The sequence below is a fragment of the Moorella sp. E308F genome, from assembly GCF_006538365.1.
Classification (GTDB): Bacteria; Bacillota; DSM-521; order Neomoorellales; family Neomoorellaceae; genus Neomoorella.
This window is the reverse complement of the sequence record NZ_BJKN01000001.1, coordinates 915424-1094820: the sequence shown is the minus strand read 5'-3', so window position 1 is coordinate 1094820 and position 179397 is coordinate 915424. Positions and strand designations below refer to the sequence as shown.

The following is a 179397-nucleotide window of genomic DNA, read 5'->3' as shown; positions in this document are numbered from 1 at the left end:
GTAACGGCATACCTCCAGGGCCTGGGCCAGCAGCAGGCGGCTAGAAACATGGCAGTCGCAGCCCCGCACCAGGGAACGATCTATTTTTACAAAATCAGGCCGCAGGTACAGGGCCGCCCTAAGCTGGCCTATATCCGGCCCCACGTCGTCTATAGCTATCCTGGCGCCATTCCCGCGCCAGGCACTTAAAGTACCCGTTAATTGCTGTATATCCCTTAAGCCATACTCGGTTAACTCGATGACTAGCCGTGGATTCGCATAGGCGCCGGCGTCAATAGCAACCAGCCCTGCCGCCGTCACGTTAACGCTTAAGTACCCCTCCGGCGGGTAGCCGCCGGCCAGGGCGGCCAGAAAGCAGACCGTATCCAGCTCGCCCAAAAGCCCCCAGGCCGCGGCGCTTTTAAAGAGCCGCCCCGGTTTGGCAAGAATTCCCTCACCCCGGACCAAAGCCTCATACCCCCATAACCGCCCGGACGTAAGTTCCACTATCGGATGGTAGTAGACCCGTATCCTTTCGGGGTGCCTTATTACCGCTTCGACGTCGCTTTTTTTGAGCAAGGGAATCACCTTCTTTCCGCCAGGGGCTGTAGAGTTTCCACTTGCTGGCGAAGTATTCTTCTACCTTTTCCATCTGGGCGGGACCGATATAGTAAACAGTCACGGGCGTCTGCCCGGGCGGCTTTAAAACGATAATTTCGCTCTCAGGTATAAGGACCAGTTCTGATACCTGCACGTGTACTGGTACAAACGGGTTCTTCTCCCCCACCTCTGGCCACCACCTCTCCTAAAAATCAAAAACCCCCGCCAGGGTTTCCCGGAATTTGATAGGGTCAATTTTCTTCCCTTCCCCATTGTCAGCGCCTGAAGCAGAAGGAACAGCCCCCCGCTCTTCCAGTTTGGCCAACCTTTCTTCTATGGCCGCCAGGCGCATCCCCAGGTCCAGCCATTCCCGGGCCACTTTAGCCCTGATGCGGGGCGGGTAACAGAATACGGGATGGTTTTGTGGTAACTGCAAATTAAGGCGTTTCAAGGCACCGGACAATATATTTCACCTCGTTTGTTACAAACAAAGAATGCTATGTCCTTACATACTCACTATTGTTACAAAATCTCTTTTAAAACCCCTGTTGTATTAGCAATTGCAAGGCTTAATCATTGTTACAAACCATCTTAAGATAACCCATAGCATTGGCGAATAGCGGTTCCTTAGCCACCCGCGCCCCCGGCAAGGACCGCAGAAGTTCTTCTCCAAACAGGCAGGCCCCACCGCCGGCAAGAAGCGTCATGGCCACAAAGCTGGCCCGGCTGCTCCAGGCGGCCAGTACCCCCTGGGCGATAGCCTGGGCGACGTCGCGCCTGGCCTTTAGTAACTTTTCCTCAAGATGGATATCCTTGCCTGCATAGTGAATGGGCCGCCCGGCTAGTGCGTCTTCAACAACCTCCTGGTACATGGACGGGGCCAGGGGCGCGCCCGTCTGGCGCTGGAACTCGGCCGCCAGGGCGCGGTGCAGGAGGTTCACGCCGGCCTCCAGGCTGCCGCAGGCCTCCGGTAGGGGGCGGGGGACACCATCACCCCGGTCTTCAAAGAGCAGGTAGTCGATGGTGTATGTTCCCACATCGACCACTCCCAGATAACCATTCCCGGGCAGGACTACATCCCCCGCCAGCACCACCCCCGCCCCCTGGGGGAATACCAGCACCTTGCCGAAGCTAATATACCTCTCTTCCCCACCGTCCACGCTCACCCAGGCCGCCAGGCCCTCCAGGCGCTTCTTCAAAGCGTCCTTCTGGGCGCGGAAATAGGCCAGGGGCAACCCCACCGCCAGGTCAACCTGTTTGGGAAATGGTCCTTTATCCCCGGCGCCCGCCAGGTAGGCGGCCGCCAACAGCATCAGATCATGGAGGGATGCAGGTTTCTCCCGGCTTAAGGTGGCAGTGGCCGCCAGGGATCGCAGGGCCGCCTCGCCGACAAGTTTTTCCTCTACCTCCCCGTTAGCCTTCCGCACCCGTACCCTGTGGCCCGTCCCATCGTAAAACAAGCCACTTAGGGGGTCCTCAATATAAGGCGCCACTACCGAGGGGAAGGAAACCCTGGCCACCGGCGAAACGGCCTTGACAAAACCGTACCCCACATCTATACCTACGGCCTTTGCAGCAGCCAGGGACATTGGTTGGGGATTAGTTTGAATTGCAAACATTAGATCACGCTCCTTTAAGTATTTAGCCTTCTAAAAGAAAAAACCGGGATCTCCACTATCCCGGCTTAACAATTATGAAGTATCTCTCCCCTGTAAGACCACAAACCAATCGTTGTAGACAGTCCCTTCGGTGACCACCACGCCGTCCGCATAGGGCGGCGCGTCCAGGGCCGCGCTCCCCGCCGCACCCGTGCCGGTAAGCTGCATCGTGACCACCGTGCCCTCGGGCGTGACCTCTAGGCTTGGGTCTGTCCATATCTCGACCTGCCACGTCTTGTTGGTGCCGTTAACCGTTGCGGCTACCGGCCCGGACCCTATCGTGGCCTGATGCCCCGCCTCGTAGGGGAAGACCGCCGTAACCGCGTCAAGAGGACCCACGCTGTCTATCAGCAGGGTTACTTTTGCCCCCGCCTTCACCCTGGGAAGCTGGGCGGCGGTCATACCCGGAGTTATGAGGATGTGCGTCGAAGGGTTGGCCGGATCCGGCGCTGCCTGATCCGGAGGCGGGCTGGCTATCCCGGCCACCCTGGGCCGCTCAAAAGCCATCACACAAATGTCAGCCCAGGCAGACCAGTTGGAATCTACTCCCGCCTGGTCCCACACCATCACCCTCACCTTAAAGCGGTAGTCGCCGGAGGCCCACAGCGGTCCGTGGACGTCCGGCGCCCCGCTGGTGGGGACAGTATACTGGGTACTGCTCCCCATAACTTTGCCGGTGTCCAGCACCACCTGGAGGTCGGAAGCCCGGACAATCTGTAGCTGGAAGGCGCTCTGGCTGTCGCCGGGGTCGGGGTCAGAAAAACTCCAGGTCAGGGTGGGCGTTGTGGTAGTGTAGCACGTCCCAAGGGTGTCGATCACCGGCGGGTAGGGTTTGGCGTCCGTGTCCCAGACTACGGCTACTCCGTTAAAAGCTACTATTTTGGGAGTTACGTTCGGGTCGGAAGTCGCCAGGTCGGCCTTCCACTTTACGGCCCGGCCGGGATTCACCTGCGCCCAGAGCCGGGTATCAACAGAAGCAGGAGAAACTGCCGAAACGTCGCCTATGGCCGTCCAGGTGGCGCCGTTGTCGGTAGTGACTTCAGCTACCGGGCCGGATGGCGTGCCCCGCACCCGCCAGACTTTGGCCCAGGTGGCGCCGTCGGCGGTGAGCGAGAAGGTTATCGAAGTCTTGTCGGGCACGCTTACGTAGGCCCGCACCCGGACGTAATCCACGCTATTGCCCGGGTCTTTCGCTTGCGATACCACCATCGCCGAAGGGGCGTAGCTGCCCAGGTTGGAGAGGCCGGCCACGGTAACGGACATATCAGGGTTATACACTAACTGGGTGCCGTCCCACGAGTAATATTTCACCTGGTCGCCGTCGATGATAATGCGGTCGAAAGTTCCCGGCCTTACGGCCACGCAAACGGGATTATTGAGTCCGGAAGTGACCGAAAGGGCGGCGTTGTACCGGAAAGCAGAGCCGTCGAAAGAAAAGTGCTTCGCCTCCTTACCGTCTATCACCATCAGGTCTTTTTCCCCCGCGGCGGCTATCGCCACGGGAGAAGAAAGGCCGGTCACAGCCAGGGCAGGATTTTCTGTAAGACTTGAGCCAGTGAAATTAAAGTACCGCACCTGGTTGTTATCCAGGACAGCCATATCGTAGTTCCCGGCCACCAGGGCAAAGTCGATAGGGTTCGACAGCCCGGAAGGCTCCAGGTAAGGCACTTCCACCATGCCCGAGCCCGTGAACATGAAATCTTTGACCGACTTTCCCACCAGACCGGCGACTTCCCCTTGCCGGACGCCCACGGCCACCGCCCCGGCCAGACCCGTAACCGAAAGGGCCGGGTTTTCGATCATCGCGGAACCCGTAAAGGAATAATGATAAAGCTTATCCTTAGTGGCCACCACCACGTCCGGGTAAGTGTCACCTGCCGCTACAGCCAGGGGGTTAGAGGACAAGGACACGTCAAGGATGGTGTTCTCCACCATTTTCGTACCGTCGAAGCTGTAATGAATCACCTTCCCAGGGGCCATCACCACGTAGTCCGGCCCGCCGTCCGGCCAGAAGGAAGCGGCGTTGGCGTTGTACTTCGGCAGCCGGATCTCGTGCAGGGTGGTGTCCACGACTGCCGTAGTGGCAGAGCTGTCAATGGTGGCAGGAGTGTCGGAAGCAGTTATGCCGTACTGCCAGGATGCCGCATTCGCCGGTCCGGCCCGCAAGAATAGGACGCCAGCCAGGACGGCCAGGACAAGATAAATTTTCCGCGTCGAAAATCACCCCCCCTCAACCAAAAGAAAAACCCCGGTGAACCGGGGTGATAAGAAATGGCTATATCCTGAATGCCGTTATTGTTGCTTGTGAAGTATTTCCAGCCAAATCTTTGACTTCAACGGTAATAGTATGGGCACCGGAAGATGAGAGGGTTACCGGTATTGCGTTGCCAGGAATATTGTACCACCCAGTCCATGCACCCCCGTCAACTTGGGCGCGGGCTTGAAGCTGGCCAGCCCTGTTATCAGTCGCCTGGACGACCACGGAGAAAGTTCCGGTAGTAGTACAGGTGGCTCCATTCAGCCCCTGTACTTTCTGGATTACCGGCGGCGTAGTGTCTGCACCGCTTTGGGCCGCCTGGTAAGCCCAGTAGGCAGCGGATTGGCCGTTGTAAATTGTATTGGCAGCAGCCGCCGCCGCTGAAGTTTTAGCTGCGTTGGCCGCATTATAAGCGTTCTGGGCGTTGGTAGCGGCAGTTGCCGCACTGTTCTTAGCGGCCTCTGCAGCACTGTAAGCGTTTCTTGCCGCAGATAGTACTGTACCACCAGCGTCCTTCACTGCATCGTTATCTGCCACGTCAAAACCTACATAAATGATCCCATTTTTAATCCCCATTAGGCCAGATTTACTTGTTTTTTGTGTTATTACAGTAATATTACTCGCGGATAAATTGGAAACATCAAAAGACTGATTATAATCATCAAACTCAGCTATAAGATTTCCATCTGCATATACATATAAAAAACCGTAATGAGTAGAAAAACTCGATTCACCAGAAATCCTCCAGACCTTAGAACCATTGGGCGCATTGTAGCTGTAAATAGTCCCGCTATCGAAGCTTGAACAGGTAAAAGATACTGTTGTAGAAGGTATAATCGCCGCATGAACAAGTGGAGCAACGAAAAAATTTGCCATAACAACAGTAAGCAAAATTATCATTAGCTTTCTCCATAAGTTAAACCCAAATATCACCTTTTTCATGGTCGAATCTCCTTTCCATAATTACCTGGTTTAGCCATCGCCTTTAGGCAAAAACAAAAGTTTAGAGGCTGCTGTGTGATATTACTGGGACATTTATTTCATAGGTTAAATCTTAAATATGGTCGTACTTGCTGATGCAATATTGCCCGCCTGGTCTTTTACGTTCACGGTTATCCTGTTGGCCCCTCTGGAAAAACCGGAAACAACGATAGTGTTTTTCGACAAGGGTACCCAAGACGACAGGTAGCCCTCGTTAACTTGATACTGATAGTACAGCACACCACTTATATTATCCTTGACGCTTATTTCCAACGTTGCGCTATAAGACGTAGTAGCAGTGGCCCCATTTAACCCCCGCAAGGACTGGATAACCGGTGGAGTCGGGTCTACCACCACCAGAAATTCCTGCGGCGATGATGCGACTCCGTAGGCGTCCTTAACCTGCACGCGAAGCCGCGTCACGCCGGAAGACTTGACCAGGTAAACATTTTTTGTGGAAGTATAGGCTTCCCAGTCTCCCCAGATACCCGTGCCGGGATCAAACCGCACGTAGGTAGCTCCGGAAAAACCCAAGCTGAGAGTTGGGGCGTCGCTTGAAGTGAAAAGCGCGGCATTGCCGTTCCACGTGCCGGAAGAGCCGCCCACTATGGTAACTGTGCCTGTCGGCGGGTTAGGATTGTAGCCTATCTCCGCCACGGCCAGGGTCACATTCTGGGCCTGGTCACAAACCTGGGCATAAACTTTCTTTATGCCCGGATTGGTGTTGCCACCGTAAGCAGAAGCGGTTATATCCCACATCTTGGTCTGGGCAAATGGCTCCCAGGGTGACCAGAGGTTGCCGTCATTCGAGAAGCGCATCTGCATCTGGGAAGTAGTGGAAGCGTTGTCCTGAACGCTTAGGGTTAGGGTAACAATAGCCGAAGTGGTAGATTCAGCCCCGCCGTTTATCGTAAGCGTCAAGCTCGGCGGAAGCATGTCCTCGGCTAGGGCAATGGTATCCGTAACCACTTTCTGGTTCCCTACGGCGTCTGTAATACGCGCGTAGACTACTTTAGTCCCTGCACCGAGAGGAACGTCCCAATCAAAGGTGTTGGCGTAGTTCGCTACCCCGGTGCCGTTATCCGGGTTCAGGGGCGCTTCATACTTTATTGTGTAGCTAACTCCGTCGTTGGAGAGTTCTACCCGGCAGATGCCGCTTAAAGAGTCACCAACGTTGACGGTAACCTTTATCCTGGTGTCATAGGTTTTTTCCAGCCCCTCGCGGGATACGGCATTTATTGAGCCAGTCGGTTGCTGGTTATCCGTAGCGTTGGGCAGCGTTGGCATATAGGCGTTACCGTAAGGAGATTCTCCTGACTCGTTGTAGGCAGAGATCCTGAACCAGTAGTTATGCCGGTCATCATAAGTCGTGCCAACGGTCTTGCAGTAGAGTATGTTGGGATCGTCCTGTAGATCAAAACCCCCGCCGGCATGGTTAAACGGATCAGCTCCTATGCTATTATCGGCCTGAGACGCCAACCAATTAGGATCCGGATAAATCCTGGCCTGGGAAGAATCCCAGGTAGTCGTTGCCCCAACGTCGAAGGCCCGGTATTGATAACCGTCAAAAACCCAAACCTTGTAACCCGTAGCACCTTGCACACCAGGCCAAGTTAGAACAACTTTGCTGCGACCAACAGTTTGAGACCAGGTTACCCGGGAAGTAGTTCCGCTCGGCGCTTGCGGAGTAGGCGGTACGGTACGACAGCTACTTATTGCGCTATATCCACCGTACCATCCGGGGTGTTCAGCACGAACGCGAAAATAGTACCTGGTCCCGGGAGATAAACCTGAAACCGTGCATGAAGTTGCCGTGCCCACATAAACTTCTGTCCAACCGTCAACTCCATTGAGGCTTAGCTCTAAATGGTATTTCCGACTGGAATCCGTACCGGTAGGAGGACTCCAGCTTACCTGAACGCTACTCTGGGAATGGTTTGCAAAGGTAGGAGCTCCTGGCGCAAAGTTGGTATAGCTAATATTCCCATCTTTAGTGACAATGAGCATTCCATCCGAGCGAACGAAGGATGTATCATTCAAGCTACGATAATAATAAACGTTGTAATCCGTAAGAGTAACATTATTATAAGGTCCAGGGTTGATGACTGCATGTTTACCTTCATAGTTCACATACGTATTGACAAGATAAGTTACATCTCCAACGCCTTCCACTATTTCATAATCCGGACTATTTGATCCTGCTTTTCCCGATGCCACAGATTGGCCGTCTTTAGTAAAGATGAACCACAGACCATCCCGGTCTAGAGCAACAACCGTGTTATCCGAACGAACCTTTACATAAGACAATGCATGGTTATCGACTACTTCTTTTTTAAAATACCAGACATTGTTGGTGTTCATAAGTGCAATTTGCCCATCATCGTTACTATCCTCACCAACAGCAACAATAGTGCCATCCGGGAAAATATCCATAGCAATAACGTAAAAATTGGAATTTGGTCCTGGGATAACACTATTGTCAGCCTGGATTATTCTTACAGAGCCTCTTGAAGTGAATACCACAGAATTGTCTGGTCTGGCTATGGCTGTTCTTGTAGAACTAAGATACAAATCATGATATTGCTTAGGTCCTTTGGTGAGGTTTGGATATAACACTTGAAAATAATTACTAGCTATTGTTACGATTTCGCCATTCGGCCGCTTTATATAAAGGGCGGCATTTATGTCCATTGAACCAGCAGGACCCAGTGTGTTGTTGGTATTGAGGACCTGCCAGTTCTTACCATGATACATAAGTACTCGGCCGTCATTTAGCAAGATTCCACTGTATGCTGCGGATGATGTCCCACTAGCTCCGAGACTCATATTGCGGTTGAGTATCTGCCAATATCCTTGACCAATTAGCACGCACGATCCATCCGGTCTTTCGATGATTTGATTAATCTCTACGGAGCCCCACGCCCAAGTAAGCGCCTCGCTTACTGATGGACACGCCATCAGAAAAACTATACTAAGAAAAACAACAATGAATAGTTTGTTTCTCATAATCTTATCCACTTCATACCCCTCCAGAACCGTTCCTTAGTTTAGTTTGTGTTTAAGTGTTTTGGACGTCTAGAAGTCCTTCTTAACCAAGTATTTCAATTATTTTCCATCCGTCTTTAGTTTGATAGAACAGAACCACCGCGGAGATATTCCTCCCGTCAGCCTTATAAGTAAACCCAACTGCCATTTCCTTGTTTCTTGCCCAAGTCAAACCTGCCTGCAAACCCTCAATCCTGCTAATTACCTCGCCTTTACCCAATATATCCCGGCTGGCCTCCTGGCTCTTCCTGGCCGGCCCAGCTAGATATCTAACCGCTTCATCCCACTTTCCCGCCGCCAAAGCCTCCAGGTAATCGGCAAAAACCTCCTTTGCCGCTTCCACGTGTCCATCCCTGCCCAAAACTAAGCTCCAACCGGACAGGTCAGGCGCACCTTCACGAAAAGAAACAACCTTCCAGCCGCCAGCTTCCTTCATAACGTCAAGCTCGTACCACCCCACGTCGGCCGTGCCATCCTGGAGTGTCAATTCCACCGTCGCCCCCACCCTGGCCCAGCCGCGTCCCAGGGCCTGGAGGGAAGTAGATACCTCGTCCACCCGGGCGGTAAAGTTTTTACCTTCCAGCTTCCCGGCGGCCTCCGCCGCCCTGCCGGTAGAAACCGCCTTCGCCCCCGCCACGTCCCCGGAAGCCAGGGCGCGGAGGTAAGTTTTAGCAATTTGCCGGGGCGGCAAGGCCATCGTATACTGCCACGCCAATGTCAACAGCAGCCCGGCAATCACCATGACTGCTGTAAGCAAAATAATTTTCTTCCTCATGGTCCACAACTCCCATTGGGGCAAACTATTTTCGCCGCCGCCCATCTTACCGGTGTGATGGAAGTTTTACCTAAAATCTTATTGACAGAGGTATTAATAACAGCCACTACTCCCGGCATATCCAGAGAAGTTTGCAAAGTACCCCCGCCGCTCGGCAGTACATCGCTTGATGTGATCCCAAAAATATAAGGAAACCCGGCGGCTGCCATCACACCGCCACCCAGGCTGCCGCCGCTAAAAACATACTTATAAGCCGCCTGCGCCCCGCCGGCGGCATAAGCATCATCGCCGTTATAAACCACCAGCACGTAGTCCGGCCTTGTTTTCATAGCCGAACCTTTTAAAGGTGTTAGGGTATTGGGGTCCAGGCCCAAGTTTTCGGCAAGTTTTCTTCTAAAAACAGCGTGGGCCGCCGCCGTGTTTATCCGCGGTTGCCCATTCGCCTGGCTGTCCGGGGTCACCTGCATGGCCGCAGCCCTGACGGCCATCTCCAGGGCTCGCTGCACGTCAATGTCACTTTCCGTGGTCGCCTGGGTATAGTCGGCCAGGTAGGCCATCGCCAGCATTAGTACGGGTAAAAAGACCAAGAACCATATTAATGCCGCACCGCGCCGGTCTTTCAACAAGCGTTTCAGCATGTCAATCCCCCATTTCAATCGCGGCCGCGATCACGGGCTGACCCGTTCGCTCAAGGCCGAACCGCCTACCTTAATCGTAAACCCGCTGGGGACAGTTCCGCCTATAATCCTGCCTATAAGCAGTGGCTGGGGCTCCGGCCTGCAGGTGACCTGGAGGGACAGGGTACTGGCATCCATGTCGGCCGGATTCCTCAGCACCCGGGCCGCGCCCTGGGACTGCCGCGGCCCCTGGATATCCTGTACCGGGCAGGAAAAGGCGTTAAACCTGGCCTTTAAATCGTTTTCGTCGGCAATTGAGAGGTAACCCTCAACCTCCATACGCTGAAGGTAGTAATTGACCAGATGTTCGGCGTACTGGTGCTTGGTCAGGATGACCCAGTAATCCACCGCGCCGAAGGTCAGGAATACCAGGATAAAGAACACGATCAAAAATTCCAGCAGGACAGATCCCCGGACATCCTTTAAAAGCCGCCGCCCGTCAAGTTTTGAATAGTATTGACGGCCGAATTGTGGGTCGCCGCCAACTGGCCCTTCAACGCAGCGGTTATGGCCAGTGCCGCTCCGCCTACTATCAATCCCAGGATTAAGGCCTCCAGCAATGTAAAACCCCGCTGGTCTTTTTTTAAATCTTTTAAGCGCCGCCACATCTAAATCCCCCCTGTCAAGCGAAGGTAAACGTGCAACAAAACCACCGCTAGGACGCCGCCGAAAACAAATATCGCCCCCGGGACCACCGGCAGATCCGTATTGGCCCCGGCCATTTCTCCCGCCTGTTGAAACACCCTGAAGTTCTTATATCCCAGGGCCGGCACACACCCCAGACGGATTTCGCTGATCCAGGTGCCTTTCACCATAGCCGCGACATTCCAGTCATAAATCTTCAGCCTGACAGCCAGGGCCATAACCCATCTCGCCAGGCCCGCGCCTACAAAATACACCGGCAGCAGCTCCGGCCCCAGCCAAACCCCCATGCCGGCGGCCAGCTTGATGTCACCCTCGCCAGGGTTTAGAAAGATAAAGGTGGCCGGGATGGCAGCCAGCCCGGCCATCAGGGCCGGTAGTACGCCGGGACCGATAAGGACAGCTTTCACCAGCCCGGCAAGGAAGAATGGAATGGTAAGCCAGTTTTTGATCAGGCCGGTCTTTAAATCCGTATACAGCGCAGTAGCCGCAACAGCCATCATTATGAAGTCTGGCCACCAAGTCATAGCTGGCTGCACCTCGGGTCGTTGGCGTAGGCTGGATCAGAGCATTTGATAATCAGCACGTTCTTGCCGGCCAGCCCCCGCAGGGCGGCCGAAACACCGTAGCCGACAAACGATGTTGCTCCTGCAATAATAAGCGCCCAGATGATATGCTCCATCGTTAGTACCGCGCCCCTTTCACCCAGCAAGAAATTCTTAACTGCCTTGAACATTAAAAGCACCTCCCGTAAAAAAGAAAAGCCCCTCCTTTTCAGGGAGGGGCCTGCAGTTAAGTTTAGTTTCCAGTGGCACCCGTGGCAATTCCGGTGGCGCTATCGGTAGTAAGGGTGGCGCTGTAAGTCGAGGTGTCGCTCACCGCCCCGCTCATCGCCTTCATGCTCTTTACGGCGTTGAAAATAGCCCCGGTTTTGCCCCGGAAGAGGGCCGTCGCGCCGTAGCCCACGAGGGCCACCCCCCCGCCTATAAGCAGGGTGTAACCGATGATTTCGGCAGTAGTCACCGCTCCCCTTTCGCCTTTCAAAAATTCGACGATACCTTTAACCATATCAAATTCCCCTTTCTTTAAGTTTTTCAACCTACCCGCATACTGCTGATCATGCTGATGGCCCTGAAGGCCAGGGGCCCCAGCATCATCCCCACCAGTGCGGCTACCGGCAGGAAGATATACACCGTCGAGTAAACAGGTTTGGCTGCGATCCGCATTTCACCCAGACTCTGCCGCAGTTCGTCCAGGCGAAGCGCTTCTTCTTCCATTACCCCCGTGAGTTTCGCCACCCCTCCTTCCACTATTTGCATCAAGACTGCAATCAGAACATCAGCCTCTTTAAGGCCGATGTCGCTGCCCAGCTGCTCAATGGCCCTCAAAGCGCCGCCGCTCCAGCTGGCGATGCACTTCTCCACCGCCGGCCTTAAAAGGGTAAGCAGCGGCAGGCTTAATTCCATGGCCTGGCGGGGAGTGAACCCCGCCCGGGTAAAGAGGTCGATGCTTTCATACAGCACCGCAGCTTCCCTGAGCCTCTGGAAATGGGTACGGCTTTGGTAAAGTCTGACAGCTACCCGGCTGGCTAAAAAGCCCAGGGCAGCGCCTACCGGGACGGCTACCAGAACATAAGGCATTTTGGCGACAATCAACGCGGAAAAAACAGCCCCTCCAAAGGCGAAAACGACAGTCCAGCGTTCGCCCGCAGGGGCTTCCCTTTTAACTTTAACCCCTATCTTTTGCCGCTCTGGCCCTACCAGGCTGGACAGCCGGGCTGCAAGTTTAGCCGAAGGGGTAAGGCGGGCGACAAGCAGGAACAAGGCCCCCGCCGCCAGGCCAACACCGCCACCAAAAAGGGCAGGCAAAACAAGGGTCACGTTTCCACCCCGCTCAACGCCCGGTCTAGAAGCATCCCCACCAGGATGGACAGGAAGCAGACCACCACCAGGAGCCTGCCGATGGGGTTGTAGACCAGGAAATATCCCGTTTCGGGGATCAGGGAACGCATGAGCAAAAACTCCGGCAGGATCAGGGCATTGACCAGCATCCCCATAAACCTGCCGTAGGCCATACCGGAAGCGTTTTTGTAAATTAGACCCTGGAGATTGGCGATCCGCCCGGCCAGGCGGGTAAACAGCGGCCGCACGGCCGCGTCGTCCCAGGCAAGCCTTAAAAGCTGGACGAACATCCTGCCGTATTCAAAGTCCAGCTCTTTCATAAGGAAAAGACAAACTTCGTCTATGCTTTTCCCGGCCGCCAGGTCCGTGTCGGCCTGCCGCAAGATATCCCCCAGGGGAGAAGGCACCTTCCTCGCGGTAATGCTTAAAGCCCGGGGCACCTGGGGCGTGTCGCCGAACTCGGCGGCAAAAATTCTTACAGCCGCCGCCAGCTGCTCGATGATTTTGTTGCGCCTGTTCTGCACCCGGCCGATAAGCACCACGTCCGGGGCCAGGGCGATGACCAGGGCCAGGATAACGGCCGCCGGCAGGTTTTTCATCAGGATTACGCCGGCAACAAAGCCACCAACACCACCGACCAGGAGCCCAACTAGATAGCGCATCACTGGGACCCGTACTCCCGAGCGCTTGAGCATAAAGCTTGTCCTTTCCGACCAGCGCTTCAGCCACGGAGGAAGTTCGTCTTCCTCATTCTCTTTGTTCAAAAAACGGCGCAGGACCAGCGGCATTTCCTCCCTTTCCCGCCGCGGCAGGGCCAGGTGCGGAATTTTCGCCAGGCGCAGGATATAGTAGCTGAAAACGCCGGCGCTCAAACCCAGCCCGGCACCAAAAACGGCTGCCGCGGCAAGCCGCAGGTAGTCCATCAGGCCACCCCCGCCCTGGCAAGAAACTGGGAAATGTTTACCCCGAACATGCGCAGCTTCTCCTTCAAGCGCTCGCTGGGAGGGTTGACAAATTCCCAGTCGCCGTCAAAATAGTCATATTTGCCGGGCCGCCAGACGACAAGATCGCGAAACTTGACGCCTGCCTTCTCCGTCCACACTTCGGTGACCTGGACGATCTTTTTCATCCCTTTGGTGGTGTCGGCGAACATCTGGATAATCACATCAAAAGCGTCGGCCACCCAGGTCTCGGCTATCTCCAGGGAAAGGTTCAGTCCTTCCTCCAGCATCATCTTGGCGCAGCCAGTCACGGCTTCATATGGCGAACTGAAATGGATCGTCGCCATGGAGCCGTGATGGCCCCGGGTGCAGGCTTTGATGGCCTCCACCGCCTCGCCCATACCCCGGATCTCGCCCACCATGATGATGTCCGGAGAGTAACGCAGGGTCGTCCGGAAAAGCTTTTTCATATCGCAGTTTAAATCGGCGTGTTCCTCAAGCTCGATTATGTCCCGGCCGCAGTAGTGCTCACATAGGCGCAGTTCCACGTCTGTTTCCAGAGTTACTAATCGCAATGCCTCGGGGATATAGTTGATCAAAAAGCGCATCAAGGAAGTTTTGCCGCTGCCGACGCCGCCGGAGATAAGGATGTTGGCCCGGCCCTTGACCAGGGTGATCAAGAGGTCCAGCAGTTCCTGGTTCAAAGTGCCTGCCCTGATGAGGTTTTCCGGGGTCATCTTGAAAGTGTCGTGCTTCCTTAAGACCATGGTCCACTCCCGGGTTACGGGCGGGCAGGTGGCCGTCAGCCTGGTGCCGTCCTTGCGGATGGACTCGACTATGGGCGTTGAGGCCGTCAGGGCCACGCCCCGGTCGTGGAACAGGAGCCTTGCGATGATCTTTTTGACGTGCTCGGTATCTTTAAATTTAATGCCGGTCTTTAAGTTTTTACCTCGCTTCTGGATAAAAACGGCGGAAGGACTGTTGACCCGGATCTCATCCACTTCGGGGTCGTAGTACACCGGCTCCAGCACGTCCAGCCCCCAGGCATAGCTGAATATTTCCCTGGCCAGTTGCTCCCTCGTCATCCCCTCTACTTCCACCTGGTACTTTTCCAGGATTTCTTGTATAAGCTTCCTGGCCTTTTCTATCGCCCCGGGTAGCCCTGCCTGGGCGTCTTCAAGTATTTCTTTATGCCGGAAGGCTTCTTCTCCCCACACCTCGCTGTTGGTAATGACGTCCTGGACGAATTTCGTAGCCTCTTTCAAAGTGCGTTTGCCCAGCCTGAACTCCTGTCTCTTCTCTTTTTCCTCCGCTTTCTCAACCCTCTTGCCTCTAAAAATGCCAAGCATCTTTTCCACCTCACGGTTTCATTTTTTTGACCAGAACAATCCCTTTCGACCCGGTGGCCGCCCCCCGGACTACCTGGGCAACGTCTGAAGGGTTTACCGCAAGCACGGCGACGGCCGGGGTCCTGGGCGCCTGCGCCGCCTGCTGCAGCAGCCCCGCCTGCTGATTGGGAACAATAGGGTTACCCTGGGCGTCTACTAACTGGAGAAGCCTGGCGTTGCTTGCCAGGATGGCCCCGGGCACATTTTCCGTCTCCGCAAAGTACACATCCACCAGGTCTCCGGGAGAGAAATATCCCCCGCCGCTCCTGGCCAGGTCGATATTGACGGCGATCACCTGCCTGTCTTCATTAGCAGCTTCTCCTACCCGTTCCAGGCGCACCTGCTCGCCCTGGTACAGCTCCGCCAAAGCCACCTTGCCTATCAGATCGTCCGGTTTTCGCGCCGTTCCAGGCTCAACGGCGCCCACCGGTACCTGTCGCCAGGTAAGATCGCCGGCTTTGATCAGGCTGTAGGCGTTGATGTTGTGGGCCGGAACTATAACCTGGGTCATCGCCTGGTGGGTGTTGATGTACCGCTGGTAATATAACCCCGAAGTTACGGCCACCCCCAGGCCGAAAATAATGGCCAGGATAACCGGGACAGGTATCGAACGCCCGGAACCGTAATTTTTGTTCCTGCCGAAGATTTTCAACCACCTCCCACGCTAAAATGAAGCCAGAAACATAAACACCCACAACCCGGCCGCCAGGCAGGTCCCAAAAGGAATGGCATCTTCGGGTATAGGAGCGTTTATATCTTCGGGTATTCTTTCTAGCGCCAGGGCTCCTTTTATGCCCCCCACAAAGGTAAGATAGGCTCCCTGAATTAAATAGAGCAGGCGCTCTTTGAGAGCCCCCTGCTTTGCCAGCTTGCCCAATCCCCAAACTGCCCCGATGCAGGAAGCTACAAAGATAACGGCCAGGGCGCCGTGTAACCCCAGCCAGGCCCCGATGGCGGCCATGAGCTTGACATCACCCCCTCCCATGCCGCCGAAGGCGAACATGGCCAAGCCCAGGAGAAAGCAGGCCGATGCGCCAATAAGGCTTGCAACCCAGTTGCCCGCCCATACATGATAAAGAAACCCCGCCCCCAGTAAGGGCAGGGTAATGTAGTTAGGGACGTAGTGGCTAATAAAGTCGGTTACGCCGACTAGCGTGACTGCTAAAAAAAATAGCCATGCCGGCCAGGTCAATTGATCCACCCCCAAAATATGATTTTTCTTCCTATCAACAGAAGGGAATTTCTAGCATACGCAGAAGAAAACCATATCATCTAAAGAGACTAGAAATGATGGAAACAAATGAAATCTCTTTAAGCAATGTGATTAACATCCATAGCATGATTAACAATATGCCAATATTACTTAGTGTTTCTAGCCCAATTTGGAGGGAATGCTGATGAGGGTTTTGTTTTACCTTTTTATAGTCTTCATATTGCCAATCATTCCGTACTATAGATTTATATACCTGATTTTTACTATATTTACTGTTTGTTTCCTTTTTATTCATACTTACCTTCCACGAAATGGACGAAAGTTTATTATAGCTCAACATAAAGACCCCCTCTACGTTTTTCTTTTAAACTTGATAGCAACAATCATTTTATATTGGGTTTTTTTCCTTGATATTCAAAGGTACGGCTTTGTTAACTTTTTCTTTGCATCAAGGACCTTTGTAAGTACGATAGGAAGTATATTGGCAGAATCGGCTTTAGTTTTGATAATTGACGCGAAACTTACTCTAGGAAACATGTTTTACGATGGAGCCGGTATTTACAGGAATCACGTAATTGTAAATAAGGGACCCTATGTTTTAGTTCGCCATCCAATTTATCTCGGGTATATAAATTTTTATGGTGGATCTTCCTTAGTAGCCGACAGTTACATATTTGCGATAACGTGTGGTCTTATAACATTTTGGGCATATAAAAGCCGAGCAATCCGTGAGGAAAAACTACTTTTGAATTGTGAAAATACCCGCGTAACTTATCTTTCTTACAGCCATACTACTCCCATGTTCGTGCCAACCTGGAAAACGATTGTCAAGTATTTGAAGGAATAACTTATCCCTACCTCTACAAACATAAAGAAACCATACGGCAAGGAAAGGCAGGATAATAGACTATAATCGCTGCTGCTGTAGCTAAAAAAGCTTACCCCAGGTTTCCATCGCGACCTTTTTCCTCCCTAGTAACCTATTTTGTATCCCCAATTAATTCTTCCTCAATGGCTTTAGCCCCCTCGGCTTGGCTTACCTGGCCGTTATCCAGGAACACCAGGGCGGGAACCCCCTTAACGCCTTCAGGCGGCTTTGAAGCCAGGTAAATCGTTACCCCTTCTAATCCGTTTCTTTTAAGCTTCGCTTCAATCTCTCCCTGATCATTTCCCCGCAAATAAGTAAATACCAGGTAAGGCCGCCTACCTTCCGGCAGCTGCGCCATCTCCTGCAGGGCCTCGTCGCAGTGTGGGCACCACCAGGCGACAAAGAGAGCCGGGCGCGCGGCAAGGTCCAGGGTTACCGGCCTGTTATCCATTGTTGTGACCACAAGGCCGGAATGCTTATTTGTATCAGTTTTAACGCTGGATGGAAGGCTTTTTGAGCCTGTTGATATCTTTTTTTCTACAAAGTCCTGCTTTGGCAGACTAGCCGTCTCCCCTTTTTCAGCCGGTACGGAAGAAATGACTTTCGCCGGCGGCACAGCAGGCGCGGCCGCGGCAGGGACCACCCGGGGATTAAAAGCCAAAAGGCCTGCAACCATTATCAGCCCGGCCCCAGCAAGAACGGCAGGCACCAGAAAAACGCGCCTGGGAGGGTAAATCGTAACATAAACAGCCAGAAGGACTTCTACCAGCAGGAATTTCAGACAGACAGGGCAGAGCTTCCCCGTCCCCCGCCAGGCCAGGAAAAGAAGTAAGGCATGGGCGGCCGCCCCACCGTAGATAATTGGAAGTGCGGCCTTCTTTTTAGTCGCAGTAAAACCGCCGAAGCAGAGGACGGCGGAGAGGGAATAATAAGCCGCCCCCCAGAGAAGCAGGGGGCGGCCGAAGATATAGCTTACGGCACTGCAGGCCGAGGATGGGCAACTATAAGGGTTAAAACCGATTGACCATAAGCAAAAAGAACCCAGAGTTAAAAGCAGGTAAATTAATCCAGAAAGCATTTTGTATTCCCCCTAATTTTGGCAGGAAAAAGGTCTTAATAGGAGTATTAAAAATAAAAAAGTTTCTTATCTGCTCTATAACATTGCTTTAAGAAGATAGTAACAGTAAACCAAGATAATAAAAGAAACACCCGCGCAAAGAAGTGCCCATCCTATCAAAATGTCATATACTGATATCCATTCAAGGAGGCGTTTTGATAATTGTTTAAGATTTTGTGGCCTTTTGTGGTCATAATCCCCTTGATCGTTCCTATGCCTATTGTCCTCTTGGTGCTCACGATTTTGATCATTATTAGTCCTATAATAATGTTTCGTTATAGTCATCAAAAAAAGGTTTTTCTTAAACGCACGGATGTAAAATGGTGGGTATCTACCATATTTACTTTGGGCCTGATATGTACTTTGGGGTTGTTCTTTGCAACCTGCAAAGGAATTATCTACAGGGGAAATATACTTCGCTTTTCTTTCTGGCTGATAAACGTCGGATTGCTTTTGCATTTACATTCTCTCCTTACCCTTAAACAAATGTTCCATGCTGAACCAGCGATATTAGAGCGACAAACCATAGTATCCGATGGACCATATCAATTAGTACGGCACCCTATTTATCTTGCATACATATTGCTTCATCTTGGAATGAGCCTTACTACGGGCAGGGTATTTATTGGGCTATTGCTAACCACCCCCACAGTATTCTGGGCTATTCAAAGGGCAATGCTAGAAGAAACGCTCCTTGCAGACGGGGAGACAAAGGATTCATATCTGTCTTACGCTTCTTCGACACCAATGCTATTTCCTACAGCGCGTAGTATAATAAGGTTTCTACAAAAAACCTATGGTAGTTAAAATCACCGGCAGGCATCCATGGGAGCGCTGTTCCTGCCCAGGAGCCAGCCGTTTCTTATAACCGAATAAAAAGTGCCCGCCTGCGAGCAGCGGCTCGAACTTACATCCTTAATGCCGGCCAACTTGAGAAACGTCGTTTTAATCATACCGGCAGCCCTGGCCACAACCGAAGGGGAATACGGTCCGCTGTCATATATCTCTATCTTGTCGCTCAACTTGCCGCCACCGTATTCCGGACTCATAAACCGCGGCCAGTTTATATCCAGGACTGTACTGGCAACCGCAGTAGTATTGGATGGATATTCAATCCACCTCTTTTCATAACCCAAAAAACGGTCACAGCAGGTACCGCGCTTCCAACCCCCTTTTTCAACCAAATCCTTTTCCGGTCCGGTCAGGGTTACCGGGGGATCGCATACGCAGCAGCAGGAACACCCGTCAAGGCCGCAGCATGTCTCGCAATGGCCATATCCCACGGTAATGGTCACATAGCGTACTCCCTGCCTGGACCCGGCCAGGGCCGCTGCGTCCACCGCCGTCTGGAGCTCTTCCCTGGCCACGTAAAGCCTGGCAAAGTCGGTAGCCAGGCCAGCCAAAAGGAGAAGAATGGCCAGGAGCAAGACAGTCATCAGCAGTATTGCGCCGTGCTCATCCTTTTTCAAGGCTCGTATCTGAATACCGCGGAACCGGTCACCTGTATGCTCTTTTCCCATGGAGCACCTCCTAAAAGCGCCGTTATTCCAGGCAGGAAAACTGGAGAATTGCAGGCGACCTGGGCGGTCACCAGGTTTTGTCCGGGAGAGTTAGGTGTAAGAACTACCTGCGCCCTGGCAGGGTTTATTCCTGCCGCGCTTAAAACTTCATACCCCACCTGGGATGCCTTACTTATGTTCAGAGTCACGGCATAAGTGCGGCCAGCTTCCCTTGCCGCCGCTACCGCCCCCAGTTTGTCTTTGAGCAGGAGAGACACGTTTACGATTCCCATTAAAATGACGATGAGCAAAATGCAGGAAAGGACGAACTCCAGCATCACCGGGCCCCGGCAGTCTTTATAAAGACGCTTCAGCATTTTACCAGCACTCTCCACTGCAGGAGCATCCCACGCAAACGGGCCGGGTACGATCAGGCTCCATGCGGTTGCGGTACTCCACATAATAGCTGCTCTGCTGCTCCAGGGTGATTTCGTTGTCCATCGCTTTGCCGCCAAGAAAGGCGGCGATCCCCGGCGCAAATACCGGAGTTCTGTATGTAACCGTTGCCGTCACCCTTTCGTTTCGGCTTCCCAGGCCAGACACACGGACATCTCCCTTCCCCTGTCCCAATCCTGCCGCTTCAAGGATTTTTTGCCCTTTGCTCAAGGCGTCCGACAGCCTGCCGGTGACTGCCGCCGTCCGCCCAGCATCCCTGGCGGCAGAGGCCGCCACAATGTGGTTGTTGAGCAGGATGGCGAAATTGATTGTCCCCAGGACCAGGGCTATAAATATAGGGAAAACCAGGGCAAATTCCAGGATCACGTTGCCGCGCTCATCTTTATGCAGTCTCATAAAATCCCTCCCATCAAAAAAGGCCGCCTTGCGGCGGCCCGGATAAAGAAGGAACTCCTAGCTTATCAACTCCACACTTATCTTGCTGTCCGGCGGGTTAAAGCCGGGCAGGCTGCCTACGGGAACTGTTACCGTGTCGCTGTTGTTTCCCGGGCTGCAGTCTTCGACTCCTAAAGGAGTAGCAGTCACCTTAAAAGTATAGCTGCCTGCCGCGTTGGGCCTGATAACCCAGCTCAATGTTGTGCTGCCGCCCCGGTTCAGGGAAATATATTTGGTGTCATATATGCCGTTGCCGGATATGGTGACCTTTACCTGCACCGGCCCGGCCGGGCCTTCATTATCCCGGCTGATTGTGGCTACCAGGGCGGTATTCATGCCAGCATACCTCTGCTGGCGGGGAGAATAGGTCAAAGATGCGCTTATATCCGTGCACTGCACCGCAGGCGGCATGTAAACCTGTTTGCTGTTGTTGCTCCAGTCCACATCGTCCGGCGGATTGACAGGGTGGATCTTCGCCGTCAAGGTATTGCCGTTCTCGTCGCCGTGCCAGGTGAAGGTGAAGGTCTTTTCTTCCCCCGGCCGGAACTCCACCGGCACCTGCTCGTTCAAAGGCGTGCCGTCGGATGCCGTCGCGCTGTAGCCGTTATTAGTCAACGATAAAGTCGCCTTCACCGGCACGGGGTAGTCCGCGGCCAACCCGTAGACTACAGTCCCGGTGTAGGCCTTGCCCGGTTCGGCTTCCGAAGCTCCGGGATCCAACAATTTGACGTACATATCGGGGGCGATGGGTTTAATCGTCACATCCACGTAATTGTCTTTATAGGTGGATTCCAGCAATCCCCCAAAGGGATTCACAGCCACCCGTACTTTGTAAGGTGTGTCTTCTACTTTGAATTTTAAAGTCACCGGCGCTTTGTCCCACGCTTTCACCGGGACTTTGGCCGCCGTGACATATTCCCCGCCCTCACGTTTTACTCCTACATCAGGGGTCAGATCAGCGGAGCTTTCGTCAGTGAGCATGTATTGGGCTTCCTTCTCTTCGCCCGGAGCCCCGGTTATTTCAACCGGCCCTTCCAGCTTTAAGTTCGCCCACGGCGCTATCGCCCCGATGAAGCCCGGCACCGACGCAGGACTGTTTTTCAGCTGGTCGCTCCAGTCTTTGCCGCGGTAGAAGCCCGTACCACCTGGAGAGTTCTCGTCATAATAAGGGCTCGTCTGCGCCGCCACCTGCCAGTTGTTTGACTGGGGCCCGGGGTTTAAAAGCAGGTGGTAGTAAAAGGTCGCACCTTGGTTGAAGGCGTCCAATGCCCGCAGAAACTGCCTGCTACCGTCGGCGGAAGGTATCAGCCCGTCGGGATACGCCTGGTTTGCCAGAAAAGGCTTCCATTTTGCCGCCTGAACTTCATTCATCCCTTCCTCCTGTGACAAGAAGTCCTGACGTGCAGGTAGGGGAATGTTAACGTACAGCCCCGAAGAGGCATCACCCGCCCAGATGTTATTTTTATCAATTAACCGCGTCTGGGCGGACACGTCAAAATAGTCCGCCAGGAAGCTCAACACATCAGGATTGTCAAAATCGGAGTCCGGCAGGATGACCTTTTTCGTCCCGGACGCCGGGGCCGGGGTCATACCGGGGTTGATAGGGATGTAAAGCTCGTTCAGGCCGTACCGGCTTCCCTCCTGCGCCCATCCCGGCTTGGTCCAGAGCTCACCCCAAACCAGATCCACGTCGCTCAGGCTGATTTCACCCTTATTTCCCTCCAGACTGGCGGTAACAGAATTGGGGTTATACAGTATCACCGGCACGCGGCGGACGAACCAGGTCATGCCGTTGGAGAGGGGTGCATGGGAGTCGGAAGGGGCGCCTTTAGAATATCCTTCACCCTCAACGAAAGCAAAAGCCGGGCTGGCCAATGCCGCCATGAGAAGCAAAAAGAAAAAAGCCCTGAAAAAGGCTTTACGCAGCATGAGAAATCCGCTCCTTTAAAGTTATTTCATATAGCCTACTTGCCGCAGGTATTTTAAATCCCTGTTATCAGGCGTCCCGCCTTGGGTCAACATCCAACGACCGTCAATTTTCTTTAAACGTGCGATAATAATGCCTTTATAACCACTCTCATTTTCTATTTTGCAAACGGCGTAAGCGATAGCATTATGTTTTTCAGCCACTTTGGTTTCGTCAATTTTACCCTGATAATTTTTCCTCCCATCATTTCGGTTGTCATACATAAACCTCCGTGCGCCCTCAAAGTAAGCCCTGGTCACCCGTTTGTAGGGCAGCTTATCATAAAAACTCAAATCTACATTACGCCGGGCTTCAAAGTCTGCTATATCAGCGTTAACGTCTCCTATAGCTTCCATCATCGCCTGCTTCAACTCATCGTCACTCGGCAAATTATTATCCACGCTCTTAGCCACCCTGAGCAGCAGCACCGCCGCCTCACCCCGTAAAAGGTTCTGGTCGGCCCCCAGGACGCCCGGGCTGACGCCTTTCATCAGGCCAGTCTTGCTGGCGTAGATGGCGTCCGGGTCGGAGGTGTCCGTGAAGGTCGCGCCCTGGTCCTTGACCGTCACCTGGTAGACTTTAGCCAGGCGGCCCAGCCACTGCGCCGCCTCCAGCCGGGTAATAGCGGCATCCCAATTCCCGCCTTTGTCGGAGATCACCCCGGCCTTCACTAGGCCGTCTACGGCCCCGTCATACCAGTTCGGCCCGGGAGTGCCACCCGCATCTAAAATGCGGTTCAGCACGGCGGCGAACTCCGCCCGGGTCATGTTGTTGTTGAGCCCCAGGGTGTTATCCGGATAACCGGCGTAAAGCTCGAAGTCGATGGCCTCGATAATGTCGTCCTGGCCCCAGGAAAAATCCTTCGTGATGGTATCCTTATCACTGAAGCGGTACTCCATCTCGGCGTGGGCTGGAATGATAAAGGAGAACAGCATTACCACCAGGGCGGCAAAAAGGGCCGGCTTCTTGAACATGGAAATCATCTCCTTTTAATTATTTAGACGAATTTTGGGGCATATTTGTTCCCTCGCCAAACCTTTCGTTGAGCTCCCGCAGCAGTTCTTCCACTTCTTCTGGCGTCAGGACTTCTTCCGGCAAATACCTCACCTCCCTGTAAAAAGGAATTTTTAGCTTTTCTGTATAATTACTGCAACTATCTGGCAAAGTATAGAATTAGAATACCGTACAAACATTATTGTCAATGGGGCTTAAGGCCCGATTCAAAAATTGTTATGAGAAGGCTATCCTTTTAAGGATAGCCTTCATACGTCTCATACCTCTATAGCTGAAGCTCCCGGAGAATCTCTTCCACTTCTTCCGACATAAATAAAAAATCCGGCCTGGAGCCGGATTGCTGAAAACCCATCCTTGACAAGTGTCACAAAGGGTATGTATACTTTAATTAAGGATACGCAAAACTAAGGCTGTGGGCGCCTCACTCAACCGAGGCTTTTAAACGACCTCTTACTTGTAGGAGAAGTAAGAGGTCGTTTATTTAACCAGGTTGATGATTGAGACAACCAGGGATATCAGAAGCAACGTGGCTATTACAGCTTGAATCGCATCTGATATTGTGATCATCCCGCCTCACCCCCCTTGAAACCGAGTCCCCGGTGGAGTGAGGCCAGCTTGTCTTGCGTATCCTGTACTATTTTAGCATATTTTGGCGCAACCTGCCAGTACTATCTCTCTTTAAGGATTTTGTTTGTATAATTCTCTCTCAAGGGTTTTCTATTAATCTCTCATTTTGCTGAGGGCGCTTTTTCCACAGCACCAAAATCATTTTTGCAGCAACGTAATGATTACGCCGGCAAATCCGGCTATCAAAGTGATTACAGCGCCTATTGTCCAAAATTTTATGCTATCTACCCTGTCTTGAACCAAGTCTAACCTATCCTGAAGCCTGTCAATTTTTTCTTCCACATTATCAATCCTGGCGGATAATTTGAGGTCTACTTCTTTAATCTCTCTGGAAAATTTCTCGTCAAGCCTGTCAATTTTTTCTTGCAGACCGTCAACCCTACCGGATAGTTTCTCATCTAGCCTGTCTATTCTCTGAAGAAGAAAGAAAAATTCGGAAGATGCCAGCCTGTTCGGCGGCTCGTTTGTTGCCGCGATTTCTTTCAACACTTCCTCCGGCATGGCGCTCACCTGCCTTCACCTCCATTCTAGCCAAAGGCTGGCAATTTAGCAAGTCTTTCTCCTTTCCCACTTGCGCTGTTCTACACACCCCTTCCAACCAAAAGAAAAACCCGGCAGTATTGAGCCGCCGGGCAAAAACAGATCAATGTCCAAGTTTATCTTTGATATCGCTAAAAACGTTGCCCACGCTAATTCCTAATGCCTTAGTCACTCCCCAGACCGCAAGCAACAACAGTACCGCCAAGCCGGCGTATTCCAGCAAACCGATGCCGCGCTGGTCGACATACAGCCGTTTTAACACATCGCGCATGAACCATTACCTCCATATTTTAAGTTACTTCAATATCTGGCCGAATTGAATTGTCGCGGGAAAAATCAACAAAAAGAGCAGGGGGCCTACAATAAACAGCAGCAAAGGCAAAGTCATCTTGACCACGGCTTCACCCGCCTGCTTTTCGGCGGCGTAGCGCCTCAAAACCCGCATCTGGGCGGCATGTTCGGATATCGCTTCGGCTATGGGCGTGCCGTAACGGTCGGCCTGGATGATAACCTGTACCAACTGCGACAGCTCATCGACGCCGCACCTTTCAGCCATCTTCAGCAAGGCGTCAGCCCTCCGCGAGCCGGAGGCCATATCGTGGGCGGCAAGCATCACCTCCTTGCCCAGGACGCCGCCGAACCATCTCCCTACCTGCTGGAGGGCCCCGTAGACATCACCTCCTCCCGCGCGGATAACGGTGGCCAGAAGGGTGGAAAACTCCAGCATATCCCGGCGTATTTCCTTCTGGCGGGCGGAAATCCTGCCCTGCAGCCAGTAATCAGGGGCGACATACCCGAACACGCCCAGGAGCAGAAACCAGAAATAAGGAATATTAAAAAGCAGGCTTAAAGCCCCGCCGAGGACCAAAGCCCCTATAGCCACCGCGAGTTTAACCGCCAGGAACTCCAGAGCGTTGAGGTTTTCAATGCCTGCCCAAACCAGCTTTTTTTCCGTCGTCTCCCTCACGTCATCAGGGTAAGCGGCCAAAACGACCGGCAAAAGGGCGCCGGTTATCTGCTCCTTCACGCCTGCCTGTCCCATCCCGGCGGCCGCGCTGCGGCCCATTTCGGCGAAGATGGAAAATCGGCCCCGGCGCTTCAGGTCCAGGTAAACGGTAAAAAACAGCACGGCGACGCCAGTAAAGAAACCTACCGGCAGCGCCGGTACAGCAGCGTTAATCGCCATCACCTCCATTTTCGTTTCAGTATTCGATTTCAATTATCTTCTTAATGACCAGCCAGCCCACCAGTATCAAACCCGATGCGGCAAACAGAAGCACCAACCCCGTGGTGGTGTTAAAAAGCGGGGCCATGTAATCCGGCTGGAGGACGCGCATCCCGCCCACGGCGACAAAGGGCAGGAGGGCCAGGATGTTGGCCGTCAGCCTCCCTTCAGAAGTTATTGAGCCAAGCTGGGCCCTGAAAGCCCTCCTATCCCGGATGCCGTCCGCTATCTGATCATAGACCAGGGCCAGGTCGCCGCCGACCTGCATATGCAGTCCCGTGGCCGCCGCTATCACCTCAAGGTCGCGCGACTTGATGCTCTGCCCGGCCTTTTCAATGGCGGTCATAGTGTTGTCGCCGCTGCGAAGATTGTGGACGATCTTGCCCAGGACTTCCCTGGCCGGCGGGACGGAGGACAGAGCCGCCTGTTCAATCGCTTGCTGGACAGACTGCCCGGCCCGGAGAGAAGCCGCCATCTGCCCCAGGATTATTTCCAGCTGCTCCTCGAACAGCAGGGCGCGTCCCCGGATGCGGCGTTCCACCCAGGCCCGGGGAGCATATATGCCCGCCAGAAGCCCAAAAAGACCTAAAAGGGGCTTCCCGGTCAGCGCCAGGACCGCCACTGCTCCCCCGAGGGCTCCCACCAGGGCGGCAATCGCTATATGCGACGCGGGGATGTCAAGCCCCGCCTGGGCCGCTTTTTTCTGGAGAGAGCTCATCCAACCTTCTTCTCTACCGGCTTCCTGGTGGGAACGCAGCCTGGCTTCCAGCCAGGAAGAGCGGGCCTTTACATCCCGGATGCCTAATAAAAACAATATCACGGCCGCAAAAACAGCCGCGCCGACCAAAAAACCAAAGTCCGTCGCCAATTCCTCCCTTCATAATCGACTGCCGGATCAATTCACGCCTGGTGGCAGTTCCACCCCGTACAAAGCCAGGCGGTCCGTCTTGGTAAACTTCTCCTTCGTCCTCTCCCAATCCCCTTTTTCTGGGTTCCAGACATAGATCTTTTTGATCCCCACCGCCAAGCCGGTGTCCCGTTTCTCCAAACCGGTCACTTCGCAGATATGGTCAACCCTCCTCCTGCCGGTCCTGTCCTTCAAAAGCTGCACCACCAGGTCAACCGAACCGGCGATCATCCCCAGGATGGCTTCGTAAGGCAGGCCCATATCGGCCATCTGGATCATGTTCACCAGCCGCCGGTTGACGGCCTCTTCGGCGCTGTTGGCGTGCAGGGTGGTCATCGAACCGTCGTGGCCTGTCCCCATGGCCTGCATCATGTCGAAGGCCTCGCCCCTGCGGCACTCGCCGACGATTATCCTCTTCGGCGCCATTCTCAGGGCGTCGGCCACCAGGTCACGCTGGGTTATTTCCCCCTGGCCTTCCACATTGGCCGGCCGGGCTTCAAGGCGCCGCACGTTGGAATGCTGAAGCCGCAGCTCCGCCGGGTCTTCGATGGTGATGATGCTTTCGTCCTCCGGGATGTACGATGCCAGCACGTTGAGGAACGTGCTCTTGCCGGAAGAAGTGCCGCCGGACACAATAATGTTCAACCTGCCCTTTACGCAGGCGGCCAGGAAGTCGGCCATTTCCCGGTTTAAAGTCCCGTACTCCAGGAACTTATCCATGGTCATATCCATGCGGAACCGCCTGATGCTCATTGTCGTCCCCTCGACGGCCACCGGCGGGATGTGAGCCATGAGCCTGGAGCCGTCCGGCAGCCTGGCCGACACCCGGGGACTGGACAGGTCCACCCGGCGGCCTGTCGGGGCCAGCATCTTCTCCAGCACGTCCCGGCAGTGCTGCTCATCGCGGAATTTTACCGGCCTGCCGTTCTCATCGGTGGCTTTCATCTCTTTACCGTCGATTTCAATGCGGATCAGGTCCCAGCGCAGCACCTTTATTTCCGTGACCCTTTGGGCCATTTCCCCGGTAAAGAAGGGCTCCAGGGGCCCGTAGCCTAAAAGGTCGTTCACCAGTTCTTCCGCCAGGTTGACAAGAGTAGGTTTGGGAAGATTTACCCCGGCCCCCTCAATTAATTCCAGAACGACTGAACGCACCTTCTGGCGCAGGGCCGGAGAATGACGGTCGGCAAGTTCCTGGAGGGTAAACCTGGCCTGGATCTGCTTCTGGGCCTGGGGCCGGATCTGGTTGAAAAACTCTTCTTTGTTAAAAATGCCAACAGCCTCTTGGTAATCTCTCCCTTCCCTGCTGGCATAAAGCCGTTCCTGCAGGCCGCTCATGGGCCGGTTGCTCAAAGGCATAAGCGCTCTCCCTCCCAATACCTCTTAAATCATGCAAAGCGTTTCTTAAACAGCCCAAGGAACCCCCCTTTTCTTTTCGATGTCCCCTGCAAGCTTTCTAAAAAGACCGGGAAAACCTGGTTTAAAGCCCTTTTTACCGCTAAGCTGAATTCCGCCTGCGGGTGGGAAAGCACGAAGGGCTCGCCCCGCTTGATGGCTTCCATGATGCCCGGCTCATCGGGGAAAACACCCAGGGAAGGATAAGGAACGTAACGGTCCAGCTCGCTTATCTTCAATCCCCCAGGTATATTGTAGCGGTTAACTATGCGGTAGCACTTGGAGGCCACCCCAAGGGCCCTCAAGGTGGTGTTAAGCTGGTTCATGCCGGGTATCACCTGCACGTCCGGCGTGACCACGATCAAAATGTGGTCCGCCGCTTCCGTAGCCGCCCAGGAGACGTCCAGCGTTATCGAAGGCGGCAAATCGATTACCACCAGGTCAAAATTATTGCGTAAAATGCTTATCACCTTAGTGATCAGGGCCTGGTTGACTTCCGCTATTTTTTCCGGCAGGGGCACAGCCGGCACTACCCAGACTCCGGAAACGTGCCGGAACATGAACTCCTGCACTTCCTCCGGGGACGGGTTGTTAGATATATACTGCCAGTTGAGGATGTTCCTGTAGCCCATATCCCCGGTCAGGGCTTTTTCTGGCGTGCCCATGTTCATCTGGATGGTGACGCAGCCGAACTCGTTTAGATCCACAATGGCCACTTTCACCTTCAAACTGGCCTGGGCAGCCGCGGCGCAGGCCATGTTCACGGCCGTCGTAGTTTTGCCCACGCCGCCCTTGGGCGAAGCGACGGCGATGACTTCCCGGCGCACACTCTGCACCTGGGTAAGGGCGCCCTGGCCGCCAAAACGGCCCAAAGGCCCGCTGCCCGGGGCCACCAGGGGCAGCTTCTCCGCCTGTCGCCGCATCTCTTCCCTTATGGCGTCCACTTCCTGCTCAATCATCCCGGCAATATCGGCGGCCGTCATGTTTTTCGTGAACACCTGCCGGACGCCCAACGCCATGGCCCGCCGGTACAAATCCATGGAAGGATTGTCAGTAGCAATAAAAACCACCGTGCCCGGCGACACCCTGGCTACCTGTTCAGCCACATCCAGGCCACTCATATCCACCAGTCCCAGGTCTATCAAAGCGGCATCCGGCGCGCCGTCCCGCGCCATACCGATGGCGTCGCGACCGGACTGGGCCAGGGCCGTAACCCTTATGCGCGGGTGACCTTCAAAGGCCCGGCGTATGCGGTCTCTGTATTCAGGGTCATCATCCGCCACCAGCAGCCGGATAAGATTGTCGGCTCCAAAATACAATGCTTTTCCCCCTTTCTCCTCAACAAAACTTTTCAACATCGCCGCAGCCGCTTTAAAGCTGCGGGAAAATAAAAAACATCCAGACTGATGCGAGATGGAAAACCGTCCAGGTTGCTTTTAAAAGAAAGCCCAAGGGCCATAGCCAAAGCAGCGCCAGCGGCAGGGCAAGAAACGCCAGCGCCGCCCAGGCAAACGCCTCAAGGTCGGCAAGGCGGCACATCATTTGATACGCACCTGAAACAAAGAGCGTAAATCCCAACGAGAAAAAACCGAACATGAACGACGATACCCCGATTGCATATGCATACCCGGCGTAAGAAAGCGCCAAAAGCAAAACTCCGGCCGCAAGCATAAAAAATCTCGCTTCTCCCGCCTTCTGGTGCATTCCTGAACCCATCATACCGGCACCCCTTCACTTTTCTTACTCAAGAGGCCGCAGGGCCGCCAGCACTTTCCCTTTTGTAATAGCAAGTACCACCTTCGGGGCTTTTTCCAGGGGCACGGCCACGACTGCGCTCCCGGGCTCGGAATCATCTTTGGGCGCGGGCGGCGCTTCAACCACCATAACGCCTTCGGCCAGGACCTCAGTAACGGTAGCAGGACCTTCACCCGTCACACCGATTATATCCACCCTGTCACCCACTTCCACCGGCAAGCCTTTGGTGGCATCAGGCGGCAATGCTATGGCACGCCAGTTCCCCTGGCCGGTAAGGGCCAGCCTGGCCGCCAGCGTTCCCCCAGCAGGCGAAAGTTCGGCGATATAACTCGTCCGTATCGGCGTTCCGGCCGCCAGGGCTGTCTTCAAGTGATACCCCACCGTTTTTTCGAAATTGTCGGCATTCACCCTGTCTTTGGGCACTGCCGCCGGGGGCAAATTGATCACCTCGATTTTTTCCTCCGTCAGCCTTTCTCCAACTTTTAGGTCCGTCTTGGCCACAAGAACTGGCACCGTGGGTGCGGCCATACGCACCGCCTGCAAGGCAAAGAACCCAGCCACGGCGGCCGCCATGATAGCTCCCAAAAGGAAAAAGGAGCCGGTTCCCTTGCTGACAAATTTCAATTTGCCGTCATCTCCTTTTTGTTTTTGAGCATATCTGCGATCTGATGGATTTCATAGGCCGGGTATTCCGTGCTGCCTGCCCGGTCTTTCACCAGAATGCCTGGAAAGTCGCCGTATAACGGCAGGCGTTCTCCGGGCCTGATAATGGCCAGGGTATGCCCGGCCGCCCTGGACAAGGCTTTAAAATAGGGGAAGTCATAATCACACTCTACTATTATCCACTTACTTTTAAGTTCAACAGCGGCATTAAGCATGTCTCTCAAGATGCTTAGTAAATCTTCCTCTGGCGGCGTATCCTTAACCCAGGGGTCTAAAAGCCAGGCTGCGATGCCCTGCCAGTACCCTCCTACGCTGGCCCCGCCGATGCGCCAGTCCCGATCCCACATCTCTTCACCTGGGATACCCAGGCGCAAGGCCAGTCCCGGATTGCTGAAATTAGCCTCTATAAGGGCTACTTTAAAGCGCGCCTTTTGCAACGATCTGCAAATTTCAATGGCTACCCCGGCAACGTCCGCCCCCGGCGTCACGCCATAAAGAACCACCATATTTTCCATGGGGACAAAGGAAAAGCCGCCGGTTCTCCTGGCAGGGGGAGGTGGCTGAAGCTTAGGCAAAGACTGCGGCACCGGGGGTGGTACTTCCTGAACAGGGGAAGGCGTGGTAAGAGCTGACAAGCGCGTCGTCTCTAGCCGGGCCGGCGTTTCTACCGGGGCGGCTTTATTAACAACAGCTCCCGGTCTTACCGCGGGGACGCTCTGTACCTCCACAGGGGGTACGGGCGAAAACGCTGGAACGGTTTTGTCCCACGCAGCTACCACCCGGTTGCGGCCGGCCTTTTTAGCCCGGTAAAGCGCCTGGTCGGCGGCTTTGATCATGTCTGGCGGGGCCATGCCGGGCGCGGAAGCCGCCAGTCCGGCCGAAAAGGTGCTGGCCACCTTCCGGCCGCCGATGTCTATCACGTGTTCGGCCCATGCTTCGCAGAGCCGTTGCGCCACCGTCCGGGCTATTTCGCCCTCTGTCCGGGGAAAGATGACGGCGAACTCTTCGCCTCCGTACCGGGCCACGATGTCTGTTTCGCGGACGGATAAGCGTAGGAAACGAGCAAACTCCTTGAGAACGGCGTCTCCGGCTTGGTGACCGTAGGTATCGTTCACCTGCTTGAAATGGTCAAGGTCGCAAATAAGAAAAGCTACCGGCACGTTGTTATTCTGGTAGCTTTCCAGCGCTTCCCGCAGGCACTCTTCCATAAAACTGCGTTTGTATAACCCTGTCAGGTCGTCGCGGACGGCACGACTCCAGAGGGCTTCCAGGCGTTTTTTCCTTGCAACCAGTTTCTTAATAACCTCCGGGGTCAATTCGTCTGCATGCTCATCGGCGCCCGCTTCATATATCGCTGCTATATTGTCGCAATCGTTGCACCGGCCTATGACGGCAACCGGTATGGAAGCAAGTTTGACCCGGCGGCGTAAGTTTTTGAGGTTGCCTGTTACGCCGGGAGCGGCGTGGAGGATAATGCACGTTGGATCTTTTATGTTTATGGCTTTTTCCAGTTCATCTATGCTGGCAAAGCAACTTACCCCGGCAATATCGGTTTTAAATTCACCGAGGGCGTAAAGATGAAGTGGATTTTTAGAAGAAGATGGATCTGGTTTCTCTTGTACTGGCTTAGGAATAATCTCTGCCTTTTTTATACTACAGCCAAAGGAGGGTAACCGGATTTTTGGTAACCTATTTGCAAATAGATTTTTGGGGTTATAACCATTACTGTAATTATTTGATACCTCCTTTCCCTTTTCTTGGGTTAGTGTATCACCAAGTATATATTTCACCAATTCAATTAAATTTTTTGCTGTTTTTCCTTTTCCATAAAGCGAGAGGGGAAGGCGCTGCTTTATAGCTTCGTTGTTAGACTTGGGATCATCAATGATGGCTATATACTGTCCTACGTTAAACTGCCGGGCTATATCCCTAGGATGGTAATAAGCCCGGGAAGTTACACGGTTGATTATCAGTTCTGGTTTATATTGCATCAAGATTTCTTTGATGTGGCCCGGCAAAGCTTCGACACATCTTTTGCTCGGTTCAGCCACTAATATGTTTTTGGAGGCCTTTTCCATGACGGGGAATACATGGGGCAAATATATGTCCCCGCCCAGATCGACAACTATTACTTTAAATAACGAGTCAAAATAATCAAGAATGGCTTCGGCGTTTAAATTGTAATCCGTACTTTTGTCGCGTTCCGGCGCCGGGAGAACAGCCAGACCATACTGGGTTTTGATGAGTGAGGAGGCGGGGTCGCTGAATTCCTGCCAGGTTGTCGTTGTTGGGTAAACCTTTTCTTTTGCTTTTTCCACTAGGAACAATGGGCCTAAAACGCCCCTTGCGCTTAGATCTATGAGCAAAGTTTTTATGCTTTTCTTTGCCGTCCAGGCGCCGATATTTGTGGCAATAAACGTGGCTCCGGCGCCTGGTACCAGGGCAAGGGATGTTACTATTTTGGCCATTTTTTCTGGCCTCCTCAGTTATTTCCCGAAGGTATCTTCAGCCACTCTTCCGGGTTGGCCGGTCGGCCGTTGATGTAAACGCTGAAATGCAGGTGGGGGCCGGTGGAGAGGCCAGTATTACCTATATAGCCGATAACCTGGCCGGCCTTCACCTTTTCCCCTTTTCTTACAGCTACATCCGACAGGTGGCCGTACATGGTCATAAGGCCGCCGTGGTCCAGGATTACGCAAAGGCCATAAGCGCCGTTCTCTCTATCCCAGATCACCTTACCATCTTGCACTGCAAATACCGGCGTGCCTTCCGGCGCCGGTAGATCTATGCCGTCGTGAAAGCTGTATTTTTTTAGAATCGGGTGCCAGCGCATGCCGTAACCGTCGGTGACGGTTTTATATTGGCCTGGGAGGGGCCAAATGCCCTGGCCTACCGGCAGCATGGTGGAGGCGTAGGCCGCCGCCTGGCTCATGACCATATCCACGTACCAGTTGGCGTGGTTATAGGCGAAGATGGCTCCCCGGGGATCGATGGCGAAGCCGTCGGCTTTAAGCATGTTGGCGGCGGCGAAGATGGCGTCGTAGGGGTTATAGGGGTCCATCCGGCCGTCCCCGTCGCCGTCCTGCTTGTATTGCTCCCAGGTGGCCGGCATGAACTGCATGAAGCCTATCGCCCCGGCGCTGGATGGTCCCATATCGCGCCCGAAACCGGATTCTATTTTGGCGATGGCCGCAAGTACCGCCCAGGATACCCCGTACCTTTCCTGGGCTTTAAGGAAAATGGGCAGGTACTGGGTCGGTATATCGGCTACGGCAAAGGCCGTTGGTGCGCCGGACCGGAAGCCGGTGATTTTGCCTTGATCGTCCATTCCCAGGGCCAGGAAAAATATGAGGACCAGGGATATAAGCAGGGTTGTAATAAGAAAAAAGATGCCTACCGCCAGATATTCAATCTTTACGGCCAGGCCCTCCCTGGCCCGGGCCGACGTGGCCAACTTACCGACTTTTTTTGCAGCGCTGGTTGATACTGCTACTACCATTGGGTCCATAAAATATCCTCCCATCAAAAAAAGGAGCCCTGTTTCAGGCTCCCTTCTCCGAGGTCGTTTTTACAAAACCGCCTCTTTTACCCTCTCCCCCTTCAGGGGGAGAGATGAAAGCGGCGGCAAAATATGGTGACAGTGGGTCGCCCGCGAAAGCCGGTGCCACGGATAGAATCGTGGGAAGGACCGAGGCTGAGGCCCGCGATGTTGTAGCCAACCCGAAAGGGCGAGGCGAGAGCGCGGGAGAGGTCGCGGTTGCCGCCGGTAGAACCCCCCGGCTTTAGCCGTGGGGAGCATCAGATTTCATACTAGAGGATGTTTATTTTGCTCACCATAACGAATATGATACTTAGGCATAAACATTCTCCCTCTCTTTCCCTTACTAATTTGCGACTAAAAGAAGAGATTTCCCTGGTAAGTTAAACATAATATCTCCTCCCTCTGAGCTTTTTAGTATTTTTCTGCAAAAATATGGAATATCCTTCTATAATCGCAAGTTGTTCACAAGTAGTAGAGGAATCTTTGCTGCATCTTCAGACATCAGCGCTCCTGGGGCTGGTGGATATTATGAGGGGATGGGGATCGCCTACCCAGCAGGAGGCCCCGGTTGCGCCGGGATTTGCGGTTTATCCTGAGTACCAGTTGTATTGGCCGTACCGTCTACCATAGCTTCAGGCCGCCGAGGTTCCCTGGGCTCAAGGAGCGCTTCCTGGTTGACTATAGGCCGGGAGTTGAGATTGACAGGCTCCGGCGTCTGTTTGGCGGGGCTCCAAGTTTGTCCCTGATTTTGAGCTGTAGCTTTTGAGCCTGTCGCCGGCAGCAAATTGCCGGTTTCCCTGCCCCCTTCCAGGCGTACTCCCCCTGCCGGTTGGCTGATGGCTGGTCCGGCTACGGCCCTGGCTTCTCCCTGGACCCCTTCTTTAACTTTCTTGCCGGCAGTTACGGCCATATTTACGGCTGCTGTCGTCACCCCCTCACCTGCAAGAGTCGCGGCCCCATCAGCAGCGGCGGCAGCCTCCTTCTTCATGGCAGCTTTACCGTTGGCCTGCCTGGAGTTGATGATTCCTTTGGGTATCGCGCCGGCGGTATTCAGGGAGGTATCATGAGCATTTTCTTTGTTTACCAAGATAAAGCCAGTTTCTTCATGGCCGTTGCCCAGTTCTTTGAAGGGATAGCCCTGGGGCGGCCGGCCCTCCCATACTTCCGGCTCCGGTTCAATATCGATGGTAACCGGGCCACCGGGCGGCAGCTGCTTGGCGTTGGAAGGCCGGGACGGCGGGGGCGGCATTTGCTCCCATACGCCGCCTAAAGCAGCGTCTTTGTGATCATCATCAGGAGGGTCTCCTCCCCTCCCCCTGTTATGCCTGGCGATCCACCAGTCGCTGATCATATCGGCCAGGCCAAGGCGACGGGCTATGGCGGCGTTGGCCTGGATTATGCGTTCGGAGACTTTTTCGTGATACCTTGAGGCACCTTCCTGGACGCTCTCCATGATGAGGTTTAAAAACTTTTTGCGGAAGATAGCGGCCGCCAGGAATATAGCGGCTTGCAGGATCATGGCTAATCCTAACATCAGCCAATCACCGCCTTAGTGAAGCTGGTGGCCACCACCAGGACCAGGGACAGGTAGACGCCATAAATGAGCTTGACGGCGAAGAAGCCGATTAAGGTGCGGAAGTAGCGGCTGGCCAGGGACCAGCCGGTTTCCGGGATCATTAGGGCGAATAACGCCAGGGGCAGCATCAGTAGCAGGGCCGCCAGGACGGCCTGACAGACAATGATGCTGAGGCCTACCAGACCGATCAATATTGCAAACCCGATGGCCGGCAGGAGGGACAGCAGGGCCGTTTCGATATGGTTCAGGGTATTGGCGGGGTTGAAACCGATCATGGTCCCCGGATGTTGGCCGTGGTCGATGTCTTCCCTGACTACCAATAAGTAGCGTTTATTGGGCCGGCCCAGGATATCGGCCACGGCGTCTCGGGCGTCGCCGCCGCAGCCCAGGAATAAGGTATCAATGCGCATACCTGGCTGGATCTTGGCCAGGCTTTCGGCCGGGAAGGAACTTTTATCCATTTTTTCATATTCGTCCTGGGTTAGTTTTAGTTTGCTTTCGTCCGCCGTGCCGAACATGGCCACCGCCCATGGCCGGGCGATGATTGTATCCCAGGCCGTTTGCCCGGCGACCACCAGGCCCCGGTCGATTGGATTGCTGATGTTTACATCCTGGCCCTTAGCGGTATAGCTGCTGATGGCGCCCAGGAACAGGCCGGCGGTGCTATCGGTGAACCGGGTGAAGTCGCCGATGAGCTTTTCGGCGTTGGCGCTGAAAAAGAAAACGCCCCCTACGCCTAAAAGGGCGATTAAGAGAGACCCCAGGACGGAAACGGCCTGGCCGCGTAAGAGCTTAAAGACGCTGTAAATCAGTAGCAGGCTCATGCCTAATATGAGCAAAACCGGCGTCAGGTCGTTCTGGGGGTTGGTAAAGATATCGGCCACGCCCCGGGACACCCAGGGGATCATGCCGCTGATGATATCGGTGTGGAAAGCCAGAACCATGACGTTGATAGAAGTTCGGGTTATAGATTTGCTCAAGGAAAATATTAAATTGGCGATCATGTCGCCGATGGCGCTGGTGGCATACTGGGCGGTCGGCACCATGCCCAGGTATTTATCCGGTGCGTAGTGGTAAAAAACGTATCTGCCCAGTGGCCAGTTCTCCCAGATGGCGTTTTCCGGCCTGGCGATTTCTGCCAGGCCGGCGGCGGCCACCCCGGTGCCTACTGTCAGGAGCCCGAAAGGTCCGGCTGCGGTGACGGCCGTAGCCGTCGTAGCCGTGTTCAGGAAGGTGATGCTGGCGATATTGAACATCTGGCCTTCAATGGCCTTCTCGGCTTCGATGTCGCCCTGGAGGTTCCAATCTTTGGCCGGTTGATCGCCGATGCCCGCCAGGGCGGCGGGCATTGGGAGGTTAAAAGCTATGATAAGCGCCAGGAGCAACAGGGTTATCTTCTTCCCCACCTAACCCTTCCCCCTTATTTCCTCAATCGCCTCGCACAAATAAGCGCAGTCGATCCTGGCCCGGACGTGGGAGGCCGCCAGGGCGGCCATGTCGCAGATGGCCTTGATGTCGGCGGCGGAAGCCCCTTCCGTCCTGGCCACCACAGTCTGGTAGTCGGTTTCGTTTAATTCGGTGGGCCTGTTCCGGAGGTAGACTTCAAAGAGCTGCCGCCGGGCGCGGGCACCAGGCAGGGGAAGCTCGATCTTCTGGTCAAGGCGACCCGGCCGCACCAGGGCTTCGTCCAGCACGTCGGCGCGGTTGGTGGCGGCAATGATGAATATCCCTTCCCTGCTGGCAAAACCGTCCAGTTCCCCCAGGAGTAGCTGCAGGAGGATGTCCGAGGCGCGGTTTAAGTCGCTGCCGTCGCGGCGGCGGCCGATGGCGTCGATCTCGTCGAAAAAGATCACAGCCGGCCGGTGACGGCGGGCGTGGGCGAAGAGGTTGCGCAAATTGGCCTCGCTGGTGCCGACGTAACGCCCGATAAGAGAAGAGGCGTTAACGGCATAGAAGGAGCAGCCGAAGTACCTGGCTGCCGCCCGGGCGAAACTCGTCTTGCCGGTGCCGGGAGGGCCGTAGAGCAGGATTCCCCGCGGCAATTCCAGGTTGTACTCCCGGATCTTTTCCGGCTGCTTCAATGGCAGTTCCAGGGCTGTTTTGATGGCGTCAACCGCTTTGTCCAGGCCGATGAGGCCCTCAAAGGCCCCAGGATCCGGCCGCCGGGGCGGCAGGTATTCCACTCCCGGCGGGATGTCTCCGGAAGCGCCTTCTTTTTCTCGGTCTATGTTAGGGCCGGCTTCCTGGTAAGTCCGGTAAGCCTGCTGGTAACTATGCCGGTAGGCGTTTTTGCCATTTATCGCCTGCCTGAAGGCGTGCCAGCCGCCGCTAAAGGCTTCGCTGTATATCTTTAAGGCGCGGCTGACAAAATGATAGATAACCTGGGCTGCGTACCAGAGCCCCAGGAGCATGGTCACCAGCTCGAATTCGGAGCCCCTGGCCGGGAAATAGCGGATAAAGGCGTAGGTAATGATGAAGGCGATGAGGCCGACCAATGCGTTTTTTATGTACTGGCGCTTTTTGTAACTGGCCGCCACCTCGGCCAGGAGGACGAGGACGCCCACCGTCAGGGCGGCGTCAAAGGCGACCCTGCTTAAGTTTTGGGCTGCCACCGCCTGGCGGAAATCGAGGATTACGCCCTTTAGCTCAACCACTTTCAATTTCCTCCTCTTGCTTCCCCGGCGTGGTATCGAACACCTGCAAGAGGTATTCCGGCCGGGGGTCGATGTATACCTGGCCGATACGGCCCAGGGCGTCCTTCATGAGGCACCAGCCGCTCTCCAGGGAACGGAAGAGGTTAGCCAGGCCGGCCCCTTTCTTCCCTTCCTCTTCTTCTACATCGGCACCCAACAGCTCTATATTACTCCGTATCTCGCTTTTATCCTGCGCCCGGAAGCACAGGATGTAGCTGACGTTGTTTTTTATCGTCTGCATATTGGCCACGTCGCTGGCGTTCTGGGTGGCCAGGATAGGAATGGCGTTATAGCTCCTGGCCCCCATGCGGATCAGTTCGTCCAGCAGTCGGGCGCCCTCAGATATGCCGGCCAGCATCCAAACCTCATCAAAGATCTGGCCTTTGATGACCTGGGCCGGTAGGGAGAAGGCCACCTCCCGGGCCATGGCCGCCGCCAGGTAGAGCATCCCTAAGCCCTGGCGCTCGCTTTCGGTAATCCGGCCGGCCAGGAGGTTCTGGGCGGTGCGCGGCAGGGGCAGGCCTTGGAGGCTGACCACCGTGACCGGGGCGATCTCGTTTTCCTTTCCCTTGCCGAATACCAGGTGGCCCAGGGAACCGTCCCGGAGGGATTCTAAAAGCAGAGCGCACTGGCCGGCCTCCCGGGCGACCTGGGGATGGGCCTTCTCCCTGGCCATCCGGTTCAATTCTTCCAGGCAGGCCTGGAGGTTGCGCTCTGCCGGCGGCCGACCAGCTACTCTCTCCACTGCCTGGGATACGGCTACCCGGCGCACGTCGTTGTCGTCGCGGAGGTTTAAAGCAATGCTTAAAAAGTCCAGGGCAATCCCCTTGGCGCGGCGCTCGTCGGCAGCCAGCATGAAGGGGTTCAATTCCTGGTCCCCGCTGGGAGAAAGGTCGATGCGCTTGATGGGGAACAGGCGCTCGTATGCTCGATATTCGTTCTTTTTGGGGTCGATGACGAACAACACGCCGCCGGCCAGGCGGATGAAGTAGCCCATGGTCTTGATGGTCATACTCTTGCCCCCGCCCAGTCCGCCGGTAATAAAGACGGCGTTGGAACGGCCCAATTCCCGGGCGGCGTAGCCAGGCCGCCACCAGACCGGGGCGGCTCCTGACCAACCCAGGAAAAAGCCCTTGCCGTCGCCCGTTTCCAAAGAGATATGGGGACCGGCGGCGGCGATGAAGCCGGGGTCACACTCGATTAACGGCGCTGCCGGTGGGGCGCCTGGGAGGAAAGAGTACAGGCACTTGATCTGGTCGCCTACCGGCCGGACGGCACGGTAGCCGGAAGAAGTGTACCTTTCTATCGTCCTGGCCGCCGTGGCCCTGACTTGTTTCAGGTCTTTGCCGGCCACGGCCAGGGTAACGGCCATGGCCGCTAAGGGCTGGCCGGCCTGGATTTTGCTTTCCAGGAAGCGTCCCTCGGTCAGACCGTATTCTTCGTCTAAGCTTGGTTCATCCCGGCCACGTAAAGTTTCTTCAATCTGGCCTCTCAGAAAGCGCCGCCGGCTTTCTGTTGCCTTTTTGGCTTTGAAGGGCCGGGTAACCCGGAAATGGACGACGGCATCAATGGCCGCTTCGTTGACATCCAGGCTGGCCAGCCATTCGGCCCCTGTCTCCGGTATGCTTTTAGGCAGATCGGGAAAGGTGATGAAAACCTGGTAATGAGTTTCGTCATTGCCTTCGGTGATAGCGATGTAACTTGTGTGTTCTTCCAAAAGGCAGCCGTCGCCGAAGGCGCTGATAAGGGCCGGGGTGAAGCGGCCGGCGTTGCGGGACGGCAAGGGCGGCGGCAGGACTCCCACCCGGCGGGTGTTGCGCCGGATGATGAAGTCCAGATCGCCGAAATCGGCGCGGCCGGCGGTGATGTTGCGGATGCGGTGGTATAATTCTTCTTCAGCTTCCAGGGCCTCCTGCAGGCGCCGGGGTGAGAGCAACCACTTTTCCGACCGCAGGAAAGTCCCCAGGGCCAGGTCGCGGGCTTCAGCCAGCAATGTTTTAATATCATCTAGTTGTGGATCCAGGCGCAGCTGCAAGACCAGGTAACGGCGCCGGCGGCGGGCGCCGTAGCTCAAAGCCTGGCGCACGGACCGGGCGTGGCGGGAGGCCTCCAGGGCCACTTCCCGGGGGAGATCGTAAGAGACACCGGCCGCCGCCAGGTAGCCACCTTCATCCAGGCGCAGTTCCTCGCAGAGCAGGAGAATCTGGCCTTTACCCTCATAGCCGTAAAAGCTCTCTTCCAGGCGTTTGATAACCATCTGCCTTTCCGCCAGGGGCAGGTGGTTGTAGGCCTCGCCTTTGAGGCGGTAGACGGCGTAGGCTTCGCCCTGGTTATTGAAGACGATGTTGTTCTTGAAGGCATTGAGGGGGAATTTCACGGATATCCCTCCAAAACAAAGAGGCTGGAACTATCTCTTCTTTCACAATGCCTGTCTGCCCGTATAATGGGTGATTGTGATCGCGATTAACATAGCGCACTAACACTCTTCCACCTCCATTACCTGCCACTCCAAGTGCTGACGGCGGTGGCGGGCGATGGCCCGGCCAGAGTAGTCGGTCAGCTTCGGCCGGGCGAGGTATTCAGCCAAGCCCAGAATGAACAAGGGTAAGAACTTGCCCTGGGGATCGGGCTGGGACAACAACACGGCCGCCGCCCCGTCAACGATTACTGCCCCGATCCAGGGGTGAACCGGATATAGTAGGCGGCCCAGGGGCCAGAGAGGCAGGTAGAGTACCGCGAACATGGCCAGGGTTTCCAGGGATAACCCCCGCGGCAGGGTGCGGTCGCCGATGTTATGGATCTTGAACCTGATATGGAATAGCGACTTGTAACTTTTGAAAAGGCGTGTTTCCTGTTTCTCCATAATAGCAGCCACCTCAAAAAAAGAGGCAGCCCGCATAAAGGCTGCCTTATGCCTCAAAAAGTTAGTTCATGGTGATGAGCTGGTACTGCCGCCAAATAATGCAACAACCGCTTTACCAATACTATCCATAACCCCCGGCGTAGTTATTGCGATTAAAACGGCGCCGACAATAATTATGACTATCATGGCCGCTACTTGATTTTTAAAGAAAGCCCACATTGCCCCTACAAGGACACCGATCATGACCAATATCTTGGCCAAATCCAGAATGCTCTGGGCGCCGGCCTTGAGGTCGTAGGCGTAAGCGATAGACGGGGCCAGCATGGCGCCGGCGAAGGCCAGGGTAGCTAGAAGCGTGGGTCCCAAGCGCACTAGAAGGGGAAAATAGCGGTTGAAACGCAAGGTACATCAACTCCTTTGGGAAGTAAAATATATTAAGGCCGCGTCACTGCGGCTGGGCGCTTAGGTCCTCTACCAGATAACTCCCCCTTTCCATTTTGATTTTGAGAAAAATTCTTTGCGTCAGGCGCCCAGCTCCGGTCGCGGATATCGTTGCCCAGACGCAGGCCCTGGTGGGATTAGTGCTGTTGTCTACAAGCACTTCATCGACACTCTCCAGCTTCCAGCCGCCAACGGCGGTTACCGAGGCGCCCGGCGCCAGGAAGTTTGCCAGGGACCCTCCGGTATAATAGAGGTTTAGGAACTGGTTGATGAAGGTTATAAATGGTTGGGAGGCGCTTTCGTTATACCCAGGTTCTTTAATCACCCCTTCCCCCTGATTGTTGGCGATAACCACTGGAAGGCCAACGGCTTGGGCCTGGTTTTCTTTTACCTGCACCGGCACTTCTACCTTGAGCAGATAATCCCTCCATACCGGGATCGCCTTCTGCTGGTCCAACGTCCCACCCTGCTTCCAGCGCAAGAGGTCTTCCTGGGTTACAGGGACGTTTACCGGGGCAGCGGCCTGGGCTTCGGCCGGAGTGACCGGCACCAGCCGGCGCAGGTGCAGCAGGACCTGCACCCGGTACTGCGGTTCTCGGCCGGTTACCGATACGACTGAGGCTGATACCACTTCCTGGATGCCGTCAGGGAGGGTGAAGCTGCCGGCGTTTTTAAAGAAGGCTCCTAGGCGGCGGTTGTAATCATCAGGACTGCCGTTCCAGGTGGCCCATTCTACGGCCAGCGCCCGGGCGACTTCCCGGGCGCTATTGATGGCCTGCTCTTGATTGCGGGTAATGGCGTTAGCTGCAATCTTGCCGGCGGCCAGGCGGACGATGTTGGCGCTACGGATCGATAAAAAGGCGCCGCCGAACAGCAGCAGCCAGAAGAGCCCTCCAGCCAGCCAGCGGTATAACAGCTTCTTTTCCGTTAGAAAACACCCCCTTCCCCGATCACATCCCTGGTAATGTCCAGGGTGTTGTTAAACCCTTCACGGGTTAGATAGTTACGCAAGCTGAAATATTGGTCTTTCAGGTTGCCCTTCTCATCCCGGACCAGGACCCGGCTACCGGAAAGCCAACAGTAGCGGCCGTCCATTTCTGCCGCTTCTTTTTTGGTCCAGCCTTCCAGGCGCCAGGTTTCTATCTGTGCGCTGGATGGATCGGCTATTGCCTGCAGTAAACTCGGCACGGTGTCCATAAGAGCGCCGGAAACCGTGACTTTTATTATCTTGCCGTATTTATCTCTTTCGGCCTGCACCAGGGCGTACATGGCGGCCGGTCCCTCTTCTTCCGGAGCACCACCGCCGGGATGGATAGCCTCCATAAAGGCGTCCAGGTTCTTGCGGACAAGGGGGGCTTTTTCGATATAGGAGTTGTTATAACCGAGGAGGCCCTCATAGAACTGCCAACCACCTACCCCTGCCCGCAGGTCGTTGGTGGCCGCGTTATCTTTAGTGACCACCCATTTGTCGTTCCAGGATTTAGCCAGCTCGGACCGCATCCTGCCGGCCAGGCTGCGGCTGGCATCGTCGCTCGGGTTGGTGATCTCGCCGGCCAGCCGGCTTACTTCTTCAGGGGTTAACCTCCTATCCTGGCGGATACCAGCCGCCTTTTGCAGGCCGGCCAGGACATCTACCAGGTCAGTTACCTGGCTGAGGTTGAATTTGACGATGTGATCGGTGGTGACGGTCTTGCCGAAGGCGTACCAGGGGGGCGTTTCTATCGGGCAATCAGCAATTTCGACTTTGTTGGTTTCGATCACCTCCTCCTTCTGCCCAGGCCAGGCCTGGTACGGCCCTTCCACGGCCACCGTTTTGTTGACGGCTCCGGCCAAGCTGTCGCCGACCTGGTAGTTGACCGGCGCCACCAGGTGAAATTTGCGGGAGTCCACCAGCTGCCAGCCGCTGTTGGGCTCGTAGACGTAGATGGAGCCGAAGATGACGGCCAGGTTGCGATGGGGGTCGAAAGTTACTACCTTGCCAAAAACACGGGCCTGCTTGTAGTAGACGCCGTTGGGGTCTTGATAGGGTTGGGCGGCTGCCGGAAATATGGGAACTCCGATGATAAGGAGCGCAAGTAATAACGGAACGAGAAGCATGGGTTTACGCATAAAGAAAACCTCCGTGGACATTGGGGTAACGAGAAAGGGAAAATAGATATAAAAAACGAATATACAAAAGAAAACCCCTGCTACAAACCTCCTCAATAAAAGCCGGTTGCAGGTTACATGGAAAGGAGACCTGACAGATGGATATAGGCTCGATTTTTAAAGAAATCTTTAATCTCCTTAAATATCCCCCCAGAATTTTACTGGTTATAATGGTTCTTATAATTACCAGGCACTTCGATCCAGATTCGTTCACAGCAGCTTTGGCCCCCATTCAGGGTTCAATTCCCGTTGCCCTAAATATACTAAAAGTTATTACTCTCGCTACAGCCATATACGGTATGATAGGAGGTATTCTCACCCTCTGCTGCTGGATGCTAGAATTAGCAGGAATTTTCCTGGAACGGTATCAGATTAACGTGACGCTCCCCCCTGGATGGCATTATCGGACAATTAACGATATCATCCTATATGGTTTTTCTTGGATGTGGGTATCGGTATCTCTAATCTATTTTCTCGGCGGAGAAATACAGGTTGCGCTGCTATTTAAGGTCTTTTCCAGCCGCCTCCCTTTTGTTTTCCTTATGTTATTTGTTATCCTTCCTGCCATTGTGAGCGCAGTACTTCTAATCCAGGTGATCTTGGATGAGCTAATAACTCCAAGCCCTATTCCTAAACCTATGGAGATTAAAATTGTAGATCCAGTGCCCATTAAAAAAACTGAAAACTTATAGCTCCCCTTCTTCCAAAGTATATTAATCTCCATCGCGTTGGTCATTTTCCCATAACCAATAAATGAAATATATAGAAACCCAAGTTAAAAGGACTATACAGCCGACTAAAAAACGATTGGTTGTACCCAACCCGGGAAGCCAAGCCACAAACGCGCCAAGCATCGTACCTGTAATCGAAGTAAGAATAAACCTGGAAGCATATCGCAGCCCCAAATCCCTCTTAGAGTCATTTTTATAATACATCCCAGGTGGTGGAAAATCCCAAATGTGTTTTAATAAACTTATCACAGCTTTAAACCTCATAAACCTCCCGCCCATCTTATAACTAATAAAGCTGGACCCATTCATGTCAGCCCCAAAAAACAACTCTAGCAATATGCTAGAGTCCATTTTGAGTGGGAAATCCTACGGCTTTTTTACCGCCGCCCTTGCCTTTCTTGAACCCGCTGGTGGCAGGTATATTACCCAGTGTTGATATCATTAACGGCAGGTCCGCCGGCCGACTTGTCGGCTCCAGTGTGCATATGTATTTATTGCGGTTACTGTCAAGTTCATATGCGCTGCCAGCCCACTTCAACCAGTCCCCGCCGCCCACCTGCACCCTCCTGGCCGACATCTCTGCGGCATTTACGGCCTGCTGGTACTGCAGCCAGGCTAACATGGCAGCCTCTTCTTCATTGTTCACTTGTACTCTTTTCCGCTCCTGTCGCCGCCTTTCTTTTTCTTCCTCGCGCTTCATAAATGCCTGCCGGACAGCTTCAGCCTGGGCTTCATCCCCGGCCAGCCCTGGCATTTTCTGCAGGTCCTTCAATGCCTGGCGCACCCGTTCAGCGGCAGCCTTTCGGTCATTTTCGCCTGCTTCTTCCCTGATCAGGCCTGCAAGTTCGGCCAGGACTTTAGTGGTAGCTAAGGGATTATTTACTATCGCCCTGGCCACCGCCCTGGCTACCTCCTGCCGGTCCACTCTAGGAGCTTTGCCAGGTCCGCGCTTGCCTTGACCTCTTACGGGAGGTAACCCATGGCGCTTCCGCCACATCCTTTCCGCGTTGGGTGTGCGGTTTTTTCTCTGGATTTTATCTTCTGATGGGCACACTGCGGCTATATAGGATTGTTCCGGCACTTTTTATCCTCTCCCTGGAGTCTTTAATTTCTTTTGGAAGGATATGGAACTCGAAATGGAGAATATAAATACATTGCCTCTGTATTAACTGGTGATAGTTCCTTTTAAGGATTTGTGGTCCGGCAGCGGCAGCCACCCATCAGCTTCCATGCGTTTTAAAAGGAAATTTGCTGCCGCATCCCAATAGTTTGGATCAGGGGGTAGTTCTCCAATGATTTCCCTGTTTACTGTAACCGGTTTTTCTTTTTCCCTTTTTCCTGTTACTTTGAGGAGGTAAACTTTTTCTTGGCCATCCACCAGAAACACTTTTTACCCTCCCCCTGAGGCTTTTATTTTTCTTGCCATTAGTTTTAAGATAGGGTGTTAATGCCGGGCAAATTTATCTACTAGGAGCCAGGCTAATAACCTTCCGACTCACCGACATAAGCTCTCATTAATGGATGTTGCATTATGTTAGCATTGGCCTACTACCTTAATAATGTTAGATGAGCTTAATTTGTTCACTATCGTTTACATCATGACAACAAAAAAGAATTTCAAAGTTAGTCCCTAACACCTGACAAAGACGTTTTGCTACATCAACTGTTGGCGACTTAATACCTCTTTCAATATCCGATAAATAAGGTCGAGTAATTTTAGCTTCCTTTGCAAGTTGAGTTTGAGATAACCCTATTTTCTGGCGGAATTCAGCGATTCTATTTTTCATTTTGCTCTCACCATGTAATCTATAGTATACTTTAGGCTACTTTTGTTTACAGTAATAAGTATATAGCTCTGTTGGCTTGATGTCAACTATAAAATACGCCTAACAAAAAATTTTTTTATAATGTATGCTATAATAGACAAGGGGGTTTTATTGTGGCTTCTATAGGTCAAATTATTAGGGAATACCGAGAAAAACATGGTCTATCATTACGTGAATTTGCCCAAAAAGCTGGGCTTAGTCATGCTTACATTGATAAACTTGAAAATGGATTTGATCCTGTAACGAAAAAACCTGTCACTCCAACCTTGAGAACTATAGAGCTTTTAGCTCAAGCTATGGAAATGACACCGGAAGAAATTATGTCCGCTGCTGGTTATATTAGTTACAGTAGTAAAAAAGAAAATCAGCACGACGAAGCCACCCGCCTTTTTGCCCGCCTCAGCGGCCTGACCCCTGAAGGACGGGAGAAGGTACTGCGTGAACTGGAATGGATCGAAGAGCTTGAACGAAAAAGGTTCCTTGAAAGAAAGAAAAAGCAAAATCAGGAAAAGAATTAGCTGCCAGGACATGGCAGCTTTTCTTTTTCGACATTCTTCGACTTCTCTTGTTGGGAGGGCATTATGAGCATAGCCGAAGCCAAAGCCAGGCTGCTGATCAAAACCCACCAGCCTCAGTATCCGCTGAACATAAAAGAATTTGTCAAACTGCTCGGCCTGGACAAGCCCGTTGAATTTCATAAATGCCATGAATTACCTGACGAGGTAAGCGCCCTGGTAATTGATAAAGAGTGGTATGAAAATATACATATTCTTACCAACGCCAACCACCCCGTAACCCGGCAACGTTTTGCGAGTGTCCATGAACTGGGTCATATTTACCTGGGCCATAAAGGCGGGTTGCATTTTTACTCCCCGGGGAACATATACGGCGAAGATCCTATCGAGCATTGCGAAGCCGATATATTCGCCACGGAATCATTAATGCCCATTTTCCACGTTTTTGAGCTAGCTGGCCGGATAAGTTCGCCCTTAAGCCTGCTAAAAGCCATGGAAACTACCTTCAAAGTGAGCCTGGAGGCAGCCGCCCGGCGGGTAATCGAACTGGAGATCTATAAAAAGGCGGCCTGCATCCTACTTCGTGATGGACAACCTGCCTTCAGCTACACAACCAACGATTTCTATTACACCTGGGAAATGCTTGCCGATTTTTTGGGAGAAATTTTTACCCTTATGAGGCCTAGCCAACGTAAGGTCTGGGTATATAACGAGCTTGCCGTACATACCAGCAGGATGCAAAAAGGATATATGCTGGTGGTACTGGTGGGTGGCAGGGCGGATTTGAATATGAAGGTGGCGGAGGTTTTATGAAAAAGGAATACCATTACGATCCTGAGCTTGATATAGCCGCAGCCAAAAAAACAGCGGAACTCATGAAAAAGGCGGCGGATGAATACATATTTGACCCCAACACTGAAGTAATGCCTGCTCCAAGGCACTGGGGCGAGTTTCCGGGAAGGACACGGGTGTGCTTCACAAAAACCATGAGGGAAGACGGCTCTCTCTACTACCACATAAGCGTTTCCGCGCCCTATGGAAGGGTTAAAGACCTGGTGGTAGCAGCACTATTGAAATTATTTGAGGCCCCTTCTACTGTTACGGAAGTGCCGCCGGGGATAAACCCCAATGTACGCCATTTTTTCTGGCCAGCAGACCAATCTACTAAAATACATTAGAAGGAAAACTTGTGAACCTTAGGCTTCATCGCCTTTTCTTTAAGCCTACTCATAGAGGTTATGATGCCAAATCCTTGAAATAAGCTATAAAAATGCGTTCAAATAAGCCCCAGGAGCGAAAACCTATGAAAGCTGTTGCATACGCAAGATTTTCTTCAGACAACCAGCGGGAAGAAAGCATTACCGCCCAACTTCGCGCCATTCACGATTATGCCGAAAAACATGGGGTTATTATCGTCCGGGAGTACATAGACGAAGCTCGATCAGCCACCACCGACGACCGCCCTGAATTCTTACGCATGATTGAGGAAGTAACCTCCGGCTGTCTTCAGGTAGACTATGTTTACGTCCATAAACTCGACAGGTTTGCCCGTAACCGCTATGATAGCGCTATTTACCGTCATAAGCTAGCTTCCAAAGGCATCAGGCTTATCGCCGTAACCCAACCCCTGGATGATAGCCCTGAGAGTGTCATCCTGGAAGCCATGCTCGAAGCCATGGCCGAATACTACAGCAAAAACCTGGGCCGCGAAGTCATGAAAGGCATGCGGGAAACGGCCTTCCAATGCAGACATACGGGAGGTAAACCTCCCCTGGGTTATGATATAGAACCCGGTTCTAACAAATATATCATCAACGAGCGCGAAGCGGAAGCTGTCCGCATAATCTTTTCCATGTATCTCCAAGGATGCAGCTATAAAGAGATTGCTGATTACCTTAATAGCCATGGTTACAGAACCAAGCTGGGCAGCCAGTTTGTTAAAACATCCCTTTATGAAATTCTCCGCAACGAGAAATATACCGGAGTATTTGTATTCAACCGGGCCGCCAGTAAAACCGGCGGTAAACGCAACAACCATAAATCCAAAGATGACGAAGAAATTATCCGGATCCCCGGGGGATTGCCGGCCATTATCGACCCTTCAACTTTCCGGGAGGTGCAAAAAATGATGGATAGGAGAAAGCATGCGCCTGGAGCAGCCAAAGCAAAGGAGGTCTATTTGCTTACCGGTCTTGTCTGGTGCGGCGCTTGCGGCGGCCCGATGATCGGGAATCGCCGGCGGGCCGGGCGCAATAAGGATATTTATGTCGCTTACGAGTGCAATAACCGGAAACGCCTCAAGACTTGCCATGCGAAGTCCATCAATAAGGAATACCTGGAGCAATATGTCTTGAATGAATTAATAAGGGTTATTTTTAGCGATGAAGGAATATCCATACTTGTTAAGAAGCTGAATGAGGCTAATAAACAACGCCTGGAAAGAAATTCTAAGGAACTAGATTATACCAGGCAACAAATCTCAGAAGTGGAAAAGAAAATCAGTAATATAGTAAACGCCATAGCCGACGGCCTCTACAGCCCGACTATGAAGGAAACCCTGGCAAAACTGGAAGAAGAAAAAGCCAGGTTACAGGTTGCCATAAATGAAATTCAGCGTGCTAATGTTGTCGAGCTAAACGAGGATATGATAAAAGCCTACCTGGAAAAAGATAAGCAGGTCATCCTTTCCGGAGACCTGCAAGCCTGCAAGGCAATCATTTCTACCTACGTCGATAAGGTTATCGTCTATGAAGACCACATTGACGTGATCTTAAAAATTGTGGATTTCACTGGTGGAGGCGGGGGGAGTCGAACCCCCGTCCGAAGGTGCACCCACAGTAGCTTCTACCAGGATAGTTTCCGTTTTACATCTCGCCATCGGGCCTCCCGGAAACCGGATGCCCTCAGGCCAGCCTGATTAGGATTTCCCTTGAGGCCCCCAGGCCGGGGCCCTGCCGGTAGCCTGCTAAATTTGACACCCGGCACTGGTCCCCGCAGGCCGGGACCAGGCGGATGGGCTGCTTTAAATTAAGCAGCCAGAGCTAAATTATCTTCGGCACTTATAGCCTTTCCACCGTTTAACGAGCAGGTGGGATCTCGCCTGGCTACTACTGCCAATGCTACCCTCGTCGAAACCATTACGCCCCCCCGTTAAAACTTCTGCCGTTCGCGGAAGGCTTTAGCGATTTCCCGCTGGGCATCGCGGGCGGCGATAGCTTCCCTTTTATCGTAGAGGCGCTTACCTTTGGCCAGGGCCAGCTCAACCTTGGCCCGGCCGCGTTCATTAAAATACACCTTTAACGGTATCAGGGTCAAGCCCTTTTCCCTGATCTTGCCGTACAGGCGCTGAATCTCGTAACGGTGCATGAGCAGGCGCCGCGGCCGGCGCGGTTCGTGGTTAAAGCGGTTCCCCTGTTCATAGGGGCTAATGTGCATATCATGGAGAATCAGTTCGCCATTTTCGACACGGGCGTAGCTATCTTTGATATTGGCCTTGCCGCTACGCAGAGATTTAACCTCCGTACCGGTAAGGGCAATACCGGCTTCATAGGTCTCTAAGATAAAATAATCGTGACGGGCGCGACGGTTGTCCGTCACAATTTTTACCTGGCGGCCCATCGATGTCACTCCTGCTTTCCCGCCTGCTTTATTATAACACACCAAACAGGGGTAACGTCAAGGGGCCGCCGGCTCTATGTCAATAGTTGTGGGATTAAATTTTGAGGGCAACATCCCAGGAAAATTTTCTTGATGAAATGATTACGATTCCTAAAACCAAAACTTAATCGTTTCAGCATTTTGCTTAAAGTATTCTTGCCTTCTATATAACCATTGGTGTACCGGCGGCCTTGCTGGGTGTATCTAACCAGGTTTAATATTTCTGACCTCCAGAACTTAATAGTACGAGCCCATACCCGTCCCTCTACATTTTCAGCGCATTCTGCATTTATAAGCCAACGGCTTAAGGCAATTTCTGCCTCTTCAACCCGGTCCATCTTTATGATTTGTCTTAAATCTTCTTTTAGCTGGTATAGTTCATAGAGGGACGGGTATTTATTCTTAATTTCTTCTAGCTGCTGTTGTTGTCTGGAAGTAAGTTTTTCTTTAGCCTTGAGCAAGGGTAGGCGAGGTATATTCTCCTTGCCTGCTTCTTGCTCTATCTTGCGTGCTTCATTTAAGCGACGGTTGGCATCCTGAATTACATGGAAAGGGTCTACTATTATCCTGGCTGAAGGAAAGATTGCTTTTATTAACTTGCGCCAGGAGTCTTTCATGTCAATTACTACTGCTTCTACTTTAACCCCGGCTTTTTTGAGCCCCTCCAGGTAAGCCTTTATAGTTGCTTTCCTGTCATCACCCAAAATCGTCAAAGGCCTCTTATCCGGTTCCAGGCGCCCTACTACGCATACATAATCATTCCCGCTAAAGGACAGTTCATCTAAGGTTAAGACTATGGGCTCTTGAGTATCATCTGCTGGAAGACCGGACTGGATATACTTGTCTAGTAATCTTATAACCCTATTAGGAGTAAGGTGTAATATTCGGGCTGCATAGGTAAAGCTCATCCTCTGGGCATAATACACTACTGTCTGCACTCCTAGTTTTGTAAATCTGGCCCAGGGGATGGTATTCGGAGGACGAAGGGTAAAAGTCTTATGACAATGGTAACACTTATACCGTACAGGAACCCAGGATAAAAAAATCCATCTCCCGTATAAAAAAGCGTGACGAATTTTCCTTTCTTGGGGCTTCCGGTTCTTCTTTAAAATGCCGTGCTTATGTAATTTGCCTTTGTTACATGCAGGGCATAATGCTGGCGGCTCTAGCGTCACCCTTAACACAATATCTTTACGTTCCTGCCGTTCTCCTAAAATGGACTGGAGTATTTTATCAAAATTCTCTTGTCCCTTGAGGGTGATCGTGCTATTCTTATTCATGGGGGCACTCCTTTCCTAATGGGGTTTTTGTTTGCTAACATTTGATTTGGATGTGCCCCCCTCTTTTTCCTCCTTTAACTTCTAAAATCTCTTCTCCTCTGTCCTTCTATCTCTTCCTATCCCCTCCCACACTTTTTATTATAGAGCCGGGGCCGCCCCAGTTTCTACCTAATCTTGCAGCTGCAGGCGTTCTTTCACCATGGCCGTAATCTCATCCGCGGTCTTGCCTGCGGCTTCAATTACCGGCACTTTTGCTTTTATATCTTCCATGCCCATAAAGTTGGTTGTCTGCCCGCTGATAACGACGGCCCCGTAGCCCTGCAAGCGGGACGGCGTCAGGTCGGTCATTTCCACCCGCTCGACCTCGAGTCCGTTTTCTGCCAGGTGATCGCCAATAGCGCTGAGATCCTTTTCCACTGCTACACGCCGGGGCATAACCCTGCCTCCTTTGCTAGAAAGAGTAATATCTACGGCTATTATAAACGGCCCCGGGAGGCTTTATTCCGTTTACGCCGTTTCTGGCCGATAATTTTACTCCCGGTTTTGCTCCCGACCGGGACAGTTTCCTTTCTTCGCGTTTTATCCTTCCGCCGGCCTTTTATTGCGGCTACCGGCCCGCGCCCGGTCTCTACCGCAGCTTCCGGTTTGACCAGCTCAAAATCCACCTGCCTGGCCTCAACGTTGGCCCTGGCCACCACCACTTCCACCGGCTGGCCGATGCGGAATACCCTGCCGGTGTGCTCGCCTACCAGGGCCAGCTGGTCTTCCTGATAATGGTAATAATCGTCAGTCAGGGTAGATACATGGACCAGGCCTTCGACGGTATTTTCCAATTCCACAAAGAAGCCATAAGGTACCACACCGCTGATAACTCCGGGGAAAGTGGCTCCCACATGGCGTTCCATATACTGGACCTTCTTCATATCCAGGGCTTCCCGCTCGGCTTCCTCAGCCACCTTTTCCCTTTCCGAAGCCCGGGCCGCAGCCAGGGCCACAAAGGCGTCGAGTTTCGCCATGCGGTCCGCCGTTAAACCTGCCGGGGACCAGGTCTCCCGCAAAATGCGGTGCACAACCAGATCCGGGTAGCGGCGGATGGGCGAGGTAAAATGGCAGTAGTAAGGCGAGGCCAAACCAAAGTGTCCCAGGCACTGGCCGGCGTAACGGGCGTGCATCATGGAACGCAGCATTACGGTACTGATGACTCGCTCCTCCGGCCGCCCTTTGACGTTAAGGAGGATTTCCTGGAAAGCCCGGGGTTTAACGCGCCCCTCCCGCCCGGGCCTGATCTGCAGCCCGAAGAAGGCCAGAAACTTATTCAGTTCTTCCATCTTATCCGTTGCCGGTTCCTCGTGGACCCGGTAAACGGCAGGAACGGCCAGCTCGTACAGGTGCCGGGCCACCACTTCATTGGCGGCAATCATAAATTCTTCAATAATCCCTTCGGCTACCGAACGCCGACGCGGGATAACGGCCACCGGCAGGCCCTGGTCGTCAAGTTCCACTTTGGCCTCCGGGAAATCAAAATCAATAGCCCCCCGTTTCTCCCGCCGCTGCCGCAAAATTGCCGCCAGCCTGGCCATGAGCCGGAAATCCGGCACCAGTTCCCGGTAACGCTCCAGGAGTTCCGGATCGCCGTCTTGTAGGATGCGCCGGACAGCGTCGTAGGTCATGCGCTCGCGCACGCGGATAATTGAAGGGAAAAGCTCGTAACTTTTTACTGTACCCCGCGGCGTGATAGTCATCAGGGCCGTCACGGCCAGGCGGTCTTCCCCGGCATTTAACGAACAGATGTCATTGGATAACCGGGGCGGCAGCATGGGGATAACCCGGTCCACAAAGTAGACGCTCGTCCCCCGGTTGAAGGCCTCCCGGTCCAGGGCACTGCCTTCCCGGACGTAAAAGCTGACGTCGGCAATATGTACTCCCAGGAGGTAATTACCATCGGGTAAAAGCTCCACGGACACGGCGTCATCAAGGTCGCGGGCGTCAGCACCGTCAATGGTTACCAGGCGCCATTCCCGCAGGTCACGGCGCCCGGCCAGCTCCCGGGGGCCAAAATTCTTGCTTAAACCGTCGGCTTCGCGTAAAACCTCAGGAGGAAATTCAGGCTCCAGGTCGTACTTTTTGATAATGCTTAAAACGTCCACTCCCGGCTGGCCCGCCTGGCCCAGGATTTCCACCACCCGGCCCTCGGGATTGCGCCGGGCCTCCGGCCAGCGGGTAATTTCCACGACGACTTTATCCTTTTCCCTGGCACCCTGAGAATTACCGGGAGGAATAAGGATATCCTGGTTTAACCGGGCATCATCGGGCACTACAAAACTCAAACGACCGGCAGCCGTAAAGGTTCCCACTACTCGCTTGTTGGCCCGCTGCAGGACGCGGATGATTTCTCCCTCCCGCCTGCGCCCCGTAGTACCGGGTAAAATCCTGGCCAGAACGAGATCCCCGTGCATGGCCCCGTTGAGATTAAGGGCGCTAATATAAACATCGGCCTGCTCTTTTTCCCGGGGCACGACAAAGGCATAACCTTTGGTTGAAGCCTGGAGGAGGCCGCTGACCAGGCCCATCTTTTCCGGCAGGCCGTATTTATCCTTGCGGGTGCGGACAATATAACCCTCCTGTTCCAGGGAATGGAGCAATTCCCGGAAGGCTTCCTCATCCTTTGCTCCCAGGGCGGCCATGAGCTCCGCCGCCGTCATAGGCCGGTAGGAACGGGTACGCATGAGGGACAATAATTCTTCTTTGTCCATACAGGCTTCCTTTCTCAATGTTTCATGGATGAGATATATTTCCTCGCTATATTATTTCCTGCTGTACAGGTAAAAAGATACCCGGTTGCTTACCGGGTATCCTGTCTAAAGGCCCAGTTCGCCGGCAATTTCCTTCATGGCTTCCAGGCCGATATGCATGAAGTCTTCCAGGGAGAGACCAAGCTCGCTGCAGGCGGCTATAGTCTCCCGGCTGGCCCCGCGGGCAAAGGATTTCTCATGGTAACGGTTCATTAAAAATGGAACGTCCACGATAGCCAGTTTCTTTTCGGGGCGAATGAGGGCCGCGGCTACAATCAAGCCCGTCAGGGGGTCGGTAGCATACAGGGCCTTGCTCATCAAGTCCGTCCTGGGCAGGCCGTGGCGCTCGTTATGAGCTTTAACGGCGTAAACCACCTCTTCAGGCAAACCTTCCCGGGCCAGCATTTCCGCCCCCACCAGGCTGTGCCGGTCGGGATCGTCTTTGGTGCTCTCGTAGTCGATATCATGGAGCAAACCGGCCAGGCCCCATTTTTCCTCATCCTCGCCAAAGTGCCGGGCCAGGGCGCGCATTACTGCCTCCACAGCGAGGGCGTGCTTGCGCAGGTTTTTATTTTTTACGTGCTTCTCCATTAGTTGCAACGCTTCCTGCCGGTTCATTAAAAATCAACCTCCATGAAAAAAATTGGGCGCCGCCGCCCATACAGTTTCATTTCGCCAAGGAATGTACCTGGTAAAATAAACCTCCTGCAAATATGGTAAATTAACCTCCCAGGGTGTTTGGTCAATTAAATAACCGAGAGGAGCAGAGTCAATAGCAGGAACAAACCGGCCAGGACTGCTGAAACCTTGTTGAGAAAGGTATCGAGACCCTTTTTCTTGCCAAAGATGGCTTCCGCGCCGCCGGCAATGGCGCCAGAAATACCGGCACTGCGGCCGGATTGTAAAAGGACCGCAGCGATCAGTCCCAGGGCTACCAGTATATCAATAATCAGGATAATGGTATGCAGCAACAACTTCACCTCCCTGCTGCGCTGCCGTGACGTCATAATTTTAACAAATAATTGCCCGGTTAAGCAAGGAAAAACGTAAATCTTCCTGCGCGACCAAAACATCAACCTGCGGGCCGGAAAACCCAACTAATCATGGTAAAATAAACTATGAAAGCATTTGGGGATTTAGTGTATACATGATACAATGTGCTTAGGATGGGGAGGGGAGAAAGGGCGATGCTCCAGGAGGTTTATGGTAATAGCGGTAAAGAAATCTTTCGCGAGGGACAAAAGGTTATGAGGGCTCTTACCCAAAGCAGTAAAAGTATACCGTGTGAAATGACAGAATGTATACACTGCTTAGACAACAACTGCTGTGGCCTCATCTACCCGCCTCGTAACGCAGATGGTTATTGTAAAGACTTTGTCTCCATTAACGATTAGTGCCAGAAGGCACTTTTTTTATGCCCTCCGGTAATTTCCCCCTGCGAATGTAAATATGTTAAAATAATGCAGTAGCGCTGTTACCACTATACCGGAAAGGAAAACTAGCAGGGTGGAACTGGTAAAAATTCATGGCCATACCTACTATATCCCCGGCGCCACCAATGCAGGCGTGTATAGTACTAAAAGCGGTTACTGCCTGTTGATAGATTCGGGAATCAACAATACCATTGCCCATAAAATCAAGGACGCTCTGGCGGCCAGCGGCCTCAAACCCAAATACCTCCTGACCACCCACGGCCACGCCGATCACTGTGGCGCCCACCGGCTGTTAAAGGAATTTTATCCCGGCCTGAAAATCCTGGCTTCCACCGGGGAAAAAATATTTATGGAAGATAACCTGCTGGGAGTAAAAACCCTGTACGGTGCTCAGCCTTTGGCGGAAATTAAAATCCCCCTTTTAGTCGCCCGGCCGGTGGAGGTCGACGGTACCATTGCTCCCGGCCCTTTGAAGCTCCTGGACCAGCGCCTCCAGGCCATCGCCACCCCGGGTCATACCGCCGGCCACCTGGCTTTCCTGACCCCCGATGGTGTCCTTTTTAGCGGCGATGCTGTCTTTCATCCGGCCATCCTGGCCAAATATCCTTTACCCTACCTGCAGGACATCAAGGCCCAGCTGACCACCCTGGAGTGTCTCACCGACCTGGAGATTAAGTATTTACTGCCGGCCCACAGCCCGGAGGTTATTACCGACCCGGCCCCCGTCCTGGCGGAAAACCGCCGGCAAATTCATGCCTGCCTGGACATGATTACCGAACTCCTGGCCCGGCCCCTGACCCGGGAAGACCTGCTGGCAGAGCTGGCCGTCCAGGTGAATATCTCTATGGACATTCCCCAGTACTTCCTCAACCTGACCAGCGTGTCGGCATTTTTAAGCTATCTGAAGGACCAGGACCGTGTTGCCTGCACCCTGGAAAAGGGGAGGCTTTACTTTTACATCCTTTAAACCCCGGCCAGTAATTCCTTCAGCATCCTGGCGTTGGTTACTGCCTGGGAGTGGTAGTGGTTGTTAAAGGCCACAAAGACCTGGCGCGCCCGGCCGGCCAGGTAAGCTATGCCCGGTAACCATTCTTTTAGCTCTGCTTCTTTATAAAGGTAATCATAGCGCTCGTAGGCCTCTTTATGCCGCCACCACTTTTCCGCATTGCGGCCGTGAAAACGGACGTAGGCCACTGCCGCCGTACAGCGGACCACCGGCCCCACCAATCCCGGCAAGGCCGGTTCATCGACACAGGTATAGGCTAGTTCGTGACGCTGTAAGAAATCCCAAACGGCGTCATTCACCCAGCTGTTGTGGCGAAATTCCACCACCAGGGGGAGGTCGGGTAAAAGTTCTTTCAGCCTGGTTAAATGCTCGCGGTTGGCCTGGTTATTGCGGAAAGAAAAGGGGAACTGGAGCAGGACGGCCCCCAGCTGGCCCCGGTCCACCAGGGGCTGGAGAGCCTGGCGCAACTGCCGGCTGTCGCTGGCCAGGCTGACGCCCCGTTCATGGGTCAGGGTACGGTAGGCCTTGACGGCAAAGATGAACCCCTGCGGCACCCTGCGGGCCATCTGCTCCAGGTTCTGGGGCCGCGGCAGGGCATAAAAGGAGGAATTGACCTCGGTAAAGTTAAATTCCCGGGCGTAATAAGGCAGCATATCTTTCGCCGCCAGCCCTGGCGGGTAAAAATAGCCCACCCAGTCGCGGTAGCTGTAGCCGGAGGTGCCGATGTATATGGATGTAGCTACTTTTTTTGCCGCCATGCTTCAACTTCCGCCCAAAATAAGTAAATAATTCCCACTGCCAGGGCTATTTTAGCCCAGCCAGCAAGGCCGGGAGCTGTATAGCCGAGCATAGAACGGAATAGATCTTTACTCCAGGATGATACTCCCGAAGCGAAGATGGCGGCCGCCAGGTAGTGAATCCCATGGAGAAAAGCGGCAATAGCCAGTAAGCTTATACCCGCAGTACGTTTGGACAATAGCTTCTCTTCCCCGTGATTTTAATTACCCCTGCTACCATTTTAACACCCTCTCCCCCGCCGGAACAATATTGTCAGGGAAAATATTTCAGTAACCCGGTACTTGTCAGCCGCTCCTGTGGTAAACTAAAGAAAACCCGGCTACAGGTGATTTGCATGCAGCGCCTCTTAATTTTTCACCCGCAACAGGGACTGAGGAAAAATCTGCCCCCTGGTTTCCAGCCCCGGCAGAGCGAGGAGTTTACCTGGCTGGACCTGGTACAGCCGGCCCCGGCGGAACTGGACCTCTTGACGGACCTCTTCCATTTTCACCCCCTGGCCGTAGAAGATTGCCGTCACCCCCACTACCGGCCCGGAATCGCCCAGTATGATGAATATGCCTTCCTCACCCTGCGCTGCGTAAAGGCCGGCCAGCGTTCCCTGACTACGGCTCTCAATGTCTTCCTGGGGCCCAGGTATATCGTTACCGTCCACCAGGAAGAACTGGAGTTCGTAACTAAACTCTGGCGCCAGTACCGCCAGGACCCGCAGCTTTTCCAGAAAGGCACCGACTTTATCCTTTACAGCCTGCTCGAACCCCTGACAGAAACCTTTTTTACCTTTTTTGACCGCACCGAAGGCAAAATCGAATACCTGGAGGAGGAAGTCTTCCGCCGGCCCACCCGGCAGATTCTCAATCAAGTCTTTACCTTAAGGCGCCAGGCCATTAAACTGCGCAAAATTCTTGGCGCCCAGCGGGATATTTTGAACCTCCTGGCCTATCCCGAGTTCAAGCTGGTAAAACCGGAAAACCGGGTCTTTTTCCTGGATATCTACAACGAAATGCTGCGCCTCATCGACCAGGTGGAAACCTTCCATGACCTGGCCAGCTCCACCCTGGAAATCTACCTTTCCCTGACCTCCAACCGCCTCAATGAAATCATGAAGGTCCTGACGGTAATTACTACGATAATGATGCCTTTAACCCTCATCGCCGGCATCTACGGTATGAATTTCCGCTACATGCCGGAGCTGGAATGGCGCTACGGCTATTTTACCGTCCTAGGGGTCATGGCCATGCTGGCCGGGGTAATGCTCTTTTTCTTCCGGCGCAAGGGCTGGTTCTGAGGATATATTAAACCCCGGTCATGGCTTACCACGCCGGGGTTTCTTTTTCCTAAAGGAAGCTACTTCCTCAGGTTGTAGAAGGCCTTCAGGCCCGGGTAGAGGGCGGCGGCGTCCAGCTCTTCTTCAATACGCAGGAGCTGGTTGTACTTGGCCACCCGGTCGGTGCGGGAGGGAGCGCCGGTCTTGATCTGGCCGGCGTTTACGGCCACTACAATGTCGGCGATGGTGGTATCTTCCGTTTCTCCGGAACGGTGGGAGACAACGGCCGTGTAGCCGGCTTTCTTGGCCATCTCAATGGCTTCCAGGGTTTCCGTCAGGGTACCGATCTGGTTGACCTTGATGAGTATGGCATTGGCCGCACCCGTCTCTATGCCGCGGTGCAGGCGTTCCGTATTGGTAACAAAGAGGTCGTCGCCCACCAGCTGGACTTTATGGCCCAGGCGTTTGGTAAGCTCCTGCCAGCCCTCCCAGTCGTCCTCGGCCAGGCCGTCTTCGATGGAGATAATGGGGTACTTCTCTACCAGATCGGCCCAGAAGTCGATCATCTCCGCGCTGGTGCGGGTGACGCCTTCGCCGGCAAAGACATATTTGCCGTCCCGGTAAAGCTCCGTGGAAGCCGGGTCCAGGGCAATAAAGCAGTCTTTACCCGGCTCATAGCCGGCTTTGGTTATGGCTTCCAGGATTACTTCGATAGCTTCCACATTGGAACGCAAATCGGGGGCAAAGCCGCCTTCATCGCCGACAGCCGTACCCAGCCCTTTAGCCTTCAAGACGGCCTTCAGGCTGTGGAAGACCTCGGCGCCCATGCGAAGCGCTTCAGCAAAAGTGCTGGCACCGGCCGGCATGACCATGAACTCCTGGATGTCGACGTTGTTATCAGCGTGTTTGCCGCCGTTTAAAATGTTCATCATGGGCACCGGCAGGGTATGGGCATTGACCCCGCCCAGGTAACGGTACAGGGGTAGGCCTAGGGCATCGGCTGCCGCTTTGGCCACGGCCAGGGAAACCCCGAGTATGGCATTGGCCCCCAGCTTGCTCTTGTTGGGGGTGCCGTCCAGCTCGATGAGCTGCCGGTCTACTTCCCGCTGGTCCAGGGCATCCATGCCCACCAGTTCCGGGGCGATGATGGCATTGACGTTGTTGACGGCGTCCAGGACACCTTTACCAAAGTAGCGTTTTTCGTCTTTATCCCGGAGCTCTACGGCTTCATAGGCCCCCGTGGAAGCCCCCGAGGGCACGGCCGCCCGGCCCCATCCGCCGCCTTCCAGGAATACCTCCACCTCTACGGTGGGGTTGCCGCGGGAATCGAGGATCTCCCGCGCGTAGATATCGTTGATAATGGTCACTAAGAAGCACCTCCGTATTAACTTGCTTTTTCTATCAAACTTTTCCCTGTCATCTCCACCGGCTGGGGCAGCCCCAGAATGTCCAGTACCGTTGGGGCCACGTCCTCCAGAGCCCCTTCCCTTAAGGTAGCGTCCCGGTAGCCGGCATCGACCAGGATAAAGGGTACAAGATTGCTGGTGTGGGCCGTATGGGGCTCGCCGTTGGGTTCCCGCATTTCTTCGGCGTTGCCGTGGTCGGCCGTCACCAGGAGCGGCGCCCGGCGTTCCTCCATGGCCGCGGCAATGCGGCCGATACACTCGTCCACCGTTTCCACGGCAGCAATGGCCGCTGCCAGGTCGCCGGTATGGCCGACCATATCGGGATTGGCAAAGTTTAAGACGATAAAGTCGTACCTGTCCAGGCGTTCCAGGACAGCATCCGTAACTTCCCTGGCGCTCATGGAAGGTTTTTGATCATAGGTGGCCACTTTGGGTGAAGGAATGAGCAAGCGGTCTTCGCCGGGGAAGGGTTCTTCCACGCCACCGTTAAAGAAGAAGGTGACGTGGGCGTACTTTTCCGTCTCGGCAATGCGTAGCTGCTTCAGTCCGTTATTGGCTATGACCTCGCCCAGGACGTTGGTCAAAACCTGGGGCGGGAAGGCTACCGGCGCCGGGATGGTGACGTCGTACTGGGTCAGGCAGACAAACTGGATGTCCAGGCGCCCGCCGGGGCGGTCAAAGGGTTCAAACTCCCCGTCCACAAAGGCCCGGGTCAGCTGCCGCGCCCGGTCGGCGCGGAAGTTAAAGAAAATCACGCTGTCTTTATCCCGGACCAGCGCCAGGGGCCTGCCTTCGCGGGTGATTACGGAAGGTTCCACGAATTCATCGGTAATGTCCCGGTCATAGGAAGCCTGGATGGCCGCCGCCGCCGAAGGGAACCGGTGCCCTTCCCCCAACACCAGGGCCCGGTAGGCGCGCTCCGTCCGCTCCCAGCGCCGGTCCCGGTCCATGGCATAATAACGGCCCATGATGCTAGCGATAGCCCCTATCCCCCGTTCCCGGCACTCGGCCTCCACCTGCTCCAGGTACCCGGCGGCACTGGCCGGGGGTACATCGCGGCCGTCCAGGAAGGCATGGATGTAGACTTGCTCCACTCCCTCCCTTTGGGCCAGTTCCAGGAGGGCATAAAGGTGCTCCAGGTGGCTGTGGACGCCGCCGTCTGAGACCAGGCCCATCAGGTGCAGGGCACCGTCCCGTTCCTTCGCCGCCCGCACGGCCTTGAGGAGCACTTCATTGGTAAAAAAGGAACCGTCGCGGATGGCCCGGCTTATGCGGGTTAATTCCTGGTAGACAATGCGGCCGGCGCCGATATTCAGGTGTCCTACTTCGGAATTGCCCATCTGGCCTGCCGGCAGGCCCACGGCTTCCCCGGAAGCCTGGAGGCGGGTATGGGGGTATGCGGCCAGCAGCCGGCGGTAATTGGGCAAGCGGCCCCGGCTGATGGCATTGCCTTCCCCCGGGTGACCCAGACCGAAACCGTCGAGGATCATTAACATTAAAGGACGATTAACATTTACCAAGATAACTTCTCCTGTTCCCTACTTTTATTGGGGAGTTACGGGATAGGCGGCACCACGGGCACCGCCCGGTCCTCCCTCTTCAGGCTAGTGTTCCTTGTAGTTGACTATGGCTGCAAAGGATATGGCGTCCAGGCTGGCGCCCCCTACCAGGGCGCCGTCAATATCCGGCTGGGCCATGAGTTCGGCAATATTTTCCGGCTTGACGCTGCCCCCGTACTGGATGCGGGTGGCCTGCGCCTTTTCGCCATACATGGCCCGTAAAGTCTCTCGGATAAAGGCGATGACCTCCTGGGCGTCGGCTGCCGTAGCCGTCCGGCCGGTACCAATGGCCCAGACGGGTTCATAGGCCACCACCAGGGTTGCCACCTGGTCCGGTTCCAGCCCCTTCAAACCCTCCTGGACCTGGCGGCGGACCACGTCCAGGGTTTTACCGGCTTCCCTTTCGGCCAGGGTTTCGCCGACGCACACGATGGGGACCAGACCGTGGCGCAGGGCGGCATGGAGCTTTTTATTGACGGTGGCATCAGTCTCGCCAAAATACTGGCGGCGCTCCGAATGGCCGATAATCACATAACGGCAACCCAGATCCTTCAGCATGGGGCCGGACACTTCACCGGTATAGGCGCCCCAGTCTTCCCAGAAAAGGTCCTGGGCGCCTACCGAGATATTGGAACCGGCAGCGGCATTGACTGTTGCCGCTATGGCCGTGAAGGGCGGGCAGACGACTACTTCCACGTCGGTGGCTCCTACCAAGGGCCTTAGCAGGGTAACCAGCTCCCTGGCCTTTTCAGTCGTATTATGCATCTTCCAGTTGCCGGCAATAATTGGTCGGCGCAAGTTAATCACTCCCTCACCCTATTTTTCCGTTAGGGCCACTACCCCGGGAAGGGCCTTGCCTTCCAGGAATTCCAGGGAGGCGCCGCCGCCGGTGGAAATGTGTCCTATTTTTGCCGCCACGCCTACCTTTTCTACCGCAGCCACCGAGTCCCCGCCGCCGACGATGGTCATGCCGTCCACGGCCGCCACAGCCCGGGCCACAGCCTCGGTGCCGTGAGCAAAGGGTTCCATTTCAAAGACGCCCATGGGCCCGTTCCAGACGACGGTCCGGGCACCGGTCAAAGCATTGGCAAAATCCTGCGCCGTTTCGGGGCCGATGTCCAGGGCCATCCAGCCGTCGGGGACGGCGCTGGCAGCCACTACCTGGTGGGGGGCATCGGCCTTGAACTCCTGGGCCACCACCAGGTCCCGAGGCAACAGCATTTTTACCCCCTGCTGCTCTGCCGTGGCCATAAGCTCTTGCGCCAGGGGGACCTGATCCTCTTCCACCAGGGACCTGCCCATGGCATAACCTTTCGCCCGCAGGAAGGTATTGGCCATGCCGCCGCCGATAATCAGGGTATCCACTTTGGTAAGGAGGTTACGGATAACGCTGATCTTGTCGGATACCTTGGCCCCGCCGATAATGGCCACAAAGGGCCGTTCCGGGTCGGCCAAGGCCTTGCCCAGGGTTTCGATTTCCTTCTGCAGCAGGAACCCGGCCGCCGCCGGCAGGTAGTGGGCCACCCCTTCCGTGGAAGCATGGGCTCGGTGGGCGGCGCCGAAGGCGTCGTTGACGTAAAGGTCGGCCAGGGAGGCCAGCTTCCTGGCAAATTCAGGGTCGTTTTTCTCTTCTTCCGGGTAAAAGCGCAGGTTTTCCAGGAGGAGAACCTCGCCGGGTTTTAGAGCCGCTACCGCGGCCTCCACTTCAGGGCCAATACAATCGTTGACCTTATGTACCGGCCGGCCGAGGAGGCCTTCCAGCTCTCTGGCCACCGGGTCCAGACGCAGCTCTTCCTTGACTTTGCCCTTGGGGCGCCCCAGGTGGGACATGAGGATTACCCGGGCGCCGTGGTCAATAAGATACTGGATGGTCGGCAGGGCCGCCCGGATGCGGGTGTTATCCGTTACCCGGCCTGCCTCCAGGGGAACGTTGAAGTCGACCCGTACCAGGACGCGTTTATTATGGAGATCCAGGTCTTTCAGGGTTAACTTGGCCACCAGTCAAACCTCCTCGGAAAATAATATTCTACAATTCATGGTTCGATGGCGGGGGTGCCAGCCCCCATGAGGGGCTGGCACCGGGGAGAGGGGATTGTGCCCTCCTACTTCTTCATTATGCTACCCTAATTGCCCCGGCATGCGAAACGGCCGCCTTACGGCGACCGTCCCTTTACAGCCCTTTAGCAGCCATAAAGGCCGCCAGGTCGACGACCCGTTTGGAGTAGGCCCATTCGTTGTCGTACCAGGCCACCACCTTGGCCAGGGTGCCATCGATAACCATGGTGGACAGGGCATCGACAATGGAGGAACGCGGATCGCCGTTGAAGTCGCGGGAAACCAGGGGTTCTTCGCAGTAACCCAGGATGCCCTGCAGGGGACCCTCGGCGGCGGCCTTCAGGGCGGCATTGATGCTTTCAACTGTAGCTGGTTTTTCCAGGTCCACTACCAGGTCCACGACGGAAACGTTGGGGGTCGGCACCCGCATGGCCAGGCCGTTCAGCTTACCCTTCAGTTCGGGTAAAACCAGGCCAATAGCCTTGGCAGCGCCGGTGGTGGTGGGAATTATGGAAAGGGCACCGGCCCGCGCCCGCCGCAGGTCCTTATGGGTCAGGTCAAGGATGCGCTGGTCGTTGGTATAGGAATGGGCGGTAGTCATCAGGCCCCGCAGGATAGTAAAGTTTTCGTGGAGCACCTTGGCTACCGGGGCCAGACAGTTGGTGGTGCAGGAGGCATTGGAAACAATATGGTGCTGGGCGGGATCGTACTTGTCATTGTTGACACCCATGACGATGGTGATATCTTCGTTTTTGGCCGGGGCGGTAATAATGACCTTTTTGGCCCCTGCCTGGCGGTGGGCCGCCGCTTTGGTGGCATCGGTAAAGACACCGGTAGATTCAATGACAATGTCTACACCTAGTTCCTTCCAGGGGAGTTTGGCCGGATCCCGTTCGGCTGTGACCTTAATGGAGCGGCCGTTGACAACAATGCTGTCTTCCCGGGCCTCAACGGAGGCATTGAGGCGACCATGGACGGAGTCATACTTCAACAGGTGGGCATTGGTCTGGACGTCGGTGATGTCATTGATGGCTACAACTTCCAGTTCGGGTTTCTCCAGGGAAGCCCGAAACACCAGGCGGCCGATACGCCCGAAGCCGTTAATACCTACCCTTACTGCCATTATGTATTATTCCTCCTTCTAGTATTATTGCAAGAATGGCTCCTCAGGAGCAATCAATCCTTGCCACTTTTTCCAGCTAAACCAACGTTATTATACCATAGGTAAGGAGAATTTATGATTATAACACGGCTTGTAACTTTAGTCACTATTCAACACAAATCGCTAAAATCCTCCTCTGAAAATAGACACAATTAAAGTTTCAAGGAGCGCCTGTCCCCTGAAAGTTCTAATAACGTTTTCTCTTGGCTGCCGCCGGGATACCCAGCTCGTCGCGGTACTTGGCTACCGTCCGCCGGGAAATCTTGATACCCTGCTGCTGCAGCAGTTCCTGCAACTGTATGTCCGTAAGGGGATTGGTGGTATCCTCCCGGCTGATGGCTTCAGCAATTATTCTTTTGATACTTTCGGCGGCGGCAGCACCGCCTTTTTTTGCTACACCGCTGGCAAAGAAAAATTTTAATTCAAACACTCCCCATGGCGTCTGGACATACTTATTCGCCGTCGCGCGGCTGACGGTCGATTCATGGATGCCTAAGGAGGCGGCTACCTGGCGCATGGTCAGAGGTTTCAGGTATTTTAAGCCTTTATCCAGGAATTCCCGCTGCTCCTGCACCAGGCAGTTGACCACCCGGTAAAGGGTCAGCCGGCGCTGTTCCAGGCTGCGAATAAGCCAGGCCGCGGCATTGAGCTTGCTTTCTATAAAACGCCGGGTTGCCTGGTCGCAGCTTCCATCCTGGCGCATTAAGGCCTGGTAAAGAGGGTTGATGCCCAGCCGCGGCATGGCCAGGTCATTGACCAGAACCACGTAATCCCCGCCGACCCGCTCAATGATTACATCGGGTACAATATAGCGGTTCTCCTGGCCGCCGCCAAAGGAGCGGCCGGGCTTGGGGTCCAGGGTACGAATATAATCTACCACCGCCTGGACTTCCGGGAGACTCAAGTTCAGGCGCCGGGCAATCCGCTTCAGCCGTCCTCCGGCGACATCGGTTAAAAAATACCGGATAATTTTTTCTGCTGCCGGCGGAGCGTCTTTCCGCTGGCGCAGCTGGAGCAGGAGGCACTCCGTAAGATTCCTGGCTCCTACCCCCGGGGGGTCAAAACGCTGGATTAACTGCAGTACCCGCCAGACGGCCGCAGGGGAAACCTTTAAACAGGCGGCTGCTTCCTTGAGGCTAATCTTCAGGTAGCCGTTAGCGTCTAAATTGCCGATTAAAAAGGTGCCAATCTCCAGCTCGCGGGTTGAGGTGGCCGCTATTTTTAGCTGGAGCAGAAGATGATCCTGCAGGGTGGGCTGGCCGGTCAGGAAGTTCTGGTAATTCCATTCCGGACGTTCCTCCCTGGGAACGCTGACATAACCCAGGTCGCTGCCGTCCTGGAAATATTCCTGCCAGTCAATCTCAAAGGATTCCGGGTCATCTACCACTTCATCGGTTGCAGCAACTTCTTCTTCATCCCTTAATTCCAGTAATGGGTTTTCCTGTAGTTCCTGCTGGACGTATTCAGCCAGCTCCAGGGTGGAGAGCTGCAGGACAACAATGGCCTGGCGCAGTTCCGGTGTCATGATTAGCTTTTGCGTCTGTTCCAGGTTAAGGCCCAGGCGTTCGCGCACCGCTCTCCTCCTCCCGGCAAATATTTTTAATTTATACTATTCGTCCCTTACCGCTGTTTTTCCTGCCCGCGGGACCAATTTATTATCCAGGCCAAGTAAATGCTTAAAGCCAGGCTTAAGCCGGCGGCCGTTACCAGGGCCAGGCTTTCCTGGCCGGGGCTGAAGAGGTACGGGTGCATCCCCAGGCTATAGTCAACGAAGTCATTTATCCCCAGCCACAGGACCACCAGGGCCAGCTGCCAGGGAGCGACCGGCCAGTGCCGCAGGAAGAGGAAGCCTTCAACCATCATACCCAGGTGAGAGAGCCACAGGCCGGCCTCTACCAACGTCACCGGTGCCCCCGACAGCCAGTAGTCACTGATTATTACTACTGCCCACAGCCCGTATTTAATCACAGCCGCAGCTGCCACCACCCGCAGCAGGCCGCTTTCCCGGCGGTAGCAAGCCATGATGAGGGCCAGGCCGAAAAGGGTTGTCGCCAGGGGGCTGTCGGGGGTAAAGGGCCACCATATTAAAGGAGTACTGGCCAGCTGCTCCCGGTACCAGTAGTAACCATAAATCGATCCCAGGAGATTGACAACCGCCAGGGTTATCAAGAACCAGTTCTGGTAGGGTGCTTCCCAGAGAAGGCGCTTTAACCAGTTATTTCCCATTGTCTTCCTCCCCACCGGTCATCTCCTTCCAGGGAGCAGTTTCTACCCTGAAAATAACTTCGCTCCAGGCTGGCATTGTTTTTGCTCGCTCCAAACAAATGCCAGCCCGTTATTTTCATCCTTCTGATGGTGCCGCGTTAGCGGCATGAGGGTCTTGTTCCAGAGAAAAAGGCGGCCCCGGGCGAGATGCCCGGGTATCACCATCCACCCTGCCTATCACCCGCGCCGGGACGCCGCCGACCATGGTCCCTGCCGGGACATCCCGGGTAACTACCGCTCCGGCTCCGACAATAGCTCCGTCGCCAATGCGCACCCCTGGTAAAATGGTGGCATTGGCGCCAATGAGAACCCAGGCGCCAATTTCCACTGCCCCCAGGCGGAAGGCGCGGGGCAAAAACTCATGGGTCAGAATAGTGACATTATAACCAATAATACTCTCGGGGCCAATATGAATGAGATCCGGCCTTAAGATATCCGGCATGGCCATAACCCCTATGGCAGCCGTCGGCGCTACATCCATCCCCACCAGGTGGCGTAATAGCCAGTTTTTCAGACGCAAAAAGGGTAAAAAGCGGCTGAGTTCAATCCAAAAAAAATTCCAGGCTACGCGCCAAAAAGGGGCAACCTGGCGCCAGGTGGCCATGGCGTTATGCCCGCTAACAGGGCAGGTTGTCGTTCGCCGCATCTGTCCTCCCCCTCCGGGCCCGCACCTGCCTGGTTAAATATTCCAGACGACGCAGGCGGTGGTTGACCCCTGACTTCCCTACCGGTGGTACCAGCATTTCCCCCAGCTCCTTTAAACTTGCTTCCGGGTGCTGGAGACGTAACGCAGCTATCTCCTGCAGGCCGGCAGGTAATCCCTCCCAGCCCAGGGTAGCCACCAGGTAGCGAATATTTTCTGCCTGGCGTAAACCCGTCTCTACGGTCTTGCTCAAGTTGGCCGTCTCGCAGTTTACCAGGCGATTGACCCGGTTACGCATTTCTTTAAAAATGAGGACGTTCTCATAAGCCAGGACGGCACTATGAGCCCCCATCAGGCTTAAAGCCCGGACAATTTGCTCGCTGTCTTTGAGGTAAAGGACCAGCCCGCGCTGGCGGCGGCTGAGACGGGGCTGGAGCTCCAGCTGCTGCATAATGTCCTGGAGGCGGGCAGCTTCCTCGTCCCCTTCGACGAGAAATTCCAGGTGATGGGTTGCCGACGGTTTATTGACAGAGCCGGTTACCAGGAAGGTACCCCGGAGGTAAGCGACCCGGCAACATTGGTGCGCCGGCACCCAGTTCCTGGCGGCCAGCCAGGCCCTTAATGCTTCTTTGCCGGCCGGAGTTATGACCTTAAAAACCGGCCGGCCTTTACCACTCCGGCGCTCGGTATTTACCTGGACCGGCAGGCCCAGCACCGCCCTGGCCAGGGAGTAAACCCTCCTGGCTATGGCCGCGTGGGTGGTTGCCAGCAGGATTCCCTCTTCTCCTGGTAAAGGGGCCGGTTTACCCAGGCGTAAAATGGCTACCAATTCAGCCTCAGCACAACAGGGCCGTTGTTTTTTCACCCGGGCCAGTTCTTCTTTAGTTTCATGGGAGAAAGATATGGCCATAAGCCCCACTCCGTAATTGCGAGGTTAGCAATGTGAGCCAGGAAGGGAAAAGGAGGCAGTGAGCATAAGGCACTGCTTAAACGCCCAGGTTACGAAACTTCTCCCGGATCAGATAACCAAAACGCTGCCGGCGCCGGGAATGGTGGCGGTAAAACTCTTCCATAATCAGGCCGGCCAGGCGTTCAGGGTGGTGCCGGACCAAATGGGTCTCGTCCACCAGCCAGCCCGTACGCAGCTCAACACCCATCCTGGCCACCGCCGGTCCATTGATCGGGACCGGGCGCGCCCCCTTTTCGCCGTAGCGCCTTAAGGCGCCGCGGGAAATAGGGCCGCGATGGGCAATAACTACATCCACCAGGCCGGGGCCGCAGTGATCAATAATAGCCTGCAGGTGATCGGCAACTGTATAGCCGTCAGTTTCCCCCGGCTGGGTCATGATATTGCAAACATAAAACACCGGTGCCCGGGCCTGGCGCAGGGCCTCCGTCAAATCGCGCACCAGTAAATTGGGCAGGACACTAGTGTAGAGACTCCCAGGGCCGATAATAATGGCATCAGCCCTGGCGATGGCTTCCAGGGCGACGGCCGGCGGCCGGCAGGTGGACGGCTGTAAAAACACCCTTTTAATCTGCTTGCCGGCCCGGGGGATATTGCTTTCCCCCAGGATGGTAGTACCATCAGCCATTTCGGCTCCCAGGACGACGTAGCTGGTAGTGGAGGGAATAACCCGGCCGCCAACCGCCAGCACCCGGGCCAGTTCCTGGATGGCCCGGTCAAAATCGCCGGCCATATCCGTCATGGCCGCCAAGAGAAGATTTCCCAGGCTGTGACCGGCCAGGCCCTCGCCCTGGCGGAAGCGGTAACTGAACAGTTCCTCCATAAGGCTTTCGGTATCGGCCAGGGCCACCAGGCAGTTGCGAATATCCCCCGGTGGCGGGATTTTTAACTCCTGGCGCAGGCGGCCGGAGCTGCCGCCGTCGTCGGCCACCGTTACAATGGCCGTGAGATTCCGGGTGTACTTTTTAAGCCCCCGCAGGAGGACGGCCAGCCCCGTGCCCCCGCCGATAGCTACTATATGGGGGCCTTTCGCCAGGTACTGGCGCCGGTAAAAAAGTTGCCAGGGATTACCGGTATTGCCGGGCAGCAGGACCTTAAAAACCGAGCCGGCCAGGCGCTGGAGCCCCAGAACGATAAGGGCCACGCCCAGACCGGCAGCCGCCACCCCTCCCAGTAAAGGTGATCCCAGGGCCCCCAGGGTATGGAGGATAAACCAGGTAACGCCCCTTTCCGCCGAGGCTAATAAAGTAACCCCCAGGATAACTGTCAACCCGGAAACCAACAAAAATAGGCCCACGGCAGCCAGCAGCAGCCAGCGTTTAATTTTTAAACCCGGGTAAAGCCATTTTAAACCCTCCACCTTTCACCCCTCCCAAATATTATACGGGCCCGGCCTTTTTGTCCCTCGCTACCTTTACCCTTGCCAGGCAGCCCGGGGTCTGGCTCCTGCGCCGCCTTCCTACCTCCTGCTACCACTGCTCAGATAACGCACTACATCCCGGTGCTTGACTACTACGTCGTAATTATCGCCCCGGAGTATTTCTCCCAGTTTATTGGCCAGGGTTACCGAGCGGTGCTGACCGCCGGTACAGCCAATGGCAATGACCAGGTGGGACTTGCCCTCCTGTTGGTAATAGGGGATCAGGAAGCGTAGGAGGGCGGCAAACTGTTCGATAAACTGCCGCGCCTCCGGGGCCGACATGACAAACTCGGCCACACAGCGATCATGACCGGTAAAGGGGCGTAAGGCGGGGTTATAAAAAGGATTGGGCAAAAAGCGCACATCCATAACCAGATCGGCATCCAGGGGGATGCCGTATTTATAGCCAAAGGAAATAATATTAATCACCAGCTGCCGCCGGCTGTCGCCGAAAAGTTCGCTTACCTGCTCTTTAAGCTGGCGCGGCGTCAGTTCGGAAGTATCGATGATCTTGCTGGCCCGACCCCGCAGCTCTTCCAGGCGCCGCCGTTCGGCAATAATGCCTTCTAAAATCTGGCCGCCGCTGGAGAGGGGGTGACGGCGCCGGGTTTCTTTATAGCGCCGCACCAGGATTTCATCGGCCGCCTCCAGGAAAAGGATCTCGTAGGGAATACCCCGGCCGTCCAGGTAAGCCAGGGCTTCCTCCAGGCCGTCAAAAAACTGGCCGCCGCGGATGTCCATAACCAGGGCTACCTTGTTTATCCCTTCCCCTTCTTTGGCGGGTTGCCCCAGGAGATCAACCAGCCCTGGTATCAGGGAGGGGGGCAGGTTGTCAACGCAGAAAAAGCCCAGGTCTTCCAGGCAGCGCACAGCCTGGGTCTTGCCGGCGCCGGAAAGGCCGGTTACAATGACGAGACGAGGATAGTTGCTTGCCGTCACTAATCTCCCCTCCCTTAAAAGCATCAATGACGCAAGTTTATTACCTGCTCCGGGGGTACCCCGGCGGCGCGCAGGAGTTGCCACCCCTCTTCCAGGCGGCCCACAGTGGCGGGCTGGTGGGCGTCGCTGTTGACGACAAATTTCACCCCGCAGCGGGCGGCCCGGGCCAGCTCTTGCGGCCGCTGGTAAAGGTGGCCGGTATTTACCTCCCACAGGGTACCGGTACGGGCACAGGCGCGGGCCAGGGGCTCAATATCCACCGGCATCCCCAGGCCCGGGTGGGTGAGGCAAAAGACAGGGTGCTTTTCCATGGCCGCCATTAAAGCCCGCGTGTTGGCCTCCACGGCCCTTTCCCGCCAGCGGCGGCTGCGTCCCTGGAGCTGGTTGGCCAGCACCAGGTCGCGGGCTGCCGGCCAGTCCCGGGGCAGGACATAGGGATGGAGCCCCACCAGCAGGAGGTCCAGCTGCCGGTAAACGACGGCCGGGATGTCTATTTCCCCGCTTATACCGACAATATTGGCCTCGGCACCCACCAGCACCCGGATACCCGGGGACTCCCAGGTCGCCACTTTCCTTTTCAGGCGTAGGAATACGCCGGCGGCATTGACGCCCACCCCGATATTACGCGGGCCGTGGTCGGTCAGGGCCACTTCCTCCAGCCCGGCCCGGCGGGCCGCCGCCACCATAGCCCGGGTGCTCGCCCGGCCGTCGCTGCGCCGGGTATGTACATGGTAATCAGCCCGGAAGGACTGGAGCAAAGGTCAACCTCCCAGGATAAATTTCTCCAGAGCCCGGGCCACACCGCCGTCGTTATTGCTGCCGGTGACATAATCGGCGGCCGCCCGGACTTCCGCCGGAGCGTTGGCCATGGCCACCGCCAGGCCGGCATAGCGGAACATCTGGAGATCGTTGTAGCTGTCACCAAATACCATGATCTCTTCCGGCCGGATACCTTCCCGGTCCGCCAGGGCCTGGAGTCCCCGGGCCTTATTGGCCTCGGGGTTGAGCATTTCCAGGTAATGGGGCAGTGACCGGGTGAGGTAGACCCCCTCCCCCACGTCCCGCCGGATGGCGGCTTCCAGGGGCTCCAGTTCCGGGCCGTCACGGAGGGCGACGATCTTCAGGGGCCTTCTTTTCTCCTCCTGGAGAAAGGTTAGCATATCCTCTACCTGGTGTAAATCCACCCCGGCCCGCCAGGCATATTCTTCATTCTCGGCCTGAACCTTATCTACATAGAGCCGGTCATCCAGGTAAACGTTATAGGCATAACCAAACTGGCGAATGTGCGTGATTAGACACCGGGCCAGGTCCAAAGGAATGGTGCGCTCAAAAAGGATTGCCCCCGTCCCTGAGTGGCGCACCTGGGCGCCGTGGTAAATAATAAGCGGCAAATCCAGGCCCAGCTCCACGGCGTAGGGCCTGGCCGAGCTGAACATGCGCCCCGTAGCCAGGGTTACAGTTATGCCCTTTTCCCGGACTCTCTTTATGGCTTCTTTAGCCCGCGGCTCAATAACCAAATCGTCAGTTAACAGCGTCCCGTCCAGGTCAAGGGCTACCAGCCGGATTCTCCCCATTATTTTTCCTCCCCAGGCCTTCCAGGATGCGGGCCGCTACTGCCCGGTTCATCCCCTCTACGGCCAGCAGTTCTTCTAAAGTTGCCTGGCTTATCCTGGTAACAGACCCAAAATGGCGCAGCAGGGCTCTTTTGCGTTTGGGACCTACGCCGGGAATGTCATCCAGCACCGAGCGGTAGGCGCCCTTTTCCCGTTTCTGGCGGTGGTAGGTAATGGCAAAGCGGTGCACCTCATCCCGCAGGTGCTGCAAGAGCTGCAGGGCCCGGCTATCCCGGGGCAGGCGTACCGGTTCGGGGCTGCCCTCCCGGAACAGCAGTTCCTCCTCCTTGGCCAGGGCAAAGGTGGGAATGGCCGCCACACCCATGGCCGCCATCACCTCCCGGGCGGCGTGAAGCTGGCCCAGGCCACCATCAATCAGGACGAAATCAGGCAACTCGGCAAAACGCGGGTCCTGCCCGGCGGCGCGGCGGAAACGCCGGCTTAAAACCTCCTGAAGGGAGGCAAAGTCATTGGGGCCTTTGACCGTCTTGATCTGGAAGCGGCGGTAGGCCGACGTCAACGGCCGGCCGTCCACAAAGACAGCCATGGCCCCCACCGGGCTGCTCCCCTGGAAGTTGGAAATATCATAGGCTTCCATGCGCCGCGGCAACCGCGGCAGGCCAAGGGCCTGTTGCAGTTCCATCAGGGCCGCCTTGCCACCTTCCTCCTGGCGCTGGCGGGCCAGGAGGTGCTCCTGGAGGAGGCTGACGGCATTTTCATGGACCAGCTGCAAAAGCTTTAACTTGCTGCCCCGTTTGGGTACCTTCAACTCGACCCGGCCGCCGCGCAGCCGGCCCAGCCAGCTGGCGATGGTGGCGGCGTCATCCGGTTCGTCATGGAGGAGGATTTGCGGCGGAATTTCCACCCCCCGGCTGTAATATTCTTTCAGCAGGGCTGCCATAATTTCGCCCCGGGATAAGCCCTCTGTCCCCGTAAGGAAAAAATGGTCGCGGCCGATAACCTTACCCCCCCGGCTGAAGAAGATGAGGCCCAGGGCCGCTTCCCCTTCCCGGGCGAAAGCTACGGCATCGGCATCATCGCCGCCGGCGTCAGTAATTTTCTGGCGGGCACAGACTTCCTGCACCGCCCGCAGCTGGTCCCTGAGCCTAGCTGCCTTTTCAAATTCCAGTCGTTCGGCGGCGGCTTCCATCTTTTCCTTTAATTCCTTTACCAGGGTGGTATGCTTCCCTTCCAGGAACAGGATAATATTGTCAACCGCTTCCCGGTAGGCCTCCGGGCTGACCTTACCGCTGCAGGGAGCCAGGCAGCGGTTAATATGGGCGTTGAGGCAGGGCCGGCTGCGGTGCTGCAGGGGCGTCTCCCGGCAGGTGCGTACCGGAAAAAGGCCGCGCAGGAGTTTTAAGGTTTCCCGCAAAGCCCCCACGTTGGTATAGGGGCCGAAGTAGCGGGAGCCGTCCCGGACCAGGGAGCGGGTGATCTGCAGCCGGGGAAACTGTTCCTGGGTGGTAATTTTGATATAAGGGTAGCTTTTGTCGTCCTTTAAACTGACGTTGTACCGCGGCCGGTGTTCTTTAATCAGGTTGCACTCTAGAATCAGGGCCTCGACTTCGTTATCCGTCAGGATATATTCAAAGTCGGCAATATGGCTGACTAAGACCTGCGTCCGCGGCGGGTGCTGGCCGCGGAAATAGGAGCGCACCCGGTTTTTCAGGGAAGCGGCCTTGCCGACATAAATGATCTCGCCTTTGGCGTCGCGCATGAGGTAGACGCCGGGGTGATCCGGCAGGCGCGCCAGTTTCTCCTCCAGGTCCATGGTATCCCTTCTTTCAGGCGTGCTTCTGTTGTGGCTCGCTCCGTGGCCTTCATGGAGCGGCCTAAGGCTCAGCCTCCGGCTCGGGCGGGGTTCCCGGCCTATTCGGCGTCCTTGCCTCAGAGGCCGGCCTCGGACATCCTGTCCTCGGCCCCGCCCTCGCTCTTCAGCTTCGCCAAGGCCGCTTTACCACTCGGGCCAAGTCGCTCGCTCCCAACAGAAGCACGCCTTCTACATTTTTCTTCGCTCGCTAGCAGGGGCTCCACCCAGTTTTGATGATTCCTGAACTATTCTTGCCCTACTACCCGGGGCAGGTCCTGATGCCCGCCCGGAGGCCGGTGCTCCGGGCTTCCTTCCAGGTCCCGGCCCGCCTGCCTCTCTTTATCCCGCTCCAGGACAGGGGCCAGGAACTGGCCGGTATAGGATTCCGCCACCCGGCAGACCTCTTCCGGAGTGCCGGCGGCCACCACCCGGCCGCCGCCCTCGCCGCCCTCGGGGCCCAGGTCGATGATATAGTCCACCGACTTGATGACATCCAGGTTGTGCTCGATAACCACCACCGTATTGCCGGCATCCACCAGGCGCTGCAGGACGTTCAGCAACCGCTCGATGTCGGCCATGTGCAAACCAGTGGTGGGCTCGTCCAGGATGTACATGGTCCGGCCGGTGCTGCGCCGGGCCAGTTCCGCCGCCAGCTTCACCCGCTGGGCTTCCCCGCCGGAAAGGGTGGTGGCCGGTTGGCCCAGGGTTATATAGCCCAGGCCCACGTCCTGGAGGGTGGCGAGGCGCCGGTGCAGGCGGGGAATGGCGGCAAAGAATTCCGCCGCCTCGTCCACTGTCATAGCCAGGACGTCGGCAATGGATTTGCCCTTGTATTTTATGGCCAGGGTCTCCCGGTTATAACGCTTCCCCTGGCAGACTTCACAGGGTACATAAACGTCGGGCAGAAAATGCATCTCAATCTTTATAATGCCATCGCCGCCGCAGGCCTCGCAGCGGCCGCCCTTGACATTAAAGCTAAAGCGCCCCGGTTTGTAGCCCCGGGCACGGGCTTCCGGGGTGGCCGCGAAAAGGGCGCGGATATCGTCAAAGATACCGGTATAGGTGGCCGGGTTAGAGCGCGGCGTCCGGCCGATGGGCGACTGGTCCACCTCGATGACCTTGTCCAGGTGCTCGGTGCCGGTAATGGCCGCAAAGGCCCCCGGGTTAGTCCGGGCACCGTTCAAGCGCTGGGCCAGGGCCCGGTAGAGGATCTCGTTGACCAGGGTGCTCTTGCCGGAGCCGGAAACACCGGTAACGCCGATAAACAGGCCCAGGGGAAAGCTGACGTCGATATTTTTCAGGTTGTGCTCGCGGGCGCCTTTAACGGTCAACCATTTGTCGCCCGGCCGGCGCCGCCTTGCCGGCACCGGGATACGCCGCCGGCCGCTTAAATACTGGCCGGTGAGGGAGCGGGGATTGGCCATTACCTCTGCCGGGGTACCGGCCGCCACCACCCGGCCGCCCTGCTCGCCGGCCCCGGGACCGATGTCGATGATATAGTCGGCGGCCCGCATGGTATCCTCGTCGTGCTCGACGACGATGACCGTGTTGCCCAGATCCCGCAAGCGTTTCAAGGTGGCAATGAGGCGGGCGTTGTCCCGCTGGTGCAGGCCGATGCTGGGCTCGTCCAGGATGTACAGGACCCCCATGAGCTGCGACCCGATCTGGGTGGCCAGGCGGATGCGCTGGGCTTCTCCCCCGGAGAGGGTGGCCGCCGCCCGGTCCAGGGTCAGGTAGTCCAGGCCAACATCCAGCAAGAACTGCAGCCGGGCCAGGATTTCTTTTAAAATCTGGCGGGCGATTATCTCCTCGCGTTCGCTTAAATTTAAACTGCGCAAAAACCCGGCAGCCGCCCGGACATTCAGGGCCGCGACTTCGCAGATGTTAAGCCCCCCCACCCGGACGGCCAGGGCTTCCGGTTTCAGCCGCGCCCCCTTGCAGGCCGGGCAGGGCTGCTGGCTCATATAGTTTTCAATCTCCGCCCGCGACCACTCCGACTGGGTTTCCTGGTAGCGCCGCTCGAGATTGGGGATGACCCCCTCAAAGGGAGCTTCGTAAGTGCGCCGGTCGCCAAAACGGTTGGTGTAGCGGAATTTAATCCGCTCCTGCCCGGAGCCGTAAAGGATGACCTGCAGGTGCTCCGGCTTGAGCTCCCGCACGGGCACGTCCAGGCTGAAACCGTAGTGTTCGGCCAGGCACTCCAGTATCTGCTGGTAGCCGTTATTGCTGCGGCTCCAGGGCGCAATGGCCCCTTCCCTTAAGGTCAGGTCGCGATCAGGAAGGACCAGGTCGGGATCGACCTTCATGGTTACACCCAAGCCGGTACACGCCGGGCAGGCGCCGTAGGGATTATTAAAAGAAAAAAGACGCGGCGTGATTTCCGGCAGGCTGATGCCGCACTCGATGCAGGCGAATTTCTCGCTTAAAAGCAGCTCTTCCTGGCCGACGATATCGATAAGGACAATACCATCGGCAAGCTTTAAGGCCGTTTCCAGGGATTCGGCCAGGCGCGTGGCCACCCCCGGCCGCACCTGGAGGCGGTCCACGATTACTTCTATGGTATGTTTTTTATTCTTAGCCAGGTTGATAGTCTCGCTCGTTTCCCGGATCTCGCCATCAACACGGACGCGCACGTAGCCCTGCCTGCGAATCTCCTCCAGGACGTTGCGGTATTCCCCCTTGCGGCCCCGGACAATGGGGGCCATTATCTGGAAACGGGTCCCTTCCGGGTAAGCCAGGAGACGGTCCACCATCTGGGAAACCGTCTGGGGCGTAATGGGCCGGCCGCACCGGGGGCAATGGGCGCGGCCGATATGGGCAAAAAGCAGCCGCAGGTAGTCGTAGATTTCCGTCACCGTGCCTACCGTGGAGCGTGGATTATGGCTGGCCGTTTTCTGGTCGATGGATATGGCCGGGGAGAGTCCCTCGATTAAGTCAACGTCAGGTTTGTCCATCTGGCCTAAGAACTGCCGGGCATAAGAAGAAAGGGACTCGACATAACGGCGCTGCCCCTCGGCATAAATGGTATCAAAGGCCAGGGAAGACTTCCCCGATCCCGACAGGCCGGTAATGACTACCAGTTTATCCCGGGGGATAGTGACGTTGATATTCTTCAGGTTATGGGCCCGCGCCCCCTGGATGACAATTTTATCGGTGGCCATACTACACCCCCTCGGGAAATTCACTGGACTTGCGCCAGGCGTAAAACCTGGCCAGGGTAATACCTTGCTTCCACGCCAGTATTATACCATAAACGCCAGTACGGGCATACCTGGAGGGAATAATCAGGATACTGCTATCGAATGGAGGGGCGGTAAGCTCCCGCCTCTAATAGCATCTGATGAGCGTACAAAAATTAAGACCGGGTATTTACCCGGTCGCGAAATCAGTTTACAACTGCCTTAGCCTTTTCACCCTGTCACTGACTCAGAATATTTCCTGCCAACCCCAGTTTATCGGCCTCAATTGCCGTTCCAGGAGCAATTTTAATTACATCGTCGCCTTCGCCATGTAAAAGGCGAGCCAGCCACTCCAGGCTACCTTGAATTTCATCCGGGATAAGATTAAAGATCGTGGCAAATAACCTGACAAACTGGCGATCTTCATCACCAGACTGTAGACCGGTATCAATATAAGTTACCCGCTTATAGGCCTTGAGCATCTCGCCTATAACCCAGCGGGCCGTTTCCTCACCATAAAGGGATAGGCAGCGCTGGTATTCAGTATAAGAGTTCTCACTAAAAGCGACCCAGCCGGGGCTGAAGTAGTAGGTGTAGCCCTTCAAAGTATCTTCCTGGCGGGCCTGGCAGGAACCCAGGAGGAGGTCAATGCAGTCATTGGCTCCAGGAAATACCAAGTCGCAGTACCTGGTTTTAAGACCGGCGATGCCATTACCACAAAGCCCGTACCCCAGGATAATCCTGCCGCGGTAACCCCCGGCTTCTAATTGATCAATATTTTCCTGGATGGTAGCCCGCAGCAGGTCCGGGGTCCGGTGCAGGCCCTGCTTTAAAAATATGGCTTCCTCTTCCCTTACCCCCAGGCTTTCCATTTCGTAACGCAACACTTCGCAGGCAATTATACGTCTGTCAAAGCTTCCTTTATTTTCTGGGCTCATAGCCTCCTCCTGAAATAATATTGTTCTGTTATCTCTCCCATTTATTTATAATATCCTCTACATTATCTTGCTGGGCAACCAGGTGATTATAGCCGGGAAGAGGGACAAGATAATCAAACTAATAACCTGGAGTGCTATGAAGGGAAAACACGCCCGGTACAACTGGGCCGTACTTATTTCTTTTGGTGCAATACCCCGGAGATAGAAAACGGCATAGGCGAATGGCGGTGAAAGGTAAGACATCTGGATCATTACGGCAAACAAAATCGCAAACCATATGGGATCAAAGCCCAGGGCATATACTACCGGCGTAAAAATGGGAACACCTATAAGCAAAACGCCGTAAGAATCAATAAACATACCCATAATATAAACGATAAACAGTATTACGGACAATATCAACCAGCGATTCATATTGAGTCCGTTAACAATGCTGGATATCACCTGGCCGCCTCCGAGGCCTAAAAAGACCGAAGTAAACATAGACGCCGTTAATATAATATACATAATCATCGCTGTCGTTTTCATAGTAGCAAAAGACGTTTCTTTTACCATTTGCCAGTTAAGCCGGTGATGAAGGGCGGCTATGAGCAGCGCGCCCACCGCCCCCAGGGCAGCTGCTTCCGTGGGTGTGGCCACTCCAAACAGGATAGAGCCCAGAACCATTAGAATGAGCCCCAAGGTCGGCAGGATGGATTTTATAGCCATGAATATTTTTTGTTGGCTGGTATATCTGCCTGCCTCTTCCGGCGCTATTGCCGGTCCTGATTTTGGCTTCAGAAGGCAGAGTACTAAAATATATATTATATAAAGGCCGGAAAGAACTAAACCGGCCCCAATACCCCCGGCAAAAAGTTTGCCGATGGAAATCTGGGCCTGGGCGCCGTAAATTATCAAGATAATACTGGGAGGAATGAGGGTGCCTAGGCACCCTGCCGCCATAATCGTCCCGGTTGCTAGTTCGGGGTTGTAACGGTGCTTTAACATGGACGGTAGGGCCAGCATGCCCATGACGGTGATGGAGGCACCGATAATCCCGGAGGCGGCCGCCAATAGGGTACAAATGACCACCGTAGTTATCGCCAGACCGCCCCTTAACCTGCCGAGAATCACGTACATAGATTCAAAAAGGTCATCGGCAGCCCCGGAACGCTCGAGAACGGCACCCATAAAGATAAACAATGGAATACTGGCATAAGCTATACTGGTTATCAAGTTGTTCGTTGAGCGCACAAAAAGATTGAGCACTCCAGGGTTACCCCACAATGTTGCTCCAAAAATTATTCCCAAACCACCCAGGGTAAATGCCAGGGGGTGACCCATAAAAAGAACAATTAAGAAAATAATCCCTACAACTAAAATTGTTTCTAACGGTGTCATTTAAATTTCTTCCCCTTTAATAACAAAAATTAGATCGCGAATCCATTTGGCCAAACCTTGCAATCCTAACAAGATGAAACTTATGGCAACCACAGTTTTCAAGGGGTAAAAAGGAGGCGCCCACATGGTATAAGTCGTCTCTTTTATTGACCAGGAATAAATTGCATGGAGGGAATACTTCCATATCATCACACCAACAAAAGTGAAGAAAATAATTGCAAACAGAAGCAAGTCAACAATAGCTTTCATCTTAGGCGAAAAGCGGCTGAACAATATATCGGTGCGAACATGTCCCCCTTCTTTAAGCACCCATGCCCCGCCGGTAATAAAATGGGCTCCATAAAGTAACACCACGACTTCCCAGGCCCAGGTGGTAGGTGAATGCAAAATATACCTTCTTATAACTTCAATGGTCTCCAAGCCAACCATTATGAGAATAAGGAAACTAAATAGTTTCCCTGTTTTTTCGCTAAGGAAATCAATTGCTTTTAGGACCTTAGCCAACTTACCAGTCATGCTTTTATAGCACCTCTTTAAATAAAATCGATTATAAGGCTGCCATGATTATCTCCAGTCATGGCAGCCCTGGAGGAACAGGATAGCAAGTTACTTCTTAGGTTGGTACCCCAATTGCTGCTCCGGCGTGAGGCCCCAGCCCCACCACCTGGCTATATCTTTATAGGGATACCAGTCTTCCATAAACTTATATAGGGATTGATAGACTTCTGCCGTCAGGCCGCCGTACTTTTTGATATCCTCCTGCTCAATCTGGTACATCTGTTCCCTTAGCTTAATCCATTGCTCATCATCCATCCTCAGGAACTGCATTTTGCCGCTCTTTTCCAGTTCCTTCATGGCGAGGGCGCTGCGGTACTGGCTGCGAGTCCAGTGCTTTAATTCGTCGGACTGGAAGGCCATTTCCACAATCTGCTGGAGATCTGGCGGCAGCTTGTTCCAAGCATCCTTGTTGACGACCACAGTGGTAATGAAGTGGACATTCCAGAAGTCAGGAAAGATACCATATTTGGCTACATCGGTCAGTCCTATACCCTTGTTCCAGTCTAGGTTACCAAACTCGGCCATATCTACAGCCCCCGTAGACATGGCAGTAAATACCTCTTCTAATGGCATGGTAATGGCCGCCACGCCGTTTTTCTCCAGCAGGCGCGGGTCGGAAGTCCTGAATTTCTTGCCCTTCATTTCTTCAATAGTCTTAAAGGGTTGATTGGCCATTAAGACTTCTGTGCCCCAGATCTCCACGGCTAGCAGTTTTAAATTAATCTTGTCAAAGGCCTTTTGCAGGAGATCCCAGCCGCCAGCCTCATACACCCAGACCCATTTATCATGGGCGTCCATGGTCAGGTTGCCGGTACCCAGTACCTGGAAGGCGTAGTCGATACCTTTGGCGTAGCTGGGCCAGCTGGATAGCATTTCAAAGACACCGTCGCCGACGGCCTGGAAGGCCTCCATACTGCTGGCAAAGGTTCCATTTGGGTGCACTTCGATTTTCAGGCGGCCATTGGTAGCCTTATAAATCTTTTCCGCCGTCTGTTTATTTTGTTCAAAGTCGCTCTGCCCGGTATTATGGATAACTTGCATACGCCATACAAACTCTGGTTGTTTGGCCATTGTCCCTGACGAGGATGAGCTTCCTGAAGTTGCGGAGCCCTGTCCTGATGTTGCCTGGTTACCACCGCAACCCGCTACCATCAGTGCCACAATTATTGCCAGTGCCACTATTAACAATACACGGTGCTTTCTCAACCAAATCCCTCCTTTTAAATATACTAAACCCCAACATTTTTAACCTTATTATCGTTCTCTCGGCCTTTTTGCACCCCCTCCTTTACTAAACCTCAATGTTAATGCCGGCAATTTAATCTAATTGAATGGGATACTTACCATACTTCTTAATAGCATCCCGCATGGCCAGGGCGTTTTCCTTTTTAGCGTAGCCGGGCAGACTGTTGGCACTGCTGCAGATGTATCCACCGCCCGGCGCCGCCACCCGGATGCGTTCTTTAACCTCGGCATCCACTTCTTCCGGTGTACCCATGGTCAGGGTATAGTCCAGGTCAATGTTGCCTACTAAGCAGACGCGGTGGCCATACTCCCGCTTCATCCTGCCAATATCCATGGCTGCCGGCTGGATGGGGTGAATGGCGCTCATCCCCAGAGTGAGCAGGTCGTCCATAACGGGAAAAAGGTTGCCGTCACTGTGGAAGATCCAGGGCTTTTTGATGGCCTGGGCCACCACTTTCATGTGGGGCAGGAAAAATTCCCGGAACATCTGTGGTGATACCCAAGGGCCACGGTTATCGGCTATATCATCGTTGGCCCAGAAGAAGTCGAAATCCATTTGATTTAAATGCTCGACGACCCGGGCCGACCACTCGGAAAAGCGCCGGTGGACTTCATGGACCAGCTTTGGATTGTCAAAAATGGCAAAGGAGAAGTGGTCCAGTCCCATGCTGTTAATGGTCGAAGCCGCGCCCAAGCGTATGCGGGCAAAGACGGCGTATTTGCCTTTGTATTTGGCAATCCATTCAGCCACCCGTTCGTACCGGGCCGGGTGATCGGGGTCGGGCAGGTATTCATCAAACAGCTTCAAGGATTCTTCATCCACCAGCAGGCCCTTTTCGATGAAGTTGCGCCCGCTGGCATCAACGCCCATTTTGGCGATCCAGGGTGGGAAGAAGTCAAAGGTTACCTTGTTGGGGAAGTAGTACTTCTCGTGGAAGGCATCGCCCCCCTGCATGGACTGGCCGGTACCGGCTTCCCCCCCGGTAGGATAATGATAGCCAAAACCATCCAGTCCCAGGACCTCACAGAGCTCGGTCGGTGTGAAGTCATCCCGGCCCATGATCTCTACCTGGAGGGGCTCCTCGACATCATTTTCCACAAAGGGCACCTGATCGGGCACCCCCCGGGCCAGGGCAGTTAATACCCTTTCCCGCGGTGTCATGGTCATACAGGTCACCTCCGTAAAATTTAAATTTGGTTTCGCCATCAGACCATCTTTACCCTTTGAACTATCCGGATACTTTTTTGCATATTTTTGACCATTGGGATCGTTTTCACAGTATCACTTTTCAGGCATATCTACTCCGGTAAGTTCCAGGCGTTACGCCAACCTCCCGTTTAAATACGCGGCTGAAATAGGTAACTTCATTAAAGCCTGTCGCTGTGGCTACTTCTTCGATAGTTTTCCCTTCCCGCAGCAAACGTTTGGCAGCTTCTATACGCACCAGGTTCAGGTATTCAATTACCGTCCGGCCCATTTCCTTTTTAAACAGGCGGCTCAAGTGGGCCGGGCTTAAATCAACAAAGACAGCTATATCTTCTAAACCTATACTCTGCCTGTAGTTGGTATTGATATAGGCCACAGCCTTTTCCACCGGCGGTGTCTGGCGGCTTTCCCGGGCGCGGTAGATCCGGTCCATAAATTCATCCAGGGTGCGCAGCAACCAGATGAAGCTCTCCTCAAGGGACAGAGTGGAAATTTTTTGCATACTGGCTGCACTTAAGTTTAAAATCTCTTCCGGCCTGGCGCCGCCGGCAGCAGCCGCCCGGGAAAGGATGGCCAGCAACTCCAGCAGGCGATATTTGATAATTTCGGCGCGGCCGATGTTGGTAAAAAGGATGTTCCCCAGGAGATTTTCCAGGATAGTCTCTGCCCCCAGCCGGTCCCCCAGGCGCACCCTGCTCGCCAGCTCATTTTCCAGATCCAGCTGGTAGCCGTTACCTTGCTCCCACGGGGCCCTTTCCACCAGCCAGTTCCAGAGGGACGGCCCTTTTAAAGGTCCTCTTTTTTCCTGTTGCCCGGTAGCTCCCAGGCTGCTCAGGCTGCTGGCTGCCACCCGGGCCGCCAGCTTCTTTAACAGTTCCGCTCCTTGCTGGACCTGGCGCGCCGGGACAACCCGTAATTTCTGGATGGCAGCCCTCAGTTCCCGGGGTGGTAGGCACAGGTCCGCCACCTGGTTAAATATCTCCTGCATGGCCTGCTCATCCAGTTCCCACATAATTGCTTGGCCGCAAATAATGGTTCCCAGGACCTGATCTTGCAATTTGATTGGTGCGGCCCAGTGAACCAGGCCGGCATGGCAAAAGAGGATACAGGGATCAATGAGTTCCACCGCCCGGCAGGCACGGCGGTAGGTTTCCCGGCAACGTTCGGCACCTTCTGTCACCGAGTTAACCAGCTGGCACAACCGGCAGTGATAGGTATAATCTTCGACGCCGATAACGGGTTCCATAGCTGTATCTAAAATTACCGCCCGTATCCCGGTGGCCTCGGTAAAAGAACTAAGCAGGCGCTTTAGAACGGCCGGGTCTGCCAGCTGTTGCAGGGATAACAAGCCCAAAACAGATCCCCCCCGACCTTTTTAATTTTTTATTTCGATAATTAACGACATAGTCCTGCATAAATTATTGCCAATTTTTGCTCAAATGATTCCGGCAAGAGCGCCTGTTTCTAACTCCATATTTAAAACAGGCGCAGTTGCTTATATTTCCCATCATCTGTTCCCTGCCTGCCTTTTGTCCTGCCGGGCCAAAATTTTTTCTCCAGGCACTCCGGAGGTATTTCCAGCAGGAAAGGAGAGGGCTGGGAAGGTACCTTTCTGCCAGCAATAGTCCTGCTGCGGGATGATACCAGGATCAATATATCCCGCGCCCGGGTAAGGCCGACGTAAAACAGGCGGCGTTCCTCGGCCAAAATTTCCCCGCTTCCCTGGGTAGGGCTCATCACTATAGAAGGCTCCACGTCAACATCTCCTCCATCATCCGGAGGAACGCCAGGGCGCTCTTTGATGGGCAACAATCCGTCTTCTACACCGGCTATAAAGACCACGGGAAACTCCAGCCCCTTGGCGGCATGGAGGGTCATCAGGCTTACTGCTTCGGGGGCAGTTACATTGTTGCCCCAGCGCTCATGGTCTGCTTCCTCGGCCAGGACGACCCCGCGCAGGAAGGCAGAAAGGTCGTTAAAACGCGCTGCCACCCGCATAAGGCGGTTCATGCTGGCCACTTCCTGGAGGTTATGCTCCTCAATCCAGCGGGCCAGGAGGCGCTCAGGAGGTTCCTGGCGCATTATGGTCCTCCAGGTCTCCACGGCATTCCTGAAGGCCAGCAAACCCTTCCCGGCTGCTGCCCCTGGCGACGCCTCGCCTGCCGTTAACCTTTCTATGGCCTGCCAGGCCGGGCAATGCATTTGCCTGGCTGTCTCCCGGACCAGGGCAATATCTCTTTTATCCTGGCCAAAGGGGCCCCCACCGAGGCAGCGATAAATATGGAAATCGTCTTCCGGGTTGACCAGGCACCAGCAAAAGGCCAGAGCCTCCCGGACCGGCCGGTCTTCCAGGAAGCTTTCGCGGCCTACCAGCCGGTAGGGTATCCCCTCCTTCAGGAAACATTCTTCCAGGGTCTCTAACTGGCGCCCCGTCCGGGCCAGGACGGCTATATCGGCAAAACCGAGGGCTTCTCCTTCCCTGCCCCCCGGGACTTCCACAGGTACCATGCCTCCCTGGCCGTGGGCCTGGAGCATGGTGGTGCCGCCTACCAGGCGGCCGATCTCCCTGACAATGGCGATGCCCTCAGCCATCTCACCGGGGACCTCCACGTGAAGGATCGGGGGCCCCTCCTCCTTTGCGGCGACAAGAACCTTGTCGCCCGGAAGTTTAAGGCCAGGATGCGGGTTATGGGCGATTACGGCCGCAGCCGCCCGGAGGATGGTGGGCGTGGAGCGATAATTGCGGGTTAGCCGGAAAACCCGTGCTGCCGGGAAGTCCTCCTGGAGCTGCCGGAAAAAACGGTTGCTGGCCCCGCGAAAGCCATAGATGGCCTGGTCGGGGTCGCCGATGACGAAGAGATTGCCGCCATCGCCGCTCCACAGCCTGATCAGCCGGTACTGGACCGGGTTGACGTCCTGGAATTCGTCAACGAGGAGGTAGGTAAACCGGGCCAGCAACCTTTTAACCTCCGGTGTGTCCTCCCCGGCAGCTATCCATCTCTCCAGCAAATCAACCGCCAGAAGCAGGAGATCATCGTAATCGAGGACACCGTATTCGGCCAGCCGCTCCTGGTAGGCGCTGTAAACTGGCCGCAGGTCTTCCGGGACGCCGGGGGATGAAGGAAGCAGGCCACGGCTTTTGAGAAGGGAAATCTGCCGCTGCAGCTTCAGGGCCCGGCGGGAGCCGCCTCTCCCGCTTTCCTGGAGGATTTCTGCCAGAATGCTCCTGGCGTCGCTCTCATCAAGGACGGTGGGCTGCTCCCGGCCGGCAAAGGCCGGAGCTATCGCCCGGTCCTGTTCCGGCCAGCACCGCAGCAGGTCATGGCAGATGCTGTGAAAGGTGCCAATGGTTAAATCCTCAATCCCCCCGGCCTCCTCCAACAGTTCAACCACACGCTGCCGGATTTCGGTGGCAGCTTTATTGGTAAAGGTGACGGCCGTAATCTGGCCGGGGGCAATGCCTCGCATCCCTATTAAGTAGGCCAGGCGGTGAACCAGGGTGCTGGTCTTACCCGTACCCGGGCCGGCCAGGACAATAACCGGCCCCTCTGCCGCGGTGACTGCCAGCCGCTGTTCCTCATTGAGGCCAGCCAGGGGAACGCCAGCGCCTGTTGCCGCCTTAACCGGAACAGGTTCACCACCGGCAGGGCCTGCCGGCTGGCCCGGGTCCGCCGCTATAGATGGCGTCACCCCTCCCCCTGCCGGCACGGCTAACCCCTCCGGAGCTGCCCGCCGCCTCGCCTGCGCTGTCACATCGCTGCCCTTTGCCGCTGCATTCTCCTTTACGGCCTTACCGAGTTTAGTCTTTTTCCCGGCTGTACTTGCCTGGCAGGTACTTGTAGCTGCTGCGGCAGCAATTTCCCCGGCTTCCCCAAACAGGCTGGCCTGCCCTACGAAATACTCCCTCTCCTCCGGCCGGATCAGCAGGATCCGGCCATACTCGCCATCAAAGCCCGGCTGCCTCTCTACCTCGCCGGCGCGCATGCGCCGGATGGCTTCAGCGACCGACGCCCCCGCCACCCGGGCGATGGCCTCCAGGGGAGCCTCCCGCAGCACTACCAGTTCCGGGCCCAGGCGGCGGAGCAGGTCAAAGTAAAGGGCGGCGACTTTTTTAGAAGCGGTACCCCTCCCCAGGGCCGACGCCAGCACCTCCGGCAGGGGAACCAGGCTCTCGTAAGGGCGGGCGCCCTGCGGGCGAACACCCTCTTCCCGGTCGGCCAGTACCTCCACCCGGTGCAGCACGCCAACGGTCACCTTGCGGCCGCAGACGGGGCACACTCCACCTGCCGCCCGCGTCCGGGCCGGCGGCCAGCAGATATTACAGGCCCGATGGCCGTCATAGTGATACTTGCCTTCCTCGGGGAAGAACTCCAGCGTTCCCAGGAAATTGGCCGCTTCCCTTTCCTGCAGGGCCCGGCGGATGGCCGGGTAGGAAAGCTCGGTGTTGAAGATGTTGGCCTCCCTGGCCAGGTGGCGAGGAGAATGGGCATCGGAATTGGAAACCAGGGTAAGGCGGTCCAGGGCGGAAAGGCGCCAGTTCATGGGCGGGTCGGAGGAAAGGCCCGTTTCCACGGCGTAGATGTAACCGGCCAGGTCCTCAAAACACTCTTCCATACTGTCAAACCCCGAGTTGGCGCCGAAGAGGGAGAAATGGGGGGTCCAGATATGGGCCGGGATAAAGATGGCCTGCGGGCAGGCCTCGAGGGTCATCTCCAGGAGCCGGCGGCTGTCCAGGCCGAGGATAGGCCGGCCGTCAGAATGAAGGTTGCCGATCCCTTCCAGGCGGCGGCTGAGGGCTTCCGCTGCCTCAAGATCGGGCAGGAGGATGAGGTGGTGGACTTTACGGGTGCGCCCGCCTTTTTTATAGATGGTGCTGATCTCCCCGCTGATGATAAAGCGCACCACAGGGTGTCCGTCAGCGTCAACGGGAACATAACTTGAGTAACCTTTAGGGAAGTAGCCGCCCAGGTTGCAACCCTTATGACCTAAAAGCGGCAGCCCAGAGGAAGTATCTTCCTCTACCGCCCGGCAGAATTCCTCCTTCAGGCGGTAAAGGCCCTCCTCCGCCAGCTCCAGCTTATTTTTCAGCTCCTCCCGCCAGGCCGGGTGGGTAAAATCGCCGCTGCCCACCAGGGTCACGCCTTTATAAACAGCGTAGCGGTAAAAGTTCTCCGGCGTGGCATCCCTGCTGGTGGCCCGGGAGTAACGGGAGTGGACGTGGAGATCGGCGATAAAATGCAACATTATCACCCATAATAATTGATTTTGGCACCTGTCCTGCTACCTCACAGGCAGAATTAAAATCATTTATCGGTAAGTTGTTGTCAGAGTACACTTACCGGCCGTATAATAGTAAGTAAGAAAATGATTTGGAGGAAATGAAATGGATCAAGCCATCATAAAAATTTCCAGTAAGCGCCAAATAACCATACCTGCCGCCATTTATAAAAAGCTTGGTATCCAGCCGGGACAAAAATTATTGTTGGAAGTACATGGGGATAAGCTTATCATATGGCCCAAAACTAAAAGTTATACTGAATTGCTGGCCGGATCATTAAAGGGTATCTACGGACAAACCAAAGAAGAGATAGACGTCTATGTCGGGAAGGAACGCGAAACATGGGAAAAGACGCCTTCTTAAACAAGATTGCCGGTTTCCAGCGCTTACTCCTCGATACAAGTACCATAATCTATTTTTTGCAGGGTATTAGCCCTTACGATACTATCTTAAATCCTTTATTTGGCCTTTTTGAACAACAAAATCTAGAAGCTGTCATTTCTGTAATTACCGAAACAGAACTCCTGGTTGGGCCTCTAAAGCAAGATAATCAAGAAGCGCTAACTATGGTAAAATTATTCCTGGACGATTTTCCAGGCCTCAAGGTAATCCCCATTTCGCGCCAGATTGGCCAAATGGCTGCAGCCATCCGGGCAAAAACAAACTTGCGTCTTCCTGACGCCCTTATTATTGCCACAGCAAAAACAGCCGGGTGTGGGGCAATTATCGGTAATGATCGTACCTGGTCTAAAATTAATACAGCGGTAGCAACTATACCGGAAGTAATTCTACTTGACCTCTATGTCGATGGTTGATAAAACCTTGTCCTGCCGTTACCGGGATGCGGCAGCTCGCCTCAATTTACCCGGCTTGTAGCCGTAGTTCCAGGATAGCGTCGCGGAGTTCGGCAGCGCGTTCAAAATCCAGTTGTTTGGCAGCAGCGCGCATCTCTTTCTCCAGCTGGCTAATCAGGGATTGCAGCTCCCGTTTACTAAAGTGGCCCTTCTTCTTTTTCTTAGCCTGAGATTGGCTCGCCTGGTACCTGGCCGGCTCCTCGACCACCGCTGTTTCAATAATATCCCGCACCGGTTTGCTGACGGTCCGGGGGGTAATGTCGTGCCGGCGGTTGTACTCAATTTGTATCTGGCGGCGGCGGTTGGTTTCATCTATGGCCCGCCGCATGGAGGCGGTAATGGTATCAGCGTACATGATGACCTGGCCGTTGGCGTTGCGAGCGGCCCGGCCGATGGTCTGGATCAGGGAGCGCTCCGAACGCAGGAAGCCTTCCTTGTCGGCATCCAGAATGGCCACCAGGGAAACCTCCGGCAGGTCCAGCCCCTCCCGCAGCAGGTTGATCCCCACCAGGACATCAAAAACCCCCAGGCGCAGGTCACGGATGATCTCCATCCGCTCAATGGCGCCGATATCGGAGTGCATGTAACGCACCTTGATGCCCACTTCGCGCAGGTAATCGGTTAGATCCTCGGCCATGCGCTTGGTCAGGGTCGTCACCAGGACGCGCTCATTTCGAGCCACCCGCTTATTTATCTCGCCCACCAGGTCGTCAATCTGCCCCTTTACAGGCCGCACCAGGACCTCGGGATCCACCAGGCCGGTGGGCCGAATGATCTGCTCCACTACCTGCTGGGAGTGTTCCAGTTCATAGGGACCCGGCGTCGCTGAGACATAGATTACCTGCTTAATGCGCTGGCAGAACTCCTCAAAGGTCAGGGGCCGGTTGTCCAGGGCCGAGGGCAAACGAAAGCCATAATCTACCAGAGTCTGCTTGCGGGAACGGTCGCCTTCATACATACCGCCGATCTGGGGCACGGTGATATGGGACTCATCAATGATCAACAGGAAATCGTCGGGAAAGTAATCCAGCAGGGTATAGGGCGGCTCCCCAGGCGCCCGGCCGGTCAGGTGGCGGGAATAGTTTTCGATGCCTTTACAAAAGCCAACTTCCCGCATCATCTCCAGGTCAAACCGGGTCCGCTGCTCCAGGCGCTGGGCCTCTAAAAGCTTTCCCTGTCGCCGCAGTTCCTGCAGGCGTTCCTCCAGTTCGGCCTCAATGCTTTTTAACGCCCGCTCCATCTTGCTTTCTTCCACCACATAGTGGCTGGCCGGGAAGATGGCCACGTGGCGGCGCCGGGCCAGGATTTCTCCCGTCAGGGTGTCGATTTCCAGCAGGCGTTCGATTTCATCGCCGAACATTTCCACCCGTACGGCCTTTTCATGATAGGAAGCCGGGAAAATCTCTATAACGTCGCCGTGGACGCGGAAAGTACCCCGCTTGAAATCGTAGTCGTTGCGGCTGTACTGGATGTCCACCAGCTTCCGCAAAATGGCATCGCGGTCGTATTCCTGGCCCTCCCGTAAGGAAAGCATCAGGGTGCTGTAGTCCTCCGGCGAACCCAGGCCGTAGATACAGGAGACGCTGGCCACAATGATGACGTCCCGCCGCTCAAAAAGGGCGGCGGTAGCCGAGTGGCGCAACTTGTCGATCTCGTCGTTGATGGAGCTGTCCTTTTCGATATAGGTATCCGTCTGGGGTACATAGGCCTCCGGCTGGTAATAGTCATAGTAGCTGACAAAATACTCGACGGCGTTGTCGGGAAAAAACTCCTTGAACTCGCCGCAGAGCTGGGCCGCCAGGGTCTTGTTAGGGGCCAGGACCAGGGTGGGCCGCTGCACGGCCTGGATGACCTGGGCCATGGTGTAGGTCTTGCCGGTACCCGTCGCCCCCAGCAGGGTCTGGTGGCGGTAGCCTTTCTGCAACCCTTCCACCAGGGCGGCAATGGCCTGGGGCTGGTCGCCCCGCGGCTGGTAATCTGACTTCAGGATAAAGGGCGGCATGGCGCTTCCCCCTTCCGGGAGCTATTATAACACAGCGGCCCGGGGTATACTACCCAGGCCGATCATACTGTGTCGAGGGTATATTGTGACAGTCATTTTTAGCGTTCATAGGAAGCTACCAGGATTATCCCTTCCCGGCTCGCTAATTCCGAAGCCGATGGGTGAATCAGGTAGCCGAACATTACTTTTAGTATTTCGCCCTCGAGTGATGCTCGTACCCTGGCCACCTTACGGGCAAAGGCTTTTATTTCCCGGCTGTAGATGCGTGCCTTTACCTCGCCAATCACCGTCACCGGTCGCCCAGCTTTTGTCCCGGAGCCAAAAAGATCGATTTCCACCGGTTCGCCGCCGACGTCTACATATTTCCTGGTAAGCTTATCTATCTTTACACCCTGGTTACGTTCCAGATAACCTGGTAGGCAAACTCTGGCTATATCCTCCAGGCCAAAACCCATAGTAGCGGAAAGGGAACCCACCTGACGCGCCAGCTGCTGCAATTCCGTTTCCGTTCGTTGCTGGGCCTCGGCCAACTCCTCCATCCTTGCCTCGGTGCGCTTTTGCGCTTCGGCCAGCTCCTCTAATCTTGCCTCAGTGCGGCTCTGGGCCTCGGCCAGCTCCTCCATCCTTGCCTCGGTGCGCTTCTGCGCTTCGGCCAGCTCCTTTAATCTTACCTCAGTACGGCTCTGGGCCTCGGCCAGCTCTTCTAATTTATATTCGGTACGCTTCTGCGCTTCGGCCAATTCTTTGACTACATCTTTGAGATCATCGAAATCTGCACGGGTAACCTTGATTTCCGCCATGCGCTGATCAACTATAGCTATAATGGCATGGTATAATTCCGGAGTTATACCTCTAAATTCCGTTGCCATCGCGTCTAACCCCCTTTCTTTAACTCGGCAGCCCTCCCGGCACGCCTTTTTCGTAACAACCGGCGACTCTGTCCATGATAACTCAAATTTCTCCTGCCCTGGTTCTATTATACCTCAACAAATTGCCTTTTTTATCTAATCATACCTACTCACACGACTTTTTATAATACCATTGTTCTGCCCCCGCCGGTAGACGACGGCCGACCCTTATTCAATGCTATATCTACGGTTCATACGTCCACACTAACGGCCATCTCGCTTTCTTAAGCTTCCTCCCCTTCACCCTTCAGCACCCCCAGGGGCTGCAGCCTGACCACCGGCCGGGTCAGGCCGGCTTCCGCCAGGGTAGCGACAACTACATCGATATCTTTATAGGCCAGGGGCGCTTCATCTTTTAAGAATTTAATATCCCGGGCAGCGACAACGACACCGCCGAGCTGGTTCAATAAATCCTCCCGAGAAAATTCCTGCCGGGCTTTTTTCCGGGACATAACCCGACCGGCGCCGTGGTTGACCGAGCAGAAAGTCTTCCCTATTGCGCTGGTCCCTACCACTACATAGGAGGCGGTGCCCATGCTCCCCGGGATAATAGCCGGGTGGCCCGTCGCCAGGTAACAGCGGGGATTACCCTCATGCCCTGCGGGCAGGGCCCGGGTCGCCCCCTTGCGGTGGACTAAAAGCCACCTGGCGCCGTGCTTTTCTCTTTTGGCAATGTTATGGGCCACGTCATAGAGAAGGTCCAGGCCCAGTTCTTCCTCCGGCTTTTTTAAAACTTCAACAAAGGCTTCCCGGACAAAGTGGGTAATGAGCTGGCGATTGGCAAAAGCATAATTGGCAGCCAGGGCCATGGCCTTGAGGTAATTCTGGCCGTCGCGCGAATGGATGGGGGCGCAAGCCAGGCCCTTGACCGGCGCCCGGGTGCCGTTTCGTTCCGCATTGGCCCACATGAGGTTGCTGTAATCGGTGCAAATCTGGTGGCCCAGGCCCCGGCTGCCGGTATGGATTAAAACGTAGAGGCGGTCCTTATAGAGCCCAAACCTGACGGCCGTATCCTCCTCCAGAACGGCCGCCACCTTACCGATTTCCACAAAGTGATTGCCGCCGCCGATGGTGGCCAGCTGGTCGGCCCGCTCCCGCGCCGCCCTGCTCACGGCAGCCACGTCGGCACCCGGGAGGCAACCGCCGTCTTCTATTCTCTCCCTATCTTCCCGGCGGCCAAAACCCTCCTGGATGAAGTACCCGGCACCGTCGGCGGCAACGGCTTCTAAATCGGCCCGACGCAGTTCTTTGACCCGGCTTGCGCACCCCACCCCCGCCGGTACTCTCCGGGCAATCGCCGCCAGCAACCTGGATATTATGTCACCACCTGCAGCCGCGGCCGGGATCCTGGTAGTCAATAAACGCACGCCGCAGTTGATGTCCATTCCCACCGCCCCTGCGGAGACGACGCCGCGCTCATAGTCGGCAGCCATCACCCCGCCGATGGGCAATCCGTAGCCGGTATGGATATCGGGCATGCCGATTACCGGCCCCACTACCCCGGGTAAAAGGGAGGCATTATAAAGCTGCTCGAGGGCTTCAGTTTCCGTAAAGGCGGATAGGAGTTTTTCATTCAGGTAAATATGAATCGCTACCGGGCTGTCTTCCCAGCGATATACATAACAATTTAGAGCTACTCTTTTGAGCTTTTCCTTCATGGTAACCTTCACCACTGGCCATACTGCACTGCTCCCGGCTAACCGACCTCACGACTATCCCGGTACTTTATTCGACTACCTGAATACCTAAAACGCTCTGCATCTGTTCCAGGGCAAATCCATGCGCGGCAGGGTCGAAGGAGGCCATGCCCCGAGCAAAGGCTTTAACAGGGATATCGCGATTGGCCAGTTCTTCCGCCGTAAAGAAGCAGCATATGTTAGTACACACGCCCACCAGATCGACCTGGCTCACCTTTTCCTTAAAGCTGCCCGTCACCAGCCCCAACCAGGCGTCTAAATCCGTGTTAAAGAAAGCGCTATAGCGGTTCTTCTTGAGCAATTTAATCTGCCCTGTCTTCTCATAAGGGGCAATTAGCGCCTGTAACTCAGGAATCAGGGCCTGGCCGGGGGTTCCTTCTAAACAATGGGGCGGGAATTTTTGAAATTCGGCATCACCGGGGACATGGGAGTCCAGGGTAAAAAGCACTTCCCGGCCCTGGGACAGGGCTTCTTTCACTTTGCCTGTTATGAAAGGTATTATTTCCCTGGCAGCGGGAAAACTTAAAGCCCCACCTTCGGCGACAAAATCATTCTGCATATCGATGACAAAAAGGATGCGGCGCATATCAGTTTTCCTCCTCCCTGTTCCGGTTATAAAAAAGGGGCACCTTCTCAATTATAACATGTGCCCCCTGGGAAGTCTTTTTTCTTCCAACTCCGTTATCTGACCTGCCACCGGTCAGTAGTTTTCGAGATGCCGTCCGTTATATGACCTATTTCTCCAGCACCTCCAGCGCCTTCTGCAACTGTACATCCCGCTCCAGGTCAGGAGCGTGGGCCAGGACCTGCTGTTCCAGCTGGGGGTCCATGGGTACTACGTAATCAGGGGTAATCCCCTTCTTATTTATATCATGCTTGCCCGGTGTCAGGTATTTGTGAGTAGTTATCTTCACCGCGGCACCGCCGGGTAAGGGGAAGATCGTCTGTACTATACCTTTACCAAAAGTCGTCTCGCCCACCAGGGTGCCGCTGCCCGTATCCTTGATGGCTCCGGCCACAATCTCCGCCGCGCTAGCGCTGCCTTTATTCACCAGGACCGCCAGGGGCAGGGGTTTAGCATACCCCCGGGCCATAAGAGCCTCGGTATTTTTCTGGTCGGCGATATAAACCACCGGCCCCTCAGCCACAAAATAGCTGGCTACGTCGACGGCAGCGGGCAGGGCGCCGCCGGGGTTATTGCGCAAATCCAGAACTAACTTCTGCATCCCCTGCCGGCGCAGCTCGTCCAGCTGCCGCCCCAGGTCGCCGGCCGTCTGTTCATTGAACATGGTCAGGCTGATATAACCAATGCTGGGATGGCCGGGAAGTATTTTGCCATCCACCGTCGGTACCTTGATAATCTCCCGGGTCAGGGTTACCTTGCGGGGATTAGTCTCGCCTGCTGAAAGGATAGTGAGTTCTACCTTGGTACCCGGTTGTCCCTGCATCAGGTTGGCGGCCGTCTCCAGGTCCATACCGGTAGTATCGCGGCCGTCGATTGCTATGATATAATCCCGGCTTTTAATCCCCGCCCGCTGGGCCGGCGTACCCTTAAAAGGAGAAACCACCATCAACCTCTTATCTTTCTCATCCAGGGTGATAAGAAGGCCGACGCCGCCGTAACTGCCGCTAACGCTTTCCTGGAGGTGCCGGTAGGTATTAGCGTCAAGATATGTAGAATAAGGGTCATCAAGGGCATCCACCATGCCCCTGATGGCCCCTTCCATAAGCTTGTCCGTATTGATGGGCTCCAAGGCCTGGAAGCGCAGCAAGGTATAGGTCTTAACCAGCTGCTGAACTTCCTGGAAGTGGGTGACCACTCCAAACCCCAGGGTCAAGGTGACAAGGACACAGAGAGACACTAACCCGCTCTTTACCTGCCGCCAAATCCTTGGCAAGCCAACCACCGCCTGCTTTTTAACTTTACTTTAATCCTCACCCAATTATATGTAAGAAGAGTAAGGATTAGTAATAATTCATGGGGTTGGTGGGCTCACCCTGGAGGAGGACCATAAAGTGGAGATGGGGGCCTGTACTCCAACCCGTTGAACCTACCCTGCCAATCACCTGGCCTTTCTTTACCTCCTGGCCATCCCGGACCAGAATTGCCGACAGGTGGGCGTACATGGTGGACAACCCCCCGCCATGATCGATGACAATGTGATTGCCGTATCCCCCCAGGTAGCCGGTAGATATGACCTGGCCGTCTAACGGGGCAATGATCTCCGTACCCGCAGGAGCCGGGAGGTCAACGCCGTCGTGGAAGCGCCTGGTCTTCAGCAGGGGATGGATGCGCCAGCCAAAGGGAGAAGAAATTGCCGTATAACCCGGCAGCGGCCAGAGCATACCCTTAGTGCCCTCGGGTGATAGCTGGCGCTTGCTTTTGGCTTGCTCAGCCCGAATTTTGGCGGCAATCTGGCGGGCCAGGGCTTCCATTTCATCCAGAGCCGCGGCGACCCGCTTTTTCTCCGCCTCGACCTGGGCCAGAAGCTGCCGCCGGCTTTCCTGGCGGGAAGCCAGCTGCACCCGTTCACCGTCAGCCTGGCGCCGTAGCTGGGCAATCTTATCCCGCTCGGCTTCCAGCTCCGCCTTTCGGGCGGCAATCTTTTCCTTTTCAGCCTTGATTTCCTGAACGAGCTTTATATCACCCTGGGCAATCTTGGACAGGAGTTCCATGCGCACCAGGAAATCTTCCAGGCTGGTGGAATGGAGGAGGACTTCCAGGTAATTTACCTGGCCAACCTGGTAAATATCCTTGAGGCGTCTCCGCAATATATCCATGCGTTTTTCCTGGGCCGCTTCCGCCTGCTGGAGCTCAGCCGTCACTTTACGGACTTTTTCTTGGGCTGCCGCCAGTTCCCGGTCCAGCCTGGCTATCTGAGCCTCCTTTTCCTTGATCTCCTGTTCCAATTGCTGTAGCTGCCGGAGGAGGGCTTCCCCTTCATCATTCTTTTGCTCCAGGAGCTTTTGCTTTTCCTCGATATTCTGCTGGATTTGCTGCTGCTGCTTTTTCAGTTCATCCAGGGTAGCACCGTAGGCTGGTAGCATACCCAGGGCAAAAAACGCCAGCATCAACCAGGCCGTAATTTTATTGCGCATGGCTTCACCTCCCTTCTGCGCTTGATCAGGCTTTCAGGAAACGCCTGATGGATAGAAGGCTGCCCAGGGCACCTACCAGGGCACCCCCGGCCACCAGGCTTAAAACGCTGTTTAATAACAGTCCCCGGTCATTAAGGAGGGGTATGAAAACCAGGGCCGCCCCCGCCCTGGTTAAGAGCAAGTTGTAACCGGTATAAACAGTCAGGGCCGCACACCCTGAACCCGCCAGCCCTAAAAAAAGGCCTTCCAGGAAAAAGGGCCAGCGAATAAACCAGTCGGTAGCGCCTACATACTTCATGATGCTGATTTCCCGCCGGCGGGAGTAAACTGTCAGGCGGATGGTGATGATTATCAGGAAGAGGGCCCCCAGTCCCAGAACGAGAACAATACCCGCTCCCAGCCAGCGCAGCCAGCGTACCACCGCAAAAAGGCGTTCGACAACCTCCTGGCCGTAATTTACCTTTTCTACCCCCGGCAAGGTTGCAATGATCCGCGCCGCTTCGTGAATGGTTTCCGGGTCGTCCACCCGGACCCGTAAATAGTCGGGCAGAGGGTTGACGCCACCGGTAGCTTCCAGCAGCTCCTCCTGCCCACCAAATTGCTGGCTCAATTGCTTTAAACCCTCTTCTTTTGGTACCAGGGTTACCTCCCTCACACCGGGTATGGTCTTAACCTGGTCCCGGATCTGGTAAGCTTCCTGGCGGGGGGTATCAACCTGGAGAAAAGCGGCGATTTCAACATTGGATTGGAGGCTAGAGGCAATATAATTGACATTAAAAACCAGGAGCAAAAAGGCTCCCAGGAGAAACATAGAAATAGCTACGCTGGCTACTGCCGCCAGGCTCATCCAGAAATTGCGCCACAAAGATATACCGGCCTGTTTAAAGAAATAACCGGTCGTTCTAAGCTTCATAACCGTAGGCCCCCTCCCGGTCGTCCCGTACCAGCCGGCCCTGTTGCAGGGCAATAACCCGCTTGCGCATGCTGTTGACAATATCCCAGGCATGGGTGGCCATAATCACGGTAGTCCCCTGGTAATTTATCTCTTCAAGGAGCTTCATTATCTCCCTGGACGTTGCCGGGTCAAGGTTGCCGGTAGGTTCATCGGCCACCAGGATGCGGGGATTGTTGACGATGGCCCGGGCGATAGCCGCTCGCTGCTGCTCGCCGCCGGACAGCTGGTGGGGAAACATCCGCGCCCGGTGGCTCAGGCCCACCCGTTCCAGGGCCTTTTCGACCCGTGGTTTAATTTCCCGGGGAGAAACTTCGATTACGCGTAAGGCGAAGGCTACGTTTTCAAAAACAGTCCATTCGGGTAGTAAGCGGAAATCCTGGAAAACGATACCGATATTGCGCCGCAAAAAGGGCACTTCACTCCTTTTCAGGCGGGCAATACTCCGGCCGCCAATGAGAATCTGCCCCCTGGTGGGCGTTTCTTCCCGGAAAAGGAGGCGGATAAAGGTCGTCTTCCCGGCCCCGCTGGGTCCTACCAGAAAGACAAATTCGCCTTTATCTATCTTCACGCTGAGGTCATCGAGAGCGGTAATATTTGGCGGGTAAACTTTGGTGACATTATAAAACTGGATGAAACTCAAACCTGCACCTCCAGGGGAAAAAGAAAAACAACCACATGGGTTGTTTTCGACACAACTAGCAAAAATCCTTTTGGTTGGTGGTTATTGTTATAATTTGTCTGGCACTATAATAAGTTAGATGGCCGGCACTCCAATCGACACCGTCCACCAGGACTACTGAAGGGACTTATTGATACCTTCCCGGATGATGTCCCCGGCTTCTTCCAGTGTGTTGGCGGCAAATAATTCCTCCATGACGCTGTCCAGCACTTCCAGGCTGGTCATCTCCCGGACTTTCTGCTCCAGGCCGGCTGATGCATCGCCAAACCTCCTCCTGAGGTATTTGCAGATGGCATCCTGTGTTGCTTCAACCTTGCCCCTCGCCTCGCCTTCAGCCCTGCCTTCAGCCCTGCCTTTAATTAACCCGCGCATTTCTGCCTGCTGCTGCATCTCTTCAAGGGTTATTTCCAGGTTCGTAATCATCTTTTCCACCTCCCACGGATTGACTTCGCCAATAATCCTGTCAACCTTTTCCTGTACCGGCTCCGGCAGCCTGGCTTTGAATACATGGGAAAGCCAGGTGGCAAATTGCCTGAATTCATCCCGGCCCAGGTTCTTCAGCCCGCCGGCCAGCTTCCGCAGCCGCCTGATCAATTCTCCCGCGTCCATCTTCTGGTCCAGCGCAAATATGCTGGCAACCAGGTTGGCCGCCTGGTAAAGTTCTTCTACATCGTACCTGTTTATGTCAAATAGGATGTACCGGAAGTCTAATACGTGCTCCTCAAATTGCCGGTACCCGGCCAGTATTTCTTTGAAGTGCAGGGCGGCGGTCCAGTTGTTCGCCCCGTTGTACAGTACCGCCGGGACGACGGCGGGCAGCCGGAATCCCTTGCGCTCCCGCTCGCCCTCCGGCGTGTTGTTGTAAATGTCCCGCCATATCTCTACCATGTACAGCAGCAGCCGGAAGGGCATCAGGTAGTCCACCGTGGACTGCAGTTCCAGCAGAACATAGAATATCACGTCGTTACCTTTCGTCTTCAGACGGTAGACGATATCTGCTTCTTTCTCGCTAAAGTCCTGCAGAATGTAGGATTTCTCCACCCGTACCAGGCTATCTTCATCTATGTCTTTCGTCCATTCCTCATGGACAAAGGTTTTGAGCAATTCCAGAAATGCCCGCTTGCTGGAGAATAGCTGCTTGTATCCTTTGTCGTGGGAATGGTGGGGCTCTCTTTTATCCGGCACGAGTTCATCCTCCTGTAGCTGTATTATACCACATCCAGCAGGGGATTGACATGAAGCGGAACTGAACCGTGTGCCGCCGGTGAAAAGAAAAAGCCCACCGGCGCGGGGCCGGAGGCGCTCGATAAGTTAATAAGTTAGGTGCCCGGCACTACCTTTATAATTGTGGTATACGCCGAGTTCGACAGTTGCCATGTGAACAATAAGCGCAACAGCTTGTTGCGCAAGGGTTTCAGGGATTTGGTTTTTCACAACGCTATTAGAGAGGATCTTCGACACTATAGGGGTCTAGAAGAGTATCATGCTGAGCAAACCCGCTATTACCAAAGAAAGAATGATTCTCTCGATCATGATGAGCACAATGCTACTCATTGAAAGCTTCACATCGGTAGACACCACGATAGGGATGGTTCCGGCAAAAAACAGGATGGTAGATATGGATACCACACCTACGGTATACTTTGCTGCAAGGGGAGCACCGGCTGCGGCGACAATGGAGTTAGGAATGAACATTTCAGCCATGGCAATGGTGCATGCCTTGGAAACCAGAAGCGGTTCTGGTAAGCGCAACGTTGCGGCAAAGGGGTAAAAGATGTAACCCAGGAAATCGAACACGGGTGTCATTTTGGCCAGCACCAAGGCAATCAACCCTACCGGCAATGCAACCGGAAGGAAACGCATGGCCATGACAACAGCGTCCTTGAAGTTGAGCCCTATATGGCGCCACAGATTGCCAGCTGTGGCTGCCTGCTTTATACCCCGGTATAGCGCAGCTCGCCATAAATTATCACTTACCCATTCTTCCGGGGAGGGCTTGCCTATATACGCATCCGGAAGAGTACTTAAAGGATAAATACGCGCTGTTATTGCTGTTACCGCATAGGTCACCAAAAGGGAAGTCCAGAAAAAGGTGTTCCATAACTGCATCAAACCGATGGTCTTGGCTACGATAACCATAAACGTCACCGAAACCGTAGAGAAACCAGTGATAATGACGGCAGCCTCTCTAATGGTATATTTTCCTTCTTTAAGGAGCCGGTTGGTCAGAAACATGGCTATAGAGAAACTACCGACGAACGAAGTTACGGCATCTATTGCGGCCCTACCCGGTAAACGCCACACAGTGCGCATAACCGGGCACATCAGAGTGCCTACTGCCTCCAGCAAGCCATAATTAATGATAAAAGTTAGCAACGCGCCTCCTATTGGAACTATGAAACCCAGCGGTATACATATCTTTTTAAAGAGGAAGGGTAGCATGTCAGGCTGTAACAGACGGGCAGGACCGATCTCAAAGTAGGCCATCAGCCCCAGGGGTATGCCACATAATTTGATAAACGAAAACACCGTGTCGGCCGTACTGCGCCTCCATGTTCCACTATAAAAAGGTTGAATTGCTCCAGCGACGATTAGAGCCAGTGCGGCAAGTGGTGCAATACCGGGCAGAAGCCTGATTATACCCGTCACCAGGTGGTCCAGGGTAATCGAATTGGCGCCCCGCAAATTAAATGGAACGAAGAACAGGAAAATCCCGAACAGGTTAAATAGAAGGAACCTCACTACATTTGGCCAGGACATTACATCATCTTCATGTAATTGCTGCTTTGCTTCGGCTTTAAAGGCAGGTGTGGCGCTCACTCCCGCACAACCTCCTAATTCCGATCTAGTATATCCGTTAGAAATTACATGTATAATTAATATCTTAGAGGTTTTGCGAACTCCTTCACTAACTTGGCCAAGTAAAACCGGACGGAGGACATACGGTCCCACGCCCGGTCATAGTTGCAAGTCACTACTAAGCGTTAGTCTTCGCGGGGGGCTTAGCAAAGAAAATTGCTACGATCGCCAGCAGACTGATCAGTATGTGGATGGTAAAGGCCGGTGTGTAACTCTTGTATGCATCGTAGAGATTGCCGGCTATTAACCCGGACCATACGGCGATAATGTGGCTTATGGTCAGGAGGGTTCCGTTAAGCTTTGGGAATGCCGCCGGACCGAAGTAATTGCCGATCATGGTGGATTGAGTAACGTAATTCCACCCAAAACCTACACCCAGGAGGATCGCCGCTGCTATTGCCAAAGGTAGCTGGGAGGCACCTATGGCTATATAGGAACCCACCAGAGTAGAGCAGGTGCCGATGATAAAGACGTACCGGGCCGGCAAGTAGTCCACCAGAACTCCACCGAGAAGCCTGCCGCCGATGCTGGCAAGGGTGAACAATCCCATGGCCCAGGCAGCGCTGGCGGGCGAAATCCCCAGGCCTTTGAGATGAAGAACCCAATGGGCGGTCATGAAAAAGAAAGGATAGAAGGTGCCTAACGCCGCCACGACAATGAGCCAGTAGGAAGCCGTTCTGTAGGCTTCTTCGGGTTTCCATTGGTAGGTGGTGTGCAGGCCGGATTTCACAGCGGATGAATCTTCGATCGTTCCGTCCGGAACCTGCCCCATATCCTCAGGCCGCTCCCGTACCAAAAGGTAAGCTATCAGGCCCGCTACCACGGCTATTCCTGCGATGAACAGCCAGGCAGTCCTCCAGTTGCCGCCGGTGGCCGCAATGAACCTGTTGACCAGAGGGGAAGCAATAAAACCGCCAAACCCGGACGCTGTCATGGCGATGCCCATGGCCCGGCCACGATAGCGCTTGAACCAGCTGGTTATACAGGTGGTAATGGGCATTATGGTGCTGAAACCTATTCCTGCTCCTATAATACCACCGAAAGCCATCAGATAATGCCAGGGCTGCTTGACCAGGAAAGACATAGATAAGCCGCCTAATAGGATAAGTGCAGAACCTACCATAAAGGTATAACGGGCGCCGATGGCGCTTACACACGCCGCGACAATAAAGGCAGGAACGCCGACAAAGATATTAAGAAGTGTAAAAGCAAAACCATAAGTGCCCCTGCTCATCTGGATCTCCTGCAGCATATAGCTGTTAATGATGGAGCCGCCGTACAGGGGGAACCCCATGTTTAGAAGATAGATAACCCACAGCACTGCTACAAGAGTCCACCCGTAAAACTTCCTGTTTTCACTCATGTTATTCGTCTGCCCCTCCCTTTCTTAATTAAAGTCCTTAGATATCACGCTGCCTACCTACTGCCATCTTGGATAAATCTTAGGCCGGGACCTTCACCTCCTCAAGCTAACTTTGAAATATAAGGCATTAACCAAATCTATACTGTACCCCGAAAGTAGCCCTGGGGTAGTTCCAGCTCGCGATCCCCTTATTTTTGCACATGACCCGGCACGTACCGCACTCAAGGCAGCCTGCGTGATCGAAGCTTACCTCCCCCTCTTGCTCTAGCCGATAGAGGCCTGCAGGACATACCACCAGGCAAGGCTTATCCTGACACGTCCTGCACTTGGACTTATCAAGCCTTATGTGAGGCTCTTTTTCATCCACGTTAAACTTGTTTATGCTTAGCAGTTCAGGAGTATCCATGGCACGAATAGACATCAGATCCTGATCCCCCTGTAGACATCCTTTAGAAGTTGCCATAAGCTCAGGTTAGCCGTACGGAGGGTACCTTTAACCACCTCCAGCAAGCGCGGAGGCACTTCACCGTCTACTGCGAACAAGCGCATAAAAAGCTCTACCGCCATCTGCGGGTATCGTTCATACAGGCGCGGTATGTCAAGCAGGTCCACGTAGCCTCGCACGGCCCTCATGGCCGGCAGGACCTTTAGCTTCTCTAACTCCGAGACATAAGCATCGCCCACTCTGGCCGGGTCGGCCTCAGATAAAACCGCCCTGGCAGCGGCAATACCGCTCAATATGGCCAGGTCCATGCCCCTGATAGTGTAACCGAGGTTGATGACGAAACCGGCGCTGTCTCCTATCAGCAGCATGCCGGTGCGAGAAAGTTTACCGGGAACCCCGCGGATGCCGGCTTCGCTAACCAGGTGCGCAGAGTACTCAACCGTCTCGCCGCCTTCGATAAGCGGATATACGGCAGGGTGCATTTTGAGCTCCTGCAGCAGCCGGTGGACGGGCTTACCCTTGCGGGCCACATCTTCGGGGGAAGCTACGCACCCTAATGATACGCTTTCCCTGTTGGTATAAAGGAAGGCTCCTCCCTTAGCCCCTCCGGTACAGCCGAGGATCAACAGGGCAGCTCCCTCATCCTCGCAGACCCGAAAACGCTCTTTTATAACGTTCGGCGGTAGCGCAATTACCTCTTTGACCCCTACCGCAACGTTGTGGGCGGGGATATCATCAATTAGCCCAGCCTTCTGGGCCAGAAGAGAATTGACCCCATCCGCTGCCACAACTACGTCTGCGTAAACCTCGTCCTCTCCGGCCCTGACGCCCACTACCCGGCCGTTTTCCTCGAGCACGTCGTCCACTCTAATACCACAAGCCAGAATAGCTCCTGCCTCTTCCGCTTTAGAGGCCATCCAACCATCGAGGGTGGCCCGCAGGACAGTGTACGAATTTGGATGAGAAGCTCCTTCACGATTGAATGAAGGATCCTGGTAGGATAGGTTTACGGAGCGGTCACCTGACATGACCATAATCTCTTCGCGGGTTACCTTACGCTCCACCCCACCAGTTACATCAAATTCTTCTCCCAACTCCTTCAGTGCGTGACCATACAGCCTGCCGCCACTAACGTTCTTGGCGCCGGCCGCATCCCCACGCTCCACCAGGAGTACCGCCTTGCCCTCACGGGCCAGAACGTAAGCGCAGGCACTGCCTGCCGGTCCTGCGCCTACGACTATGGCATCAAATTTTTCAGCACTGCTCAATACAATCTCTCCCCTACACGATTTCAGCAATTCTTAAGTGCTTCAATCAGAGCAGGAACTACTTCATACAGATCACCGACGATACCGTAGTCTGCAGCCTTAAATATCGGTGCGTTTTCGTTAAGGTCGATGGCAGCAATGACACGGGAGTCGCGGATACCCACGACGTGCTGAACCTGGCCGGACACGCCTATGGACAGATACAAACGCGGTTTCACCGTTGCCCCGGAAATGCCGATGTATACGTCCGTCGGCAGCCAATTGCGCTCTTCGGCTACACTCCTGGAGCAACCGACTTCCGCACCGATAACTGCTGCCAGGTCAAAAGCCAGCTTCAGGTCTTCCTTCTTTGCGAACCCCATGCCAGCGCACACAATCTTTTCCGCACTACCGAGGTCGGCGCCCTGTTTTTCCACCGATGCGCGCTCTAGAAGAACGGTCCGCTCATCCGGCTGCGCTTCAAGGGTTACCACTTCCGCGCCTGCTCCGGAGGTAGCTGCCGGCTCAAATTTGCCAGCAGGTACGGTGACGACAGCCGGTAACTTAACTCTCTCCTGCTGCACCACGGCTCCACCATAGGCAGGTCGTTCGGTTACCAGCTCCTTTTCCTCGCACACCAACTTCGAGACATCACTGACGAGGGGCCATTTGAGGTAGCCGGCCACTCTAGCCGCCATCTCCCGACCCCTGACAGTGCTGCCTACAATAAAGCCTTCAGCCCCTTCCCGTTCAAGAACGCCGGCTACCGCCTTCGCGTAAGCTTCCGGAAGGTTTTGCCCGCATTCGATCAATAGCACCCTTTCGGCACCCCGGGCAGCGTATTCCTGCGCCGCAGCCGCATCGAAGGCCAGAGCTACAGCTCTCTTACCCGAACCGCGGCAGAATCCTATAAGCTCAATTGCTATCGCAGTCTTATCGGAATAAACCACAAAGGTTCCCGCCATGTTAGATAACCCCTTCCTTCTTGAGGTAGGTAACAAATTCCTTAACCCTGGTTGCAACGTCTCCATCTTTCAAGATGACGTTCTTGCGGTCCATTACGTAGGCAAGTACACCGGTCACGCTCGTCCCTGGCTGTAGTTCCTCCTCTTTCAGGCCCAGGCTTTGGAGTGTAAACTCCTGGGATGGCTTTTTGCCGGCAGCCAGGACCGCTTTTAAGGTGGGAACCGGAGCTTCGTTGATCTCGGGTAGAACGCTTATCACTGCCGGCAGGCTAACCTTTACCTTTTCTATGCAATCCTCAAGCTTGCGCGTTGCTATCAATTGTTCGCCGTCTATCTCCATATCGCACACCGCCGTAACCACCGGCAAGTCCAGCAACGCGCCCAGGCGCGGACCGACCTGACGGGCGTAAGTATCGCTCGCGCCCTCACCGCACACGATCAAGCTGTAGTCGCCAATTTTTTCAGCGGCAGCCGCCAGGACTCTGGCCGTCAACAGCCCGTCGGCCGTACCAGCTGCCGGGTGACCGATCCAGTACACGGCCTCAAGGCCCCGAGACAGAGCATCCTTCAAGGACTGCTTGGCTTCGGTCCCCCCAAAGGTCAAGCCCACCGGACTGGCTCCAAGTTTGGCCGCCGCTCTTATACCCGCCTCTATAGCGTTCTTGTCATATTCACTGATCTTGCGCTGAGCTCTGCTGGTATCGACACTGCGATCCGGGTTCATGCGAATATCTTTCTCATCGATTACCCACTTGTAACAGACAATAACATTGGCCATGTTATTCCCTCCAAAATAACGACTTTACCTTAAATCATGACGCTTCCGGCCACGATACGCTCCGGCTGTTCCATAAGGGTGTCTGAAATTAACACCCCTTTGACATCCCGGAAAAACCTCTCTACCGGAAGTTCCTGGCTGTAACCGTACCCACCGTGGACCTGAATGGCATCGATGCTGGCGGCCTGACCCACTTTGGCGGCGAGCATATGCACCATTGCTGCCTCCGCCTCAAAAGGCTCGCCCTTGTCCACCAGTTCGGCGGTGCTGTACACGGCCAGCCGCACCAAATTCAGGTTTGTCGCCATATCGGCTATCATCTTCTGGATGGCCGGGAACCTGCCGATGGGCTGCCCGAACTGGACGCGCTGCCCGGTGTACTTAACCGACTCAGATAGGGCGGCTTCCATGATACCGGCTGCCTGAGCCCCTGCCGCAATTCTCTTGATGGCAAGGATTTCCTTGACCATCTCCGCAGCCCCATTCTCTGGTCCGAGGAGCCGGTCTGGTGTTACCATAACGCCCTCAAAGGCGATCTCTGCCGTTTGGCATCCTTTCAAGCCCATGGTTTCCACCTGCCGGACGACCCGCAAACCGGGTGCTTTCCCGTCCACAACAAAAGCGCTCATGCCTGCGGGGCCCTTCTCGGATAAGGTCTGGGCTACAACCACGTAGTAGTCGGCCACTCCACCGTTGGCTACGAAGTACTTTGTTCCCTCTAGAACAAAGCCGTCCGCAGTCTTGCGCGCCGTCAACCGGCGCTCACCGCAGCCCGGAGCAGCACCGGACTCGTAGAGGGCGAAGGCACCAAGTTTTTCCCCACTGCACATGGCCGGAAGAAACGATTCTTTCTGTCCGGCTGTTCCCCAGCGAAATATGGCGTAGGTCGCAACGCTATGATTGACGAGGATGGCGCCTACAGACGCGCTAGCCCTCGAAATCTGCTCCACGGCTAGAACGAAGCTGAGGAACCCCGCCTCCGCCCCGCCGTACTCCTGGGTGAACGGAAGCCCAAAGAAATCATGCTCGGCCATCTTCTTTACCAGCTCCCAGGGATGCGTCCCATCCCGGTCGATGGCCTGTGCTTCGGCTTCCACGTACCTTTCGGCAAACTCTTTGGCATTCTGTTGGATGAGGATGTGCTCTTCACTTAGCGGGTATCGCACGTTTACTACCTCCTTTGGCCTTCAAGCCCTGCCCGGCCAGTACACACTATCTGAGCAGGTGGTTGGCGATAACTATCCTCTGCACCTGGTTAGTGCCCTCATAGATCTGGGTAATCTTGGCGTCACGCATCAGCTTCTCGACCCTGGAATCTTTGCTGTAGCCCAAGCATCCCATAATCTCTACGGCTTCTGCCGTGACTTCCATGGCCACGTCACCCGCCAGGGTCTTGGCCATAGCCGACTCCTTAGAGTACGGCAGGCCTGCCTCCTTGAGGACCAGGGCCCTGCGCACCATCAGCCTTGCCGTCTCCACCTTGATGGCCATATCCGCAAGGCGGAACTGGATCGCCTGGTCTGCCGCCAGGGGCTTACCGCCGTCGGTTCTGGTCTTGACATAATTGATGCATTCTTCCAAAGCGGCACGGGCTATGCCCACGGCAATGGACCCGACGATGGGCCTGGCCATGTCCAGAGTCTGCATGGCGATCTTGAAGCCGTCACCCTCTTTGCCGAGAAGGTGGCTTGCCGGTACGCGCGTGTCTTTAAACCGTACTTCCACCGTGTTGGAGGAGCGAATGCCCATCTTATGCTCCTCGTGGCCTATGGCGATACCTTCCCGGTCCCGCTCGACAATGAACGCGCTCAAACCCCTATGTTTGAGAGAGGGGTTGGTAGACGCAAAAACGATGAACACGTCAGCCATGGCACCGGTGGTAATGAAACATTTGGTACCGTTGATTACGTATTCGTCCCCAACCTTCCTGGCTACAGTAGAAACAGCGCCTGCATCGGAACCAGCGCCGGGTTCGGTAAGGGCAAATGCACCCAGGCCTCCTGGCACCAGGATGCCAAAAAAGAGCTTCTTCTGCTCTTCGGTACCGGCTATGAGCACCGGATATGAGCTCAACCCGTTTCCACCCAGGGTAGTCGCGATACCGCCACAGCCGTAAGCAAATTCTTCCATAACAACCGATATGGTTACAGAATCCAGTCCCGGCCCACCATAATCCTTCGGAGCCGTCATGCAGTTAAGCCCTATTTCCTTAACCGCCTTTACGATCGGCCAGGGGAACTCTCCCTTACGGTCGTACTCGTCGGCAACGGGAAGTATATATTCCCGGGTAAACTTACGGGCTAACTCCTGATATTTCTGCTGTTCCGGGGTCAAGAGGAAATCCATCATCATAGTTCACCTACCTCTTTTTAGCCTCAAGTATACTGCGCAGCTTACCCCACTCGGGCAGGAATATCTCCTGTGGCATGCTCTTCAAATTCGGCGCAATGCGTGGGGTAAACTCCATCTTAGATAGAATGTCTTTCTCCAGGTCGACGTTTGGAGCGATCTCGATAAGGGTAAGGCCTTCATCTTCCAACTTGAATACGGCACGCTCAGTAATATAAAGGACATACTGCTTGGTTTTGCGCGCATATTTGCCGCTAAAGGTTATCTGGTCAACATGAGAAACAAACTTCCTTGCCTTCCCTTCCTGCTCGACAATCAGTTGGCCGTCTTTAATCCCCACTTTCAGGCCACCAGCGGTAAAAGTACCGCAAAAGATCACCTTCTTGGAATTCTGGCTGATATTGATAAAGCCACCACAACCCATGACCCTCTTGCCGAACTTGCTGACATTGACATTGCCCTCGGCGTCTACCTGGGCCTGGCCCAGGAAAGCCACGTCAATGCCGCCGCCATCGTAGAAATCAAACTGGGCATGATGCTCAAGGGTTGCTTCGGCGTTGTAGGCGTGCCCGAAATGGGGCAGGCTGGCGGGAACGCCTCCTATGCTCCCTGCCTCAGTAGTCAAGGTAATCAAGTCAACGGCTTCCTCCTCGGCCACCACTGCGGCCACATCGGAAGGCATGCCCACGCCCAGGTTTACCACCGCGCCCGGGATGAGCTCCATGGCGGCGCGGCGCGCAACAATCTTGCGCTCGTCCAAGGGCAGGGGCGGTATCGCCTGCAGGGGAACCTTTATTTCCCCTGCAAAGGCAGGGTTGTAATAGGTGCCCTCGGTCTGATAGTGATACTCCTGATTAGTGCAGACCACGATATAGTCGACCAGGATACCTGGTACCTTTACCTGTTTGGGGTGGAGGGTTCCAGCCTTAGCAACGTGTTCTACTTGAGCGATCACTATACCGCCGCTGTTCTTAGTTGCTTGAGCCAATGGCAACCCTTCAACCAGAATCCCTTCCTTGTCCATGGTCAGGTTGCCGTTTTCGTCTGCCACTGTTCCCCGTATTAAGGCTACGTTGATGGGAAAACTCTTATAAAAGAGGTACTCCTCCCCTTCAAACTCGACGACCTTCACTATGTCTTCCGTAGTTTTGGAGTTCATTCTTGCGCCGTCCACTCGTGGGTCTACAAAGGTCCCCAGACCGACCTTGGTGATGACCCCGGGCCGCTTGGCGGCTATTTCACGCCAGAGATGGATGATCACCCCTTGAGGCAGGTTATAGGCTTCGATCTTGTTTTCTTCCACTAACCTGCACATGTTGGGCGATGAACCTATGATTGCCCCGATCCACCTCTTCACCAACCCTTCGTGGCCTAAGCGGGTAGTGCCTTTCTCTCTCCAGTCGCCCACGGCCGAGCCGTGTACCAGGGTTAGGTCACGAGGATGCCCGGTAGCAAGGTAACGCTTTTCAATAGCTCGGGCAACCTCCTCCGGCCAGCCCGCCAATCCAAAAGCGGCAGCTGCTACTGTCGCCCCATCCGGAATTAGAGCAGCCACCTCGTCTGCGGTTCTGATTTTACTCAATTAGGAACCCTCCTTTGGTCCGTTTTGTGTTGCGCAGAACATGTTTATTCAAAAATCATGCCAGACCGTGAAAGAGAACACTATTATTCATCGGATGCCTCCTTCGCTCCGCAATTATGTACCTCTTGAGGTACATAATAGGTGTTGGGTTGTCGTCTATTATGTGCTATACTGTACTTGGAGCGGTACCATGCCGATGGAGTTGCTATGAAAGAGCGATATTCCCATACTATTGTGTTGGGTATAACAATACATTTATGGGGGAGGTAAAACGGCATGAGTAAGGTGATTGCGGAGATCATAGAGGTACGCGGTGGGAATTGTTCGGCCGGGCACAAAGTCGGGGAGAAATTTATTTTCACCCGTGAAAGAGCTCCAGAACTCTGCCCATGGGCCCTTGGCGCTCTCCTCCCTGCAGCCATGGTGCTCCTTAACAACGGTAATTTTTATTGGGCCAAAGAAGGTGAACCCACGCAATGGGGATGTCCCGATCCTAATACCACTGTAGTTTTTAGTCTCCGCCGGGAGGGCTAATGCGGGAGGATTAATGCATCGGCTGACAGCCATACGGGAAACCCGTTCGAACCAGACGTCGAACTCCCGGATCAAGAGATAAGGCGATGGGCCGGTTTAGGGGTGGTAGAGGTACATCATGGTATTACCTGAATTACTCGGTTCGGATTCTAAAGACGGTCATCACATCGAGCTTAATAAATCCAGTCTACGGGCCGTATTCGAAGGACTGCCGGACCCGATATTCATTATCGACCCATCGGGCACCGTACTGCTCTCCAACTCAACTACCGCCCTGACATTGGGCATGTCTCTAGACCAGTTGATCGGCGCGAATGTCCGTGAACTGGTGGATAAGGGAATTTATAATCGTTCTTACGCCCTCGAAGCCGTTCAAAAGAAGGCCCCCGTGAGCGGCCTGGTCCGAACCCGCCTGAACTTAACCTTTCTCAGCACCAGCACGCCTATCCTGGACGAAAACAACGAAGTCAAGCTTATTCTTACCACGGGCAAGTTCCTTGATTTGGACGACAAGTTCGGCAAGAAGCCGGGCGAAAGGGCCAGACAGGTGCAGGACGTAATGAGCCTGCCGCATGGGCCAAAAGAGCCCCTGACGGTAATCGCCGAAAGCCCGGTCATGCGGCAGGTCCTGCTCAAGGCTTATCGGGTTGCTCAGACCGATACCATCGTCCTTTTAACCGGAGAAACCGGCACCGGTAAGGAGGTACTGGCAAGATACATCCATCGTCACAGCAAGCGGGCCAATGAGGCTTTTATCACCGTTAACTGCGCCGCTTTACCGGAACACCTGGTGGAATCCGAGCTCTTCGGATATGAAAAGGGCGCCTTTACCGGCGCCAAGCCCGAAGGTAAAGCAGGGCTGTTTGAATGCGCCGATAAAGGCACCCTGTTCCTCGATGAGGTCGGTGAACTGCCCATAGGACTGCAGGGAAAGCTCTTACGGGTCCTCGAAACCGGTGAGGTCCGGAGGGTTGGGGGTAACCAGGTGCGGAGTGTAAACGTCCGGGTAATCGCCGCTACTAACAGAAACCTAGAGGATATGGTACGCAATGGTGAGTTCAGAAGCGACCTCTACTATCGGTTGAGCGTGTTTCCCATTCACCTGCCCCCTCTACGTGAAAGACCCGAGGATATTGTCGCCCTGTCCTTTACTTTTCTCGAAGAGTTTAACAGCCGATACGGAGCGGATTGTGAGTTGGACTATCAGGGACTGCAGTCCCTCCTGAGCCACGATTGGCCGGGCAACGTTCGCGAGCTGCGCAATGTTATCGAGCGCATGGTTATCAACTCCTCTATCGAAGGCGTTACCACCCCCCGTCCCGATTACCACGGCGAATCCCCCGCTCTGGCATCCTACAGGATTTTCAAGCTCCTGGGGTTGGAAGGAACGCTCAGAGAGGTCCTGCAAAAGGTTGAAGAACAGTATATCGAATACGTACTCCAAGAATGCGGGGGTAAGATAAGTAAGGCCGCAGAAAGGCTGGGTATATACCGGACCGTCCTGTACCGCAAGCTTAAAGCGTACAAGGAGAAGAAGACACAATAGGTATATTGGTAGTACCGGAAAAAGTATACGGCATGTCGATCAAACGAAGAACAGACCTCGTTGCATTCATATTATTCACCGCTCAAGCCAGCCCCTACACCTTATATTTTCCAAATTATCAATATTACTTTGACTGACCGCCAACTCTACCCTGGTATCCAGGGGGGCGCTTTGCCCCCGCGCAAAAAGTAAAAACCGCCTCCTCAGGGGCGGTTTAATGTCGATGCGCTTCCCTTCAACCTTTTCACAGCCGCCGCGATGTCTCGTGCCGTCAGGCCATACTTTGCCATCAGCTCGTCCGGCTTGCCGGACTCGCCGAAGGTGTCGCGGATGCCGACCATGGCCAGGGGAACGGGTTTTTCCGTGGCCAGGACCTCGGCCACGGCGCTCCCCAGACCGCCGATGACGGTGTGTTCTTCGGCCGTCACCACCGCCCCGGTGGCCGCCGCCGCCAGGACAGCCTCCCGGTCCAGGGGTTTGATGGTGCTCATGTTGACGACCATGACTTCCAGACCCGCTGCCGCCAGTTCTTCCGCCGCCTTCAAGGCCTCATGGACCATGACGCCGCAGGCGATGATGGCCGCATCCTTCCCCTGTCGCAGGGTATGAGCGCGGCCGATCTGGAATTGATAATCCGCGTTATAAATAACCGGTATTGCCGGGCGGCCAAGGCGCAGGTATACCGGCCCCTGGTGGGCGGCGGCCGCAAAGACGGCCTGCCTGGTTTCTTCGCCGTCGGCCGGAACAATGACCGTCATGTTGGGTACGGCCCGCATGAGGGCGATGTCTTCGATGGCCTGGTGGGAGGCCCCGTCTTCGCCTACGGTGAGGCCGGCGTGGGTGGCGGCGATCTTAACATTTACTTTGGGATAGGCGATGCCGTTCCGCACCTGGTCGTAGGCCCGGCCGGCGGCAAAGACGGCAAAGGTGCTGGCGAAGGGGATCTTGCCGCTCAAGGCCAGGCCGGCGGCCGTGCCCATGAGGCTCTGCTCGGCAATGCCCATATTGAAAAAGCGCTGGGGAAATTCTTTGGCGAAATAAGCCGTCATGGTGGACTTGGATAAATCGGCATCCAGGACTACCACCTGTTCGTTCTGCCGTCCCAGTTCCACCAGGGCCTTGCCGTAGGCTTCCCGCGTAGCAATCTTGGTCATATATATCTTCCTCCGCTAAATTTTAGGCCAGCTCGGCCAGGGCTTTTTCTACTTCTTCGGGCTTGGGGGCCTTGCCGTGCCACCCGGCTTCGTTTTCCATGAAGCTGACCCCTTTACCCTTGATGGTTTCGGCAATAATTACCGCCGGTTTGCCCTTCACTTCCCGCGCCCATTCAAAAGCGGCCAGGATCTGGCTGAAATCGTGGCCGTCAATGGTCTTTGCTTCCCAGCCGAAGGCGCGGAATTTATCGGCCACCGGCTCCGGCGACATGACGTCTTCTACCCGGCCGTCAATCTGGAGATGATTGTGATCGACAATGGCCGTCAGGTTGTCCAGGCGATAGTGGGCGGCGGCCATGGCCCCTTCCCAGACCATGCCTTCTTCCAGCTCGCCGTCGCCCAGGAGGACATAGACGTGGTAATCCCGTCCGTCCAGGCGGCTGGCCAGGGCCATGCCGTTGGCTACCGCCAGACCGTGGCCCAGGGAGCCGGTGGAAACCTCCACTCCCGGTAGGGCCTTACGGTCCGGGTGGCCCTGCAGGGGGCTGCCCAGCTGGCGCAGGGTGGTGATCTTCTCAAGCGGGAAAAAGCCCCTTTCCGCCAGGGCGGCGTAAAGGACCGGGGCGGCATGGCCTTTGGAAAGGACAAACCGGTCCCGCTCCGGCCAGTCCGGACGAGCCGGGTCCAGGCGCATGATTTTAAAATAGAGGACCGTCACAATTTCTACCGCCGATAACGACCCTCCCGGATGGCCCGAACCGGCCGCGCCTACCATCCTGATAATATGCCGCCGCAACCGTCGCGCCGTGGCTGTTAATTCCTGGTAATCATTAAGCAAGGGTTATCATTCCTCCTGCGTAAGTTGAGATGGGGTAAGCTGGAGGGGGAACGCTATCCGTCCATGAGGGGCCCCTCCCGGCGCCGTTACCTGCGCCACTGGCGAAATCCTTCGCCCAGAACTTCATGGACATTGCTGACTATGACAAAAGCCTCCGGGTCAATGGCCGCCACCAGGCTTTTCAGACGGCTGACCTCGGACCGCTGCACCACCACCAGTAAAACTTCCCGTTCCTTGCCCGTATAAAGGCCGCGGCCAGCCAGGCCGGTTACGCCGCGGTCCAGCTCTTCCATTACCTGCCGGGCTATAGTTTCGGCATGATCGGAAATAATAATCGCTGCCTTGGCATAGCCGCCGCCCTCCTGGATGGCATCAATGGCCCGGCTGGTTAAAATCAGGGCCAGGAAGGCATACAGGGCCAGTTCTACATTAAAGGTGAGGCCCGCCAGGCTGATTACCAGGGCATCAACCAGGAGCAAGCCCACCCCCGAGCTTATATGGAGAAAATGGCCAAAAAGAAGAGCCGCCAGGTCGGTACCACCGGTGCTCCCGCCGGAGCGGAAAACAACCCCCAGCCCCACACCGCTCATGAGGCCGCCGTAAATAGAGGCCAGCAGGGCATTGGCCGTAGGCGCATGGAGCCACAGGGCCAGGGCGTCGGTAAATACGGAAAGCATAATGGTACCGTAGAGGGTCTTGAGGCCGAAGTTCCAACCCAAGACCTTAAGACCTGCCAGGAAAAGGGGAATATTGAGGACCAGCATGGTCAGGCCCACCGGCCAGCCGAAGACATAATGGAGAACTGTGGCCAGACCGCTGACGCCGCCGGCGGCAATTTTATTGGGAACCAGGAAAAGCACCAGTCCCAGGGCGGTAATCAAGGTACCGGTTGTAATGCCCAGGTAGTCAAGCCATTCCTTGCGCCGCAAAACCACTTACCCCCTGGAACGTTATTACTTTTCGTCAGAAAAAGTCATTTTCCTGCCCGGCAACAGCAATTTAGTCTGCTCCATACTCCCGCTGCCTAATCCTGCCAGATAATGGCCCCGGCCGGGCAAACTTCCCGGCAGCAGCCGCAAAGATCACAGTCAGCCGTTATCCGGAAAAAAGCGGCCGGATTTCCAGGGGAACCGGTCATAACCCCGTCGGCATCTCTCTCCTGGGAATTGCTGCCGCTGTTACCATGGGTACTGCCGTCCTCTACAATTGCCTGCCGGGGGCAAACAACCGTGCAGTCACCGCAGGCAATGCAGGCATTGGTTATTCTGTAAGGCATGGCCATCCCCCCGCTTTTTACCTCCATTGTTCGCCTTTACAGAAGACATTATTCAATCACGGCCACCCCGCCACATGGCCGCCAGCAGCCACAAAAGCATTAAACCGGCAGCGCCAAAACCGATCTCCAGGGTGGGCAGGCGGAAGAAGAGGCTATTCCCCGGCGCTCCCAGGGCCGTACTGATAATCAGGCTGGCCATGATGATGCTAAAGGCCAGGAGGACTACGCTCATGGTTAGTTTATTAATAATCCGGTCAATCTGCCGCACCAGGGAGCGTAAATTGAGGAGTTCAATTTTAAGGGTTAATTCTCCCCTTTCCAGCATTTCCACAATATGCTGGAGCTGGCGGGGCAGGTGCTGCAAAATCTCCCAGGTCAAAGACAGGTTATCAACCAGGGCCTGCCAGAGGGCCCCGGCGCTGAAGCGCCGACGTAAGAGTTCCCGGCCATAGGGCTCGGCCAGCTCGGCCAGTTCCAGGGTGGGGTCCAACTCCCGACCCAGGCCTTCCAGGGTAATGAGGGTCTTGGCCAGCATAGTTAGTTCCGGCGGCAGGCGTAAACGATATTTGAAGGCCAGCTTGAGCAGCTCTTCAACGGCCCGGCCCAGGCTGATCTGGCTTAAAGCGAGGTGGTAATAGCGATCGCGCAGGGTTTCAATGTCATGCTTCAAGGCAGCCCTATCCACCCCGTCCGGCACCACGCCCATGGCCAGAAGGGTCCGCAGGACATCCTGGCTGCGCCGGCGGATGATGCCCAGCATCAGGTTGACAAACTGCTCCTGGCGCTCCTCGCTTAAAACCCCCATCAGGCCAAAATCCATGAAGACAATCACTTCCCCCGGCAGTACCGCCAGGTTCCCCGGGTGGGGATCGCCGTGGAAAAAGCCATCCACAAAGATTTGCTGGTAAATGGCCCGGGCCAGATTGATGGCTATCCGCCGGCGGTCATAACCCCGCCGGTCGATTTCTTCCAGATCGTTTAGTTTTACCGCCTCTACATATTCCTGGGTAAGCACCCGCACAGTGGTATAATCCCAGTAAACGGCCGGAATATAGACCTGGGCGTTGCCGGCCAGGTTTTCCCGCAGGCGATCGGCATGGCGGCCTTCCCGGGTATAATCGAGTTCTCCCTCCATGGATCGGGCAAATTCTTCTACCATCCGGGTGAAGTCATAGATCTGGCCGTAAGCCGTATGGCGCTGGGCCAGGCGGGCCAGGTCAAAGAGAATTTCCAGGTCCACCCGCACCTTTTCTGCTATACCCGGCCGCTGGACCTTGACGATGACCTGGTCGCCCCCGGGCAGGGTGGCCCGGTGCACCTGGCCAATGGAGGCGGCCGCCAGGGGCTCGGGATCAAATTCGTGAAAGAGCTGTTCCAGGGGCTGGCCCAGCTCCTTTTCTACCATCTGTTTAACTTCGGCGAAGGGAAAAGGCGGCACCCGGTCCTGGAGGCGGGCCAGCTCGGCAATGATATCCGGTGGCAAAAGGTCGGGACGGGTGCTCAAAATTTGCCCCAGCTTGATAAAGGTAGGACCCAGTTCGGCCAGGGCCAGACGCAGGCGCGCTCCCGGAGATATGGGGGCTTCCCGCCGCGGTCGCCTTAAGATTAGCTCGCCCAGCCCCAGCTGGTCAAGGAGATAGCCAAAACCATAGCGGGCCAGGACATTCACTACCTGGCGGTAACGGTGCAGGTGAATATAGCGGCGCCGCAGGGACATAGGCTTAAGCCTCCATTTAGTTTAAAAGCCCGGGCTGATACAGCACCGGGCTTTGTCTTTTAACTGGCCCGTTCCAGGGCTTCATGAAGAAAATCCAGCAGCAGTTTGTGCTCGCCGCCGGTTAAATTTTCGATCTGCTCCTGGAGGCGGCTTAAATAAGCAGCCAGCTGTCCGGCCAGGTTACCCTGGGGCAGCATATTGGCGGCCAGGCCCCATCCCGTACCCGTCGCCAGGAGCAGCCCGGCCTCCGGTCGCGGCGCTTTTTTGAGGGCACTGCGCACCAGCTGCAGGGCCTTTTCCCCCAGGGATTTTAAATACACCAGCAGGATAGTCAGGGTGTAGGCGCTGGTAATTACCGGATGGGCCTTGCCGGGCATCTCATCTAACAGTTCCCGCGCCACCCGACCGGCCTCCCTGGGTAAGAGGTTGCTTAAGGTTTCCAGCAACCTGGAGCGGGCCTCCTGCCAGTCGAGGGCAAAAGTAGCATGACTTTCGGCCAGGGGGGTCGGAACAAACATAATCATGGAGCGGCCCGGCGTTTTTTCGTTACTGTTGACGACATACTGCCGTTCCAGGAAACCTTCCTTCTCCAGCTCCAGCAAGACATCGTAGGCTGTCCACTTGCTGACCCGCAAAGCTTTAGCTACGGTAATATAATGAACTGGCTCCCCTGTTTCCTGGTAGATTTCCCTTATTCTCTCCAGGAACTGGGTTCGTCGTCTGGTAAGCATAGGCGTCCCTCTCCCATAACTTGCTACCCCCAGCATATCCTTTTATTTCCCGGCTGTCAATTCTTTTTCTGCTTCCACTGGATGGCGTTCCTGCCAGATTCTATCGGCAACTGCGGCCCAGCGAGCGGCATTGGTATCCAGGTAAGCGCCAATGGGTCCGCTTAAGGCCGTTTCCGCCCCCGGGTGGGTAGGTCTGGCTCCTGTGGCGGCAATGATCTCCCTTAAGGCTCCGGGTACGTCGATTAAGGGGCAGGGACGCAATAAATTATCGCTGAAGGGCTGGCGCTGCTGGTAGGCCCGGAAGAGGGGCGACTGGAGCACCTCCATTAAACTTTTTTCTTTGATATTATCCAGGGAGAAGTGGATGAAGGCGCAGGGTTCTACATCCCCGCTGGCGGTAATATGGAAGTAGCGGCGGCCGCCGGCGATGCAACCCAGGGTCAGTTCGCCGTCATTCCAGAAATCGGCCAGCTGCAGGCCTTTGTGGTTGCGGATATAGGCCACGCGCTCCACCAGGTAGGCCCGCTGCTCGGGAGTGATCATGAGCTCAGGATTGGGTTCCCGGCCGATGGGAATGTAGTGGAAACTCCAGCCGTAAACAACACCCTTCTCCAGCAGGAAATCAATAAAGGCATCGCTGGTCACTTCCTCGACGTTTTCCCGGGTAATGGTAAGGGAAACGCCGAAAACCAGCCCACGTTCCCTCAAGGCGTCCATGGCCTTCATGACCCGGTCAAAGACGCCTCTACCCCGGCGGGCGTCGGTGCGTTCCCGCCACCCTTCCAGGCTGATGGCCGGCGTAATGTTGCCCACTTCCACCAGGCGGTCGGCAACGGCGTCATCAATCAACGTACCGTTGGTGTAGAGCATGAAGGCCATATCCGGGTGCCTTTCAGCCAGTTCAAAGAGGTGGGGCCAGCGGAAGGGTTCGCCCCCGGACATGGCCATCCAGTAGATGCCCACTTCTTTGGCCTCCCGGCAGAGGCGGTCCACCAGGTCCAGTTCCAGGCTGTCATGGTGGGCATACTCCCCGGCCCAGCAGCCGTGGCAGCGCAGGTTGCAGTCGCTGGTGGGGTCCAGAAGGAAAAAATTGGGGATATGGACCCCCGTCTCCTTTTCCACCTGCTGTTGGCGAGGGATACCCAGGAGCATGGCGTTGACAAACCAGTTGTAAATAAGGCGCTGCTTGACATTGGGGTGCAGGTTAAAAAGGCGGTTCACATAGGCGTGGATGCTGGGGTTTTGCCGGTAAGCCTCCAAGACTTTGGCGATCTGCTGCTTATGTACCTCTTTCCGGGCCAGCATCCGGGCCACATGTAAGAGGCGGGGGAAATTCTCTTCTGGATTTTTTTCCATGTAACCGAAGGCTTCCCGTAAAACTTTTTCGGCCACGTACCTTTTGGCCAGGTCCAGGTTGGCACGCACAGCGACCATTACTTAACCCCTCTCCTTTCCTGGTATAGTTTCCTTTAGCAATGCCCAGAAACCCAAATATTATACCCAAAAGACCCAAATGACCCAATTTCATCGTACACTAAACCGCCCGCCATGTCAAGGTAAAAGCCCGGCTTTAAAAGCCGGGCTTTTAGCCATTCTGGCGCCGCTGCCAATGTAAATAGGCGTGGATAAAGGGGTCAAGCTGGCCATCCATGACGGCCTGGATGTTGCCTGTTTCCACCTCGGTACGGTGATCCTTGACCAGGCTGTAGGGGTGAAAGACGTAGGAACGAATCTGGTTCCCCCAGGCTATCTCCCGCTGCTCACCCCGGATCCGGGCCAGCTCCTCCTCCTGCTCCTGGCGTTTCAGGGCCGCCAGCTTGGCCTGGAGGATTTTCATGGCTGCAAGGCGGTTGGCGTGCTGAGAACGCTCGTTCTGGCAGGTAACGACTATGCCCGTGGGCAGGTGGGTAATGCGCACCGCCGAATCCGTCTTGTTGACGTGCTGGCCACCGGCACCCTGGGAGCGAAAGGTATCGATCTTTAAATCGTCGGGATTAATGACCACTTCCTCATCGGCCGTCACCTCGGGGATAACGTCGACGGAGGCAAAGGAAGTATGCCGGCGACCGGCGGCGTCAAAGGGTGAAATACGCACCAGGCGGTGGACGCCCTTCTCGGCCTGGAGATAGCCATAGGCATTCTCGCCCTTGACGAGGATGGTGGCGCTTTTAATCCCCGCCTCCTCCCCTTCCAGGTAATCCAGGAGTTCCACCTGGTAGCCATGATCTTCGGCCCAGCGGTTGTACATCCTGAGGAGCATGGCGGCCCAGTCCTGGGATTCCGTGCCCCCGGCACCGGGATGCAGGGAGAGGATGGCATTGTGGCTGTCATAGCGGCCGTTCAAAAGGGTGGCCAGGAGCTCTTTTTCTACCTGGCTTTCCACGGCCGCCAGTTCTTTGGCGATCTCTTCCTCCATGGAAGTATCTTCTTCGGCCAGGGCCAGCTGCCAGAGTTCACGGACGTCGGTGTATTTCCTCTCCAGTTCCTGGTACCGGGCCAGTTTCTCTTTAAGGTAGTTGAGGCGTTTGCCCACAGCCTCGGCCCGTCCCCGGTCTTCCCAGAAGCCGGGTTTAAGCATCTCTTTTTCCAGGCGCTCTATTTCTGCCGCTGCTGCTTCCAGGTCAAAGGGAAACCCTCAATTCTTCCAGCCGCCGGGCTAAATCCTCCAGGCGGCCTTTATAGTCCTGTAGCATGGCTGATCACCTCTAGAAAACTATTTTTTGACGGGAAGGCTTTAATTTGGAGCGAGCGAGCTTAAACCGAGTGGCAAAGCGGCCGCAGGCTGTGCCGGAGAGCGAGGGCGGGGCCGAGGACAGCGAGGCCTTCGGCCGGATTCTAAAGGCAAGGATGCCGAATAGGCCGGGAACCCCGCCCGAGCCGAAGGCTGACCCAGCACTCAACTCGCAAAGGTTTTGTTAGCGAAGAGACACCTATTACAAATAAGTTGAGTGCTGGGCGCTCCACAAGGGCCACGGAGCGAGCGAAAATAAAGCCAGCCCCTCACTTCCCTGCCCCGCAGCACTTTTTGTATTTTTTGCCGCTGCCGCAGGGGCAGGGGTCGTTGCGGCCGATCTTTTGCTCCCGGCGCACCGGCTGCCGCGGCCCTGTTTCTTCTCCGGCATAACGGTTTTCTACCACGTGACGGGGCCGTTCGGTCTCCGGCTGGACAACCTTGACCCGGTAGAGATAGCGGACGACGTCTTCCTGGATGGAGGCAATCATGTCGTTAAACATCTGGTAGGCCTCAAACTTGTAGGCTACCAGGGGATCCTGCTGGCCGTAGGCCCTGAGACCGATGCCGTGGCGCAGCTGGTCCATGGCGTCCAGGTGATCCATCCACTTGATGTCCACTACCCTCAAGAGAACCAGGCGCTCAATGGTGCGCAAATTTTCCGGACCCAGTTCTGCTTCCCGCTGCCGGTAGGCCTCCATCGCCTTTTCCCTTAAGAACCCGTAGACTTCTTCCTTTTCCATTTCCCGGATGGCCTGGATTAGCGCCTCGCGGTTGCAGTTGGGTAAAAAGAGCTGTTCGGCGTAGTCCAGCATGCCGGCCAGGTCCCACTCTTCGGGGTACTTGCTCTCGCCGGCAAAGCGGTCGACGGTCCGGTCTACGACGGTGTTAATCATGTCTTCAATAGTTGGGCGCAGGTCCGCGCCGGTTAAAACTTCCCGCCGCTGGCGGTAAATAATCTCCCGCTGCTTATTGATGACGTCGTCATATTCCAGGACGTGCTTGCGGATGTCAAAGTTATGGGCCTCCACCTTTTTCTGGGCCTGCTCCAGGGAGCGGGACACCAGCGGGTGATCGATGGGTGTCGTGTCATCCATCCCCAGGCGGTCAAGAATCCCGGTTAAACTATCGGAGCCGAAGAGGCGCATCAAGTCGTCTTCCAGGGAGACGTAAAAGCGGCTGGAGCCGGGATCGCCCTGGCGGCCGGCGCGGCCGCGCAGCTGGTTGTCAATGCGCCGGCTTTCATGGCGCTCGGTGCCGATAATGTGGAGACCTCCCAGGGCCACGACTTTTTCCCGTTCGGCTTCTGTCTCCTTTTGGGCCTGGGCCAGGAACTCCTGGTAGGCCCGGCGGGCCGCCTCTACCTCCGGGTCTTCTCCTTCCACTTTAAACCCGGTTGCCGCGGCAATCACTTCCGGGCTAAAACCGGCCTTCCGCATCCTTTCTTTGGCCAGGGCCTCCGGGTTGCCTCCCAGGATGATGTCGGTACCGCGGCCGGCCATGTTGGTGGCAATGGTCACCGCGCCCAGCCGGCCGGCCTGGGCAATAATCTCGGCTTCCTTTTCATGGTACTTGGCGTTCAGTACCTGGTGTGGTATGCCCCGCTTTTTTAGCATCTCGCTCAGGCGTTCTGATTTTTCAATAGAAATGGTACCCACCAGCACAGGCTGCCCTTTAGCATGCCGCTCGCAGATCTCGTTTACTACCGCCTCGAATTTACCCTTTTCCGTCCGGTAGACGACATCAGGGTAATCCTTGCGGATCATAGGCTTATTGGTGGGAATCACCACCACATCCAGGTTGTAAATCTTCCGGAACTCTTCTTCCTCTGTGGCTGCCGTGCCCGTCATGCCGGCAAGTTTACGGTACATCCGGAAGTAGTTCTGGAAGGTGATGGTCGCCAGGGTCTGGGACTCCCGTTCAATCTTGACGCCTTCCTTGGCTTCAATGGCCTGGTGCAGGCCTTCGCTGTAGCGCCGGCCGAACATGAGGCGCCCGGTAAATTCATCGACGATAATAACCTGGCCGTCCTTGACCACGTAATCCCGATCCCTTTTCATCAAGGTGTGGGCTTTGAGGGCCTGGTTGACGTGGTGGGAAAGCTCGATATTGGCATCGTCGTAGAGGTTGTCCACCCCCAGCATTTCTTCCACCCTGGCCACCCCGGCTTCCGTCAGGGTGGCTACTTTGGCCTTTTCGTCCACTGTATAATCTATTCCCGGCCTTAAACGGGGTATGATCCTGGCCACGGTATAATACATTTCCGTGGGCTTTTCGGCCATGCCGGAAATAATGAGGGGCGTACGGGCCTCGTCGATTAAAATGCTGTCCACCTCGTCGACAATGGCATAATTCAGCTCCCGCTGGACCATCTCCTCAGGATGCAGGGCCATATTGTCCCGCAGGTAGTCAAAACCGAACTCGTTGTTGGTGCCGTAGGTTATATCGGCGGCATAGGCTTCCCGCCTGGCGGCCGCGTCCAGACCGTGGACAATCAGGCCTACCTTCAGCCCCAGGAAGCGGTAAATACGGCCCATCCACTCGCTGTCCCGCCGGGCCAGGTAGTCGTTGACGGTGACAATATGCACCCCACGTCCGGTGAGGGCGTTGAGGTAGGCGGGCAGGGTGGCCACCAGGGTTTTTCCTTCTCCGGTCTTCATTTCGGCAATGCGACCCTGGTGGAGGACAATTCCACCCATGAGCTGGACATCAAAGTGACGCTGGCCCAGGACCCGCCTTGAGGTTTCCCTGACCACGGCAAAGGCCTCCGGCAGCAGTTCATCCAGGCTGGCGCCGTTGTCCAGCCGGCGGCGAAACTCGGCCGTTTTGGCCTGGAGGTCGTTGTCCGCAAGGGCCTGTATTTCCGGCTCCAGGGCGTTGATAACCTCGACCTGACGGCTTAATTTTTTTATCTCCCGGGCATTATCATCAAGCAGATTACGCAATATTCCCAGCATTAATTTCGTCACCTCAATACAAAAGGAACCATAGCGGTTCCTTTCCATAAAGGATAAACCTTATCGTCTATATTGTAACATGAATCGGGCCCAGGAGCAATTAAGGTTTGGCCTCGCCTTCGGAATTTTTACCCTGCCGGCCTGTATCCACAGGAGCGGCACTTAAGGGCCTTCAAGATAGCCTCAGCGGCAGCCTGGCGGTCATCCTCTTTAACCAGGGCCACACCGGCCAGGTATTCATATCCTGCCTGGCTAACTAAAACAGTAACGCACACGACGGCCCGGCGATGGGCTACTTCCACCAGCAGTAGATCTTCCAGGGCCAGATGCCACATGCCGCAGCTCGACTTTTCAATGGCATTCAGGGTAGCATCTGCCACCAGCCAGAGATGGCGCGCCGGCGTATTGGGCCCGCAGGCATACCCCTGGTAGATAGCACCACCAAGGCCGGCTTCCAGTTCAACTGTTGCCTCGGCTTCCAGTCCCCGGGTAAAGAGATTTATGCTCACAACGCGCAGGGGTATACATGTTGCTCGGTAAGGGGCCTTATCTTCAGCCACCTCTCCCGTTAACTCCCGTCCCTCTACCTGGACTACACTGATCTTTTTATGGTCGACGGTAACTCCCAGCTGAATAAGAAGGGCCGATTCTACGTCGCGGACAATTTGTTTGGGATTACGGTTGCTAGCGGTCATGATATGTATTTCACTGATAGTCCCATCTGGAGCTGTTACCAGCCGCGCCCCCAGGACATCCTTTATCTGGCAGATTACCCTTTCATAAGCGGCAACCCCCGGTGCCTGCTTCGCCTCCGCCAAATCCCTCACCTATTTCTCTAGTTTCCGGATCTATAATTCGCGGGCGGGATAAAATTCCCTGCTAAAAAAGGGAAAAGTACGGACAAAAAAGAGAGATATTGTTAATTTGCGACCAATATCTCCCAAAATCACCAGATTTCTTTTGTTATTGTATCAATATTCCGGCTCAATTAAACCGTAGTTACCATCCCGGCGGCGGTAAAGGACGTTAACCTCTTCCGTTTCCGCATTGGAAAATACAAAGAAATTATGTCCCAACAAGTTCATCTGCAGGATGGCTTCTTCCACCGGCATGGGTTTGATGGGAAAGCGCTTGGTCCTGATTAATTTCGGCTCGGGAGTGACTTCTTCTGGATTTTCGGCCGGTAGCTCCTTTATGGTGCCGTTCTTCAGCTTCCTGGCCAGTTTGGTTTTATATTTTTCAATTTGCTTTTCCAGCTTTTCTACTACCAGGTCAACAGACCCGTACATGTCACCGGTAGCCTCTTCCCCCCGCAGCAGGTAGCCATTGAGGGGAATAGTTACTTCCACAACATGGGAGTCCCGATTCACTGATAGATTAACCTGGACCTCATCCACTCCTTCCAGGTACCGCTGAATTTTGCCCAACCTTTTTTCGATATACTGTTTTAAGGCGTCGGTTACCGGAAAGTTTTTGCCGCGGATGACGATCTTCATCCTTCACAAGCACTCCTTTCTGGTCCGTATAGATATTATTCCTGACAGGAAGGCAAATTCCTGCCTCCTGCCCTTAAAATACCAGCAAGGCCCCGGCACAAGCCGGGGCCTGGTAGGCTACAGTTTAATCACATTGGCTGCCTGGGGACCGCGGGGTCCTTCGACAATATCAAATTCCACCGCCTGCCCCTCAGCGAGGGTCTTAAAACCTTCACCCTGGATGGCGGAGAAATGTACGAAGACGTCCTTGCCGTCTTCCTTCTCAATAAAACCGTAACCTTTCTCCGGGCTAAACCATTTAACCTTGCCCAACATCCTGTCAGCATTCCTCCTAAAATATTCTCCCTTGAGGCCGGGAGCACCCTCAAGCAATTCCATCTTAACATGGTTATAGTTGGCTGTCAAATCATTCTCAAAAGAATTTGCCATATTTTGGTTGTCGAAACCTACTTTCGTAAGCTTGTTTTTTAATCCCTAAACCTGTGGATAAAGTGGATAACTCTGTTAATAAGTTGCAATCTCTGCCCTGGAACTGTGGAAGGAAATGTGGAAGGCCTAAAATTTTGTCGATATAAGCATTCGCTATGACTATCTATGCTGAAAAGCAGGGAAGATTTTCGATCCCCGTAGCCAGGGTAACTACAGCCACACCGGCGGCTCCGGCAGCCAGCAGGGCATGGGTACAGGCGCTGGCCGTTGCCCCGGTGGTCAGGACATCATCCACCAGGAGCAAACGGCGGCCTGTTATTTTACGCGGTGCTGTTACCTGGAAAGCGCCGGCTAAATTCTGCCACCTGGACCTCCGGGAAAGGTTGACCTGGGGCGCCGTTTCCCTGATCCTGGACATTACATCCCCGTCAACCGGCAGGCCCAGCTCCTGCCCCAGGGCCAAAGCCAGGAGCTCAGCCTGGTTAAAAGCCCGCATCCGCAGGCGGGCACCGGTGAGGGGGACCGGAATTACCAGGTCAGGACGTCCCGACCCCAGTTCCCTGACAACTACCCCGGCTAAAAGGCGTCCCAGGGGGTTGGCCAGGGAGCGGCGACCCTGGTACTTGAAGGCCCAGATCATTTCTTTCAATAACCCCTGGTAAGGGCCCGCAGCCCGGGCCCTCTGGAAGGGGGGCAATTCCTCCCGGCACTGGCGACAGGTCGTCTCCTTTCCCAGCGGCAGGAGGCGGCCGCAGTAAAGGCAGGGACGGTAGTGCTGCCGCCAGGCCAGGAGCTGCTGCCGGCAGGCGGTACAAAAGCATCCCCCGGGGGCCGGCCGGCCGCACCAGACGCAGGATTTAGACCGGGGAAAGAGCCAGGAGAAAAGCATAAGACGCCTCCCCTCACTTCTCATCAGCCAGTAAGTAACCCCGCCGGCGGGCGAGATGGTTGAACTCCTGGATCTGGCGGCGGGCTGCGGCCATGGCCGGGCTAATGCGCCTGGCCAGAAACCATACCCGGCCGGTGGGATAGGCCGACGAGCGCCCGGCCCGCCCGGCCATCTGGATCAGGGTATTGACAGTAAAAACCCTTTCTTCATCGGCATAAAGGACCAGGACATTAAGGCGAGGAATAGTAATCCCCCGCTCCATAACAGTAGTCGCCACCAGCACGGGAAACTCTCCCCGGCGAAAGGCGGCGATAATTGCATCCCGCCTGGGGTGGGCGGCATAACAACCCTGTACCCAGGGCCGGTTGGGGTCCGGCCCCGGGCGTTCCTGTAAGAGCCAGGCAACCACTTCTTCTACCAGTTTAACAGCCGGGACAAAGATAATGAGCCGGGCCTTTTCCGCCAGGGTCTGGTCCAAACAATTGACCAGGAAGCGAGGGAGATGCCTGGCTCCAGGCTGGCTTAAAAAAGGGTCCCGGAGGAACTCCGGTACAGGCAGGGGATGGCCGTGGTGCCTGGCCGGCAGATAAATCACCTTGACCTGCCGGCGCCTCACCCGGGCTATCAGCCCGGGCGGTGGGGTAGCCGTCAATAATAGGGCCTGGCCGTCTTCCCGGCGGGCCCGTTCAACAGCATAATAAAGCATGGGGTCTTCGGACAGGGGAAAGGCATCGACTTCATCGAGAATTACCAGGTCAAAACGACGGTAAAAACGTAAGGATTGGTGGGTGGTAGCCAGGATAATGTCGGCCTCGCCGAATTTACCCGAACTCCCGCCATAGAGGGCAAGGATACGCAGCTCCGGCCAGATAGATGTTAGCCGTACCTGCAGCTCCCGGATAATCTCCCGGCGGGGACAGGCATAAAGAATGGTTTTCCCCAGGCTCAAAGCCGCGGCAATAGTCCCGCAGGCCACCTCCGTTTTACCGGCGCCGCAGGCGGCCCAGAGTAAACACTCCTTTTCCCTTCCTTGGAAAACAAAGTTTTCTGCTTCCCGGCAGGCGTCCACCTGGGCCGGTGTCAGGGTAAACTTGAGCCGGGGACGGGCCTCCCGGCCGGGCCTTCCCGTTGCCCGCCGGGCCGGCCAGGGACGGGCATACAGGGGGCGGCAACGGCGGGCCTGTCCCATGGTAAGGCACCCTTCACAGACAAGGCAGTCCCCACTCCCGCAGGCACTGCAGGCTACCTTTAATAACCTGGAGGCCTGACCACAACGCCGGCAGCGGGGCTCACCATTGGGGTCATAACCAACTCCCGGCAGGAGGGTTACCTCCCCCGCCAGGTAGAGCCAGTGAAGAAGGTCTTCCAGGGGAGTAGTTACTACCCCTTTATTTTCCGCCAGGGCCATGGCTATTTCTTCCCGCCAGAGGATCCGGCCGGCCAGTTTTTTTTGCACCAGGGCCAGCTCTGCTTGCGCCGGTGCCGGGCGGGGGGCGGGCAAATCATTAACCGGGAAAGGCCAGGGAGGCAGGCCCAGTTTCAACCGGGCTTTGTTTATCAGGGCCCTGGCCTCCTGCCACGGCGGCTCTCCATTTAAAGGCAGATAGCGCTGCAGCCATTCGCATAAAAAAGCCGCCGTACCCAGGGGTAATGGCGGCGTTAACAACGAAAACTGCCGGTAGCCGTATTGCAGCCAGAAAGTACGGTCCAGCCCGGGGTTATGGCTGATCCCCACCCGGCCGGACCGGTCTCCCCAGGCCAGGTATACAAATCCCTGCCAGTAAAAAACCGGGGTATAACTCCCCTCCACAGTCATCCCCACCTCCTCGGAAATAACCTGAAGTGATTCCTCCGAAAATAATCCTGTCACAGGTTCCTTCAAACCAAGCAGGGTTACGGCCCGGCTTCGGCTTTAAGCATACGGTACGGGTAGACGCTGTTGCGCCCCGTAGTCTTGGCCTGGTAAAGGGCGAGATCGGCCCGGGCGACCAGTTCCTCCTTATTGAGCCCGTCTTCAGGCCAGATGGCTATGCCAGTACTTACTGTCAGACGAACGGGCGCCCCTGCTTTATTGAAGCTATGCTCAGCTATGGCCCGGCGTATCCTTTCCGCCACCTGAAGGGCTCCCCGGTAGTCGGTACCGGGCAAAATAATGGCAAATTCTTCGCCGCCGAAACGGGTAACAATATCCTGTTCCCGGGTATGTTCTTTTAAAATGGCCGCCAACTCCACCAGTACCCTGTTGCCAACCAGGTGGCCGAAAGAATCATTGATTTCTTTGAAATGATCGATATCTATCATTAAAACAGCCAGGGACCGCAGCTGTTGCTGGGGACTTAACAACCGCTCCAGGCTCTGCTCAAAGTAGCGATAATTAAAAAGCCCGGTCAAGTCGTCGGTCACGGCCATTAGCTCCACAGCAGCCAGCTGGGAAAGGGAGCGTTTATATTCCCGGTGCCAGTGGTCCACCTCAGCCTGGAGGGAAGAAACCTTAAAAGCTTCATCGAGTATTTTGAGCCAGGCAAAAGAGCAAAAGCCTGCCAGGGTAATCCAGCCTCCCCAGAGGGCCAGAGAATGGCTGTTTAATGGCAGCCCAGCCTTAATATACCAGTACAGTCCAAGAAATAGAACCATCACCAGGCCTGCAACAACAACCTGCTTCTGGCCCAGGTAAAGGGGCACTAGCAGGGGCAAAAGCAGCAGGAAAGGAAAAAGAGGGGTACCCGCCCCGCCCCCGGCAAATAACCAGCTGCCGGCCAGGACGAGGTTGACTCCCAGGAGGAAGAACTGCCCCTGCCGGCTCCTAAAAAAGGTTCCGGTTACCAGGACCAGACCGTTGATTATACTCCAGCTTAAACCCCACCAGACAGCCGGGCCCGGTGGACCTGCCAGGGTTAAAAGTACCCCTCCTACCGTCAGGGTTAAACCCGCCAGCCACCCCTCCCGGCTGCGCCCTTCGTCCATGAAACCGCTCTCCTTAAACTTGACTCTGGCTGTCTATTTCGCCATCAGGTTTATTTTTTCCTTCCGTCAATTTATTTTTTAGGCAGGCCCGGTAAATCCTGGTCCAGGTAGAGTTAAAATCTTTTTCTGTCCGAATATCTAAAAAGTGCGCCTGCCGACCGCCAGAGCCAGTCGAAAATTCCCACGTTAAAAGCCCTTTTTCCCGGGCGCAAATTACTCGCAAAAAGGGATAGGGATAAAAAAAATAGTGCAAGATAGCAAGAGACGCCTGAGCCTGCGCATCGATAATTACCACTAGCCTCCAGGGCAAACCGTACCAGTAGCACCACCACCAGAACCGCCGCAGGAGGCCTTCGAGAAAATCTTCCTGGTTACCCACCAGGAGTGCCAGTGAGGGATAGGTTAAGGTTAATTCTTTTTGCCGCCACCAGAACAAACCATAGACTAAGACCAGTAACATGACAGCTGCCAGCAAGATTACCGGTGCCTGGTAGCCCACGTCACTCACCCCTGCTCTATCTTATGCGGCAGGGGCAGCCTGTGGTGAAAGGAGGTGACCTTGATGCCGGCCGCCAGCGATGCCTGCCTGCGCTGCGGCGCTTCTTTAAGCTTTATGGAGCGCTTCGGCCTGGAAAATGCCGTAGAAGTTCCTGGTAAAGGGGCATTATGTCCCAGCTGTTACCGGGAACTTTCGGCCGACGAATATAACAGATACTTTAAAGCTTAAGGGCGGAAATTATGTCTTCCTGGAGGAGATGGAGGCGCTCGTCGTCGGGCGCCTCCACATACAACCGCAGGAGGGGCTCCGTACCCGACGGCCGCAGCAAGACCCAGCTGCCGTCAGCCAGAAGGAATTTAACCCCGTCAACTGCCAGGCGCCCGGTCACCGGCATGCCGGCAATCTTGGCCGGGGTAAAATCCGGCAGTTCCTTTAAAACCCGCGCTTTGACCTCCGGCGCTACCTTCAGGTCCAGCCGCCGGCTGACCAGCCGGCCGTGGCGTTCCTGTAAATCCGCCAGGATACTTTTAAGGCTGCGTCCCTGGACGGCCCGCAGCTCGGCAACCAGGGCCGTGGCCAGAATGCCGTCCTTTTCCGGGATGTGGCCGCGGATGCTTAATCCCCCGCTCTCCTCGCCCCCCAGGATACAATCATGCTTCCTCAGGGCCTCACCGATATACTTAAACCCCACCGGAGTCTCAATAACTTTCAGGCCATGGGCCGCGGCCAGGCGATCCAGGTTGTGGGTGGTAGCAACCGTCCGGGCTACCGGTCCCCGGTATTGCCGGTGGAAGAGCAGGTGGGCCAGGACCAGGTAAAGGACTTCATTGGCCGTAAAGTAAGTACCGTCCCCGTCGACAACGCCGAAGCGGTCGGCATCGCCGTCCAGGGCCAGCCCCAGGTCGGCTCCCGTTTCCCGGACCTGCCAGGCCAGCTCGCTTAAGCCGCGGGCGCTGGGATCCGGCAGGGAACCGCCGAAAAGGGGGTCACGGTAGTTATGGAGGGTATGTACCTGGCAGCCGGCCCGCTGCAAAAATTCATCCAGATAGTCGAGCCCCGCGCCATACAGGGGGTCGACGACAACTTTTAACCTGGCCTGCTTGATGGCTGCTACATCAACCAGACCCTGCAGGTATTCAAGATAGGCTTCTCGGGGGTCCAGTTCCTTTACCAGCCCCCTTTGCCGGGCCTCAGCCAGTTCCAGGCGTTTAATATTACCTCCAGCCATTACAGCCGCTATTTCTTTTTCAATAGCTTCAGTAATCGCCGGCACGGCCGGCCCGGCATAATCGGGTATAAACTTGAGCCCGGAGTAAGCAGGGGGGTTATGGCTGGCCGTAAGCATTAATGCTCCTAAAGCCCCATACTTTTTAATAGCCCAGGCCGTCACCGGCGTTGGTACGGCCCGGGAAGGCAGGTAAACGGTAAAACCGTTGCCCGTCAATACTTCGGCTGCAGCAGCGGCAAATTCCGGGGCCAGGAAGCGGTTATCAAAACCGATAACGACTTCCCCCTGCCCTTTCTCGCTCTGCAGGTAATTGGCGACGGCCTGGGTAACCAGGCGGACATTGGCAAACGTGAATTCCTCGGCGATGATGGCCCGCCATCCATCAGTACCAAATTTGATGGTCAATACTACCACCTCCGAAAATAACTTTGTCACAGGCTGGCATTGTCCGGCACGCCCCAGATCCTCGCGGAAGCGGCCTGAGGCTTTAGGAGGGCCTATCCTGTTCTTCCTTCTCCTGCTTCACCGGGCTTTCCGGGGCGTCGGTGATATCCACCGGGTTGACAATGTCGTCTTCTTTCATATTGACATACAGGGAGCCGTCGCTCCTCAAAACGGCATAGTCAACCTGGCTGATATCCTGGACACCCTGGGCCTGGAGCTGCTGGATGAGCCACTTTTCATCCAGTTTATTTTGCTTCAGGTTCTGGAAGAGGATCTCCCCATCCATAATCAGTTCCGTCGGTATCCCCTCGTACTGAGTCGGCAGCTGGAGGTCAGCCGGTGTCAGGGGGCGTTTCTGGGATTTCAGCAAAACGCTCAGGTCGCCGTCAGGCTCCAGAATAGCATATTCAACATCAGCAATATCAAATACATTTTTTTGCCGCAGCTGCATGGCCAGCTCATCAAAATTATACCGCATTTTTTTCATATTTCCTTCCAGGATTTTTCCGTTATGCACGACTACAGTAGGTTCACCGGAAATAAGCTTGCGGGCTGGGCGGCTTAGCATAACGGCATAACCGGCTACCCAGGTAAGGAAAGCAAAAAGGGTAAGGCCCAGGAAGTGAATTCCTGTCCGTTTGGGATCTGTATCGGTTGCCAGCACGGCAGCTATACTGCCAAAGGTGATGCCGTTAATGTACTCAAAAAAAGTCAGCTGGCCAATCTGCTGTTTGCCGAGAATCCGGGTGTAGATCAGGATGGCCGCAAAGGCCAGGATGGTCTGGAGAAATACCTCGAGGTACTCCATGAATTCCCCCCCTAACTAAAGTAAGTTTAGAGTAATTCCCGCTTGTGGAGATAAAAAAGGAGGCCAATGCCGGCCACGATAAAAGCCAAGATTAAGAGCGCCTCAATGAGCAAGTCGTTCATCTGTATTCCCCCGTTATTCCAAGACTTCATTTCCGTATTATTTCCCAATAAGCTCCATAAATGCAAAAAGGCCGCGAGTTTAAGCTCGCGACCGCCAGTGCCGTTCTACGGCACCAGGTTATTTACCCGTTGCTGCAGGGCGGCCAGACGTTGTTGCGCCCGTTCAATTTCTTGCTGCAGGGGTGCTAAGCGGCTGTCGACGACTTCCTGGACGTAACTCCGGGTAACTACCGGGTCGGCCTGCAGTCCGGCCGTAGAGGCCGTCGCGCCGGCGCTGCCCGCCAGGCCGAGGGCCAGAGCCAGGAGGAGAACAACAACGACTAAATAATAGTTGCGCACAGCCATCACCTTGCCCCTACAGTATGTGTAAAGAATTATGCCGGGCCTTAACCCTGGTGAGGTGCCTTCTACCAAGGACCCCCAGTTTATCGCAACCCACCAGGATTATCACGGCCAGGCCCACCAGGATAAGCATGCCCTGATCCGTGGCCAGCCTGGTAAGGAGCACAGCACTGCCCCCCAGGCAGGCATCCACCAGGTAGATGACACCAACGGCCTGGCGTTGGGTTAAACCCTGGGCCAGCAGGCGGTGATGCAGGTGGCCTTTGTCGGGGGCAAAGATGGGCTGGTGGTTGAGAAAGCGCCGGATAATGGCCAGGGTGGTGTCCAGGATGGGCAAACCTAAGATGACTACCGGCACAAACAGGGAAACCACTGTCGCGCTCTTGGTCAGGCCGATGGTAGCCAGGGCCGCCAGGTTGAAGCCCAAAAACATAGAACCGCTGTCTCCCATGAAAATCCGTGCCGGGTGAAAGTTAAAGGGCAAAAAGCCCAGCACACTGGCCGCCAGGGCCAGGGAAAGAAGGGCTACTACTACTTCCCCGTTAAGCCAGGCCACCATGGCAATGGTCACGGCGGCGATAAAGGAAGTCCCGGCGGCCAGGCCATCCAGGCCGTCCACCAGGTTTAAAGCATTGGTAACGCCTACTATCCAAAAAATAGTTACGGGAATGGCCAGTTTGCCCAGGATAAAAAGCCCGTCAAAGGGGTTGGTGAGAAATTCCACCCGCACGCCGAAGGCTACCAGGATGGCTGCAGCGACAATTTGCCCCATTAATTTCAGCCTGGGACTTATATTTTTAATATCATCGACCAGCCCCACCAGCATGATAAAGGTACCGCCCAGCAAGAGGCCCAGGTATTTCTCGCCATGGTAACCGAGCAGGTAAAAGGCCGCCAGGAAACCGGCGTAGATGGCCACGCCTCCCAGCCGGGGCATGAGAGTACGGTGAACTTTACGGGCATCGGGTTTATCGACGGCCCCCAGGCGGGGCGCCACCCGGCAAAGTAAAGGTGTAAGCAAAAAACTAATTACCCCCGCTAGAGCAAGGGCCAGGATATTCACCTTCGGTTCCTCCTCCGAAAATAACTCTCCCGCAGGCTAGCATAGTCACACCCGTACCAAAACCCCTAAGGAGCGCCCAGCACGCAACTCGTTTGTCATAGGTGTTGCAAGTTGAGTGCTGGGTCACCCAGGGCGGCGGCGTGCCGCCGTGAAGGGTTACTCTGAAATAGCTCCCTACTCTATCTTTTCGCCTACAGCAAAAAGCAGCTCACCTTCCGCCGCCATCTCTTCCCCCACCCAGGCGCGGCCGTAGCCTTTGCCTACCCGTCCTTTGAGCTTGATAATCTCCGTCTCCAGCCTTAACACATCACCCGGGACTACCTGGCGGCGGAAACGAACCCCGTCCATGCCGCCAAAAAGGACCACCCGCCCCTGGAATTCGGGAAGGCTCAAAAGGGCCACCGCTCCAACCTGAGCCAGGGCCTCCATGATTAAAACCCCGGGCATTACCGGCTGCCCGGGAAAATGGCCGCTAAAATACCATTCGTTGCCGCTGACGTTTTTTTGGCCTACCGCCCGCCGACCTGCCTCTACTGCCAGAATGCGGTCAACCAGCAAAAATGGATAGCGGTGCGGTAATACTTTCTGTATTGCCGTCAGGTCCATGACGTCACTTCGCTTTTAGGTTTTTTGATTTAGACAATATTACTTGGTTTTATTCGCCATTTATCCCCATATTCCTGCTTGTCTAAAAAAACCTGTGCAGCCGGCGGCGGAGCATAAAGCTGATGAGATTGACCTCTTCAATCCGTAATAACAGGGCTAATCCCCAAAAGAGGAAAACTCCGGCGGCTATTAATCCGGTTAACCGGATAAATAATCCCAGCAGGGATTGTGACCAGGCAAATACACCCAGGCCCCTCCCGGCCAGCCAAACCAGCAGGCCCATTCCTACGGCTGCCATGCCGGTGCGCAGCGTAGAGCCCAGCAGGGCAGCCGCCTTTAGCTCCGGCAGGCGGCGGTACAGGGCCAGGTAAAGCAATAGAGAATAGAGGCTGGCAGCCAGGGAATTGGCCAGGGCCAGGCCGCCATGTCCCAGGTACGGTACCAGCAGGTAGCTGAAAATGATATTTAACGTCACGGAGAAAAGGCCAGTCGTTACCGGAACGACTACCTCCTGGAGGGCATAAAAGGCCCGGGTCAGGATGGGGTGCATGGCCTGGGCCAGGAGGCCCAGGGAATAAAATAAAACTGCAACAGCCGTCATGGTCGTCGCCCGGGGATCAAAGGCCCCCCGCTCAAAAACCAGCCGCACCAGGGGTTCCCGGAGGACAATGAGCCCGGCAGCCGCCGGCATGATAGTCAGGGCCACCAGCCCCAGGCCCCGATCAACCAGGTGGGCCATTTCCCGGCGATCCTGCCGGGCCGCCTGCTCGGCCAGAGAAGGAAAAACAGCCGTAGTAACGCTGGCCACAAAGATGCCCAGGGGTAAAGTTACCAGACGATTACCAAAGTCCAGAGCCGTAATACTCCCCGCTGCCAGCCGGGAGGCAAAAAAGCGGTTTGTGGCCAGGTACAGCTGGACCACTGCCAGGCTCAAAGATACCGGTAACAAGTTGCGGCCTATTCTCTTAACTGCCGGATGATGGGAGAGCAAGCGCCACGAGTAACGGAACTGCAAACGCGGTAAATCGGGTAACTGTATAGCCAGGTAAGCGGCAAAGCTTAAGACTGTCCCTACGGCCAGCCCGGTAATGCCAAAGGCTTGCCCGGCCAGGACTACGGTAGCAATGATGACCAGGTTGCTGACCGCCGGTGCCAGGGCCGGGGAGGTAAAGATATAGCCGGCGTTTAAAATGCCGCTGATGAGCATCCCTGTACCCATAAAGGGTAAGGAGAGGAACATGATGCGTGTAAGTTTCACCGTCAGGTCATAAACAGGCCCCGCAAATCCGGGGGCCAGGACCTGGACGAGCCAGGGAGCCAGGCCGGCACCTGCCGCCGCCAGCAGGGTCATGATTAAAAACGTCCAGTTGCCGACAGCGCTGGCTATTGCCCAGGCCTGGTCGCGGTCATCCCGGACCAGGTAAGCAGTCACAACCGGCACCATCACCGTGACAAAGGCCATCCCCAGGATGGTCTGGAGGAAAAAAGGAATAGTATAGGCTACCAGATAGGCGTCGGTAGCCGGGCCGGCGCCAAAACGGGCGGCAATGCTGGCATCCCGGACAAAACCCAGCACCCGGCTCAACAGGTTCAAGAGCAGGACGATACTCGCCGCCTTGGCCATGCGGGCCACCGGTGTCCCTGCCGGTACCCGGGCATACTTGCCGTTACTTTTTGCTGCCATTTTCTCTAGCTGTCAGCCGCCTATGGCTCCTTTCTTCAGGTACTCTGCAACCAGGCGGGCGGTATCCAGGGCCCGGGGCCGCAGTTCGGCCGCTGCCGCCCTGACCCTCTGGCCGTGCTCTTCCCGGCGAGCCAGAGCCTCCTGGACTGCCGCCGTGAGGCCCTGGCAGGTTACCCCTGCCAGGGAACCCACGGCCGGCTGTTCCACCAGCCGGGCAAAGGCAGCCACTTTGGGATCGTAGGGCAGGGCCAAAAAGGGCACTCCCATAACTGTTGCCAGGACCAGGGCGTGCAGGCGCATGGCAATTAAAAATTGCAGCCGGCCCATAAGGCCCATAATAGTCGCCAGGTCCAAATTTTCCCTTAAAATGGCTGCCGGCTGATGCATCAAGCGGGCCACCTGGCGGCAGGCATCGACGTCGGCGGGAAAGTGGAAAGGTAAAAATAAAACCTGCCACCCGCCGGCCACCAGGTCATCAGCCACCTTGGCCAGCGCCGGCCAGCAGTTCCCGGCCCCTGGCCAGGAGCGGACAGAAATACCAATTACCGGTCCGGCCAATCCCAGCTCCTGCCATTTTTTCTGCCCGTTTCGCAAATCCAGGTTCTCCGGTTCCAGGCCCAGAACCGGGTCGGCCGTAACGTAGACCGGCGGCCGTCTCACCCCGAGCTCCTCCAGGAGCTGCCGCGACTCACTGTCCCGCAGGGTTATAAGCTGGACGCTATTTAAGACTCTGCCGGCCAGCCGGCGGCTAAAAGTGCGCTTTAACGGTCCCAGGCCCTGGGCATAGACCACTACCGGCTTGCGCAGCAGCCGGGCCAGGACCACCACGCCCAGGTAGTAGAGAAGGCTCTTCCATCCGGTAACATCCTGGAAAAGGCTGCCACCACCGCTGATAACCAGGTCGGCCCGGCGCATGGCCCCGGCTACCGCCGCCAGCTGCCAGCGGTTTACCGCATCAACGTTCAGGCTCGCTGCTGTTTGCTCCGGGCAGTGAGATAGGACAGTAATTTCCAGGCCGGGCACAAAGGAACGCAAGGCCTGAACCATGCTGTAAAGGACGGCCTCATCACCGGCGTTCTGGAAGCCGTAATAGCCGGAGATAACTACCCTGGCCATGCCCTGTTCCTCCTTAAACTTCCCGCCCCCAGCTTTACGGCTGTAACCAGCAGCGAACCAATCAGAAGCCCCAGCCACAGGCCGTTAAAGGTCCGTAATAACGAAATGAGGAAAGGAATATGAATGTGCGAGAAAGTATTAACCAGGGAGATCTGGCCCACCAGGCCCAGGAGCCAGAAGAGAAGATAACGGTGCTGGTAACCCAGGCTCAGGCTTAAAAGCAAAAAGGGATAGCCGAGGAGGAACTCTTTGGTCCGCGGCCGGGCAAGTAAAACGTTCCCCAGGAAAGAGCGCATCTGCCCTTCAAAAGGTAACAGCCCCACCCCTTCATTACCGCTGCGGCTGAGGTAAAGGACACCGGCAGCAGCCACCACCACGGCCAGGAGTACCAGCTTTACGGTGAGGCCGGCATCAAGCCAGCCCTGCAGGGCAGCGCCGGCCCCCCGCCCCTCCTGCCGGATAATCACGGCCGCCGTAAATAAAAACAAGGGAGCGACAAAGGCAATTTTAACACCGCTGAATTCATTAATCTTTAAGATAAAGGTATTATCGGCCAGAATGGCAGCAATATACAACGCCCCCAGGAAGGAGAGCAGGGCCGTGCGCAGGGTGACGGCTATCCCGGCCTTTAAACTGCGCGGTACCGGCGACCAGGCCATGAGCACGGCCAGGGTGGGAAAAATAATGGCCGCCCCCAGGGCCATTACCTTGCGGGCTAAAAGCACCTGGTGATTCAGCCCCAGGGCCCCCGTCCAGATCACAAGGCCCAGGAAACCTAAAGCTAAACCCAGGCGAAGTAAACCAAACTGCATCATTAAAAGAACCCCGGCAGCCAGGACACCCAGGCCGGTTAAATACAGCCACAGGCGTGAGAAAGGAAATGATGAGAAGGGCTCCGCCCGGCCTATGGTCAGGCCGCCGGCGAGGATTACTCTTCTTAATTCCCCAACGAAATGGAGGTTATCCTCCAGCCAGTTTGTCGATCCCGGGGTAAACTTAAAACGGGCGATGAGAATGCGATTATTCCTTTCCCTGGCTGCCAGCTCCAGGCGTTCCAGGGCCGCCGCCGGGGTTAGACCGGCCATTTCATCACCACTGATGCTGTGTACCCGCAGAGCCCTTTTATCCAGAAGCACGACCAGCTGACTGAGGCCCTGTTGCGGGAAAAATTCAATCAGGCCCACCGGGACTTTGATCTGCTCCACCTGGGCCGCCAGGTTAAACAGGTAATGGGGGTAACCGGGAAGGTTCTTATCATTGAAAAGCAAAGCAACGATGCTGTCCTGGTAGGCAAAAAGGGGCCTTAAAGTGGCGGCCAGGGAAGCGGCGTTGGCGCCATACCACCACCGCACCTGGGGAATGAGGAACAGGCCCAGTTCCCGCGCCATGGCCATCTCCCGTTCCGGGAAGCCCAGGCCCACTTCCTTTAGCTCTGCTGTGGAGAGGGGTATACCCAGAGCTACGAAGTCGCTGCCGGCCAGCACCTGCACCTCGCCGGGGATTTTATTTTCCAGCTGCAGTTCCAGGCGCTGCGCCAGTTTCCTGTCGCTGGTAAAAAGGTAGGTATACTCGGGGCGTACTTCTTTCTGTACTGCAGCCGGGAAGTATAGGACAGCCTCAGTTCCCGGCCGGACCCAGACCTGCTGCTGGAGATCCTCTATAGTCTGCTCCTTAAAAAGGACGGCATTGGCTCCCTGCTGTTGCAAACGGCTGAGAGTTTCCCTGGTAGTCAAGCCACTCCACTGGGCTAATTTCTGCACCTGCTGGAAGTCAACCGCCAGGGTAACCGTCCGGTTGGCTTCTTCCAGGCGTACCCGGTTCGTAATTACCACCCCGGCGGCCAGGGTGGCGATAATCAGCATTGCCCAGAGGACTGGCTGGTAACGCCGGCGCAACAAAAAAATCCCTTCTTCCCTTGAGGTTACAGAAGGGATATATTCGCCACCCGGTGACCGAATCCTCCTGGAGAAGGCCGGCAACTTGTGGTTACGAGATACTGCAACCCGCCTGTCAAGGCGGGTTGCAGGGGGGGAAGAACATTAAACTATGATTTTTCCTTGAGAAACGACCAGTTTCCCGTCCAGGTACAGGTCGGGGGCCATAATAACACCGTCAATATGCACTCCCGCCCTGACCGTGCCGCCAAAGGTTGTATTATTACCAAAGGCAAGATGAACGGTCCCGTATACCTTCTCGTCTTCTAAAATGTTGCCTGAGACCCTGGCGCGGTCATTGGTGCCTAGGCCCAGTTCGGCCACGTTTCTGGCTTCAGGAGCACTCCCCAATAGCTCCAGCAGCCGCTGCCCTTCCGGGCCCTGAGCAGCCGTTAAAATTCCCTGGCGAATAGTTACTCTGACAGGGCTCCTCAGCCGGCCAATACCCGCCACGGAGCCGTCAATAATCGTTTCACCTTCCGCGCTTCCCTCCAGGGGGGCGATGTATGCCTCCCCCGAAGGCAAATTTCCTGCTTCACCCGGCCGGCGGTACAAGCCGGTACTGGCTATACCCCGGCGCCCGGCCAGGGAAAGCTGCAATTCCAGGCCTTCTTTGACCAAAACGGCAGTCCTGGCTTCTGTAAGCAGCCGGGCAAGTTCTGTAGCCAGCCGGGCCACCTGATCATAGTCGGCCGCCACCGCCCCGGTAAAAAACATATCCTCGGTAATACCGGGCATGGTGGCCACCCGCGCCCCGGCCTGGCAGGCCTTGATCCGGGCCTGGGTATGGGTTAAGGAATTCCTGGTAGGACAAATAACCACCTGGGCCCTGGCCATAGCCGCCGCCACGGGCGGGGGCGGCTCGGCCCCGGGCCTGTCCGTGGGAGGCATCTTGATAAGTGTCGCGAGGGCGCCGCTTTCTTCACCGGCCTGGAAAATCACTTCGCCAATAGTGCTTGTTGCCGTATCGGTCACCACCAGCAAAGTTTCACCGGGCTTTAAAGCCATATTGGTACGCAAAAGCTCCCTGGCTACTGTTTTCAGGTCTTGCAAGCCGGCCGCCTCCTCAGGATAATAATTCCAGAATGACACGCGCGGCAACCGTGCGCGGCAGTATGGTTGGAATGCCGGTACGCTTCATGATTTCTTTTTTCATGTCCATATTGAAGCCCATGCAATCTAGGACAATCAATTCCGCCTGCCACTCCTGTAGCCTGGCGGCTGCCTGCCATATGGCCTCTACAGGTCCATAGGGCGAAGCGGCTTCTACTGCCAGGGCGCTACCCATTCCGGCCCAGCGCACCCCGGCCTGCTCTACCTGGCCCGGATCAGGAACTATTATCCCCAGCCGTCGCCCGGCCGCGACGGCAGCGGTGAAATGATGCAGGATTAGCTGGGGCTGCAAAATTAACCGTGGGCAGGAAAAAGGAGGAAATTCCCCTGTACACAGCAATAAAACAGCCTCGGCGCCCGCAGCAACCACCTCGTCAATCCGGGCCTGCATTAACGATAAAATACGCTGCTCGGCAAGCTTTACCGAACTGCCGTCCCGCAACCTGGTCACCAGGACGTAATCCCCCGGTCCCGGCGCCAGGGCCGCTATTTCTTCATGGCTTAAACCGTCAAGGGCTCCCGCTTCGATTATTTCTATTCTGTCCCCAAGAATTGCCTCTATTTCCGGCACGACATCAACGCGGGGCGACTGCCCGATGGTAATAGCGCCTACTTTACGTACCATTCCAGGACCCCTCCCTTGCCCTTTTTCCAGGCACAGGCCCGGTGCCGGTGACACCCTGCGGCTCCGGGCGCATACTCTACCAGGCTTGCTGTACTACCACAGGTCTTTTCAACTACCCTCCGATACGGTAACCCGTTATTTACGCGGGCATACTTTAGCTTTTACCCAAAGTCTGCAGGTGGTCCATGGGGCCGTAAAGGGCCTTCAACCGTTCAAATTCTTCCTCATCGTAAATGCGGCACTTACCCTGGCCAAAGGCCTTGGCCACTTCGATACAGAAGCGAACGGCAGCTTCAATATCTACCAGGTGACTGGCGCCGGTGGCGCAGCCCGGGACCGGCACTTCGGCTGTAATGGCCACCCCCACTACCGGCGCCGCCGTGGCTACGCAAGGTTGCAAAATGCTGTTCAGGTGATAAAGGCCGTTGCCGTAGGGCGTAATGTCCTGGGTAGTAACCGGGAAGACTACCGGTAACCTGCCGGTTGCAATCTGCATCAGGTCGAGCAGGTCTTCACTAACCCGCAGGATATACCCCTCTTTAACCGTCGGCGAGATAGCAAAACCGCGGTGATTGATAACCCGGTTGCCTTTGGTTGTATCAATGGAAAGAATGGCGTCCATGGCCGGGTCGACTTCATGGCGGTTCATTGCAGCAATATCCACCGGCGAATCCATGAAGGGCACGGGATCATGAGGCCTGGTCGGCGCATTGGGACAGATATGGGTAGCAATAATCACATCCCCGGCCAGTATATCCCCCTTCTTCTGCATGGTCCCCAGTTTCAAGGCGGCAGCCACCGCAGCCAGGGCGCCGTCGCCGTCGGACACAAAACCTATCCTTTCCGGCCGGGCGCCCAGGCCACCCAGCCGGCCGATTATCCCCAGGGTCGGCGCGCTGCCGCCTTTAACCTTACCATTGCTTCCCGGTACCCTGACTTTGATAAAGTCCGTAAAACCCTTGGCGCCGGCAATCCGCTTTACCTCTACGTCTTCCAGGCCGGCCTTTTTAAGTAAGCCTGCCACCTCATAGCCATCAACATAAGCGCTGTCAAGAAGTTCATAAGCTTCTATTACCTGTTTAAGAGCCATCCTGTTACACCCCTCTTCCAGCGAATACGTATTTGATTACTTCTTTTCCGGTAGCCTTTTCTACCACATGAAAAAGGTCAGGATCCTTCATGCCGCTTCCCAGAATTAACCTGTCACGATGAACGTGCAAAATGGCTATCTCCTGCCCTTCCTGGATTTCTGCCGAAGACAGGGGCAAACCGCTACTGAGGTCCATAGTTGCCAGCAGGTCTGGAAAAGTGCCTTTCCTTTCACCTTCAATTTCTAGAGTAATATATTCGTTCCAGAAGGTAAGTTCCGCCATCTGCCGTTCGCCCTGGACTACTACTTTACCAACATCAAAGCCGCCGGTGGTCTGCAGGCTAACGGCAGCCACTTTCCCGGTAAAAATTATGGCACCGCCTAAAACTTCCGCTGCCGCTTCGATTGCCGGCAGGGGGCCTTTAGCGCGATTGGCCAGGATGGCTCTGCCCACAGCGATACACTTGCCTATGGCGCCGGGGGCAGCATTTTCCTTCGCATACCCTGCCGTAACCGGATTCCTGGCTACGGCCACCAGCCCGCCGGCTTGTATTGAAGCCTGCCTTACCATACTGGCGGTTGCCTCCAGGGAACCGCTGGCAAAAACCTCAATATAGCTATTCGTTTGGGGATTGCCGCCGACTGCCACCTGCCGGGAGATATACCCGGCAACTCTATGCAGCCCCATGGAGCCCATGACCCCGGTGGGATGGGCCCTGCCGTTACAGGGGGCATCGATCACGGGTATGCCCAGGGCCGCGGCCTGCAGCCACCCGTTAACGCTGGCCAGGCCGCCACATTCATTGGTAATTAAACCGTGAATCTTTTCGCCTGTATTTTTGCTGAACAACTCCACGGTACGTATATAATGCACCGGCTTGACAAAGGCCGTCCTGGCCGCCGGCGCTCCAACGGCCGAAACGGTAAGCAGCATGGCATCGTCAGCAAGGGCATCAATTGGTATTAATACAGGGGTGCCCAGCTCTAGAGCCAGGCGGGCGGCCTGGCGTCCCAGCTCCATGGAACCACCACCGCCGCCCCCCAGAACAGCCCCGCCCAGTACGGCCGCTTCCATAACTTCGTAATCAAGCGTCATCTTCAAGCTCATTGCCGGGTCTCTCCTCATTACTTCCATTTAGCCTTGAATACCGAGTTGAAGAAGCCATAGAGGGCATCGCCGGCGATAAAACCGGCGGCCAGGATGGTCATGGGCGTTTCGGCTTCCTTGCCCATAAACTTGAGAACCAGGACGCGGATAATAATGCCGGCCAGTACGGCATAACCCGCCATGGGATTGAGGATTAAGAGACCGGTAGCTAACATTATCCCTATCTGTCTGTCGGAGCCGCCCAGGGCCTGGATCAGGGCTCCGGGAATGGCCCACAGCACCAGGTTTTTGATAATAGCAGCGTCTACGCCCGCCTTAATGGTGGCCGCATACACCCGGTCGACGGGAGGGAACAAATCCTGGCGAAAATATACATCATGGAACAAGGTGACCATTACCCAGGCCACCGCCAGCCCTACCAGGCCGGCCAGGAACTGCTGCCAGCGCCCTTCCAGCTCAAAGTCGCGGTTACGTCCTTCACCCCTTAAAATCCAGCCGGCCTTCAAGTCATAGCCGGCGTCGGCAAAGGCCGGTCCTCCCGAGGCGACAAATCCCACCAGCAGGGCCAGGGCCGGGGCCGGGAACCCCAGGGCCATACCTAGAACGAGAAAAATCAGTGCCGTAGCAAAAGCCGGGAACCAGCCGGCGTGCATGGCGGAAAGGCCAACGATGAATTCTGCCAGGATACAGGAAACGGCAGCAAAGATGGCCCAGAAAACAAGCTGCCAGGCCGGCATTTCCGTATAGAGGCCGCCCAGGAAGGCCAAAATAAGGGCGGCAGCTACATAAAGGCCAAAACCGCGGACTAAACCTTTGCTGACATGTTCTTCGCTCCGGGTGTAATCGCCGGGTGCATCAGCGCTTGCATGAATCCTTCCTTCTTTTCTTCCCCTAAGAAGAATGAAGAGGATCTGGATGCCTGCCACCAGGCCAGCACCGATCATCATCCCGTGGGGAATATAGAGCTTGTTGATATCCACGCCAAAAAGGGTAGTAGAATAACCCCTGAGCAGCAGGCCAACACCAAACATGGCCAGGGCCCAGACATTGCCGATGAAGGCTACGCCAAAAGCAGACATGGAAACCTTAAAGTAGGAGCCAATAATACCGATAATAGTCCCCCAGACCAGAAGCCAGGCCCTCCTGCCGCCTTCGTCGCCGGCGTAGATGGCTTCGGCTGCAGCCACGCCGGGCGGCCAGGCCGCTTTGCCGGGGAAAACACGGGAATCGAAGAACCAGTACAACATAGCCAGGTCAATAAGCATACCCATGGTCGCACCAATCAGCATCGGGACAACCAGGTCGGGCCGGCCAAACAGGTAAGGAATACCTATCGGAAGCAGTAAAGAATTGGCCGCCCCAAAGGTAGCGCTGGAGATATTCGACTGGACCAGATTCTGGCGGTGAATGGATCGGTATCTGGCCAGCCACCCTGCCGGAATCCGGGACAGGGCAATAGCCACCAGCACACCGATAATGGAAGTATTCGGGGTCACCCCAAGGGTTGTTAATATTTGCAGGCCGATAATTGCCCCGAGAACCGAAAGAATAATATTTAAAATAAGAACGACGGGTTCAAAAGCTCGGGGATGTTTTTCTGTTAACAATTTTTCTTCCATAATTTCCCTTCTCCCTTGCTAATTTTGTAAAGTATACCTGGCAACCACTCCGCCGGCTTCTACTGCATCCACAATCCTTACCCTCAGGCGTTCTCTGATTTCTCCGGCCAGGCCGATGGTAGAGTAACCCGTGCAGGCGAAAACAATGACGTCGGCCCCTTTACTAACCAGTTCGCCGGCAGCCTTAACGGCTTTTTCTTTACCCGCCGGGGTCAGCAGATCCCTGGTATTTTTCACCCCCTCCGGCCTGGTTTCGGCAACCATGTGGGAGCCGAGGACGGTAGCTACCGCCGCCGGAGTAGCCTCAGTCAGGTTTAAGACGCCAATCCTCCTGCCAAGGGCCAGTGCTACGGCGGCGGCCGCTGAACCGGCACCAATGACAGGTACTTTGCATTCCGCCCGCACCTCTTGCAGGGCCGGGTCGGCCGCACAGCTAATAAAAATCGCCTTAGCCCCTTCTTCCTCCGCCTGGCGAGCCAGGCGCACTATTTTGGGAACGGCAATTCTTTCAGTTTCTTCATTATATATGCCCTCCGGCTGGTCAGGTATACAGTAGCTCCGGGTCGGCAGCCCATATTTTGCAGTGATTATGCGCCCATGGGCATTAAGTAAATTTTCGTCCTGGGTAGTGAGGACACGAATAACTGCCAGCACGTTAAAGCCTCCTTGATAATGCTCAACATAATACCTGAGATGAGATTATATAAAAATAACCGCCTGGTATCTATGGCCAAGCGGTATGAATATATCGGGTTCATTTTTATGCAACCAGCACAATTTATTTATCAGATTTGAGGAGTGCCCGGGCCTTCAGGGCCAGCCAGATGGCTAGTCTTTCGTCAGGCGAATCCAGATCGCGCCCGAGAAGTTCTTCAATTCGCTGCAGCCGGTAACGCAGGGTATTACGGTGCACGTACAGCTTTTCGGCTGCAGCCATTACGTTTCCCTCAGACTCGAGATAAACGCGTAAAGTTTCCAGCAGGACCTCACGGTTTTTGACTTCCGGACGATCCAGCGATCCCAGAATCGAGTGGTAAAACCTGGCCAGGGCCCGGCCCGATTGCCCCAAAACATGGTATAATTCTACATCCTCCCAGAACGCTACGGCGCCTCTTCCTTTGATAAGCCTGGCCGTCCTTATGGCGTTTCTAGCCTCCTGGTAGCGCTTGCTGATATCCATAGGGTCCTGGGCTACAGAGCTTATACCCACGGATACAGTTACGCCGTTCAACTCCCTGGCAATTTGCTGTTGAATTTCCACAGCGAGTTCCTGGAGCTTAATTCTTAAGTTGCTCCAGCCCACTCTGGCTTGCCCTTCCTCCGCTGACGCCGGTAAGATGGCTACAACGCTGTCGCTGCGCTGGACCGTTAAAACCCGCCGTTCTAAGGCTGCAAGGCAGGAATTTACTGACCGGTGAAAATTGCGTTTTAGCTTTTCAGTGTTTGTTTCATAGACTTCGGGCCGGTGCAAGAGATAACCGCTAAAATCATCTATGTCGATGGCCATGATCACCTTGGGTTCCTCTAGAAAAATACCCAGGGCTTCAGCCCGGCTGACGGCCAGTTCGCGATGGCGAAAGGCCCCGGCTATCAGGTCCTCCAGCAGATCCCGCTGCAGGCTCCGCTGGACTTCGGCCACAGCTTCTTCCTTGACCATTTGCAGGGCAGTTACCGTCACGGCATGCTCCAGGGCGATATGGTTTAATTCGCTCAAGGGCGTTTGCCCTTCTACCATTACGTAGCCATAGCGCCGGCCCCTGACGTCAACAGGAGAGGCAAAATACCGCCGCCGTGTCCCTTTGTACCAGAGGGCTACTTCTACCGCTTTCTGCGTCAAATTGAGCCTTTTGGCTTCTTCAGGCGGCAGCTGAAAGGTTTCCGAAGATGGGCCCTTACCCGCCTCTGCCAGGGGCTTGAATTCCTCATTGCAAATAACTACTTCCCGCTCCACCAGGGCGGCCAGAGCTGTGGCAACGGCCTGGAGATTGCTGGCCTCCAGGGCCACCTGGGTAAGCTTACGGTGGACTTTCTCCGAATACTCAAGCTGCCTTGCCTGTTCATTGACAATGGCCGCCATCAGTGGATTGGTGATCTCCACATACGGGACGTCATCAGGCACACTCAAGAGGGGCAGCTTTAACTCGCCGGCCAGGCGGCACATTTCCTCCGGAACAGCGCCGATAAACCGCCCGAACTTTATGGCCAGGCCGGCTCCGCCCGCCCCTGCCAGCTCCCGTAAAAGATTCAACTGCGCTTCCAGGTCGTTCTTTACCGCATATCCTGTTGTAATAATAAATTCATTGGGCCTGAGCCACCCGCGGGGATCAGGTATCTCCAGGATATCTACAAATTTTATAACATTATCTAGTCCTGCTTCGCCAGCCAGCAGGGTGGCCCTCTGCAGGCCCCCCAACTTTAAAGCCTCTCTGACGGTTATGCCCATAAAGCTTCACTCCATATTCCTCCGGGAACAGATATAAATAAGCTGCAGAGTCCGGCCAGCAATTATAATGATAACATAAACAAAAGGCGGTTCCAGGAGTAAAAAAGCGGTAAAATGGCTCTATTTTGCACCAGGCAGGGTAAAAGAAAGGGTGCTCCTTTACCCCGGGTATGACCGGGCCGCCGTGACAGGCCAAGAGCTATCTTGACAAATCTGAATTCCTGGCGTATAACCAAAGCTAGACCTATATACAGACAAGCGGAGGTGGTAACAATGCCTATCTACGAATACAAATGTGCCAAATGCGGGGTATTTGAACAGGAGCAGCGCATTACCGCCCCTCCCCTGGAGAAATGCCCCACCTGCGGCGGGCCTGTACACCGGCTGATCGGGCATAATATCAGCGTCATCTACAAGGCCGGCGGTTTCTATACCACCGAAAACCGCAGCCAGGAATATAAGGATAAGGCTAAAGAGGAAACGAAGACGGAAAGCAAGGCCAGCTAAGACCGGGGCCGGCCCCCTGACGGGGACCGGCCCTTAAAACTGGCGTTATACCCGGCGACCTGTTCAGCCCGCGCCTTTTCCTCCCCTATTACATATACTGGCAGCAAAGGAGGTGTCTCCCTTGCTGCCGGAATGCCCGCTGAATACCGATGAAGTTGAGCTCCACGTAGATAATGCCGTCATCCGGATAATCCGCCGCCTGACTTACGACCTGCCCCATGAAGTCTCCGCCTTTATCCCCAGAGCCGAAATCCGCCGCCGCCGCTACGAAAACGGCCATCTTGCCTGGGAAGAAGAGGTAATCTTAAACAGCCTGACTGTCGTCCACTCCCCCCTGCGCCCCCCCACCGGCGAAAGGCCGCCGGCTGCCGGTTCCAGCCCCGGGACACCTGCTGCCACTTCTTCAGGAAATCCCCGGGAAGGTGGACCGGCCCGCGTCCGCCTGAGTTATACTTAACCGAGCTTCCTGGAGAGGTGCCGGGCCCGGGAAAGCTGCCGGTGGACAGTAGCAATAAAATTAGAATTAAAAAAAGAGAGAAAGGGTCCCGCCCTCTCTGTTTATCATCTCATTTATCACCCGGTTTTTTTGCCTTCGCCGCCTGCACTGCCATTTTGTACTCCTGGCGTAAACTCTGTAATTTTTCCTGGACCCGCCGGGCCTGTTCACTGGCTAAGATCTCGAGCAGCGTTTCGGCCACTTCGGTACACTGGAGTGCCCGGCTGTTCATATAGGGCTTCAGGCTCTGGATAACGGCCAGGAGATTGGGATCGACAATATAATCGGCCATCTTGCTCCCTCCCGTTTCAATTTAATGAGAAAAGCAATCCTCTATAGTTAAAAATATGCAACTAAAACAATGTTGGTGCAGCGCTTGATTGATTACCTCCCGCATATATTAAAGGGAAGGATTTGTGGAGGTGGCCGCAGTGGAAAAGACCAATCTGCTTGAAGTCCTGCACCAATTACTGGGCCCCCAGCAGCAGGCCCTAAACTTTAATGAGCTGGCCGGACTGTTAGGCCTGGTCGATCTGCTGGGTATCTTAAATCTCCTGCACGGTAATGTCGCCATACCGGCCAAGGCGGAGGGCAGCAACGTCATCCAGGAAGCCTTAAATGCCGTCCTGGGCCAGGGAAGCGGCGGCAATGTCAAACCGCCAGCCGACCTGGCCGGCCTGCTGGGCAAAAACCCGGCCTTACTCACCAGCCTCATGAATCTGCTCATGAGTGCCAAAGAAAGTAGGGGCGCCAAAGAAAAAGAAGCCCAGGAAACAGTACCTAAGCAGGAGAATCCCCCGCCCCAGCAAACCCGCAGTAATCGCTTTCGCAGTAACTAAAAAGAGCGCTATCCAGCGCTTTTTTACGTATAAGGCCCTGGCTACCCATCCACACTAAAGGCGGAATAAGGAAACAAGGAGGAAAATCTATGTATCCTTCCCGCCGCCGCTTAATCATACCGGTTCTCCTGGTTGTCATCCTAATCAGTGCCGCCCTGTGGCAGTTTTATCGCCAGGGGCATGTCCCCCGAGCCCTCCCCACCCAGGCCGGGGTACCGGTTGCTGTGGGGGATGAACTTAACCTCCTGGCACGGTTAATTGCTGCCGAAGCCGGCAACGAGCCTTATGAGGGCCAGGTAGCCGTAGGGGCCGTCGTCTTGAACCGGGTACGCAGCCCCCTCTTCCCCACCAGCATCAGCGGCGTGATTTACGAACCCTGGGCCTTTGAAAGCGTCCACAATGGCCTTATCTGGCAGGTCACCAACCTGGCTTCACCTACCGCGGCTGCCGCCGATGCCTTGAATGGGTGGGACCCCACCTACGGCGCCCTTTTCTTCTGGAACCCGGCCAAGCCCGTCAGCCCCTGGATTTGGACCAGGACCATTATTACCCAGATCGGTAACCACGTCTTTGCCCGTTAAACCCCGAAAGGATGGTGCTTTAACTTGAAACGCAGGATTTCTACCATTGTCCTGACCCTGGCCCTGTTAATGGCCGTCGGCTGGGGCCTGTGGGAGAGGGCCAACCGTTTAACCCTGGCCAACGCCGTAGAGGCCGGCGGCCAGCGCGACTTCTATAACCTCTTGAGTTACGTAGAGCAGGCCCAAGTCAGTATAGGTAAATCCCTGGCCAGCAGTTCTCCCCGCCAGCAGGCCGTCCACCTGACGGAAGCCTGGAACCAGGCGGCTGCCGCCCAGCTGTCCTTAAGCCAGCTGCCTACCCCGGGCATAAAGCCCATCAATACCAGCAAATTCCTGGCCCAGACCAGCGACTACAGCAACTACCTGGCGCAAAAGCTAGCCCGAGGCGGGGAAATAAGCCCCCAGGAGAGGGAACAGCTGGCCAGGTTACGCGATGAAATGAAGCGGCTAGCCCTGGATCTCCGCCAGACGGAAAGCCAGGTAGCCAGTAAAGGTTTGCGCTGGAGCAGTTTCTACAGCACGCGGATGCCGCAGCCCTTAAGGACCATTGCCAGGCTGGCCGTTCCCGTCCAGGCCCAGGCCGGGCCCCTGGAGGGCTTCGTTAACGCCGACCGGCGCCTGCAAACCCTGCCCAGCCTGAACTACGACGGTCCCTTTTCCGATCATCTGGAAAAGCCGCGCCCCCTGGGCCTTAAGGGCGGCGAGATCTCCCAGGCTGAGGCTGAACGCAAAGCACTTGCCTTTGCCAACGACGCCAGCAACAGCAGTTACCGCGTCCAGGCCACCCGAACCAGCAACGGCCTCCTGCCCACCTTTGCCCTTAACTTAATAGACAACCGGCGTCCCAATGTGATAGTGCACATTGATGTCAGCAAACAGGGCGGGGAGATCATTTCCCTCCTCAATACCCGGCCGGTTGGCGCTCCCACCCTCGACGCTGCCAAAGCCCTGGAGCGGGCCACGGCTTTCTTAAAGGCCCACGGCTTTGCCAATATGCAGCCCACGTATACCGTACGCACCGGTAATAGCCAGGTGATTACCTTCGCCGCTAAAGAAGGCGATGTCCTCCTTTATCCCGACCAGGTAAAGGTCAAGGTAGCCCTGGACAACGGGGAAATTACCGGCTGGGACGCGACACCCTACTATATGGCTCATCACAACCGCCAGCTGCCCAAACCAAAGCTAACCCCAGCCGAGGCCCGGGCCAAAATTAACTCCGGCCTCAAGGTTGAAGGCGTCCGGCTGGCCCTGATACCCCTGCCCGGGGGGATAGAAAAGCTCACCTATGAAGTTAAAACCAAGCTCGATGATACCTATTACCTCTCATATATCAACGCCATCACAGGTGAAGAAGAAAAGGTGCTGCAAATAGTTGACGTGCCTGGCGGCCAGTTGACTATGTAGCATAAATTTAACCCCGACCCAGGAGCCATGGAGGCTTGAGCCGGGGAAAGCAGCGAACCGCGGAGCTAAAATTCAACATCCAGCTGCTCCAGGACATTTTGAATGCGATTGCCGACCGAAGTCTGGTCCGAACCGGCAAAAAGGAGGCCGACGGCGTAATTTTCCTTGTCCAGGATCAGAGAGCCGCTGTCCCCCGGCTGGGCAAGAGGGCCGGTAACGAACTGGTCGCTGAACATACCGGTTAACCCTTCTTCCAGGAGTACCTTGACGGTGGCCTGGAGAACCTTAATGGTGGAGCGGGTGATGCCACTGGAACGCCCGCTCTTTACTACGTCCATGCCCAGCTCGGGCTCCCGGACACCCTTCACCGGCCCCAGATCCAGGATTTCCGTTTGGATAACATCTTTACTGACCGGCCGGGCCACGGCGCAATCAACAATATTGGTGGCCGCCGTCATTTTTTGCATCCTGACCTGGTAATTGGGCCGTACCAGGTGCACCAGGCGGTTGAGGATTTCCTGGAAGCGCAAAGCTCGACTGCAGGTAACCTCCTGAACGACAGGATGAATAGGTACAAAGCGTTCCAGGTAGCCGATTACCTGATCCCTGGTGCCGCCGTCATAGGGACCGGGCTGGAGGATGGGATCGCCGATGCTGGCCCGGCCGTCGCGGCCGCTTGTAATGTTGGCCAGGATGTGGTTATTGGAAAGGATGAGGGGTTCCCCCGTCTGCCGGTCTTTCACCACCGCCCCGAAGGTACCGGCGGTAATTTTATAATGGCCGATACTCATCCCCGGCCGGGCCGGCCGCTGGTAATCGGTACGGCCCAGGAGCCGCAGTTCCCCTACCTCCAGGACATCGGTGTCCGCTTCATCCAGTACCCGGGGTATCCTGGACCCCCGCTGTAATCTAGCAACCGGTAATTTCTCCTTGACCAAGACTACAACTGCCGGCTTCTTGGTTATCTCGCCCCGGACGCTCTTAAATCCCTTCCCTACACCCACCACGTTAGGCAAACTCAAAAGATCCTCCCGGTACCTCGATAGGGCTCTATCTACCCTTTGCATGGGCGCCACTCCTCAAAGGTGACAATTTTAATTTACAATATGCTTGCACCCCAGGAGTGGTGCCACGGGCCTTTAAGTCGCGACCATTTGTTGTATAATACTAGTGAGAAACAGCCATTGCCAAGGGAGGATTTGCAACCTTGCAGCCAGCCATCTACCTGGATAACAGTGCTACCACACCCGTTCTGCCCGCCATCGCGGCTGTAATGCATAAAATGCTGGTGGAAAATTACGGTAACCCCTCTTCCCTCCACGGCCTGGGTATTGCCGCTGAAAAGGCCCTGGCTCACGCCCGCCGCCAGGTAGCCGGCCTGATAGGCGCCCGGCCCTCGGAAGTCTACTTTACCTCCGGCGGCACCGAAGCCAATAACTGGGCCGTATGGGGTATCAGTCGCGCCCGCCGGCGCCAGGGTAACCACATTATCACCACGGCCGTCGAGCACCCCTCCTTGCTGGCCGCCTGCCGGCGGCTGGAGACCGAAGGTTTCGAGGTTACCTATCTCCCGGTAGACTCCCGGGGCGTCATCAGTGCGGCCGATCTGGAAGCCGCCTTAAGGAAAGATACTATCCTGGTAAGCGTTATGAGCGTTAACAATGAGACGGGAGCGCTGCAGCCTGTCGAGGAGGTTGCCCGCCTGGTCCGCAGCAAAAGCCGGGCCGTCCTGCATGTCGACCACATCCAGGGGTACGGCAAAATTCCCTTGAACTGTCAGCAGCCAGGTATTGATCTTATATCCCTCAGCGCCCATAAAATCCACGGGCCCAAAGGTACCGGTGCCTTGTATATAAAGGAAGGACTGCGCCTGGAGCCTTTACTCGTTGGCGGTGACCAGGAAGCCGGCCGGCGGGCGGGAACAGAAAATACGGCGGGTATTGCCGCCTTTGGCCTGGCAGCCGAGCTTGCTGCCGCTCACATGGAGGAACGGGTGGCCAGAATGCGGGAAATAAAAATCGAGCTGGCTACGAGGCTCTTGGAATCCATCCCCGGCGCGCGAATTAACGGGCCCCCTCCGGAGGAAGGCGCCCCCCATATTTTGAATGTCTCCTTCCCCGGCGTCCGGGCGGAAGTCCTGGTCCACATGCTGGAGCAAAGGGGCATCTACGTCTCCACCGGTTCGGCCTGCCACTCCCGCAAGCAGGAGGCCAGCCACGTCCTCAAAGCCCTGCACCTGGAACGCTGGCGCCTGGAAGGGGCCATCCGCATCAGCCTGGGGGCCCTAAATACTCCTGATGAAGTAACCCCTGCTGTCGAAGCTATAAAGGAATGTGTAACGGAACTGTGGGCTTTGTAGGAAAAAAGACTGTTTACGAATAGCAAGATAGCTATGTGCGGAGGAAATTTTCATGTATACATCCTTACTGGTGCGTTATGGCGAGATCAGCTTGAAAGGCAATAACCGCCCTTATTTTGAGGACAAACTCCTGGACAACATGCGCCGGGCCCTGGGCGACCTGCCGCCCCGCCGGATGCGCAAGACCTTCGGCCGCGTCTTCGTTGACCTGCATGACGACCTGGAAGCCGTAGCCCGGCGCCTGCAGCGAGTGTTCGGCATCGTCTCCATGAGCCCGGTAGCTACAGCTCCTCTGGAGATGGAAGCCATCAAAAAAGCCGCCCTGGCCGTTTTAAAGGATTCCCCCGGCACCACCTTTAAGGTCCAGACCCAGCGGCCCAATAAACGCTTTCCCCTCGCCTCGCCGGAGGTCAACCGGCAGCTGGGAGCCTATCTCCTGACCCACAGCCAGGGCCAGAAGGTAGACGTTCACCATCCCGACCGGATTATCCATGTGGAAATCCGCGACGAAGGAGCCTACATCTACTCCCGCATCATCCCCGGACCCGGCGGCCTGCCCGTGGGGGTCACCGGTCGGGGGCTGCTCCTGATCTCCGGCGGCATCGACAGTCCGGTGGCCGGCTACATGGGTATGAAACGGGGCCTGGAGCTCACGGCCCTCCATTTCCACAGTTTCCCCTTTACCAGCGAACGCTCCAAGGAAAAGGTCATCGACCTCTGCCGGGTCCTGGCGGGCTACAGCGGACCTTTCCGCCTGGTGGTAGCCCCCTTTACCAATATCCAGAAGGCCATCCGCCAGCACTGCCCGGAGGAATTTTACGTCACCATCATGCGGCGCATAATGTTCCGCATCGCCGGGGCGGTGGCTGCCAAAGAGGAGGCCCTGGCCATCCTTACGGGAGAAAGCCTGGGCCAGGTGGCCAGCCAGACTCTCCAGAGTATGGCCGTCATCAACAAGGTGGTCGACCTGCCGGTCTTAAGGCCCCTGGTAGCCTGGGACAAAAGCGAGATCATCGAGGTAGCCCGCCGCATCGGCACTTACGACATCTCCATCCGGCCCTACGAAGACTGCTGCACCCTTTTTGTCCCCAAACACCCGGCCACCAAACCGCCCCTGGCCCGGGTGGAGGCGGCCGAAAGGAACCTGGCCGTGGCGGAGCTCGTCGAGGAGTGCCTGGCAAGCCTGGAAATCCTAACAGTAGAGCCCGAAGATACTGGATTGTAAGCCGACGTGCCGCACCAGCGGCATGGGTGTCTTGTCTCTGACTTCTAATTTACGGGGGTATACCTTTGCGGGTCCTGTTAACCACCCTCAACGCCAAGTACATCCACGTCAACCTGGCCCTGCGCTACCTGCGCGCCTGCTGCCGCGACCTGCCCCACACCTTTATCCTGGATGAGTTCACCATCAATGACCACCCGGAACATATCGCCGCCGCTATCTACCGGTACCGGCCCGACCTGGTGGCTTTTTCCTGCTATATCTGGAATATCGACCCCACCCTGGCCGTGATCCAGATTCTCAAAACCGTCCGCCCGGACCTCCCTATCCTCTGCGGCGGCCCGGAGGTTTCCTTCGATACGGCCGCCTTTCTGGCGCAAAACCCCCAGGTTGACCTGGTGATCACCGGCGAAGGGGAAATCCCCTTCCGCGCCCTCATGGAACAACTGGCCGGGCAACAGCACCTCCCGGCAGGGGGCCGGGAGGAACCCATTTCCGCCTCCATAGCCCGGCCGGCCGCGGAGAGGCTTGCCCCGGGGCCCGTACCCGACCCGGCAGCCATCCCCGGCCTGGCCTGGCGGCAGGGCGGGGAGGTTGTCGTCAACCCGCCGGCGCCGCTTCCCAGCAACCTGGACGCCATCCCCTTCCCCTACCAGGAAGACCTGCACGCCGCCGGCAACGACCTCCGCCAGCGCACGGTATACTACGAAACCTCCCGCGGCTGCCCCTTCGCCTGCGGTTTCTGCCTCTCATCCGCTACGGAGGGCCTGCGCTATTTCTCCCTGGAACGCGTCCGGGACGACCTGGAACGCCTGCTCAAGGCCGGCGTCCGGGAGATCAAGTTCGTCGACCGTACCTTCAACGCCCACAAAAAACGGGCCCTGGCCATCTGGGAGTTCCTCCTCTCCCGCAGGCCCCGCGCCCGTTTTTACTTTGAAATCGCCGGCGACCGCCTGGACGAAGAGATGCTGGCCCATCTCAACCAGGTGCCGCCGGGTCTGTTCCAGTTCGAAATCGGCGTCCAGACCATTGACGCCGGGGTAAACGTCCTCTGCAATCGCCGCCAGGACTGGGAGCGCCTGGCGGCCAATGTCCGCCGCTTGCGGGAAATGGAGAACATCCGCCTGCACCTGGACCTCATCGCCGGCCTGCCCGGGGAAACTTACGCCGGCGTGGGCAAAAGTTTCGACGCCGTAGCGGCCTTAAAACCCCACGAGATCCAGCTCGGCTTCCTGAAACTCCTGAAAGGCACGAGCCTGCGCGCCCGGGCCGGTGAATTCGGTTACCGTTTCATCGACCGGCCGCCCTACGAGGTACTGGCCAGCAGCACCATTACCTACGAAGAAATGCTCCGCCTCCACAGCGTGGAAACCTTGCTCCGCCATTACGGCAACAGCCACCTGGCCGACCACGCCCTGGCCTACCTGGCTGCGACCGCCTTCGGTGGCAGCTGCTTCACCCTATACGAGACCCTGGCCGCCTGGTGGGAGGCCCGTGGCCTCCTGCGCCGCGGCCACCGCCAGCGGGACCTTTTTGAGCTTCTGGCCGCCTTTGCCGCCGGCCTGTCCGGCCCCGCCGGTATGGCCCGGCCCGCCGCGCCAGGAGAACCGTACCTGGAAGAACCGGGCGCGCAAAGGGAGGCGGGACACCCTACTCCACCGGGCGCAGTATGGCCGGAACGCTTTTACCCCCTTACCGCCCGCCAGTTGGACCGTTTCTACCAGCTCCTTAAATTCGACTTTCTCTACCGCGACCGCAGCCGGAACTACCCGGGCTGGATGCCGCCCTCGCCACTGACACAGGAAGAGCGCTCAAACTGCATGGCGCAGATAACCGCTCCCCGGTCCATAGAAAAATATATGCCGGAGCTCGCGAAAGAAACCCCGGCAAACCTGCGCCGCCACGGCTTTATCGAACTCTTCCCCTGCCACCCGGAGAGACCGGAACAGGACGAATCGACCCTCGTCTTCTTTTACTACGGTCCCCCTGGAAGTGAGACAAGGGTATATTGTTTACCCCTCATTGAAATAGAGCCGCAAACTTTTTAAATCAAGTATCGCGCCTGCTTGAATAAGTAAATCAAGGCTTACTCTTCCCTATCATTGTTCACCTGGCGGTGGAAAATATCCTCCAGGCTCATTTCCTCTTCCCCTACCTTAACCTGGCTCACCACCCGGGTCACGCCCCGGGCTTTAGCTGCCGCCTCCCGGGCCGCTTCCACTTCGACCGGCTCTTCCGCCCGGCCCTTTAAAACCACCGTGCCGTGGCCGTCAACGCTTTCGGCGCCAATATGGCGCAGGTCAACGCGCGGATCTAAGTCCAGTTCTTCATGGACCTCCATGGTTACGTCCTCGTCCCTGATGGCCCCGTCGGTGCTGATAGCCACGGCATTGGCTACGCCTTTCACCCCCGGAACCTGCCGCACCAGCCTTTCGGCCCGCTCCTTCTCCTTCAGGGTATCGACGATCCCCTGGAGCTGGACCTCGCCCGCTACCACGTCGGCGTTCAGGCCGTAACCGCGCAGATCCTTATCCTCGCGCAAAATCTGCCGCACCTTTTCCCGTAAAGAAGTATCGTCCATCATGCCCACTCCCTTGCTGTCAGTCAAATCTAGTATACCCCGGCAACAGCAAGTTCATGGGTGTGGGGCACCATTTAGATCAGGCAGGGGCAGTGTCAACACGCGGGCCTATCTCCAGCCTACTTTATCCATCAGCGCGCACCGGCGCTTTTTTCAATTCTCAAAAGGGGCTATTACCTTCACGCGCCAATAGCCTCCTTACGGTTTCCAAATCATGTTCTAATTCTTCTTCATCATAATTCAATGTAATGCCCATTTCAGCAAGGACATCTAAAAAAGCGCTATAAGACACCCCGCTCATTTCAGCAGCCTTGCCCAAAGAAACCTTCCTTTCGGCGTATAATGCAGCAGCCAGCCTCTTTAATATTTCCCCTGCCAAATCTTTTTTCCATCCTAAACTTTCATAGACATCGTCAGGTATTTTCACAACAACCTCTTTCGCCATTTCAGTCACCTTCCTCTATCCCATTTTACCCCAGGACTGCCAATTTATCAATATTGCCTGTGCTACTATGCAGAAGCTGTGTTACCTGATGTTCCAGATAGGCGAGCTGGCGCGGGATATCGGTACCATCCTCAGCACCGACCCGGCCGACTACCTGGCCGACCCATACCAGCCGGGTAACGCGTCTTTAACCCTGCATAGATTTATGACCAGGGACTATCCGGAAGGAACTTTAGCCTACAATCCCGGCGCAAAACCTTTATCCATCAATCTCTTCAGCATAACTACGGCTTCGGCCCTGGTGGCGTGCTCCAGGGGCGCCAGGCCGTCATCGCGGCCGCCGATAATCCCGGCCGTTACTGTTGCCGCCATGGCCGAGCGAGCCCAGGAGGGAACAACCGCCTGATCTTTATAGTTCTGCAGGACGGCTTCCACCCGGCCGGGCTCCTGCTGCACCGCCAGGCCTTTCAAGGCCAGGGCGTTGGCCAGCATGGCCGCCATTTCCGCCCTGGTCACCGGATTGTCGGGCTTAAAGGTCTTATCCTCGTACCCGTGCACCAGCCCCGCCCGGACAGCGGCGGCAACGGAAGGAGCGTACCAGGCTTCAGGCGGCACATCGCTAAAGCCGGCTGCCGCCCCCGGCGTCGGCAGATCCAGGACCCGTTGCAGGAGGCTCGTAAATTCGGCCCGGGTAATCTCGCGGTCAGGCTCAAACCGCCCCTCCCCCACGCCGGCGGCGATATGCCTGGCCGCCATAATCTCTACATCCCTGGCCGCCCAGTGGCCCGCCAGGTCGGCAAAATCAGCCCGGTACTCCAGGACGATGTAACTCCCGTCCCCGGGGAGGGCAAATTCCAGGTAGGGATTCCCTTCCACCCCATGACCGCCGCGATAAACCAGGGAACCATCGCTTTGCACCTGGTAAACGCCCAGGAGGTCCCGGTCCAACCCCTGCCGCTCTTCATATTTTATCCTGGCAGGGATGCCGGCCGGGAGCCCCGCCTTATCCCCGGCGGTGAGGGTATAAACCATGCCTGCCGCCCTGTAGCCCGGCCCGTTGATGCCTTTTACTTGCGCCGGGTCCGGGCTCTCCTGCCGGCACGTCAGGTCTACTGCTCCGAAGTCGCTCAAAGTCGCCAGGGAGGCCGGCGGCAGGGTCAGGACCACCGGGCCGTAGTCCAGCTCCAGCTCCGCCTTTTTCTGCCCCAGGTCCCGGAGCAGATCAGACGGCAGAGAAAAGGTCCGGGTAGGAACAGTCTCCCCGGCCAGGGAAAGGACCAGCTTGTTATCCTTTATCCCGGCGGCCGCCTCCGGGCTCACCCGCCAGGTAACAACTCCCGCAGCAGCGTCGCGCTGGATCTCTTCTCCCGTACCGGCCGGAGGCACTGCCGCCCCGCCCCCGCCAGATACGGCCTGCCCGGTGCTCCCCAGCAGGGCGGCTACAATCTGCTCCCGGACGGCTTCCAGGGCCGGCGGGAAATTGCCCTTCAGGATGGATTGAATGTCAGAAGTTGCCGCCAGGGCACTGGCCAGGGTACTGTAATTACCCGTCAGCAGCACTTCCGCCGCCGTTTCCATGACCAGGGCGTTCACGTCGTCTTCATCCTTGAGGCTGCTCGTATCGGCATTAGCAAGCCGATCCTGCACATCGGCCAGGAAGGAACGGATGTCGCTGTCCATGGCCTGCTCACTGCTATTCAGCTTCCGGTACTCTTCCAGCAGTTCCTGGCGATAGGGCTGGTAGGCGGGATCATCCTTCAGCCGGTCATACAGGCCGGGGAGATCCAGCCCCGCGGCCGGGGCGGCCGGCCCTCCCACCAGGGACAGCAGCATAAGGAACAACAGCGTCCAGCAGGTAAAAACCCTCGTAGAAACCCTCCGCAGCAACCTTCTCCCCTCCGATTAAAAAATAGGGGGCATGCCCGCCTGCGGCAGGGCATCCCCCGTACCTTTTTTAGCAAGCAAGTTAGACTTAGATGCGGTCCTGCAGCCGCTTGAGCATGACCACCGTTTCCGCCCGGGTGGCATTGCCCAGAGGCACAAAGGTGGTGGCCGTCCGGCCGACAATCAGCCCGGACTCTACCGCCACAGCCGCGCTCTTCCTGGCCCAGGCCGCAATGCTGCCGCTGTCGCTGAACCTGCTCAAGATATCATCCACCCGACCGGTAACGTCCACCTTCCGGCCGGCGTAAGCCAGGGCCCTGCTCAACATGGCGGCCATCTCCTGGCGGCTGATGGCCCGATCGGGACGGAAGCTGCCGTCCTCATAGCCGGCCACCAGGCCGGTCCTGGAGGCAGTCACTACGGCGCCGTAGTACCAATCGTCGGGCTGGATATCAGTAAAGGGATTGGCAGCGGTTCTATCCTCACTGATACCCAGGGCGCGGAGCAGGAAGGCCGTAAATTCCGCCCGCGTTACCTGGCCTTCCGGATTGAATTCGCTGGTCGTGATGCCGGCCGCAACGTGGCGGGCAGCCATGATCTCGATATCCCGCTGGGCCCAGTGTCCCTGAATGTCGCTGAAGGTTTTATCGTAGGCCAGCACCGTGTACTTCGAGAAGGAATTGAGGACGGCGCTGATAGTATTGGTGGTCTTATCGACCCGGCCGCCCCTGTATTCCCAGGCGCCGGCAGCTACATTGTAACGATAGATGCCCAGCTTGTCGGCGTCCACACCCTGCGGGCGATAGGTCAAGGTAAGGGTTACCGGTTTCGCCGGGGTTACCGCCTGCTGGTCGTCGCCCTTAACACTATACAGGTCGATCTCGATAACGTCCGCCGCCTGGCGCATGCCGGCCGGGAGGCCGCCGGTAAACGCCCGGGCCTCTGCTTCGTCCAGGACCTGGAAGGCGAAATTAATTTTTGTTTCCGGGTCGGCCAGGATCTCCGGCGGTATCACTCCTGCCGGGAGAAGCGCCTTGACGCCGGCCACTTCCAGGGAAAGGGCCTTACCGGCTTCCGCGGCTTTGGTAAAGACGGCGGCCGGCAGTTCCACCGTAGCGGTCTTGACGGTCACGTCGGCCGGGATGTCGGCCTTAAAGACCACCGGGCCGGAAGTCTGGGCGATCAGCTCGGCCGCTTTGGCCGCATCGATTGTGGTCGTCACGCTGCCCGTCGATTTGTCGACCGTTACCTGGCCGAAGTCGGTGGTAGTGGTGGTAGGCTGCCCGGTTTGAGGGGCACCGCCACCCCCGCCGCCGCCTCCGCCACCGCCACTGCCGGAAGCAGCGCTAGTGGTTACAATAAGTTCAGGGCTTGCGGCCGTATTCTCCAGATTATCATGGGCTATTACTTTATAAGTATAGGTTGTTGACGCGCTAAGGCCGGTGTCAGTATAAGTGTTGCCTGTTATCAGCTGGGCGTTAATTTTATTGTTGTTGCGAATAATATCGTAACCCTTGATCCCTGAACTATCGGCAGCCGAAAAATTCAATACCACACTTGAACTGGTAACATCTCCCTTGGTTAGGGTAACATTAGCCGGCGGGGTGGTATCCTGCAGAACTGCGTAAGTCGAGAAGTGTTCAACTTCCGCTTTAACGATATCCCCATCCAGCCAGCTCGGCTGATATTCCCATTTGTTGTTATTTAGGTAGAAAATGGCAACTTTATCTGTATCGGTTTTTCTTTTTAGGCCGATGGTCACCTTTTGTCCTGCCGGCATTTTGGGAAAGGAAATATCAACAACCTCGCCGCTGATTGCAACGCCAGACGGTGGTGGTTGTACGCTATTAGCATCTTTTTTCTCAACTGTTAGTTTGGCATCGGCTGGCAATTTAAACCCTGCTGGCAGAACAATCTGGATGCTAGCATCATCGCCGAAAGTCAAGGTAGCAGGTTCCTTGAGTTCGCCAGAAGATGGATCGACAAGGTCACTTAACTGAGTTCCTAAATTAACTTCTACCGGTGTTCCAATTGTTACAGGTATAGGTGGCTGAACTGTCACGGTAAATTCAGCCAGCCAGGCATTGTCGGCCATGTTGCCAGGGTGGAACGCCCGTACCTTGACCGTTCCCCCTGCTTTGGCCCGGAGGATATTACTATAATTATCAAAATCGGCAATACTGGTATCTAATGATTTCCATTTTAACACGCTACCTGGAATATTGAAGGTCGTGCTCCCGCCAGGTACCTGCACCTTAAGGTTGTAGGCCTTGGTGCTGCCGGCATAAATAGGAACGCTAGTATTCTCCTGCGGTACCGTCACCGAGCGTATGTAGCCTTTCAACAGGGCCTGCTCGGCGGCTTTACCATCTACTGTATCACGCAGGGCGTCCTTTACATTGACCAGCTTTTCGACGCTCCAGCCGAGCTGCTCAATACTGTACCGGAAGGGCGACTGGACGCTGAGGGCTGCCTGCCGCAGGTACTGCTCGAAGGCTTCTAAAATCTCGTTGTAGTTTTTATCCCGGATGAATCCAGACAGGTCAGTCAGATTGTTTTTAAGCACCCCCGGCATCGCCCGCTCCGTATCTATTACAAACTGCCAAGCGTCGTCCAGGGTGACACCTTCACCCAGAAGATTGCTCACCGTCGAACCCCATGTACTGCGAAAAGCCTGTAGTCTATTTTGAAGTTCGCCTGCATCTGTGGAATATTGAATGGCTGCTGCTTCCTTAAGCATTTCAGCTAGAGTAGAGACGGCATTATCACCAAGGCGCGAAGTCACTGCCTGGGTTATTAGCCCATTGCTAGCTATAATACCCTCAATGACGTTTTTATCAAGCCCCGCAATCTCATCCTTCGCCGCCTGTATAACTTGCTTATCCCCCGCGTCCAGGCAGTTATACACCGGCTGGAGCCTCTCAACCAGCTCGCCTACCGGGTCGCTAGACGACGCCGTGGCATGAGGCACGGCCGGGATGCCGGCCAGCACCAGGCTCAGGCAAACAACAACGGCCAGGTACGACCATAAACCCTTGATGCGCACATCTAACCCTCCTAACGCCCCCTCCGGACCCGCCCGTAACGAGCCTTTCAGAGGCAAATTTTGTTAACTCCCTCCAGTTCACTTGCTATATTCGCCATTTTTGGTAATAATCCTCCTAAAAAACCAAAACCAATAAGAAAAGTTTACCATCAAACATTGCAAACACCTCGAGCCTTTCCACTACAACCTGCCCCGCCTCAAAAACGCCATCACCCCTCCCCGGCAGATAAGCTGTCCAAAAATGAACAGAAGAACGATACCGCCGGCTGCTTCCGGCACATACACAGAAGGGTCGTGCAGGAGCCCCGCCAGCCACTGCCAGAACCACTCTTCCGGGCGGCCCCGGGGAAAGCCCCAGCCGTACAGGGGCCAGAGGAAAGTAGCCGGATAGCGCCACATCCCGTCCAGCAGGTGGTGCATAAGGCTCCCACCTGCCAGGATCAGGCCCCCCGGCCGCCGGCAACGCCGCCACCACAGCAGGCCGGCGGAACAGGCAAATAATAAAAAAACCAGGGTATGGGCGTAGATACGGCCGTTACCCAGGGTTTCCTTGAAAATTACCCCGCCCAGGGGCTTGTCGATAATGTCCGGCAGCATAGAACCGATAAGGACCAGGCGGTAATCTATCGGCCCCGGCGGCCGCGGCCTACCGTCCGGCCTTTTCCTGCCGCCTGAATCCATCACCTTTTCTATCACCCTGGCTGCCGCCAGGGTCAAACCCGCGTGACCTAAAAACAGCATCAGCTATGCCCACGTGCTTCCTTTCTAAAGAAAATCAACCTCACGGTAGCGTAAAAAATGGGCCGCACCGTGAATCTAGGGCTCTTCCTTGTTACCAGTGAAAAATTTGCCCATTGCCTTTAAATAAGCATCGAGATCTTTGAGCCCGTTCACTAAAATATTATAGAGGGTATCATTATCCACGTCCCAATAAATATGGACCAGCCTGTTCCTGAATCTAGCCATTTTAATGAGAGTAGCAGTAAATTCAGAAGGAAAAATGCCAGCCTCACCCAAAACACGAAAGGTATCAGCGTAATCCTCCGGTATTCTCAAATTGTTTCTAGCGATAATATGATTGCTTAAATCAATGGCTGCTTCAATGGCCACGATGAAATGATATTTAGCGCTGCCTATTTTATCAGGATCAGCCAAAAACTCCTCTTTGGGCAAACGGGCCAGGTCTTGCAGCCGCTTTTGAGCCTGCTTGAACGCAGCAAGAAGTTTGCCGGCTTTTAAAGCATCAAATTTCAAGGCCAAGCGTCTCCTTTAAATAGCGTTTCCGAAACGGGGCAAAATCAAAATACCTGTCCAGCGTGTATTCCTCAAAATCAACTCTGATATTGGGGACATTCTCTATTAACAGGTAACCGTTTTTTAGAACGGTATATTTGAAGGATAAAGGAGCTCTATTAATAACCCTGACATCGATCGGGAAAGGAATGAGCTGCCGGAGGGAATCTTCCAACTGCATCTCATAAAGGAAGTAATCTGAATCTATCCCCTCATCATTGATATAAACGGCCAGATCAATATCCCTGAAAGGACCTTCACAGAGAAAAGAACCGTGAAGATAGGCAAAGGCTATCTCCTCTCTTCCTTTTAAACAGGCAGCAATTCTTTGAAGCAGGCTATGCTTCTCCTCATCAGTCAAGGAATAGAACTTAAACCGTTCCAAACTCCTACCTTCCTTCACTTTGATTGTCATCCCTATGAGGTATCCCTCAACTCATCAACTCCGAAGCAAATTCACTGAGGAGACGGACATAAGGCAACCTGCCCTTAACATTATTATACAGCCAGTTCCCATGCCCGGCGCCGTTGACCGGGGACACTGATAGTTTTTAAGGGAATAGCTTGTACGGCTTCAAAAGCAATTTCCGCCTGTTCCGGTGTTAATCTTTCTTCGGGGTTGGTAATTACTGTCCTGCGTCTAATAACACTATCTATTTCTACAGGACAAAAAACCGGGGCTATTAACTGAACCCCCTGCTCCTGCCACCAGGCAAAAAGGGCATCTGCCAGCGCGCTGTCTGGTTCGTTTATAACTAGTTTGACTACCAGGCAGGCATCGACACAAACTTCTTTAAGGCGCACGTCCATCCAGTTCACCGGCCTGCCTTATCTAACCGGATCTGCTGCAAGATCTTCGCACTATCGCCCCTCAGGGGCATCATTGCCCGCGCGGCCCGGCATTTTGCCAGCCAATCGCTTTTGTTAGACATTTCTGCTGCCGGGCGTCCTAATTTTTCTAAAGCGCTCGCCGGTATGCGCAGTTGCCGTCCATAGCGCAAGGCTGGCAAATCCCCCTTTTGCACCCAACGCCTTATAGTGCGCTCGCTGACTTTAAGCATCCTGGCTAATTCTGCCGGTGGATAAAGAATTTTACTCATAAGGTACCCACCCAATCATTTGTTCTCTTATGGCAAATTTTATTCCCTTATGACCGCTATGTCAACTAATTTACGGTTCTATGTCAATAGTTGTGGGATTAAATTTTGGAGGCATCTCGCTTTGTAATTCTCCGATACGGCTTTGCAGTAAGGTCCAAGCATCGGCAGCAATATTTCGGCCCGCCAGGATGGCCAGGGCTGTTCGAAAAAGCCCGCGCCACAGTTCAGTCGGCATAGGCCAGCATCTCCTCAAGACCGGGATTGGGGTAGATTCACCAGGCCAGGACACAAAATGTAAGCGGCTGCAATTTTTCTTGCAAATCAGCAGATTGCTTAGTCCAGATGGAACGGGTTTAAAACCACTATCCCTTCGTAACGCTGGCCGGTATTAAGGTCTTCGGTCCAGATAACATCGCAGCCCAATTTTTTGGCGCTGCAGATAATAAGCGAATCCCAAAATGATAATTCATTCCGCTGCTGGATTTCAATAGCTTCCAGAACATCCTCGACATCAGGCACATGCAGTGTCCACTGGCCTAAATCGGCAATTATCCTTGCGGCCGTTTCTGGTGCAATCGGTTTTGCTACCTTTTGAACTATCGTCACGTAAAACTCTTGCAGCACCTGCAGACTAATACAGCCCTGACGGGAGTCCCACAAACTTAATATAAGATCCCTGGCCTTCTCATGTTTTATACCCGCCGAGATATCATGAGCATAAACGAGGACATTAGTATCGACGAACTGGCGCCTTAAATTATCGTTCATGGATATCTGCTCTCCGCCAGGTAATTCTACCCTCGGTACCAAGGCAAAAACCATTTCTTAACAAAGCAGTATGGCGTTCGCGAGCCTTGGCGTAGCTATCTTCTTGCCGGACGAGTTCCTCAAGGGTTCGAGCCAAAAGGCCCGACACAGAGGTTTGCCTCTCTATGGCTAAATGCTTAACCTTTTGCAGTACCTGCTTTGGTAGGGATAAAGTAATATTTTGATATTCCATTTTAAACACCTCCACGTAAATAAGTGTAACCCATATTTACGTGATATACAAGGCCTTTCAGCTTCTTGCTACCCACGCCCGGATAGAAAACCTGCCCATCCTTACCGCTGATCCCCAAATCGCCCGTTAGGCGTACTCCGGAGCCGGCAGCGCAGTTGTTCGGAGCCTAAAAGCACCTACTGGAGGTTCCCGGCGATCTTTCCTAAAATAATTGCCCGCGCTTCTTCTATAGTACCGGCAGTAAACAGCTCATCCAGAATGCGGTCCAGGATTTGGAGGTCGCTTATTTTCTGCACCTTTTCCTCCAGGTCAGCCGGTTGTTCCCCAAACCTGCGGGAGAGATATTTAAGAATCGTTTCTTTTTGGGCTTCCATCCGGCCTTCCATTCTGCCTTCCATCCGGCCTCTTTCATGCCAACTGGTAGTAATCTGCATGATTGTCTCAGCCTGGTTCAAAAAACCCAACAATTCTTGACACATCATGTCAATCCTTATTAGGCGGCCTCCCCATGACCAGGTTCTCGCTCCTTTCGGATTTGATTTGCCTGCCCCTGGGAGCAGGCTGCGCGACAGGGAGACCTCGGCCCCGGGAGTCTCACCCGGACGGGAGAACGGCACTTCACGGGCGCAAGGCGCGGCCTTAAGGAGAACCATAAAAGTTCTCGCCTTGCGTCGACCGTCAAGTGGTCCAGCACTTTATTCTTTCAGGTGCCGGACGCCTCCGCGCGATCTGTTAGATGCGGCCTACCGGTTTGTCCGATACCGGCTAACGGGGTTACCTACTTGATAAAGCGAGCTGCTTCAAGTCATGCCAGACAGAATAAAAGGATTCCTGTTTATAGCGGTCTAAACCGTTATGAACGGAAACCTTTTCGCCCAGCCGCATGATTTGCCGCTTCACCTTTCGGGTCATCCCTTTTCCTTCCCCAGGCAAGGAATTCGCCTTTTGGTTCAGCTTTTCTTTAACGGCTTGGATTTTTTGTTTTAACTCTTTGGTGATGTGTTCTTTAAAACCTATTGCCCGGCGGGCAATCGCCATCGCGGCGGCATGGTGGATTGTCACCCCGTACCGCTCCATGTATTTCCAAAAGCCGATGGTGGAAGTGTGGGCCGGCCGGACCGGCTTTACCCCGACGCCTTCTTGGTAGGCTTTACGGGCGATGGCTTCGGTTATCTTCCGGTAGGGGAAGTTGGCCGCCATGCGGTTGAACTTTTTATCGGTGTCCAGCCGGTCTTTGCCGAAGTCCAGGTCTTCTAAGGCGATGGGCTTGCCTAATGTTTTGGCAATGTCCACCACTACCCGGGCCAGGACGCCGATGAGGTAAGCGCGCCTGAAACTGCGGCTGTAAGCCAGTTCCGGCATCTTGATGTAAAGAAAACCGTTCGGGTGTACTATCGTCTGAAACTCTCCGGCAAATTTGTGCAAGGCTTTGGGATAAGGAACAGTGAAGCCTTCCGGCCAGGGCTCGGGCTGGCCAAAATAATTAACGTTAGCCAGAGCTACCCCATCTGGGTTGGTGTCTATCCCAAGGTAGCCGCGGTTGGGGTCGGTCGCCAATTCAGGCGCCGTCATGGTGAAGGCGATATGGACCCTGTACCGGCCATCCCGGCCTCTAATTAATTCAACGTTATAGGGTGCGCCGGAAAGAAGCAACCCCCATACCTTGAGCCGGTGTTTTTCCGGCAGCCAGAGCTTTCCTTCCACCCGCGGTGCCCTGGTCATTATGGGCCTTCCTTTGCTGTCAGTACCTTTCTGCTCGGATAGATGGGAAATAGTGACTGCCAGGGTAAATCTCCCTTCCTGGTACGCCACCTTCATGTTGGGGTTGCCGCCTTTTGTTTCGTCGCCCCGGGCGTATAACCGGTTCTGCCGGGTGTGGCGCCATTCTTCCCGGCTGGCCTTGCCCCGGCAGACCTGCCGCCATAAGGCGCGTCCCCCAAAAACTACCTTGGGAATAGTGCCGTCAGCTTCATGCTTCTGGAGTTCGGCCAGTTTAGCGGCAAGCTTTTGGACCCGGGCCTTACGGCCGTGGAATGCCCGTTTGGCTTTTTCTATTTTTGCAGGATCATTAACCTTAATCGCTTTGTCCAGATCTTTTTCAGCCCAGCGGAGTTTCTTTTTAGCCCGGCTCAGTTTGGTTTCTGTTTCCTCGATTTCCAGCGCCAGGAGTTCCTTTTGCGTTTCTATGACAGCCCTCGCTTTCAGTATGGCATCGTCACAGTAGCGGGAATTTAAGCCGAATACCCGCTGGCCTTCTTGTTTGAGTTCTTCCCGGGAACGGCCTTCTATAAGCCGGTTGAAGGCCCAGCGCCCGCAGGCGCAGAAAAGCCGCATCTCGGTTTCCAGCGGGTCTTCATCCCCCCGGCCCCATTTCTCGGACCGGTAAGCAGGGTAAGCTTCCGGAAACCACTCGCCGCAGACGGTATACTTAAGACCGCCGTTAAGTTCACTCATTCTCTTTTTGTTCTTTCGCTGTTTCTTCATCCAGCTCCACTCCCGCGATTAGTTCCCGAAACCCCTGCCTCACTTTTTTGCCGCCCCTGGCCCCGTATAACCTGGCAGTAAATGACGTGACTATGGCCAGCAAATCTTTCACCAATTCGCTTTGAGCGTCTTCCGGCTCTTTTTCCGCTATGGCGATTATTTCTACGCCACAGTATTTTAAATGACGCTCAATGTACGAATATCCGAAACGGGCCAGCCGGTCGGGGTACTCAATAATAAGTTTCTTATACTCACCCTGCTCGGCTAACTTGAGTACGTTGGCCAGGCCACGGCGCTTCTGGTTCAAGCCGCTGGCCACGTCCGCAAATTCCGCCCTGATGGTAAACCCGTGTTCTCCAGCATAATGGCGCAGCCGCCCCATCTGCCGTTCCAGGTTGCCGGCATCGGCCTGCTTTTTGGTGGACACCCGGGCGTACAGCACGACTGCCTCGCGTCCGCCAGTCAATTGGCCGGACTGTAGAAGCTTATTGAGTTCATCCATAGAGTACCGGCGCTGGCCTCCAGGCAAACGCACGGGCTTGATTAAGCCCCGCTTTTCCCAGTTGCGCAGGCTGTTGGGATGGACGCCCAGTTTCTTTGCCGCTTTGCTGATGGTTAATAGTTCCATAAATTTATGGTAAGCTTTTTGTTATGTTTTGTCAATATTTATTAATCTGTTGGTAGCTGCTACTAACCTCCTTCTTATCGATTCTACCCAGTTCACAGTTGAGTCTTTCTTCTTCCTCCTGGTTTAGCTTCAGGTAGCTCTCGAAGAATCCGGCCAGCATCTCCATCCGCGCCGGGTCCAGTTTTAACCTGGTCAGCATGCGCAGGAATTCTAACTTTACCTGGACCCTCTCTTCATCTTTAAATCCCATTTTACTAAGAAGCGCGGCTGCTACCGGATTGTTGCTGTGAATATATTCCCGCCACGGTAGCTTCTTTAGTTCCAGTTTATAGAAACGAAAGCGCAATACGTCTAGAAAAGTAAATCCTGTCGTGAATGTATCGGGTTCGTCCCGCACCTGGTCGTAAGTAAAAATGGCTATCGGCAGGATCTTGCAGCGGTGCTGTTCGTAAAGGCGACTGAAGTAGATAAACATCCTCTCGTTGAATTCTTTTTGCACATAACTTTGCGGCTCGATGTGGACCATGATCAGGCCTTCTTCGCCTTTAAGGCGGGTCTCTACCAGAATATCGACTTCGTGTTTTTCGCCGGCAGTGACGTCGGTAAAGACTTCCTGCTGCAGGAATCTTACATGGGTAAAATCAATGGCTTCATATGCCCGGGGGAAAAAGGCTTGCATGAATTCAGCAAAAAAGGTCTCGATTAGTTCCTTAAAAAGACGGTCGTGATCGATGTTCATTCGCTACTGTTCCCCCATAAACGCTGCAAGAATTTGAACCAAATGTTTGATCGGGAGATCGATTGAGGGCTTCAGGGATAATTCTCCTTTTTTATTTTACCATATAACATCCCAGGGCAATAGGCGCATCTCCATCACGTTCACTGAACAAATTAAATTATACTTAACTACACAGCGGCAACCATCGCCGTACCATCTCCGTCCCCACTCCGTATTATGGACATAGAGCTTATAAAGTAAAATTTAATTAAACACCGGCCAGCACGGCCATCAGCTTCGCCACTGCAATATATAACTATAGAAATGAGTTATAGTCATTCACCCAAGCTATCCCATTCTTCTTTGCTAATACCCGCTTCTCTTAAAATTCTGATTAATAACGAAACACTTATGTCATCACCATGCGGATTAGGTATGCGAAGTTTATGTCTACCCCGGCGCATAAAATTATGCTTAGAACCATGGAAAGGCCCCTCGTAACCCAACTTCCTAAGGCGCTTAATTAATTCTGTCCTGCTGACCGGATTCAAGGTTGTTCTCCCCTACCCAAGCATGATCTTCTTGCCATTTATGATTTAGATCTGCGCCGCCTAAAACAGGAATATCGTTATCCCCATCCCGCAGTTTAAAAAGAAGCCACTCTTCCAGAACTTCCTGCAAAGTGGCTAGACATTCCTTTTCATCTTTTCCGTCCGCCCAAACACCAGGGCACGGAGGTATTTCGGCAAAGAATGTACCATCTTCTAGCCGTTCGATGACAGCTTCTTTCATTGCTGCTTGTATAAAAGTAGTGAATGCCCCTCTTCCCATTTTGGCCCTTTCCTCCTTTGATCCCTTTTGGGGAGGATAAAAACTTTCAAGGGTGGAATTCTGGGCAGGCAAATTTAAGGTAATGTTGATAGTAGTCTGGTTAATATTCTGATTGATATTGGTAATAGGTTGAAAGTCCGGCATGATACCAGCAATTCTATTCCTTGCATTCATTATATTACTTTCCCCCCTCACTTGCAATTTGGCTATTCTCACGTTGGGTTAAAAGCCGGTCGAGTAGGTCCCGTATCCTCTCAATATGAGGCCAGGTGAAAGCAAAGCGAGCTACCAACCTGCCTATTGCCCCTTCCTGGGGTTGATGTCCCGGTAGAGGGGTTGATTCTGGGAACCGCTGAATAAAGTTTAGCACTACTATCTCCGGGTTCGCCGAACTCTGGACCAGATCAATGAATTCAATATGCATCGCCTGCTGATCGGCGATTAAAGGCAGCCATTCAGGATTCTGTTGTATGTTTTTTTCTTGCCCGGACATTTATTTGTGGCTCCTTTCACTATTATACCTTTTCCTTAAATACTCATGCCATCCACCCTGCCAGGCCGACAGAATGGAGGGCCTCTATATCACCAGCTCCGCATCATCACCCAAAAACATGCGCAGGGCCCGGCGGTTATCCCCGGCGTGGCAGACCCGGGCGCTCTTCCCCAGCAGGCTGTCCTCAATGCGCTGGACGTCCTTGATCTCGCAGCCTTCCAGGATCACTGAATGCTCCAGACCCACATTATAAAGGCGGCAGTTGCTGCCCACGGCGGTAAACGGGCCGATGAAGCAGTTTTCCACTACACAGTCCCTACCGATAACGACCGGCCCCCTGACCACGCTGTTTTTCACCACCGTGCCGGCGCCGATTTCCACCCGGCCGCTCAAGTGGCTTTCAGCATCTACTTCGCCCTGGATATCCAGCCGGGCGTAAGCATCAAGCACCGCCCGGTTGGCCTCCAGGATATCGTCCTTTTTGCCCGTATCCAGCCACCAGCCCTCTACTTTACGGGCGGCCACGTTGTAACCCATATTCAGAAGCTCCTGGATGGCGTCGGTAATCTCCAGCTCCCCCCGCCAGGAGGGTTTGAGGCCTTCAATGGCCCGGTGGATGACCGGGGTAAAGAGGTAGATGCCCACCAGGGCCAGGTTTGACGGCGGATCTTTGGGTTTTTCTACCAGCCTCACTACCCGGTTGTCGCCGTCCAACACCGCCACGCCGAAGGCCCGCGGGTCGGCCACTTCCTTTAACATAATCAGGGCCGGGAAACCCTCGCCCAGAAAATCCTGCACCGCTTTACTCACCCCGCCCTGGATGAGGTTATCGCCCAAAAACATCAGGAAAGGGTCGTCCCCCAAGTAAGGGCGAGCCGTCTTGACGGCGTGGGCCAGCCCCAGGGGCTTCTCCTGCAAAATATAGGTGATTTGCGCTCCCCAGCGGGACCCGTCCCCCAGGGCCTCCCTGACCAGGCCTCCCGTTTCCGGGGAGATGATTACGCCGATATCGCGAATCCCCGCCTCCACAATCTGGTCCAGGACAAAAAAGATAATAGGCTTGTTGGCTACGGGGATGAGCTGCTTGGCCGTCGTGTAGGTAAGGGGGCGCAGGCGCGTACCCTTGCCGCCGGACAGAATCAGGGCTTTCATTGCCTTCCACCTCTTTTTAACGGTACTTGGTGGTCCAGTCAAAGCCGATGGTCGGGTCGTTCCAGGGGATGCGTTTTTCGTCCGGATGGGAACGATTGTAGGGAGCGGTGGTGAAATAGATTATAATGGCCGGTTCACTCCCCAGCACGCGGTAGCCGTGGGCCACCATGCGGGGTATGAGGAGCAAAACGGGGTTGTCCTCACCCAGGTAGAAAACATTTGTTTCTCCCCTGGTAGGGGAATCCTCCCGCAGGTCGTAAAGGACCACCTGGGCATTGCCCACCGGGAAAAACCACAGGTCGTCCTGGTGCTCGTGGTAGTGAAAGGCCTTGATAACGCCGGGATAGGACTTGGACATGGAAGCCTGGCCGAAGCGGGAAAATATTTCGTCATCTTCCCGTAAGATTTCCATAAAGAAACCCCGGTCGTCGCAGTGCCTGACCAGTTTTTTGACTTGCACCCCAGCAATCATGAGAGCACCTCTCCCTTCAAGAAATCCCGCAGGGCTTCCTGCCAGCAGCGTAAGTCCGGCAGGCCCTGCAGCCTTATACAGTAATTGTCCAGCACCGAATAAGCCGGCCGGGGGGCCGGGCGGTTTAATTCCGCCGAAGAAATTGGCCGGACCCTGACGTGGTCCAGTCCCGCCAGGCGAAAGATTTCCCGGGCAAAGTCAAACCAGGAACACTCGCCGCCGTTGCTGGCGTGGTAGATGCCGTACAGCTCGGTTTCAATCAGGCCGGCGATAAAGCGGGCCAGGTCCCCGACATAAGTGGGCGAGCCGACCTGATCATTAACCACAGCGATTTCGTCTCGTTTCTCCGCCAGGTCCAGCATCGTTTTGACAAAGTTCTTCCCATGGCGGCCGTAAAGCCAGGAGGTGCGGACAATAAAATAGCGCGGGCAAAGTTCGGCCGCGTAGCGCTCCCCGGCCAGCTTTGATTTGCCGTAGATGTTGATGGGATCCGGAGTATCAAACTCCGTATAGGGCCGCCCTGCCCGGCCGTTAAAGACATAATCGGTGCTGATATAAACAAGCTTGGCCTCCACCATAGCGGCAGCGGCCGCCACATTGCGGGTGCCCAGGGCGTTCACCAGGTAGGCCCAATCATGATCCAGCTCACACTGGTCCACATTGGTAGCGGCGGCGGCGTGGATAACGACCTCCGGCGAAAAGGCTTTAAACGCCCGGATGACTTCTTCCATCCTGGTCACATCGAGTTCCTGGCGCCCCGGGCTGATAACCTCACGCCCGCCGGCCTCCAGAAGCACCCCCGCCAGCTCCCGCCCGAGCTGCCCGCGGCCGCCGGTAATGACAATTTTCATCCCCGGGCCTCCCCCAGCCTGGCGGCATACATCCGCCGGTAGTAGTCCCGGTACTCCCCGGACTTGATTTTCCGCCACCAGTCCCGGTTCTCGCAGTACCACCTGATGGTCTCTTTCAGGCCCTGCTCAAAATCATAGGCCGGCTGCCAGCCCAGCTCCCGGCGCAGCTTGGCAGCGTCTATGGCGTAGCGGCGGTCATGGCCCGGCCGGTCCCGGACAAAGGTAATCAGAGATTCCGGCTTGCCCAGCTCGCGCACCACCCGGCGGACTATCTCAATGTTAGTCCTTTCGTTACTGCCGCCGATATTGTAGATCTCTCCGGGGCGGCCTTTATGGAGGACCAGATCCAGGGCAGCGCAGTGGTCCCACACGTGCAGCCAGTCGCGCACGTTCAGCCCGTCGCCGTAAACCGGCAGGGGCCTGTCCTCCAAAGCATTGGTGATCATCAGGGGGATCAGCTTTTCCGGAAACTGGTACGGCCCGTAGTTATTAGAGCAGCGGGTAACGATCACCGGCAGGTTGTAGGTTTTATAGTAAGCCAGGGCCAACAGGTCAGCCGCCGCCTTGCTGGCCGAGTAAGGACTGCTGGGATTCAGGGGAGAGTTTTCCGTAAAATACCCTTCCGCCCCCAGGGAGCCGTAAACCTCGTCAGTGGAAACCTGGATAAACCTTTCCACCCCATAACGCCGGGCCGCCTCCAGCAGCACGCGGGTCCCTTCAACATTGGTGCGGATAAAAGGACTGGCATCCTCAATGCTGCGATCCACATGGGACTCGGCCGCAAAGTTAACAACCGCATCAACCCCCTGGGAAAAAACGCTCCTTACGCACTGCTCATCGGCTATATCCCCGCGGATGAAAGTATAGCGGGGGTCATCTCTTATATCGTCCAGGTTCTCCAGGCTCCCGGCATAAGTCAGTTTATCAAAATTGATCAACCGGTATGGGTACTTTTGCAAAAAGTATTTTATAAAATTGCTGCCGATAAATCCGGCCCCGCCTGTAATTAGGATAGTATGCAAAATTTTTACCTCCATATTCCCATTTTTAACACAATGGTTAACTATTCATAAAAAACGCGGGTAATATGCAAATTGTATACTGTTTAATGGATAACACTTAAAGATCCAACGGATAATTTCCTAAATGTATTTAAAAGATACTTACGTAAGCAATCCTCTGTCTCTTAGCGATTGGACAATCAAGCTAGTAGTATGTGACGCCTTTTCTCTTAGACTTGATCTTACCAGCAACAACTGTTTTCTTATTTGAGAGTAATCCTTTTCAATGAGACTAAACAAATTATATAGCTGCTCAGGCGTGACGTCCCGGACATCTATCCCATATTTACTCAAACCTGCTATTTCCAGAAACCCCTTTGTTTTATGCTCATAATAAACGGAAATACTGGGTATTCCTGCCTTAGTGGCAAATATCACTGGGTGATACCTGGAGCTAATCATACAAAATAGTTTCGAGATTAAAACTTGCTGTGCGTATGCATCTACTTCTGGCGATAGAATAATCATGTTACGTTTATTTACAGCAGCCAGTTCTTCCAATAAATGATAATCACTATCGTCTCCGAATAACTGAGGAATCAAAAGGATCTTATAGCCCTTGCCCGTCAAGGTTTCGGCCAACTCCTTAAAAGAATTAATAACTTTTTGGCCTACCTGTAGATTATGTTTGTAAACAGGGTGCCATTTAAGATCGGTTACTACCATTCCTACGTATTTGTTGCGGCATAGTTCATCTAGCAAAGAAGTGAGACCTTCATACCGTTCCAAATATGAAACTGAAATCTCATTCTGAAGGGCAGCATCCACAGTTACGCATGCATCTAGCCCAAGTTGTTCCTTCAAGTAACTCGCAGATATTCTCTCTCTGACGATTATCTTATCGGTGCGTTTTAAAAGTAGGAGGCGCAAACAATTCCAACGCTTTTCTAAAAATGGACCCATAGAAGGAGCGTAAAAAAATAGGGGCTTACCCTTTATGATCTTAGCCAATAGTAAGCGATAAAGATAAGGCAGGTCCCCTAGCCTGCCACCGTATAAGTCACCGATACTTGGACCGCCAGGTGCATGAATAACAAAGTCTGCTTTATCAATACCTGACAAAAAACGCTTACCGGAACTTGTAAAAGATATCTTTCCGCAAGTTAAGCAAGTCACTAGTGCGTCTAAATACTCTAATTTAGAGCCAGGATATAGATTAAGCACTTCTACTTGGTCATCAGGGTAGGTGTTACCGGTTTTCGTCATCAGCATGATGGATATTTTGTTAATGGGCAATGCGGTCCGCAAAGAGTCTACCATGGCACGAACTGCAGCCTCGTCACCTCGGTTGTTCCAATGAGCATGAAGTACAAGAACGTTTAGCCCCTTTTTTTGTATCAACCTATTGAAGTCCCTTAGGATGACCGATGAATAAACCTTGTAAAAAATTCTTACATAGAAATCGGGTATACTAATGGGCAGCTTGCTAAGAATGAATCTACCGATAATAGAAGTTCCCCACAACCGAGAAAACTTCACCATCCAGGCTATCAACTTGTTCCCTCGCGAAATAGATACTTGATCTTTTTTATGGCGGGCATCTCGAACGAGGATATTTATCTTCTTGAAATGAAAAAAAATCTTTTGTGAACGAACCACATCCCACGGGTCTAGCGGCTTAAGATACACTATACCAGAGGCTAATGCAGTATCAACTAAAGACCGTCCTTTCTCCGTCCTGCATATAAGAATCGATTCCCCTTTGCGTTCCGCCTTTATTATTTCAGGTAGCCATGCGTCCCCAAAGGAGAGGTCAGCTTGTTCGGCGACGAGATCCGAACAATAAAAACATGCTTGCGGAGCGAAGAAAAGGCTGTCGTGAAATACTCTCCATAGAGGAGTTTCCCATGGCACCCTGGCCTCTTTGCCAGAATAAGTAACTCTGATGCTGCCCGGCCAGCCATTACCTCGATATGAAACTTCCAAAGGCTTATCGCCACGGCCAATTTTGTTTAGGATAAAACCTGTCCCTTTGAATGAATCTGTATGTGAACAAACAAGTCCAAAATATAAAACAATCTTTCTGTTGATGACTGAACGCAGCCCACATGCTTTCTTTATGGCCCTAATATGGCATGGCAGGCCTACCACAGCAATTTTTTCTTCTTGAACTTCGTTCAAAGCTGACAACAGTAAATTCAAAGGGACCGGGCAGTACTTCGAGGTTGCCGCCTCGATTATCTCTTCTTTTCTCCGGGCGATGAAAGGTTCCGGAACTAAAGGGTCGCTCCGGCGCATCCTGGTGACAAGTGCTCCTTCAATAATGCCATTTTCCAGAGCAAAAACCAATAGTTGGGTAATCAACCCGCCAGAAGCTGCGTTGTAACGAATATTATCATCCGCAGCGTGGCCGATAGAACAGAATACGTAATCACCTAACAGAGCTACTGGTTCAACTTCATCGATATACTTCTCTTTCAAAGCCGTATCGTCCAGCGAAAAACCCGGGCATACTTTTCTGCAAACGCGACAACTGCTGCATTTTTCAGTGTCCACTTCGGGAATGTAACTTCCCGCCTCAGGATCAATTTGCAACGTTATAGCATTTTGCGGACATAGTGATACACAAGTACCACACCCAGTACATCGCCCCGAAGATACGACTTCTAAAATAGTGCTACCGAAAATATTGCGTATAGTTGACATTCTTCCACCCCCAACTAATGGGCAATAACAATACGTCTAAACACCATAGTAAGAAGTTCTTTATCCTCGGCATCAAATGCCCTTAGCAAACAGAGCATTGTAAAATAGACGAGAGACCCCAAACCTACCACCACGACCAAAGGCACTTGAGTTTTTAATACCAGCACCAACGTTGCCATAATGGCAGAAGAAAACACAGCCTTGAGAGCAGGAAAGAATAAATGCACTCTACAGAGATACTTTGATACGAAGTGATAGTACAGGATAAAAAGCACAATCTGGGCGGTAATCGTACCTACGCTTGCCCCAATTAAACCATATATAGGAATGAGTAGCCAATCTAGCAAAATGTTTACAGCAACTGCTAAGGCTGCACTTATCGTACGTAAAGGCTCCCTATCCATGGATGGTAGCGCCCACCCTAGTGCGTGACTAACAAAGCGAATAGGTACATATAAAGATAACAAGCGAAAAGGCAAAACTGACTGCACAAAGTCAGGTCCATATACCAACAGCAATATACGGTCTGCCAATATTATTGCGCCTACGGCCAAAGGTAAGCCCAACAGGCACAGGTATTTTGCAGAGCGCTCTACGGCCTTAGCCAGTAACTCTAGTCGTTCAACAAAAAGCTTGGAAGTCACCGGGAATGTGGCTAGGATCACTGCATCGGCGGCAAATATCAATACTGTAATGATGGTTACGGCAGCATTATATAGACCTGCGTATGTGTCCCCGAGTAGCTTTGAAATGAAGATTATGTCTATGCGCAAGAATAGGGCAGCAACAAATAAGGTGATTGTAAAGGGGAACGCCTTCTTAAGCATTTGTGGCCAAAGATTTACGTTAAACTTAAAAGTTAATGTCACAAATTTCAAACGTACGATTATCAAATTGTAGATTAATACACACACACTGCTAACTAAATATATACCGGCAAAGCCGATTACAGTCCACCCCTGGCGTATAGCTACAATAGCACCAGCAAGCATGAGCAGGCTATTAAGAACACATCCTCCGGCCTGGTATTCTAGTCTTTGATATCCCTGATACAGTGAGTAAAACAGTTGCGAAAAATTATTAAGAATAGCCTGCGCTCCAATTAGTGAAACCACCATTAAGGCTATCCTGTCGTAATTGAGTGCAACAGTGGCCATAACGATCATCAGGTAGGTAAAAGAGCTAAGTACAAGTTTCATAGTAATTGTATTACCTAAGAAATTTGCTGCTGCTATATCAGGTTCTCGCGCTACTTCCCTGGTCATAAGTGGGCTTAAACCGAGGTCAGCAAATATGATAAACATGCTAACAAAAGCTAGGGCAAAGGAAATAACTCCGAACCCCTGTGCACCAAGGTACCGGGCTGCATGCATCGTAAATAAAAAACTAAATGCGTACCCCAACACTTGGCTGCCAAGGCTAACTACGGTATTCTTTGCCACAAGCTGAACAGTGTTCATAGAACCCACATCCTCTAACTAACCCTCTGTACCTGCAATAATTAAATAACTAAGTTCTACTTATTTCATTATCATCTTGGTTCCGCCATTTACATATATAACATCACCATTAGAAATAAGGTAAGCGTCAAATATAACCCACTTTTTGCCCTTACGTAAGATAAGAATAAAGAACCCCCACCGATTTCTGAGATGGGGGCTAAAACAAGCTTAATTATTCATCCGGCAAATGGGGGGCAGAGTT

At 55.0% G+C, this 179397-nt stretch carries 172 protein-coding genes, 1 other RNA gene and 3 pseudogenes; 22 read left to right on the top strand and 154 right to left on the bottom strand.

Annotated features, from left to right (window positions below; all coding sequences use genetic code 11):
- From E308F_RS05460 to E308F_RS05375, 20 genes and pseudogenes are all read right to left on the bottom strand, one after another.
- Positions 1-486, bottom strand: a 486-nt coding sequence (locus E308F_RS05460) for an EAL domain-containing protein (protein WP_216364453.1), incomplete at its 3' end; no start/stop codon positions are given.
- Entirely contained in the window at positions 452-766 is a 315-nt protein-coding gene (locus E308F_RS05455) for a hypothetical protein (RefSeq protein WP_141263894.1), read from the bottom strand. The genes E308F_RS05455 and E308F_RS05460, both read right to left, overlap by 35 nt.
- 18 nt (positions 767-784) lie before the next feature.
- Entirely contained in the window at positions 785-1042 is a 258-nt protein-coding gene (locus E308F_RS05450) for a hypothetical protein (RefSeq protein ID WP_141263893.1), read from the bottom strand.
- Between the two features lie 106 nt (positions 1043-1148).
- Positions 1149-2198: a ParM/StbA family protein gene (locus E308F_RS05445; protein WP_216364452.1), complete on the bottom strand. Its 1050-nt coding sequence runs from the start codon at positions 2196-2198 to the stop codon at positions 1149-1151.
- Between the two features lie 72 nt (positions 2199-2270).
- A complete protein-coding gene (locus tag E308F_RS05440; RefSeq protein WP_253260398.1) occupies positions 2271-4403 on the bottom strand; it encodes a hypothetical protein in 2133 nt (710 codons plus the stop codon).
- Positions 4404-4512: 109 nt separating this feature from the next.
- A complete protein-coding gene (locus tag E308F_RS05435; protein WP_141263891.1) occupies positions 4513-5436 on the bottom strand; it encodes a hypothetical protein in 924 nt (307 codons plus the stop codon).
- A 105-nt stretch (positions 5437-5541) separates the two neighbouring features.
- A complete protein-coding gene (locus tag E308F_RS16465; protein ID WP_253260397.1) occupies positions 5542-7077 on the bottom strand; it encodes a hypothetical protein in 1536 nt (511 codons plus the stop codon).
- 117 nt (positions 7078-7194) lie between these two features.
- Positions 7195-7482: pseudogene (locus E308F_RS16830) on the bottom strand (fibronectin type III domain-containing protein); the annotation flags it as partial.
- A 1081-nt stretch (positions 7483-8563) separates the two neighbouring features.
- Positions 8564-9295, bottom strand: coding sequence for a hypothetical protein (locus E308F_RS05425; protein WP_172613839.1), 732 nt, complete (start codon positions 9293-9295; stop codon positions 8564-8566).
- On the bottom strand, positions 9292-9933 hold the full coding sequence (locus E308F_RS05420; protein ID WP_141263889.1) for a TadE/TadG family type IV pilus assembly protein: 642 nt from the start codon (positions 9931-9933) through the stop codon (positions 9292-9294). Before E308F_RS05420 ends, E308F_RS05425 begins: the two co-directional genes overlap by 4 nt.
- A gap of 30 nt (positions 9934-9963) precedes the next feature.
- Complete coding sequence (locus E308F_RS15740; RefSeq protein WP_216364451.1) at positions 9964-10362, bottom strand: hypothetical protein; 399 nt, start codon at positions 10360-10362, stop codon at positions 9964-9966.
- A 32-nt stretch (positions 10363-10394) separates the two neighbouring features.
- Positions 10395-10580 carry a type II secretion system protein gene (locus E308F_RS15735; protein ID WP_172613837.1) on the bottom strand — a complete coding sequence of 62 codons (186 nt, stop codon included), beginning with the start codon at positions 10578-10580 and terminating at the stop codon, positions 10395-10397.
- Complete coding sequence (locus E308F_RS05410) at positions 10581-11117, bottom strand: prepilin peptidase (RefSeq protein ID WP_216364450.1); 537 nt, start codon at positions 11115-11117, stop codon at positions 10581-10583.
- Positions 11118-11137: 20 nt separating this feature from the next.
- Positions 11138-11350 carry a hypothetical protein gene (locus E308F_RS05405; protein WP_141263886.1) on the bottom strand — a complete coding sequence of 71 codons (213 nt, stop codon included), beginning with the start codon at positions 11348-11350 and terminating at the stop codon, positions 11138-11140.
- Between the two features lie 62 nt (positions 11351-11412).
- Positions 11413-11682: a hypothetical protein gene (locus E308F_RS05400; RefSeq protein ID WP_141263885.1), complete on the bottom strand. Its 270-nt coding sequence runs from the start codon at positions 11680-11682 to the stop codon at positions 11413-11415.
- Positions 11683-11708: 26 nt separating this feature from the next.
- Complete coding sequence (locus E308F_RS05395) at positions 11709-12494, bottom strand: hypothetical protein (RefSeq protein WP_141263884.1); 786 nt, start codon at positions 12492-12494, stop codon at positions 11709-11711.
- Positions 12491-13438, bottom strand: a complete 948-nt coding sequence (locus E308F_RS05390; protein WP_141263883.1) for a type II secretion system F family protein — start codon at positions 13436-13438, stop codon at positions 12491-12493. Before E308F_RS05390 ends, E308F_RS05395 begins: the two co-directional genes overlap by 4 nt.
- Positions 13438-14805 (bottom strand): CpaF family protein, encoded by a 1368-nt coding sequence (locus E308F_RS05385; RefSeq protein WP_141263882.1) that lies wholly within the window; start codon positions 14803-14805, stop codon positions 13438-13440. The genes E308F_RS05390 and E308F_RS05385 overlap by 1 nt, the downstream gene beginning before the upstream one ends.
- Positions 14806-14815: 10 nt before the next feature.
- Positions 14816-15496 (bottom strand): Flp pilus assembly protein CpaB, encoded by a 681-nt coding sequence (gene cpaB / locus E308F_RS05380; protein WP_141263881.1) that lies wholly within the window; start codon positions 15494-15496, stop codon positions 14816-14818.
- A gap of 12 nt (positions 15497-15508) precedes the next feature.
- Positions 15509-16036, bottom strand: coding sequence for a prepilin peptidase (locus tag E308F_RS05375; RefSeq protein WP_141263880.1), 528 nt, complete (start codon positions 16034-16036; stop codon positions 15509-15511).
- 199 nt (positions 16037-16235) lie between these two features.
- Between E308F_RS05375 and E308F_RS16825 the strand changes: the two genes are divergently transcribed.
- Complete coding sequence (locus tag E308F_RS16825) at positions 16236-16904, top strand: methyltransferase family protein (RefSeq protein WP_141263879.1); 669 nt, start codon at positions 16236-16238, stop codon at positions 16902-16904.
- Between the two features lie 133 nt (positions 16905-17037).
- Here the strand turns inward: E308F_RS16825 and E308F_RS05365 are convergent, their stop codons facing one another.
- Positions 17038-18003 (bottom strand): TlpA family protein disulfide reductase, encoded by a 966-nt coding sequence (locus tag E308F_RS05365; RefSeq protein ID WP_141263878.1) that lies wholly within the window; start codon positions 18001-18003, stop codon positions 17038-17040.
- Between the two features lie 75 nt (positions 18004-18078).
- A complete protein-coding gene (locus E308F_RS16460; RefSeq protein ID WP_245907840.1) occupies positions 18079-18501 on the bottom strand; it encodes a hypothetical protein in 423 nt (140 codons plus the stop codon).
- 27 nt (positions 18502-18528) lie between these two features.
- Between E308F_RS16460 and E308F_RS16820 the strand changes: the two genes are divergently transcribed.
- The gene (locus tag E308F_RS16820; protein WP_373995951.1) at positions 18529-18849 is read left to right on the top strand and encodes a methyltransferase family protein; all 321 of its coding nucleotides are present in this window, start codon (positions 18529-18531) and stop codon (positions 18847-18849) included.
- Positions 18850-18851: 2 nt separating this feature from the next.
- Here E308F_RS16820 and E308F_RS05355 read toward each other — a convergent pair whose 3' ends face one another.
- The 23 genes from E308F_RS05355 to E308F_RS05245 all read right to left on the bottom strand — a co-directional run bounded on the left by E308F_RS05355 (position 18852) and on the right by E308F_RS05245 (position 43744).
- Complete coding sequence (locus E308F_RS05355) at positions 18852-19562, bottom strand: pilus assembly protein TadG-related protein (RefSeq protein WP_141263877.1); 711 nt, start codon at positions 19560-19562, stop codon at positions 18852-18854.
- On the bottom strand, positions 19508-19918 hold the full coding sequence (locus tag E308F_RS05350) for a TadE/TadG family type IV pilus assembly protein (protein ID WP_141263876.1): 411 nt from the start codon (positions 19916-19918) through the stop codon (positions 19508-19510). The genes E308F_RS05355 and E308F_RS05350 overlap by 55 nt, the downstream gene beginning before the upstream one ends.
- Position 19919: 1 nt before the next feature.
- Positions 19920-20393 (bottom strand): TadE/TadG family type IV pilus assembly protein, encoded by a 474-nt coding sequence (locus E308F_RS05345; RefSeq protein ID WP_141263875.1) that lies wholly within the window; start codon positions 20391-20393, stop codon positions 19920-19922.
- Between the two features lie 57 nt (positions 20394-20450).
- Positions 20451-22361: a hypothetical protein gene (locus E308F_RS05340; RefSeq protein ID WP_141263874.1), complete on the bottom strand. Its 1911-nt coding sequence runs from the start codon at positions 22359-22361 to the stop codon at positions 20451-20453.
- A gap of 21 nt (positions 22362-22382) precedes the next feature.
- Positions 22383-23372, bottom strand: coding sequence for an S-layer homology domain-containing protein (locus E308F_RS05335; protein WP_141263873.1), 990 nt, complete (start codon positions 23370-23372; stop codon positions 22383-22385).
- 805 nt (positions 23373-24177) lie between these two features.
- Positions 24178-24540 (bottom strand): hypothetical protein, encoded by a 363-nt coding sequence (locus E308F_RS05330; RefSeq protein WP_141263872.1) that lies wholly within the window; start codon positions 24538-24540, stop codon positions 24178-24180.
- 142 nt (positions 24541-24682) lie between these two features.
- Entirely contained in the window at positions 24683-24850 is a 168-nt protein-coding gene (locus E308F_RS05325) for a pilus assembly protein (RefSeq protein ID WP_141263871.1), read from the bottom strand.
- Positions 24851-24874: 24 nt separating this feature from the next.
- Positions 24875-25765: a type II secretion system F family protein gene (locus E308F_RS05320; RefSeq protein WP_172613835.1), complete on the bottom strand. Its 891-nt coding sequence runs from the start codon at positions 25763-25765 to the stop codon at positions 24875-24877.
- Positions 25766-25781: 16 nt separating this feature from the next.
- A complete protein-coding gene (locus E308F_RS05315; protein ID WP_141263869.1) occupies positions 25782-26672 on the bottom strand; it encodes a type II secretion system F family protein in 891 nt (296 codons plus the stop codon).
- Positions 26673-26699: 27 nt separating this feature from the next.
- Entirely contained in the window at positions 26700-28067 is a 1368-nt protein-coding gene (locus E308F_RS05310; protein ID WP_141263868.1) for a CpaF family protein, read from the bottom strand.
- 29 nt (positions 28068-28096) lie between these two features.
- Positions 28097-29422: an AAA family ATPase gene (locus tag E308F_RS05305; protein ID WP_172613834.1), complete on the bottom strand. Its 1326-nt coding sequence runs from the start codon at positions 29420-29422 to the stop codon at positions 28097-28099.
- 52 nt (positions 29423-29474) lie between these two features.
- Positions 29475-29822, bottom strand: a complete 348-nt coding sequence (locus tag E308F_RS05300; RefSeq protein ID WP_141263866.1) for a hypothetical protein — start codon at positions 29820-29822, stop codon at positions 29475-29477.
- A gap of 21 nt (positions 29823-29843) precedes the next feature.
- Positions 29844-30482 (bottom strand): Flp pilus assembly protein CpaB, encoded by a 639-nt coding sequence (cpaB, locus tag E308F_RS05295; RefSeq protein WP_141263865.1) that lies wholly within the window; start codon positions 30480-30482, stop codon positions 29844-29846.
- Positions 30479-32989 (bottom strand): diguanylate cyclase, encoded by a 2511-nt coding sequence (locus E308F_RS05290; RefSeq protein ID WP_141263864.1) that lies wholly within the window; start codon positions 32987-32989, stop codon positions 30479-30481. The genes cpaB (E308F_RS05295) and E308F_RS05290 overlap by 4 nt, the downstream gene beginning before the upstream one ends.
- A gap of 14 nt (positions 32990-33003) precedes the next feature.
- Entirely contained in the window at positions 33004-34029 is a 1026-nt protein-coding gene (locus E308F_RS16715; RefSeq protein WP_277997632.1) for a peptidoglycan DD-metalloendopeptidase family protein, read from the bottom strand.
- Positions 34030-34609: 580 nt separating this feature from the next.
- Positions 34610-35596: a hypothetical protein gene (locus tag E308F_RS05280; protein WP_172613833.1), complete on the bottom strand. Its 987-nt coding sequence runs from the start codon at positions 35594-35596 to the stop codon at positions 34610-34612.
- The gene (locus tag E308F_RS05275) at positions 35596-37044 is read right to left on the bottom strand and encodes a hypothetical protein (RefSeq protein WP_141263863.1); all 1449 of its coding nucleotides are present in this window, start codon (positions 37042-37044) and stop codon (positions 35596-35598) included. Before E308F_RS05275 ends, E308F_RS05280 begins: the two co-directional genes overlap by 1 nt.
- Positions 37045-38292 (bottom strand): ATP-binding protein, encoded by a 1248-nt coding sequence (locus E308F_RS05270; protein ID WP_141263862.1) that lies wholly within the window; start codon positions 38290-38292, stop codon positions 37045-37047.
- Entirely contained in the window at positions 38285-40708 is a 2424-nt protein-coding gene (locus tag E308F_RS05265) for an ATP-binding protein (RefSeq protein WP_141263861.1), read from the bottom strand. The genes E308F_RS05270 and E308F_RS05265 overlap by 8 nt, the downstream gene beginning before the upstream one ends.
- Positions 40709-40807: 99 nt before the next feature.
- Positions 40808-41194 (bottom strand): conjugal transfer protein, encoded by a 387-nt coding sequence (locus E308F_RS05260; RefSeq protein ID WP_172613832.1) that lies wholly within the window; start codon positions 41192-41194, stop codon positions 40808-40810.
- A gap of 66 nt (positions 41195-41260) precedes the next feature.
- Positions 41261-41596: a hypothetical protein gene (locus tag E308F_RS05255; protein WP_141263859.1), complete on the bottom strand. Its 336-nt coding sequence runs from the start codon at positions 41594-41596 to the stop codon at positions 41261-41263.
- A gap of 43 nt (positions 41597-41639) precedes the next feature.
- Positions 41640-42377, bottom strand: a complete 738-nt coding sequence (locus E308F_RS05250; protein ID WP_141263858.1) for a conjugal transfer protein — start codon at positions 42375-42377, stop codon at positions 41640-41642.
- A gap of 185 nt (positions 42378-42562) precedes the next feature.
- Positions 42563-43744: a hypothetical protein gene (locus tag E308F_RS05245; protein WP_141263857.1), complete on the bottom strand. Its 1182-nt coding sequence runs from the start codon at positions 43742-43744 to the stop codon at positions 42563-42565.
- A 137-nt stretch (positions 43745-43881) separates the two neighbouring features.
- Here E308F_RS05245 and E308F_RS05240 point away from each other — a divergent pair, with 137 nt between their 5' ends.
- Positions 43882-44475 carry a hypothetical protein gene (locus E308F_RS05240; RefSeq protein WP_141263856.1) on the top strand — a complete coding sequence of 198 codons (594 nt, stop codon included), beginning with the start codon at positions 43882-43884 and terminating at the stop codon, positions 44473-44475.
- Positions 44476-44854: 379 nt separating this feature from the next.
- On the opposite strand, the gene E308F_RS05235 is transcribed toward E308F_RS05240, so the two are convergent.
- The 3 genes from E308F_RS05235 to E308F_RS05225 form a co-directional block, all read right to left on the bottom strand.
- The gene (locus E308F_RS05235) at positions 44855-45439 is read right to left on the bottom strand and encodes a hypothetical protein (RefSeq protein WP_172613831.1); all 585 of its coding nucleotides are present in this window, start codon (positions 45437-45439) and stop codon (positions 44855-44857) included.
- 240 nt (positions 45440-45679) lie between these two features.
- Positions 45680-45901, bottom strand: coding sequence for a hypothetical protein (locus tag E308F_RS05230; protein WP_141263854.1), 222 nt, complete (start codon positions 45899-45901; stop codon positions 45680-45682).
- 175 nt (positions 45902-46076) lie between these two features.
- On the bottom strand, positions 46077-46301 hold the full coding sequence (locus tag E308F_RS05225; RefSeq protein WP_141263853.1) for a helix-turn-helix transcriptional regulator: 225 nt from the start codon (positions 46299-46301) through the stop codon (positions 46077-46079).
- Between the two features lie 152 nt (positions 46302-46453).
- On the opposite strand from E308F_RS05225, the gene E308F_RS05220 reads away from it, so the two are divergent.
- From E308F_RS05220 to E308F_RS16815, 4 genes and pseudogenes are all read left to right on the top strand, one after another.
- Entirely contained in the window at positions 46454-46858 is a 405-nt protein-coding gene (locus E308F_RS05220; protein ID WP_141263852.1) for a helix-turn-helix domain-containing protein, read from the top strand.
- Between the two features lie 63 nt (positions 46859-46921).
- Entirely contained in the window at positions 46922-47668 is a 747-nt protein-coding gene (locus E308F_RS05215; protein ID WP_141263851.1) for an ImmA/IrrE family metallo-endopeptidase, read from the top strand.
- Positions 47665-48033 carry a hypothetical protein gene (locus E308F_RS05210; protein ID WP_141263850.1) on the top strand — a complete coding sequence of 123 codons (369 nt, stop codon included), beginning with the start codon at positions 47665-47667 and terminating at the stop codon, positions 48031-48033. Before E308F_RS05215 ends, E308F_RS05210 begins: the two co-directional genes overlap by 4 nt.
- A gap of 92 nt (positions 48034-48125) precedes the next feature.
- Positions 48126-49205, top strand: a pseudogene (locus tag E308F_RS16815) (recombinase family protein); the annotation flags it as partial.
- A 440-nt stretch (positions 49206-49645) separates the two neighbouring features.
- On the opposite strand, the gene ssrA reads toward E308F_RS16815, so the two are convergent.
- The 7 genes from ssrA to secG form a co-directional block, all read right to left on the bottom strand.
- Positions 49646-50002: a transfer-messenger RNA gene (gene ssrA, locus E308F_RS05200) on the bottom strand.
- Positions 50003-50005: 3 nt separating this feature from the next.
- Entirely contained in the window at positions 50006-50473 is a 468-nt protein-coding gene (gene smpB / locus E308F_RS05195; RefSeq protein ID WP_141263849.1) for an SsrA-binding protein SmpB, read from the bottom strand.
- A 74-nt stretch (positions 50474-50547) separates the two neighbouring features.
- Entirely contained in the window at positions 50548-51792 is a 1245-nt protein-coding gene (locus E308F_RS05190) for an ISL3 family transposase (protein WP_141262898.1), read from the bottom strand.
- Between the two features lie 168 nt (positions 51793-51960).
- The gene (locus E308F_RS05185; protein WP_141263848.1) at positions 51961-52227 is read right to left on the bottom strand and encodes a YkuS family protein; all 267 of its coding nucleotides are present in this window, start codon (positions 52225-52227) and stop codon (positions 51961-51963) included.
- 41 nt (positions 52228-52268) lie between these two features.
- Positions 52269-54545 carry a ribonuclease R gene (gene rnr, locus E308F_RS05180; protein WP_141263847.1) on the bottom strand — a complete coding sequence of 759 codons (2277 nt, stop codon included), beginning with the start codon at positions 54543-54545 and terminating at the stop codon, positions 52269-52271.
- A 105-nt stretch (positions 54546-54650) separates the two neighbouring features.
- On the bottom strand, positions 54651-55202 hold the full coding sequence (locus E308F_RS05175) for an HDIG domain-containing metalloprotein (protein ID WP_141263846.1): 552 nt from the start codon (positions 55200-55202) through the stop codon (positions 54651-54653).
- A 128-nt stretch (positions 55203-55330) separates the two neighbouring features.
- The gene (gene secG, locus E308F_RS05170) at positions 55331-55591 is read right to left on the bottom strand and encodes a preprotein translocase subunit SecG (RefSeq protein WP_253260395.1); all 261 of its coding nucleotides are present in this window, start codon (positions 55589-55591) and stop codon (positions 55331-55333) included.
- 499 nt (positions 55592-56090) lie between these two features.
- Here secG and E308F_RS05165 point away from each other — a divergent pair, with 499 nt between their 5' ends.
- On the top strand, positions 56091-56984 hold the full coding sequence (locus tag E308F_RS05165; protein ID WP_141263844.1) for an MBL fold metallo-hydrolase: 894 nt from the start codon (positions 56091-56093) through the stop codon (positions 56982-56984).
- Here E308F_RS05165 and E308F_RS05160 read toward each other — a convergent pair.
- Both E308F_RS05160 and E308F_RS05155 read right to left on the bottom strand, forming a co-directional pair.
- A complete protein-coding gene (locus E308F_RS05160; protein ID WP_141263843.1) occupies positions 56981-57781 on the bottom strand; it encodes a DUF72 domain-containing protein in 801 nt (266 codons plus the stop codon). The two genes, E308F_RS05165 and E308F_RS05160, sit on opposite strands and share 4 nt — an antisense overlap.
- On the bottom strand, positions 57763-57999 hold the full coding sequence (locus tag E308F_RS05155) for a hypothetical protein (protein ID WP_141263842.1): 237 nt from the start codon (positions 57997-57999) through the stop codon (positions 57763-57765). Before E308F_RS05155 ends, E308F_RS05160 begins: the two co-directional genes overlap by 19 nt.
- Positions 58000-58155: 156 nt before the next feature.
- Between E308F_RS05155 and corA the strand changes: the two genes are divergently transcribed.
- Entirely contained in the window at positions 58156-59106 is a 951-nt protein-coding gene (gene corA, locus E308F_RS05150) for a magnesium/cobalt transporter CorA (protein WP_141263841.1), read from the top strand.
- 59 nt (positions 59107-59165) lie between these two features.
- Here corA and eno read toward each other — a convergent pair whose 3' ends face one another.
- The 22 genes from eno to E308F_RS05040 all read right to left on the bottom strand — a co-directional run bounded on the left by eno (position 59166) and on the right by E308F_RS05040 (position 88678).
- The gene (eno, locus tag E308F_RS05145) at positions 59166-60452 is read right to left on the bottom strand and encodes a phosphopyruvate hydratase (RefSeq protein WP_141263840.1); all 1287 of its coding nucleotides are present in this window, start codon (positions 60450-60452) and stop codon (positions 59166-59168) included.
- 17 nt (positions 60453-60469) lie between these two features.
- Positions 60470-61987, bottom strand: coding sequence for a 2,3-bisphosphoglycerate-independent phosphoglycerate mutase (gpmI, locus tag E308F_RS05140; protein ID WP_172613677.1), 1518 nt, complete (start codon positions 61985-61987; stop codon positions 60470-60472).
- A gap of 108 nt (positions 61988-62095) precedes the next feature.
- The gene (gene tpiA, locus E308F_RS05135) at positions 62096-62848 is read right to left on the bottom strand and encodes a triose-phosphate isomerase (RefSeq protein WP_141263838.1); all 753 of its coding nucleotides are present in this window, start codon (positions 62846-62848) and stop codon (positions 62096-62098) included.
- 18 nt (positions 62849-62866) lie between these two features.
- Positions 62867-64048 (bottom strand): phosphoglycerate kinase, encoded by a 1182-nt coding sequence (locus tag E308F_RS05130; protein WP_141263837.1) that lies wholly within the window; start codon positions 64046-64048, stop codon positions 62867-62869.
- A gap of 172 nt (positions 64049-64220) precedes the next feature.
- Positions 64221-65228: an ArsJ-associated glyceraldehyde-3-phosphate dehydrogenase gene (locus E308F_RS05125; RefSeq protein ID WP_141263836.1), complete on the bottom strand. Its 1008-nt coding sequence runs from the start codon at positions 65226-65228 to the stop codon at positions 64221-64223.
- Between the two features lie 226 nt (positions 65229-65454).
- A complete protein-coding gene (rpoN, locus tag E308F_RS05120) occupies positions 65455-66840 on the bottom strand; it encodes an RNA polymerase factor sigma-54 (RefSeq protein ID WP_141263835.1) in 1386 nt (461 codons plus the stop codon).
- A 47-nt stretch (positions 66841-66887) separates the two neighbouring features.
- On the bottom strand, positions 66888-67493 hold the full coding sequence (locus E308F_RS05115; RefSeq protein ID WP_141263834.1) for a DUF1405 domain-containing protein: 606 nt from the start codon (positions 67491-67493) through the stop codon (positions 66888-66890).
- Between the two features lie 115 nt (positions 67494-67608).
- Positions 67609-68178 carry an acyltransferase gene (locus E308F_RS05110; RefSeq protein ID WP_141263833.1) on the bottom strand — a complete coding sequence of 190 codons (570 nt, stop codon included), beginning with the start codon at positions 68176-68178 and terminating at the stop codon, positions 67609-67611.
- The gene (gene whiA, locus E308F_RS05105) at positions 68150-69085 is read right to left on the bottom strand and encodes a DNA-binding protein WhiA (protein ID WP_216364448.1); all 936 of its coding nucleotides are present in this window, start codon (positions 69083-69085) and stop codon (positions 68150-68152) included. The genes E308F_RS05110 and whiA overlap by 29 nt, the downstream gene beginning before the upstream one ends.
- Before the next feature lie 76 nt (positions 69086-69161).
- Positions 69162-70502 (bottom strand): gluconeogenesis factor YvcK family protein, encoded by a 1341-nt coding sequence (locus E308F_RS05100; protein WP_141263832.1) that lies wholly within the window; start codon positions 70500-70502, stop codon positions 69162-69164.
- A 99-nt stretch (positions 70503-70601) separates the two neighbouring features.
- Positions 70602-71501 carry an RNase adapter RapZ gene (rapZ, locus tag E308F_RS05095; RefSeq protein WP_141263831.1) on the bottom strand — a complete coding sequence of 300 codons (900 nt, stop codon included), beginning with the start codon at positions 71499-71501 and terminating at the stop codon, positions 70602-70604.
- Positions 71502-71524: 23 nt separating this feature from the next.
- A complete protein-coding gene (locus E308F_RS05090) occupies positions 71525-72259 on the bottom strand; it encodes a PHP domain-containing protein (protein ID WP_141263830.1) in 735 nt (244 codons plus the stop codon).
- A gap of 3 nt (positions 72260-72262) precedes the next feature.
- Entirely contained in the window at positions 72263-73075 is an 813-nt protein-coding gene (locus E308F_RS05085; RefSeq protein WP_141263829.1) for a Cof-type HAD-IIB family hydrolase, read from the bottom strand.
- Positions 73047-74888 (bottom strand): excinuclease ABC subunit UvrC, encoded by a 1842-nt coding sequence (uvrC, locus tag E308F_RS05080; RefSeq protein ID WP_141263828.1) that lies wholly within the window; start codon positions 74886-74888, stop codon positions 73047-73049. Before uvrC ends, E308F_RS05085 begins: the two co-directional genes overlap by 29 nt.
- A 284-nt stretch (positions 74889-75172) precedes the next feature.
- Positions 75173-78088: an excinuclease ABC subunit UvrA gene (gene uvrA, locus E308F_RS05075; protein WP_141263827.1), complete on the bottom strand. Its 2916-nt coding sequence runs from the start codon at positions 78086-78088 to the stop codon at positions 75173-75175.
- Between the two features lie 257 nt (positions 78089-78345).
- Positions 78346-79044: a DUF1638 domain-containing protein gene (locus E308F_RS05070; protein ID WP_141263826.1), complete on the bottom strand. Its 699-nt coding sequence runs from the start codon at positions 79042-79044 to the stop codon at positions 78346-78348.
- A gap of 57 nt (positions 79045-79101) precedes the next feature.
- On the bottom strand, positions 79102-80424 hold the full coding sequence (locus E308F_RS05065) for a TRAP transporter large permease (protein WP_141263825.1): 1323 nt from the start codon (positions 80422-80424) through the stop codon (positions 79102-79104).
- The gene (locus E308F_RS05060; protein WP_141263824.1) at positions 80425-80940 is read right to left on the bottom strand and encodes a TRAP transporter small permease subunit; all 516 of its coding nucleotides are present in this window, start codon (positions 80938-80940) and stop codon (positions 80425-80427) included.
- Positions 80941-81030: 90 nt separating this feature from the next.
- Positions 81031-82188 carry a TRAP transporter substrate-binding protein DctP gene (gene dctP, locus E308F_RS05055; RefSeq protein ID WP_141263823.1) on the bottom strand — a complete coding sequence of 386 codons (1158 nt, stop codon included), beginning with the start codon at positions 82186-82188 and terminating at the stop codon, positions 81031-81033.
- Positions 82189-82300: 112 nt separating this feature from the next.
- Entirely contained in the window at positions 82301-83395 is a 1095-nt protein-coding gene (locus E308F_RS05050; protein ID WP_172613830.1) for a uroporphyrinogen decarboxylase family protein, read from the bottom strand.
- Between the two features lie 121 nt (positions 83396-83516).
- Complete coding sequence (locus E308F_RS05045) at positions 83517-84788, bottom strand: PocR ligand-binding domain-containing protein (protein ID WP_141263821.1); 1272 nt, start codon at positions 84786-84788, stop codon at positions 83517-83519.
- 122 nt (positions 84789-84910) lie between these two features.
- Positions 84911-88678 carry a UvrD-helicase domain-containing protein gene (locus E308F_RS05040; protein ID WP_172613829.1) on the bottom strand — a complete coding sequence of 1256 codons (3768 nt, stop codon included), beginning with the start codon at positions 88676-88678 and terminating at the stop codon, positions 84911-84913.
- 139 nt (positions 88679-88817) lie between these two features.
- Between E308F_RS05040 and E308F_RS05035 the strand changes: the two genes are divergently transcribed.
- Both E308F_RS05035 and E308F_RS05030 read left to right on the top strand, forming a co-directional pair.
- On the top strand, positions 88818-89075 hold the full coding sequence (locus E308F_RS05035) for an AbrB/MazE/SpoVT family DNA-binding domain-containing protein (RefSeq protein ID WP_141263820.1): 258 nt from the start codon (positions 88818-88820) through the stop codon (positions 89073-89075).
- On the top strand, positions 89054-89527 hold the full coding sequence (locus E308F_RS05030) for a type II toxin-antitoxin system VapC family toxin (protein ID WP_141263819.1): 474 nt from the start codon (positions 89054-89056) through the stop codon (positions 89525-89527). The genes E308F_RS05035 and E308F_RS05030 overlap by 22 nt, the downstream gene beginning before the upstream one ends.
- Before the next feature lie 46 nt (positions 89528-89573).
- Here the strand turns inward: E308F_RS05030 and uvrB are convergent, their stop codons facing one another.
- The 17 genes from uvrB to E308F_RS04940 form a co-directional block, all read right to left on the bottom strand.
- The gene (gene uvrB, locus E308F_RS05025) at positions 89574-91568 is read right to left on the bottom strand and encodes an excinuclease ABC subunit UvrB (protein ID WP_141263818.1); all 1995 of its coding nucleotides are present in this window, start codon (positions 91566-91568) and stop codon (positions 89574-89576) included.
- Between the two features lie 98 nt (positions 91569-91666).
- Complete coding sequence (locus E308F_RS05020) at positions 91667-92437, bottom strand: hypothetical protein (protein WP_141263817.1); 771 nt, start codon at positions 92435-92437, stop codon at positions 91667-91669.
- A gap of 263 nt (positions 92438-92700) precedes the next feature.
- Positions 92701-94146: an RtcB family protein gene (locus E308F_RS05015; protein ID WP_253260394.1), complete on the bottom strand. Its 1446-nt coding sequence runs from the start codon at positions 94144-94146 to the stop codon at positions 92701-92703.
- Positions 94147-94201: 55 nt separating this feature from the next.
- Positions 94202-94759, bottom strand: coding sequence for a cysteine hydrolase family protein (locus E308F_RS05010; protein WP_141263816.1), 558 nt, complete (start codon positions 94757-94759; stop codon positions 94202-94204).
- Between the two features lie 148 nt (positions 94760-94907).
- Positions 94908-96080 carry a S41 family peptidase gene (locus E308F_RS05005; protein WP_253260393.1) on the bottom strand — a complete coding sequence of 391 codons (1173 nt, stop codon included), beginning with the start codon at positions 96078-96080 and terminating at the stop codon, positions 94908-94910.
- Positions 96081-96138: 58 nt separating this feature from the next.
- Positions 96139-97272, bottom strand: a complete 1134-nt coding sequence (locus tag E308F_RS05000; protein WP_141263814.1) for a murein hydrolase activator EnvC family protein — start codon at positions 97270-97272, stop codon at positions 96139-96141.
- 25 nt (positions 97273-97297) lie between these two features.
- The gene (gene ftsX, locus E308F_RS04995; RefSeq protein ID WP_141263813.1) at positions 97298-98185 is read right to left on the bottom strand and encodes a permease-like cell division protein FtsX; all 888 of its coding nucleotides are present in this window, start codon (positions 98183-98185) and stop codon (positions 97298-97300) included.
- Positions 98175-98867, bottom strand: coding sequence for a cell division ATP-binding protein FtsE (gene ftsE / locus E308F_RS04990; protein ID WP_216363844.1), 693 nt, complete (start codon positions 98865-98867; stop codon positions 98175-98177). Before ftsE ends, ftsX begins: the two co-directional genes overlap by 11 nt.
- A gap of 153 nt (positions 98868-99020) precedes the next feature.
- Positions 99021-100091: an Rpn family recombination-promoting nuclease/putative transposase gene (locus E308F_RS04985; RefSeq protein ID WP_141263812.1), complete on the bottom strand. Its 1071-nt coding sequence runs from the start codon at positions 100089-100091 to the stop codon at positions 99021-99023.
- Between the two features lie 285 nt (positions 100092-100376).
- A complete protein-coding gene (locus E308F_RS04980; protein WP_216364447.1) occupies positions 100377-101726 on the bottom strand; it encodes a YjiH family protein in 1350 nt (449 codons plus the stop codon).
- 157 nt (positions 101727-101883) lie between these two features.
- Positions 101884-103128 (bottom strand): MFS transporter, encoded by a 1245-nt coding sequence (locus E308F_RS04975; RefSeq protein ID WP_141263811.1) that lies wholly within the window; start codon positions 103126-103128, stop codon positions 101884-101886.
- A 420-nt stretch (positions 103129-103548) separates the two neighbouring features.
- Positions 103549-104841, bottom strand: coding sequence for an FAD-dependent oxidoreductase (locus tag E308F_RS04965; protein WP_141263809.1), 1293 nt, complete (start codon positions 104839-104841; stop codon positions 103549-103551).
- 23 nt (positions 104842-104864) lie between these two features.
- Positions 104865-105785 (bottom strand): electron transfer flavoprotein subunit alpha/FixB family protein, encoded by a 921-nt coding sequence (locus E308F_RS04960; protein ID WP_172613828.1) that lies wholly within the window; start codon positions 105783-105785, stop codon positions 104865-104867.
- A 1-nt stretch (position 105786) separates the two neighbouring features.
- A complete protein-coding gene (locus E308F_RS04955; protein ID WP_141263807.1) occupies positions 105787-106563 on the bottom strand; it encodes an electron transfer flavoprotein subunit beta/FixA family protein in 777 nt (258 codons plus the stop codon).
- A gap of 29 nt (positions 106564-106592) precedes the next feature.
- Positions 106593-107729: an acyl-CoA dehydrogenase family protein gene (locus E308F_RS04950; protein WP_141263806.1), complete on the bottom strand. Its 1137-nt coding sequence runs from the start codon at positions 107727-107729 to the stop codon at positions 106593-106595.
- A gap of 46 nt (positions 107730-107775) precedes the next feature.
- Positions 107776-108915 (bottom strand): acyl-CoA dehydrogenase family protein, encoded by a 1140-nt coding sequence (locus E308F_RS04945; protein WP_253256411.1) that lies wholly within the window; start codon positions 108913-108915, stop codon positions 107776-107778.
- A 7-nt stretch (positions 108916-108922) separates the two neighbouring features.
- A complete protein-coding gene (locus tag E308F_RS04940) occupies positions 108923-110494 on the bottom strand; it encodes an acyl CoA:acetate/3-ketoacid CoA transferase (protein ID WP_141263805.1) in 1572 nt (523 codons plus the stop codon).
- Positions 110495-110770: 276 nt separating this feature from the next.
- On the opposite strand from E308F_RS04940, the gene E308F_RS04935 reads away from it, so the two are divergent.
- Both E308F_RS04935 and E308F_RS04930 read left to right on the top strand, forming a co-directional pair.
- Positions 110771-111028 carry a TIGR04076 family protein gene (locus E308F_RS04935; protein ID WP_141263804.1) on the top strand — a complete coding sequence of 86 codons (258 nt, stop codon included), beginning with the start codon at positions 110771-110773 and terminating at the stop codon, positions 111026-111028.
- Between the two features lie 118 nt (positions 111029-111146).
- Complete coding sequence (locus tag E308F_RS04930; RefSeq protein WP_141263803.1) at positions 111147-112574, top strand: sigma-54 interaction domain-containing protein; 1428 nt, start codon at positions 111147-111149, stop codon at positions 112572-112574.
- 203 nt (positions 112575-112777) lie between these two features.
- On the opposite strand, the gene E308F_RS04925 is transcribed toward E308F_RS04930, so the two are convergent.
- From E308F_RS04925 to E308F_RS04850, 16 genes are all read right to left on the bottom strand, one after another.
- Positions 112778-113728 (bottom strand): transketolase family protein, encoded by a 951-nt coding sequence (locus E308F_RS04925; RefSeq protein WP_141263802.1) that lies wholly within the window; start codon positions 113726-113728, stop codon positions 112778-112780.
- A 22-nt stretch (positions 113729-113750) separates the two neighbouring features.
- Complete coding sequence (locus E308F_RS04920; RefSeq protein ID WP_141263801.1) at positions 113751-114566, bottom strand: transketolase; 816 nt, start codon at positions 114564-114566, stop codon at positions 113751-113753.
- A gap of 86 nt (positions 114567-114652) precedes the next feature.
- Positions 114653-115501, bottom strand: coding sequence for a YitT family protein (locus E308F_RS04915; protein WP_373995948.1), 849 nt, complete (start codon positions 115499-115501; stop codon positions 114653-114655).
- A gap of 89 nt (positions 115502-115590) precedes the next feature.
- Positions 115591-115842, bottom strand: coding sequence for a 4Fe-4S dicluster domain-containing protein (locus E308F_RS04910; RefSeq protein WP_141263799.1), 252 nt, complete (start codon positions 115840-115842; stop codon positions 115591-115593).
- Positions 115843-115894: 52 nt separating this feature from the next.
- Positions 115895-117559 carry an ABC1 kinase family protein gene (locus E308F_RS04905; RefSeq protein ID WP_141263798.1) on the bottom strand — a complete coding sequence of 555 codons (1665 nt, stop codon included), beginning with the start codon at positions 117557-117559 and terminating at the stop codon, positions 115895-115897.
- 59 nt (positions 117560-117618) lie between these two features.
- On the bottom strand, positions 117619-118290 hold the full coding sequence (locus E308F_RS04900) for a hypothetical protein (RefSeq protein ID WP_141263797.1): 672 nt from the start codon (positions 118288-118290) through the stop codon (positions 117619-117621).
- 42 nt (positions 118291-118332) lie between these two features.
- Positions 118333-119724: a radical SAM protein gene (locus E308F_RS04895; protein ID WP_141263796.1), complete on the bottom strand. Its 1392-nt coding sequence runs from the start codon at positions 119722-119724 to the stop codon at positions 118333-118335.
- 151 nt (positions 119725-119875) lie between these two features.
- Positions 119876-120983, bottom strand: a protein-coding gene (gene prfB / locus E308F_RS04890; RefSeq protein ID WP_141263795.1) for a peptide chain release factor 2 whose coding sequence is annotated in 2 segments (ribosomal slippage) — positions 119876-120913 and positions 120915-120983 — 1107 coding nt in all. Because the reading frame shifts where the segments join, the coding sequence is not laid out codon by codon here.
- A 307-nt stretch (positions 120984-121290) separates the two neighbouring features.
- A complete protein-coding gene (secA, locus tag E308F_RS04885) occupies positions 121291-123978 on the bottom strand; it encodes a preprotein translocase subunit SecA (protein ID WP_172613827.1) in 2688 nt (895 codons plus the stop codon).
- 128 nt (positions 123979-124106) lie between these two features.
- A complete protein-coding gene (locus tag E308F_RS04880) occupies positions 124107-124805 on the bottom strand; it encodes a hypothetical protein (RefSeq protein WP_216364446.1) in 699 nt (232 codons plus the stop codon).
- Between the two features lie 144 nt (positions 124806-124949).
- A complete protein-coding gene (hpf, locus tag E308F_RS04875; RefSeq protein ID WP_141263792.1) occupies positions 124950-125474 on the bottom strand; it encodes a ribosome hibernation-promoting factor, HPF/YfiA family in 525 nt (174 codons plus the stop codon).
- Between the two features lie 117 nt (positions 125475-125591).
- Positions 125592-125789, bottom strand: coding sequence for a cold shock domain-containing protein (locus E308F_RS04870; protein ID WP_054936189.1), 198 nt, complete (start codon positions 125787-125789; stop codon positions 125592-125594).
- A gap of 277 nt (positions 125790-126066) precedes the next feature.
- Positions 126067-126792: a ComF family protein gene (locus tag E308F_RS04865; RefSeq protein WP_141263791.1), complete on the bottom strand. Its 726-nt coding sequence runs from the start codon at positions 126790-126792 to the stop codon at positions 126067-126069.
- 13 nt (positions 126793-126805) lie between these two features.
- A complete protein-coding gene (locus E308F_RS04860) occupies positions 126806-128608 on the bottom strand; it encodes a helicase-related protein (RefSeq protein ID WP_172613826.1) in 1803 nt (600 codons plus the stop codon).
- A gap of 77 nt (positions 128609-128685) precedes the next feature.
- Positions 128686-129756, bottom strand: a complete 1071-nt coding sequence (locus tag E308F_RS04855; protein WP_141263790.1) for a sensor domain-containing diguanylate cyclase — start codon at positions 129754-129756, stop codon at positions 128686-128688.
- A 13-nt stretch (positions 129757-129769) separates the two neighbouring features.
- On the bottom strand, positions 129770-130264 hold the full coding sequence (locus tag E308F_RS04850) for a hypothetical protein (protein WP_141263789.1): 495 nt from the start codon (positions 130262-130264) through the stop codon (positions 129770-129772).
- A gap of 54 nt (positions 130265-130318) precedes the next feature.
- On the opposite strand from E308F_RS04850, the gene E308F_RS15725 reads away from it, so the two are divergent.
- Positions 130319-130483 (top strand): hypothetical protein, encoded by a 165-nt coding sequence (locus tag E308F_RS15725; RefSeq protein WP_172613453.1) that lies wholly within the window; start codon positions 130319-130321, stop codon positions 130481-130483.
- Here the strand turns inward: E308F_RS15725 and E308F_RS04845 are convergent.
- The 15 genes from E308F_RS04845 to E308F_RS04775 all read right to left on the bottom strand — a co-directional run bounded on the left by E308F_RS04845 (position 130473) and on the right by E308F_RS04775 (position 147600).
- On the bottom strand, positions 130473-131888 hold the full coding sequence (locus tag E308F_RS04845; RefSeq protein ID WP_141263788.1) for a phosphoglucomutase/phosphomannomutase family protein: 1416 nt from the start codon (positions 131886-131888) through the stop codon (positions 130473-130475). The genes E308F_RS15725 and E308F_RS04845 overlap by 11 nt on opposite strands.
- 82 nt (positions 131889-131970) lie before the next feature.
- Positions 131971-132735 carry a DUF421 domain-containing protein gene (locus E308F_RS04840; RefSeq protein WP_141263787.1) on the bottom strand — a complete coding sequence of 255 codons (765 nt, stop codon included), beginning with the start codon at positions 132733-132735 and terminating at the stop codon, positions 131971-131973.
- Positions 132736-132962: 227 nt separating this feature from the next.
- Positions 132963-133202 carry a hypothetical protein gene (locus tag E308F_RS04835; protein ID WP_172613454.1) on the bottom strand — a complete coding sequence of 80 codons (240 nt, stop codon included), beginning with the start codon at positions 133200-133202 and terminating at the stop codon, positions 132963-132965.
- 10 nt (positions 133203-133212) lie between these two features.
- Complete coding sequence (locus E308F_RS04830) at positions 133213-134262, bottom strand: glycosyltransferase family 4 protein (protein ID WP_141263785.1); 1050 nt, start codon at positions 134260-134262, stop codon at positions 133213-133215.
- A gap of 174 nt (positions 134263-134436) precedes the next feature.
- Complete coding sequence (gene fabZ / locus E308F_RS04825; RefSeq protein ID WP_141263784.1) at positions 134437-134868, bottom strand: 3-hydroxyacyl-ACP dehydratase FabZ; 432 nt, start codon at positions 134866-134868, stop codon at positions 134437-134439.
- An 82-nt stretch (positions 134869-134950) separates the two neighbouring features.
- On the bottom strand, positions 134951-136552 hold the full coding sequence (murJ, locus tag E308F_RS04820) for a murein biosynthesis integral membrane protein MurJ (protein WP_141263783.1): 1602 nt from the start codon (positions 136550-136552) through the stop codon (positions 134951-134953).
- A gap of 12 nt (positions 136553-136564) precedes the next feature.
- Positions 136565-137668 carry a polysaccharide pyruvyl transferase CsaB gene (gene csaB, locus E308F_RS04815; RefSeq protein WP_141263782.1) on the bottom strand — a complete coding sequence of 368 codons (1104 nt, stop codon included), beginning with the start codon at positions 137666-137668 and terminating at the stop codon, positions 136565-136567.
- Entirely contained in the window at positions 137656-139566 is a 1911-nt protein-coding gene (locus E308F_RS04810) for a DUF5693 family protein (protein WP_141263781.1), read from the bottom strand. The genes csaB and E308F_RS04810 overlap by 13 nt, the downstream gene beginning before the upstream one ends.
- A gap of 141 nt (positions 139567-139707) precedes the next feature.
- The gene (locus E308F_RS04805) at positions 139708-140655 is read right to left on the bottom strand and encodes an aminopeptidase (RefSeq protein ID WP_141263780.1); all 948 of its coding nucleotides are present in this window, start codon (positions 140653-140655) and stop codon (positions 139708-139710) included.
- A gap of 13 nt (positions 140656-140668) precedes the next feature.
- Complete coding sequence (locus tag E308F_RS04800; protein WP_141263779.1) at positions 140669-141340, bottom strand: AroM family protein; 672 nt, start codon at positions 141338-141340, stop codon at positions 140669-140671.
- Between the two features lie 154 nt (positions 141341-141494).
- On the bottom strand, positions 141495-142430 hold the full coding sequence (locus tag E308F_RS04795) for a DUF1177 domain-containing protein (protein ID WP_141263778.1): 936 nt from the start codon (positions 142428-142430) through the stop codon (positions 141495-141497).
- Positions 142431-142434: 4 nt separating this feature from the next.
- A complete protein-coding gene (locus E308F_RS04790) occupies positions 142435-143538 on the bottom strand; it encodes a DUF917 domain-containing protein (protein WP_141263777.1) in 1104 nt (367 codons plus the stop codon).
- 17 nt (positions 143539-143555) lie between these two features.
- The gene (locus E308F_RS04785) at positions 143556-145157 is read right to left on the bottom strand and encodes an OPT/YSL family transporter (RefSeq protein ID WP_141263776.1); all 1602 of its coding nucleotides are present in this window, start codon (positions 145155-145157) and stop codon (positions 143556-143558) included.
- 18 nt (positions 145158-145175) lie between these two features.
- Positions 145176-145811, bottom strand: coding sequence for an aspartate/glutamate racemase family protein (locus tag E308F_RS04780; protein WP_141263775.1), 636 nt, complete (start codon positions 145809-145811; stop codon positions 145176-145178).
- A 124-nt stretch (positions 145812-145935) separates the two neighbouring features.
- Positions 145936-147600, bottom strand: a complete 1665-nt coding sequence (locus E308F_RS04775) for a PucR family transcriptional regulator (protein ID WP_141263774.1) — start codon at positions 147598-147600, stop codon at positions 145936-145938.
- A gap of 273 nt (positions 147601-147873) precedes the next feature.
- On the opposite strand from E308F_RS04775, the gene E308F_RS04770 reads away from it, so the two are divergent.
- Together E308F_RS04770 and E308F_RS04765 are read left to right on the top strand one after the other, a co-directional pair.
- Entirely contained in the window at positions 147874-148107 is a 234-nt protein-coding gene (locus tag E308F_RS04770) for an FmdB family zinc ribbon protein (RefSeq protein WP_054935597.1), read from the top strand.
- A gap of 121 nt (positions 148108-148228) precedes the next feature.
- Entirely contained in the window at positions 148229-148564 is a 336-nt protein-coding gene (locus E308F_RS04765) for a hypothetical protein (RefSeq protein ID WP_141263773.1), read from the top strand.
- 109 nt (positions 148565-148673) lie between these two features.
- Here the strand turns inward: E308F_RS04765 and E308F_RS04760 are convergent, their stop codons facing one another.
- Positions 148674-148895 (bottom strand): hypothetical protein, encoded by a 222-nt coding sequence (locus tag E308F_RS04760; RefSeq protein WP_141263772.1) that lies wholly within the window; start codon positions 148893-148895, stop codon positions 148674-148676.
- Positions 148896-149034: 139 nt separating this feature from the next.
- On the opposite strand from E308F_RS04760, the gene E308F_RS04755 reads away from it, so the two are divergent.
- The 3 genes from E308F_RS04755 to ypeB all read left to right on the top strand — a co-directional run bounded on the left by E308F_RS04755 (position 149035) and on the right by ypeB (position 151427).
- Positions 149035-149442 carry a hypothetical protein gene (locus tag E308F_RS04755; protein WP_141263771.1) on the top strand — a complete coding sequence of 136 codons (408 nt, stop codon included), beginning with the start codon at positions 149035-149037 and terminating at the stop codon, positions 149440-149442.
- Positions 149443-149531: 89 nt separating this feature from the next.
- Positions 149532-150023 carry a cell wall hydrolase gene (locus tag E308F_RS04750; RefSeq protein ID WP_141263770.1) on the top strand — a complete coding sequence of 164 codons (492 nt, stop codon included), beginning with the start codon at positions 149532-149534 and terminating at the stop codon, positions 150021-150023.
- 24 nt (positions 150024-150047) lie between these two features.
- A complete protein-coding gene (gene ypeB, locus E308F_RS04745) occupies positions 150048-151427 on the top strand; it encodes a germination protein YpeB (protein WP_141263769.1) in 1380 nt (459 codons plus the stop codon).
- Between the two features lie 65 nt (positions 151428-151492).
- Here the strand turns inward: ypeB and E308F_RS04740 are convergent, their stop codons facing one another.
- Positions 151493-152494, bottom strand: a complete 1002-nt coding sequence (locus E308F_RS04740) for a hypothetical protein (RefSeq protein ID WP_141263768.1) — start codon at positions 152492-152494, stop codon at positions 151493-151495.
- Positions 152495-152634: 140 nt separating this feature from the next.
- Between E308F_RS04740 and E308F_RS04735 the strand changes: the two genes are divergently transcribed.
- The 3 genes from E308F_RS04735 to E308F_RS04725 all read left to right on the top strand — a co-directional run bounded on the left by E308F_RS04735 (position 152635) and on the right by E308F_RS04725 (position 157056).
- The gene (locus E308F_RS04735; RefSeq protein WP_141263767.1) at positions 152635-153786 is read left to right on the top strand and encodes a cysteine desulfurase family protein; all 1152 of its coding nucleotides are present in this window, start codon (positions 152635-152637) and stop codon (positions 153784-153786) included.
- A gap of 52 nt (positions 153787-153838) precedes the next feature.
- The gene (thiI, locus tag E308F_RS04730) at positions 153839-155011 is read left to right on the top strand and encodes a tRNA uracil 4-sulfurtransferase ThiI (protein ID WP_141263766.1); all 1173 of its coding nucleotides are present in this window, start codon (positions 153839-153841) and stop codon (positions 155009-155011) included.
- 65 nt (positions 155012-155076) lie between these two features.
- On the top strand, positions 155077-157056 hold the full coding sequence (locus E308F_RS04725; RefSeq protein ID WP_141263765.1) for a B12-binding domain-containing radical SAM protein: 1980 nt from the start codon (positions 155077-155079) through the stop codon (positions 157054-157056).
- Positions 157057-157094: 38 nt separating this feature from the next.
- Here E308F_RS04725 and E308F_RS04720 read toward each other — a convergent pair whose 3' ends face one another.
- From E308F_RS04720 to E308F_RS04605, 25 genes and pseudogenes are all read right to left on the bottom strand, one after another.
- The gene (locus E308F_RS04720; RefSeq protein ID WP_141263764.1) at positions 157095-157616 is read right to left on the bottom strand and encodes a BON domain-containing protein; all 522 of its coding nucleotides are present in this window, start codon (positions 157614-157616) and stop codon (positions 157095-157097) included.
- Positions 157617-157749: 133 nt separating this feature from the next.
- Positions 157750-158034, bottom strand: coding sequence for a UPF0175 family protein (locus E308F_RS04715; protein WP_141263763.1), 285 nt, complete (start codon positions 158032-158034; stop codon positions 157750-157752).
- 237 nt (positions 158035-158271) lie between these two features.
- Positions 158272-159921, bottom strand: a complete 1650-nt coding sequence (locus tag E308F_RS04710; protein WP_141263762.1) for an S-layer homology domain-containing protein — start codon at positions 159919-159921, stop codon at positions 158272-158274.
- A gap of 85 nt (positions 159922-160006) precedes the next feature.
- Complete coding sequence (locus tag E308F_RS15720) at positions 160007-162964, bottom strand: S-layer homology domain-containing protein (RefSeq protein WP_172613825.1); 2958 nt, start codon at positions 162962-162964, stop codon at positions 160007-160009.
- A gap of 180 nt (positions 162965-163144) precedes the next feature.
- Positions 163145-163705: a metal-dependent hydrolase gene (locus E308F_RS04700; protein WP_141263761.1), complete on the bottom strand. Its 561-nt coding sequence runs from the start codon at positions 163703-163705 to the stop codon at positions 163145-163147.
- A 75-nt stretch (positions 163706-163780) separates the two neighbouring features.
- On the bottom strand, positions 163781-164218 hold the full coding sequence (gene hepT, locus E308F_RS04695) for a type VII toxin-antitoxin system HepT family RNase toxin (RefSeq protein WP_253260392.1): 438 nt from the start codon (positions 164216-164218) through the stop codon (positions 163781-163783).
- A complete protein-coding gene (locus E308F_RS04690; protein ID WP_170066333.1) occupies positions 164208-164642 on the bottom strand; it encodes a nucleotidyltransferase domain-containing protein in 435 nt (144 codons plus the stop codon). The genes hepT and E308F_RS04690 overlap by 11 nt, the downstream gene beginning before the upstream one ends.
- A gap of 113 nt (positions 164643-164755) precedes the next feature.
- Positions 164756-165076 carry a type II toxin-antitoxin system VapC family toxin gene (locus E308F_RS04685; protein ID WP_172613824.1) on the bottom strand — a complete coding sequence of 107 codons (321 nt, stop codon included), beginning with the start codon at positions 165074-165076 and terminating at the stop codon, positions 164756-164758.
- Positions 165073-165357: a helix-turn-helix domain-containing protein gene (locus E308F_RS04680; protein ID WP_141263759.1), complete on the bottom strand. Its 285-nt coding sequence runs from the start codon at positions 165355-165357 to the stop codon at positions 165073-165075. Before E308F_RS04680 ends, E308F_RS04685 begins: the two co-directional genes overlap by 4 nt.
- Positions 165358-165427: 70 nt before the next feature.
- Entirely contained in the window at positions 165428-165592 is a 165-nt protein-coding gene (locus E308F_RS15715; RefSeq protein ID WP_172613823.1) for a hypothetical protein, read from the bottom strand.
- 98 nt (positions 165593-165690) lie between these two features.
- The gene (locus E308F_RS04675) at positions 165691-166125 is read right to left on the bottom strand and encodes a PIN domain-containing protein (protein ID WP_141263758.1); all 435 of its coding nucleotides are present in this window, start codon (positions 166123-166125) and stop codon (positions 165691-165693) included.
- Positions 166115-166357 carry a CopG family transcriptional regulator gene (locus tag E308F_RS04670; protein WP_141263757.1) on the bottom strand — a complete coding sequence of 81 codons (243 nt, stop codon included), beginning with the start codon at positions 166355-166357 and terminating at the stop codon, positions 166115-166117. The genes E308F_RS04675 and E308F_RS04670 overlap by 11 nt, the downstream gene beginning before the upstream one ends.
- A gap of 176 nt (positions 166358-166533) precedes the next feature.
- Positions 166534-166839, bottom strand: a complete 306-nt coding sequence (locus E308F_RS04665) for a DUF4351 domain-containing protein (protein WP_253260391.1) — start codon at positions 166837-166839, stop codon at positions 166534-166536.
- A 292-nt stretch (positions 166840-167131) separates the two neighbouring features.
- Complete coding sequence (locus E308F_RS04660) at positions 167132-168841, bottom strand: IS200/IS605 family accessory protein TnpB-related protein (RefSeq protein ID WP_141263756.1); 1710 nt, start codon at positions 168839-168841, stop codon at positions 167132-167134.
- Positions 168804-169469 (bottom strand): IS607 family transposase, encoded by a 666-nt coding sequence (locus E308F_RS04655; protein ID WP_141263755.1) that lies wholly within the window; start codon positions 169467-169469, stop codon positions 168804-168806. The genes E308F_RS04660 and E308F_RS04655 overlap by 38 nt, the downstream gene beginning before the upstream one ends.
- 49 nt (positions 169470-169518) lie before the next feature.
- Positions 169519-170208: pseudogene (locus tag E308F_RS04650) on the bottom strand (Rpn family recombination-promoting nuclease/putative transposase); the annotation flags it as partial.
- Between the two features lie 314 nt (positions 170209-170522).
- A complete protein-coding gene (locus E308F_RS16810) occupies positions 170523-170738 on the bottom strand; it encodes a type II toxin-antitoxin system HicA family toxin (RefSeq protein WP_071541048.1) in 216 nt (71 codons plus the stop codon).
- Positions 170707-171192 carry a type II toxin-antitoxin system HicB family antitoxin gene (locus E308F_RS16100; protein WP_216364445.1) on the bottom strand — a complete coding sequence of 162 codons (486 nt, stop codon included), beginning with the start codon at positions 171190-171192 and terminating at the stop codon, positions 170707-170709. The genes E308F_RS16810 and E308F_RS16100 overlap by 32 nt, the downstream gene beginning before the upstream one ends.
- Positions 171193-171196: 4 nt before the next feature.
- Positions 171197-171511, bottom strand: coding sequence for a hypothetical protein (locus E308F_RS04635; RefSeq protein WP_071521344.1), 315 nt, complete (start codon positions 171509-171511; stop codon positions 171197-171199).
- An 84-nt stretch (positions 171512-171595) separates the two neighbouring features.
- Positions 171596-172663: a glucose-1-phosphate thymidylyltransferase gene (locus E308F_RS04630; RefSeq protein WP_141263754.1), complete on the bottom strand. Its 1068-nt coding sequence runs from the start codon at positions 172661-172663 to the stop codon at positions 171596-171598.
- Positions 172664-172679: 16 nt separating this feature from the next.
- Positions 172680-173135: a dTDP-4-dehydrorhamnose 3,5-epimerase family protein gene (locus E308F_RS04625; RefSeq protein WP_141263753.1), complete on the bottom strand. Its 456-nt coding sequence runs from the start codon at positions 173133-173135 to the stop codon at positions 172680-172682.
- A complete protein-coding gene (gene rfbD / locus E308F_RS04620; RefSeq protein ID WP_141263752.1) occupies positions 173132-173986 on the bottom strand; it encodes a dTDP-4-dehydrorhamnose reductase in 855 nt (284 codons plus the stop codon). The genes E308F_RS04625 and rfbD overlap by 4 nt, the downstream gene beginning before the upstream one ends.
- Positions 173983-175008 carry a dTDP-glucose 4,6-dehydratase gene (gene rfbB, locus E308F_RS04615; protein ID WP_216364444.1) on the bottom strand — a complete coding sequence of 342 codons (1026 nt, stop codon included), beginning with the start codon at positions 175006-175008 and terminating at the stop codon, positions 173983-173985. The genes rfbD and rfbB overlap by 4 nt, the downstream gene beginning before the upstream one ends.
- A gap of 141 nt (positions 175009-175149) precedes the next feature.
- A complete protein-coding gene (locus tag E308F_RS04610) occupies positions 175150-177693 on the bottom strand; it encodes a Coenzyme F420 hydrogenase/dehydrogenase, beta subunit C-terminal domain (RefSeq protein WP_141263750.1) in 2544 nt (847 codons plus the stop codon).
- Between the two features lie 14 nt (positions 177694-177707).
- On the bottom strand, positions 177708-179153 hold the full coding sequence (locus E308F_RS04605) for a flippase (RefSeq protein WP_141263749.1): 1446 nt from the start codon (positions 179151-179153) through the stop codon (positions 177708-177710).
- Positions 179154-179397 lie beyond the last annotated feature (244 nt).

Coding starts and splice junctions, on each gene's coding strand:
- E308F_RS04905 (WP_141263798.1), bottom strand. CDS start 117,559: ATGTCCCTGCGGCGCCGCTATATTCACCTGCACCGTTACCGCCAGGTA.
- E308F_RS04670 (WP_141263757.1), bottom strand. CDS start 166,357: ATGGAATATCAAAATATTACTTTATCCCTACCAAAGCAGGTACTGCAA.
- E308F_RS04715 (WP_141263763.1), bottom strand. CDS start 158,034: ATGGCGAAAGAGGTTGTTGTGAAAATACCTGACGATGTCTATGAAAGT.
- E308F_RS16825 (WP_141263879.1), top strand. CDS start 16,236: ATGCTGATGAGGGTTTTGTTTTACCTTTTTATAGTCTTCATATTGCCA.
- E308F_RS05320 (WP_172613835.1), bottom strand. CDS start 25,765: ATGGCGATTAACGCTGCTGTACCGGCGCTGCCGGTAGGTTTCTTTACT.
- E308F_RS04860 (WP_172613826.1), bottom strand. CDS start 128,608: ATGACTGTGGAGGGGAGTTATACCCCGGTTTTTTACTGGCAGGGATTT.
- fabZ (WP_141263784.1), bottom strand. CDS start 134,868: ATGGACCTGACGGCAATACAGAAAGTATTACCGCACCGCTATCCATTT.
- E308F_RS05050 (WP_172613830.1), bottom strand. CDS start 83,395: ATGACCATGACACCGCGGGAAAGGGTATTAACTGCCCTGGCCCGGGGG.
- E308F_RS05410 (WP_216364450.1), bottom strand. CDS start 11,117: ATGATGGCTGTTGCGGCTACTGCGCTGTATACGGATTTAAAGACCGGC.
- E308F_RS05215 (WP_141263851.1), top strand. CDS start 46,922: ATGAGCATAGCCGAAGCCAAAGCCAGGCTGCTGATCAAAACCCACCAG.
- E308F_RS05010 (WP_141263816.1), bottom strand. CDS start 94,759: ATGCGCCGCATCCTTTTTGTCATCGATATGCAGAATGATTTTGTCGCC.
- E308F_RS04955 (WP_141263807.1), bottom strand. CDS start 106,563: ATGGCCAATGTTATTGTCTGTTACAAGTGGGTAATCGATGAGAAAGAT.
- E308F_RS05210 (WP_141263850.1), top strand. CDS start 47,665: ATGAAAAAGGAATACCATTACGATCCTGAGCTTGATATAGCCGCAGCC.
- E308F_RS04835 (WP_172613454.1), bottom strand. CDS start 133,202: ATGGCTGTGCGCAACTATTATTTAGTCGTTGTTGTTCTCCTCCTGGCT.
- E308F_RS04790 (WP_141263777.1), bottom strand. CDS start 143,538: ATGAGCTTGAAGATGACGCTTGATTACGAAGTTATGGAAGCGGCCGTA.
- smpB (WP_141263849.1), bottom strand. CDS start 50,473: ATGGGCCGCCAGGTAAAAATTGTGACGGACAACCGTCGCGCCCGTCAC.
- E308F_RS04675 (WP_141263758.1), bottom strand. CDS start 166,125: ATGAACGATAATTTAAGGCGCCAGTTCGTCGATACTAATGTCCTCGTT.
- E308F_RS04700 (WP_141263761.1), bottom strand. CDS start 163,705: ATGCTGTTTTTAGGTCACGCGGGTTTGACCCTGGCGGCAGCCAGGGTG.
- E308F_RS04605 (WP_141263749.1), bottom strand. CDS start 179,153: ATGAACACTGTTCAGCTTGTGGCAAAGAATACCGTAGTTAGCCTTGGC.
- E308F_RS04960 (WP_172613828.1), bottom strand. CDS start 105,785: ATGGCGGGAACCTTTGTGGTTTATTCCGATAAGACTGCGATAGCAATT.
- csaB (WP_141263782.1), bottom strand. CDS start 137,668: ATGGCCAGGGTAGTTATCTCCGGCTATTACGGCTTCCAGAACGCCGGT.
- E308F_RS15715 (WP_172613823.1), bottom strand. CDS start 165,592: ATGCCGACTGAACTGTGGCGCGGGCTTTTTCGAACAGCCCTGGCCATC.
- E308F_RS05030 (WP_141263819.1), top strand. CDS start 89,054: ATGGGAAAAGACGCCTTCTTAAACAAGATTGCCGGTTTCCAGCGCTTA.
- E308F_RS04635 (WP_071521344.1), bottom strand. CDS start 171,511: ATGTCCGGGCAAGAAAAAAACATACAACAGAATCCTGAATGGCTGCCT.
- E308F_RS05310 (WP_141263868.1), bottom strand. CDS start 28,067: ATGCCTTTGAGCAACCGGCCCATGAGCGGCCTGCAGGAACGGCTTTAT.
- rfbD (WP_141263752.1), bottom strand. CDS start 173,986: ATGAAAATTGTCATTACCGGCGGCCGCGGGCAGCTCGGGCGGGAGCTG.
- E308F_RS05125 (WP_141263836.1), bottom strand. CDS start 65,228: ATGGCAGTAAGGGTAGGTATTAACGGCTTCGGGCGTATCGGCCGCCTG.
- E308F_RS05365 (WP_141263878.1), bottom strand. CDS start 18,003: ATGCTTTCTGGATTAATTTACCTGCTTTTAACTCTGGGTTCTTTTTGC.
- thiI (WP_141263766.1), top strand. CDS start 153,839: ATGTATACATCCTTACTGGTGCGTTATGGCGAGATCAGCTTGAAAGGC.
- E308F_RS05400 (WP_141263885.1), bottom strand. CDS start 11,682: ATGGTTAAAGGTATCGTCGAATTTTTGAAAGGCGAAAGGGGAGCGGTG.
- E308F_RS04870 (WP_054936189.1), bottom strand. CDS start 125,789: ATGTTGGGCAAGGTTAAATGGTTTAGCCCGGAGAAAGGTTACGGTTTT.
- E308F_RS05040 (WP_172613829.1), bottom strand. CDS start 88,678: ATGTTGCATTTTATCGCCGATCTCCACGTCCACTCCCGTTACTCCCGG.
- murJ (WP_141263783.1), bottom strand. CDS start 136,552: ATGGCAGCAAAAAGTAACGGCAAGTATGCCCGGGTACCGGCAGGGACA.
- E308F_RS04740 (WP_141263768.1), bottom strand. CDS start 152,494: ATGCAAAGGGTAGATAGAGCCCTATCGAGGTACCGGGAGGATCTTTTG.
- E308F_RS04840 (WP_141263787.1), bottom strand. CDS start 132,735: ATGGAGTACCTCGAGGTATTTCTCCAGACCATCCTGGCCTTTGCGGCC.
- E308F_RS15735 (WP_172613837.1), bottom strand. CDS start 10,580: ATGTGGCGGCGCTTAAAAGATTTAAAAAAAGACCAGCGGGGTTTTACA.
- rnr (WP_141263847.1), bottom strand. CDS start 54,545: ATGGACAAAGAAGAATTATTGTCCCTCATGCGTACCCGTTCCTACCGG.
- E308F_RS05185 (WP_141263848.1), bottom strand. CDS start 52,227: ATGCCCCGGCGTGTAGCAGTGGAAAAGGATCTCAGCGCTATTGGCGAT.
- E308F_RS04680 (WP_141263759.1), bottom strand. CDS start 165,357: ATGAGTAAAATTCTTTATCCACCGGCAGAATTAGCCAGGATGCTTAAA.
- E308F_RS05390 (WP_141263883.1), bottom strand. CDS start 13,438: ATGGACTACCTGCGGCTTGCCGCGGCAGCCGTTTTTGGTGCCGGGCTG.
- E308F_RS05245 (WP_141263857.1), bottom strand. CDS start 43,744: ATGCGTAAACCCATGCTTCTCGTTCCGTTATTACTTGCGCTCCTTATC.
- E308F_RS04660 (WP_141263756.1), bottom strand. CDS start 168,841: ATGAAGAAACAGCGAAAGAACAAAAAGAGAATGAGTGAACTTAACGGC.
- E308F_RS04800 (WP_141263779.1), bottom strand. CDS start 141,340: ATGGTACGTAAAGTAGGCGCTATTACCATCGGGCAGTCGCCCCGCGTT.
- E308F_RS05060 (WP_141263824.1), bottom strand. CDS start 80,940: ATGACTGGTAAGTTGGCTAAGGTCCTAAAAGCAATTGATTTCCTTAGC.
- uvrC (WP_141263828.1), bottom strand. CDS start 74,888: ATGGACCTGGAGGAGAAACTGGCGCGCCTGCCGGATCACCCCGGCGTC.
- secA (WP_172613827.1), bottom strand. CDS start 123,978: ATGCTGGGAATATTGCGTAATCTGCTTGATGATAATGCCCGGGAGATA.
- E308F_RS05240 (WP_141263856.1), top strand. CDS start 43,882: ATGGATATAGGCTCGATTTTTAAAGAAATCTTTAATCTCCTTAAATAT.
- E308F_RS04865 (WP_141263791.1), bottom strand. CDS start 126,792: ATGCTTTTCTCCTGGCTCTTTCCCCGGTCTAAATCCTGCGTCTGGTGC.
- E308F_RS04895 (WP_141263796.1), bottom strand. CDS start 119,724: ATGGTCGCTGTGCGTGCCAACCTGGACCTGGCCAAAAGGTACGTGGCC.
- E308F_RS04930 (WP_141263803.1), top strand. CDS start 111,147: ATGGTATTACCTGAATTACTCGGTTCGGATTCTAAAGACGGTCATCAC.
- E308F_RS05445 (WP_216364452.1), bottom strand. CDS start 2,198: ATGTTTGCAATTCAAACTAATCCCCAACCAATGTCCCTGGCTGCTGCA.
- E308F_RS04785 (WP_141263776.1), bottom strand. CDS start 145,157: ATGGAAGAAAAATTGTTAACAGAAAAACATCCCCGAGCTTTTGAACCC.
- E308F_RS04935 (WP_141263804.1), top strand. CDS start 110,771: ATGAGTAAGGTGATTGCGGAGATCATAGAGGTACGCGGTGGGAATTGT.
- E308F_RS16820 (WP_373995951.1), top strand. CDS start 18,529: ATGTTCCATGCTGAACCAGCGATATTAGAGCGACAAACCATAGTATCC.
- E308F_RS05435 (WP_141263891.1), bottom strand. CDS start 5,436: ATGAAAAAGGTGATATTTGGGTTTAACTTATGGAGAAAGCTAATGATA.
- E308F_RS05325 (WP_141263871.1), bottom strand. CDS start 24,850: ATGCGCGATGTGTTAAAACGGCTGTATGTCGACCAGCGCGGCATCGGT.
- uvrA (WP_141263827.1), bottom strand. CDS start 78,088: ATGGCCACCGATAAAATTGTCATCCAGGGGGCGCGGGCCCATAACCTG.
- E308F_RS05420 (WP_141263889.1), bottom strand. CDS start 9,933: ATGCTGAAACGCTTGTTGAAAGACCGGCGCGGTGCGGCATTAATATGG.
- E308F_RS05340 (WP_141263874.1), bottom strand. CDS start 22,361: ATGCTGCGTAAAGCCTTTTTCAGGGCTTTTTTCTTTTTGCTTCTCATG.
- E308F_RS04750 (WP_141263770.1), top strand. CDS start 149,532: ATGTATCCTTCCCGCCGCCGCTTAATCATACCGGTTCTCCTGGTTGTC.
- E308F_RS05280 (WP_172613833.1), bottom strand. CDS start 35,596: ATGTTAGGATTAGCCATGATCCTGCAAGCCGCTATATTCCTGGCGGCC.
- E308F_RS16715 (WP_277997632.1), bottom strand. CDS start 34,029: ATGGACCCAATGGTAGTAGCAGTATCAACCAGCGCTGCAAAAAAAGTC.
- E308F_RS04630 (WP_141263754.1), bottom strand. CDS start 172,663: ATGAAAGCCCTGATTCTGTCCGGCGGCAAGGGTACGCGCCTGCGCCCC.
- E308F_RS05085 (WP_141263829.1), bottom strand. CDS start 73,075: ATGGGGAGAATCCGGCTGGTAGCCCTTGACCTGGACGGGACGCTGTTA.
- E308F_RS05350 (WP_141263876.1), bottom strand. CDS start 19,918: ATGCTGAAGCGTCTTTATAAAGACTGCCGGGGCCCGGTGATGCTGGAG.
- corA (WP_141263841.1), top strand. CDS start 58,156: ATGCAGCGCCTCTTAATTTTTCACCCGCAACAGGGACTGAGGAAAAAT.
- E308F_RS05260 (WP_172613832.1), bottom strand. CDS start 41,194: ATGGAGAAACAGGAAACACGCCTTTTCAAAAGTTACAAGTCGCTATTC.
- ftsX (WP_141263813.1), bottom strand. CDS start 98,185: ATGAAGCTTAGAACGACCGGTTATTTCTTTAAACAGGCCGGTATATCT.
- E308F_RS05175 (WP_141263846.1), bottom strand. CDS start 55,202: ATGAACCGGCAGGAAGCGTTGCAACTAATGGAGAAGCACGTAAAAAAT.
- E308F_RS04625 (WP_141263753.1), bottom strand. CDS start 173,135: ATGATTGCTGGGGTGCAAGTCAAAAAACTGGTCAGGCACTGCGACGAC.
- E308F_RS04925 (WP_141263802.1), bottom strand. CDS start 113,728: ATGACCAAGATTGCTACGCGGGAAGCCTACGGCAAGGCCCTGGTGGAA.
- E308F_RS05070 (WP_141263826.1), bottom strand. CDS start 79,044: ATGAGCCCAGAAAATAAAGGAAGCTTTGACAGACGTATAATTGCCTGC.
- E308F_RS04775 (WP_141263774.1), bottom strand. CDS start 147,600: ATGGGCATAACCGTCAGAGAGGCTTTAAAGTTGGGGGGCCTGCAGAGG.
- E308F_RS16460 (WP_245907840.1), bottom strand. CDS start 18,501: ATGCAAAAGCAATCCGACGTTTATCAGCCAGAAAGAAAAGCGAAGTAT.
- E308F_RS05065 (WP_141263825.1), bottom strand. CDS start 80,424: ATGACACCGTTAGAAACAATTTTAGTTGTAGGGATTATTTTCTTAATT.
- E308F_RS05355 (WP_141263877.1), bottom strand. CDS start 19,562: ATGGGAAAAGAGCATACAGGTGACCGGTTCCGCGGTATTCAGATACGA.
- E308F_RS05335 (WP_141263873.1), bottom strand. CDS start 23,372: ATGTTCAAGAAGCCGGCCCTTTTTGCCGCCCTGGTGGTAATGCTGTTC.
- E308F_RS04910 (WP_141263799.1), bottom strand. CDS start 115,842: ATGCCTTACAGAATAACCAATGCCTGCATTGCCTGCGGTGACTGCACG.
- E308F_RS05035 (WP_141263820.1), top strand. CDS start 88,818: ATGGATCAAGCCATCATAAAAATTTCCAGTAAGCGCCAAATAACCATA.
- E308F_RS04665 (WP_253260391.1), bottom strand. CDS start 166,839: ATGATGTGTCAAGAATTGTTGGGTTTTTTGAACCAGGCTGAGACAATC.
- E308F_RS04945 (WP_253256411.1), bottom strand. CDS start 108,915: ATGATGATGGATTTCCTCTTGACCCCGGAACAGCAGAAATATCAGGAG.
- uvrB (WP_141263818.1), bottom strand. CDS start 91,568: ATGCCGCCCTTTATCCTGAAGTCAGATTACCAGCCGCGGGGCGACCAG.
- E308F_RS04795 (WP_141263778.1), bottom strand. CDS start 142,430: ATGGCTCTTAAACAGGTAATAGAAGCTTATGAACTTCTTGACAGCGCT.
- E308F_RS05385 (WP_141263882.1), bottom strand. CDS start 14,805: ATGCTTGGCATTTTTAGAGGCAAGAGGGTTGAGAAAGCGGAGGAAAAA.
- E308F_RS05115 (WP_141263834.1), bottom strand. CDS start 67,493: ATGGGAAATAACTGGTTAAAGCGCCTTCTCTGGGAAGCACCCTACCAG.
- E308F_RS05225 (WP_141263853.1), bottom strand. CDS start 46,301: ATGAAAAATAGAATCGCTGAATTCCGCCAGAAAATAGGGTTATCTCAA.
- E308F_RS04855 (WP_141263790.1), bottom strand. CDS start 129,756: ATGGACGAAGGGCGCAGCCGGGAGGGGTGGCTGGCGGGTTTAACCCTG.
- E308F_RS05290 (WP_141263864.1), bottom strand. CDS start 32,989: ATGGCCAAAATAGTAACATCCCTTGCCCTGGTACCAGGCGCCGGAGCC.
- E308F_RS05330 (WP_141263872.1), bottom strand. CDS start 24,540: ATGCCGGAGGAAGTGTTGAAAGAAATCGCGGCAACAAACGAGCCGCCG.
- hpf (WP_141263792.1), bottom strand. CDS start 125,474: ATGAAGATCGTCATCCGCGGCAAAAACTTTCCGGTAACCGACGCCTTA.
- E308F_RS05110 (WP_141263833.1), bottom strand. CDS start 68,178: ATGCGGCGAACGACAACCTGCCCTGTTAGCGGGCATAACGCCATGGCC.
- E308F_RS05345 (WP_141263875.1), bottom strand. CDS start 20,393: ATGAGACTGCATAAAGATGAGCGCGGCAACGTGATCCTGGAATTTGCC.
- E308F_RS04760 (WP_141263772.1), bottom strand. CDS start 148,895: ATGGCCGATTATATTGTCGATCCCAATCTCCTGGCCGTTATCCAGAGC.
- E308F_RS16100 (WP_216364445.1), bottom strand. CDS start 171,192: ATGAATGCAAGGAATAGAATTGCTGGTATCATGCCGGACTTTCAACCT.
- E308F_RS05405 (WP_141263886.1), bottom strand. CDS start 11,350: ATGTTCAAGGCAGTTAAGAATTTCTTGCTGGGTGAAAGGGGCGCGGTA.
- secG (WP_253260395.1), bottom strand. CDS start 55,591: ATGACGTCACGGCAGCGCAGCAGGGAGGTGAAGTTGTTGCTGCATACC.
- E308F_RS05425 (WP_172613839.1), bottom strand. CDS start 9,295: ATGAGGAAGAAAATTATTTTGCTTACAGCAGTCATGGTGATTGCCGGG.
- E308F_RS04975 (WP_141263811.1), bottom strand. CDS start 103,128: ATGAGTGAAAACAGGAAGTTTTACGGGTGGACTCTTGTAGCAGTGCTG.
- E308F_RS05190 (WP_141262898.1), bottom strand. CDS start 51,792: ATGAATAAGAATAGCACGATCACCCTCAAGGGACAAGAGAATTTTGAT.
- gpmI (WP_172613677.1), bottom strand. CDS start 61,987: ATGTTAATGATCCTCGACGGTTTCGGTCTGGGTCACCCGGGGGAAGGC.
- E308F_RS05000 (WP_141263814.1), bottom strand. CDS start 97,272: ATGCGCAATAAAATTACGGCCTGGTTGATGCTGGCGTTTTTTGCCCTG.
- E308F_RS04900 (WP_141263797.1), bottom strand. CDS start 118,290: ATGCTTACCAGACGACGAACCCAGTTCCTGGAGAGAATAAGGGAAATC.
- E308F_RS04770 (WP_054935597.1), top strand. CDS start 147,874: ATGCCTATCTACGAATACAAATGTGCCAAATGCGGGGTATTTGAACAG.
- whiA (WP_216364448.1), bottom strand. CDS start 69,085: ATGGCCATATCTTTCTCCCATGAAACTAAAGAAGAACTGGCCCGGGTG.
- E308F_RS05020 (WP_141263817.1), bottom strand. CDS start 92,437: ATGGCAACGGAATTTAGAGGTATAACTCCGGAATTATACCATGCCATT.
- E308F_RS05160 (WP_141263843.1), bottom strand. CDS start 57,781: ATGGCGGCAAAAAAAGTAGCTACATCCATATACATCGGCACCTCCGGC.
- E308F_RS15725 (WP_172613453.1), top strand. CDS start 130,319: ATGCCGGCCGCCAGCGATGCCTGCCTGCGCTGCGGCGCTTCTTTAAGC.
- E308F_RS05300 (WP_141263866.1), bottom strand. CDS start 29,822: ATGATGGGTTCAGGAATGCACCAGAAGGCGGGAGAAGCGAGATTTTTT.
- E308F_RS04655 (WP_141263755.1), bottom strand. CDS start 169,469: ATGGAACTATTAACCATCAGCAAAGCGGCAAAGAAACTGGGCGTCCAT.
- E308F_RS04610 (WP_141263750.1), bottom strand. CDS start 177,693: ATGTCAACTATACGCAATATTTTCGGTAGCACTATTTTAGAAGTCGTA.